This is a genomic window from Streptomyces sp. NPDC051561 (genome assembly GCF_044454195.1).
Lineage (GTDB): Bacteria > Actinomycetota > Actinomycetes > Streptomycetales > Streptomycetaceae > Streptomyces.
Genome location: NZ_JBITDM010000002.1, coordinates 1 through 230,686 on the forward strand (window position 1 = coordinate 1; position 230,686 = coordinate 230,686).

At 70.0% G+C, this 230,686-nt stretch carries 189 protein-coding genes, 1 tRNA gene and 1 rRNA gene (1 of these 191 cut by a window edge); 83 read left to right on the forward strand and 108 right to left on the reverse strand.

The features are described from left to right. Positions 1 to 87, reverse strand: a 16S ribosomal RNA gene (locus ACIA73_RS04390); the annotation flags it as partial. A 766-nt stretch (positions 88 to 853) separates the two neighbouring features. Between ACIA73_RS04390 and ACIA73_RS04395 the strand changes: the two genes are divergently transcribed. From ACIA73_RS04395 to ACIA73_RS04410, 4 genes are all read left to right on the forward strand, one after another. Then, on the forward strand, positions 854 to 2,041 hold the full coding sequence (locus tag ACIA73_RS04395; protein WP_399436774.1) for a serine hydrolase domain-containing protein: 1,188 nt from the start codon (positions 854 to 856) through the stop codon (positions 2,039 to 2,041). Between the two features lie 152 nt (positions 2,042 to 2,193). Continuing rightward, positions 2,194 to 4,224: an FAD-dependent oxidoreductase gene (locus ACIA73_RS04400; RefSeq protein WP_399436775.1), complete on the forward strand. Its 2,031-nt coding sequence runs from the start codon at positions 2,194 to 2,196 to the stop codon at positions 4,222 to 4,224. Between the two features lie 34 nt (positions 4,225 to 4,258). After that, positions 4,259 to 4,816 (forward strand): PadR family transcriptional regulator, encoded by a 558-nt coding sequence (locus ACIA73_RS04405; protein WP_399436776.1) that lies wholly within the window; start codon positions 4,259 to 4,261, stop codon positions 4,814 to 4,816. Positions 4,817 to 4,931: 115 nt separating this feature from the next. Continuing rightward, the gene (locus ACIA73_RS04410) at positions 4,932 to 5,324 is read left to right on the forward strand and encodes a hypothetical protein (RefSeq protein ID WP_399436777.1); all 393 of its coding nucleotides are present in this window, start codon (positions 4,932 to 4,934) and stop codon (positions 5,322 to 5,324) included. A gap of 77 nt (positions 5,325 to 5,401) precedes the next feature. Here ACIA73_RS04410 and ACIA73_RS04415 read toward each other — a convergent pair whose 3' ends face one another. Beyond that, positions 5,402 to 5,614 carry an EF-hand domain-containing protein gene (locus tag ACIA73_RS04415; RefSeq protein WP_399437443.1) on the reverse strand — a complete coding sequence of 71 codons (213 nt, stop codon included), beginning with the start codon at positions 5,612 to 5,614 and terminating at the stop codon, positions 5,402 to 5,404. Positions 5,615 to 5,717: 103 nt separating this feature from the next. Next, positions 5,718 to 7,301 (reverse strand): hypothetical protein, encoded by a 1,584-nt coding sequence (locus tag ACIA73_RS04420; protein WP_399436778.1) that lies wholly within the window; start codon positions 7,299 to 7,301, stop codon positions 5,718 to 5,720. A 105-nt stretch (positions 7,302 to 7,406) separates the two neighbouring features. Here ACIA73_RS04420 and ACIA73_RS04425 point away from each other — a divergent pair, with 105 nt between their 5' ends. Continuing rightward, on the forward strand, positions 7,407 to 8,090 hold the full coding sequence (locus tag ACIA73_RS04425) for a GNAT family N-acetyltransferase (protein WP_399436779.1): 684 nt from the start codon (positions 7,407 to 7,409) through the stop codon (positions 8,088 to 8,090). Positions 8,091 to 8,218: 128 nt separating this feature from the next. Here the strand turns inward: ACIA73_RS04425 and ACIA73_RS04430 are convergent, their stop codons facing one another. The 6 genes from ACIA73_RS04430 to ACIA73_RS04455 form a co-directional block, all read right to left on the reverse strand. After that, a complete protein-coding gene (locus tag ACIA73_RS04430) occupies positions 8,219 to 9,427 on the reverse strand; it encodes a hypothetical protein (RefSeq protein ID WP_399436780.1) in 1,209 nt (402 codons plus the stop codon). An 86-nt stretch (positions 9,428 to 9,513) separates the two neighbouring features. Continuing rightward, the gene (locus ACIA73_RS04435; RefSeq protein WP_399436781.1) at positions 9,514 to 10,356 is read right to left on the reverse strand and encodes a polysaccharide deacetylase family protein; all 843 of its coding nucleotides are present in this window, start codon (positions 10,354 to 10,356) and stop codon (positions 9,514 to 9,516) included. Between the two features lie 469 nt (positions 10,357 to 10,825). Next, the gene (locus ACIA73_RS04440) at positions 10,826 to 11,335 is read right to left on the reverse strand and encodes an ATP-binding protein (protein ID WP_399436782.1); all 510 of its coding nucleotides are present in this window, start codon (positions 11,333 to 11,335) and stop codon (positions 10,826 to 10,828) included. Positions 11,336 to 11,690: 355 nt separating this feature from the next. Continuing rightward, positions 11,691 to 12,458: an enoyl-CoA hydratase/isomerase family protein gene (locus tag ACIA73_RS04445; protein WP_399436783.1), complete on the reverse strand. Its 768-nt coding sequence runs from the start codon at positions 12,456 to 12,458 to the stop codon at positions 11,691 to 11,693. 117 nt (positions 12,459 to 12,575) lie between these two features. Next, complete coding sequence (locus ACIA73_RS04450; protein ID WP_399436784.1) at positions 12,576 to 13,847, reverse strand: Ig-like domain-containing protein; 1,272 nt, start codon at positions 13,845 to 13,847, stop codon at positions 12,576 to 12,578. Between the two features lie 184 nt (positions 13,848 to 14,031). Beyond that, the gene (locus ACIA73_RS04455) at positions 14,032 to 15,186 is read right to left on the reverse strand and encodes an Ig-like domain-containing protein (protein WP_399437444.1); all 1,155 of its coding nucleotides are present in this window, start codon (positions 15,184 to 15,186) and stop codon (positions 14,032 to 14,034) included. 193 nt (positions 15,187 to 15,379) lie between these two features. Here ACIA73_RS04455 and glgX point away from each other — a divergent pair, with 193 nt between their 5' ends. After that, entirely contained in the window at positions 15,380 to 17,668 is a 2,289-nt protein-coding gene (glgX, locus tag ACIA73_RS04460; RefSeq protein ID WP_399436785.1) for a glycogen debranching protein GlgX, read from the forward strand. On the opposite strand, the gene ACIA73_RS04465 is transcribed toward glgX, so the two are convergent. The 5 genes from ACIA73_RS04465 to ACIA73_RS04485 form a co-directional block, all read right to left on the reverse strand. Next, a complete protein-coding gene (locus ACIA73_RS04465) occupies positions 17,658 to 18,878 on the reverse strand; it encodes a hypothetical protein (RefSeq protein ID WP_399436786.1) in 1,221 nt (406 codons plus the stop codon). The two genes, glgX and ACIA73_RS04465, sit on opposite strands and share 11 nt — an antisense overlap. A 101-nt stretch (positions 18,879 to 18,979) precedes the next feature. Then, positions 18,980 to 19,633: a response regulator gene (locus ACIA73_RS04470; protein WP_399436787.1), complete on the reverse strand. Its 654-nt coding sequence runs from the start codon at positions 19,631 to 19,633 to the stop codon at positions 18,980 to 18,982. Beyond that, positions 19,626 to 20,858, reverse strand: a complete 1,233-nt coding sequence (locus ACIA73_RS04475; RefSeq protein ID WP_399436788.1) for a sensor histidine kinase — start codon at positions 20,856 to 20,858, stop codon at positions 19,626 to 19,628. The genes ACIA73_RS04470 and ACIA73_RS04475 overlap by 8 nt, the downstream gene beginning before the upstream one ends. 4 nt (positions 20,859 to 20,862) lie before the next feature. Next, a complete protein-coding gene (locus ACIA73_RS04480; protein WP_399436789.1) occupies positions 20,863 to 21,654 on the reverse strand; it encodes an ABC transporter permease in 792 nt (263 codons plus the stop codon). 3 nt (positions 21,655 to 21,657) lie between these two features. Next, positions 21,658 to 22,593, reverse strand: coding sequence for an ABC transporter ATP-binding protein (locus tag ACIA73_RS04485; RefSeq protein ID WP_399436790.1), 936 nt, complete (start codon positions 22,591 to 22,593; stop codon positions 21,658 to 21,660). Positions 22,594 to 22,876: 283 nt separating this feature from the next. Here ACIA73_RS04485 and ACIA73_RS04490 point away from each other — a divergent pair, with 283 nt between their 5' ends. The 3 genes from ACIA73_RS04490 to ACIA73_RS04500 all read left to right on the forward strand — a co-directional run bounded on the left by ACIA73_RS04490 (position 22,877) and on the right by ACIA73_RS04500 (position 28,476). After that, positions 22,877 to 24,868 (forward strand): ABC transporter ATP-binding protein, encoded by a 1,992-nt coding sequence (locus ACIA73_RS04490; protein WP_399436791.1) that lies wholly within the window; start codon positions 22,877 to 22,879, stop codon positions 24,866 to 24,868. A 5-nt stretch (positions 24,869 to 24,873) separates the two neighbouring features. After that, positions 24,874 to 26,724, forward strand: coding sequence for an ABC transporter ATP-binding protein (locus ACIA73_RS04495; protein ID WP_399437445.1), 1,851 nt, complete (start codon positions 24,874 to 24,876; stop codon positions 26,722 to 26,724). Positions 26,725 to 26,889: 165 nt separating this feature from the next. Beyond that, a complete protein-coding gene (locus tag ACIA73_RS04500; RefSeq protein WP_399436792.1) occupies positions 26,890 to 28,476 on the forward strand; it encodes a PH domain-containing protein in 1,587 nt (528 codons plus the stop codon). Between the two features lie 16 nt (positions 28,477 to 28,492). Here ACIA73_RS04500 and ACIA73_RS04505 read toward each other — a convergent pair whose 3' ends face one another. After that, complete coding sequence (locus ACIA73_RS04505; protein WP_399436793.1) at positions 28,493 to 28,939, reverse strand: ATP-binding protein; 447 nt, start codon at positions 28,937 to 28,939, stop codon at positions 28,493 to 28,495. Positions 28,940 to 29,099: 160 nt separating this feature from the next. Between ACIA73_RS04505 and ACIA73_RS04510 the strand changes: the two genes are divergently transcribed. Both ACIA73_RS04510 and ACIA73_RS04515 read left to right on the forward strand, forming a co-directional pair. Continuing rightward, positions 29,100 to 29,951, forward strand: coding sequence for a helix-turn-helix domain-containing protein (locus ACIA73_RS04510; protein WP_399436794.1), 852 nt, complete (start codon positions 29,100 to 29,102; stop codon positions 29,949 to 29,951). After that, on the forward strand, positions 29,948 to 30,193 hold the full coding sequence (locus tag ACIA73_RS04515) for a DUF397 domain-containing protein (protein ID WP_399436795.1): 246 nt from the start codon (positions 29,948 to 29,950) through the stop codon (positions 30,191 to 30,193). The genes ACIA73_RS04510 and ACIA73_RS04515 overlap by 4 nt, the downstream gene beginning before the upstream one ends. 36 nt (positions 30,194 to 30,229) lie before the next feature. Here ACIA73_RS04515 and ACIA73_RS04520 read toward each other — a convergent pair whose 3' ends face one another. Continuing rightward, positions 30,230 to 30,727, reverse strand: a complete 498-nt coding sequence (locus ACIA73_RS04520; RefSeq protein ID WP_399436796.1) for a MarR family winged helix-turn-helix transcriptional regulator — start codon at positions 30,725 to 30,727, stop codon at positions 30,230 to 30,232. An 86-nt stretch (positions 30,728 to 30,813) separates the two neighbouring features. On the opposite strand from ACIA73_RS04520, the gene ACIA73_RS04525 reads away from it, so the two are divergent. The 4 genes from ACIA73_RS04525 (at position 30,814) to ACIA73_RS04540 (ending at position 36,389) form a co-directional block, all read left to right on the forward strand. Then, entirely contained in the window at positions 30,814 to 31,473 is a 660-nt protein-coding gene (locus ACIA73_RS04525) for a YitT family protein (RefSeq protein ID WP_399436797.1), read from the forward strand. A gap of 10 nt (positions 31,474 to 31,483) precedes the next feature. Beyond that, on the forward strand, positions 31,484 to 32,056 hold the full coding sequence (locus tag ACIA73_RS04530; protein WP_399436798.1) for an NADPH-dependent FMN reductase: 573 nt from the start codon (positions 31,484 to 31,486) through the stop codon (positions 32,054 to 32,056). Positions 32,057 to 32,624: 568 nt separating this feature from the next. After that, a complete protein-coding gene (locus tag ACIA73_RS04535) occupies positions 32,625 to 34,646 on the forward strand; it encodes a M4 family metallopeptidase (protein WP_399436799.1) in 2,022 nt (673 codons plus the stop codon). A 159-nt stretch (positions 34,647 to 34,805) separates the two neighbouring features. Further along, positions 34,806 to 36,389: a sensor histidine kinase gene (locus tag ACIA73_RS04540; protein ID WP_399436800.1), complete on the forward strand. Its 1,584-nt coding sequence runs from the start codon at positions 34,806 to 34,808 to the stop codon at positions 36,387 to 36,389. A 12-nt stretch (positions 36,390 to 36,401) separates the two neighbouring features. Here ACIA73_RS04540 and glgP read toward each other — a convergent pair whose 3' ends face one another. Continuing rightward, positions 36,402 to 39,092 carry an alpha-glucan family phosphorylase gene (gene glgP, locus ACIA73_RS04545; RefSeq protein ID WP_399436801.1) on the reverse strand — a complete coding sequence of 897 codons (2,691 nt, stop codon included), beginning with the start codon at positions 39,090 to 39,092 and terminating at the stop codon, positions 36,402 to 36,404. A 395-nt stretch (positions 39,093 to 39,487) separates the two neighbouring features. On the opposite strand from glgP, the gene ACIA73_RS04550 reads away from it, so the two are divergent. The 5 genes from ACIA73_RS04550 (at position 39,488) to glgB (ending at position 48,153) form a co-directional block, all read left to right on the forward strand. Next, positions 39,488 to 40,009, forward strand: coding sequence for a S8 family serine peptidase (locus ACIA73_RS04550; protein WP_399436802.1), 522 nt, complete (start codon positions 39,488 to 39,490; stop codon positions 40,007 to 40,009). A 268-nt stretch (positions 40,010 to 40,277) separates the two neighbouring features. Then, positions 40,278 to 42,296, forward strand: coding sequence for a maltotransferase domain-containing protein (locus ACIA73_RS04555; RefSeq protein WP_399436803.1), 2,019 nt, complete (start codon positions 40,278 to 40,280; stop codon positions 42,294 to 42,296). Continuing rightward, a complete protein-coding gene (gene treS / locus ACIA73_RS04560; RefSeq protein ID WP_399436804.1) occupies positions 42,293 to 44,041 on the forward strand; it encodes a maltose alpha-D-glucosyltransferase in 1,749 nt (582 codons plus the stop codon). The genes ACIA73_RS04555 and treS overlap by 4 nt, the downstream gene beginning before the upstream one ends. Positions 44,042 to 44,192: 151 nt before the next feature. Then, a complete protein-coding gene (locus ACIA73_RS04565) occupies positions 44,193 to 45,635 on the forward strand; it encodes a maltokinase (protein ID WP_399436805.1) in 1,443 nt (480 codons plus the stop codon). 61 nt (positions 45,636 to 45,696) lie between these two features. Next, the gene (gene glgB / locus ACIA73_RS04570) at positions 45,697 to 48,153 is read left to right on the forward strand and encodes a 1,4-alpha-glucan branching enzyme (protein WP_399436806.1); all 2,457 of its coding nucleotides are present in this window, start codon (positions 45,697 to 45,699) and stop codon (positions 48,151 to 48,153) included. Here glgB and ACIA73_RS04575 read toward each other — a convergent pair. From ACIA73_RS04575 to ACIA73_RS04595, 5 genes are all read right to left on the reverse strand, one after another. Further along, positions 48,140 to 50,548: a HelD family protein gene (locus ACIA73_RS04575; RefSeq protein ID WP_399436807.1), complete on the reverse strand. Its 2,409-nt coding sequence runs from the start codon at positions 50,546 to 50,548 to the stop codon at positions 48,140 to 48,142. The genes glgB and ACIA73_RS04575 overlap by 14 nt on opposite strands. A 135-nt stretch (positions 50,549 to 50,683) precedes the next feature. Continuing rightward, complete coding sequence (locus ACIA73_RS04580; protein ID WP_399436808.1) at positions 50,684 to 51,067, reverse strand: STAS domain-containing protein; 384 nt, start codon at positions 51,065 to 51,067, stop codon at positions 50,684 to 50,686. 174 nt (positions 51,068 to 51,241) lie between these two features. Further along, positions 51,242 to 51,961 (reverse strand): GAF and ANTAR domain-containing protein, encoded by a 720-nt coding sequence (locus tag ACIA73_RS04585; RefSeq protein ID WP_399436809.1) that lies wholly within the window; start codon positions 51,959 to 51,961, stop codon positions 51,242 to 51,244. A gap of 93 nt (positions 51,962 to 52,054) precedes the next feature. Then, positions 52,055 to 53,386 (reverse strand): SUKH-4 family immunity protein, encoded by a 1,332-nt coding sequence (locus ACIA73_RS04590; protein WP_399436810.1) that lies wholly within the window; start codon positions 53,384 to 53,386, stop codon positions 52,055 to 52,057. A 111-nt stretch (positions 53,387 to 53,497) separates the two neighbouring features. After that, complete coding sequence (locus tag ACIA73_RS04595) at positions 53,498 to 55,144, reverse strand: MFS transporter (protein WP_399437446.1); 1,647 nt, start codon at positions 55,142 to 55,144, stop codon at positions 53,498 to 53,500. A gap of 142 nt (positions 55,145 to 55,286) precedes the next feature. Between ACIA73_RS04595 and ACIA73_RS04600 the strand changes: the two genes are divergently transcribed. Next, a complete protein-coding gene (locus tag ACIA73_RS04600; RefSeq protein WP_399436811.1) occupies positions 55,287 to 55,916 on the forward strand; it encodes a TetR/AcrR family transcriptional regulator in 630 nt (209 codons plus the stop codon). A gap of 72 nt (positions 55,917 to 55,988) precedes the next feature. Here the strand turns inward: ACIA73_RS04600 and ACIA73_RS04605 are convergent, their stop codons facing one another. Continuing rightward, a complete protein-coding gene (locus ACIA73_RS04605; protein WP_399437447.1) occupies positions 55,989 to 57,290 on the reverse strand; it encodes a cation:dicarboxylate symporter family transporter in 1,302 nt (433 codons plus the stop codon). 306 nt (positions 57,291 to 57,596) lie between these two features. On the opposite strand from ACIA73_RS04605, the gene ACIA73_RS04610 reads away from it, so the two are divergent. Next, the gene (locus ACIA73_RS04610) at positions 57,597 to 58,316 is read left to right on the forward strand and encodes a helix-turn-helix domain-containing protein (protein WP_399436812.1); all 720 of its coding nucleotides are present in this window, start codon (positions 57,597 to 57,599) and stop codon (positions 58,314 to 58,316) included. Positions 58,317 to 58,592: 276 nt separating this feature from the next. Here the strand turns inward: ACIA73_RS04610 and ACIA73_RS04615 are convergent, their stop codons facing one another. After that, the gene (locus tag ACIA73_RS04615) at positions 58,593 to 59,618 is read right to left on the reverse strand and encodes an ATP-dependent 6-phosphofructokinase (RefSeq protein WP_399436813.1); all 1,026 of its coding nucleotides are present in this window, start codon (positions 59,616 to 59,618) and stop codon (positions 58,593 to 58,595) included. 370 nt (positions 59,619 to 59,988) lie between these two features. Here ACIA73_RS04615 and pta point away from each other — a divergent pair, with 370 nt between their 5' ends. The 3 genes from pta (at position 59,989) to pyk (ending at position 64,942) form a co-directional block, all read left to right on the forward strand. Then, on the forward strand, positions 59,989 to 62,082 hold the full coding sequence (gene pta, locus ACIA73_RS04620; RefSeq protein WP_399436814.1) for a phosphate acetyltransferase: 2,094 nt from the start codon (positions 59,989 to 59,991) through the stop codon (positions 62,080 to 62,082). A gap of 87 nt (positions 62,083 to 62,169) precedes the next feature. Further along, positions 62,170 to 63,417, forward strand: a complete 1,248-nt coding sequence (locus ACIA73_RS04625) for an acetate kinase (protein WP_399436815.1) — start codon at positions 62,170 to 62,172, stop codon at positions 63,415 to 63,417. Between the two features lie 91 nt (positions 63,418 to 63,508). After that, positions 63,509 to 64,942, forward strand: a complete 1,434-nt coding sequence (pyk, locus tag ACIA73_RS04630) for a pyruvate kinase (protein ID WP_399436816.1) — start codon at positions 63,509 to 63,511, stop codon at positions 64,940 to 64,942. Positions 64,943 to 65,087: 145 nt separating this feature from the next. On the opposite strand, the gene ACIA73_RS04635 is transcribed toward pyk, so the two are convergent. From ACIA73_RS04635 to ACIA73_RS04650, 4 genes are all read right to left on the reverse strand, one after another. After that, positions 65,088 to 66,593, reverse strand: coding sequence for a hypothetical protein (locus ACIA73_RS04635; RefSeq protein WP_399436817.1), 1,506 nt, complete (start codon positions 66,591 to 66,593; stop codon positions 65,088 to 65,090). Beyond that, positions 66,583 to 67,203, reverse strand: coding sequence for a DUF6114 domain-containing protein (locus ACIA73_RS04640; RefSeq protein WP_399436818.1), 621 nt, complete (start codon positions 67,201 to 67,203; stop codon positions 66,583 to 66,585). Before ACIA73_RS04640 ends, ACIA73_RS04635 begins: the two co-directional genes overlap by 11 nt. Before the next feature lie 113 nt (positions 67,204 to 67,316). Next, on the reverse strand, positions 67,317 to 67,952 hold the full coding sequence (locus ACIA73_RS04645) for a DUF6230 family protein (RefSeq protein WP_399436819.1): 636 nt from the start codon (positions 67,950 to 67,952) through the stop codon (positions 67,317 to 67,319). A gap of 651 nt (positions 67,953 to 68,603) precedes the next feature. Beyond that, positions 68,604 to 69,581: a tetratricopeptide repeat protein gene (locus tag ACIA73_RS04650; RefSeq protein ID WP_399436820.1), complete on the reverse strand. Its 978-nt coding sequence runs from the start codon at positions 69,579 to 69,581 to the stop codon at positions 68,604 to 68,606. A 317-nt stretch (positions 69,582 to 69,898) separates the two neighbouring features. Here ACIA73_RS04650 and ACIA73_RS04655 point away from each other — a divergent pair, with 317 nt between their 5' ends. After that, positions 69,899 to 70,555 carry a TetR/AcrR family transcriptional regulator gene (locus ACIA73_RS04655; protein WP_399436821.1) on the forward strand — a complete coding sequence of 219 codons (657 nt, stop codon included), beginning with the start codon at positions 69,899 to 69,901 and terminating at the stop codon, positions 70,553 to 70,555. A 35-nt stretch (positions 70,556 to 70,590) separates the two neighbouring features. Here the strand turns inward: ACIA73_RS04655 and ACIA73_RS04660 are convergent, their stop codons facing one another. Further along, complete coding sequence (locus ACIA73_RS04660; protein WP_399436822.1) at positions 70,591 to 71,601, reverse strand: GDP-mannose 4,6-dehydratase; 1,011 nt, start codon at positions 71,599 to 71,601, stop codon at positions 70,591 to 70,593. Continuing rightward, entirely contained in the window at positions 71,598 to 72,755 is a 1,158-nt protein-coding gene (locus tag ACIA73_RS04665) for a UDP-N-acetylglucosamine--N-acetylmuramyl-(pentapeptide) pyrophosphoryl-undecaprenol N-acetylglucosamine transferase (protein WP_399436823.1), read from the reverse strand. The genes ACIA73_RS04660 and ACIA73_RS04665 overlap by 4 nt, the downstream gene beginning before the upstream one ends. Positions 72,756 to 72,819: 64 nt before the next feature. On the opposite strand from ACIA73_RS04665, the gene ACIA73_RS04670 reads away from it, so the two are divergent. The 3 genes from ACIA73_RS04670 (at position 72,820) to ACIA73_RS04680 (ending at position 75,472) form a co-directional block, all read left to right on the forward strand. Continuing rightward, the gene (locus tag ACIA73_RS04670; RefSeq protein WP_399436824.1) at positions 72,820 to 73,500 is read left to right on the forward strand and encodes a response regulator transcription factor; all 681 of its coding nucleotides are present in this window, start codon (positions 72,820 to 72,822) and stop codon (positions 73,498 to 73,500) included. Next, positions 73,497 to 74,909, forward strand: coding sequence for an ATP-binding protein (locus ACIA73_RS04675; RefSeq protein WP_399436825.1), 1,413 nt, complete (start codon positions 73,497 to 73,499; stop codon positions 74,907 to 74,909). Before ACIA73_RS04670 ends, ACIA73_RS04675 begins: the two co-directional genes overlap by 4 nt. 242 nt (positions 74,910 to 75,151) lie before the next feature. Continuing rightward, entirely contained in the window at positions 75,152 to 75,472 is a 321-nt protein-coding gene (locus ACIA73_RS04680) for an aldo/keto reductase (protein WP_399436826.1), read from the forward strand. A gap of 267 nt (positions 75,473 to 75,739) precedes the next feature. Here the strand turns inward: ACIA73_RS04680 and ACIA73_RS04685 are convergent, their stop codons facing one another. From ACIA73_RS04685 to ACIA73_RS04705, 5 genes are all read right to left on the reverse strand, one after another. Beyond that, positions 75,740 to 76,888 carry an alpha/beta fold hydrolase gene (locus ACIA73_RS04685; protein ID WP_399436827.1) on the reverse strand — a complete coding sequence of 383 codons (1,149 nt, stop codon included), beginning with the start codon at positions 76,886 to 76,888 and terminating at the stop codon, positions 75,740 to 75,742. Between the two features lie 110 nt (positions 76,889 to 76,998). After that, positions 76,999 to 77,484 carry a MarR family winged helix-turn-helix transcriptional regulator gene (locus tag ACIA73_RS04690; RefSeq protein ID WP_399436829.1) on the reverse strand — a complete coding sequence of 162 codons (486 nt, stop codon included), beginning with the start codon at positions 77,482 to 77,484 and terminating at the stop codon, positions 76,999 to 77,001. Between the two features lie 60 nt (positions 77,485 to 77,544). Further along, positions 77,545 to 78,294 carry a hypothetical protein gene (locus tag ACIA73_RS04695; RefSeq protein ID WP_399436830.1) on the reverse strand — a complete coding sequence of 250 codons (750 nt, stop codon included), beginning with the start codon at positions 78,292 to 78,294 and terminating at the stop codon, positions 77,545 to 77,547. A 123-nt stretch (positions 78,295 to 78,417) separates the two neighbouring features. Next, the gene (locus ACIA73_RS04700; protein ID WP_399436831.1) at positions 78,418 to 80,118 is read right to left on the reverse strand and encodes a methylmalonyl-CoA mutase; all 1,701 of its coding nucleotides are present in this window, start codon (positions 80,116 to 80,118) and stop codon (positions 78,418 to 78,420) included. A gap of 147 nt (positions 80,119 to 80,265) precedes the next feature. After that, positions 80,266 to 80,925, reverse strand: a complete 660-nt coding sequence (locus tag ACIA73_RS04705) for a TetR/AcrR family transcriptional regulator (protein WP_399436833.1) — start codon at positions 80,923 to 80,925, stop codon at positions 80,266 to 80,268. A 220-nt stretch (positions 80,926 to 81,145) separates the two neighbouring features. On the opposite strand from ACIA73_RS04705, the gene ACIA73_RS04710 reads away from it, so the two are divergent. Then, positions 81,146 to 82,267 carry a serine hydrolase domain-containing protein gene (locus ACIA73_RS04710; protein WP_399436834.1) on the forward strand — a complete coding sequence of 374 codons (1,122 nt, stop codon included), beginning with the start codon at positions 81,146 to 81,148 and terminating at the stop codon, positions 82,265 to 82,267. Positions 82,268 to 82,342: 75 nt separating this feature from the next. On the opposite strand, the gene ACIA73_RS04715 is transcribed toward ACIA73_RS04710, so the two are convergent. From ACIA73_RS04715 to ACIA73_RS04725, 3 genes are all read right to left on the reverse strand, one after another. After that, positions 82,343 to 82,681, reverse strand: coding sequence for a DUF3817 domain-containing protein (locus ACIA73_RS04715; protein ID WP_399436835.1), 339 nt, complete (start codon positions 82,679 to 82,681; stop codon positions 82,343 to 82,345). Positions 82,682 to 82,834: 153 nt separating this feature from the next. Next, positions 82,835 to 83,344 (reverse strand): MarR family winged helix-turn-helix transcriptional regulator, encoded by a 510-nt coding sequence (locus ACIA73_RS04720; RefSeq protein WP_399436836.1) that lies wholly within the window; start codon positions 83,342 to 83,344, stop codon positions 82,835 to 82,837. A 21-nt stretch (positions 83,345 to 83,365) separates the two neighbouring features. Then, positions 83,366 to 84,754: an MFS transporter gene (locus ACIA73_RS04725; protein ID WP_399436837.1), complete on the reverse strand. Its 1,389-nt coding sequence runs from the start codon at positions 84,752 to 84,754 to the stop codon at positions 83,366 to 83,368. Positions 84,755 to 85,000: 246 nt separating this feature from the next. Here ACIA73_RS04725 and ACIA73_RS04730 point away from each other — a divergent pair, with 246 nt between their 5' ends. Continuing rightward, positions 85,001 to 85,990, forward strand: a complete 990-nt coding sequence (locus ACIA73_RS04730; RefSeq protein ID WP_399436838.1) for a DUF5937 family protein — start codon at positions 85,001 to 85,003, stop codon at positions 85,988 to 85,990. Between the two features lie 174 nt (positions 85,991 to 86,164). Continuing rightward, complete coding sequence (locus ACIA73_RS04735) at positions 86,165 to 87,226, forward strand: glycoside hydrolase family 6 protein (protein WP_399436839.1); 1,062 nt, start codon at positions 86,165 to 86,167, stop codon at positions 87,224 to 87,226. Positions 87,227 to 87,305: 79 nt separating this feature from the next. Here the strand turns inward: ACIA73_RS04735 and ACIA73_RS04740 are convergent, their stop codons facing one another. The 7 genes from ACIA73_RS04740 to ACIA73_RS04770 all read right to left on the reverse strand — a co-directional run bounded on the left by ACIA73_RS04740 (position 87,306) and on the right by ACIA73_RS04770 (position 94,164). Further along, on the reverse strand, positions 87,306 to 89,366 hold the full coding sequence (locus ACIA73_RS04740; RefSeq protein ID WP_399436840.1) for a galactose oxidase-like domain-containing protein: 2,061 nt from the start codon (positions 89,364 to 89,366) through the stop codon (positions 87,306 to 87,308). A gap of 1 nt (position 89,367) precedes the next feature. Next, entirely contained in the window at positions 89,368 to 91,161 is a 1,794-nt protein-coding gene (locus ACIA73_RS04745) for a glycosyltransferase family 2 protein (protein ID WP_399436841.1), read from the reverse strand. A gap of 138 nt (positions 91,162 to 91,299) precedes the next feature. After that, a complete protein-coding gene (locus tag ACIA73_RS04750; protein ID WP_399436842.1) occupies positions 91,300 to 91,938 on the reverse strand; it encodes a TetR/AcrR family transcriptional regulator in 639 nt (212 codons plus the stop codon). Beyond that, on the reverse strand, positions 91,935 to 92,639 hold the full coding sequence (locus ACIA73_RS04755; RefSeq protein ID WP_399436843.1) for a DUF4166 domain-containing protein: 705 nt from the start codon (positions 92,637 to 92,639) through the stop codon (positions 91,935 to 91,937). The genes ACIA73_RS04750 and ACIA73_RS04755 overlap by 4 nt, the downstream gene beginning before the upstream one ends. Beyond that, a complete protein-coding gene (locus tag ACIA73_RS04760; protein WP_399436844.1) occupies positions 92,636 to 93,349 on the reverse strand; it encodes a hypothetical protein in 714 nt (237 codons plus the stop codon). The genes ACIA73_RS04755 and ACIA73_RS04760 overlap by 4 nt, the downstream gene beginning before the upstream one ends. Before the next feature lie 177 nt (positions 93,350 to 93,526). After that, positions 93,527 to 93,820 (reverse strand): MTH1187 family thiamine-binding protein, encoded by a 294-nt coding sequence (locus tag ACIA73_RS04765; RefSeq protein WP_399436845.1) that lies wholly within the window; start codon positions 93,818 to 93,820, stop codon positions 93,527 to 93,529. Then, positions 93,817 to 94,164, reverse strand: a complete 348-nt coding sequence (locus ACIA73_RS04770) for a DUF3817 domain-containing protein (protein WP_399436846.1) — start codon at positions 94,162 to 94,164, stop codon at positions 93,817 to 93,819. Before ACIA73_RS04770 ends, ACIA73_RS04765 begins: the two co-directional genes overlap by 4 nt. A 210-nt stretch (positions 94,165 to 94,374) precedes the next feature. Between ACIA73_RS04770 and ACIA73_RS04775 the strand changes: the two genes are divergently transcribed. The 4 genes from ACIA73_RS04775 (at position 94,375) to ACIA73_RS04790 (ending at position 97,068) form a co-directional block, all read left to right on the forward strand. Beyond that, positions 94,375 to 95,013, forward strand: coding sequence for an AIM24 family protein (locus tag ACIA73_RS04775; RefSeq protein WP_399436847.1), 639 nt, complete (start codon positions 94,375 to 94,377; stop codon positions 95,011 to 95,013). After that, on the forward strand, positions 95,013 to 95,663 hold the full coding sequence (locus tag ACIA73_RS04780; RefSeq protein WP_399436848.1) for an AIM24 family protein: 651 nt from the start codon (positions 95,013 to 95,015) through the stop codon (positions 95,661 to 95,663). The genes ACIA73_RS04775 and ACIA73_RS04780 overlap by 1 nt, the downstream gene beginning before the upstream one ends. An 8-nt stretch (positions 95,664 to 95,671) precedes the next feature. Further along, on the forward strand, positions 95,672 to 96,463 hold the full coding sequence (locus ACIA73_RS04785) for an AIM24 family protein (RefSeq protein ID WP_399437448.1): 792 nt from the start codon (positions 95,672 to 95,674) through the stop codon (positions 96,461 to 96,463). A gap of 113 nt (positions 96,464 to 96,576) precedes the next feature. Next, on the forward strand, positions 96,577 to 97,068 hold the full coding sequence (locus ACIA73_RS04790) for a MarR family winged helix-turn-helix transcriptional regulator (RefSeq protein WP_399437449.1): 492 nt from the start codon (positions 96,577 to 96,579) through the stop codon (positions 97,066 to 97,068). A gap of 152 nt (positions 97,069 to 97,220) precedes the next feature. Here the strand turns inward: ACIA73_RS04790 and ACIA73_RS04795 are convergent, their stop codons facing one another. Together ACIA73_RS04795 and ACIA73_RS04800 are read right to left on the reverse strand one after the other, a co-directional pair. Next, entirely contained in the window at positions 97,221 to 98,639 is a 1,419-nt protein-coding gene (locus ACIA73_RS04795) for a sensor histidine kinase (protein WP_399436849.1), read from the reverse strand. Continuing rightward, positions 98,639 to 99,337, reverse strand: a complete 699-nt coding sequence (locus ACIA73_RS04800) for a response regulator transcription factor (RefSeq protein ID WP_399436850.1) — start codon at positions 99,335 to 99,337, stop codon at positions 98,639 to 98,641. Before ACIA73_RS04800 ends, ACIA73_RS04795 begins: the two co-directional genes overlap by 1 nt. Before the next feature lie 118 nt (positions 99,338 to 99,455). Here ACIA73_RS04800 and ACIA73_RS04805 point away from each other — a divergent pair, with 118 nt between their 5' ends. After that, positions 99,456 to 100,151, forward strand: coding sequence for a PepSY domain-containing protein (locus ACIA73_RS04805; RefSeq protein WP_399436851.1), 696 nt, complete (start codon positions 99,456 to 99,458; stop codon positions 100,149 to 100,151). On the opposite strand, the gene ACIA73_RS04810 is transcribed toward ACIA73_RS04805, so the two are convergent. The 3 genes from ACIA73_RS04810 to ACIA73_RS04820 form a co-directional block, all read right to left on the reverse strand. After that, the gene (locus ACIA73_RS04810; protein ID WP_399436852.1) at positions 100,046 to 101,374 is read right to left on the reverse strand and encodes an MFS transporter; all 1,329 of its coding nucleotides are present in this window, start codon (positions 101,372 to 101,374) and stop codon (positions 100,046 to 100,048) included. The genes ACIA73_RS04805 and ACIA73_RS04810 overlap by 106 nt on opposite strands. A gap of 328 nt (positions 101,375 to 101,702) precedes the next feature. Next, on the reverse strand, positions 101,703 to 102,659 hold the full coding sequence (meaB, locus tag ACIA73_RS04815; RefSeq protein WP_399436853.1) for a methylmalonyl Co-A mutase-associated GTPase MeaB: 957 nt from the start codon (positions 102,657 to 102,659) through the stop codon (positions 101,703 to 101,705). 66 nt (positions 102,660 to 102,725) lie between these two features. Continuing rightward, on the reverse strand, positions 102,726 to 103,931 hold the full coding sequence (locus ACIA73_RS04820) for an acetyl-CoA C-acetyltransferase (RefSeq protein ID WP_399436854.1): 1,206 nt from the start codon (positions 103,929 to 103,931) through the stop codon (positions 102,726 to 102,728). A 138-nt stretch (positions 103,932 to 104,069) separates the two neighbouring features. On the opposite strand from ACIA73_RS04820, the gene mce reads away from it, so the two are divergent. From mce to ACIA73_RS04855, 7 genes are all read left to right on the forward strand, one after another. After that, positions 104,070 to 104,507 carry a methylmalonyl-CoA epimerase gene (gene mce / locus ACIA73_RS04825; protein WP_399436855.1) on the forward strand — a complete coding sequence of 146 codons (438 nt, stop codon included), beginning with the start codon at positions 104,070 to 104,072 and terminating at the stop codon, positions 104,505 to 104,507. Positions 104,508 to 104,761: 254 nt separating this feature from the next. Beyond that, the gene (gene scy / locus ACIA73_RS04830; protein WP_399436856.1) at positions 104,762 to 108,892 is read left to right on the forward strand and encodes a polarized growth protein Scy; all 4,131 of its coding nucleotides are present in this window, start codon (positions 104,762 to 104,764) and stop codon (positions 108,890 to 108,892) included. A gap of 254 nt (positions 108,893 to 109,146) precedes the next feature. Further along, positions 109,147 to 110,088, forward strand: a complete 942-nt coding sequence (locus tag ACIA73_RS04835) for a cellulose-binding protein (RefSeq protein WP_399436857.1) — start codon at positions 109,147 to 109,149, stop codon at positions 110,086 to 110,088. A gap of 127 nt (positions 110,089 to 110,215) precedes the next feature. Then, positions 110,216 to 111,142 (forward strand): ABC transporter ATP-binding protein, encoded by a 927-nt coding sequence (locus ACIA73_RS04840; protein ID WP_399436858.1) that lies wholly within the window; start codon positions 110,216 to 110,218, stop codon positions 111,140 to 111,142. Position 111,143: 1 nt separating this feature from the next. Further along, positions 111,144 to 111,917: an ABC transporter permease gene (locus tag ACIA73_RS04845; RefSeq protein WP_399436859.1), complete on the forward strand. Its 774-nt coding sequence runs from the start codon at positions 111,144 to 111,146 to the stop codon at positions 111,915 to 111,917. 144 nt (positions 111,918 to 112,061) lie between these two features. Further along, positions 112,062 to 113,303, forward strand: a complete 1,242-nt coding sequence (locus ACIA73_RS04850; protein WP_399436860.1) for an ABC transporter ATP-binding protein — start codon at positions 112,062 to 112,064, stop codon at positions 113,301 to 113,303. After that, entirely contained in the window at positions 113,300 to 114,178 is an 879-nt protein-coding gene (locus ACIA73_RS04855; RefSeq protein ID WP_399436861.1) for an ABC transporter permease, read from the forward strand. Before ACIA73_RS04850 ends, ACIA73_RS04855 begins: the two co-directional genes overlap by 4 nt. Before the next feature lie 114 nt (positions 114,179 to 114,292). Here ACIA73_RS04855 and ACIA73_RS04860 read toward each other — a convergent pair whose 3' ends face one another. Then, the gene (locus ACIA73_RS04860) at positions 114,293 to 114,628 is read right to left on the reverse strand and encodes an ATP/GTP-binding protein (RefSeq protein WP_399436862.1); all 336 of its coding nucleotides are present in this window, start codon (positions 114,626 to 114,628) and stop codon (positions 114,293 to 114,295) included. Positions 114,629 to 115,004: 376 nt separating this feature from the next. On the opposite strand from ACIA73_RS04860, the gene ACIA73_RS04865 reads away from it, so the two are divergent. Continuing rightward, positions 115,005 to 116,039, forward strand: coding sequence for an LLM class flavin-dependent oxidoreductase (locus ACIA73_RS04865; RefSeq protein ID WP_399436863.1), 1,035 nt, complete (start codon positions 115,005 to 115,007; stop codon positions 116,037 to 116,039). A gap of 176 nt (positions 116,040 to 116,215) precedes the next feature. On the opposite strand, the gene ACIA73_RS04870 is transcribed toward ACIA73_RS04865, so the two are convergent. Beyond that, positions 116,216 to 116,608: an SCO5389 family protein gene (locus ACIA73_RS04870; RefSeq protein WP_389249014.1), complete on the reverse strand. Its 393-nt coding sequence runs from the start codon at positions 116,606 to 116,608 to the stop codon at positions 116,216 to 116,218. A 236-nt stretch (positions 116,609 to 116,844) separates the two neighbouring features. Here ACIA73_RS04870 and nucS point away from each other — a divergent pair, with 236 nt between their 5' ends. After that, entirely contained in the window at positions 116,845 to 117,516 is a 672-nt protein-coding gene (nucS, locus tag ACIA73_RS04875; RefSeq protein ID WP_399436864.1) for an endonuclease NucS, read from the forward strand. 168 nt (positions 117,517 to 117,684) lie between these two features. Here nucS and ACIA73_RS04880 read toward each other — a convergent pair whose 3' ends face one another. The 3 genes from ACIA73_RS04880 to ACIA73_RS04890 all read right to left on the reverse strand — a co-directional run bounded on the left by ACIA73_RS04880 (position 117,685) and on the right by ACIA73_RS04890 (position 121,979). Further along, entirely contained in the window at positions 117,685 to 120,276 is a 2,592-nt protein-coding gene (locus ACIA73_RS04880; protein ID WP_399436865.1) for an ATP-binding protein, read from the reverse strand. Between the two features lie 283 nt (positions 120,277 to 120,559). Next, positions 120,560 to 120,883, reverse strand: a complete 324-nt coding sequence (locus tag ACIA73_RS04885) for an STAS domain-containing protein (protein ID WP_399436866.1) — start codon at positions 120,881 to 120,883, stop codon at positions 120,560 to 120,562. Positions 120,884 to 121,130: 247 nt separating this feature from the next. Next, a complete protein-coding gene (locus ACIA73_RS04890; protein WP_399436867.1) occupies positions 121,131 to 121,979 on the reverse strand; it encodes a 3-hydroxyacyl-CoA dehydrogenase family protein in 849 nt (282 codons plus the stop codon). 204 nt (positions 121,980 to 122,183) lie between these two features. Between ACIA73_RS04890 and ACIA73_RS04895 the strand changes: the two genes are divergently transcribed. Continuing rightward, positions 122,184 to 122,756, forward strand: coding sequence for a cob(I)yrinic acid a,c-diamide adenosyltransferase (locus ACIA73_RS04895; protein WP_399436868.1), 573 nt, complete (start codon positions 122,184 to 122,186; stop codon positions 122,754 to 122,756). A 26-nt stretch (positions 122,757 to 122,782) separates the two neighbouring features. On the opposite strand, the gene ACIA73_RS04900 is transcribed toward ACIA73_RS04895, so the two are convergent. Continuing rightward, on the reverse strand, positions 122,783 to 123,361 hold the full coding sequence (locus ACIA73_RS04900) for a hypothetical protein (protein ID WP_399436869.1): 579 nt from the start codon (positions 123,359 to 123,361) through the stop codon (positions 122,783 to 122,785). 157 nt (positions 123,362 to 123,518) lie between these two features. Between ACIA73_RS04900 and ACIA73_RS04905 the strand changes: the two genes are divergently transcribed. From ACIA73_RS04905 to ACIA73_RS04915, 3 genes are all read left to right on the forward strand, one after another. Continuing rightward, positions 123,519 to 124,727: a sensor histidine kinase gene (locus ACIA73_RS04905; RefSeq protein ID WP_399436870.1), complete on the forward strand. Its 1,209-nt coding sequence runs from the start codon at positions 123,519 to 123,521 to the stop codon at positions 124,725 to 124,727. After that, entirely contained in the window at positions 124,724 to 125,413 is a 690-nt protein-coding gene (locus ACIA73_RS04910) for a response regulator (RefSeq protein ID WP_399436871.1), read from the forward strand. Before ACIA73_RS04905 ends, ACIA73_RS04910 begins: the two co-directional genes overlap by 4 nt. A gap of 197 nt (positions 125,414 to 125,610) precedes the next feature. Next, a complete protein-coding gene (locus ACIA73_RS04915) occupies positions 125,611 to 127,491 on the forward strand; it encodes a glycosyl hydrolase family 18 protein (protein ID WP_399436872.1) in 1,881 nt (626 codons plus the stop codon). 92 nt (positions 127,492 to 127,583) lie between these two features. Here ACIA73_RS04915 and ACIA73_RS04920 read toward each other — a convergent pair whose 3' ends face one another. The 25 genes from ACIA73_RS04920 to ACIA73_RS05040 all read right to left on the reverse strand — a co-directional run bounded on the left by ACIA73_RS04920 (position 127,584) and on the right by ACIA73_RS05040 (position 153,598). Further along, on the reverse strand, positions 127,584 to 128,030 hold the full coding sequence (locus ACIA73_RS04920) for a DUF2550 domain-containing protein (protein WP_399436873.1): 447 nt from the start codon (positions 128,028 to 128,030) through the stop codon (positions 127,584 to 127,586). A 137-nt stretch (positions 128,031 to 128,167) separates the two neighbouring features. Beyond that, positions 128,168 to 128,542 (reverse strand): F0F1 ATP synthase subunit epsilon, encoded by a 375-nt coding sequence (locus ACIA73_RS04925; RefSeq protein WP_399436874.1) that lies wholly within the window; start codon positions 128,540 to 128,542, stop codon positions 128,168 to 128,170. 128 nt (positions 128,543 to 128,670) lie between these two features. After that, positions 128,671 to 130,113, reverse strand: coding sequence for a F0F1 ATP synthase subunit beta (atpD, locus tag ACIA73_RS04930; protein WP_399436875.1), 1,443 nt, complete (start codon positions 130,111 to 130,113; stop codon positions 128,671 to 128,673). Then, positions 130,113 to 131,030 carry a F0F1 ATP synthase subunit gamma gene (locus ACIA73_RS04935; protein WP_399436876.1) on the reverse strand — a complete coding sequence of 306 codons (918 nt, stop codon included), beginning with the start codon at positions 131,028 to 131,030 and terminating at the stop codon, positions 130,113 to 130,115. The genes atpD and ACIA73_RS04935 overlap by 1 nt, the downstream gene beginning before the upstream one ends. 20 nt (positions 131,031 to 131,050) lie before the next feature. Further along, a complete protein-coding gene (atpA, locus tag ACIA73_RS04940; RefSeq protein ID WP_399436877.1) occupies positions 131,051 to 132,646 on the reverse strand; it encodes a F0F1 ATP synthase subunit alpha in 1,596 nt (531 codons plus the stop codon). Between the two features lie 151 nt (positions 132,647 to 132,797). Then, positions 132,798 to 133,613 carry a F0F1 ATP synthase subunit delta gene (locus ACIA73_RS04945; RefSeq protein ID WP_399436878.1) on the reverse strand — a complete coding sequence of 272 codons (816 nt, stop codon included), beginning with the start codon at positions 133,611 to 133,613 and terminating at the stop codon, positions 132,798 to 132,800. Then, complete coding sequence (locus ACIA73_RS04950) at positions 133,610 to 134,155, reverse strand: F0F1 ATP synthase subunit B (RefSeq protein ID WP_399436879.1); 546 nt, start codon at positions 134,153 to 134,155, stop codon at positions 133,610 to 133,612. The genes ACIA73_RS04945 and ACIA73_RS04950 overlap by 4 nt, the downstream gene beginning before the upstream one ends. 42 nt (positions 134,156 to 134,197) lie before the next feature. Next, positions 134,198 to 134,449: an ATP synthase F0 subunit C gene (gene atpE, locus ACIA73_RS04955; protein ID WP_345228403.1), complete on the reverse strand. Its 252-nt coding sequence runs from the start codon at positions 134,447 to 134,449 to the stop codon at positions 134,198 to 134,200. A gap of 105 nt (positions 134,450 to 134,554) precedes the next feature. Continuing rightward, a complete protein-coding gene (gene atpB, locus ACIA73_RS04960; RefSeq protein ID WP_399436880.1) occupies positions 134,555 to 135,364 on the reverse strand; it encodes a F0F1 ATP synthase subunit A in 810 nt (269 codons plus the stop codon). 228 nt (positions 135,365 to 135,592) lie between these two features. Then, on the reverse strand, positions 135,593 to 136,030 hold the full coding sequence (locus ACIA73_RS04965; RefSeq protein ID WP_399436881.1) for a hypothetical protein: 438 nt from the start codon (positions 136,028 to 136,030) through the stop codon (positions 135,593 to 135,595). 278 nt (positions 136,031 to 136,308) lie between these two features. Beyond that, complete coding sequence (locus tag ACIA73_RS04970) at positions 136,309 to 137,637, reverse strand: MraY family glycosyltransferase (RefSeq protein ID WP_399436882.1); 1,329 nt, start codon at positions 137,635 to 137,637, stop codon at positions 136,309 to 136,311. Between the two features lie 102 nt (positions 137,638 to 137,739). Next, on the reverse strand, positions 137,740 to 139,032 hold the full coding sequence (glyA, locus tag ACIA73_RS04975; RefSeq protein WP_399436883.1) for a serine hydroxymethyltransferase: 1,293 nt from the start codon (positions 139,030 to 139,032) through the stop codon (positions 137,740 to 137,742). 131 nt (positions 139,033 to 139,163) lie between these two features. Further along, complete coding sequence (locus ACIA73_RS04980) at positions 139,164 to 139,811, reverse strand: protein-tyrosine-phosphatase (RefSeq protein WP_399436884.1); 648 nt, start codon at positions 139,809 to 139,811, stop codon at positions 139,164 to 139,166. Beyond that, on the reverse strand, positions 139,808 to 140,455 hold the full coding sequence (locus ACIA73_RS04985; RefSeq protein ID WP_399436885.1) for an L-threonylcarbamoyladenylate synthase: 648 nt from the start codon (positions 140,453 to 140,455) through the stop codon (positions 139,808 to 139,810). The genes ACIA73_RS04980 and ACIA73_RS04985 overlap by 4 nt, the downstream gene beginning before the upstream one ends. A 62-nt stretch (positions 140,456 to 140,517) precedes the next feature. After that, positions 140,518 to 141,363, reverse strand: a complete 846-nt coding sequence (gene prmC / locus ACIA73_RS04990; RefSeq protein ID WP_399436886.1) for a peptide chain release factor N(5)-glutamine methyltransferase — start codon at positions 141,361 to 141,363, stop codon at positions 140,518 to 140,520. Positions 141,364 to 141,420: 57 nt separating this feature from the next. After that, positions 141,421 to 142,500 (reverse strand): peptide chain release factor 1, encoded by a 1,080-nt coding sequence (gene prfA / locus ACIA73_RS04995; RefSeq protein WP_399436887.1) that lies wholly within the window; start codon positions 142,498 to 142,500, stop codon positions 141,421 to 141,423. 114 nt (positions 142,501 to 142,614) lie between these two features. Beyond that, positions 142,615 to 142,836 (reverse strand): 50S ribosomal protein L31, encoded by a 222-nt coding sequence (gene rpmE, locus ACIA73_RS05000; protein ID WP_345228411.1) that lies wholly within the window; start codon positions 142,834 to 142,836, stop codon positions 142,615 to 142,617. 184 nt (positions 142,837 to 143,020) lie between these two features. Next, positions 143,021 to 144,133: an LCP family protein gene (locus tag ACIA73_RS05005; RefSeq protein ID WP_399436888.1), complete on the reverse strand. Its 1,113-nt coding sequence runs from the start codon at positions 144,131 to 144,133 to the stop codon at positions 143,021 to 143,023. A 389-nt stretch (positions 144,134 to 144,522) separates the two neighbouring features. Next, complete coding sequence (gene rho / locus ACIA73_RS05010) at positions 144,523 to 146,646, reverse strand: transcription termination factor Rho (protein WP_399436889.1); 2,124 nt, start codon at positions 146,644 to 146,646, stop codon at positions 144,523 to 144,525. A 377-nt stretch (positions 146,647 to 147,023) separates the two neighbouring features. Beyond that, on the reverse strand, positions 147,024 to 147,968 hold the full coding sequence (gene thrB / locus ACIA73_RS05015) for a homoserine kinase (protein ID WP_399436890.1): 945 nt from the start codon (positions 147,966 to 147,968) through the stop codon (positions 147,024 to 147,026). A 326-nt stretch (positions 147,969 to 148,294) separates the two neighbouring features. Beyond that, complete coding sequence (gene thrC / locus ACIA73_RS05020; protein WP_399436891.1) at positions 148,295 to 149,365, reverse strand: threonine synthase; 1,071 nt, start codon at positions 149,363 to 149,365, stop codon at positions 148,295 to 148,297. A gap of 6 nt (positions 149,366 to 149,371) precedes the next feature. Further along, a complete protein-coding gene (locus tag ACIA73_RS05025; protein WP_399437451.1) occupies positions 149,372 to 150,661 on the reverse strand; it encodes a homoserine dehydrogenase in 1,290 nt (429 codons plus the stop codon). A 99-nt stretch (positions 150,662 to 150,760) separates the two neighbouring features. Then, positions 150,761 to 152,152, reverse strand: coding sequence for a diaminopimelate decarboxylase (gene lysA, locus ACIA73_RS05030; protein WP_399436892.1), 1,392 nt, complete (start codon positions 152,150 to 152,152; stop codon positions 150,761 to 150,763). 18 nt (positions 152,153 to 152,170) lie between these two features. Then, positions 152,171 to 152,995 carry an ArgS-related anticodon-binding protein NrtL gene (gene nrtL, locus ACIA73_RS05035; protein WP_399436893.1) on the reverse strand — a complete coding sequence of 275 codons (825 nt, stop codon included), beginning with the start codon at positions 152,993 to 152,995 and terminating at the stop codon, positions 152,171 to 152,173. Positions 152,996 to 153,109: 114 nt separating this feature from the next. Continuing rightward, positions 153,110 to 153,598 carry a response regulator gene (locus ACIA73_RS05040; protein ID WP_399437452.1) on the reverse strand — a complete coding sequence of 163 codons (489 nt, stop codon included), beginning with the start codon at positions 153,596 to 153,598 and terminating at the stop codon, positions 153,110 to 153,112. 126 nt (positions 153,599 to 153,724) lie between these two features. On the opposite strand from ACIA73_RS05040, the gene ACIA73_RS05045 reads away from it, so the two are divergent. Continuing rightward, a tRNA-Arg gene (locus tag ACIA73_RS05045) sits at positions 153,725 to 153,796 on the forward strand. 238 nt (positions 153,797 to 154,034) lie between these two features. After that, on the forward strand, positions 154,035 to 154,697 hold the full coding sequence (locus ACIA73_RS05050; protein ID WP_399436894.1) for a VC0807 family protein: 663 nt from the start codon (positions 154,035 to 154,037) through the stop codon (positions 154,695 to 154,697). A 139-nt stretch (positions 154,698 to 154,836) separates the two neighbouring features. Here the strand turns inward: ACIA73_RS05050 and drmC are convergent, their stop codons facing one another. The 3 genes from drmC to drmA are packed head-to-tail and all read right to left on the reverse strand — an operon-like array spanning position 154,837 to position 161,359. Further along, on the reverse strand, positions 154,837 to 155,598 hold the full coding sequence (drmC, locus tag ACIA73_RS05055; protein ID WP_399436895.1) for a DISARM system phospholipase D-like protein DrmC: 762 nt from the start codon (positions 155,596 to 155,598) through the stop codon (positions 154,837 to 154,839). Beyond that, positions 155,595 to 157,499, reverse strand: a complete 1,905-nt coding sequence (drmB, locus tag ACIA73_RS05060; protein ID WP_399436896.1) for a DrmB family protein — start codon at positions 157,497 to 157,499, stop codon at positions 155,595 to 155,597. Before drmB ends, drmC begins: the two co-directional genes overlap by 4 nt. Then, complete coding sequence (gene drmA / locus ACIA73_RS05065) at positions 157,496 to 161,359, reverse strand: DISARM system helicase DrmA (RefSeq protein WP_399436897.1); 3,864 nt, start codon at positions 161,357 to 161,359, stop codon at positions 157,496 to 157,498. Before drmA ends, drmB begins: the two co-directional genes overlap by 4 nt. A gap of 179 nt (positions 161,360 to 161,538) precedes the next feature. Here drmA and ACIA73_RS05070 point away from each other — a divergent pair, with 179 nt between their 5' ends. After that, on the forward strand, positions 161,539 to 165,651 hold the full coding sequence (locus ACIA73_RS05070; protein ID WP_399436898.1) for an Eco57I restriction-modification methylase domain-containing protein: 4,113 nt from the start codon (positions 161,539 to 161,541) through the stop codon (positions 165,649 to 165,651). Here the strand turns inward: ACIA73_RS05070 and ACIA73_RS05075 are convergent. Next, positions 165,634 to 166,107, reverse strand: coding sequence for an ATP-binding protein (locus tag ACIA73_RS05075; RefSeq protein WP_399436899.1), 474 nt, complete (start codon positions 166,105 to 166,107; stop codon positions 165,634 to 165,636). The genes ACIA73_RS05070 and ACIA73_RS05075 overlap by 18 nt on opposite strands. A 124-nt stretch (positions 166,108 to 166,231) precedes the next feature. On the opposite strand from ACIA73_RS05075, the gene ACIA73_RS05080 reads away from it, so the two are divergent. Together ACIA73_RS05080 and ACIA73_RS05085 are read left to right on the forward strand one after the other, a co-directional pair. Then, entirely contained in the window at positions 166,232 to 167,098 is an 867-nt protein-coding gene (locus ACIA73_RS05080; protein WP_399436900.1) for a helix-turn-helix domain-containing protein, read from the forward strand. Beyond that, positions 167,095 to 167,361 (forward strand): DUF397 domain-containing protein, encoded by a 267-nt coding sequence (locus ACIA73_RS05085; RefSeq protein ID WP_399436901.1) that lies wholly within the window; start codon positions 167,095 to 167,097, stop codon positions 167,359 to 167,361. The genes ACIA73_RS05080 and ACIA73_RS05085 overlap by 4 nt, the downstream gene beginning before the upstream one ends. 51 nt (positions 167,362 to 167,412) lie before the next feature. Here the strand turns inward: ACIA73_RS05085 and ACIA73_RS05090 are convergent, their stop codons facing one another. From ACIA73_RS05090 to ACIA73_RS05105, 4 genes are all read right to left on the reverse strand, one after another. Continuing rightward, positions 167,413 to 171,621 (reverse strand): Eco57I restriction-modification methylase domain-containing protein, encoded by a 4,209-nt coding sequence (locus ACIA73_RS05090; RefSeq protein ID WP_399436902.1) that lies wholly within the window; start codon positions 171,619 to 171,621, stop codon positions 167,413 to 167,415. After that, positions 171,618 to 174,887, reverse strand: a complete 3,270-nt coding sequence (gene drmD, locus ACIA73_RS05095; RefSeq protein WP_399436903.1) for a DISARM system SNF2-like helicase DrmD — start codon at positions 174,885 to 174,887, stop codon at positions 171,618 to 171,620. The genes ACIA73_RS05090 and drmD overlap by 4 nt, the downstream gene beginning before the upstream one ends. Positions 174,888 to 175,018: 131 nt before the next feature. Then, a complete protein-coding gene (locus ACIA73_RS05100; protein ID WP_399436904.1) occupies positions 175,019 to 176,188 on the reverse strand; it encodes a hypothetical protein in 1,170 nt (389 codons plus the stop codon). After that, positions 176,166 to 176,693 (reverse strand): DUF4365 domain-containing protein, encoded by a 528-nt coding sequence (locus tag ACIA73_RS05105; RefSeq protein ID WP_399436905.1) that lies wholly within the window; start codon positions 176,691 to 176,693, stop codon positions 176,166 to 176,168. The genes ACIA73_RS05100 and ACIA73_RS05105 overlap by 23 nt, the downstream gene beginning before the upstream one ends. A 227-nt stretch (positions 176,694 to 176,920) precedes the next feature. Here ACIA73_RS05105 and ACIA73_RS05110 point away from each other — a divergent pair, with 227 nt between their 5' ends. Continuing rightward, on the forward strand, positions 176,921 to 179,134 hold the full coding sequence (locus ACIA73_RS05110) for a UvrD-helicase domain-containing protein (protein WP_399436906.1): 2,214 nt from the start codon (positions 176,921 to 176,923) through the stop codon (positions 179,132 to 179,134). Positions 179,135 to 179,155: 21 nt separating this feature from the next. Here the strand turns inward: ACIA73_RS05110 and ACIA73_RS05115 are convergent, their stop codons facing one another. From ACIA73_RS05115 to ACIA73_RS05125, 3 genes are all read right to left on the reverse strand, one after another. Next, positions 179,156 to 179,617, reverse strand: a complete 462-nt coding sequence (locus ACIA73_RS05115) for a hypothetical protein (protein WP_399436907.1) — start codon at positions 179,615 to 179,617, stop codon at positions 179,156 to 179,158. Positions 179,618 to 179,631: 14 nt separating this feature from the next. Beyond that, complete coding sequence (locus ACIA73_RS05120) at positions 179,632 to 180,951, reverse strand: AAA family ATPase (RefSeq protein WP_399436908.1); 1,320 nt, start codon at positions 180,949 to 180,951, stop codon at positions 179,632 to 179,634. Between the two features lie 67 nt (positions 180,952 to 181,018). After that, positions 181,019 to 183,604 carry a DUF262 domain-containing protein gene (locus ACIA73_RS05125; RefSeq protein ID WP_399436909.1) on the reverse strand — a complete coding sequence of 862 codons (2,586 nt, stop codon included), beginning with the start codon at positions 183,602 to 183,604 and terminating at the stop codon, positions 181,019 to 181,021. A 102-nt stretch (positions 183,605 to 183,706) separates the two neighbouring features. Here ACIA73_RS05125 and ACIA73_RS05130 point away from each other — a divergent pair, with 102 nt between their 5' ends. Beyond that, complete coding sequence (locus ACIA73_RS05130) at positions 183,707 to 185,902, forward strand: UvrD-helicase domain-containing protein (protein WP_399436910.1); 2,196 nt, start codon at positions 183,707 to 183,709, stop codon at positions 185,900 to 185,902. Between the two features lie 100 nt (positions 185,903 to 186,002). Here the strand turns inward: ACIA73_RS05130 and ACIA73_RS05135 are convergent, their stop codons facing one another. After that, positions 186,003 to 186,959: a Ku protein gene (locus ACIA73_RS05135; RefSeq protein ID WP_399436911.1), complete on the reverse strand. Its 957-nt coding sequence runs from the start codon at positions 186,957 to 186,959 to the stop codon at positions 186,003 to 186,005. A 33-nt stretch (positions 186,960 to 186,992) separates the two neighbouring features. Between ACIA73_RS05135 and ligD the strand changes: the two genes are divergently transcribed. Continuing rightward, positions 186,993 to 187,898, forward strand: coding sequence for a non-homologous end-joining DNA ligase (ligD, locus tag ACIA73_RS05140; RefSeq protein WP_399436912.1), 906 nt, complete (start codon positions 186,993 to 186,995; stop codon positions 187,896 to 187,898). A 50-nt stretch (positions 187,899 to 187,948) separates the two neighbouring features. On the opposite strand, the gene ACIA73_RS05145 is transcribed toward ligD, so the two are convergent. Continuing rightward, positions 187,949 to 188,746, reverse strand: a complete 798-nt coding sequence (locus ACIA73_RS05145; RefSeq protein WP_399436913.1) for a nuclease-related domain-containing protein — start codon at positions 188,744 to 188,746, stop codon at positions 187,949 to 187,951. Between the two features lie 338 nt (positions 188,747 to 189,084). On the opposite strand from ACIA73_RS05145, the gene ACIA73_RS05150 reads away from it, so the two are divergent. The 10 genes from ACIA73_RS05150 to ACIA73_RS05195 all read left to right on the forward strand — a co-directional run bounded on the left by ACIA73_RS05150 (position 189,085) and on the right by ACIA73_RS05195 (position 198,099). Beyond that, positions 189,085 to 189,396, forward strand: a complete 312-nt coding sequence (locus ACIA73_RS05150) for a zinc-ribbon domain-containing protein (RefSeq protein WP_399437453.1) — start codon at positions 189,085 to 189,087, stop codon at positions 189,394 to 189,396. Positions 189,397 to 189,493: 97 nt separating this feature from the next. Further along, positions 189,494 to 189,646: a hypothetical protein gene (locus ACIA73_RS05155; RefSeq protein WP_399436914.1), complete on the forward strand. Its 153-nt coding sequence runs from the start codon at positions 189,494 to 189,496 to the stop codon at positions 189,644 to 189,646. Beyond that, a complete protein-coding gene (locus ACIA73_RS05160) occupies positions 189,643 to 190,155 on the forward strand; it encodes a class F sortase (RefSeq protein WP_399436915.1) in 513 nt (170 codons plus the stop codon). Before ACIA73_RS05155 ends, ACIA73_RS05160 begins: the two co-directional genes overlap by 4 nt. 22 nt (positions 190,156 to 190,177) lie before the next feature. Next, positions 190,178 to 191,593 carry a hypothetical protein gene (locus tag ACIA73_RS05165; protein ID WP_399436916.1) on the forward strand — a complete coding sequence of 472 codons (1,416 nt, stop codon included), beginning with the start codon at positions 190,178 to 190,180 and terminating at the stop codon, positions 191,591 to 191,593. After that, positions 191,590 to 192,936 (forward strand): ATP-binding protein, encoded by a 1,347-nt coding sequence (locus ACIA73_RS05170; protein WP_399436917.1) that lies wholly within the window; start codon positions 191,590 to 191,592, stop codon positions 192,934 to 192,936. Before ACIA73_RS05165 ends, ACIA73_RS05170 begins: the two co-directional genes overlap by 4 nt. A 111-nt stretch (positions 192,937 to 193,047) precedes the next feature. Next, positions 193,048 to 193,425 carry an SH3 domain-containing protein gene (locus ACIA73_RS05175; RefSeq protein ID WP_399436918.1) on the forward strand — a complete coding sequence of 126 codons (378 nt, stop codon included), beginning with the start codon at positions 193,048 to 193,050 and terminating at the stop codon, positions 193,423 to 193,425. A 147-nt stretch (positions 193,426 to 193,572) separates the two neighbouring features. After that, the gene (locus ACIA73_RS05180) at positions 193,573 to 195,009 is read left to right on the forward strand and encodes an FtsW/RodA/SpoVE family cell cycle protein (RefSeq protein ID WP_399436919.1); all 1,437 of its coding nucleotides are present in this window, start codon (positions 193,573 to 193,575) and stop codon (positions 195,007 to 195,009) included. Continuing rightward, entirely contained in the window at positions 195,006 to 196,457 is a 1,452-nt protein-coding gene (locus ACIA73_RS05185; protein ID WP_399436920.1) for a penicillin-binding transpeptidase domain-containing protein, read from the forward strand. Before ACIA73_RS05180 ends, ACIA73_RS05185 begins: the two co-directional genes overlap by 4 nt. Before the next feature lie 110 nt (positions 196,458 to 196,567). Beyond that, positions 196,568 to 197,593: an amidase family protein gene (locus ACIA73_RS05190; protein WP_399436921.1), complete on the forward strand. Its 1,026-nt coding sequence runs from the start codon at positions 196,568 to 196,570 to the stop codon at positions 197,591 to 197,593. Next, a complete protein-coding gene (locus ACIA73_RS05195; protein ID WP_399436922.1) occupies positions 197,590 to 198,099 on the forward strand; it encodes a DUF3291 domain-containing protein in 510 nt (169 codons plus the stop codon). The genes ACIA73_RS05190 and ACIA73_RS05195 overlap by 4 nt, the downstream gene beginning before the upstream one ends. On the opposite strand, the gene ACIA73_RS05200 is transcribed toward ACIA73_RS05195, so the two are convergent. Continuing rightward, entirely contained in the window at positions 198,050 to 199,084 is a 1,035-nt protein-coding gene (locus ACIA73_RS05200) for an ADP-ribosylglycohydrolase family protein (protein ID WP_399436923.1), read from the reverse strand. The two genes, ACIA73_RS05195 and ACIA73_RS05200, sit on opposite strands and share 50 nt — an antisense overlap. A gap of 53 nt (positions 199,085 to 199,137) precedes the next feature. Further along, on the reverse strand, positions 199,138 to 200,274 hold the full coding sequence (locus ACIA73_RS05205) for a ferritin-like domain-containing protein (RefSeq protein WP_399436924.1): 1,137 nt from the start codon (positions 200,272 to 200,274) through the stop codon (positions 199,138 to 199,140). A 168-nt stretch (positions 200,275 to 200,442) separates the two neighbouring features. On the opposite strand from ACIA73_RS05205, the gene ACIA73_RS05210 reads away from it, so the two are divergent. The 4 genes from ACIA73_RS05210 to ACIA73_RS05225 all read left to right on the forward strand — a co-directional run bounded on the left by ACIA73_RS05210 (position 200,443) and on the right by ACIA73_RS05225 (position 203,929). Further along, on the forward strand, positions 200,443 to 201,402 hold the full coding sequence (locus ACIA73_RS05210) for a diiron oxygenase (RefSeq protein WP_399436925.1): 960 nt from the start codon (positions 200,443 to 200,445) through the stop codon (positions 201,400 to 201,402). 90 nt (positions 201,403 to 201,492) lie between these two features. Further along, entirely contained in the window at positions 201,493 to 202,221 is a 729-nt protein-coding gene (locus ACIA73_RS05215; protein WP_399436926.1) for a TetR/AcrR family transcriptional regulator, read from the forward strand. A 54-nt stretch (positions 202,222 to 202,275) separates the two neighbouring features. After that, entirely contained in the window at positions 202,276 to 202,584 is a 309-nt protein-coding gene (locus ACIA73_RS05220; protein ID WP_399436927.1) for a hypothetical protein, read from the forward strand. Between the two features lie 100 nt (positions 202,585 to 202,684). After that, the gene (locus ACIA73_RS05225) at positions 202,685 to 203,929 is read left to right on the forward strand and encodes an NlpC/P60 family protein (RefSeq protein WP_399436928.1); all 1,245 of its coding nucleotides are present in this window, start codon (positions 202,685 to 202,687) and stop codon (positions 203,927 to 203,929) included. A 60-nt stretch (positions 203,930 to 203,989) separates the two neighbouring features. Here the strand turns inward: ACIA73_RS05225 and ACIA73_RS05230 are convergent, their stop codons facing one another. The 5 genes from ACIA73_RS05230 to ACIA73_RS05250 all read right to left on the reverse strand — a co-directional run bounded on the left by ACIA73_RS05230 (position 203,990) and on the right by ACIA73_RS05250 (position 209,730). Next, positions 203,990 to 205,225, reverse strand: a complete 1,236-nt coding sequence (locus ACIA73_RS05230) for a styrene monooxygenase/indole monooxygenase family protein (RefSeq protein ID WP_399436929.1) — start codon at positions 205,223 to 205,225, stop codon at positions 203,990 to 203,992. 27 nt (positions 205,226 to 205,252) lie between these two features. Further along, the gene (locus ACIA73_RS05235; protein ID WP_399436930.1) at positions 205,253 to 205,957 is read right to left on the reverse strand and encodes a GTP-binding protein; all 705 of its coding nucleotides are present in this window, start codon (positions 205,955 to 205,957) and stop codon (positions 205,253 to 205,255) included. After that, positions 205,938 to 206,315, reverse strand: coding sequence for a DUF742 domain-containing protein (locus ACIA73_RS05240; protein ID WP_399437454.1), 378 nt, complete (start codon positions 206,313 to 206,315; stop codon positions 205,938 to 205,940). The genes ACIA73_RS05235 and ACIA73_RS05240 overlap by 20 nt, the downstream gene beginning before the upstream one ends. An 80-nt stretch (positions 206,316 to 206,395) precedes the next feature. After that, positions 206,396 to 206,875, reverse strand: a complete 480-nt coding sequence (locus ACIA73_RS05245) for a roadblock/LC7 domain-containing protein (protein WP_399436931.1) — start codon at positions 206,873 to 206,875, stop codon at positions 206,396 to 206,398. Next, positions 206,872 to 209,730: a nitrate- and nitrite sensing domain-containing protein gene (locus ACIA73_RS05250; protein WP_399436932.1), complete on the reverse strand. Its 2,859-nt coding sequence runs from the start codon at positions 209,728 to 209,730 to the stop codon at positions 206,872 to 206,874. Before ACIA73_RS05250 ends, ACIA73_RS05245 begins: the two co-directional genes overlap by 4 nt. A gap of 675 nt (positions 209,731 to 210,405) precedes the next feature. Between ACIA73_RS05250 and ACIA73_RS05255 the strand changes: the two genes are divergently transcribed. Then, a complete protein-coding gene (locus ACIA73_RS05255; RefSeq protein WP_399436933.1) occupies positions 210,406 to 211,197 on the forward strand; it encodes a hypothetical protein in 792 nt (263 codons plus the stop codon). 128 nt (positions 211,198 to 211,325) lie between these two features. On the opposite strand, the gene ACIA73_RS05260 is transcribed toward ACIA73_RS05255, so the two are convergent. Beyond that, positions 211,326 to 211,757 (reverse strand): MarR family winged helix-turn-helix transcriptional regulator, encoded by a 432-nt coding sequence (locus tag ACIA73_RS05260; protein WP_399436934.1) that lies wholly within the window; start codon positions 211,755 to 211,757, stop codon positions 211,326 to 211,328. A 204-nt stretch (positions 211,758 to 211,961) separates the two neighbouring features. Between ACIA73_RS05260 and ACIA73_RS05265 the strand changes: the two genes are divergently transcribed. Then, on the forward strand, positions 211,962 to 212,792 hold the full coding sequence (locus ACIA73_RS05265) for a lysozyme (protein ID WP_399436935.1): 831 nt from the start codon (positions 211,962 to 211,964) through the stop codon (positions 212,790 to 212,792). 197 nt (positions 212,793 to 212,989) lie between these two features. Here ACIA73_RS05265 and ACIA73_RS05270 read toward each other — a convergent pair whose 3' ends face one another. Next, complete coding sequence (locus tag ACIA73_RS05270; RefSeq protein ID WP_399436936.1) at positions 212,990 to 215,803, reverse strand: M4 family metallopeptidase; 2,814 nt, start codon at positions 215,801 to 215,803, stop codon at positions 212,990 to 212,992. 224 nt (positions 215,804 to 216,027) lie between these two features. Between ACIA73_RS05270 and ACIA73_RS05275 the strand changes: the two genes are divergently transcribed. Next, complete coding sequence (locus ACIA73_RS05275) at positions 216,028 to 217,041, forward strand: helix-turn-helix domain-containing protein (RefSeq protein WP_399436937.1); 1,014 nt, start codon at positions 216,028 to 216,030, stop codon at positions 217,039 to 217,041. 147 nt (positions 217,042 to 217,188) lie between these two features. Further along, the gene (locus ACIA73_RS05280; protein WP_399436938.1) at positions 217,189 to 217,578 is read left to right on the forward strand and encodes a VOC family protein; all 390 of its coding nucleotides are present in this window, start codon (positions 217,189 to 217,191) and stop codon (positions 217,576 to 217,578) included. Between the two features lie 131 nt (positions 217,579 to 217,709). Here ACIA73_RS05280 and ACIA73_RS05285 read toward each other — a convergent pair whose 3' ends face one another. Together ACIA73_RS05285 and lon are read right to left on the reverse strand one after the other, a co-directional pair. Continuing rightward, complete coding sequence (locus ACIA73_RS05285; RefSeq protein WP_399436939.1) at positions 217,710 to 218,597, reverse strand: TIGR03619 family F420-dependent LLM class oxidoreductase; 888 nt, start codon at positions 218,595 to 218,597, stop codon at positions 217,710 to 217,712. Between the two features lie 159 nt (positions 218,598 to 218,756). Further along, positions 218,757 to 221,180, reverse strand: coding sequence for an endopeptidase La (gene lon / locus ACIA73_RS05290; RefSeq protein ID WP_399436940.1), 2,424 nt, complete (start codon positions 221,178 to 221,180; stop codon positions 218,757 to 218,759). 198 nt (positions 221,181 to 221,378) lie between these two features. Between lon and ACIA73_RS05295 the strand changes: the two genes are divergently transcribed. From ACIA73_RS05295 to ACIA73_RS05320, 6 genes are all read left to right on the forward strand, one after another. Beyond that, positions 221,379 to 222,047, forward strand: a complete 669-nt coding sequence (locus ACIA73_RS05295) for a GNAT family N-acetyltransferase (RefSeq protein ID WP_399436941.1) — start codon at positions 221,379 to 221,381, stop codon at positions 222,045 to 222,047. A 17-nt stretch (positions 222,048 to 222,064) separates the two neighbouring features. Then, positions 222,065 to 222,187 carry a hypothetical protein gene (locus ACIA73_RS05300; RefSeq protein WP_399436942.1) on the forward strand — a complete coding sequence of 41 codons (123 nt, stop codon included), beginning with the start codon at positions 222,065 to 222,067 and terminating at the stop codon, positions 222,185 to 222,187. 29 nt (positions 222,188 to 222,216) lie between these two features. Then, on the forward strand, positions 222,217 to 222,726 hold the full coding sequence (locus ACIA73_RS05305; protein WP_399436943.1) for a hypothetical protein: 510 nt from the start codon (positions 222,217 to 222,219) through the stop codon (positions 222,724 to 222,726). A gap of 193 nt (positions 222,727 to 222,919) precedes the next feature. Further along, positions 222,920 to 224,344, forward strand: coding sequence for a family 2B encapsulin nanocompartment shell protein (locus ACIA73_RS05310; protein WP_399436944.1), 1,425 nt, complete (start codon positions 222,920 to 222,922; stop codon positions 224,342 to 224,344). 111 nt (positions 224,345 to 224,455) lie between these two features. After that, on the forward strand, positions 224,456 to 225,634 hold the full coding sequence (locus tag ACIA73_RS05315; protein WP_399436945.1) for a family 2 encapsulin nanocompartment cargo protein terpene cyclase: 1,179 nt from the start codon (positions 224,456 to 224,458) through the stop codon (positions 225,632 to 225,634). Between the two features lie 15 nt (positions 225,635 to 225,649). Beyond that, complete coding sequence (locus tag ACIA73_RS05320; protein ID WP_399436946.1) at positions 225,650 to 226,522, forward strand: geranyl diphosphate 2-C-methyltransferase; 873 nt, start codon at positions 225,650 to 225,652, stop codon at positions 226,520 to 226,522. Between the two features lie 111 nt (positions 226,523 to 226,633). On the opposite strand, the gene ACIA73_RS05325 is transcribed toward ACIA73_RS05320, so the two are convergent. From ACIA73_RS05325 to ACIA73_RS05335, 3 genes are all read right to left on the reverse strand, one after another. Further along, on the reverse strand, positions 226,634 to 227,743 hold the full coding sequence (locus ACIA73_RS05325; protein WP_399436947.1) for a serine hydrolase domain-containing protein: 1,110 nt from the start codon (positions 227,741 to 227,743) through the stop codon (positions 226,634 to 226,636). A gap of 128 nt (positions 227,744 to 227,871) precedes the next feature. Next, positions 227,872 to 228,942, reverse strand: a complete 1,071-nt coding sequence (locus tag ACIA73_RS05330) for a rhomboid-like protein (protein ID WP_399436948.1) — start codon at positions 228,940 to 228,942, stop codon at positions 227,872 to 227,874. 290 nt (positions 228,943 to 229,232) lie between these two features. Then, positions 229,233 to 229,907: a TetR/AcrR family transcriptional regulator gene (locus ACIA73_RS05335; RefSeq protein WP_399436949.1), complete on the reverse strand. Its 675-nt coding sequence runs from the start codon at positions 229,905 to 229,907 to the stop codon at positions 229,233 to 229,235. Between the two features lie 191 nt (positions 229,908 to 230,098). Between ACIA73_RS05335 and ACIA73_RS05340 the strand changes: the two genes are divergently transcribed. Further along, positions 230,099 to 230,686 carry the 5' end (the start) of an MFS transporter gene (locus ACIA73_RS05340; RefSeq protein WP_399436950.1) on the forward strand. The gene runs 660 nt beyond the window's last position, so only the first 588 of its 1,248 coding nucleotides appear in the window; it begins with the start codon at positions 230,099 to 230,101; its stop codon lies off the right edge, out of view.

The window sequence follows — 230,686 nt, forward strand, 5'->3', positions numbered from 1 at the left end:
CCACCCCGAAGGGCTTCATCGTTCGACTTGCATGTGTTAAGCACGCCGCCAGCGTTCGTCCTGAGCCAGGATCAAACTCTCCGTGAATGTTTACCCGGCTGCGTCTAATTAAAGACTGCGGGTTCACACATCGGAAGAGCGGAACAACCACGGCCGGAATAAGGCCGGTTGTTCCTGCGTCCTCGCTAGTGTTTGCCTACCTGCCACAAGGGCCAGTAGGACTTCAAAGGAACCTCGTTTCCGAAGAAACGGGGTATCAACATATTTGGCGTTGACTTTTGGCACGCTGTTGAGTTCTCAAGGAACGGACGCTTCCTTTGTACTCACCCTCGCGGGCTTTCCTCCGGACGTTTCGTTCGGTGTTTCAGTTGTTCTGTTCTTGCGTTTCCGACTCTATCAGACCGTTTCCGTTCCGATTTCCTCGGCGCCTTTCAGGTTCTTCGCTTTCGCGTTTTCCCTTTCCGGCGGTTCCGACTCTATCAGATCCTTTCGGGCCTGATTCCCAGTCAGCGGGGTTTGTCTTTGCGGCTGTTGGGCCGTTCCGACGAGTGAGACATTAGCGGATTCCTGGGCCCCGATGCCAATCGGGGTCGCTCTCTCGAACGTGGATTCCTCATTTCGCAAAAGCGCATGACTAATGGGCACGACGGACGTCGATTTCATTGATCTTGGTTTTCTGCGGAATGGCTGTCCCGGGCCGGTCGGAACCGGTACTCACATAGGACAACCCGCAGAACCTTACGGAAGCAGCGCCTCCGCGTCAAACCGAGAGGTACACGTCCTCTTCCCGCCAGTCCGACCAGTCGGTACGTTGCGGATCAGCCGAGTGTCAGTGCCTTGCGAGGAGGGCTTCATGTCCCAGTTCCAGCCGGTCGGGCCGGTCGAACCGCCACAGATCGGGGGCCGGTGCGACCGGCGCTTCGCCTCTGTGCGGGCTGCCTTCGAGGAGAACTTCCTCAAGCGTGACGAGTTGGGTGCCGCCGTGACCGTGCGGGTCGACGGGGAGGTGGTGGTCGATCTGTGGGGCGGCTGGGCCGACGCGGGCATGAACCGTCCGTGGGAACGGGACACCCTGGTCAATGTGTGGTCCACGACGAAGGGGCCGACGGCGCTCTGTGCGCACCTGCTGGCGGACCGGGGTGAGCTGGACCTCGATGCACCGGTCGCCTCCTACTGGCCGGAGTTCGCGGCGGCCGGCAAGGAAGGGGTACTCGTACGGCATCTGCTGTCGCATCGCGCCGGGGTGGCCGGGCTGCGGATGCCGCACAGTCTGGCGGAGCTGTACGACTGGGAGCTGACCTGTGAGCGGCTCGCGGCGACCGAGCCGTGGTGGGAGCCGGGGACGCGGTCCGGGTACCACGCCATTACCTATGGGTTCCTGGTCGGGGAAGTGGTGCGAAGGGTGAGTGGGCTGCGGCCGGCGGAGTTCCTGCGGCGTGAGGTGACCGGGCCGCTGGGGATCGACTTCACGATCGGGCTGCCGGAGAAGGAGGCGGGTCGGGCCGCCGAGCTCGTACACACGACGGCTCCCCCGACGAGTGAGCAGGCGGCGATCTACGCACAGCTGGAACCGGTGGCGCTGGCGTCGCTGCTCAATCCGGGGGCGGGCGCCCGGGAGGCCAACTCCGCGGCCTGGCGGGCGGCGGAGGTGCCGGCGGCGAACGGGCACGGGACGGCTCGGGCGGTGGCGGAGTTGTACGAGGTGTTCGCGCGGCAGGGCGTTACGGGTGGGACGCGGGTGCTGTCGGCGGAAAGTGCCGAGCGGGTACGGGAGGGGCAGGGGGCCTGCCGGGACCTGGTGCTGGGGGCGGGGTTCGGGCACGAGACGGAGATCGGGCTCGGGTTGTGGCTCAGCGGGGAAAACAGGTCGTACGGGCCGAACCCGCGGGCGGTGGGGCATGACGGCTTCGGCGGGTCCTGCGGGCTGGCGGATCCGGAGGCGGGGGTGAGCGTGGGGTACGTGATGAATCGGATGGGGTCGAACATCGCGGACGATCCCCGGAAGATGGCGCTGGTGGAGGGGGTCTACGCCTCGCTGTAGGTGAGGGGCGGCTCCCGGCAGGGGGCCGCCCTTCCCGCTCGTACCGTCGCCCCTCCTCCCCGTACCGTCGCCGCTCCTCCCCGTATGGGCGTCGGCACGCTATTGTGCAACTAGTTGCATAAGTTCGTGGTCGGAGTGCATGGAGGCACCGGATGAGCCCGTCGAGTCAGTACCCGCACCTGTTGAGCCCGCTGGATCTGGGGTTCACCACGCTTCCCAACCGTGTGGTCATGGGGTCGATGCACATCGGTCTGGAGGAGGCCGAGCGCGGGTTCGAGCGGATGGCGGCCTTCTACGCCGAGCGGGCTCGGGGTGGGGTCGGGCTCATCGTCACCGGCGGGATCTCGCCCAATGAGGCGGGGCGGCCGTATCCCGGTGGGGCGATGCTGACGACGGCCGAGGAGGCCGTGCGGCACCGGGTGGTCACCGACGCGGTGCACGAGGCGGGTGGGCGGATCGCGATGCAGATCCTGCACTTCGGGCGGTACGCGTATCACCCCGAGCTGGTGGCGCCGAGCGCGTTGCAGGCGCCGATCAGTCCGTTCGTGCCCCATGAGCTGACGGACGACGAGATCGAGCGGACCGTCGAGGACTTCGTGCGGGCGGCCGCTCTGGCGAAGGAAGCCGGGTACGACGGTGTCGAGATCATGGGGTCCGAGGGATACCTGATCAACGAGTTCATCGCGGCGCACACCAACATGAGGGACGACCGGTGGGGCGGTTCGTACGAGAACCGGACGCGGTTCCCGCTGGAGATCGTGCGGCGGGTGCGGGAGCGGGTCGGGGCGGACTTCATCCTGATCTACCGGCTGTCGATGCTGGATCTGGTGCCGGGCGGCTCCACGCTGGAGGAGGTCGTGCGGCTGGCCAAGGCCGTGGAGGCGGCCGGAGCAACGATCATCAACACCGGGATCGGGTGGCACGAGGCGCGGATTCCGACCATCGCGACGTCGGTCCCCCGGGGGGCGTACGCCTGGGTGACCAAGCGGGTCATGGGTGAGGTGTCGGTTCCGCTGGTGACGACGAACCGGATCAACACCCCCGAGCTGGCGGAGGAGCTGCTCGCCGGGGGGTTCGCCGACCTGGTGTCGTTGGCGCGGCCGTTCCTGGCGGACCCGGAGTTCGTGGCGAAGGCGCGGGACGGGAAGCCGGAGTCGATCAATACGTGCATCGGGTGCAACCAGGCCTGCCTGGACCACACCTTCAGCGGGAAGATCACCTCGTGCCTGGTGAACCCGCGGGCCTGCCATGAGACGGAGCTGGTCCTCTCCCCCACCCGGCTGCGCAAGCGGGTGGCTGTGGTCGGCGCGGGACCGGCGGGGTTGGCTTGCGCGGTGACGGCGGCGGAGCGCGGGCATGCGGTGACGTTGTTCGACGCGGCGGACGAGGTCGGCGGGCAGTTGAACGTGGCTCGGCAGGTGCCGGGCAAGGAGGAGTTCAACGAGACGCTGCGGTACTTCCGGAACCGGCTTCAGGAGTACGGGGTGGAGGTGCGGCTGTCCACGGTGGTGACGGCGGAGGGGCTCAAGGACGGGGCGTACGACGAGGTGGTGGTGGCCACCGGGGTGACGCCGCGCGTCCCGGAGATCGAGGGCGTCGATCACCCGAGCGTCGTCAGCTATCTGGAGGTGCTGCGCGGCGAGGTGAAGGCCGGGGAGCGGGTGGCGATCCTCGGGGCCGGCGGTATCGGCTTCGATGTGGCGGAGTTCCTGACCGATGAGGGTGAGGAGGCGGCCCTGACGCCGGAGGTGTTCTTCCGGCAGTGGGGTGTCGACATGGCGTACGAGGGCCGGGGTGGGCTGCGGGCGCCGGAGCGGGCGAAGGCGACGCGGAGTGTGCACTTGTTGCAGCGCAAGGAGACCAAGGTCGGGGCCGGGCTGGGGAAGACCACGGGGTGGATCCACCGGAACGAGCTGGCCAAGCGGGGCGTGGTGATGGTGCCTGGTGTGACGTACGAGCGCATTGATGACGAGGGGTTGCATGTGGCGGTGGGAGGCGAGCGGCGGGTGCTGGAGGTGGACACGGTGGTGCTGTGTACGGGGCAGGAGGCTCGGCGGGATATTTATGGGGAGTTGGTGGCGGGGGGTGTGCCGGTTCATTTGATCGGCGGGGCGGAGGTGGCGGCGGAGCTGGATGCGAAGAGGGCGATTCGGAGGGGGACGGAGGTGGGGGCGGGGTTGTAGTTGGTGGGGGTAGGGGGGTGCCTAGGATGCCGGTATGTCACTGCCGCACGCGATTCTGACCGCTCTGATGGAGAAGCCTTCCTCGGGGTTGGAGTTGACGCGGCGGTTCGACATGTCGATCGGGTACTTCTGGTCGGCGACGCATCAGCAGATCTACCGCGAGCTGGGGAAGCTGGAGCAGGCCGGCTTCATCCGGGCGCTGCCGCAGGATGTGCCGGCCCGGGGGCAGAAGCGGGAGTACGAGGTGCTGGCCGACGGGCGCGCGGAGTTGGTCGCGTGGGTGGGGCGGGCCGAGGACCCCAAGCCGCTGCGGGACGCGTTCGCGTTGCGGCTGCGGGCGGCGGCGAAGGTCGGGGCCGGGGACCTGGTGGCCGAGGTGGGGCGTCATCTCGGTCTGCACCGGGTGCAGTTGGCGACGTACCGCGAGATCGAGAAGCGGGACTTCGGGCATCTGAGCGAGGCACACCGGGGCGGCCGCGAGGAGCGGATGCAGCATCTGGTGCTGCGGGCCGGGATCGAGATGGAGCGGTTCTGGGTGGGGTGGCTGGAGGAGGCGGCGGTCGAGCTGCGGGAGCTGGCCGACGGGGAGTAGCGGCTGCTGGATCAGGCGCACGGGGAATGGCGGCTGTCGGGTCAGGCGCACGGGGACCGGCCGCTGTCGGGTGGAGTCGTGTGCGGTCGCGGGGGGCGGTCGTAGGCTCGGCGCCATGGCCCGTGATTCCAGGAAGCCTCGTCGGTTGGTCGTCGAGGGGGAGGTGTATCTGTGGAAGCTCCGTCATCGGCATCGTGAGCTGGAGGACGGGCGAGCGGCGGACTGTTCCGAGACCCTGGTGGTGTTTCCGCAGTCGGCGGGACGTGGTGGGCCGCTGCACATCGTTTTCGCGCCGGGGCCGGGCCGATACGTTCCGGAGGGGTATCCGACAGGGTCCGGGGACGTCGGCTTCGTACGGGGCGGGCAGCTGAATCTGCATGAGCCGGGGGCTGTCCGGGCGCTGCTGGACGCGGTGTTGGCGCAGGGCTGGCGGCCAGCTGGGCAGCAGGCGGTGGAGGTCGACGGGTGGCCGCTGCTGGAGGCGGCTGCCCGGGCTCGGGGCGCGTAGGCGTCAGGGGAACAGGAAGGTCCCGGGGCTCCACCGAGGGAGTTCCGGGACCGCCCCTATGTCACTGCCGGCGCCGCTCAGCCCTTGTTGCGGGAGGCCCAGAACTCGTCGAAGTTCAGGCGGCCGTCGGCGTTGCCGTCGTGCGAGTTGATGATGGCCTGGGCCACGGTCTCGGTGACGCTGAAGTCGCCGAGTTCGGCCATCACGCTCTTGTACTCGGCCGCAGTGATCGTGCCGTCGCCGTTCTTGTCGAACTTCGCGAATGCCGTGCGCGCCGACTCGATGTCGATGTCCGCCACGTGGTCCACCCCTTTTGGTGCAAGTCGGTCAGGTCAGGGCGAAGCCGTGGCAGTGCTGTGCAGCCCGCCTTGGTCGCCTTGTGTGACGGACAGATTAGCGGCCCTGGTAGGCACCCAGGTTCGGCGGGTTGGGGACCCGGTTCCCGAAGTAGTCGCGGGTGACGCCGTCGGCGGTCGGGGTGCCCGCGCCGAGGGCCGGGGAGCCGGGCTTCAGGCGCACGTCGGCGGGGGCGAGGGGGGATGCGGTGCGGAAGAGGGGGTTGGTGTTGAGGGCCGCGGCGTCACGGGGCTGGCTGGTGTTGCGGTAGAGGTTTCCGGTGTAGGTGGAGAGGGTGTCGACGGTCGGGGAGCCGGTGGAGGCGCCGACGAAGATGTTGTTGCGGAAGGTGGTGCCTGCCTGGCCGTTGTTGCTGACCATGCGGGTGTTGGGGTGGGTGGTGGAGATGGTGTTGTTGTAGATCTGGGTGTCGGTGGTGGGGCCGCAGACGACGGCGATGACGCCGTAGGGGGCTTCGGTGTTGCGGTCGTTGATGCTGATGTTGTGGCGGACCTTGTTGCCCTTGCTGGTCATGCCGGCGCCGTTGCAGACGAGGAGGAAGCCGCCCTCGTTGTCGTGGCTGTAGTTGTACTGGAAGACGTTGTTGGTGTTGCCGCCGTCGATGTCGAAGGCTTCGGAGTCGCGGGTTCCGTGGCCGCCGGTGACCTCGTTGTACTGGGTGAGGACGTTGTCGGAGTTCCAGGACCAGACGCCCGCGTTGTAGCCGGCGGAGCGCATGTTGAAGCCGTTGACGTAGTTGTGCTCGACGCGGGCGCCGTCGGCGTTGTGGGTGACGAGGGCGTCGCCGCCGGTGTCGCGGACGTCGTTGCGCTGGATGCGCACGCCGGTGATCGGCTCGAAGGAGGTGCCGGGGCCGTCGGGGTAGGCGGCGCGGCGGCCCCAGGTGGACATGGTGCCGATACCGGTGCGGTCGACCTTGCGGACGGTTGAGTCCTCGATGCGGACGCCGTCGAAGCGGGTGGGGGTCCTGTCGCCCTGGACGACGAAGAGGATGCCGCCGCTGGGGTCGGGATCCTTGTGGTCGGAGCCGTTGACGTCGTGGACGTCGACGTTGTCCACGACGTAGTGGCGGCCGACGCCGAAGTCTTTGAGTAGGACGAGGAGCCCGGCGCGGCGTTCCTCGGGGGCGGGTGCGGGGCCGGTGTTGGAGAGGTCGAGGTTGCGGATCTCCCAGCCCTGGGAGTTGCGCAGGAGTACGGCGGCGCGGGCGCCAGCGCCTTCGATGTGCGGCTTGGCTCCGGTGCCGTACGCATCGAGCCGGATGGGGCTGGAGGGGGTGCCGTTGCCGGTGGGGGCGAGGGTGCCCGTGCAGGTGGTGCCGCGCTTGATGAGGAGGCGGTCGCCGGGGCGGTAGGCGGTGGAGGCTTTGGCGAGGGTGCGCCAGGGGGTGCGGGTGGTGGTGCCGTTGGCGTTGTCGTTGCCGGTGGTGCAGTCGACGTAGTGAGTAGTCGCTGCGTGAGTAGTCGCTGCGTGAGTAGCCGCTGCGTGGGTCGTGGCGGCGTGGGTCGTGGCGGCGTGGGTGGTGGGGGTGGTGAGGAGGGAGGTGGCGGCGAGGGCTGTGGCCAGGGCTGCGGCGCGGGGGCCGTTCCGGCGGGGGGCCTGGTTCGGTGTGTGGGACATGGCCGGACGGTAGGGGTGGGGCGGGGGGTGCGGCCATGGACTAACCGGGGCGGTGCTTGGATCTCCCCCGGAAGAGGGTCCGGCCGAGTGGGGGATGTGGGCGATATGACGGAGCTTGCTGGAGTTACGGGAGTGAAGGGGGCGCCCGGCTTCCTTGCGGGGTTCCTGGACGCGGCCGCGCGTGGGGTGTTTCCGCCGCCGGACGGGGGTGTGACGGTGGTGCCACAGCCGGAGGAGAGGGTGGCCGGGGTGCTGTCCTTCACCGCGCACTCGGTGATCTTCACGGATGAGGATCCGGAGTGGGTGCGGGCGGAGTTGGCGGCGACGCCGTGCGATCCGTTGGCCGCGTCGATGAACCCGTTGTTCCTGGTGCGGTTGGCGGAGCGGACCGGGCGGCGGATGAACGACACCATTGATCTGCTGACGGTGGCGGAGGCGTTGCCCGGGCGGCCGGATGCGGGGCTGGGTCTGGAGGAGATCGGTGATCCCTCGCATCCGCGGGTGGTGCGGGCGCGGAGGTTCCGGGACGGGGTGCGGGTGTGGACGAGTCCGTTGGGCGGTGTGCTGATTCTGGGGCGGGGGGTGGCCGGCCGGTGGGAGGTGGCCATTGAGGTGGACGAGGGGGCTCGGGGGCGGGGGGTTGGGCGTCAACTGGCGGTTGCGGCGCGGCAGTTGGTGCCAGGGAGCGTGGTGTGGTCGGAGCAGCCGCCGGGGAACGCGCGGAGTGTGCGGACGTTTCAGGGGGCGGGGTATCGGGCGGTGGGGGCGGAGGTACTGATGGTGCGGTAGGGGCGGGGGGGTAATGGGTGCGGGTGGGCGGGGAGTAGTGGGCGCGGGTGGGCGGGGGCTGGTCGCGCAGTTCCCGGCGCCCCCGGGGCCGCGCCCCTGGAGGGGTGCGGCCCCGGGGGCGAGAGGGGTTAGCGGAAGATGCCGGTGTGGCCGAGGGAGTAGCGGCCGGGCTGGGGGTAGACGGCGAGGCCGTGGGGGCCGTCGCCCACGGGGATGCGGGCGAGTTGGCGGCCGGTGGTGGTGTCGATCGCGTAGACCTCGGAGTCGTAGCGGCCGGCGAGCCAGAGGACCTTGCCGTTGGCCGAGACGCCGCCCATGTCGGGGCTGCCGCCGTCGGGAAGGTGCCACTTCTTGGTGAGTTTGTTCTTGGCGAAGTCGAAGACGGAGATGGATCCCTCGCCTCGGTTGGGGACGTACATCTCCTTGGAGTCGCGGGAGATGTAGAGGCCGTGGCAGCCCTTGCCGGTGGGGAGCAGGCGGGGGGTGGTGAACTTCTCGCCGTTCAGGACCCACATGCCGTGGGCCATCATGTCGGCGATGTAGAAGGTCTTGCCGTCCGGGGAGATCTTGACGTCCTGCGGCATGGCTCCCTCGAAGGGGAGTTTCTGCTGGCCGACGACCTTCATCTTCTCGGTGTCGACCTTGAGGAGTTCGCCGGAGAACTCGCAGGAGACGACGAAGTAGCGGCCGTCGGCGGAGAAGTCGGCGTGGTTGACGCCCGCGCAGGTGACGGGGACGGTCTTGACGCGGTTCATGGTGTGCGGGTCGCGGAAGACGAGTTCGCGGTCCATGGAGGCCATCACGATGGCGTGCTTGCCGTTCGGGGTGAAGTAGAGGTTGTACGGGTCGTGGACCTCGACCTCCTTGCCCGCCTTGCCGGTGGCGGGGTTGATCGGGGTGAGGGTGTGGCCCCGGTTGTTGTTGACCCAGAGGGTCTTGAGGTCCCAGGAGGGCACGACGTGCTGGGGCTGGGTGCCGACCGGGATCGTCTCGATGACCTGGTAGGTGGCCGGGTCGATGACGGAGACGGTGTTGGAGTTGGTGTTGGGGACGTAGACGCGTGCGGGGTAGTCGCGGGCGACGGGGGCGATGTTGCCCGGGCGGTTGGCCGCGTAGATGTCCTTGGCGTCGAGGACCGGGGGCATGCCCGGGAGCCCGGCGGGGATCGCCTTCTTGAGGTGGGCGGGCGGGGCGATGCCCTTGGTCCCGCGAGCTTCGACCGCCCCCTTGTCCCCGGGGTCGGCGCAGCCGACGAGTGCGGCGAGGAGCAGCCCGGCGGCACAGAGGGCTCGGACGCCGGGGCGGGGAGTGCGGGCGCCGGGTCCTGGGCGGTGCATGGCACTACCGGGGGGCGGGGCAACGTCCGGGTGTGGCGCGGTGTTGCGGGGGGCGAGGGGCGAGCGGGGGCGGAGGGGCGGCGGGGTCATGGGGTGAGCAGCTCCGTGGTGGTTACCGCGCGCAGACGGCGGCGGTGGAGGTCGTCGAGGAGGGCGGGCAGCGCGGCGACCGTGTCCGCGTAACCGAAGTGCAGGCTCACCACGGATCCGTTGCGGATCTCCCCGGCGACCTTGCGGGTGACGGCCGTCGCGCCGGGCGAGGTGAAGTCGAGGGAGTCCACGTCGTAGGAGAGGACGTGGGGGTAGCCGGCCCGGTGGGCGAGGCGCTGGATCACCGGCGTCGCGTACTGGGTGCGGGAGGGGCGGAACCAGGTGCCGATGGAGCCGGTGAGGCGGCGCAGGCGGTCGGCGCAGGCGGTGATTTCGCGGTAGGCGGCGCCCTCCGGCATCTCGGAGATGGTGCGGTGGTGCTGGGTGTGGTTGCCGAGGTCGTGGCCGCCGTCAAGGATGCGGCGGGCGAGGGCGGGGTGTTCGTCGAGCCAGGTGCCGACGGCGAGGACGGTGACGCGGGCGCCGGCGCGTTCGGCCTCGGCGAGGAGGGCGCGGGCGATGGCGGGGTCGCCCTGGCCGTGGAAGGTGAGGGCGACCTGGGGGCGGTCGCGGGGGCCGTGCTCGATCTGGGCGGGATGGGGCGGGAAGCGGTGGGGGGCCGGGGCGGCGTGGTGGGCTCGGGAGTGTGGGTCTTCTTCCCGTACGCCGCCGGAGGGGCCGCCGGGGGCGGGGCCGGTGCCGCTCGGGGCCGGGTCCCGGTGGCCGGGCGGTGCCGCCGGGGTCGAGCAGCCCGCGGTGGCGGCCAGGGCGAGGCAGCAGGCTCCGGCTCCTGTGCGCAGGAGGGTGCGGCGGTCGGTCGGTGGAGCGATGGGGCTCACCTCACCAGAAGGCAGGAGGGGGTCCGGCCGCAGCGCGCGGGCGCGGGGGTCCGGCCGGGGCGGGGCTACCCCGAGTGAGCACCATAAATGTGTAAAGCCCAGAATTTGCCGATTGTGGTAATTGGGGGCGTTTCGGAAGAGGTGATGGGTGTTCGGTTTCCGTAAGGGCCGTTGCTGGCGAGTTCAAGGAATCACGCATGGATTCTCATACCTATGCAGTGAATGCCAGGTCCGTGGCCCACCTCACCAACGATTCACTATTAAAGTGTGCCGGTTTGGGTCGGTTTGCCCGAGTAGGGACTTTTGGCTTGAAGCCACCTTTCTGCCATAGTCGGAGACACGAACCCCATTGACCCGGGCAAGTTCGTCAACCAGGCCGTGGAGTACACCCCCTTCACTCCCCGGCCCTCCTCGGAAGCCCCCGCAGCGCGCCCCACCCCGGCGCCTGGGGGCTTCTGGCGTTTGACCCCTACCGTTCGCGGTCGACGACCCGCATCTCGAACCAGGTGGTCTTGCCGCGCGGCAGCAGGTCGACGCCCCAGCGGTCGGACAGCTTGTCCACCAGGAACAGGCCGCGGCCGCTCACATCCAGCTCATGGACGGGCATCAGGCAGGGCAGTCCGCGCGAGGGGTCGCGCACCTCTATGCGGATCCAGCCTCTGCGGCGCAGCATCTTCAGGCCGAAGACCCGGGCGCCGGTGTGCCGGACCGCGTTGCCGACCAGTTCGGAGACCAGCAGGACGGCGAACTCGGTGACCTGCGGCGAGAGCCCCCACTGGCGCTGCACGACGCACTGCGTCAGCCGCCGCGCGTGCCCCGCCGACTCCGGCCGCGACGGCAGCCGTACCTCGCCCTCCGTCGGATTGCCGAACAGCTCCAGCGTCTGCTGCGCCCGTTCGTCGTCGACGGCCGGCACCCATCGCGCAGCGGTCGCCTGCCCCTGCTGCCGCGGCTCCTCCACACCTTCCAGCCCCGCCATGCCCCCATCATGGCGGCAGCCGGGGCGCTCCGGGGAGGTTCCGGGGGAATGAACTCCCCGGGAACCCCCTCCACCGAGGCGGCTTCCGGCATATGACAGAAGCACAAACAGCCTTACTCGCCAGGCCTGACCTGCAACTACACGCCGCGTGCGAATGATCACCCGCAGTGCGCCCGCAGGGAAGCCTTAACCCGGGCTTAAGGCTCGGCCGGTTCGCCCGCGCGCACAATCCGCCCGCACGAACGCCTCATGTGCGGGCCGGCCATTGACCCGGCGTCACATTCCGGGGTTCGGTCACAGGCACTCATCGGGCACAGGCGCTCATCGGCCACACGCACTCATCGGACCCACGCGCTCAGAGGAACTTGGCCTTGCCCGGACCCTCCTCGACGAAACTGCGCATGCCGCGCTCGCGGTCCTCGGTGGCGAACAGGCCCGCGAACCAGGTGCGTTCGAGGGCGAGGCCGGTCTCCAGGTCGGTCTCCAGACCCGTGTCGATGCTCTCCTTGGCGGCGCGCAGGGCGAGGGCCGGGCCCTGGGCGAGCTTGGCGGCCCAGGCCTGCGCCTGCTCGTAGACCTCGGCGGCCGGGGCGATCCGGTCGACCAGGCCGAGGGTCAGGGCCTCGTCCGCCTTGACCATGCGGCCGGTGAAGATGAGGTCCTTGGCCTTGGAGGGGCCGATGAGACGGGAGAGGCGCTGGGTGCCGCCCGCGCCGGGGATCAGGCCGAGCAGGATCTCCGGCTGGCCGAGCTTGGCGTTGTCGGCGGCGATCCGGAAGTCCGCGCAGAGCGCCAACTCGCAGCCGCCGCCCAGCGCGTAGCCGGTGATGGCGGCGACGACGGGCTTGGGGATGCGGGCGATCGCGGTGAACGCCTCCTGGAGGCCGCGCGAGCGCAGGACCATCGCCGCGTGGTCCATGTGCTGCATTTCCTTGATGTCCGCGCCGGCCGCGAACACCTTCTCGCCGCCGTAGAGGATCACCGCGCGGACGTCGTCGCGCCGGGTCGCCTCGGCGGCGAGCTCGTGCAGCTTGTCCTGGAGAGCCACGTCGAGGGCGTTCATCGGGGGGCGTTCGAGGCGGATCGTGCCGACGCCGTTGGAGACTTCGAGGGTTGCGGTCATACGAGCGAGATTAACGGCCGCTCACGCGGAGGGGAGCCCTCGGAGGAAGCCTCGTGGGAACGGGCCCGGTGCACTTGGTCACAGTGCGCCGGGCCCGCTCACGTACCGCAGGGGGAACTACTTGATCCACTCCGCCCAGGACATGTTCCAGCCGTTCAGGCCGTTGTCCGGGGCGATCTGCTTGTCGTGGGAGTTCTTGACGACGACCACGTCGCCTATCAGCGAGCCGTTGTAGAACCAGGCCGCCGGGGTGCCGGAGTCGCCCGCACCGCGCTGGTCGCGCAGGCCGACGCAGCCGTGGCTGACGTTGGCGGAGCCGAAGGTGCCGGAGGAGGCCCAGTAGTTGCCGTGGATGAAGGTGCCGGAGTTCGACAGGCGCATCGCGTGCGGCACGTCCTTGATGTCGTACTCGCCGCCGAAGCCGACGGTGGCGCCGTTCATCCGGGTCACCTTGAGCTTCTCGGTGATGACCATCTCGCCGTTGTACGTCGTGGTGGACGGGGCGCCGGCGGTGATCGGGATGGTCCGGATCGTCTTGCCGTCGCGGACGACCTTCATCGTCTTGGCCTTGGCGTCGACGGTGGAGACCTGACTGCGGCCGATGGTGAAGGTGACGGTCCGGTTCTGCTTGCCGTAGACGCCGGGGCGGCCCTCGACGCCGTCCAGGTTCATCTTCACGGTCACCTTGGTGCCCGCCGCCCAGTACTTCTCGGGGCGGAAGTCCAGGCGGTCGTTGCCGAACCAGTGGCCCTCGATCGGTACGGAGGGCTCGGCGGTCACCTTGATCGCCTTCTCCACGTCGGCGGGCTTGGTGATGCCCCGGGTGAAGCGGAAGGAGACCGGCATGCCGACGCCGACCTTGGTGCCGTCCTCGGGACGGAACTCACCGATGAAGGTGTTCTTCGGGACCAGCGTGGTGAAGGTGGTGTCCTGTGCGGACACCCGGCCCTCGGAGTCCTTCGCGAGGGCGTGCACCTTGTACGTCGTGCTGGCGGCGAGGTGGTGGGCCGGTTCCCAGCCCGCGCCGTCGGCGGCCGTCCTGCCGTCGACCTCGTTGCCCTTGGAGTCGGTGACCTTGACCTCGGAGAGCTTGCCCTTGTCAGCGGTGATCTTCAGAGTGCCGCTGGTGGCAACGTCCTTGGCGCCGTTCTTCGGAGTGACGGTGACGACGGCCTGGGACGCCTTGGTGTCGGACTTGGCCGCTTCACCCGGCTTCTGCTTGTCCGGCTTGCCCGCGCCCTCCGAGCCGCCGCCGCAGGCGGTGACCAGAAGCAGCAGTGCGCCCAGCACCACCGCGAGCAGCGTCCGGCCGCCGCGCCGTCGTGTTCCCGGCCGGTTCGCCGAGGGCTCCGAAGGTCCGGAAAGGACCGTGATCGGCTGCCTGTTCAATGTGGAATTCTCCCCTCGCGCACGGCCCTGACCAGGCCCGCACCCCCGTGCGCAACTACCGCGCACACTGCGCTAGATAATCACACCGCACGCGGTGGGAGCTCCCTCGGTATGTCACCGTTCCGTCCCAAGTGGAAGCGGGTGCGGGGGCGATCGGGGCGGTGCTCGGGGCAGGGAGCGGGCCTCAGCGCAGGGCGGAGCCTGCCGTCCACTGTTCCCATCCCATGTTCCAGCCCCCGAGTCCGTTGTCAGCAGCGACATTTCGGTCAGTCGAATTCACCACTTCCACCACATCTCCGACCAGGGTGCGGTCGAAGAACCAGCCCGCCGGGGTGTCCCCGCTGCCGCCCTTGACGTCGCGCAGGCCGATGCAGCCGTGGCTGGCGTTGGTGGAGCCGAAGACTCCGCCGGACCAGTAATTGCCGTGCAGGAAGGTGCCGGAGGAGGTCAGGCGGACGGCGTGCGGGACGTCCGCGATGTCGTACTCGCCGCCGAAGCCGACGGTGCGGCCGTTCATCCGGGTCACGTCGTGCATCTCGGTGACCACCATCTTTCCGTTGTACGTGGGGTTCTTGGCGTCCCCCGCGCTGATCGGCACCGAGGAGAGGACCTCGCCGTCGCGGGTGACGGTCATGGTGTGGTCCTCGGCGTCGACCAGCGAGGTCTGGTGGCGGCCGACGGTGAAGCTGACGGACTTGTTCTGGATGCCGTAGACGTCGGGGGCCGCCTGCACGTCACGGAGGCGGATGTCGGTGGTGACCCGGGTGCCCGGCTTCCAGTACGTACGCGGCCGGAAATCGAGGCGTTCCTTGCCGAACCAGTGGCCGACGACCGGGACGGCGGGCCGCGAGGAGACGCGGATGGCGCGCTCGACGGCGGCCCGGTTCTCGATGGCCCGGTTGAAGGAGAAGGAGACGATCATTCCGGTGCCGACGGTGGAGCGGTTCTCCGGCTTGAAGTAGCCGATGAAGCGTTCTTCGGGAACGTGGGTGGTGAAGCTGGTGGTGCGGGCGTAGCGCTTGCCGTCCTCGTCGACGGCGACCGCGTGGACGGAGTACTTGGCGGCGAGGACGAGTGTGCCCTCGGGGCGGGTGGTGTCGGGCTCCCAGGAGGTGCCGTCCGCGCTGATCCGTCCCCGTACCTCCTGCTGTTCGGCGTCCTCCACCCGCAGCACCTTGACCCGCTCCAAGGTGGCGTCGGGGGCGCTGACTTCGATACGGGTGCCGGCGCCGACCTCCTTGGTGCGGTCGTCGGGGGTGATCCGGATGACCTCTTCGGGGGTGGGCGGCTCGCTGTCGAACCAGGAGCCGGCCCCGCAACCGGTGAGAGCGGCCACCATCGCGGTGCCGAGAAGCACGCGGGCGGCGCGGCGGCGGAAAGCTCCCCGGGGGAACGGCCGACGGGGGAAACGTGAGTGCGAGCGCCACTCTGGGCAGAACAGCAGGGAGGACCTCATGTGGAGAGCCTGGCGGCCGGGACGCCGCTGTGCCTCTCGACTCGCCGGTCCCGGTCGAGCCGCGGGAGGCGAGAAGGTGTCGAGCGCACCCGAGCACAAACTGCACGTGGTACGGGAGGGCAGGGTCCTGGGCCCCCCGCAGACCGGGGAAGGAACGCATCCGCCGGTCGAAGTGGCGAGCCTCAACGGCCGTCGTGTTCCGTCAGGTGAGAGCCCCCGTCCACCCGTGTGGCCGGGGGCTCCCAACCCCCTGGGGGCTCGTTTCCGGGTCGGCCCCGACGGGGTGGCGGGCACCAATTTCGCGCTGTGGGCGGGGGGTGCGGAGGCGGTCGAGCTGTGTCTGTTCGACGAGGGCGGCGGGGAGGTCCGGTGCCCGCTGAGCGAACTGACGCACGAGGTGTGGCACGGGTTCGTACCGGGTGTACTTCCGGGGCAGCGGTACGGGTTCCGGGTGCACGGGCGATGGGATCCGTGGACGGGGGCGCGCTGGAATCCGGCGAAGCTGCTGCTGGATCCGTACGCCCGTGCGGTGGACGGGGAGTTCGGGCTGCCGCCCGAGGTGTACGGGCACGTCAGGGACTGGCCGCAGCAGCATGTGGCGGACACCGTCCGTGATGAGCGGGACTCGGCGCCGTACGTCCCCAAGGGTGTCGTGGTCCATGACGACGACGACTGGGCGGACGACCGGCGGCCGAAGACCCCGTGGGCCGACTCGGTGATCTACGAGCTGCACGTACGGGGCTTCACCATGCGGCACCCGGGGATTCCCGAGGAGTTGCGGGGTACGTACGCGGGCCTGGCGCATCCGGCGGCGATCGAGCACCTGCGCACCCTCGGGGTGACGGCGGTCGAGCTCCTCCCGGTGCACCAGTTCGCCCACGAGGACCATCTGCTGCGGCGCGGCCTGAAGAACTACTGGGGCTACAACTCCATCGGCTACTTCGCCCCGCACGCGGGCTACGCGGCGTCCGGCACCGCGAGCCAGCAGGTCGGCGAGTTCAAGCGGATGGTGCGGGCGCTGCACGCGGCCGGGATCGAGGTAATTCTGGATGTGGTCTACAACCACACGGCGGAGGCCGGTGAGTTGGGGCCGATGCTGTCGATGCGCGGGATCGACAACCGCGGCTACTACCGGTTGCAGGACAACGCGCGGCGGTACGCGGACTACACGGGGTGCGGGAACACCCTCCATGTCGTACAGCCGCATGTGCTGCGGCTGATCACGGATTCGCTGCGGTACTGGGTGAACGAGATGGGGGTGGACGGATTCCGCTTCGATCTGGCGGCGGCGCTGGCGAGGTCGATGCACGACGTGGACATGCTGTCGCCGTTCCTGGCGGTGATCGGGCAGGACCCGGTGCTGCGGCGCTGCAAGCTGATCGCGGAGCCGTGGGACGTGGGGAGCGGCGGGTATCAGGTGGGCGCGTTCCCGCCGCTGTGGACCGAGTGGAACGACCGTTACCGGGACGCGGTGCGGGACTTCTGGCGGGGTGCGCTGCCGGATGTGCGGGATCTGGGGTACCGGCTCTCCGGATCGAGCGATCTGTACGCCTGGGGCGGCCGCCGGCCGTACGCCTCGGTCAACTTCGTGACGGCGCACGACGGTTACACCCTGCGCGACCTGGTGTCGTACGAGCAGAAGCGCAACGGGGCGAACGGGGAGGGCAACCGCGACGGGACCAACGACAACCGGTCGTGGAACGGCGGCGCGGAGGGTGAGACGGACGATGCCGGTGTGCTCGCCCTGCGCAGGCAGCAGCTGCGCAATCTGGTGACCACGCTGCTGCTGTCGACCGGGGTGCCGATGCTGGTCGCGGGCGACGAGATGGGGCGCACCCAGGGCGGCAACAACAACGCGTACTGCCAGGACAACGAGATCAGCTGGGTGGACTGGTCACTGCTGGAGGAGCCTGGCTGGCGGTCGTTGTTCGACCTGACGACCCGGCTGCTCGCGCTGCGGCACGCGCATCCGGTGCTGCGCAGGCGTGCCTTCTTCTCCGGGCGGGCCCAAGGCGCTGACGGGCTGCGGGACTTGGCGTGGTTTACGGCGGAGGGCGAGGAGATGACGCAGGAGGACTGGTACGCGCCCCGGTCGACGCTCGGGATGTATCTGTCCGGGCTGGACATTCCAGGGCGGGACGCGCGGGGGGAGAAGGTGGTGGACGAGAGTTTCCTGGTGATTCTGCACGGGGGCGCGGAGCCGGTGAGTTTCGCGCTGCCCGGGGAGCCTTGGGCCGCCTCGTACAGCTGCCTGGTGGACACCTCGCTGGAGGACCAGGAGGTGGGGGCCGGGAAGGTGTACGAGGGCGGGGAGAGGGTGGAGGTGCCGGGGAGGGCGGTGTGGTTGATGGGGGTCAGGAGGTGACGACGTAGCAGGTGAACTCACCGCGCACGGAGGTCCCTCCCGACGCCGAGGAGCCGGTGCTCTCGTTGTGGCCCAGCCAGGAGTAGTAGCCCTGCTCGGTCGCTTCGCCGGTCCAGCCACGGGGAGCCCGGTCGTACGCGCGCTCGCACTCCTCCCCGGCGACGCGCATCGGGTCCGCGTCCTTCGCGGCGACCTCCTTGTCCAGGTTCAGCTGGGCGAAAACCCGGATGTCGTGCTTGCCCGTGCACGGCACGGGGCGAACCAGCCGGGGTAGTCCCAGCCCCGTGTCGACGCCGCCGCAGAGGCCGGGCTTGACCGACCTGGCCGGCACCAGGACCTGGTGCGCCTGGTCGATGGCGCCGGACGCGGGGGCACCGGCGGGCGCGGAGGTACCGAAGCCGGTGAGGGTGTACTCGGCGCGCAGCGTGCGAATGCCGCCGTACAGGCCGGGCGCCGTCTCCTTGAGCGCCCCGAGCAGCGGCCCAAGATCCGCCTCGATCCTGCGGAAGTGTCCTTGCGCGTCGATGTCGACGGTGACCGGAACCGTTGGCGGGCCGACGGCCTCGACGACTGTCCCCAGCCCGGGCGGCAGCACGTCGATCAGGGCGTTGACCCCGCCCTCCTCGGTGTACCTGCGTGTACCGTCCGGCAGCACCTTCGGAGCGGTCTCCGGCGAGACCCGTGAGACCAGATCGTTCAGAGGTGAGGTGTACGGGGCGGCCTCACCCGCTCTTCCCAGCATTTCGCCGGCGTCCTTGGCGAATTCCTGGCTCTGCGTACTGGAGTAGTTCAGCCACCGTCCCGTGCTGGTCCGGAAGAGCACCCCCTCCCCCGTGATCACCATCGACTGCCTGCTGTCGCGGGCCGACTCCCCCAGCGCCTTCAGCAACTCGGCCGGATGCGCCTTCGGCATGGTGAAGGCCCGGTCAGCGGACGCCGTCATCGCCGTGTAGTCCTGGTCTCCCTCGGTCTGCTCCACGATGTCGCCCTTGGACGAGCCGTAGGTGAGGGTGGAGGTGAAGTGGGAGGATCCCGTCTCCTCGGTGGCCGCCCGGGCAGCGGCGAACTGGGTGCTCAACGGGGCCTTGAACAGGGCGTGCGGGCCGGCGGGGGCTGGTTTCGCCCTGGGTGCGTCCGTGTCGCCCCGTCCGCACGCCGCCGCGCCGATCAGCAGTGCCAGCACCAGCACCACTCTCCACAACTTGCCCACTGTCCCCACCCTTTGCGTCCACTTGGCTTCACGCATGGTGCGGGTGGGGTGGGTGGGGCGACCAGCACGGTCAGATCACGATCAGGGGGCTTGCCGGGACGCTAACCGAGGATCCCCCGCTGGTACCCCGTCGCCACCGCCGCCGCCCGGTCGTTGACGCCCAGCTTGGCGTAGAGGTGGGTGAGGTGGGTCTTCACGGTGGCTTCGCTGATGAAGAGGGTGCGGGCGATCTCGCGGTTGGGGGTGCCCCTGGCCACCAGGGTGAGGACTTCGAGTTCGCGGGCGGAGAGGGCGGACCCGGAGGCCGGGCGGGGGCTGCGCACCTGGGAGACCAGGCGGGTGGCGACCGCCGGGGAGAGGACCGTGCGGCCGGCGGCGGCGGCCCGTACCGCGGTGAAGAGTTCGTCGCGGGGGGCGTCCTTGAGGAGGTAGCCGGTGGCGCCCGCCTCGATCGCGGGGAGGGTGTCGGAGTCGGTGTCGTAGGTGGTGAGGACCAGGACCTTGGAGCGCAGGCCGCGGCGGGTGAGTTCGGTGATGGCGGCCACTCCCCCGCCGCCTGGCATCCGCAGGTCCATGAGGATGACGTCGGGGGCCAGCGAGGCGGCCAGTTCGACGCCCTGCGGGCCGCTCGATGCCTCGCCCAGGACCTCGAAACCGTCGGCGGCGGCGAACATGCCGCGCAAGCCGTCCCGTACGACCGGGTGGTCGTCGACGAGGAGGAGGGTGATCACGGGAACGTCCGGTGTCTCAGGCATGGTTGACCAAAGGTACGCGGGCGGAGATCGCCGTGCCGTAGCCGGGTTCGGACTCGATGTCGACGGTGCCGGCGAGGCGTTCGGCGCGGGCGCGCATGCCGGTGAGGCCGTAGCCGATCGTGGTCTCGGTGGCCAGGTCGAAGCCCCGGCCGTCGTCCCGTACGTCGAGGGTGATCTCGTCGCCCATGTAGGAGAGGGTGACGCCTACCCGGGTGGCGTGGGCGTGCTTGGCGGTGTTGGCGAGGGCTTCCTGGGCGATACGGAGCAGGGTGGCCTGGATCTCGTCGTGGAGGGGGTCGACGGTTCCGGTAACCGTGAACTTGGCTGCGGTGGAGGACGACTGGGACCAGTCGGCGACCGTCTTCTTGAGGGCTTCGGGGAGGTCGTCGTGTTCCAGGGCGACCGGGCTCAGGTCGCGTACCGAGCGGCGGGCCTCGCCAAGTCCCTTACGTGCGAGGGAGGTTGCGCGGTCCAGGTGGGCCTGGGCGGTGGCCCGGTCGGGGCTGTCGGAGGCCGCCTGAAGCTGGGTGACGACACCGGTGAGGGCCTGCGCGATGGTGTCGTGGATCTCGGCGGCCAGGCGACGGCGCTCGTCGGCGACGCCGGCTTCCCGGGCCTGGAGGATGAGCTGCTCGTGCAGGGCGGCGTTCTCGGCGAGGGCCTGTTCCAGGCGGTTGTTGGACTCTTCGAGGGCGACGATGGTGGCGGCCTTGGCCTCCTTGTCCTCGTCCGCCTTCTTCCCCAGGTGCTCGAAGACCAGGGTGAGTGAGGCGTGCAGGGCGAACAGGGCGACGAACAGGGGCCAGTGCCCGCCGGACTGCCCGTACGCCATCGTCACCGCCGTGACCAGCAGGCTCATCCGACCCCAGCGCAGGCCCAGTTGGTAGTGGCCGGTGTCGAAGTAGCCGAGTACCGCATAGATCGAATAGAAGGGGTTGAGGTAGGTGAGGAGGAGGGCGAGGGAGGTGCGGAGGAGGTAGTACGCCCGGGCCTGCGCGGGCTTGCCGTCCGGCAGGCCCGCCCCGGTGTACCCGGCCCACAGGTGCAGGACGACGGCCGCCGCGACGGCCGGGCCGGTGGCGTACAGCTGCGCAGGGGTCATGAGTTCGTCGACCGTGAACAATGCGATCGCGGTGGCGAGGGCCAGGAGGGCGTACGGGCCCCACAGGAAGAACCGCTTCTGCAACTCGCCCTCGATGTTCATGTCCTGCGCCCCCGTATCCATGTGCCTACTCCCAGCGGAACCAGCGCGTCGCCGCGCCGGTCAGACCCGCTGCCCACAGAGTCATGATCCCCAGGTGCGACCAGTTCGGCCAGGTTCCGAGCATGGACTGGTCGAGAGCCAGCGACGCGGCGCCGAACGGGGTGAGGCCGACGATGGTCTGGAGCAGGTCGGGCATCGTCTGGACGGGCAGCCAGACACCTGAGGTGAACATCATCAGGAGGAAGACGACAGAGCCGATCGCCGTGGCTGCTTTGGTGGTTGCGGCAACGGCAGCCAGGGTCGCGCCGAGAGTGAGGGCGCAGCCGACCATGAGGAGCATGGTCAGGACGTAGCCGGGCCGGGAGAAGGGGAGCGCGACGCCGAAGGCGAGGCGGCCCACCGTGATCGTGATCAGCCCGGAGGCGATCATCGCGAGCCCGTGCAGGGCGATCTGGGCGCCAAGGATGGCGATCGGGCGTACCGGGGTGGTGGACAGGCGGCGCAGGATGCCGCGTTCGCGGTAGCTGGTGAGGACCGGCGGCATGGCCTGGATGGAGGCCATGACCATGCCGAGGAGTACGGCGATGGGGACGTACAGGTCGATGACCCGACGTCCGCCGAGGTCGGGGTTGGCCTCCCGGAAGGACGGGATCAGGCCGAGGATCACCATCAGGACCGTCGGGAAGCCGAGGATCCAGAAGAGGTTGCCGGGTTCCCGGAGGAAGAGGCGTCCCTCCGCCTTGAAGACGGCGGCGAGGGCGGGGCCGCCGGGGACGGGGCGGCGGGCCGAGGTGGGGGCGGGGGCTGCGGTCGTCATGGTTCAGGCGGCCTTTCCGGCAGTTTCCGTAACGGTGGTCTCGCGCTCTTCGGTGAGGTCGAGGAACGCATCGTCCAAAGTGGCGTCCGTGACGCGGAGTTGGCGGGCGGTGATGCGGTGCTGGGCGAGCAGGGTGATCACGGCGTTGACGGTGGCGTCGGTGCCGGTGATGGTCAGCTGCTCCCCCCGGCGGTCGACCGAGGCAACCTCGGGCAGGGCGGCCAGGGCGGCCGGGTCCAGCGGGCGGGACGGGGTGAAGGTGAGGACGGTGGAGCCGGCGGAACGGCCGATCAGCCCGTGCGGGGTGTCCAGTGCGGCCACCCGGCCCTTGTCGATGACGGCGATACGGTCGCAGAGCCGCTGGGCCTCCTCCATGAAGTGGGTGACCAGCAGCACCGTGACGCCCTGGGCCCGGACGTCCTCGATCAGCTTCCAGGTGTCGCGGCGGGCGCGCGGGTCGAGGCCGGTGGTCAGCTCGTCGAGGACGACCACCTTGGGGTTGCCGATCAGCGCGAGCGCGATGGAAAGACGCTGCTTCTGGCCGCCGGAGAGCTTGGCGAAGCGGGTGGTCAGCTTGTCGGTCAGACCGAGGCGTTCGGCGAGGGGCCGCCAGTCGGCGGGGTCCGGGTAGAAGGAGGCGTACAGCTCCAGGGCCTCGCGGACCAGGAGCTTGGGCTGGAGTTCGCTCTCCTGGAGCTGGGCGCCGAGGAGGTGGGTGACCCTCTCGTGGTCGGCGACCGGGTCGAGACCCGCGACCCGGACCGTTCCGGCGTCGGGGGCGCGCAGCCCGCTGACGCATTCCACGGTGGTGGTCTTGCCGGCGCCGTTGGGGCCGAGGATGCCGAAGATCTCGCCCTCCTCGACGGTGAAGGAGACACCGTCGACGACCGGGCGGCCGGAGTAGGTCTTGCGCAGTTCGCTGACTTCGATGAGGGGCATGGGGAGAGCCTCGCCGTTGCCGCGCCCCGCCGGTATCGGCCATCGCGCTCGACCGGGGCATCAGCCGATCGGCTGATGCCGGCTCCGATCGGTGGACCTTTCCCGTAGTACGCCCTGAGCCACGACCCCGAGTCGGCTCGGGGTCGTACGTTCGAGTCCGGGGGTCGTACGTCGGGCCCGCCGGGTAATACCCGCAGGCCTGTCCAGGGGTTGTACGGCGTGCTGCCCCGCGCCCCCGAATACTCACTGGGCCCCGGCGGACGCGGCTCGTAGGCTCAGCCCGATGACCGATACACACACCTCCCCCGGGTCCCCCACCGAAATACCGGAAGCACGGCCGGCGAAGCCGGACAAAGCGGAGAAACGCTCCGCCGTGCGCTCCCTGCTGCGCCTGTGGCCGTATGTCAGACCGGTCCGGGCCCGCTGGGGGTCGGCCGCGGTCGTCGCGATCGTCGCCTCCTGTCTGAGCCTGGTCATCCCGCTCGTCCTGAAGTGGATGGTCGACGGCCCGATCGCCGACGGCGACCCCGGCGGGGTGTGGCTCGGCGCCGGTGCGCTGCTCGGTCTCGGCATCGTGGAGGCGGCGCTCTTCGGGCTGCGGCGCTGGCTGATCGCGCGCCCGCTGGCCGGGGTGGAGGCGGGGCTGCGCGCCGATCTGTACCGGCATGTGCAGCGGCTGCCGGTGGCGTTCCACGACAAGTGGGCGTCGGGGCAGCTGCTTTCGCGCGGGACGACGGACCTGATGCTGATCCGGATGTTCCTGGCGTTCCCGCTGACCTTCCTGATCGTCAATGGGACGACGATCCTGGTGGGCTTCGTGATTCTGCTGATGCAGGAGTGGACGCTGGGTCTGGTGCTGATGGTGCCGGTGATCCCGCTGATGGTGCTGTGTGCGGTCTTCGAGAAGAAGTACGCGCTGGTGTCGCGCACGGCGCAGGACCAGGTGGGCGATCTGACCACGGTCGTCGAGGAGAGTGTGCTCGGCATCCGGATCATCAAGGGCTTCGGCCGGCACCGTGCGCAGGCCGAGGCGTTCCGCGAGATGTCGCAGAAGCTGCGCGGCACCGAGCTGGTCAAGGCCCGGCTGCTCGCGGGGATCCTGGGTCTGATCACGGTCATTCCGGAGCTGGCGATCGGTGTGGCGCTGGTGCTGGGCACGATCCAGGTGGCGGACGGGGGGCTTTCGGCGGGCACGCTGGTGGCGTTCCTGTCGACGGCGCTGGCGCTGCGGTGGCCGGTGGAGTCGATCGGTTTCCTGCTGGCGATGAGCCAGGAGGCGGCGACGGCGGCGGACCGGTTCTTCGAGGTGATGGACGCGCCGGAGGAGGCGGATCCGGTCACCACGTGTGCGGACGCTTCGGGTGCGGACGCTTCGGGTGCGGCCACCCCGGAAAGTGCCGAGATACGTCGGCGTACCGGCGAACCCGCGCCCACCGGCCTCCACTTCGAGGCCGTCGAGTTCCGCTACCCCGACGCGGCCCCCGACTCCGTCCCCCTCCTCCAGCGCATCGATCTGCACATCCGCTCCGGTGAGACCCTCGCCCTGGTCGGTGCGACCGGCAGTGGCAAGACCACGCTCACCGCGCTGGTGCCCCGGCTGCACGAGCTCACCGGTGGGCGGATCACCCTGGACGGCCGGGACATCGCGGCGATGCCTCGCGCCGAGCTGCGGGAACTGGTGTCGGTCGCCTTCGAGGAGCCGACCCTCTTCTCGGCGACCGTCGGTGAGAACGTACTGATGGGAGCCGGTCCGGACGCCGGGGAGACCGAGCTGCGGCGCGCCTTGGGCATCGCCCAGGCCGAGTTCGTGCACAAGCTGCCCGAGGGCGCGGACACCGAGGTCGGCGAGCAGGGGCTGAGTCTGTCCGGCGGTCAGCGGCAGCGTCTCGCGCTGGCCCGCGCGGTGGTCGGCAAGCCACGTTTCCTGGTGCTGGACGACCCGTTGTCCGCTCTCGACGTCCACACGGAGGCCCTGGTGGAGGCGGCGCTGCGGCGCGTCCTCGCCGACACCACGGCGCTGGTGGTGGCGCACCGCCCGTCCACGGTGATGCTCGCCGACCGGGTCGCCCTGCTGTCCGGCGGCCGAATCGCCGCCGTCGGCACCCACCACGAACTGCTCCGGGACAACGCGGAGTACGCCTGGCTGATGTCGGGTGCACGGGACGCGGACGACCGGCACGGCGTGGCGATGTCCGACCGGCGCGACGACAAGACGGCCGGCCGGCACGACGTAGCGACGGCCGACCGGAACCTGCACGAGGGAGCGGACGCGTGACCACCATCGACCAGGGCAAGCCGCCCGCACCCGCCGTTGCCGCCGGGCAGCCCGCCGACCCGGCAGTTGACCCCTTCGGCCAGGACGAACTCCCCTCCCCGCCCGGCGCCACCTGGCGTCTGCTCGGCTCGCTGCTGCGCCCGCGCCGGGGGTACGTCGTCCTCTCCGCCCTCTTCCTGCTGCTCCAGCAAGCGTCCATCCAGGCGGGCCCGCTGCTGGTGGCGTACGCCATCGACAGTGGCGTCCCCGCTTTCCGCGCCCACGACTACGGCCCGCTGGTCACCGTCGCGGTCGGCTACCTCGTCTGCTCGGTGGCCTCCGCCGTCCTCCAGTACGCCTTCTTCCGGACCTCCGCCCGCGTCAATCAGGACGTCCTCCTGGACCTGCGCGGCCGGATCTTCCGGCACGGCCAGGCCCTCAGCGTCGACTTCCACGAGCGCTACACCTCGGGCCGGCTGATCTCCCGGGCCACCACTGACGTCGAGTCGCTGCGCGAGCTGCTCTCCGAAGGCCTCCAGGAACTTATCGCGGTCGTCCTCTCCTTCCTCTCCATCTCCGCGCTGCTCCTCTATCTGGACCTGGGTCTGGGGGCGGTCGCGGCCGCCTCCTTCGTGCCGCTGTATCTGCTGATCCGGCTGTACCGGCGGCGGGTCGGCGTGGTCTTCAGCAAGCGGTCCTCGGCGGTCGCCGCGGTGATCGTGAAGTTCGCGGAGACCCTCAACGGCATCCGCCCGGTGCGTGCCTTCCGCCGTGAGCGCGCCAACGACGAGGCCTTCGCGGTACTCAACCGTCGGCACGAACTCACCAACGGCGACTCGCTGCTGGAGATGGCCCGTTACGTCGTCGGCTCCCGCCTGGTCGCCAACACGGCGGTCGCGGGCATCGTCCTGTGGGGCGCCTACCGGGTCGCCTCCGGCACCCTCGCGCTCGGCGTGCTGGCCGCCGCGGTCCTCTATCTGCGCCGGCTGTACGACCCGATCGACCGGCTCGGCATGTTCCTCAACTCCTTCCAGTCGGCGTCCGCGTCCCTGGAGAAGATCGCGGGTCTGCTCTCCCAGACCCCGACCGTCCCCGAGCCCGCCGTGCCGCGCGCACTGCCGGTCAAGGACTCCGAACACCCGGGCCGGAGCGTGGAGTTCGATGGCGTACGGTTCGCCTACCGCACCGGCGGCGAGGTGTTGCCGCGCTTCGATCTGACGCTGGCCGCCGGGGAGACGGTCGCGGTCGTCGGGTCGACCGGCGCGGGCAAGTCCACCCTCGCCAAGTTGCTCGCCCGCTTCTACGACCCCACCGAGGGCCGGGTCCTGCTGGACGGCACCGACCTGCGCGACCTGTCCGTTCCCGAGCTGCGGCACGGCGTCGTCATGGTCACCCAGGAGGCCTTCCTCTTCTCCGGGACGGTCGCCGAGAACATCGCGATCGGCCGCCCGGAGGCGAGCCGCGACGAGATCGAGCAGGCCGCCAGGGAGATCGGCGCGCACGACTTCATCGTGGGGCTGCCGGACGGTTACGACACGGACGTGCGCAAGCGGGGCGGCCGGATCTCGGCGGGGCAGCGGCAGTTGGTCGCCTTCGCGCGGGCACTGCTGGCCGACCCGGCGGTCCTCATCCTGGACGAGGCGACCAGCTCGCTGGACATCCCGGGCGAGCGGGCGGTGCAGCGCGCGATGCACACCGTCCTGCACGGGCGTACCGCCGTCGTCATCGCCCACCGGCTGTCGACGGTCGAGGTCGCCGACCGGGTCCTGGTGATGGAGCACGGCCGCGTCGTCGAGGACGGGGCACCCGCCGAACTCATCGGCGGCGAGGGCCGGTTCGCGGACCTGCACCGGGCCTGGCGGGACAGCCTGGTCTGAACCGCAGGCCGCGGCGCCACAGGGGGTGGGGGCATCGGCTCCCACCCCTTGCGTACGGAACCCCGCGTACGGAAACCCTGCGTACGAAACCGGAAGCGTGGCGGGCCGAAAGCTGCCGGGCACCGCACAAGCGGACCCGCTCCGGCCGGTGAAAGCCTTGGACGCATGAGCGATGTCCGGAACGTGAGCCTTCGCCCTCGCGGGGTGCGCGCCCTGTGGTGCTGCGTCGCGCTGGGGGCCTGCGGGGCGGTCCTGGCCGCGGTACGCATGGCGTACTTCGGCCGCACAGTCGACGCGTGGGCCGGGGCCGGTCTGCTCCTCGCGCTGGTGGGCCTCGGCTGCCTGCTCGGAGTGAGTGCCCGGGTGAGCGCCGACGCGTCCGGTCTGCACGTCCGCAGGCTGCTGCGCCGCCGGAGCGTGCCGTGGCCGGACATCGCCGATCTGCACGTCCACCTCCGGCACGGGCGTCACGGCGAGGAGCGCAAGCGCGTGCGCGTGGTGCTGCGCGACGGACACCGGCGCCGGCTGCCGCTGCCGAGGCAGTGGTCCAACGACGACTCGGCGGGCTTTGACGCCGGGCTGGACGGCCTGCGGGCGCTGCACCGGCGCTACGGCTCTCCCCGCTCCGGCCACCTCCCCGTCGTCACTTCACGCTCCGCGGGACACGGCCCGGCCAGACCTCTGGCCGCGGGTGTGCTCCTGCTCGTGTGCGCGGGCCTGGCCGGCTGGCTGACGCCGGTCGCCGAGGAGCAGGCGCGGGCCTGGCGGACGGCCGTCCCGTGCGTCGCCGGTACGCCCACGGCCGGGCGCGGCGAGTGCCTGACCACCCTGCGTGCGGTGATCGCGCGGCCCGAGGCCCAGTCCGGGAAGAAGTCCAGTTGGCTGTACTTCGCCGGGGGCGTCCCGCAGGAGCGGCTCAGCGTCTCGCACGAGGGGGCCGCCGGCTTCCGGGCGGGTGACGGCGTCGAGCTGACACTCTGGCGCGGCCAGGTGCGGGTGGTCGCCGGTGAGCACCACGTGTGGCGTGAGCACTTCTCCGTCGGCGGGGAGGCGGCCGTCGCCACCGCCCTGTGCGTGCTGGCGGCGGGCTACCCCGGCGCCCTGCTGCTGATGCGCGTACGGGGGCGCCTGCTGCCCCACGACGAGGTGCTGCCGTCCGCCGTTCCGTTCGCGGGGGCGCTCGCCGGTACGGCCCTGTGGCTGGCGCCGCTCTGCTACTTCCAGGTCTCCGCGCCGCTCGGCACCCCTGTGACGAGCGCCTGGGCGGTGGCGGGCGCGGGGGTCTCGGCGGTCCTGTTCGGCTGGGCCTGGCGGGCCACCCGGTTGCGTACGCCCGGGGAGGCGGCGGGCGGCCGGGCGGCCCCGGCGGACTCCACCGGGGAGGTGTTCCTGGCCGCCCGTTTCCTGGAGTCCGTCGACTACAGCCCCTACGGCTCCGGCACCCACATCGTCCTCGGGGGCGGCCCGCCCGCGACGACTCCGCACCCGGGCCCGGGCCGGTTCGCGGCGAAACGGATCCCGGTGGAGCGGCTCACCGTCAAGGAGGTCCGGCGCCAGCGGGGCGGTGACGGTGAGACCGTGCCCAGGAACTGGCACATCGCCGAACTCGACGACGCGGGCACTCCGGTGCGCCTCGCGGCCGCTCCGGCCGATCTGGCGCGCATCCTGGCGGAGTTGAACCTCGGGACGGCGCCGGCTCCTGGCTCTGCCCCGGCTCCGGCTCCTGCCGACGCCGCTGCCGACGCCCGCTAGTCGCGCCTCTCGCGGATCAGTGCGTCAGGTCCAGTTCCGCGCGGACCGTCTTGCCCACCGGGCCCCGGTCCCGTACGTCCCACCGGTCGGCCAGTGCCTCCACCAGCAGCAGCCCCCGCCCGCTGTCCGCGCCGGGCTCCGGCGGTACGAGAGTGCCGGGGCCTGCGGGCCTGCGCTCGCCGCGCGCGTCCGAGACCTCGATGCGCAGGGTGTGCGCGTCCAGGGCGAGCCGCAGCTCGAAGTCGCGCCCCGGTACGTGCCCGTGGGTGACCGCGTTCGCGGCGAGTTCGGCGACGAGGTGCGCGGCGGTCTCGGAGAGTGCGCAGCCGTACGGGATGCCCCAGGCGTGCAGCTGCTGTACGGCGAGGTGCCGGGCGAGCCGGGCACCCCGCCGCGTCGAGCTGAGGCACTGCGTGAACACACGTACGGTAGTTGCCACTTGAGGGGTGGAGGGTGGTGTCATACCCCTCATCCGACTGCCCGGCGGGCCAGTTCTCCAGGTCAGCGACTAGCACTCTGCGTGAGAGTACTAGTACGGAGGGTGGACAGGGCTGGCAACTGACCGTAACCATGGCCGCGTTGGGTGTGGGCGGCTGGGGCGGGCGTACGGGAGGTGTCCTGGGATGACGGACGGTGCGGGTGGGCAGTCGGGTGGCGGCGAGCCGGAGGTGTCGGACAGCCTGCGCACCTTCGGCGAGGTGCTGAAGGCGTTCCGCAGGCGGGCGGGGCTGACCCAGGAGGAGTTCGCCGAGCGGTCCGGGTACTCGGTGCAGACGATCGCCAAGATCGAGCAGGGGCGCCGCTTCCCGCAGCCGGAGTTCGTGGAACAGGCGGAGGAGATTCTCGACGCGTTCGGGGCACTGCGGGGTGCGGCCCGGCATCTGTCGCGGCAGCCGGGGCTGGCGAGTTGGTTCAGGCAGTGGGCGAGGTTCGAGGTCACGGCGGTCAGCCTGTACACGTACGAGTGCCGGGTGGCACCGGGACTGTTGCAGACCGAGGCGTACGCGCGGGCGGTTTCGCTCAGCGTGCCGCCACTGCCCGACGAGGACGAGCTGACCGAACGCATCGCGGCCCGCCTCGACCGCCAGAACCTGCTCGCCACCACCCGGAAGCCACCCACCGCCTTCAGCTTCATCGTCGAGCAGGCAGTGCTGGAGCGGCACACGGGCGGCGAGGAGGTGACCCGGGAACTCTTCGACCACTTGGTGGAGGTGGTCGAGCGGCACTGGAACGTGGAGTTCCAGCTGATGCCCCTGCGGCAGACGGTTCACGCGGGACTGGACGGGCCGATGCAGCTGATGGAAACGCCGACGAACCGTTGGTACGGCTACTCGGAGGGGCAGGAGAACGGCCGCCTCATCACCGGCCCGAAAGAGATCAGCCGACTCCAGCAACGCTATGCCAAGATGCGCTCACAGGCCCTGACCCCGGAAGACTCGCTGGGCCTGCTGAAGCGAATGCGAGGAGCGCTATGAGCACGGCCCCACTGGCATGGTTCAAGAGCAGCTACAGCGGCTCCGACGGTGATGACTGCGTGGAAGTCGCCCTCTCCTGGCGGAAGTCGACCTACAGCAGCGGCAGCCAGGGCGACTGCGTCGAGGTCGCCACCTGCCCCACCACCGTCCACGTCCGCGACTCCAAGCTGACCGAGAGCCCCCAACTCGCCCTCACCCCCGACGCCTGGGAGGCCTTCGTCTCGTACACCGTCCGGGCCTGACGCCAACTCCCGCGCAAACAAGGCCCTGTAGCCCCCTCAGGCGTTCGACCGCTTGGGGGGCCGGGGCTCCGCGCCGTCCGAGAGATGGCGTACGACGACCTCGCCGATCTCCGCGAACGCGGTCTGCTGTTCCGGGGTGAGCAGGTCGATGAAGTGGCGCCGCGCGGAGTCCACATGGAGCGGAGCCGCCGCCTTCAGCGTGCTCAGACCCTCCTCGGTGAGGACGACCTCCGCGCAGCGCGCGTCGTCCGTGCGGCCCTCCCGGACGACGAGACCGCGCTGCTGCATCCGCTTGAGATGGTGCGAGAGGCGGCTGCGGGACCAGAGCATCCGGTCCGCCAGCTCCCCGATCTGACAGCGGTTGCCCTCGGCGAAGCTCAGATGGGACAGCACGTCGTAGTCGGCGTCGGACAGGCCGCTGTCCTGGGCGAGGTCGCGGGAGATCTGCGCGGCGAGCAGCAGGTGCATACGGCGGTACGCCTGCCAGGTGCGCTGCTCGGCGCCGGTCAGCCAGCGGGGTTCGTCTGAGGTCACGGGCACCAGCGTACCCAGAAATGATTGACACGTCACAGAACCTGCGTCTACGTTAATCGATGACACGTCAATCATCTGGAGGAGAAGTGGCCCGGACCGATCACAGCGTGGAGCCTCCGGGTCCCGCCTCCATGGGCCGCCGGATGACTCAACTCACCTTCGGGCTGGTGCTGTTCGGCATCAGTATGGCGCTCATGATCGTCGCCGGTCTGGGTGTCGCCTCCTGGGACGTACTGCACCAGGGGCTCGCGCACAGCACCGGAATCTCCTTCGGTCTCGTCGTGAACGGCATCGGGGTGCTGGTACTGCTGGCCTGGATACCGCTGCGGGTACGGCCGGGCATCGGCACGGTGCTCAACATCCTGGTCGTCGGCCTGGTCGCGGACGCCACCCTGGCGCTGCTCCCCACCGCCGTGGAGAACCTGCCGGTCCGGGTTCTGCTTCTGCTGGCCGGTGTGGCGCTCAACGCGCTGGCGACGGGCCTGTACGTCGGCGCCGGTCTCGGTCCCGGGCCCCGCGACGGCCTGATGACCGGCCTGGCCGAGCGCGGGATCTCGATCCGGGTGGCCCGTACCGGCATCGAACTGACGGTACTGGCGGCCGGCTGGCTGCTGGGCGGCACGGTCGGCGTCGGCACGCTGCTGTTCGCGATGGCGATAGGCCCGCTGACCCAGCCGGCCCTGCACCGCTTCACCCTCACCCCGCAAGCCACTCCCACCTCCCCCACCCCTCCCTCCTCTTCGTAAGGAATCCTCCATGTCTCGCCTGTACGTCCTCGCCGCCAGCACCCGCCCCACCTCCTCCGGCCGCCCGCTGGCCCGCTGGGTCGCCGAACTGGCCGCCGCCCGAACGGAGTTCGATGTCACCACCGTCGACCTCGCCGAGGTCGGCCTCCCACTGCTCGACGAGCCCGAGTACCCGTCCACCGGCCGCTACGCCCACCCGCACACCCAGGCGTGGAGCACCACCATCTCCCCCGCCGACGCCTTCCTCTTCGTGATGCCGATGTACAACGGCGGCTTCACCGCCCCCCTCAAGAACGCCATCGACTCCCTCTTCGCCGAGTGGGAGAACAAGCCGGTCGGCCTGATCAGCTACAGCGCGGGCCCGTCCGGCGGCGCCCCCGCCATCGAGATGCTCCGCCCGGTCCTGGCCCGGGTCGGCCTGCGCCCGGCGGAGGCCACCGTGTCCGTCGCCGGTATCGACGGGCTGGTCGACCGCGCGGCGGGCACCTTCGCGGCGTCACCGGACATCCGGACCGGCGTGGAGTCGGTACTCGACTCCGTGGCCGCGCTGCTGGCGGCGGTGCCGGAGCGGGCGGGCGTCTGACACCCACAGCGCGCCGATACCGACAACAACACCAACACCCGGAACACGCCCAGTTCACCCCCGGCCACCCCCACAACCTCCTCCGGAAGGTCACCGCGCGACTCACCCCCGTCACACCCACCACAGGAAATCAGCCACCCGCATCTCCCGTGACCACCACGTGGAGGGATCACTTCCGTGCCCACTTCGTGCCGGGCGGCCCGATTGCTCCGGGGCGGCGTTTGCGAAGGCAGGGTCCGAAACGGGGCGCCGGGGGTGCCGGTGTGCGCTGGTGGGACGGGGTGTTTGGGCGATGTAACACCCCCTTCATCTTTGTCTTGCGCACGGGCAAACGGTCCGTATACCGAACATGACGATCCGGAGAAGGAAACGGATCCAGCCAACTTATTGACGCGCTCCTGACAGCACCGGCCCCCACCTGCCACTCTTCCGACGTTCCAAGAACCACCGGTTCACCTGCACGACCAGTTCACCTGCACCACACGGACCAACTGCTCTGCCTGCTCTGCAAGTTCTGCCCGGTCGACCTCACCCAGTCGGCCGGTTCCCCCTCGCAGAAGGAGTTCGCGTGAGATCCACGCACCGCAAGCGCGCCACCGCGTCCGGCGCACTGCTCGCAGCGGCGGCCATGCTCGCCGTCGGCGTCCAGGCCGGTACCGCCGGCGCGGAGGCCCCCCGGGCCGCCGCCCCCACCGCCGCGCAGGCCAACCCGGGCGCCACGCCCGCGAAGCTCACCCCGGCCCAGCGCGCGGCGCTGCTCGCCAAGGCCAACGAGACCAAGGCGGCCACCGCCAAGGAGCTCGGGCTCGGCGCCAAGGAAGCGCTCGTCGTCCGTGATGTGATCCAGGACCTGGACGGCACCACGCACACCCGTTACGAGCGCACCTTCGACGGGCTGCCCGTCCTCGGCGGCGACCTGGTCGTCAAGAAGAGCAAGGCGGCCCAGACCCAGGGCGTCTCCCGTTCCACCACCGCGAAGCTCCAGGGCATCGCCGCCGCCCCGAAGGTGGCCCCGGCCGCCGCCGAGCAGCAGGCACTCGGTCTGGCGAAGGCAGAGGGATCGAAGTCAACGAAGGCGTCGATCGCCCCGCGCCAGGTGGTCTGGATGGGATCGGGCGCACCGGTCCTCGCGTTCGAGACGGTGGTCGGCGGGCTCCAGCACGACGGCACCCCCAACGAGCTGCACGTCGTCACCGACGCCGCCACCGGCAAGAAGCTGTACGAGTGGCAGGCCGTCGAGAACGGCGTCGGCAACACCCAGTACAGCGGGCAGGTGACGCTCGGGTCGACGCAGTCGGGCTCGACGTTCAACCTCACCGACGGCGGGCGCGGCAACCACAAGACGTACGACCTCAACGGTGGTTCGTCGGGCACCGGCACGCTCTTCTCCGGTCCTGACGACACGTGGGGCAACGGGCTGCCGTCCAACCGCGAGACCGCGGGCGCGGACGCCGCGTACGGTGCGGGTCTCACCTGGGACTACTACAAGAACGTGCACGGCCGCACCGGCATCCGCGGTGACGGCGTCGGCGCGTACTCCCGCGTCCACTACGGCAACGCGTACGTCAACGCGTTCTGGCAGGACTCCTGCTTCTGCATGACGTACGGCGACGGCCAGGGCAACAGCAAGCCGCTCACCTCGATCGACGTGGCCGCGCACGAGATGACGCACGGCGTCACCTCCGTGACCGCCAAGCTGGTCTACTCCGGCGAGTCCGGCGGCCTGAACGAGGCGACCTCCGACATCTTCGCGGCGGCCGTCGAGTTCAACGCCAACAACGCCACCGACAAGGGCGACTACCTCGTCGGCGAGAAGATCGACATCAACGGCAACGGCACGCCGCTGCGCTACATGGACAAGCCTTCCAAGGACGGCGCGTCGAAGGACGCCTGGTACTCGGGCATCGGCAACATCGACGTCCACTACTCGTCGGGCCCGGCGAACCACTTCTTCTACCTGCTGTCCGAGGGCAGCGGCGCGAAGGTCATCAACGGGACCTCGTACGACTCGCCGACCTCCGACGGTCTGCCGGTGACTGGCATCGGCCGCGACAAGGCGGAGAAGATCTGGTTCCGCGCGCTGACCACGAAGTTCACGGCCAACACCAACTACGCCAACGCACGCATCGGCACGGTGGCCGCGGCGACCGAGCTGTACGGCGCAGGCAGCCCCGAGGTCAAGGGCGTCGAGAACGCCTGGGCCGCCATCAACGTCGGCGCCCGCCCCGACCCGGGCACCCCGGGCGGAAAGGTCTTCGAGAACACCGCCGACGTCTCCATCCCGGACAACGCGGGCGCGGTGACCTCCCCGGTGACCGTCACCGGTGTCACCGGCAACGCCCCGGCGACCCTCAAGGTCGACGTGAACATCGTCCACACCTACATCGGTGACCTGGTGGTCGACCTGATCGCTCCGGACGGTTCGGTCTACAACCTGCACAACCGCTCCGGCGGCAGTGCGGACAACATCGTGAAGTCCTACACGGTGAACGCGTCCTCCGAGGTCGCCAACGGCACCTGGAAGCTCCGCGCCCAGGACAAGGCGGGCGCGGACGTCGGCTACATCAACAGCTGGAAGCTCACCTTCTGACCGGCTGAAGTCCGTTCTGTGAACAGACTCTGAGTGGTGCCCGGGGCCGTCGGCGGTCCCGGGCACCACTTGCGTTTCCGCCCGGCCGAGGGCGCTTGGACACAGGCTCCTGCTTTCGTCGGGGGCGCGGGGCCGGAGGCGTCGTGCAGGCTGTCCCCCATGTCTGTGAGAGCGGGTCTGCGGCGGGAGCGCCGTCGAGAGTGGGTGCTCGACGCCCTGCTGTGGGTGTTCCTCGGCAGCTTCGTGCTGATGAAGGAGAACCCGTACCGGGGCGAGCCGTGGCCGCTGGTCGTCGGGGGCGTCGTCTCGCTGGGCCTCGGGGTGTTGCTGTGCCGCAAGTGGCCACTGGTGTCGCTGACGGTGGCGGTGGTGTGGAGCGCGACCCGCAGCCCGGAGCTGTTCACGCCGACGTACACGGCGGCCATGTGCGTCTTCGGGTACCTCGCGGGCAGGCGCGGGCCCCGGGTGCGGCCCGCCGTGCTGTGCTTCAGCGGGTACGCGGTGGCCGGGCTCGGCTGGTGCTTCGCCTTCGACGACACGCTGTGGGTGTGGTTCGCCCAGCTCACGACGCTGCTGTTGCAGGCGGTGGTGCCGTGGCTGATCGGGCGATACGTCCGGCAGTACGCGGGGATGGTCGCCAACGGCTGGGAACTCGCCGTCCGGATGGAGCGCGAACAGCAGGCCGTCGCCGACCGGGAGCGACTGCGCGAGCGCTCCCGGATCGCCGGCGACATGCACGACTCGCTCGGCCACGAGCTGTCGCTGATCGCGGTACGGGCCGCCGCCCTCCAGGTCAGCCGCAACCTGCCGCCCGCCGAACAGGCGGCTGCGGGCGAGCTCCGGCAGTCGGCCGCGGACGCCACGGCTCGGCTGCGGGACATCATCGGCGTACTGCGCACCGACGAGGAGAACGCCCCGACCACGCCCGCCGACGAGACGGTGGCCGCGGTGGTGGAGCGCGCCGCGAGATCGGGCCTGAAGGTCGAACTGGTCGGCGAGCAAGCCCTGTTGGGGCTGCCGCCGATGGCGGACCGGGCCGCCCACCGCGTCGTACAGGAAGCCCTGACCAATGCGACGAAGCATGCACCCGGGTCGTTGGTACGGGTTTCGGTGGTACGTCACCCAGCAGGCGACCCCGTCCTGATACAGGTGACCAACTCCCCACCCGCCGGCAGCACTTCGAGTGGACTCGCCTCCGGCGGCACCGGTCTGGTCGGCCTGGACGAGCGGGTCCGGCTGGCGGGCGGGACCCTGGAGCACGGACCCACCCCGGACGGCGGCTTCCGGATACTGGCCGCACTCCCACCGACCCAGCAGCCACTCCCCCGCGACGCCGCACCGCACTCCCCCACCACGGAAAGGGAGTTGGAGCACTCCCGGCGCAAGGTCCGGCGCGGCCTGGTGCAGGCGATCGTGGCGCCGGTGGCCGTGGTGGCGGTGCTGGGCGTACTGATGCTGGTCTTCCAGCAGTACGGCCAGTCGCGGTCGGTACTGGACGGCGACCTGTTCAAGGACGCCCGGATCGGGGAGCGGCGGGCCGCACTGGAGCACCGGCTGCCCGACCATCCGCTGGACGGCCCCCCGGCGGGCGCCGGCCCCGAACCCGCCGGGGCCGACACCTGCCTCTACTTCCGTTACGACCGCTACGAGACGCTGCCCGTGTATCGGCTGTGCTTCACGGACTCGGCGCTGACCTCGAAGGCTCTGGTGGACGACGTACCGAACGAGGAGCGGCGACCGTAAGGGCCCGGAGGCTCACCGCATCAGTACCCCGGCCCCCTCCCCCGTGGCCTCCGTCGGCAGGGTCACCAGCCCCAGGTCCGCGCTGCTCGCCAGCAGCCGGTGCGAGGGCAGGACGCGGACGGTGTAGCCGTAGGGGCCCGTGCGGTCCAGGGCGAGCGGGCCCTCGTACGTCCACCGGCCCTCCAGGTCGGGGCCCGCGGCGGGCTTGAGCGGGAAGGACTCGGCGCCGCCGATCCGGTCCTCGGAGTCGACCCGGCCCGCGACCGCCTGTACCTCCACGTCGTCCGGGCCGAGTTCGCCCAGGCACACCCGGATGCGGAGGGAGAGCGTGGAGCCCAGCTCGGCCGTGCCGTTGACCGCGGTGGCGGCGACCGCCTCCACATGGTCGACGGCCACACCCGGCCAGGCGGCCCGCACCCGCCCCTTCCAGCCCGCCAGCTCCCTCGCGGCGTCCGGGGTCAGTGCCCGGTGGGCGCGCGCGGCCGGGGCGTACAGCCGCTCCACGTACTCCCGCACCATCCTCCCCGCGAGCACCTTCGGCCCCAGTGTCACCAGGGTCTGGCGCACCATCTCGATCCAGCGGTCGGGCAGAGCGCCCCTTCCCTTCTCGTAGAAGCGCGGCACCACCCGCTGCTCGATCAGCTCGTACAGCGCGCCCGCTTCGAGGTCGTCGCGGCGGTCCTCGGTGGCCGCCCCGTCGGCGGTCGGGATCGACCAGCCGAAGTCCGGCTCGAACCACTCGTCCCACCAGCCGTCCAGGACGGACAGGTTGAGGCACCCGTTCAGTGCGGCCTTCATCCCGCTCGTCCCGCACGCCTCCAGCGGGCGCAGCGGGTTGTTCAGCCACACATCGCACCCCGGGTAGAGCTTCTGCGCCATCCGCATCCCGTAGTCGGGCAGGAAGACGATCCGGTGCCGCACCCTCGGGTCGTCGGCGAACCGCACCAGCTCCTGCACCAGCCGTTTGCCGCCGTCGTCGGCGGGGTGGGCCTTGCCCGCGACCACGATCTGGATCGGGCGGTCCGGGTGCAGGAGGAGGTCCATCAGCCGGTCGCGGTCACGCAGCATCAGGGTGAGCCTCTTGTACGAGGGCACGCGGCGCGCGAATCCGATGGTGAGCACATCGGGGTCCAGCACCCCGTCGATCCAGCCCAGTTCGGCGTCGACGGCTCCGCGCTGGAGCCACGAGGTCCGCAGCCTGCCCCGTACCTCCTTCACCAGGTTTTCCCGGAGCACCCGGCGCAGGTCCCACACCTCGGCGTCCGGGATCTCCGCCACGGCGTCCCAGCGGCGGGAGCCGCCGACCGAGAGGGCGTCCTCGGTGCGGGCGGCTCCGATCTGCCGGGCGCCGAGCCGGACGACCTCGGGGGCGACCCAGGTGGGGGCGTGCACTCCGTTGGTGATCGAGGCGATCGGCACCTCCTCGGGGTCGAAGCCGGGCCACAGCCCGGCGAACATCCCCCGGCTGACGGACCCGTGCAGCGTGGAGACGCCGTTCGCCCGCTGCGCGAGCCGAAGCCCCATCACCGCCATGTTGAACAGGTTCGGCTCCCCTCCGGGGTACGTCTCCATGCCCAGCTGAAGCACCCGCTCGACATCCACCCCCGCCAGCTCGCCGTCGTAGCCGAAGTGGTGGGCGACCAACTCGCGGTCGAAGCGGTCGATGCCGGCCGGGACGGGGGTGTGGGTGGTGAAGACGGTGCCGGCCCGGACCGTCTCCAGGGCGGCGTCGAACTCCAGCCCCCGCCTGCCCAGTTCGCGGATCCGCTCCAGGCCGAGGAACCCCGCGTGGCCCTCGTTGGTGTGGAAGACCTCGGGCTCGGGGTGCCCGCTGAGACGGCAGTACGTCCGCACCGCCCGCACCCCGCCGATCCCCAGCAGCATCTCCTGCAGCAGCCGGTGCTCACTGCCCCCGCCGTACAGCCGGTCCGTCACGTCCCGCTCCCCCGGACCGTTCTCCTCCACGTCCGAGTCCAGCATCAGCAACGGGACCCGGCCGACGCTCGCGATCCAGATGTGCGCCCGCAGCGAGCGCCCGCCGGGCAGCGCCAGCGACACCACGCTCGGAGTTCCGTCACCCTCCCTGAGCAGGCTGACCGGCAGCTCATTGGGGTCCAGCACCGGGTAGTGCTCCTGCTGCCAGCCGTCACGGGAGAGGGACTGCCGGAAGTATCCGTGCCGGTAGAGCAGGCCGACACCGATCAGCGGAACGCCGAGGTCGCTGGCGGCCTTGAGGTGGTCACCGGCCAGGATGCCGAGGCCGCCGGAGTACTGCGGCAGGGCGGCGGTGACGCCGAACTCGGGCGAGAAGTAGGCGAGGGCGCGGGGGAGGTCGCCGGTGTGGGGGAGGTCGGCGGTGGGAGGTCCGGGCGCTTCACTCGGCTCTGCGCCTGTCGGCCGGCCGGACTGCTCCTGGTACCAGCGGGGGCCGTTCAGGTAACGGGCGAGGTCGTCGGCGACGGAGGCGAGGTTCTCCAGGAACCGCTGGTCACCCGCCAGTTGGGTGAGCCGTTCGGCGGACACCGTCCCCAGCAGGCGTACCGGGTCCTCCCCCGAGGCCCGCCAGCCCTCCGGGTCGACGGACCGGAACAGCTCCCGGGTCCCGGTGTGCCAGGACCAGCGCAGGTTCCGGGCCAGCTCGCTGAGTGGGTGGAGCGGGGCGGGGAGTACGGGTCGCACGGTGAACCGACGGATTGCCTTCACGTGACCACCTTCGCAGGGGACAAATGCGGGGCGGGCCGAGCTGCGGCCCGTTGCACCGAAGGTAGTTGGAGGGGCGGGGTGGGGGCCACGGCGCGGGGTGCGCACGGGGGTCGGGGCGGGGAGCGGGGGCCCGGGCAGGGTGCCGGGGCGCACGCCCCCGCGGTCCGCCGGGCACCGCCGGGGCCTCGTCACGCTGAGGACCGGACCGTCCAGGACAGCCTGCCCCCGGACACGTCCTGCACCTGGCCCGAGAGTGCCGGTGAGGACGTCCACGTCCATGTCATCGGCACCGGAGTCCGCACCACCCACCAGACTTCGGCGGCCGCGCGGCCAGTGGCCGGGACTATGCGCAGAACGACGCGGTCGCCCGGGACGAGAACGGCCACGGCACCCACGTGGCCGGGGCCACCGTCGGCGAGACGCACGGCGTCGCCGGGAGGGCACGGTTCGCCGGCGTACGCGTGCTGGACGCCGAGGGGCCGGGCACGACCGCGCAGGTCGGCGCCGGCATCGACCGGGTGGCGAAGAACGCGCGCAGGCCCGCGGTGGCCCATACGAGCCTGGACGGCGAGGCCAACGCCTCCCTGGAAACCGCCGTACGCAACGCGATCAAGGCCAAAGTGGGCTTCGTGGTCGCGGCCGGCAACGACGGGCTGCCGGTGACCCGCTACTCACCGGCCCGGGTCCAGGAGGCCCTGACCGTCGGCGCGACCGACATCAGGGGCAACCGGGCGGCCTCACTCCGGCACCTCGATGGCGTCCCCGCACAGGGCCGGTGCGGCGGCGCCCCGTCCGGCGGGCCAGGCGTGGGCCTCACCCGCGGAGGCGGGCAAGGCGCTCACCGGGCGGTGAGGGGCAGGGTCAAGGGGGCCCATCCAGGCTTGCCGAACCTGCTACTTCAGGTCAACAACCCGTAAAAGCTGGCCAGTTGTGCCGAGGCGGCTTCGTCGTGAACGGCGGGGCCACCTCGTATTTTGCCCGCTCACGGCTTGCCCGCGGCGTTACGCGACGGTAGTTAACAAAACACCGGATTGACCCCCCGAGGTGTGGGGGAAGCCTGTCCCGGTACTCGTATAAGTGAGCACGCGCGCCAGCGAGTTGGGAAAACCCGACCCCTCGCGGGCACCGACACACACCCGCCCCACCCCCTCCGAGACCCCGAGCGAACGCGGACAGGTGAGCCCATTGATCGGTCGTATCCCCGTCCTGGACGTATCCCCCGCGGTGGACCGCGGCAAGAGGCCGGCCAAGGCGGTGGCAGGAGAAACGTTCCAGATCTCCGCCACCGTCTTCCGCGAAGGCCATGACTCCGTGGCCGCCAACGCGGTCCTCCTCGACCCCGAGGGGCGCCCGGGGCCCTGGACGCCGATGCGCGAACTGGCCCCCGGCACCGACCGGTGGGGCGCCGAGGTGACCCCGGACCGCGAGGGCCTGTGGTCGTACGTCGTCGAGGCCTGGGGCGACCCGGTCTCGACCTGGCGCCACCACGCCGGAATCAAGATCCCGGCCGGCCAGGACACCGAACTCGTCCTGGCGGAGGGCGCCGAACTCTACGAACGGGCCGCCGCCGGCGTGCCGAAGAAGGACGGACGCGAGGCGGTGCTGGCCGCCGTGGACGCTCTGCGCGACACCAAGCGGCCCGCCCCCGCCCGGCTCGCCGCCGCCCTGACCCCCGAGGTCGATGCCGCGCTGTCCCACCATCCGCTGCGTGAGCCCCTGTCCACCTCCGATCCGCTGCCGTTGCTGGTCGAACGGGTGCGCGCGCTCTACGGTTCCTGGTACGAGCTGTTTCCGCGTTCCGAGGGCGCAAGTCCACCCGAAGGTGGAATTCCGGCCGCCACGGGGACCTTCCGTACCGCCGCGAAGAGGCTCCCCGCCGTGGCCGCCATGGGATTCGACGTGGTCTATCTGCCACCCATCCACCCCATCGGCACCACCTACCGCAAGGGCCCCAACAACACCCTCTCCGCCTCCGAAGCGGACGTCGGCGTGCCGTGGGCGATCGGCTCCGAGGACGGCGGGCACGACGCCATTCACCCGGACCTCGGCACCTTCGAGGACTTCGACCACTTCGTCGCCGCCGCCCGCGACCTGGGCATGGAGGTGGCCCTGGACTTCGCCCTCCAGTGCTCCCCCGACCACCCCTGGGTCACCGAGCACCCCCAGTGGTTCCACCACCGCCCCGACGGCACCATCGCGTACGCGGAGAACCCGCCGAAGAAGTACCAGGACATCTACCCGATCGCCTTCGACCGCGACATGCCGGGGCTGATCACCGAGACCCTGCGCATCCTGCGGCTGTGGATGGCCCACGGGGTAAGGATCTTCCGGGTCGACAATCCGCACACCAAGCCGGTGGTGTTCTGGGAGCGGGTGCTCGCCGACATCCGGGAGTCCGACCCGGATGTGATCTTCCTGGCCGAGGCGTTCACCAGGCCGGCCATGATGCGCACCCTCGGCGCGATCGGCTTCCAGCAGTCGTACACCTACTTCACCTGGCGCAACGACAAGCAGGAACTCACCGAGTACCTGACCGAACTCTCGCGTGAGAGTGCCCCGTTGATGCGTCCGAACTTCTTCGTGAACACCCCCGACATCCTGCACGCCTACCTCCAGCACGGCGGGCGCCCGGCCTTCGAGGTGCGCGCCGTACTGGCCGCCACCATGTCCCCGTCCTGGGGTGTGTACGCGGGCTACGAACTGTGCGAGAACGTCCCGATCCGCGAGGGCAGCGAGGAGTACCTCCACTCGGAGAAGTACCAACTCAGGCCCCGTGACTGGGAGTCGGCCGAACGCGAGGGCCGGACCATCACCCCGCTGATCACCACCCTCAACCGTCTGCGGCGGGAGAACCCCGCCCTCCAGCAGCTCCGCGACATCCACTTCCACCACACGGACAACGACCGGATCCTGGCGTACTCCAAGCGATCAACAGCGGTCCCAGAGAGGGGTGATGGCACCTCGAACACCGTTCTGGTGGTCGTGAACCTCGACCCTCACCACACCCAGGAGGCCACGGTCTCGTTGGACATGCCGGCACTCGGCCACCTCTGGCACGAGACCGTTCCGGTGCGCGACGAGCTCACCGGCGAGACCTACCACTGGGGCAGGGCCACGTACGTGCGCCTGGAGCCGGGCCGAGCGCCCGCGCACCTCGTCACCCTGCGACCGTCCCCGCTGACCGGAGGGTCACCCACATCATGATCGTCAACGAGCCCGTTCACGACACCTTCGAGGACACTCCGGCGAAGGACCGGGATCCCGAGTGGTTCAAGCGCGCCGTGTTCTACGAAGTCCTCGTCCGGTCCTTCCAGGACAGCAACGGGGACGGCGTCGGCGACCTCAAGGGCATCACCGCCAAGCTGGACTACCTCCAGTGGCTGGGTGTCGACTGCCTCTGGCTGCCGCCGTTCTTCATGTCGCCGCTGCGCGACGGTGGCTACGACGTCTCCAACTACACAGCGGTACTGCCCGAGTTCGGTGATCTCGCCGACTTCGTGGAGTTCGTGGATGCCACGCACCAGCGCGGCATGCGCGTCATCATCGACTTCGTCATGAACCACACCAGCGACCAGCACGAGTGGTTCCAGCAGTCCAGGAGCGACCCGGACGGCCCTTACGGCGACTACTACGTCTGGGCCGACGACGACAAGCAGTACCAGGACGCGCGGATCATCTTCGTCGACACGGAGACCTCCAACTGGACCTTCGACCCGGTGCGCAAGCAGTACTACTGGCACCGCTTCTTCTCCCACCAGCCGGACCTCAACTACGAGAACCCGGCGGTGCAGGAGGAGATCATCTCCGCCCTGCGCTTCTGGCTGGACCTCGGCATCGACGGCTTCCGCCTGGACGCGGTCCCCTACCTCTACCAGGAGGAAGGGACCAACTGCGAGAACCTGCCGCGCACCCACGAGTTCCTGAAGCGGGTACGGGCGGAGATCGACGCCTCCTACCCGGACACCGTGCTGCTGGCCGAGGCGAACCAGTGGCCGGAGGACGTCGTCGAGTATCTGGGCGACTTCTCCAAGGGCGGCGACGAGTGCCACATGGCGTTCCACTTCCCGGTGATGCCGCGCATCTTCATGGCCGTGCGCCGTGAATCGCGCTACCCGGTCTCGGAGATCCTCGCCAAGACCCCGTCCATCCCGCACAACGCCCAGTGGGGCATCTTCCTGCGCAACCACGACGAGCTCACCCTCGAAATGGTCACCGACGAAGAGCGCGACTACATGTACGCGGAGTACGCCAAGGACCCACGGATGCGCGCCAACATCGGCATCCGCCGGCGTCTGGCGCCGCTGCTGGACAACGACCGCAACCAGATCGAGCTGTTCACCGCACTGCTGCTCTCGCTGCCCGGCTCCCCGATCCTGTACTACGGCGACGAGATCGGCATGGGCGACAACATCTGGCTGGGCGACCGGGACGCGGTCCGCACCCCGATGCAGTGGACACCGGACCGGAACGCGGGATTCTCCTCCTGCGACCCCGGCCGGCTCTCCCTCCCCACGATCATGGACCCGGTCTACGGCTACCAGGTGACCAACGTCGAGGCCTCGATGACCTCGCCCTCGTCGCTGCTGCACTGGACCCGGCGCATGATCGAGATCCGCAAGCAGAATCCGGCGTTCGGCCTGGGCTCGTACACCGAACTCCCCTCCTCCAACCCGGCCGTGCTCGCCTTCCTCCGCGAGGCCCCCTCGACGCGGGACGGCGAGGACGACCTCGTGCTGTGCGTGCACAACTTCTCGCGCTTCGCCCAGCCGACCGAGCTGGACCTCCAGGTCTTCAACGGCCGGCACCCGGTCGAGCTGATCGGCGGAGTCCGCTTCCCCGCGATCGGCGAGCTGCCGTATCTGCTCACCCTCGCGGGACACGGCTTCTACTGGTTCCGGCTGCGCAAGGACCCGGGCGCCCAGGCCAGGGCGGAGCAGTCGCGGCACTGAGCGGCCGATTCCCGGGCCGTGCGGTTTCCGCCGTCCGGCCCGGGGCACCCGTCAGGTTTCGCACCGCAGCCAGGTGCTGCACCTGCACCTCGGTCAGATCTCGCACCACAGCACCGTCCCGAACAGCAAGTGCCGGAAAGGACGCGATGCCATGCCGGAGACCCCTTCCGCCTCACCCCTCACCTCCCCACCCGTCCCGCACGCCTCGTCCGCGCTCCTCGCCTCGCTGGCCCCGCTGCTGCACGAGTGGCTGCCCCGGCAGCGGTGGTTCGCGGGCAAGGGACGCCCGATCACCGAATTCACCCTGGTGTCGGCCACCGAACTGCTACCGCTGACCGGTTCACCGGGGCTGCTCCATCTGCTCGTACGCGCCCAACAGCACGGCTTCCCGGAGCAGTTACCGCCCGCGACGCCACCCGCCGACTGCTATCAACTGCTGCTCGGGGTGCGTCGCTCGCTGCCCCCGTCCCTCGCGTCCGCCCTCATCGGCCATGTCGCGGAAGGACCGCTGGCCGGGCACACGGTGTACGAGGGGCTGGACGACCCACGCCTGGCCGGACTGCTCCTGGAGCGGCTGCGGGTGCCGGGCCCGCTCGGCTCGCTGCGCTTCGACAAGGACCCGAAGGCGGAGATACCGGCCGGGCTCGCCGCCCGGGCGCTCGGCGCCGAACAGTCCAACTCCTCACTGGTGTACGGAAACGCGTACATACTGAAAATCTTCCGGCGGCTCCACCCGGGCGCCAACCCCGATCTCGAACTCCCGCTCGCGCTCGCCCGCGAAGGCTGCGCGCGGGTGCCCGCGCCGGTCGCCTGGTTCGAGGGCGCCAACCCCGCCGACCCCTGCGAGCCGTTCACGCTCGGGCTGCTCCAGCCCTTCCTGCACGACGCCGAGGACGGCTGGCAGCTCGCCCTGGAGGCCTTCGCCGCCGGCCGGGACTTCACCGCCGAGGCGCACGCCCTGGGCCGGGCCACCGCCGAGGTGCACACCGCGCTCGCCGCGACCCTGCCCCTGATCACCCTCGGCCGCCCTCAGGCCGCACTCCTCGCCGACCGGATGACCGAGCAACTGGAGGCGGTCGCCCAGGCGGTTCCCGCGCTGCGACCTCACGCCAAGGGGTTACGTCAGTCCTTCGACTCGTTGCGGGAGTTGGGGGCGCAGGGCCCGGTGGTCACCGCGCAACGGGTGCACGGCGACCTCCATCTGGGCCAGGCCCTGCGCGGCCCGGACGGCGAATGGTCGGTGATCGACTTCGAAGGGGAGCCCTCGAAACCGCTCACCGAACGCCGCCGCCCGCAGCCCGTCGTCCGCGACGTGGCAGGCATGCTCCGGTCCTTCGACTACGCCGCCCACCTGAATCCCCCGGCTCCCCACTCCCCCTCGCCCCGGCAGCATGCGGAGTGGGCCGACAACTGCCGCAACGCCTACTGCGAGGGGTACGCCGCCGCCTCCGGCACCGACCCGCGCACCATGCCCGCGCTGTTGCGGGCGTACGAGACCGACAAGGCGGTGTACGAGGTGCTCTACGAGGCCCGGCACCGGCCGGACTGGCTGAGCGTACCGATGGAAGCCATCCGCCGACTGGCAACTCACTGAATCCGCAAGGCTGTTGAACCCGCACGTCGCTGACCGTATTCACCATCGAGAGGACGTCTCCGTGACCCCCCGCCCCACCCCCGCTTCCGGCGGGGAGACCCCCCGGCCGCCCCGCCGCACCTCGCCCGGGGCCACGGCGCCCAAATCTCCGAAGGCCCCGAAGCCGAGGTCGGCGAACCCGGGGGCCGCACCGGACGAGCCCGACCGGCCGAAGACCCGCACCACCAAGGCGAAGACCGCCAAGCCCAAGACCGCCGCTTCCAAGGCCGTCAAGGCCCCGAAGGCCCCCAAAGCACCCGAGCAGTCCGTGGCCGCCACCCCGGGGGTGCTCCCCGCTCCCCCGCTCGACATGGTCGACAAGGGCCGTCTGCTGTGCGGCACCCACCACGACCCGCACGGCGTACTCGGCTCCCACCCCACCGCCGACGGCGTCGTCTTCCGTGCGCTGCGGCCGTACGCCAAGGCCGTGACGGTCGTCGCCGACGGGCTGCGGGCCCAGCTCCTGGACGACGGCGAGGGGTTCTTCTCCGGGCTGCTGCCACTCACCGACGTACCCGAGTACCGCCTGCTGGTGACGTACGACGACAACGAGATCGACATCCACGACCCGTACCGCTTCCTGCCCTCGCTCGGCGAGATCGATCTGCATCTGATCGGCGAGGGGCGGCACGAGGAGCTGTGGCGGGCACTCGGCGCACAGCCGATGGTGCACCAGCAGGTCACCGGCACCCGCTTCACCGTCTGGGCGCCCAACGCACGCGGAGTCAGGGTCGTCGGCGACTTCAACTACTGGGACGGCACCGGATATCCGATGCGCTCGCTGGGCGGCAGCGGGGTGTGGGAGCTGTTCCTGCCCGGCGTCGGGGAGGGTGAGCTCTACAAGTTCCAGATCACCCGCCCGGACAGCTCGCTGAGCATGCGCGCGGACCCGATGGCCCGGCACACCGAGGTGCCGCCCGCCAACTCCTCCGTCGTCACCGACACCCACCACATCTGGCAGGACGCCCAGTGGATGGCCTCCCGGGGCGAACGCTCCCCCCATGAAGCCCCGTTCTCCGCCTACGAGGTGCATCTGGCGTCCTGGCGCCCCGGCCTCACCTACCGCCAGCTCGCCGAGCAACTCCCGGCGTACGTCAAGGACCTGGGATTCACCCATGTCGAGCTGATGCCGGTCGCCGAGCACCCCTTCGGTGGTTCCTGGGGCTATCAGGTGACCGGTTTCTACGCGCCGACCTCCCGCCTCGGCACCCCGGACGACTTCCGCTTCCTGGTGGACGCCCTGCACCGGGCAGGGATCGGGGTGCTGGTCGACTGGGTGCCCGCGCACTTCCCGCGCGACGACTGGGCGCTCGCCGAGTTCGACGGCCGGCCACTGTACGAGCACGAGGACCCGATGAAGTCCGCGCACCCGGACTGGGGCACCCTCGAATTCGACTTCGGCCGCAACGAGGTTCGCAACTTCCTTGTCGCCAACGCCAGTTACTGGTGCGAGGAGTTCCACATCGACGGCCTGCGGGTCGACGCGGTCGCCTCCATGCTCTACCTCGACTACTCGCGCGAGGAGGGCGAGTGGGTTCCCAACGCGTACGGCGGCCGGGAGAACCTGGACGCCGTCGCCTTCCTCCAGGAGATGAACGCCACCGTCTACCGCCGCAACCCCGGCATCGTCACCATCGCCGAGGAGTCCACCGCCTGGGACGGCGTCACCCGCGCCACCCACCACATCGGCCCCGGCGGCTTCGGCGGGCTGGGCTTCGGCCTGAAGTGGAACATGGGCTGGATGCACGACTCCCTCGGCTACGCCGCCAAGGAACCGGTGCACCGCAAGTACCACCACCACGAGATGACCTTCTCGATGGTGTACGCCTACAGCGAGAACTACGTCCTGCCGATCTCCCACGACGAGGTCGTCCACGGCAAGCGCTCGCTGGTCTCCAAGATGCCCGGCGACTGGTGGCAGCAGCGCGCCACCCACCGTGCCTACCTCGGCTTCATGTGGGCCCACCCGGGCAAGCAACTCCTCTTCATGGGGCAGGAGTTCGCCCAGGGCGCCGAGTGGTCGGAGGCACACGGTCCGGACTGGTGGCTGCTCGATCCGTCGTACGGCGCCGAGAACGACCACCGGGGCGTCCGCGATCTGGTCCGCGACCTCAACACCACCTACCGCGCGACACCCTCCCTGTGGGAACGGGACACCTCCCCCGAGGGCTTCGCCTGGGTGGACGGCGACGCCGCCGAGGACAACGTCTTCGCGTTCCTGCGCTACGACGCGTCCGGCAGCCCGCTCCTCGCCGTGTCCCACTTCTCGCCCGCCGTACGGCACGAGTTCCGGATCGGCGTCCCCGACGACGTACCGGCCTGGACCGAAGTCCTGAACACGGACGCGGAACGCTACGGCGGCAGCGGTCTGCACAATCCGGAGCCGCTGAAGCCGGAGGCGGCCGGGCACCACGGGCGCCCGGCCAGCATCCGGATCACTCTGCCGCCGCTGGCGACGGTCTGGTTCAGGCCCGCCTAGCGACCCGGGCTTCCGTTTCCTCGTCGAGTACGTCCGTGTGGATCAGTCCCAACTGCTGGGTCGCCCTGGTCAGCGCCACATAGAGATCGTTGAGGCCACGTGGGGAGCCGGAACGGATCAGTTCCGGTTCCACCACGATCACGGCGTCGAACTCCAGGCCCTTCGCCTGCTGCGGGGCCAGCAGCACCACCGGAACGGTGAGGTCGGGCTCGCTGCCGTACGAGGCCGCCGGGAGCTCGGCCGCCAGCGCGGGGATCAGCCCGGCGGGCGCCACGACCGCCAGCCTGCCCCCGGACTCCGCCACCGCGACCGCCCGGACCGCCTCCGCGACCGTACGCGCGAGGTCCTCGGCGGTGGTCCGGCGCGCCCACGGCAGTTCGCCCGTGGAACGTACCGAGCTCGGCGGCTCGAAGGCCGGATCGGCCGCGCGCATCACCTGCGCCGCCAGTTCCATGAACTCCGCCGGGGTGCGGTAGTTGACCCCCAGCCGGGTGTGCTCGTAGCGGTCGCCGACATACGGGTCGAGGATCTGCTTCCAGGAGTCGCAGCCCGCCGCGTCGCCGACCTGCGCCGGGTCGCCGACCAGCGTCATCGACCGGGTCGGGCAACGCCGCATCAGCAGCCGCCACGCCATCGCCGACAGCTCCTGCGCCTCGTCGACGATGATGTGCCCGAACGCCCAGGTCCGGTCGACCGCCGCCCGCGCGGCGGCACTGCGGTGGTCCCCCTCCTCGTGCCGCTCGGCGAACCGCTCGGCGTCGATCAGGTCGTGCGCCCCCAGCACCTCCGAGTCCTCGTCGTCGACGTCCTCGAACTCGTACGTCCGCGACCCGTACGACACGTCCAGCACCCCCTTGGCGTACGCGACCCGCTCCTCGTACTCCCTGGCCGCCGCCTGCCGCGCCGCGTGGTCGTCCGCACCCAGCAGCTCGGCGGCCTCGTCCAGCAGCGGTACGTCGGCGGAGGTCCAGGCCGCGCCCGCCTCGCGCCGGATCAACTCGGCATCTTCGTAGGGCAGTTGAACGGACGGGTCGGCCAGGAACTCGGTGATCAGCTGCTGCGGGGTGAGCTCCGGCCACAGCTCCTCGATCGCGGCGACGACCTGCGGGTTCCCGGCGATCTCCTTGCCGAGCTGCTCGACCTCGGCGGTGCCCAGGATGTTGCCCTCCGGGATCTCCTCGCCCAGTTCCTCCGCGATCTCCTCGTACGGCGCGCGTCCGATGCCGTCGGCGAGCTGCTCGGTGAGCGCGTCCAGGAGGTACCTGCCGAAGTGGCCGCGGGCCAGGTTGTGCGGAAGGCGGGTGGCACGGGCCTGGTGGCGGGCGTCCTCCGCCATGGCCCGCTCCAGGCGGAGGGTGTACTGCTCGTGCTCGATCTCCGTGACGTCGTCGGGGACGGTCTGCCGGTCCCGTACCAGCTGGGCGATGACGTCGGCCATCGCCGCCCCGCCCTTGACCGCGGCGGCCTCGGGGGTGTCGGTGCCGTTGGCGGTGATGCCGGGGAAGAGTTCGTTGGTGGTGGACAGCAGCACGCCGGTCTCGCCCAGGGAGGGCAGGACGTCGCCGATGTAGCCGAGGAAGGCGGGGTTGGGGCCGACGATCAGCACCGCGCGTCGGGCCAGCTGCTCGCGGTACGCGTAGAGGAGGTAGGCGGCACGGTGCAGGGCGACGGCGGTCTTGCCGGTGCCGGGGCCGCCCTCGACGACCAGGACGCCGCGGTGCGGGGCGCGGATGACGCGGTCCTGCTCGGCCTGGATGGTCTGCACGATGTCGGCCATCCGGCCGGTGCGGGCGCTGTTCAGGGCGGCGAGCAGGACCGCGTCGCCGCTGGGGTCCTCGTGGCCGGTGCGCTCGGTGTCGCCGAGGTCGAGGATCTCGTCGTGCAGTGCGGTGACGGTGCGACCCCGGGTGGTGAGGTGCCGGCGGCGGCGCAGGCCCATCGGGGTGTGGCCGGTGGCGAGGTAGAAGGGGCGGGCGACGGGGGCGCGCCAGTCGACGAGCAGCGGGGTGCGCTCGGCGTCGTCACGGCGGACACCGACGCGGCCGATGTGGTGGGTGGCGCCGTTCTCCTCGGATCCCTCGGTGAAGTCGAGGCGGCCGAAGCAGAGTCCGGACTCCACCGAGTTCAGCGCGGCGAGCAGGCCGGAGGTCTCCGAGACGGTGACCTCCCGCTCCAGCCGGGCCTGCGGGGTGCTCCCGGCGTCCTCGGCGAGCGATCCCTGGACATGGCCCTCGGTCTTTTCGCGGAGCACGTCGAGGCGCTCGTACAGGCCGTCGAGGAACTGCTGCTCCTGCTGGAGTTCCCGGGTTGACAATTCCTCGGTTGACAAGTCTTCCCCCACTGGGTTACGGTGTCTACACGGCGGCACTCCATGACCTTTTTCGAATGCAGTCATGGAAACGTCAAATATACGCAGAGAAATACCCCGGCTGTCAACGCGCCGGGGTATTTCTGTATGCGGCTCACCTTGCACGTGGCCGGCCGGCCTTGTATGTGGTCGGCCCTGTATGTGGCCGGCCCGCCGCCCGGATCAGGGCAGCGAAGGCTCCGTGGCGGGGTGGCCGGGGTCGCGCCCGTCGCCGGGGAGCGCACCGACGAAGCGCAGGGGCTCACCCACATCGACGTACCGCAGGATCCTGAACCTTTCCGGGTCCGGGCTGTGGAGGACGAACTCGCCGCCCCAGTGGGCGGTGCGCCTGCGCATGCGCACCAGCAGGGCGAGGCCGCTGCAGTCCATGAAGGTGACCCAGGTCAGGTCGGCGACCGTGCGGCGCGGGCGCGCGGCCAGGGCGCGGTCGATCGGTGGACCGCATTGGAGGGCCGCGTAGAGGTCCAGCTCACCGTTGAGAGCGACGACGAGAGTGTCTCCCACACGACGCAGTTCTACGGGTTTCTCGACGGAGGATTCCGGCATACGCCCCACCCCAGGTAATTGGAACCGTTGGTTTCGCGAAGACTCACCGGGGTCTGGGATGGCCTCCATGAACGTACGCATCCACTGCCTCGCAGAATCGGTTACCCATACAAAATCGGCCCGTTCGAGTGAAGTTCCAGCAAGCCACTTGACTCGACGGACCGATGTCGGCCGCTACTGCCCTTCGTCCGGCGGGAGTTGGAGCCGCCCTTCCACGATGTCCAGTGCCACCTCCCTGAGCCTGCGCCGGTGTGAGCGCGCGTAGGCGCGCAGTGGCTGGAAGGCGACATCCGGGTGGACGCCCCACTGGGCGGCCAGCATGCCCTTGGCCTGTTCTATGGCGACCCGGCTGGTCAGTGCGGAGCGCAGTTCGTCCGCGGAGCGGCTGAGGTGCCAGAGGTCCTTCGAGTGGCTCAGTGAGAGCACGGTGATGTCGGCCAGCCGCTGGGCCAGTTCCAGTTCCTGGCGCTCGGGCAGCTTGTCGTGGCCGTACACCTGCCAGGTGCCGAGCCGCTCCTCCTGCCGGCGCAGCGGCAGGACGGAGGTCCGGTCGATGCCCTGCTTCAGTGCACGGGAACAGAAGACGGGCCAGCGGTCGGCGGCGGCGCGCAGGTCGATGTCGTACTCCGGTTCGCCCGAGCGGTAGCCGTCGACGCAGGGGCCCTCCTGGCGTTGGGCCGCGAGCAGTTCGAGCAGTGCGGAGCGCTCGTCGGAGGCGGCCGCGACGCGCAGTACGCCGTTCTCGTCGGCGAGCATCGCGCCCACCGCGACCGTGTCCAGCAGTCCGACACTGCGGGTGCAGAACTCCCGGAGGAATTCCCGGACATCCGTCTCGGTGAGCATCAGCTCGGCCAGATGGACGGATGCGTCCATCCAGTGTTGTACACGGCCCATCTCCGTCACCTCATACCGCTCGGGCCATTCACATCCCCGGGTACAGGCTCCTACCCGCCTGCGGCGACCTCAGCTCGATCCCGGCACCATGGCTCAATATCCGTACACACCGAGGGCGGTGATGGTGGCGAAGATCTGCTGCCAGTTCTCCCGGGACGGCGACCCGTCGGCGAAGGCCCCGGGGTCCAGCTCCTCCATCCGGCTCTCGAAGTCGTACTCGGCGCCGGCCTCGGCGGGGTAGGGGTCCCAGCTCGCGTTCATGTACCGGCGCAGGTTCTCCAGGAACAGGGTGAACGTCTCCACGTCGCGGACGAGGCGGGTGGGGGCGACGCCGTCCGGGCCGCCGCTCTCCGCGCCCTCGCCGTCGTCCTTGCCCTCGCCCGGCCGCACGAAGTGGACGGTGCCGGTGGTCCGGTGGACGCAGACCTCGCCCTCGTCGCTGCCCAGGTCGAAGGAGCCGAACACCAGCAGGTCGCGGTGGCCTGCGAGGGGTTCGACGGTGGCGGCGGCCGAGAAGCCGGTCACTCCGCCCGACCACCAGTCGGGCACGCCGACCCCGGTGAGGAACGACCGGGTCGGGCGGTGCTCCAGGGAGGCGGGCAGGTCGGCCGGGGAGAAGAGCCGCACCCCGTCGCCGAAGGTGTCGGCCATTCTGGCGGCGGTGAGCGGCGGGTCGAGGTCGGGCGACGGATCGGTGTCGCCGTCGCTCTCCTCGGCCGAGGAGTAACTCGCGCCGCCGGTGGGCCAGTCCGCCAGTACGTCGTTGTGGATGCGCAGTACGGCGATGCCGCGCGGCTCCTCGATGAGGTAGCGGCCCTCGGTGTCGAGGGGTTCGGCGTAGTCCCAGGTGGGCGGCACGGACAGGGCGGGGCCCGAGGGGTCCTCGTCGAACAGGACCGGCAGCACCAGCTCGGCGTCGCGGCCGGGGCTGAAGTCCTCCGCCTCGTCCTCGGGCACCGCGGGGACGCTCTCGCCGGTGCGGGCGTCGAACCAGCGGTCGTCGCACCACATTCCGTCCACCTGGATCAGCTCCCGCCCCTCGTGCAGCAGGTGCTCGGCGGAGCAGTCGCCGCTCAGGTTGGGGTGTGCGGTGAAGTGGCCGACCGGGCGCCACCAGGCCCACTCGGTGCTCCACGGCATCTCGGGGGCGGCCGACCTGACCCTGGCCGCGTACTCCCGGCGGCCCAGGACGGTGGCGGCGAAGTGCAGCCAGGAGGCGAACTCGGCGCGCGGGACGTCCTGGGTGCCGAATATCGCCTCGGCCTGCCGGAAGACGGCCCGGCCGTCCTCGGCCGCCGCCGGCTTCCGGGCCCGGGAGGTCAGTTCGTACCGTATCGACTCGCGGTCCGTGTGCAGCAGGGCCGCCGGGTCCGCCAGCAGGACGTCCAGGTCGTGGGCGTCCCGGGCGCGGGTGTCGTGGTTCATGGCTGATCTCCCCCGTGAGTTCTTGGAGATCATCCTGACATCCGCCACTGACAATCGGGCCCGGCGCCCCCCGCCGCCGAGGGGGCGGCGCCTGTGTCCGAACCCCGGCTGTCAGCGGGTGGCGTCCGCCAACTCCCGCTCTCCGGACGTCTCTTCCGCCGCACTTGTCGCGGCGTTCGCGCGGCGCGGCAGCAGTACCGCGACCAGGACGGTGCCGGCCGCCAGGATCACCGCGCCGATCAGGCTGGTGTGCGCGACGGCGTCGGAGAAGGCGGAGCCGACCGCGTCCGCCATGTCCTTGGCTCCCTGGGCGAGTTGACCGGCCTGCCCCTTGAGCTGGGCGGCCTGCTCGGGGTCGGTGGCCCCGGCGGCCTTGGCCGCGAGTTCGCCCGCCTTGTCGCCGACGCCCTGAGCGACGGCGTATCCGGCGCCGACCGAGTCCTGGGCGGTGTCCAGGGCGGCGGCGGGCAGCTGCGAGCCCTTCACGCCGTCGGCCAGCTGCGAGGAGTAGGAACCGGCGAGCACCGAGCCGAGTACCGCGATGCCGAGCGAGCCGCCCAGCTCCAGCGAGGTGTCGTTGACCGCGCCGCCGACGCCGAGTTCGGACTCCGGGAAGGCGCCCATGATGGCGTCGGTGCAGGGCGACAGGGCGAGCCCGATGGCGAGGCCCAGGATCACCAGCGGCAGGACGAAGTCCCCGTACGCGGAGGCGTCGTCGATCCGGGTGAGCAGGGCCAGGGCGACCGTACCGCCGACCATTCCGGCCGTGACGGTGACCTTCATGCCGAGGCGCGGGGTGAGGAACCCGGTCAGCGCGGAGCCGACGAAGACCGCACCGGCCAGCGGCAGCATCCGTACACCCGTCTGAAGCGCGTTGAAGCCGAGGACGAACTGGAGGTGCTGGGTCAGGAAGTAGAAGGCGCCGAAGACGGCCAGGAAGAAGAGGGCGACGGCCAGGTTGGAGCCCGCGAAGCCACGGTCCAGGAAGCGGCGTACATCGAGCACCGGACGCGGGTGCCGCAGCTCCCACACCACGAACAGCAGCAGTCCGACGCCTGCGATCACGGCCGCGCCGATCGCCTTGGCGTCCCAGCCGAAGTGCGGGCCCTCGATGATCGCGAAGATCAGCGCGGCCACCCAGAGCACGGAGAGCAGCCCGCCGACGTAGTCGATCCGGCCGTGCACGGATGCCTTGGACGGCGGTACGAGGGTGAGGGCGCCGATGATCGCGAGGGCGGCCACCGGGACGTTGATCAGGAAGGTGGAGGCCCAGCCGCGGTCCTCCAGAAGTGCGCCCGCGACCAGCGGACCGGCGGCGATGGCGAGGCCCGCGGTGGCGGTCCAGATCACGATCGCCTTGGCGCGCTCGGCGCGCGGGAAGGTCGCGGCGAGCAGCGACAGGGTGGCGGGCATGATCATCGCTGCCCCGACGCCCATCACGGCGCGGGCGGCGATGACCCCGTTCGCGGTGTCGACGAGCGAGCCCGCGACGGCTCCCCCGCCGAAGACCAGCAGACCGAGCACCAGGGCCCCGCGACGGCTGTACTTGTCGCCGATCGCGCCGAGCAGCAGCATCAGCGCGGCGTACGGAACGGTGTAGCCGTCGACCACCCACTGGAGGTCCGCGCTGGTCAGCCCGAGGTCCTTGGTCATGTCGGGGGCTGCGACGGTGAGGGCGGTGTTCGCCATCACGATGATCAGCAGACTCAGGCACAGGACCGCCAGGGCCCACCAGCGCTTCGGGTACGGCCGGTCCATCTCTTCCACCGGCTGGTTGGCGACCAGGGGCACAGTTTCCACCTCTTTGTCATCACATAACGACACTCGCTTGCACACCGCTGTGCAACTGCACAACCATGTGCAAGTTACGCGACTGCACACCTGTGTGCAAAATGGAGGCATGACCTCAGCCAGCGGCGTGACCACGAGCAGCTCCGGCCGGGCGGACGCGAACCGCCGCCGCATCATGGAGGTCGCGCTGACGGAGCTGCTGCGCGATCCGGACGCGAGCATGGACCAGATCGCCCGCGCGGCAGGAGTGGTACGCCGCACCGTCTACGGCCACTTCCCCAACCGGGAAGCTCTGGTCGCCGCCCTCGTCGACAGTGCGGCCGAGGCCGTCATCGAGGCGCACGCGGCCGGCCGGTCCGGGATCGACGACCCTGCGGAGGCCCTGGCCCGCGCCATTCTGGCGGTCTGGAAGATCGCCGACCGCTACCGCCTGCTGGTCGCCCTGGCGCAGCGCAGCCTGTCCATGGAGGGCATCAAGCAGCGGCTGACCCCGGTCCGCAAGGACTGCGTGGCGCTGCTCGAACTCGGCCAGGAATCCGGGGTGTTCCACTCCCCCGTCCCGGCGGCGGCCCTCGCCTACGTACACGAACAGACCCTCTTCGGCCTGATGGAGGCGGTGAACGAGGGAGCCCTGGCGACCGAGGACGCGGGGCGGGCGGCGGCCACGACGGCACTGCTCTCGGCGGGGGTGCCGGCGGATGTGGTGGCGGAGCTGGTGGAGCGGGCGGTCACCGAATAGCCGCCACCGAACAGCCGAAGGGGGCGCGGGCCTGGGAACCGTCCCGGTCCGCGCCCCCTTCGGGAGCGGTTGCTAGCCGACCTCGGCCGGAGTGGTTCGCTTCGGCTCGGACGCCCCCTGTGACGCCCCCTCCGCTGTCAGCGTGCTCTCGTCGAAGGGCAGCTTGCCGCCCAGTACCAGCCCCACCCGCTCACGGTCGATCTCCTTGGTCCAGGTGCCGACGAGGACCGTGGCGACCGCGTTGCCCGCGAAGTTGGTGAGGGCGCGGGCCTCGCTCATGAAGCGGTCGATGCCGACGATCAGACCGACGCCGTCGACCAGTTCGGGGCGGTGCGACTGGAGGCCGCCGGCCAGGGTGGCGATGCCGGCGCCGGTGACGCCCGCCGCACCCTTGGAGGCGATGATCATGAAGCCGAGGAGGGCGATCTGCTCGCCGATGTTGAGCGGGTCCCCCATCGCGTTGGCGATGAAGAGGGAGGCCATCGTCAGGTAGATGGCCGTGCCGTCGAGGTTGAAGGAGTAGCCGGTCGGAACGGTGATGCCGACCACCGGCTTGCTGACCCCCAGGTGTTCCATCTTCGCGATCAGCCGCGGCAGCGCGGTCTCGGAGGACGAGGTGGAGAGGATCAGCAGGAACTCACGGCCCAGATAGGCGAGCAGCTTGAAGATGTTCAGGCCGGTGCAGAGCTTGAGGATCAGGCCCAGGACGACGAAGACGAAGAGGACGCAGGTGACATAGAAGGCGATCATGATGACGGCGAGCGACTGGAGTGCCTTCAGGCCGGTCTCGCCGACCACCGCCGCGATCGCACCGAACGCACCCACCGGGGCCGCCCACATCACCATCGCCAGCACCCGGAACACCAGCCGCTGGATGTGCCCGACGCCGCGCAGCACCGGTTCGCCCGCCGAGCCCATCGCCTGGAGCGCGAAGCCCACCAGGAGGGCGACGAAGAGGGTCTGGAGCACCGAGCCCTCGGTGAAGGCGGAGATCAGGGTCTTGGGGATGATGCTGAGCAGGAAGTCGGAGGTGCTCTCGCTGGCGCCCTCCGCCTGCTTGGCGCCCGCGTCCTTGTGGGCGTCCAGGTCGAGCCCGTCGCCCGGGTGGATCAGATTGCCGACCAGCAGACCGATGCCGAGCGCCACGGTCGACATCACCATGAAGTAGCCGAGCGCGAGCCCGCCCACCGCGCCGACCTTGGCGGCCTTCCGCACGGAGCCGATGCCCAGCACGATGGTGCAGAAGATGATCGGCGAGATCAGCATCTTGATCAGGTTGACGAAGCCGGTACCGATCGGCTTCAGTTCCTTGGCCACGCCCGGCGCGAGGAATCCGACGGCGATGCCCAGGAGTACGGCCACGATGACTGCTATGTAGAGGTAGTGCGAGCGGTCCCGCCGTTTCCCCTTCGCTCCCGGTACCGACTGCGCGCCCTGGGCCGGTACCCGCTGCGCGCCCTCTGCCGTTCCCGGCTTCTCGTCCGCCACTTGTGTCTCCCTGCTCTCGCCGTCCCCGTTCTCGTTCCCGGCGACTATGCATCACGGCCTGCGGCAACACACCCTTGCGGTCGTAGAGTTCACAGATTTCGCATTCCGCATTCCGCTGGACGTTCCTACGAGCAGTGATCCGGTGCGAACGCACCGTAGCCACCACGCCCGCCCCGTCCGTATCGTGGGCCGGTGCGCCCACCTCCCGCCGTACCGCCGTCCGATGCCCCGCCGCCCTTCGACGCCCTCGCCGCCCGCCGGCTGCGCGAGGCACTCGGCATGGCGCACGGCCATGTCTCGTACGGGCTGCGCGCCCAGTACGGCCTGGAGGCGGGACCCGATCTGGTGGCCGCCTGGGAAAGTGGGCTGCGGGCGCCCTCGGGGCGCGAAGTGACCGCGCTGGCCGGGGTGTTGTGGTGCGCCCCGGCCGATCTGCTGCAGGCCCCGCGCACACTGCGCGAGCACCGCACGGCGCGTGGGCTGAGCGCCGCGGACCTGGCCCGGCGGGTGGGGGTGGGGCTGGACGCGTACGCACGGATGGAGAAGGCGGGCCGGTGGCGCGGCAATGAGCGGCAGTCCGCCGCGCTGGCCGCCGAACTCGCGCTGTCCTCCGCCGCGTTCATGACCGCGACCGGCCGTGACGAGGAGCTGGCGGAGCTGCTGCGCAGTGCGGTGACGACCCGCTGGCAGGCGTATGTGCGACCGCTGGCCGAGCTGCTGCCGTTCCCCCGGGCCACCCTGGAGGGCGGCGTACTGGAGGACGTACTGCTGCGGCTGCACGCCGACTACCAGTCGCGGATGGTGGCGACGCTGGGGTGGGGCGGTGGCGTGGGGGACGCGGGCGACGGGGCCGCGGGGCGGGAGTTCCTGGAGGGGATAGTGGAACGGTTCTGGGAGCGGGCGGGGGCCTGATTCGCCGCGGGAGCGGGACCTGATTCGCCGGGGGGCCGGGGGGGCTCAAGTCCTTTTTATTCGCCGGACAGTGGCGGCTTGTGGCACTGCGCGGGGTGCCGTCCGGCCCTGCGCCGCGGGCCTTTCTGCTCTGGTGGTACGCCGACGGAGGCGGCAACCGGCACCGGCGCGGCTGTCAACGGTCCCGGCGCCCCCGCACGGAAACGGCCCCGGCCGCCCCCCGATGCGAGGGGGCGGCCGGGGCCGTACACAGTTCCCGGCGTACCAGAAGACGTACTAGAAGACCGACTCGGCCTCGTACATCCGGTTGTCCGGGACCGTCTTCAGTTCGGTGACGCCCTCGGCCAGCGGCACCATCTGGATGCTGGTGCCGCGCAGCGCGGTCATCTTGCCGAACTGTCCGGCGTGCGCCGCCTCCACCGCGTGCCAGCCGAAGCGGGTCGCGAGCACCCGGTCGTAGGCGGTGGGGGTGCCGCCGCGCTGGACGTGGCCAAGGATGACCGGGCGGGCCTCCTTGCCGAGGCGGCCCTCCAGCTCCACGGCCAGGCGGGTGCCGATGCCGGTGAAGCGCTCATGGCCGAACTGGTCGATGATGCCCTTCTCGTACGGCATGGTGCCCTCGGCCGGACGCGCGCCCTCCGCGACACAGATGACGGCGAACTTCTTGCCGCGCGCGAAGCGCTCCTCGACCATCTTGACCAGCGAGTCCACCTCGAAGGGGCGCTCCGGGAGGCAGATGCCGTGGGCGCCGCCGGCCATGCCGGACTCCAGGGCGATCCAGCCCGCGTGGCGACCCATGACCTCGACGACCATCACGCGCTGGTGCGACTCGGCGGTGGTCTTGAGGCGGTCTATGGCCTCGGTGGCGACGCCGACGGCGGTGTCGAAGCCGAAGGTGCGGTCGGTGCCGTTGATGTCGTTGTCGATGGTCTTGGGGACGCCGACGACGGGCATTCCGGCGTCCGAGAGCATCCGGGCGGCGGTGAGGGTACCCTCGCCGCCGATCGGGATGAGGGCGTCGATGCCGTACTTGGCGGTCAGCTCGGCGCAGTTCTCGGCGGCTTCGCGCAGGCGGTCGCGCTCCAGACGGGCCGAGCCGAGGATGGTGCCGCCGCGCGGCAGGATGCCGCTGACCGCGTTGAGGTCGAGGGGGCGGTAGTGACCGTCGAGAAGGCCCTTGAAGCCGTCCTCGAACCCGATGACCTCGTCGTTGTGACCCGCCACGGCACGGTGCACGACCGACCGGATCACTGCGTTCAGCCCAGGACAGTCGCCGCCTGCGGTGAGAACTCCGATACGCATCGTGCTGTGTCTCCTGCTCTTGGTGGTACTTGTGAGCCAGGTTCCAATTGTTCCACGGTCCGAATGCACGGCGCGCTTTCGGATACTCCGGGACAAGCGGGACAGGGGGTCTTTGGCCCTGCCCCGGGGGACCTTCTCCGGCGGGCGCCCTATCCAGCCCCAAAGGTATTGTCAAGGGTGCAAGACCACCCTAACCGTACAAACTCAGCAAAGTTCCTGGTCGGCGCGGTGGCGACGGCCGCTTGGCCGAGACTTCACCACGAGCGGCTTCACTGAGCACGCTTCACTGAGCACGGCTTCACCCAGTACGGCTTCACCGAGTACGGCATCACCGAGTACGACTTCACCGACGACGAGACGGAGAGCACGCGTGACACGCAGCGTGTACGTGACCGGCATCGACCGGGGGGACGGCCGCCAGGTCGTCGAGCTGGGAGTCATGGAACTCCTGACCCGCCAGGTGGACCGGGTGGGTGTGTTCCGCCCGCTGGTGCACGACGGACCCGATCGCCTCTTCGATCTGCTCCGCGCCCGATACCGCCTCTCGCAGGACCCGGCGGCGGTGTACGGGATGGACTATCACGAGGCGGCCGCGCTCCAGGCCGAGAAGGGCACCGACGAGCTGGTCTCCCAGCTGGTCGACCGCTTCCACCAGGTGGCGCGCGGGTACGAGGTGGTGCTCGTGCTGGGTACGGACTTCGCGGACACCCAGCTCCCGGACGAGCTCGCGCTGAACGCGCGGCTGGCCAACGAGTTCGGGGCCTCCGTCATACCTGTGGTCGGCGGCAGGAAGCAGACCTCCGAGTCGGTGCGCGCGGAGGCCCGCAACGCCTATCGCGCCTACGACAGCCTGGGCTGCGACGTACTGGCCCTGGTGGTGAACCGGGTTGCCCCGGCGGACCGCGGCCAGGTCGCCGACCGCCTCAACGACAGCCGGCTCCCGGTCCCCGCGTACGTCCTTCCCGACGAGCCCGCCCTGTCCGCGCCGACGGTCGCGCAGATCACCCAGTCGCTCGGCGGGACGGTTCTGCTCGGTGACGACGCCGGTCTGGCCCGCGACGCCCTGGACTTCGTGTTCGGCGGCGCCATGCTGCCGAACTTCCTCAACGCACTGACCCCCGGCTGTCTGGTGGTCGCCCCCGGCGACCGTTCGGACCTGGTGGTCGGCGCGATGGCCGCGCACAGCGCCGGTACGCCGCCGATCGCCGGCGTGCTGCTGACGCTGGACGAGAAGCCCGGCCAGGAGATCCTCACCCTGGCGGCACGGCTGGCCCCCGGTACCCCGGTGATCTCGGTGGCCGGTGGCTCCTTCCCGACCGCCGGTGAGCTCTTCGCCCTGGAGGGCAAGCTCAACGCGGCCACCCCGCGCAAGGCCGAGACCGCGCTGGGCCTCTTCGAGCGGCATGTCGACACCGCCGATCTGCTGGCCCGGATGTCGGTGGCCCGCAGCGGCCGGGTCACCCCGATGATGTTCGAGCACGAGCTGCTCGAACAGGCCCGCTCGGACCGCCGCCGCGTCGTACTCCCGGAGGGCTCCGAGGAACGCGTACTGCGCGCCGCCGACGTACTGCTGCGCCGCGATGTCTGCGACCTGACCCTGCTCGGCGATGTGGACGTCATCCGCAAGAAGGCCGCCGACCTGGGCATCGACCTCGCCGCCACCCAGCTCATCGACCCGCAGACCTCCGAGCTGCGCCAGTCCTTCGCCGAGCGCTACTCCCAGCTGCGCGCCCACAAGGGCGTCACCGTGGAGCTGGCCTTCGACGTGGTCGCCGACGTGAACTACTTCGGCACCCTCATGGTCCAGGAGGGCCTGGCCGACGGCATGGTCTCCGGCTCGGTGCACTCCACCGCCGCCACCATCCGCCCCGCCTTCGAAATCATCAAGACCAAGCCGGACGCCAAGATCGTCTCCTCGGTCTTCTTCATGTGCCTCGCCGACAAGGTGCTGGTGTACGGCGACTGCGCGGTCAACCCGGACCCCAACGCGGTACAGCTCGCGGACATCGCGATCCAGTCGGCCGGTACCGCCGCCCAGTTCGGCGTGGAGCCCCGGATGGCGATGCTGTCGTACTCCACCGGCACCTCGGGGGCCGGCGCGGACGTCGACAAGGTGCGCGAGGCGACCGAGCTGGTCCGGACCTCGCGGCCCGATCTGCTGGTCGAGGGCCCGATCCAGTACGACGCCGCGGTCGAGCCCTCGGTCGCCGCGACCAAGATGCCGGGGTCCGAAGTCGCGGGCCAGGCAAGCGTGCTGATCTTCCCGGACCTCAACACCGGCAACAACACCTACAAGGCCGTCCAGCGCTCGGCCGGCGCGGTCGCCGTCGGCCCGGTCCTCCAGGGGCTGCGCAAGCCGGTCAACGACCTGTCGCGCGGCGCACTGGTGCAGGACATCGTCAACACGGTCGCGATCACCGCGATCCAGGCCCAGGGCGAGGGGCCGCAGGGCGGGGGCGCGTGACCTGGCGTACCCGTACCCGAAGAGCAGCCCGCACCCCAGCAGCCCGCAGCCCGCAACGCGCAGCCCGCGGCAGAAAGCACGGAGAACGTGACCACTTCCTCCACCGGGGCCCCCGCCCCCACCCGCATCCTCGTCCTCAACTCCGGCTCCTCGTCGGTGAAGTACCAGCTCCTGGACATGAGCGACCACTCTCGGCTGGCCGTCGGACTGGTCGAGAAGATCGGCGAGGAGACCTCCGCTCTGGCGCACACCCCGCTGGCCGGGCCGCGTGCCGGGCAGAAGCGGAACCGTGAGACCCGGTTCGCCGACCACGACGAGGCGCTCCAGGCGGTCGCCGTGGAGCTGGCCGCCGACGACATGGGTCTGGACTCCCCCGAGCTGGCCGCCATCGGTCACCGGGTGGTGCACGGCGGCCTGAAGTTCTCCGCGCCGACCGTCGTCACCGACGAGGTCATGGCGGAGATCGAGCGGCTCGTCCCGGTCGCCCCGCTGCACAACCCGGCCAACATCACCGGCATCAGGACCGCCCAGTCGCTGCGCCCCGACCTCCCCCAGGTCGCCGTCTTCGACACCGCGTTCCACACCACGATGCCGGAGTACGCCGCCCGCTACGCCATCGACGTGGAGACCGCCGACGCGCACCGCATCCGCCGCTACGGCTTCCACGGCACCTCGCACGCCTACGTCTCCCGCAAGACGGCCGAACTGCTCGGCAGGGACCCGTCCGAGGTCAACGTCATCGTGCTGCACCTCGGCAACGGAGCCTCCGCCTCCGCCGTCGCGGGTGGCCGGTGCGTCGATACGTCGATGGGGCTGACCCCGCTGGAAGGCCTCGTCATGGGCACCCGTTCCGGTGACCTCGACCCGGCGGTGATCTTCCACCTGGAGCGGGTAGCCGGAATGTCGACCGATGAAATCGACACCCTGCTCAACAAGAAGTCCGGTCTTGTCGGACTCTGCGGCGACAACGACATGCGGGAAATCCGCCGCCGTATCGACGCCGGCGACAAGCAGGCCGAGCTGGCCTTCGAGATCTACATCCACCGGTTGAAGAAGTACATCGGTGCCTATTCCGCGGTACTCGGCCGGGTGGACGCCGTCGCCTTCACGGCGGGTGTCGGCGAGAACGCGGCCCCGGTGCGGGAAGCTGCCGTCGCGGGCCTGGCGGAACTGGGTCTGGCGGTGGACGCCGGCCTCAATTCCGTACGTTCCGACGAACCCCGGATCATTTCGCCGGAGTACGCGCGGGTGGCCGTGGCCGTTGTACCGACCGACGAGGAACTGGAAATCGCGAATCAGGTGTACGCCCTCGTCAGGCCGCACTCACAAGAGTGAGCACTGGGCCCGTCTGAGCAGCACCCCGCCCATTTGTACATTCCACCAGACGGAATATTCCGCAGCGAAACAAACCGATAGGATCCGCCTTATGCGCCGTTCCAAAATCGTCTGCACCCTTGGCCCCGCCGTCGACTCGCACGAGCAGCTCGTCGCTCTGATCGAAGCCGGCATGAGCGTGGCCCGATTCAACTTCAGCCATGGCACCCACGAAGAGCACCAGGCCCGCTACGACCGCGTCCGCAAGGCCGCACAGGAGACGGGCCGCGCGGTGGGCGTGCTCGCCGACCTCCAGGGGCCGAAGATCCGCCTGGCGAAGTTCGCCGAGGGCCCCGTCGAGCTGGTGCGCGGTGACGAGTTCACCATCACCGCCGAGGACGTCCCGGGCGACAAGTCCATCTGCGGCACCACGTACAAGGGCCTGCCGGGCGACGTCCAGAAGGGCGACCCGATCCTGATCAACGACGGCAACGTCGAGCTCAAGGTCGTTTCGGTCGAGGGCCCGCGGGTGAAGTCGATCGTCATCGAGGGCGGTGTCATCTCCGACCACAAGGGCATCAACCTGCCCGGTGCGGCGGTCAACGTCCCGGCCCTCTCCGAGAAGGACGTCGACGACCTCCGCTTCGCCCTCGCGATGGGCTGCGACCTGGTCGCCCTCTCCTTCGTCCGCGACGCCAACGACGTCAAGGACGTCCACAAGGTGATGGACGAGGAGGGCCGCCGGGTCCCCGTCATCGCCAAGGTGGAGAAGCCGCAGGCGGTCGAGCACATGGAGGGCGTCGTCATGGCGTTCGACGGTGTGATGGTGGCCCGTGGCGACCTCGCCGTCGAGTACCCCCTGGAGAAGGTCCCGATGGTGCAGAAGCGCCTCGTGGAGCTCTGCCGCCGCAACGCCAAGCCGGTGATCGTCGCGACCCAGATGATGGAGTCGATGATCACCAACTCCCGCCCGACGCGCGCCGAGGCGTCCGACGTCGCCAACGCGATCCTGGACGGTGCGGACGCGGTCATGCTGTCCGCCGAGTCCTCGGTCGGCGCGTACCCGATCGAGACCGTCAAGACGATGTCGAAGATCGTCGTCGCGGCCGAGGAGGAACTGCTCTCCAAGGGCCTCCAGCCGCTGGTTCCCGGCAAGAAGCCCCGCACCCAGGGCGGTTCGGTCGCCCGTGCCGCAGCTGAGATCGCCGACTTCCTGGACGGCGAGGCGCTGGTCGCCTTCACCAAGTCCGGTGACACGGCCCGCCGTCTGTCCCGCTACCGCGCCTCCCAGCCGATCCTCGCCTTCACCACCGAGGAGGCCACCCGCAACCAGCTCGCCCTGAGCTGGGGCGTCGAGTCCTTCGTGGTCCCCCACGTGAGCAACACCGACGCGATGGTCGACCTGGTCGACGCCGAACTGCTGAAGCTCCAGCGCTACAACAAGGGCGACACCATGGTCATCACGGCGGGCTCGCCCCCCGGCATCCCGGGCACCACCAACATGGTGCGGGTGCACCACCTGGGCGGCGAAGAGGCTTCTGCCTGACGGCAGTTGGCTGATCCTGCACGCGTCTTGGTACGTGTGTGAGCTGTGTACGCGTGTGAGCTGTGTACGCGTGTGAGCCTGATACGTACGCGAAGGGCGGGCCCGGAATCCGGGCCCGCCCTTCGGGGTCGGCGCACAGGTGCGGTCAGTTGGCCGCCGCCTGGCCGGTGCCGGCCCCGGTGAAGTAGTTGTGCAGCCCCGGCACGGTCAGCGTGCCGCCGAACTGGCCCGCCTGGGTGACCCTCGCCTTGGTGAACATCGCGATGGGGACGTTCAGCGGGGGCGGGGTCTCGGGGCTGAAGGTGACCGGGATGAGGCCGAAGAGGTTGCCCTTCAGTTCCTCGGTGTACATGGTCACCGTGCCCTCGCGCAGGGTCGAGGTGGAGCCCTTGCTCGCCTGGACGTGGCCGGTGGTGCCGTTCGGGCCGACCGTCGTCTGGTGCAGGTCCTTGATGTCCGTTTCCTTGGCGGTGAACTTCAGGACCTTCTTGATCTTGCCGCTGCCGGTGCGGACCTCCACGATGCCCTCGTAGTTGAGGCCGCGCAGGGTGAGCATCGACGTTTCCAGGACCCACGGGTCGTCCGGCAGGTCCGGGATGCCCGGCTCCAGCTTGGCGTCCGCGAGGGCCTTGGGGTCACCGGTGGCGCACGGGAAGGGGATCTTGCCGTCGGCGTTCGGGACGAGGTCGGGCTTGCCGTCGCCGTCCTGGTCGAAGTCGGCGACCTTGAGGCCCAGCTTCTCGGCGGCCTCGCGGATCGTCTTCTCGGTCTTCTCCGCGGCGGCGTCCGCCTTGGCCTTGGTCTCCTTGGCCGCCTTGTCGAGGGCGTCCTTGGCTTCCTCGGCCTTCTTGTCCGCGTCGGCCTTCGCCTTGGCGTCGGCCTTCTCGTCGGCGTCGGCCTTCGCCCCGGCGTCCTTCGGGGCGGGCGCGTCGGCATCGGCGCCCGCGGGCTTGTCCGCCTCGGCGGCAGGGGCCTTCGCCGGAGTGTCCGCCGTCTCCTTGGGAGCGGGCGCGGAAGTGGTCGGCGCCGGGGTCGCCGGGGCCTCCTCCTTCTTGCCGCCGAGTCCCTCGAAGAAGTCCTTGATCTTGGGGCCGACACCCAGCGGGTCGAGCGGGTTGTTCGACTCCGTCTCGGACGGGGTGGGCGTCGGGGCCGGTGCCGCCTCGCCCGCGGGCTTCTTGGCGGCCGGGTCGGCGGCGTCGTCCGCCTTGTCCGGCGTACCCGCCTCGCCGGGAGCACCGGTGGCACCCGGGGTGGGGGTCGCGTCCGGCTTCGTACCGTCCTTGGCCTCGTCCTTCGCCTTGTCGGCGTCGTCCTTGCCCGCGGCCTCGTCCTTGGCCTTGTCGTCCTTGGCGTCCGCGTCCTGGTCCGGCTTGCCGTCGCCGTCCTTGTCGAGCTCGGCGTCCGGCTGGGTCACGCACGGGCCCGGGGCGAACGGGTTCGCCGGCTCGTCGGCGGCCATCGCCAGCTTGGGCGTCAGGCTCATCCCGACGAACACCGCCGTCGGCATCGCCGCGAGGGCCAGGGCCTTGCCCGCCGGCATGTGGAACTTGGTCAGCAGCGACTTCCGGGGGGCCGCGTGGCGCGGCCCGCTTCTGCCCCGCGCCTCCTCTCCCCCACTCACGGTCTCCTGGGTCTGGTCACCCCGCACTGTTCCTCCTGCCATCGGCGTCGACAGATGTCTCGGTCGTGTTCGTGCCCGGGCCGGTTCCCGGTCCCTCGCTCTTGGAGAAGTTCGGTCCGGCGGACTGCGACGGCACCTGCCCGAGGGCCATCGTCTGCTCGGCCGCGGGCGTACCGCCCGCGCCCGGCTCCGTACCCGCGGCGGGGGAAGAGGCGTCGGGGGACGGCTCGGCCTTCGGCTTGTCCGGCGCCCAGGCGATGGACATCGCACCGCCCATCAGGGCGAACAGGAAGCCGACCAGGAACCCGCCGATGTTCGACACCGGAATGGACACCAGCGCCAGCAGAATCGCGGCCACACCTGCGAAGACGCGGACGATGGAGTGGTACCACATCGTCAGGCCCAGCGTGACCAGCAGAACGCCGATGATCAGCGATCCGGCGCCCGCGGTGGTCGCCATGGTGAGCGTGAGCGCGCCCATTTTGAGGTCGTTGTACGGGAAATACATGATCGGGACGCCACCGATGATGGTGAAGAGTCCCGCCCAGAACGGCCGGACGCCTCGCCATGCGCGAAAGCGCAGCCGCCAGTAGTGGAAATCGCGGCTCTGGCTCGGAACCGAGGTCTCGGCGCTCATGAAAACAGCTCCCTGGAACCGGTGTTGCTGTGCAGAAGAAAGAGGGAGGGAGAGCGGGCGGGACACCCCCGGCAATGCAGGCACCTAGCGGTGCCCCGCCCGCAACGGAGTGCTTAGTAGCACTCCTTGACGCCCTTGTGCAGGCGCAGGTTCAAGCCGCTGAGCTTGAAGGTGCCCGCCGAGGTCGCCCAGGCGCGCTGCTTCACCTTCGTCAGAATGGCCCGGTCGGCCTGCTGCGCGAAGCCGAAGGGGTTGGCCTTCGTGCCCTTCTGGATGCCGGGGCCCTTGTCGGCCTTGCCGGCCGCGACACCGATGTCGATGTTCTTGAACTCCGCGTCGGCGTCCAGGTCTGCGACGTCGAGGTAGATGTTCTCGGCCTTGACCGGCGCGCCACCGGAGCCACCGGCCTTCAGCATCAGGCTGATGCTGCCGAAGATCGGGACGTCGGGCGTGACGACCGACTGGCACATGTTGGTGATCTCGGCGGTCTTGAAGCCGGAGACCGCGACCGGGTGAGCGGCCGGGTTCCCCTTCAGGTCCGTGCCCTCGGCGATGCTGCCGTACTGCACGAAGCCGGTGCCGTCGAGCTTGTCGGCCGTGACCTTGAAGTCCTGGCCGGAGACGCTGAACGATGCCGCCAGCGCACCCTGGGCCATGGCCACGCCTATTGCGGCGGTGGCGGCCACGCTCGGGACCATGACGACGGCGAAGCGACGCCATCTGGTTCCACCGCGTACTGCTGAGCTCATGTACTTTCCTCCTTCTCGGACGTACATCTCCGGTTACGGGCGGGGGCCCGTCCTGGGATGGGAGAAGTGCTACGTCCTCGGAGTACGAAAGCCCGCGTCGGAGCGTCAGGCATGAGCCACGTCCCAATCACCGGCGATCACCCCCGAGCGACAACCACTGGCCACGCGTTCGCGCAACCTGCTGGACAGGCCCCGCCCGTTGAGGCGGAGACCCCCCTGTCCAGAGCCGGCACCACTGCTGCCGACCCACCCGGTGGGGACCCTTGGCAACCCATCCCCGACCGGCTTGTCAGGTGTGGGTAAAGGACCGAGCGTGGCCGATCGTGGTGCATTGACGGGCTCGGCACAAGGGGGTTCGTTACTCGCTAGTAACGGGGCGATAACCGAAGGGCCGCCGCGCGGACTCACAGGGTCGCGGACGGCTGCACGGGGTGACGCGGAAAAACGGGTGATTGCCACAAGAAGGCGGACAGAAGGGCGAGTTCGCCTTACTGCAAGTAACAGCGGCCGCGATTACCAAGTTTTGGTAAAGCGCGGCCGCGTTCTGTCACTGTGTCGCCAAATCTCCGCGATGCGGAAGAGCATCACGGGTTCCCCGGAGACGGTTGGGGTTTAAACACCCAGCCGTTCAGGGAGTGCACCTCAGGAGTCTCAGAAGAGCACCCTGGCAAGCGCCGTACGGGCCTTGGCGACCCGCGGATCGTCGGCGCCGACGACCTCGAAGAGTTCGAGCAGCCGGACCCGGGCGGCGTCCCGGTCGTCCCCCGCGGTGACGCGCACCGTGTCGACGAGACGCGAGAAGGCGTCCTCGACATGGCCGCCCGCGAGGTCCAGCTCGGCGGCGGCGATCTGCGCGGCCGGGTCGGCCGGGCGCTCGGCCGCGTCCTTGCGGGTCTGCTGGGGGTCCAACTGCGTTACGGATGCGAGCAGTTCGGCCTGCACCAGGCCGGCCTTGGCGTCCGGGTTCGCCGGGTCGTCCGCGAGCACGTTCTTGTACGCCTGTACGGCGCCCGCGAAGTCATTGGCGTTCAGCGCGTCCATCGCCGCATCCAGCAGCGCGTCGTAAGGACCGACCGGAACGGCGGCCTCCGCGGCCTCGCCCGCCTCCGGGGCGTCCCCGTCGGCGACCTGGATGCCGGTCAGCCCGAAGCGCTCCTCGCCGACCTGGATCAGCTGGTCGAGGGTGGCGCGGATCTGCTGCTCGGGGGCGACGCCCTGGAAGAGCGGCAGCGCCTGCCCCGCCACCACCGCGAAGACGGCCGGAATCCCCTGGATCCCGAACTGCTGCATCAGCATCTGGTTGGCGTCGACATCGACCTTGGCCAGGACGAAGCGGCCCTTGTACTCCTGGGCCAGGCGCTCCATCAGCGGGCCGAGCTGCTTGCACGGCTCGCACCACTCGGCCCAGAAGTCGATGACGACCGGGACCTCGGCGGAGCGCTGGATGACGTCTGTCTCGAACCCTGCCTCGTCGACGTCGAAGACGAGGTGGGAGGCGGGCACGGCTGCGGTGCCACCCTGCCGGGCGGCCTCGGCGCGCGCCTGCTCCGCCTTCTGCCGGGCCTCGCCGGCCGCTTTCACCGCGGCGAGATCTACGACGCCGCTCATGGACATGTTCCTAGGCTGCATGCGTACATCCTCCCCCCTCGGCGGCCGGTTCAGAAAAGGCCGTGACCTTACTGCGGAACTGCGGTACTACTCACGTGCGCCGAGAGCCCGTGGCTGGCTCTTCTCCTACTGGGGCGGCGCCGGGTCCCCACCTGGCGCCAGTGGTTGTCGCTCGGCCCGTCCGTGCTTCCGTCGTGGTTCCGTCCGGAGACTCGGCAAGGCTTTCGCTACGGGTCGTAGCGTAACTCGAAGATCTTGGCTCGTGCACGGTGATCTCGCTCACGAACCCTTGCGGGGGGCCTGCGGAACCCGCCCTACTCGCCGGTATGGTCTCCGGCATGTCCACCCCCGCCACTCCCTCCACGCCGCCACCAGGCGCCTCGCAGCAGCCTCGTCCCGGCCGCCCCCGCAGCCTCGCCGCGGACGCCGCGATCCTGGAGGCGACGCGCGACGCGCTGGTGGACCTCGGCTGGTCGAAGCTGACGATGGGCGATGTGGCGCAGCGGGCCGGAGTGGCCAAGACGACCCTCTACCGGCGCTGGGCACACAAGAACGAACTGGTCGTCGACGCGGTCGCGGTTCTCTTCGACGAACTCGAACTCCCCGACCGGGGCAGCCTGCTGGAAGACGTGCAGGGAGTCGTCCTGCAGTTCGCGGCGCTGCTCCAGCGCCCGGAGACCAAGACCGCGCTGATGGCGGTGGTCGCCGAGTCCACCCGTGACGAGGCCCTGCGGACACGGATCCGCTCGGCCATCGTCGACCGCCAGAAGCGGCTGGTCCTGCTCGGCCGGGAACGCGCGCAGGCCCGCGGCGAACTGCCGTACGAGGAGTCCTCCGTACAGGCAGCCCGCAACGCGGACCTGATCTTCGATGTGATCGCCGGTGCGGTCGTCCACCGGGCGCTGGTGAGCGCGGAGCCGGTGGACGAGGCATGGGCACGCAGTTTTACGTCGCTGCTGGTGAGCGGTCTCGGAGGGATCCCGCAGGACTCGTAGTCCGCGGTCTCGGACCTGGTAGCGGTCCGGCGGTCTCAGACCTGGTAGCGGTCCGGCGCGAAGAGGTGCACGTTCTCCGCGACCCACTCGCTGGTCCGCTTCAGCCCGTCCTCCAGCGACATCTCCGGCTGCCAGCCCGCCCACTCCCGCGCCCGGGTGTTGTCGGACAGCAGCCGCTCCACCTCGCTGCCGGCCGGCCGCAGCCGCGCGGGGTCGACCACGACTTCCGCGTCCCGCCCGGACGCCGCGATCAGCGCCTGCGCCAGCTCGCCGATCGCGATTTCCCGCCCGGTCCCGAGGTTGACCGTCTCGCCGAGGGCCCGGTCGCACTCCGCCATCGCCAGGAAGCCCCGCGCGGTGTCCGTGACGTAGGTGAAGTCCCGGGTCGGCGTGAGCGAGCCGAGCTTGATCTCCCGTGCCCCGGAGTGGAGTTGCGCCAGGATGGCCGGGATGACCGCCCGCGCCGACTGCCTCGGACCGTAGGTGTTGAACGGCCGTACCACCGTCACCGGCAGCTCGAAGGCGTGGTGGAAGCTGAGCGCCGTCATGTCCGCGCCGATCTTCGACGCGGAGTACGGCGACTGCGGCTGGAGCGGGTGCTGCTCGCTGATCGGGGCGGTGAGGGCGGTGCCGTACACCTCGCTGGTGGAGGTGTGGACGAGGCGGCGGACGGCGTGCCGGCGGCAGGCCTCAGCGATGTTCTCGGTGCCGACGACGTTCGTCTGGACGTAGGCGCCGGGCGAGGCGTAGCTGTACGGGATGCCGATCAGTGCGGCGAGGTGGAAGACGGTGTCCATGCCCGCCACCGCGTCCGACACCCGCCCCGCGTCCCGCACGTCGCCGGTGAACATCTCCACCTGGGCGTTGCTCAAGTGGTGCTTCAGGAACCCCTTCTCCGCGTACGGCTTGTAGTGCACGAAGGCCCGCACCCGGGCGCCCAGTGAGACCAGCAGGTCGACGAGCGTGGAGCCGATGAAGCCCTCGGCGCCGGTGACGAGGACCTTGCGGCCGTTCCAGTCCAGTCGGTCGGATCGGTCGTTGCTCATGTGGTGTGCTCCAAATCGCGCTGTACGGAGGTGAGTTCGGGGAGCCGGGCGAGTCGCAGCACCTGGGCGGCGAGCAGGTCGGCGGCCTGGGCGTGGGTGCTCGGGCCCGCGGCCCGGCCCATGGCGTGCAGCCGTGCCGGGTCGGCGAGCAGCGGTTCGACGAGGGAGGCGAGCCGGTCGGCGGTGGTCTCGGCGTCGGGCAGCAGATGCGCCGCGCCGGCGTCGGAGAGCACTCGCGCGTTGTGCGTCTGGTGGTCGCCGGGGGCGTGCGGGTACGGCACGAGTACGGCGGGAACGCCCACGGTCTCCAGTTCGGCGACGGTCGCCGACCCGGCCCGGCAGACCACCAGATCGGCGGCGGCGTACGCGAGGTCCATCCGGTCGAGGTACTTCACGACCGTGGCGACGGGATTGCCGCCGACCCGCTGCCGGGTCTCCTCCAGCTTGGCCGGACCCGTCTTGATCAGCAGGTGTACGTCGTCGCGCCCGCGCCACCGCTCGGCGAGCCCGACGGCCGCCTCGGTCAGCCGTACGGCTCCCAGGCTGCCCCCGTTGAAGAGGACGAGCCGCGCCCCGGCCGGTATCCCCATCGCCCGCCGCGCCTCGGCCCGCAGCCCCTCCCGGTCGAGGCGGGCGAGGGACGCGGCGATCGGCATGCCCACGGTCATGGCGTTCTGCCCGCCCGCCAGATGGGCCCGGCTCCGGTCGAAGGCGATGGCGACGTTACCGGTCAGCCGGGCCGCGAACTGGTTCGCCCGCCCGGGGACCGCGTTCGACTCGTGGATGATGCTCGGCAGCCCGGCCATCCTCGCGCCGACGATCACGGGCGCACTGGGATAGCCGCCCATCCCCACGGCGACCTGCGCCCGCTGCTCCTTCAGGATCGCCCGGGCCTGCGCCCCCGACTTCAGCAGTGCGGCGGGCAGCAGAAATCTCCTGGCGCCCAGCGACGGGTCGAACGGAATCATGTCGACGGTGTGCAGCCGGTACCCGGCCCCAGGGATGAGGTCCGTCTCCAGCCCCCGGGTCGTCCCGACGAACGAGATCACGGCGTCGGGCACGGCCCGGCGCAGGGCCTCGGCGAGTGCGAGCCCCGGGTAGATGTGGCCCCCGGTGCCGCCCGCCCCGATCACAACTGAGAGTGGTGTGCGCATGGCCGCCACACTCACGAAGCCCCCTAAGAAGCTTCTAAGAGCCCGATTTGGCAGGATTCACGCCATGACGAAGATCCTGGTGGTCGACGACGAGCCGGAAGTGCGGGCCGCCGTCGAGGACGGCCTCTCGATCGAGGGGTACGAGGTCAGGGGCGCTCCCGACGGGCTGGCTGCCCTCTCTTGCCTCGCCGCCTGGGAGCCGGACGCGCTCGTCCTGGACGTCATGATGCCGGTCATGGACGGCCTCGCGGTCTGCCGCCAACTTCGTGGCCTGGGCAACCGCACCCCGATCCTCGTCCTCACCGCCCTGGACTCGGTGAGCGACCGGGTCGACGGTCTGGACGCGGGCGCCGACGACTACCTGGTCAAGCCCTTCGCCCTCGATGAGCTGGTCGCCCGCGTGCGCGCCCTCATCCGCCGCGCCGCCCCGCTCACGGACGAGGACGACTCCCTCTCGTACGCCGACCTGGCCGTCGACCCAGTCACCCGCACCGGCCACCGCTCCGGGCGCCCCCTCGAATTCAGCCGCACCGAATTCGCCCTCCTGGAACTCCTGCTGCGCCACCCGGGCCAGGTCCTCCCCCGCGAGCTGATCCTCGAACTGGTCTGGGGACGCGACTTCGGCCCCGACTCCAACTCCCTCGCCGTGTACGTGGGTTACCTGCGCCGCAAGCTGGAAGCGGCCGGCGAGCCGCGCCTGGTGCACACCGTCCATGGCGTCGGCTACCGCCTGGATCTGGCGTGAGCGGGGGCCGCGGACGCCGCGCCCTGGGCGCCCGCTGGCGCCGTCACCGCCCACTGCGCACCCGGCTCGCGCTCGCCGCGTCGGCGGCCGTCGCGCTCGTCGCGATCGGGGTGTGCACGGCCGCGTACTTCGTCATCCGGTACGAGATGTATCACCAGCTCGACCTGAACCTGACTCAGTCGGGCACCCGCATCATCCAGGCCGACCGCCACCCGGACACGGGCGTCCTCGCGGGCGAGTGCCGCTACCTGTCGGCCCCGGCGTGCGCCCAGGCCGTCCCGGCCGACCCGGCGAAGGACCCCGAGGAGCCGTACGTCCTCCCGGTCTCACCGCCCGTCCGCGAGGTGGCGTCCGGGGACCGCGCCCCGTACTTCTCCAACTTCACCTTCGAGGGCCACCCGGCACGCATGGCGGTCACCCCGCTCGGCGGCGGACGCTCCCTCCAGCTCGCCCTGCGGGCCGACTCGGTGGAGCGCGGCATCCGCCAGGCCGCCCTGCTGCTCTCGGCGGTCGGCGGTGCGGGCGTCCTGCTCGCCGCCGCCCTCGGCTACTGGGTCTCCCGTACGGGCCTGGCCCCGGTGGCCCGCCTCACGGCCACCGCCGAACGTATCGCCGCCACCCGCGACCCCCGCCACCGCATCGAGCTCCCGCCGGGTCCCCCCGGCCGCGAGGACGAGGTCACCCGCCTCGCCGCCAGCTTCAACACCATGCTCGGTGAGCTCGAACAGTCGGTCTCCGCCCAGCGCCGCCTGGTGGCCGACGCCTCCCACGAACTCCGCACCCCGCTCACGGCCCTGCGCACGAACGCCGAACTCCTCGCCCGCGCGGACAGGTTGACCCCGGCCCAGCGGGACCGGGCGTCGGGCGCCCTCGGCCGTCAGCTCCGCGAGGTGACGGGCCTGGTCAACGATCTGATCGAACTCGCCCGCGACGAGGAACCCCAGCCCCTGTTGGAAGAGGTCCGGGTGTCGTCCGTGGTGGAACACGCGGTGCGCACGGCGGAGACCCACTGGCCGTCGACCCCGTTCCCGCTGTCCATGGCGGAGGCGGCCGCTCCGGTCACCCTCCCCGGAGTACCGGCCCGCCTCACCCGCCTCCTCACCAACCTCCTCGACAACGCGGCCAAGTTCAGCCCGCCCGGCGCCCCCGTCGAAGTCGAACTGAGGCTCTCCGGCGGCCACTTGGAGATCACCGTCCGCGACCACGGCCCCGGAATCACCGCCGAGGACCTCCCGTACGTCTTCGACCGCTTCTACCGCGCGGAGACGGCACGCGCCCTGCCGGGCTCGGGCCTGGGCCTCGCCATGGCCCGCCAGATCGCCCGCGCCCACGGAGCCGAACTGACCGCCGAACAGGCGCCGGGCGGCGGCGCGCTGTTCCGCCTGCGGTTCGGAGGGGACGGCTCCTGACGGCGGAGCCCTGGCATGTACCGCACTCGGCGCAGCGGGCCGTCCTCCGCCCCGCACCCAAGCGGCCCGCACCCCAGAAGCCGCTGACACCAGTGTCAACTCCCACACCCCACCACAGGATTCCCGATCCCGGTGTGATTCTTGCCCGCTCCGGCAGGGCTTCTCCCCGGGCCCTCCCCCACCCCATACTCCGAGTCGGCCACCGCCAGAAGGCCGGTGGTCCCCGACCCAGAGGACGTGCCTTGCCGCAGACCCCGCAGACCTCGCCCACCGCCTCCGCCGCCGGAACCTGGAAGCTCGGCGGTGACCTCCTCGTCCACCGCCTCGGCTACGGCACCATGCGTCTGCCCCAGTTCGGCCCGGCGCTCGACACCGCCTCCGCCCCGCGCGACCGGGCCGAAGCCGTCGCCCTGCTGCACCGGGCCGTCGAACTCGGCGTGAACCACTTCGACACGGCCGCCTTCTACTTCTCCTCGGCGCACTCCTCCAACGACCTGCTGCGCGCCGCCTTCTTCCCGTACGCCGACGCGACGTCAGCACCCCTTTCCCGCAACCTCTGTTGACGCCGTCGAAGGGACCTCAAGAGCCCTGCCTTCGCCGTGCCGACGTACTCGGCCGAGAAGTGCTTCACGTCCCGCTCGGTGATCGAGTTCGGCTGTGGGTTCGGCTTGAGGATGGAAACGCCGTCATGCTCGTACGTTCCGCCCACCAGGCTGACCGCCGAGGTGAGTTCGTGGGTGACCCCGTCCCGCCCCATGCGCCCTACGTCCCCCGTTGGACTGCCGGGCGTCAGTATGTCCGACGCCGTCGGCCGACGTCATGGGCGGCCCTCATCGCTGCCAGGCGCAACTGCCCACCGTCGCACGCCCGTTGGAGAGCAGCTTCGCGGCCTCCCGGGCGGGCGGCATCTCGCTGCGGCCCTTGACGCAGATGACGGTGCGGCCGCCGTGGCCGGCCAGGTCCGCGAGGATCTGGTCCCAGTGGCGGTACTGGACGTCGTGGCCGGTGTCGGCGTACTTGCGCACGACGGGCTTGGCCGGGAGCTGCTCCTGCCAGGTGGCGAGGGTGCTCGGCGGCACGGTGGTGTCCTTCTCGCCCGCGTAGAGGTAGACGGGGGCCTTCAGCTTGGACAGGTCCACTCCGCCGCGCTCGCAGTAGAGCTTCTGCTCGTGGACCTGGGGGGCCGGGTCGGCCTGCTGGCCGCGCTGGTTGTAGGTGCGGGCGCCCTCTTCGAAGGCGGTGTCCTCGAAGCCGGGGATGGACTTCACCGGGCTGTCGTCGGGGAAGGCCCACCACTTGCGGGGGTCGGCGATCTGGTCCTTGAGGGCGGCGGCGAGGGCCGAGTCCGGCAGCGCGCAGTAGGAGGGCTTGGCGCCGAACGGCGGAAGGGCGGCGGCCAGATGGAGCTGGTCGATGCGGCCGGGGGCGCGGGAGGCGAGTTCGGCGGCGTACGGGCCGCCGCCCGAGATCGCGATGACGCGGACCTTCTTGACGCCGATCCTGTCGAGGACTTCGAGGGTGTCGGCGACGAAGTCGGCCTTGCCCAGCTTCTTGTCGAAGGCGGTGTCGCCGAAGCCGTTGCGCTCGACGGAGATCAGGCGGAGGTTCAGGTTCTCGCGGGTGGAGCGGAAGAAGTCGGTCATGTGCGCGGCGCGGGCGCTGGTACCCGTACCGCCGATGAACAGGACCGGGGTGCCGTCGCGGGGGCCGTCGTCGAGGTAGTGCGCGGTGCGGCCGGACGAGAGGGCCGCGGAGCGCACCTCGGGGCCCAGGGAGTCGAAGGAGTCCTGGATGCGGGGGGTCTTGCGGGACGCCGAGGACGGGGCGGACTGGGGGGACTTGGACTGGGGAGACTTCGCGTCGTCGTCGGACTGGCTCGCGCCGGCGGGGACGGAAACACCGAGGACCAGGGCACCGAGAACGGCGGCGAGGGTCAGGCTTCCGAGGGCTTTGCTTCTGGTGGTGGCAGGGCTACGCACGGCTGGTTGATCCTCCGACTGGCAGGGGCGGCGGGTCTTGCTGTCGCGCCGCCCCTACCCAGAGGCCCATGACTGACACCTGTAACCGGAGACTGACCACCTGTGACCGACTACTGGCCCCGCGCCGCGCCGACGGCCTCGACGTTACGGATCATCCGGCGCATCACCTTCAGCGCGGCGACGTACTCCTCGTCGCTCACCCCGTCGTGCACCCGCACCCGCAGCCCGGTCACCAGCTCCTTCACCCGCGCCCTGCCCTCCCTTCCCGCCTCGGTGAGCGAGAGCCGGGAGTCGTCGAGGGCGAGCCAGCCACGGTGCAGGAGCTGGTCGATGACGCGGGAGGTGTCGTGCGGGCTGTCGGCGACGGCGGCGAGCGCGTCGACCACCTCCGCCCGGGTGGGGGCGGCGTCGACCCTGTTGAGCACCCACCACTGGGGCTGAGTGACGTCCAGGCGCGCCATCTCGTCGCGCAGCAGGTTCTTCACGGTGGTGCCGGTGAGGCCCGCCCAGTAGGCGACGGGCTGCGAGGCGAGGTCGGCGTCGGCGGCCCGGGGGTTGGCCGTGGAGGGGGTGAGTGCGGGAGTTTTCGTTGCCATGCGGGAGACGGTAGAACTTCAGCTGCGGTTGAGGTCGACTGCCTGATGGGAAAGGGCTGTTCAGCCGCGTACCGTCATCGCCTTGTCCTGGATCCAGGAGAGCTCGCCGGAGTCGTCGTCGCGCACCTGGTAGAAGGTGCGGTCGAACTCACTCTTGGCGGAACGGAGCAGGTCACCGTCCTGGTTGTGGACGTACGGGCCCCGGGTGGCAACCCCGGTGAGTTTCAGACACCGGCCCTTCTCCCAGGGACGGGGCAGCCAGGTGAAGTGGTCCACCCGGTCCCAGGTGTGGGCGAGGGCGGTGCGGTGGCGGCCTGGGCGACCGGGGACAGTTGCGGCCGCGTGCCAGCGAGCCGTGTCCCTCGTGACGCTCGCGCGGCAGTCGACCGTGGTCACGACCTTGCGCGGCAGGTCGGCGCGGTCGACCACGGCCCGGCGCGGCCCCGGGCCCGTGACCAGGAGGAATTCCTTGAAGGTCGCCCCCTTGTCCCCTGCTGCCACCCGCCTCCAGGTGGGCGCCCCGGCGGCGCCCTGCCGGAACCAGCCGACACCTGCCGTCTCCTGGCGCACCTCCGTCAGGCAGGTCCGGGGCGGGAGTTGGGGCCCTCGCGCGCGCACTCCGGCCGAGAAGCGGCCGGCTTCGGAGGTGTGGGCCCAGGTGCGGGTGGCCTCGGCGCCGGTCGTGGCCGCGCAGTCCGCGCCGGAACAGGAGATCGCCTTCAGGGGCAGCCCCTCGGCGGGCGCGGTACTGCCGAGCACTGCCGTGCCGACGGCGAGGAGCGCGGCGAGGGTGCGGGTCGTACGGATCACGGGCGGTCACTCCTGACGAACGAACCGGTGCCCGCCGCACACGCGACGGGCACCGGTTACAACGGGAGTGATCCCTTCTGGTCACCGGCCGACGCGGGCCGGACGCGGAGGTCCACCTGAGGGCTAGAAGCCCGGCGGCTCCGTGTAGACGCCCCACTCGTCCCGCAGCACCCCGCAGATCTCGCCCAGCGACGCCTCCGCCCGGACCGCCTCAAGCATCGGCTCGATCATGTTGGAGCCGTCCCGGGCGGCGGCCAGCATCGCGTCCAGCGAGGCGCGCACCTTGGCTTCGTCGCGGCGGGACTTACGGTCCGTCAGCTCCCGCACCTGCTCGATCTCCACCTCGTGGCTGACCCGCAGGATCTCCAGGTCACCGGTGACCGAGCCGGTCGCGGTGTTCACCCCGACGACCTTCTTGTCACCCTTCTCCAGGGAACGCTGGTACTGGAAGGCGGACTCGGCGATCTCACCGGTGAACCAGCCGTCCTCGATGCCGCGCAGGATGCCGGAGGTGATCGGGCCGATCGGGTGCTGCCCGTTCGGGTGGGCGCGCAGGCCGCGTTCCTTGATCTGCTCGAAGATCTTCTCGGCGTCGGCCTCGATGCGGTCGGTGAGCTGTTCGACGTACCAGGAACCGCCCAGCGGGTCCGCGACGTTGGCCACCCCCGTCTCCTCCATCAGCACCTGCTGGGTGCGCAGCGCGATCTCGGCGGCCTGCTCGGAGGGGAGCGCGAGGGTCTCGTCGAGGGCGTTGGTGTGGAGGGAGTTGGTGCCGCCGAGGACGGCGGAGAGGGCTTCCACGGCGGTGCGGACGACGTTGTTGTACGGCTGCTGCGCGGTGAGCGAGACGCCCGCCGTCTGGGTGTGGAAGCGGAGCCACTGCGCCTTGTCGGTCTTGGCGCCGTACACCTCCTTCATCCAGCGGGCCCAGATCCTGCGCGCCGCGCGGAACTTGGCGATCTCCTCGAAGAAGTCGAGATGCGCGTCGAAGAAGAAGGAGAGCCCGGAGGCGAAGGCGTCGACCTCCAGGCCGCGGCTCAACCCCAGCTCCACGTAACCGAATCCGTCGGCGAGGGTGTACGCCAGCTCCTGCGCGGCCGTCGCTCCGGCCTCGCGGATGTGGTAGCCGGAGACCGAGAGCGGCTTGTACGCGGGGATGCCCGCCGCGCAGTGCTCCATCAGGTCGCCGATCAGGCGCAGATGCGGCTCGGGCTGGAAGAGCCACTCCTTCTGCGCGATGTACTCCTTGAAGATGTCCGTCTGGAGGGTGCCGTTGAGGACGGCGGGGTCGACGCCCTGCCGCTCGGCGGCGACGACGTACATGCAGAAGACCGGGACGGCGGGGCCACTGATCGTCATGGAGGTGGTGACGTCGCCGAGCGGGATGTCCTTGAAGAGGATCTCCATGTCGGCGGCGGAGTCGATGGCGACACCACAGTGGCCGACCTCGCCCAGTGCGCGCGGCTCGTCGGAGTCGCGGCCCATCAGGGTCGGCATGTCGAAGGCGACGGAGAGGCCGCCGCCGCCCGCCGCGAGGATCATCTTGTAGCGCTCGTTGGTCTGCTCGGCGTTGCCGAAGCCGGCGAACTGGCGGATGGTCCAGGTCCGGCCGCGGTAGCCGGTGGCGTGCAGTCCGCGGGTGAAGGGGTACTCCCCCGGCCAGCCGATGCGCTCGAAGCCCTCGTACTCGTCGCCCGGGCGCGGGCCGTAGACCGGCTCCACGTCGTCCCCGGACAGGGTGGTGAAGTCGGCGTCGCGCTTGCGGGCCTTGTCGTACCGGGCCTGCCAGCGCTGGCGGCCCTCTTCAATCGCGTCGGCGTCCATACAGTCAATTTACTAGGACGTCCTAGTAAATGTCGATGGACCACGACGCTGGATCCGCTCGGCCGAGGACCACGGCCGCCCGGCCCGCTCACCCGGGTGCGGCCCGTCGGCCCTGCCGGGGCCGTCCCGGCGGGGTGCGGCCCGCCGTCAGCCTCGGGGGACCGCGGACTCGATGTCGGCGAGGTGGGCGGCCAGGATCTGCTCGAACGCGGCACGGCGGTCCGCGCCGAGGGGCCGGATGTCGCGGGCGAAGTGGGCGAGGGCGGGGAAACGTTCGGGGTCGGCCCCCAGGACGGTGACACGGAAGAGCTCCATGCCCTGTTCGTACTCGCCGGGGGCGATGGCGCCGACCCCGGCCTCCGAGGCGATCAACGCGGCGAGCAGAACCGCTATCCGGTGATAGCGCACCGGGATCTCCTCGTCGGGCAGCCCCGAGGCCCGCAGCGCCTGGAGCGCCTCTTCGACGACCAGCCGGGAGCCGGGGCCGCCGGACGCGTAGCGCCCCCAGACGGCGGCGAGCGCGGGCTGCTGGCCGAATGCCGCGTGCACACGCAGGCTCAGTGCGGTGAGGCGCTGCTTCCAGTCACCCTCGGGTCGGTAGCCCTCCATGGCTGATTCCAGGACGCGGTCGGCGAGCGCCCGCAGCAGCTCCGTCTTGCTGCGGAAGTGCCGGTAGAGGCTGGAGGAGTCGGTGCCGAGCACCGCGGCCACCTTGCGCACGCTGAACGAGTCCGCGTCGCCCGTGCGCAGCAGTTCCGCCGCCGCGTCGAGGATCTCCTCGGTCGACCAGCGCCTTCGGCCTGTCATCGCACCCCTTCCGTGGGCCCCGCCTCCGCGGGTCCCTTCGAGGAGCACCCTAACTCATGCGCCCACCAATGCACTTGGCGTTGCACGCGCCGCGTGCATAATGGGAATCGAGCACGCCCGGCACCCCAACTCCGGTTGTCCTGGCTGCTGTTCATGCCCTGCCACCCCGCTCGGCCGAGCGCTGTCAAGCTCGCCCGGGGGATACGAGAGGACGCATGCCGTGAGTAATCCGCTGGACCCCGCGAAGCTGACCGCCGCCGTCGAGAACGTCCACCGCGCAGGGATGCCGGGCCTGTTCGCCGAAGTACGTGCCGGGGAGGAGATCTGGCGCGGTGCCGCCGGAACCGCCGACCTGGACACCGGCCGGCCGGTCACCGCCGATCTGAAGCACCGGGTCGGCAGCGTCACCAAGACCTTCACCGCCGCCGCGGTGCTCCTCCAGGTCGAGAGCGGTGAGATCGGGCTCGACGCTCCGATCGGCCGCTATCTGCCGAAGCTGGTCCCCGGGGCGAGCGGGGACGCGATCACCGTACGGATGCTGCTCAACCACACGAGTGGCCTCGCCGAGTACCTTCCGTACGCCTATCCCTCCTTCGCGGCGTTCCCCGCGCTCGCGGACACCGGGCCGCAGAGCATGGACGACCACCGGCACACCCGGTTCGACCGGGTCGAACTGATCCGGACGGGCGTGGGCGCACCGCCCTTCTGCGCCCCGGGCGGCTCCCCAGGTCTGTACTCCAACACCAACTACCTGCTCCTCGCCGAACTGCTGGCGCAGGTCACCGGCACCACGGCCGAGCAGTACATCACCAGCGCCGTCATCGCACGCGCCGGTCTGCGGGACACCGAATTCCCCACCGGGGCGCACATCGACGGACCGCACTCGCGGCTCTACGAGGCGTGGTTCGGCATGCTGGAACCGCCGCACGAGTACAGCGTCTTCGACATGTCGTACGCGGGTCCCTCGGCGTCGCTGATATCGACCGTCGCCGACCTCAGCCGCTTCTACCGCCTGCTGCTGGCCGGCGAGATCGTCGCCCCGTCGTCGCTGGCGGAGATGCGGCGTACCGTCCGGGTCGTCTCACAGGAGGGAAAGGTGATCGACTACGGCCTCGGCCTGTACCCGCTGGAGGACTCCGGCCCGGGGGGCACCTTCTGGGGCCACGGCGGCACGGTGTGGGGCGGCGGCACGCTGGCCATGATCCGCGCCGACGGCGAGCGGCAGCTGGCGGTCGCGGTGAACCTGCAGCGGTGGAACACGTTCGACTCCTCGGGCACGCTGCAACCGCATCCGCTCGACGCCGCACTGGCGGACCTGTACCGCGTGGCGATGTACGGCTGAGCCGGCCCGGGAAACGTCCTCGGTCCTGCGCGGGACTCTGCCGCTGCGCAGGACCGAGGGTTCGGACACCGATTATCAGGCCGTGCTGGTCACCGGGCCCGGCTCCCTGACCAGCGGCTCGACCTCGCGGACGACCTTGCGCTCGACGAAGAACGCGGCGGTCGGGATGGTGCCGGCGATCAGCACCCAGAGCTGCTTCTTCACCGGCCACTTCGCCTTGGAGCCCAGGTCGAAGGCGAAGACCAGGTAGAGGACGTACAGCCAGCCATGGGCGATGCCGACGAACGTGGTGAAGCCCGCCGCGCCGTCCATGCCGAGCAGCCGCTTGGCGATGAAACCACCGGTCAGCAGGATCAGCAGGACGCCGGTGACATAGGCCATCACGCGGTAGCGGGTCAGCACGCTTCGTTTCATGCAGTCGAGCCTAACCGGACGTACGGGACGATCTTGAGGCACCCCGTACGGACTCCCGGGCCCGTGGCCCACGCCTTCCCGTGGCCCACGCCTCCCCGTGGCCCACGCCTCCCCGTGGCCCACGCCTCCCCGTGGCCCACGCCTTCCCGTGGCCTACGCCTCGTCGAAGTCCTTCGCCGACACCCGCAGCGGCCGCAGCATCGCGAAGATCTCCGCGCACTCCTCGGCGTCGTACGCCCCGAGCCCGAACTCCATGGCCATCAGGTCACGGGTGGCGTTCTCGACGACCTCGCGCCCCTTGTCGGTGATGGAGGCGAGCGTTCCGCGCCCGTCGTTGGGGTTCGGCCGCTTGCTGACCAGGCCGGACTTCACCAGCCGGTCGACGGTGTTGGTCACCGACGTCGGGTGCACCATCAGCCGCTCGCCGATCTTCGACATGGGCAGCTCACCAGCCTTGGAGAAGGTGAGCAGCACCAGTGCCTCGTAGCGCGCGAAGGTCAGCTCGTACGGCTTGACGACGGCGTCCACCTCCGCGAGGAGGATCTGCTGGGCGCGCATGATCGAGGTGATCGCTGCCATCGAGGGCACGGGGCCCCAGCGCTGCTGCCAGAGTTCGTCGGCGCGGGAGATGGGATCGAAGGGGAGGCTGAGCGGCTTCGGCACAGGGGCGACCCTACCGGTCGGTCATATGCCGGTCCGCAGTGTCTCGCTCTTCGGTACGTCGGGCCTGTCGGCGGTACGCCGGACCTCGGCGATCAGCAGCAGGGTGACGAGCGTGCCGAGGGCCCCGGCGCCGGTCACCACCAGAGGTACCGGGAGGAACTCGGCGGCCAGCCCGGCCAGCGCCATCCCCACCCCCTGGATCGTCATCAGCCCGGCCGTCAGCAGCGTCATGCCGCGGCCGCGCAGCTCCTCGGGCAGCGCCTCGACGAACCACTGGTCGAGCCCGATGACGTACGCCCCGCCCACCCCGGCGAGAGTGAGCGCGAGCACCGCCCAGGGCAGGCCGGGCGTGACGGCGTATCCCAGCAGGGGCAGCAGGCAGAGGGCCGCGACCGGCAGGACGAGCCGGGAGCGGGTGCGCGGGGAGAGTGCGGCCCCGGCGTACAGCTCGGCCACGATGTGCCCGACCGGCATGGCGCACATCAGCAGCCCGAGGGCGCCGGGCCCTGCCCCGATGACGTCGGCGTACGGCGCCGCCAGCGCCACCGGTACGACGACGAAGCCGGCCGGTACCCAGAAGAGCAGCATCAGCGCGCGCAGCCGGCGACTACCGAGAACGAGCCGCGCGCCAACGAGCGAGTCCCGGAGCAGACCACCCCCGCTCTCCCCCTCCCCGCGGCTGCGAGCGGGCCGCTTCTTCGTGCCGAACCGCAGCAGGAGCGCCGAGCAGAGAAAGGTGCCCACGGTGATGGTGATCGCCCCGCGCGGGGAGAGCACTGCCAGCAGCAGCCCCCCGGCACCGAAGCCGATCAGCACGGACCCCTGCGACACGATCCGCAGGAGCGACCGACCGAGAACGTATCGCTCCCCGTCCCCCAGGATGTCGGCCAGCGTGGCCATCCGCGTCCCGGAGAACACCGGCGAGACCGCCGCCACCAGACACCGCAGCACCAACAGCCCACCCACCGGAGTCCCCGGAAACACCATCACGCCCACGCACCCCGCACAGACCAGATCACAGACCACCAGCACCCGCCGGGCCGGATAGCGATCAGCGATCCCCGAAAGCAGCGTCCCACCCAGCACATACGGCAAGAACCCCAGCGCGAAGGTGAGCGCGGACAGAAGTGGAGACCCGGTGAGCTCGTACACGAGGACGGTAAGCGCAATCTCACTGACCACCACCCCAAGCAGCGAGAGCAGGTGAGCAAGGAATAGCGAGCGGAACTCGAAGTGCGAGAAGAGGGACAGGTAGCGGACGGGTCGGGGGGCTGGGGTGGTGGGGGCCGGGACGGAGGAAGCCGGGACGCAGGAGGCCGGAGCGGAGAGGGATTCCGGGGTGTGGACGGTCGCGGATTCCGGGGTGGCCGTAAGTGGCTCCGGGGGTACGGGAGTTGTCGGTTCTGCCATGCCTGGAGCGTGGCATCGGGGCCGGCCGGGCAGTACTCTTTCGGCTCCAGCCGAATCCTGAGTCACGCGCCGACTGCCCTCACGGCTCCACAAACCGCAACCCCACCAGGGGCGCGAGGAACTGCGCGAGCAACCACAAGCACCCCCCGCAGATCCCCACCGGCCCCGCGGCCAGCGGTTCAGGGAAGGGGCGGGGAGGGGCGAACCCCGGGCCGCCGGCCCCGAACCCACACCCCCGGACCCCCCATGGCCTACCACCTGGACTTCCGCACCTCCGACCTGACCCGCTGCCGCTTCGCCCTCTCCCCCCTCTGGGAGACCCAGGAAGCCGTCCGCATGCTCAGCCGCCCCGACCGGCACGGCCAACACCTCCCCTGGCTCCGTCGCACCCACGCCGCCGCCCAGGCACTCGACCTCCGCCCTCTTTGGCTCCTCATGCCCCAGCGCGGCTTCGCCCCCAACTTCATCGGCCCCCCTCCCCTCGGCCCCGCCACCCCCTTCGAGGAGGAAATCGCCGCCGTCCGCCGCACCGACCCCGCCCTCGCCCACGCCGAGATCTCCCGGGCCCTCGCCAGCACCCCCGGCGCCGCGAACACCCCCACCGGCCGCGCGATGCTCGCCCAACCCGCCGCCGCAGTAGCGCAGTTGGCCGACCTCCTGGAGCAGGTCTGGCACCGCCTCATCGAGCCCGACTGGCCCCGCATCCGCACCCTCTTCGAGGCCGACATCCTCTTCCACACCCGCCGCCTCGCCCGAGGCGGACTCGAATCCCTCTTCTCCGAACTGCACCCCCTGCTGACCTGGAACCCGCCCACCCTCACCCTCACCACCCGCACCGGCTGGGAGGAGTGCCAGCCCCTCGACGGCCTGGGGCTGGTCCTGATGCCCAGCGTGTTCAGCTGGCCCAACCTGGTGACCGGGTTCGAACCGCCGTGGCAGCCCACGCTCGTCTACCCCGCGCGCGGCATCGGCGGCCTGTGGAGCGAGCGGACGGCGGACACCACCCCCGAAGCCCTCGCCCGGCTCCTCGGCCCCGCCCGCGCCCGGGTCCTCTGCTCCCTGGACGAACCCGCCTCCACCTCCGCCCTCGCCCTGCGCCTCGCCCTCGCCCCCTCCTCCGTCTCGGCCCACCTCGCCACCCTGCGCGACGCCGGCCTGCTGGTGTCCCACCGCCACGGGCACCAGGTGCTGTACGAACGCACCCCGCTGGGCATCGCCCTCGCCACCGGGCCGTAGGCGTCAGAGACGTCACAGGTCTCTCAGCCTCGGATGTCACAGGTGTCTCAGATGCCACAGGCGTCAACGCCACGACCGCCGCCCCGCCCGGGTCGCAACACCGCATCAGTTGTCCCCCATGTCACGATTGGGCGTTTCGTGCCCGCCCGTCAGCTGTCGTCCCGAGGGGGCTGGATGTCCGGCCGAAGGTTCTCCCGTACCCGAAGGTTCTCGCGTACCCGAAGGTCTTCCCGCAGACCTGCGTCGACCCTTGGCGCACTCGCCTCCGTGCTCGCCTGCGCGCTGATCGCGGCGACCGCGTGCGGTTCCCCGGATCCGACCGAGGAGGCCCCCAAGAAGTCGGCCGGGCCCCCCGCCAACACCTCCCCCTTCTGGGTCGACCCCGGATCCAGCGCCGCCCGCCAGGTCAAGGAGTGGACGGAGCAGGGGCGTACCGACGACGCCGACCAGCTCCGGAAGATCTCCGAGCGGCCGGTCGCCAACTGGCCCGCCGGGGACCGCCCCGCCCCCGACATCCGGCGGGTCACCACGGGCGCCGCCAAGGAGGGCCGGACGGTCACCCTGGTCGCGTACAACATCCCGCACCGCGACTGCGGCCAGCACAGCGCGGGCGGCGCGCACGACGCGAACGCCTATCGCACCTGGCTGGACTCCTTCGCCCAGGCCATCGGCACCGCCCCCGCGATCGTCATCCTGGAGCCGGACGCCGTGCCGCACCTCGTCGACGGCTGCACCCCCGCCGAGAACCACGACGAGCGCAACGCCCTGCTCACCGGTGCCATCGAGCGGCTGAAGCGGCAGCCCAGGACCAAGGTGTATCTGGATGCCGGGAATCCGGCCTGGATCACCGATGCGGGCAAGCTGGTCGACCCACTGAAGCGGGCCGGCATCGGCAAGGCCGACGGGTTCTCGCTGAACGTCTCGAACTTCCAGCGCGACGAGCCGGTGAAGGCTTACGGCGCCAAGCTCTCCGGCCTGCTCGGCGGCGCCCACTTCGTCATCGACTCCAGCCGGAACGGCGCGGGCCCACTGCCCGGCGCCCGCGCCGACTCCTGGTGCAACCCGCCCGGCCGCGCCCTGGGCACCCCGCCGACGGAGAAGACCGGCGACCCGCTGCTCGACGCCTATCTCTGGATCAAGCGCCCCGGCGACTCGGACGGCGAGTGCCGGGGCGGCCCCCCGGCGGGGACCTGGTGGCCGGACTACGCGCTGGGGCTGGCGCGCAAGTCCCGCTAGAACCGGCGCAGTCGGTCCAGGTCAGTCCACCTGGACCCACTTCCCGCCTCAGTCCACCTGGATCCACCCACTTCTCGCCTCAGTCCACCTGGATCCACTTCGCCTCGGACGGCACCCCGTCCTTGTCCGTGACGAAGAGCATGTACCAGCCGGCCGGAACCAGCGTCCGGTCGTCCGGCACCGTGACCGTCACCCCGTCGTTGGTCTTCTTCAGGCCCAGTTCGATCGAGCGCTGCTCGACGTCCGTGGTGTGGGTGACGGCGCTCGGCCGCATCAGCCGTGCCTTGACGATCCGGTCGGCGTCCTTGGTGCGGTACGTCGCCGAGTCGCCCTTGTCCGTGGCCTTGTCCTTGGCCTTGTCCGTGAAGGAGTCGGGCCCGTCCTCCAGGACCGGGCGCTTGCCGCCCTTGTGCAGATACGGCGGGGTGAAGATCTCCACCCGCTTCTCGAAGGTGCCGAGCTTGGTGTTGTCCTCGTCGCCGTAGAGCGGGTCGGAGCCGAAGGTGGCGACCCGGCCGTCGGGGAGCAGGAGCGCCTCGGAGTGGTAGTTGCGGCCTACCGTGGGTTCGGCGGCGTCCTTGAAGGCGTTGGCCCTGGGGTCGTAGAACTGCGCCTTGAAGATGTCGCTGGCGCTGCGTCCCCGGTAGGACTGGGAGCCGCCGCTGGTGAAGACGTTGTCGTCGGGCATCAGCACGCTGGACAGATAGCGGGTGCCCTGGGAGAGCGAGGGGCCGGTCTTGAACGCCGGGTTGTCGGCCTTGAGGTCGGCGATCGCGGTGCGCCCGGTGGCCTTCTCGGACTCGCCGACGCCACCGCCGCCGAGCACCATCACCTTCTGGTCCTGCGCGGGCGGCAGCAGCACCGAGGCGGACGTCTCCAGCTGGTCGGCGTCGGTCATGCCGCCGACCTTGGTGAAGGTGTTGGTGCCGACGTCCCACAGGCCGGGCACCCGGCCCTTCTCGGCGGGGCCGTAACCGGCGTTGGAGCCGGTGTAGAAGAGCTTGCCGCCCTTGGTGAGGAAGAGGGCGGGGTACGTCGGGAAGTACCGGAAGGGGCCCTTCCCCCACTTCTTGGTCTTGGGGTCGTAGATCTCGTTGTCGCCGGGGACCACATCGCCGACGTCGTTGAGCCCGGAGGCGGCGAGGACGCGGCCGTCCTGAAGCGTGGTCAGCGTCGGGTACCAGCGGGCGTCCTTCATCGGCGCGACCGGGACGTACTTCTCGGACTTGGGGTCGAACTCGTAGGCCGCCTTGATGCCCTGGAAGTCCTGCTTCTCAGTGGTGATCTTCTGGGCGAGGCCGTAGACATTGTCCGCGTCCTTCTCGGAGAGCCCCAGCACCTCGTACTGCGCGGCCTGGGTGGTGAGCGCGCCCGCGCCCTCCTTGGCCGCCTCCACGAAGACCCGTGCCTCGGCGGCCGTCACCTTGGTCTCCCAGGGCTTCATCTGGCCTGAGGCGAAGTAGCCGATCTTGAAGTCGCGTTCGGCCTTGGGCACGGTGACGTCGAACTTGGAGACGTACTCGACTCCCGACGGCGACCGGAAGCGGGTGCCCTTCTTGAGGGTGATCGCCTTGTCCGGCGACTCGTTCTTGACCCGCATGCCGCCGCCGGCCCGGGTGACCTTGTCGTCGAGCACCTCGTAGCGGGCGGTGCCGCCGGCCACCAGGAGCTGTCCGTCGGGCAGTTGGGCGTGCCCGGCGCAGAAGAAGTCCTCGGGGGTGGGGATCTTCTTGAAGGTGTTCTTCTTCGGGTCCCAGAGCACGGTCTCGAAGGTGCCGGAGTCGAACTTCTTCTGGTCGTTGCCGGAGCCCGCGATCAGCAGCACCTTGCCGGAGTGCAGCAGGGCGGCGTGGATGGCGTTGAGCTGGTAGTCACCGGGGACGTCCAGCGTCGACCAGGAGCCGAACTCGGCCTTGTAGCCGGGCTGGTCGATCTTGTACGCGTGGTACTTGTCCTGCGCGAAGTCCAGCGCGGCGGGCGCGTTGAGGCCGACCAGGAGGAGGACCGCACCACCGCCGAGCAGGGTGTTCTTCAGCTTCTTGGGCGGCTTGGCGGCCTTCGCCTTCGGGTCGCCGGCGGCCGGCTGTTCCGGCCGGCCGGGCTTTCCCGGCTTGGGACTGCTGGTCGGGCGGAACCCCATGTCACTTCCCTCCGGTGGTGGTGGCGCTCGCGGTGGCCGGGGTCACGGTGGCGGCCGGGGCCGGCGGCTCGGGGCCCACATCGACGTACGCCCGGCTGTTCTCTTCGCTGCTCCTGCTCGCACTGCGTGCGGCGCGACGGCTCCAGAGCCAGATCGTCACCGGAGCGAGTGTGATGACCAGGGCGAGTACGGCCCAGATGCGCATCGCCGCATGGGTGTGGTCGTAGTGCACGGACGCCCACAGCGAGGCGATCAGGACCGCCGCCCAGAAGAAGTGGATACGGAAGGTCATCAGCCGGTCGGGGCTGGCCTCGCCGCCCTTGGGCGTGACCACGAACCGGCCGCGCCTGCCGAGGACGGCCGCACCCAGCGACTTCAGATAGATCGGCGCGCAGATCGCGGACATCGCCATGCCGGCCAGACCGCCGGAGCCCTCGGGCTCGTGCGGGGAGACGTTGTGGCGGCGGTTCCAGAGGTAGAGGCAGATCTGGAGGGCCACCGCGTCGCTGTAGAGCATCAGCCAGACGGAGGTGGAGACCTGGGTTCCGGACGCCCCGAACCACAGGAACAGCACACAGCTCAGGATGCCCAGCAGCCAGTTGATCGCCGTCATGGGGTAATACACCAGCATCAGGCCGTAGTTGAGGAGGCGGCCCGGCGGAACTCGGAAGGGCGCCTTCCAGAACTGCTTGAAGACCGTCTCGTAGGTGCCCCTGGACCAGCGCATCTGCTGGGTGAAGAAGTCCGTCCAGGACGCCGGGCCCTCGCCGACCGCGAGCACGTCGGGGGTGTAGACCGAGCGCCAGAAGTGGCCGGTGCCCGGGTTCTTGCGGCGGTGCAGCTCGAAGCCGGTGGCCATGTCCTCGGTGATCGAGTCGTAGAGCCCGCCGATCTGGGTGAGGGCCCTGACCCGCACGACGTTGTTGGTGCCGACGAACATGGGCGCCCGGTAGCGGTTGCCGGCCCGCTGGATGAGGGCGTGGAAGAGGTACTGCTGCGACTCGGCGGCCTTGGTGACGGCGGCGGTGTAGTTGCCGTACACCTGCGGGCCGACGACGAAGGCGATGTCCGGGTCGCGGAAGTAGCCGAGCATCCGCTCCAGGTAGTTGGGCAGCGGGATGTGGTCGGTGTCGACGGAGGCGAAGAAGTCGTAGTCGCCGCCGTGCATGGCCAGCCAGGCGTTGTAGTTGCCGTGCTTGGTCTTCGCCCGGTGGACGCCCTTCTTCCGGTTCCAGTCGGGGATGCCCTTGCGGGTGAAGTGCTTGACCCCGAGCTCGGCGCAGAGGGCCTTGGCGCCGTCGTCGTCTCCCTCGTCGAGCAGCCAGACGTCCAGCGGACCGTCGTGGCGCACCTTGACCGCACCTTCGAGGGTGGCGCGGACCATCGCGAGGGGTTCCTTGCCGGGGACGTACGTCGTCAGGAACGCGACCCGCGTGTTCTTCTCGGCCCTGACCGGGACCGGGTCGCGGGCGACCAGGGTGGCGTGCGCGATCGACGTCACGTTGACCAGCATGAAGAACATGATGAAAGCGATCGAGCCGAGCATCACGTAGTCGGCGCGGACCAGCCAGGGGGCGGCGTTCTCCCGCTCGGTCCAGTGCGTCGGCCAGATCAGATAGGCCAGCAGCACCGCCGAGAGGGCCGGTGCGAGCAGCATCAGGAGGACTGCTCGTATTCGGTGGGGCTCCTTCGAGAGCAGGCTTGTGTACTGGACCGTGTAGGGGCCGCTCCCCGGGTCCGTCAGCGGCCCGGCGAGGCGGCTGTGCTTCTCGTAGTCGTAGCCCTCCGGCAACACACTGCCTCCAAGCTGGTCACGTGAGGCGCATACCTCACGAAACCAACAAAAGGTCAGATATCGGAGCGTGTCGATTCAGAGAGGGCCAATGGGGAGCGCCAGTGAGGCAGAAGGGTGGGCACCGGGACCGGGACCCGGTCAGCTCCGCTGCGTCTTGCGGCGGAGCTGGTGGCGTACCGCGCGCTGGGCCACCGGGCCGAGCTCTTCCAGTACGGCGACCAGGCCCGCGAGTTGCTCCAGTGCGCCGAACGCGGCGTCGGCGCCGCTCGGGTCGACGCCTTCGTACAGCTCCAGGCCGATGAAGGCGGCGGCCACCGCGCGGGCCAGTCCCTCCGGGTCGGTGAACTCGCCGACCGGGCTGCTGGCCAGGACCCGCCCCAGTACCTTCTCGATCTCCTCGATCCAGAGGTCGAGGCCCGCGGAGGTGGCGGGGGCGAGCGCGGACTGGGTCTGGGCTCCGGCGAGCAGCTGACCGAGGAAGGCGACATGGCCGCCGGCCTTCTCCTCCTCGTGCATGGCGCGGGCGAAGACGAGCAGTTCGGCGAGGGAGGTGACCTGGGCGAGCCGGGGCCGGTAGTGGGCGACGCGTTGTTCGGCGCCGTAGCGGCAGGCGGCGGCGAGCAGTTCGGCGACCGAGCCGAAGTGGTAGAAGACCAGGCCCTGGGCGACCCCTGCGGTGGCGGCGACGGTGCGGGCGGAGGTCTTCGCGATGCCCTGCTCGGTGAGCGTCTGCAACGCCGCGGCCAGCAGCTTCTCCTTGGTGTCCGCCGAACTCATGCGCGCGCTTCCTCTCTGATCGGCCGCAGCCCCTGGCGCGGTTCACGGCCCCGTACGTCCCGGTACTCGGCCCGGAAGGATCCCTCGTACCCGAACAGCGGGCCGACGTGTCTGTTGGTCACCCTGACACGGATCCGGAAGCGCCCGGACCGCTCGTCGTAGCTCTCCCGTACCTCCGCGTCGCCGCCGATCAGGTCCGGCACCCGGACGTCGAGGGGACCCTCGCGGAAGCGGTGCTCGCCCGAGCGGATGACCAGGCCGCCCGCCGCGTCGGCGGTGAAGTGGAGGTCGCTGGCGAGGTGCTGGTGGGTGCCGAGGTAGTCCAGAACGCAGTCGCGCTCGGGGCTGTGCACCATGGTGGCGTCGAACCGGCGCGGGCCGTAGGGGAAGTGGAAGGTGCGGACGAAGGTGACGGTCTCGCGGCCGCAGGAGTCGCGGTAGGGCACGTTCTCGATGACGAAGGGGATGTCGCGGCCCTCGCGCGGCACCAGGATGTTGCGGGTCGCACCGAGCGCCAGGAACGGGCGCACCCACCGGCCGCCGTGCCAGATCCGGTCCATCACGCCCCGCCCGACGCAGGCCTCGCCGCCTTCCAGGCCGACCGAGAAGCGCCGCTGGAGCTGGGGGTGCAGCCGGGCGAAGACCTCGCCGCCCATGGCGGTGCGGAAGATCGATCCGGCTCCGATGAGAGTGGGGTTCATGCGGGCAGCTCCTGGCGGTCGAGCTCGGCGAGCAGGGACGGGGTGCGTACGGGCACGGGCGGCCGGCGCAGACAGCGGCGGGCGGCGGGGGTGACCGGCAGCGGCGGCAGGAAGAGCGCTGCCGCGAGCAGCACCGCGGCGGTCACCGGCACGCTTCCCGCCAGGACGACGGCGAGCACCATCACGGCGGTACGGGCGGCCAGTTCGCCCAGCGCGTGCAGCAGGGACCGTACGGGCGTGATCCCGCGCTCCAGCCACAGCCGCAGCCGGTCGAAGGACCAGGCGGTGGCCCAGCCCATCAGCGGCCGGAACACCCACCGGTCGGCGACCGCACCCACCCCGCCCCAGCGCGGCCGGTAGTCGTACCCGGTGAGGAAGCGGACGCCGTCGTCGGTGGGGACGTAGCGCCAGTAGCCGCTGCCCTCGGCGAGCAGCGAGAGCGGGTGTGCGGAGGAGAAGCGGAGGGCGGAGGTGCGGGTGCCGTCGGGGCGGTGCCGCTCCCCCGCGGCGATCCCGACCCCGGAGACGGTCAGCCAGGGCAGCACCCGGGTCGCGTACCGGAAGCGCTGCGGCCGTCCCTCGACGGGCGGCAGGTAGTCGATCTCGGTGAAGCGCAGATCCCAGCGCTGGTGCTGGCCGGGCTCCTGGGTGCGGTCCCACAGAACGTCCTGGTCGGCGCGGATCAACGCCTCGACGTACAGCTGCTTCATGTACTGACCTGCGCTTTCTCACTTTTGAGCACTTGCTCAAAAGTAAGGTACGCCTTTTTGAGCAAGTGCTCAATACCTGTTTGAGCACTCGCTCAATCCCAGGGCAGCAAAAAACCCCCGGCCCGTTGGGCCAGGGGTTTCACAGAACCTCACCACACGTGTTTCAGCCCGACAGTGTCAGGCCGACAGATGTCGCTCCACCGTCTCGACCTTGGAGCTCAGACCGTCGGTGACGCCCGGACGGATGTCGGCCTTCATCACCACGGAGACGCGCGGAGCACGGGCCTCGACGGCGGCCACGGCACGCTTCACCACGTCCATCACCTCGTCCCACTCCCCCTCCACCGACGTGAACATCGCGTCGGTGCGGTTGGGCAGACCGGATTCGCGGACCACGCGGACGGCGTCGGCGACGTACTCCCCGACGTCCTCACCCACACCCAGCGGCGTGACGGAGAAGGCGACAATCATGCGACGACCCCGCTCTCCTTGCGCGCGCGGGCGGCGATCACGCCGTCCTTCTCCTCGCGCTTGAGGATCTTGTCGCCGTACAGACCGCCGAACGGAATCACCGCGAGGAAGCCGAAGAACAGCACCCGCTTGAAGGACCACTTCGCCTTGGCCCACACATCGGCGAGCATCACCAGGTAGAGCAGGAACAGCACCGCGTGCAGCACGCCCAGCGGCATCACCAGGTCGATGTCCGAGATACGGCTGAGCAGCGAACCGAAGATCAGCAGCAGCGGGAAGGAGAGCGCCTCCGGGATGGAGACGAGGCGGAGCCGGTGAATGGCAGCGGCGGTCTTGATGTCCACGGAAAGGCACCTTCGGGTTCTGCGCGGCCGGCGGGCCGGGGGCGACCGGCGCGGTCTGCGGGGCTTGCAAAGCTGATCTTGTGAACGCACGCACAAGCTGCGCCCATTGTGGCATCCGGCTTTACCACCTCTTGGCTCAGGGTCCGTTCAGGGTCCCTCTCCCCCGGAAGACCCTGGTCGCGGGGGCGCCCGCCCGATACCTTCGACCACGTGGCTCAGTTCCGACTCCAAGGCAGCAAGGTGCTCGCCGTCGACATGACCGGGGACGCCGTCAAGGCGAAAAACGGCTCCATGGTGGCGTACGACGGCCAGATCGCCTTCAAGAAGATGTCCGGCGGCGGTGAAGGCGTACGCGGCATGGTGACCCGGCGCCTCACCGGCGAACAGATGACGGTGATGGAGGCGAAGGGGCACGGCACGTGCTATTTCGCCGACCGCGCCAGCGAGATCAACCTGGTGAACCTCACCGGTGACAAGCTCTACGTCGAGTCCAGCAATCTGCTGTGCACCGACGCGGGGCTGCGCACCGGCACGACCTTCACCGGTCTTCGCGGCGGCGCGACGGGCAACGGCCTGTTCACCACGACCGTGGAGGGGAGCGGCCAGGCGGCCATACTCTCCGACGGCCAGGCGGTGGTGCTGCGGGTCAGCTCCCAGTACCCGCTGATGGTCGACCCCGGTGCGTACATCGCGCACACGGGAAACCTGCGGCAGTCCTTCCAGTCGGGGGTCAACTTCCGGACCTTCATCGGCGAGGGATCCGGCGAGGCCTTCCAGATCCGCTTCGAGGGTGAGGGCCTGGTGTACGTCCAGCCCAGCGAGCGCAACACCATCGGGGGCGACGTCTGATGCCGTTCCGCGAAGTCAACTCCAGGATGGTCGAGGCGCAGGTCGCGCCCGGCCAGAAGATGTTCAGCCAGCGCGGCGCCATGCTCGCGTACAAGGGCGAGGTCTCCTTCACCCCGAGCATCACCGGCGGCCAGGGCGGTGTGATGTCGATGATCGGCCGCCGGGTGGCCAACGAGCAGACCCCGCTGATGACCGTCGAGGGCAGCGGCACCGTGATGTTCGGCCACGGCGGCCACCACATCCAGGTGATCAACCTGGCCGGCGACACCCTCTACGTCGAGGCCGACCGGCTGCTCGCCTTCGACGGCACCCTCACCCAGGGCACCATGTTCATGGGCTCGCAGGGCGGTGTGATGGGCATGGTGCGCGGCCAGGTCTCCGGACAGGGCCTGTTCACCACCACCCTCAAGGGCCACGGCGCGGTCGCGGTGATGGCGCACGGCGGCGTGATCGAGCTGCCGATCACCCCGCAGCGCCCGGTGCACGTCGACCCGCAGGCGTACGTCGCCCACCACGGCGACGTACGCAACAAGCTGTCCACCGCGCTCGGCTGGCGCGACATGGTGGGGCGCGGCTCCGGCGAGGCGTTCCAGCTTGAGCTGTCCGGCAACGGCACGGTGTTCGTACAGGCCTCGGAGGAAAAGCTGTGAGTACCCCTATGGCCGGTGGCCCGGTCGTGCTCGACCCGCACACCCTCCCGAGCGACGACAACGTCAACCCGTACACCTTCTGCGTGGAGCTCAAGGGGAGCCAGTGGTTCCTGCAGAAGGGCAAGATGATCGCCTATTACGGGCAGATCGAGTTCAACGGCATCGGCCACGGCCGCTTCGACCGCCTGCTGCGCACCTCCTTCCACTCCCCGCTGCACGCCAGTGACTGGGTGGTCGCCGAGGGCAGCGGCAAGATGCTGCTCGCCGACCGCGCCTTCGATGTGAACTCCTTCGACCTTGAGGAGGGCAATCTGACCATCCGGGCCGGAAACCTGCTCGCCTACCAGCCGACGCTGGCTCTCAAGCAGTCGATCGTGCCGGGCTTCCTGACCCTGATCGGCACCGGAAAGTTCGTCGCGGCCTCCAACGGCCCGGTGGTCTTCATGGAGCCGCCGATCCGCGTCGACCCGCAGGCCCTGGTCGGCTGGGCCGACTGCCCCTCCCCCTGTCACCACTACGACCACAGCTATATGACGGGCGTGATGGGCGGCCTGCGCGCGATGACCGGCATCGGCGGGGCCTCCGGCGAGGAGCACCAGTTCGAGTTCGTCGGTTCGGGTACGGTGCTGCTCCAGTCGACCGAGCAGCTGATGGCCGAGCAGACGGTGGGCGCGGTCGGCACCGGCGCCGGCGGTCAGAACGCCGGGGTGCCGGGCGGCGGGCACGTACCGGGACAGAGCGGGTCCGCACCGCGCCTTCCCGGCCAACTGGGAGATCTCCAGCGTCGCTTCGGGCTGTGAGCGGTAGCATGCGGGGTGTGACGTCACGGCCGGGGTGCCGGGCGTCACACCCGCAGCACGCGGATATTTTGTCCAGCATTCAACTTCTTGGGTAGAATCGCCTCATGCCCACCATGGACAGCGGCCCCTCGCCCCACGACTCCGCCACCCGCTGGCTCAGCGAGGCCGAGCAGTGCGCCTGGCGCACCTATCTGGAATCCAGCAAGCTGCTGATGCACCAGCTGGAGAAGGACCTCCAGCCCTTCGGCCTGACCAACAACGACTACGAGATCCTGGTCAACCTCTCCGAGTCCGCCGACAAGCGCCTCAGGATGAGCGACCTGGCCGCGGCCACCCTCCAGTCGAAGAGCCGCCTCTCGCACCAGATCACCCGCATGGAGAACGCCGGTCTGGTGCGCCGCGAGAACTGCGAGTCGGACCGCCGCGGGCTGTACGCGGTGCTCACCGAGGACGGCGACCGGACCATGCAGCAGGTCGCCCCGCACCACGTGGCATCCGTCCGCCGCCACTTCCTCGACACGATGTCGTCGGACCAGCTGGCCGAGCTGCGCGCCGCGCTGACCCCGATGACGCAGGAGCTGCGCGGCAGGCGCGGCAAGATCTGATCTTGAGCGCTCCTGGTCCCGGGCGCTTCGGTCCCGGGCGCCTCTGGTCCCGGGCGCCTCTGATCCCGGGCGCTTCTGGGCCCGGGCGCTTCTGGTCCCGGGCGCCCCTGAGCCCCGGCGCTTCTGGTCCCGGGCGCCGCCGATACCTGTCGCTACGGGCGCTGGATTCGCGGTAGCACGAGGGTGAACTCGGCCCCTCCGCCCAGCACTTGACCCACCGTCAGTGACCCGCCGTGCCGCTGTGCCACATCCCGGGCAATGGCGAGACCCAGCCCCGCGCCGCCGTCGTCCCTGCTGCGCGCGTCGTCCAGCCGCACGAAGCGCTCGAAGACCCGCTCCCGCTCGGCCTCCGGCACCCCGGCCCCGTCGTCGGCGACCGTGAGGGTGGCCCGCCCGTCCTCGTCCCGCAGGGTCACCGTGACCGAACCGTCCGCGTGGCGCTGCGCGTTGTCCAGCAGATTGCCGAGCACTCGCGCCAACTGCCCGCGCGATCCGGTCACTTCGGCCACCTCAGGCGCCTGCACCGACACCGGATGCCGGTCCCGGCCCTCGCGCTGCGCGACCTGCTCGCGTACCAGCGCGGAGAGGTCCACCCGCGCCGCCCCGGGCTTCTCCCCCGCGTCCAGCCGGGCGAGCAGCAGCAGATCCGCCGCCAGGTCCTGGAGCCGTACGGTGTCCTCGACCGCCCCGTCCAGGTCGAGCAACTCCGGGTGGGCGGCGGCCACTTCGAGTTGGGTGCGGAGCGAGGCGATGGGGCTGCGCAGTTCGTGCGAGGCGTCGGCGACGAAGCGGCGCTGGCGGTCGACGGAGGACTCCAGGGCAGCCAGGGTCTCGTTGGTGGTGACGGCGAGCCGGTCCACCTCGTCGCGGGTGCCGGGGACCGGGACCCGGCGGGAGAGGTCCGCGGAGGCGGTGATGGCGGCCATCTCGGACCGGATCCCCTCGACCGGGCGCAGTGCGCGCCGGGTGACCAGCCAGGTGACCCCGGCCACGATCACCAGCAGCACCGGCAGCCCCACCAGCATCGCGGACCGCACGGTGGACACGGCGTCCTGTTCGGCGGCGAGCGGGGCGCCCACGTACACGGTGACGGTGACGCCGGCACCGGTGGTGGCCTCGACGGCGGCGAACCGGTAGTCGGAGGTGTCGCCGTCGACGGTCGCCGTGCCGGTGGTGAAGCGGGGCTCGTCGCGGGAGACTTCGCCCCGGCCGGGGTCGTCACGGTCGTCGCCGTCCTCGCCGCTGTCGACCGCACCGGGCGCGACCGGCTTCACCTGCCCGCTGCCGGTCCCCGAGACAGCCTCCAGCCGCTCGCTCGCGGCGAGAAGCCGGCCGTCCTCGGTGACCACCTGGACCGGGTTGTCCTCCTTGTCGGGCAGTTGCAGCTCCGCGTACGGCACATCCAGCGCCACCTGCGAGGCCACCTCCTGCGCCGCCACCTCCGCCCGGAGATCGGTCTGGTCGGTCAGCTTGGCGACCAGCACCAGCAGAACCGCCAGCCCCGCCCCGATCAGCGCGACCGCGACCACGGCGGTGGCGCCGAGCGCCGCCCTGGCCCGTACCGAGCGCATCACGCCTCCCCCGCCCCGTCCACTGCGCCGGTCCCGCCCACCGCGACGAGCCGGTATCCGGCGCCGCGCACGGTCTGGATGCGGGCGGCGCCGAGCTTGCGGCGCAGTGTGGAGATGTAGACCTCCACGATGTTGGGGTCGCCCTCGTAGGCGAAGTCCCAGACGTGCTCCAGCATCTCGGCCTTGCTGACCACCGCTCCGGGGCGCAGCGCCAGCTGTTCCAGTACCGCGAACTCCTTCGCGGTGAGCGTGACTTCGTCCCCGTCGCGGTGCACCCGCCGGGCGGCGGTGTCCAGGGTGAGCGCACCGACGGTGAGCAGCGGGGAGGACCCGGCGCTGCCCCGGCGGCGGAGCAGGGCGCGGATGCGGGCCAGCAGGACGACGTACGAGAACGGCTTCGTCAGATAGTCGTCGGCCCCGGTGTCGAGCCCCTCCGCCTCGTCGTACTCGCCGTCCTTCGCCGTGAGCATCAGGATCGGTACGTCGTTGCCGGCGGCGCGCAGCGTCGAGCAGACCCGGTAGCCGTTCATGCCGGGCAGCATGATGTCGAGGAGCAGCAGGTCGTACGGATGCTCGCTCGCCAGATGCAGTCCCTCAAAACCGTCGTGCACGACGTCCACAGCGAAGCCCTCGGCGGTGAGGCCCTTCGCCAGGGACACCGCGAGCCGCTTCTCGTCCTCCACGATCAACAGGCGCATGCGTCCAGAGTCGCAGGCCTCAGCTGAAGTGGCCTTCAGGTGGCTTCAGGTGGCGTTCAGCCTCGGGGGTCCAGATTGGTGGTCGTAGCAAGCAGATCGGCACGACGGAGGGAACCCCATGCTGAAGCGGAAGTACGTCATCGCAGCCGCCGCCGCGGTGGTACTGGCGGGAGCGGGCACGGCCACGGCACTGAGCCTGCCGCAGGACGACGCCCCGGCGGCCGGCACGTCCGCCGCCGCACCGAATACCGTCGATGGCAACGCAAACACCGGCAGTGGTAACGCAAACACCAGTAGTGGTGACGCAAACTCGGTCAATGGGAACGCGAACAAGGCCATCGACGCCGCCCTTGCCGCCGTCCCCGGCACCGTGACCGGCGTCGATCTGGAGGACGACGGCCACGAGTGGGACGTCGATGTGTACGGCAAGGACAAGAAGTGGCACGACGTGACCGTCGATGCCGCCGGCGCCAAGGTCGTCAACCAGCACCTCGACGACGACAACGACGGCCGGGACAGGAACGCCCCGCAGGGCGCCCCCGTCACCGTCCAGCAGGCCATGGACGCCGCACTGAAGGCGCAGCCCGGCAAGGTCACCGAGGCAGACCTGGAGAACGGCCGCTGGGAGATCGAGGTGGCCGGAGCGGACGGCCGCGCGCACGATGTGAACGTCGACGCCAAGTCCGCCAAGGCCACCGTCGTACCGGCTCAGAACTCCGACGACGACGGTCCGGGCGACGACGACCGGACCACGGCCGGCTCGGCCTCCGGCGCGGGCTCGGACTCCCGCCCGGACTCCGGCTCGGACGACTGACCGCCCCGCAGGAACAGTCCGGCCCCCGCCGAGCACAGCACCGGCACCGCCGCCAGCACGAAGCACAGCGCCAGCGGCAGCCGCCCCACCACCAGCCCGACCACCGCCGTACCGACCGAACTCCCGGCGTTCAGGCTGGTGTTGACCCAGGCGCCGGCCCGGGTGCGGGAGCCGGCGCCGGCGGCCTCGTCGGCCAGCAGATAGGAGGTCGTGATGGCCGGGGCGATGAACAGCCCGGCCAGCGCGGCGGCCGCTGCGAAGACGTACACCCCGGGCGAGAACCCGGCGAGCGCCAGCGCGCACCCGAGCCCGAGCGCGATCACAGGCAGCCGGGTGCGCGCCCCGGAACGCCACCCCACCGCCCCGTACGCGAGCCCGCCGACCGCGCTTCCCACCGACAGCGCGGCCTGCGTCCACCCGACGAACTCCGGCCGCCCCTGCTCCTCGGTGAAGGCGACGGCCAGCAGTTCGATCCCGCCGAGCGCGAGCCCGACCCCGGCGGCGACCGCCACCGGCAGCCCGAGACCGGGCATCCGCACCCGGGCACCCCTCTTGCCGCCGCCCTCCTTGCCGCGCGCTCCGGCCTCGGCGCGCGCCGCGAGCGGCGAGGCGACCATCACGACCGGTCCGACCACCACCAGCCCCGCCGCGATCAGCACACCGATCACCGGGAACTCGTACACCAGCGGAATTCCGATGAGCAAAGGACCTGTCACGAACAGCAGTTCCTCGGCGACCCCGTCCAGGCTGTAGGCCCGTTGCAGCATCTCCCGGTTCGGCATCAGCCGCCCCCAGAGCATCCGCATGGTCGGCCCCAGCGGCGGACAGCAGCAGCCTGCGAGTCCTGCCAGGGCGCCGATCAGCGGTACCGGCGCACCGGGCTCCCGGCAAGTGAGGGCGAGCACGGTGAGCAGGGCGGCGTACAGGAACGACATCGGCAGCAGCGCCCGGCGCGGCCCGTACCGGTCGACGAGCCCGGCCCGGAAGGGCGAGAGGAGCACGCTGCACGCGCCGAAGACGGCCGTGACGATGCCGGCTGCGGCGTACGACCCGGTGGCGTTCTTGACCGCCAGCACGAGAGGCAGCGGCAGCACCCCGTAGGAGAGCCGCCCGAGCAGTGCGGCGGCGAAGGTGCGGGAGGCATGGGGAGTGCGCAGGACTGCGCCGTACGAAGGAGGCGCAACGGAAGGAGGCGTCGCGGAAGGAGAGGGCCGTGCGGACATGAGGATTCCCCGGAAAGTGTGCGGAGGTGGGCAGACATGCCGAATCCACGGCCGCCGCGGCACAACTGCCGGGCGAAGCCGTGGAGTGGGCGGGCCCTATACCCCGCGGGGGAAGATCATGGGCGCCAAGCTAGCAGCGGACCGAGCAACTTGGACAGGGCTTTTCCGGCGGCCCGGGACCGGATCGACTGTCCACTCACCGGCGGCCCGGACCCTGCGACCCGGCCGGAACCCGCGACCGGGCCTCGGAACCCGTGGCCCGGTCGCACCACCCGAGGCCCGCAGCCCCGCCTCAGCCCCCGGCCCCCGCCAGCCCGCCGTACCCCCGTCAGCCTTCCGTGACCCCCGCCACCAGCTCGTCCGCAGCCGTGTACGGGTCCAGTTCGCCCGCCACGATGCGCTCGGCCAGTGCGCCCAGTCGTCGGTCGCCCCGCAGGTCGCCGATCCGTTCCCGAAGCGCCGTGACGGCGATCGTCTCCACCTCGTGGGCCGCGCGGGCCGCCCGGCGCTCGCCCAGCACCCCCCGCTCCTCCATCCACGCGAGGTGCTTCTCCAGCGCCTCGACCACCTCGTCGACGCCCTCGCCCCGCGCCGCGACCGTCTTCACGATCGGCGGGCGCCAGTCGCCGGGGCCACGGGACTCCCCGAGCCCCAGCATGTGGTTCAGCTCGCGGACGGTGGCGTCGGCTCCGTCGCGATCCGCCTTGTTGACGACGTACACATCGCCAATTTCCAGGATTCCGGCCTTGGCGGCCTGGATGCCGTCGCCCATTCCGGGGGCGAGCAGCACCATCGACGTATCGGCCTGCGAGGCGATCTCCACCTCGGACTGGCCGACGCCGACCGTCTCGACCAGGATCACGTCGAACCCGGCCGCGTCCAGCACCCGGATGGCCTGCGGGGCGGCCCAGGCGAGGCCGCCCAGGTGCCCACGGGTGGCCATCGACCGGATGTACACCCCGGGATCCGACGCATGGTCGGCCATCCGGATCCGGTCGCCGAGCAGCGCACCCCCGCTGAAGGGCGACGACGGGTCCACGGCGAGCACCGCGACCCGCTTTCCCGCGCGGCGGTACGAGGCCACCAGCGCCGACGTCGAAGTCGACTTGCCGACACCTGGTGACCCCGTCAGCCCGACGACGTACGCGTTGCCGGCCAGCGGCGCCAACGCCGCCATCACCTCGCGCAGTTGCGGGGACGCCCCCTCGACCAGCGAGATCAGCCGGGCCACGGCCCTGGGCCGGCCCTCCCGGGCCTGCTCGACCAGCGTGGGGACGTCCTGCATCGTTCTGCTCCGCTCACTCAGTGCGTCGTGCTCACCCGGGTCGTGCTCATCAACTACGCACGAGGGTTACTTGCCCGGTACGCGCACGATCAGCGCATCACCCTGGCCGCCGCCCCCGCACAGCGCCGCCGCACCCACGCCGCCGCCGCGCCGCTTCAGCTCAAGGGCGAGGTGCAGTACGAGGCGGGCGCCGGACATGCCGATGGGGTGGCCCAGCGCGATCGCGCCGCCGTTGACATTCACCTTTTCCGGCGTAACGCCGAGGTCCTTCATTGACTGGACGGCGACGGCGGCGAAGGCCTCGTTGATCTCGATGAGGTCGAGGTCGCCGACGGTCAGGCCCTCCTTGGTGAGGGCGTGCTGGATGGCGTTGGAGGGCTGCGACTGGAGCGAGCTGTCCGGGCCCGCGACATTGCCGTGGGCGCCGATCTCGGCGATCCACTCCAGACCCAGCTCCTGCGCCTTGGCCTTGCTCATCACGACCACGGCGGCGGCGCCGTCCGAGATCTGCGAGGCGGTACCGGCGGTGATGGTGCCGTCCTTGGCGAAGGCGGGGCGCAGCTTGGCGAGGCCCTCGGCGGTGGTCTCCGCGCGGATGCCCTCGTCCTGGGAGACCAGGACCGGCTCGCCCTTGCGCTGCGGGACCTCGACCGGGGTGATCTCGGCCTCGAAGGTGCCGTTCTTCTGGGCGGCGGCGGCGCGCTGGTGGGAGAGCGCGGCGAACTCGTCCTGCGGGACGCGCTCGATGCCCAGGATCTTGTTGTGGCGCTCGGTGGACTCGCCCATCGGGATGCCGTCGAAGGAGTCGGTGAGACCGTCGTACGCCATCGAGTCGATCATCTCGATCGCGCCGTACTTGTGGCCCTCACGGGACTTCGGCAGCAGGTGCGGGGCGTTGGTCATGGACTCCTGGCCGCCCGCGACCACGATGTCGAACTCGCCCGCGCGGATCAGCTGGTCGGCCAGCGCGATGGAGTCCAGGCCGGAGAGGCAGACCTTGTTGACGGTCAGCGCCGGGACGTTCATCGGGATGCCGGCCTTGACGGCGGCCTGGCGGGCGGGGATCTGGCCCGCACCGGCCGTCAGCACCTGCCCCATGATCACGTACTGGACCTGGTCGCCACCGATGCCCGCACGCTCGATGGCCGCCTTGATCGCGAAGCCGCCGAGGTCGGCTCCGGAGAAGGACTTGAGGGAGCCGAGCAGACGGCCCATGGGCGTCCGGGCGCCCGCGACGATGACGGAGGTGTTCGTTCCGGGAGTTCCAGGCATGAGGCACGGCCCCTTGGGAGGTTGGGAGTGAACGAGGGTTTACCTGAATGTACTGACGTGGTCAGCGCCCGTCACCGGGCATCCGGTGTGACGGCGCGCACGTTGCGTAACCAGGTCCAACCGCGCTGCACTGGACGCATGCTGACGCGAATCGATCACATCGGAATTGCCTGCCACGACCTCGACAAGACCGTCGAGTTCTACCGCGCCACCTACGGCTTCGAGGTCCACCACTCCGAGATCAACGAGGAGCAGGGCGTCCGCGAGGCCATGATCAGGATCAGTGGGACGTCCGACGGCGGCGCCTCCTACCTCCAGCTCCTGGAGCCCACCCGCCCCGACTCGGCGGTCGGCAAGTGGCTGGCCAAGAACGGCGAGGGCGTGCACCACATCGCCTTCGGCACCGAGGACGTGGACGCCGACTCGAACGACATCCGCAGCAAGGGAGTTCGGGTGCTGTACGACGAGCCGCGCACCGGTTCCATGGGTTCGCGGATCACCTTCCTGCACCCCAAGGACTGCCACGGCGTCCTGACCGAGCTGGTGACCGCCGCCCAGGACCCCGAAAAGCACTGAGGAGCAAGGACCGCCGACCCCCGCCCGACCCGGCCGGTAGAGTGGGCCGTTCCGGGCCGGGGCCGGGATCGGGGCCTGCGACTTGTGGCCCGCTGTTGATCTGACACCATTCCCCGGAGGCCCGCCCGCTGACAGGGTGGGGCCGTACGCAGGCGGGTGCACGGCGTTGACGGCGTAAAGACGTGGACGGCGTGACTCACCACAAACAGAGTCACGACAGACAGTTGCGACCAGGGGACGGATGGGACCGCGCAGTGCGGGGCTACGAACGCCAGGAGAGCCCTCAGCGGGCTGAATCCGACCATCTCTCGCGGTTCGAGGCCGAGATGGACCGGCTGAAGACCGAGCGGGAGAAGGCGGTCCAGCATGCCGAGGACCTCGGCTACCAGGTCGAGGTGTTGCGCGCCAAGCTCCACGAGGCGCGCCGCAACCTCGCGTCCCGGCCTGCCTACGACGCGGCCGACATCGGCTACCAGGCCGAGCAGTTGCTCCGTAACGCCCAGGTACAGGCGGACCAACTCCGCACCGACGCCGAGCGGGAGCTGCGCGACGCCCGCGCCCAGACCCAGCGCATCCTCCAGGAGCACGCGGAGCACCAGGCCCGGCTGCAGGCCGAGTTGCACCAGGAGGCGGTCACCCGCCGCCAGCGCCTGGACCAGGAGCTTTCCGAGCGCCGGCAGACCGTCGAGTCGCACGTCAACGAGAACGTGGCGTGGGCCGAGCAGCTGCGCGCCCGTACCGAGGCGCAGGCCCGCCGGCTGGTCGAGGAGTCCCGCGCCGAGGCCGAGCAGGCGCTGACCACCGCCCGTACCGAGGCCACCCGGGTCGCCGAGGAGGCCCGTCAGCGCCTGAGCGCGGACGCGGAGGCCGCCCGCGGCGAGGCCGAGGCGACGTTGCTGCGCGCCCGCAAGGACGCCGAGCGCCTGTTGAACGCGGCGTCCGCCCAGGCACAGGAGGCCACCTCCCACGCCGAGCAGCTGCGCACCTCCACCACCACCGAGTCCGACCAGGCCCGCAAGCAGGCTGCCGAACTGTCCCGCACCGCCGAGGCGCGGATGCAGGAGGCGGAAACGGCACTGCGCGAGGCCCGCCTGGAGGCGGAGAAGGTCCTCTCCGAGGCGAAGGACGCCGCCGCCAAGCAGCTCGCCGGCGCCGAGTCCGTCAACGAGCAGCGCACCCGTACGGCCAAGTCCGAGATCGCCCGCCTGGTCGGCGAGGCCACCAAGGATTCCGAGGCGCTGAAGGCGGAGGCCGAGCAGGCGCTCGCCGACGCCCGTGCCGAGGCCGAGCGGCTGGTCAACGAGGCCGCCGACAAGGCACGCACCGTCGCCGCCGAGGATTCCGCGGCACAGCTCGCCAAGGCGGCCCGCTCCGCCGAGGAGGTCCTCACCAAGGCGTCCCAGGACGCCCAGGAGACCACCCGCAAGGCCGCCGAGGAGGCCGAGCGGATCCGCCGCGAGGCCGAGGCCGAGGCCGAGCGGCTGCGTGGCGACGCCGCCGAGCAGGCGGACGAGCTCAAGGGCGCGGCCAAGGACGACACCAAGGAGTACCGGGCCAAGACGGTCGAGCTCCAGGAGGAGGCCCGCCGGCTGCGCGGCGAGGCCGAGCAGCTGCGTTCCGAGGCGGTCGCCGAGGGCGAGCGGATCCGGGGCGAGGCGCGGAGGGAGGCCGTCCAGCAGATCGAGGAGGCGGCCAGTACCGCCGAGGAGCTGCTGACCAAGGCGCGTACCGACGCCGAGGAGCTGCGGGCCACCGCGGGCACCGACAGCGAGCGGGTCCGCTCGGAGGCCACCGAGCGCGCGAACACCCTGCGCAAGCAGGCCGAGGAGCTGCTGGAGCGCACCCGCGCCGAGGCGGACCGGCTGCGCGCGGAGTCCGAGGAGCAGGCCGAGCACGCGAAGGCGGAGGCCGAGGAGTCCGTACGGTCGCTGCGCGAGGACGCCGAGCGCTCCATCGAGACCCGCCGCACCGAGGCCGCCGACGAGCTGGGGCGGCTGCGCGCCGAGGCCGAGCAGCGGCTGGCCGCCTCCGAGGAGGCGCTGACCGGGGCGCGCGCCCAGGCCGAGAACATTCGCCGGGAGGCCGGCGAGGAGGGCGACAGGCTGCGCGCGGAGGCCGCCGAGCGGGTCCGCACCTTGCAGACGCAGGCCGAGCAGGAGGCCGAGCGGCTGCGCACCGAGGCCGCGTCCGACGCGGCGCAGTCCCGCTCCGAGGGCGAGAACGCCGCCGTACGGCTGCGCGGCGAGGCGTCCGCGGAGGCCGAGCGGCTGAAGGCGGAGGCGCAGGAGAGCGCGGACCGGGTGCGCGCGGAGGCTGCCGCGGCCGCCGAGCGGGTGTCCGGCGAGGCCGCCGAGGCCCTTTCGGCCGCGCAGGAGGAGGCGGTACGCCGCCGCCGCGAGGCGAGCGAGACGCTCGACAACGCCCGCGCCGAGGCCGAGCACGAGCGCAACCAGGCCCGCGAGCAGAGCGAGGAGCTGCTGGCCTCCGCCCGCAAGCGGGTCGAGGAGGCGCAGAACGAGGCGCAGCGTCTGGTGGAGGACGCCGACCGGCGGGCCGGGGAGCTGGTGTCGGCGGCCGAGCAGACCGCGCAGCAGGTGCGGGACTCGGTGGCCGGGCTCCAGGAGCAGGCCGAGCAGGAGATCGCCGGGCTGCGCAGTGCCGCCGAGCACGCGGCGGAGCGCACCACCAGCGAGGCGCAGGAGGAGGCGGATCGGGTCCGTTCCGACGCGTACGCCGAGCGGGAGCGGGCCAGCGAGGACGCCACCCGTATCCGCTCCCGGGCGCAGGAGGAGTCGGAGGCCGCCAAGGCGCTCGCCGAGCGCACCGTGGGCGACGCCATCACCGAGGCCGAGCGCCTGAAGAACGACTCGCAGGAGCGCGCCCAGCAGCTCCGTACCGAAGCGTCCGACGCACTCGCGGCGGCCGAGGAAGCGGCGTCGAAGTCCCGGGCCGAGGCCCGCGAGGACGCGAACCGCATCCGCAGCGACGCCGCCGCCCAGGCGGACCTGCTGGTCGGTGAGGCCCGCACCGAGGCCGAGCAGATCCAGCACGCGGCGGCGGAGGTACGCGGCAAGGCCGACCAGGACGCCGCCCACAAGCTCGCCGAGGCGAACGACGAGGCCGAGCGCCTGGCCGCCCAGGCGTCCGCGACGCTGGCCTCCGCCGAGCAGGAGGCGGAGCGGCTGCGCGGCGAGGCCGAGCGGATCAGGGCCGAGGGCGAGGCGGAGGCGGAGCAGCTGCGCCAGGCCGCCCGTACCGACGGCGAGCAGGTCCTCGACGAGGCCCGCAAGGCCGCCGACAAGCGGCGTACGGACGCCGCCGAGCAGGCCGACAAGCTCATCACCCAGGCCGCCGAAGAGGCGGAGAAGCTGGTCACCGACGCGACCCGGCAGGCCGAGCAGCTGATCTCGGACGCGACCGGTGAGGCCGAGCGGCTGCGGGCGGAGGCGGCGGACACCGTCGGTTCCGCCCAGCAGGCCGCCGAGCGTATCCGCACCGAGGCCGCGAAGCACCGCGAGGACACCGACGCGGCGGCCGAGCAGGTGCGCAGCGAGGCGCGGGCGGAGGCGGACCGGCTGCTCGACGAGGCGCGGGAGACCGCGGCCAAGCGGCGCTCGGACGCCGCCGAGCAGGCCGACCAGTTGGTCGCCAAGGCCCAGGAGGAGGCGTTGCGCGCCGCCACGCTGGCCGAGGAGCAGGCCGACACGATGGTCGGTGCGGCCCGCAAGGAGGCCGAGCGGCTGGTCTCGGAGTCCAAGGTGGAGGGCAACTCGCTGGTCGAGCAGGCCCGTACGGACGCCGATGAACTCCTGGTCGGTGCGCGCCGGGACGCAACGGCCATAAGGGAGCGGGCGGAAGAGCTGCGGACCCGCCTGGAGGGCGAGATCGAGGAGCTGCACGAGCGTGCGCGCCGCGAGACCTCCGAGCAGATGAAGACCACCGGCGAGCGCGTCGACAAGCTGATGAAGGCGGCCACCGAGCAGCAGGCGGAGGCCGAACAGAAGGCCAAGTCGATGGTTTCCGAAGCCAGTTCGGAAGCGGGCAAGGTGCGTATCGCGGCAGTCAAGAAGGCCGAGCAACTGCTCAAGGAAGCCGAGCAGAAGAAGGCCGAACTCACCCGCGAGGCAACCAAGTTGAGGGATGACGCGAAGGCCGAGGCGGACCGCATGGTCGCCGAGGGGCAGCGCGAACTCGACGTCCTGGTGCGCAGGCGCGAGGACATTCAGGCCGAGATCTCCCGTGTCCAGGACGTACTTGAGGCGTTGGAATCATTCGAGGCACCGTCCGGGGGCGGCAAGCCGGCCGGCGGCTCGTCAGCGAGCGGCGTCAAGGCCGGTGTGGCGGCGGGCGGGACTCGATCGGGTGGCAAGTCTTCGGACGGCTAGCCGGGATCACGGCGATCTGCACGGAACCCACGGTGTCTCCCGTGATTCAGGTGACTGGAGGGATTCCGTGATTGAGCTGTGATTCCAGCCAGGTTTGACGAGGTGTTCATCCCTGCGAGTGGCAAGCACTCCGGCTGGTTGCCACTCAAAAGGAGGGTCATTCTCCAGATCAAACCCGCATTGGCTCGATGACACGCCGCTTGGGCCCCTAGGATTCCCCTATCACCTCACCGGTCTCATTCGACAGGAACCTCATGAGCGACACTTCCGCCTCCCCATACGGCTTCGAGCAGGTGCGGCGCGGTTACGACCGCGGTCAGGTGGACGACCGCATTGCCAAGCTGCTCGCCGACCGTGACAGCGCACTCGCCCGCATCACCTCTCTGGAAAAGCGCATCGAGGAGCTCCACCTCGAAACGCAGAACGCCCAGGCCCAGGTCAACGACGCCGAGCCGTCGTACGCCGGGCTCGGTGCCCGCGTCGAGAAGATCCTCCGGCTGGCCGAGGAGGAGGCGAAGGACCTGCGTGAGGAGGCCCGTCGCGCCGCCGAGCAGCACCGCGAGCTGGCCGAGTCGGCCGCCCAGCAGGTGCGCAACGACGCCGAGTCGTTCGCCGCCGAGCGCAAGTCCAAGGCGGAGGACGAGGGCGTCCGGATCGTCGAGAAGGCGAAGGGCGACTCCGCCCAGCTGCGCTCCGAGGCGCAGAAGGACGCGCAGTCCAAGCGCGAGGAGGCGGACGCCCTCTTCGAGGAGACCCGCGCCAAGGCCGCCCAGGCCGCCGCGGACTTCGAGACGAACCTGGCCAAGCGCCGCGAGCAGTCCGAGCGTGACCTGGCGTCGCGTCAGGCGAAGGCGGAGAAGCGCCTCGCGGAGATCGAGCACCGGGCGGAGCAGCTGCGCCTGGAGGCCGAGAAGCTCCGTACGGACGCGGAGCGCCGCGCCCGTCAGACGGTGGAGACCGCGCAGCGCCAGGCCGAGGACATCGTGGCCGACGCCAACGCCAAGGCCGACCGGATCCGCAGCGAGTCCGAGCGCGAGCTGGCGGCGCTCACCAACCGCCGCGACTCGATCAACGCCCAGCTCACCAACGTCCGCGAGATGCTGGCGACGCTGACCGGTGCGGCCGTGGCCGCCGCCGGTGCCCCGGTGGACGACGAGCCGATCTCCCGCGGGGTCCCGGCCCAGCAGTCCCGCTGAGGTCCCGATCCGGCTGACCTGGCCGGCTACGGGGACCCCGTAACCCCGCAGCAGCCTCTGGTACGTCACCGAAGGCCCCCGCCGCTCTCCAGTGGCGGGGGCCTTCGCGCGCGCTTAGCGTGGCCGCATGATCGAGGTAACCGGGCTGACCAAGCGGTACGGCGAGAAGGTCGCGGTCAACGACCTGAGCTTCCACGTGAGTCCGGGCATCGTCACCGGTTTCCTCGGGCCCAACGGCGCGGGCAAGTCCACCACGATGCGGATGATGCTGGACCTGGACCGCCCGACGGCCGGCTCGGTCCGGATCGACGGCAAGCGCTACACGGACCTCAGCGAGCCCCTGAAGTACGTCGGGGCGCTGCTGGACGCCAAGGCGCTGCACGGCGGGCGCAGCGCGTACAACCACCTCCTGTGCCTCGCGCAGAGCAACGGAATCCCGGCCTCCAGGGTCGGTGAGGTGCTGGACACCGTCGGGCTCACCGCGGTCGCCAAGAAGCGCTCCAAGGGCTTCTCACTGGGCATGGGGCAGCGTCTGGGCATCGCGGGCGCGCTGCTCGGCGACCCGGAGATCCTGATGTTCGACGAGCCGGTGAACGGACTCGACCCCGAGGGCATCCACTGGATCCGCAATCTGATGAAGTCGCTGGCCGCCCAGGGGCGCACCGTCTTCGTCTCGTCGCACCTGATGAGCGAGATGGCGCTGACCGCCGAGCACCTGGTGGTGATCGGGCAGGGGCGGCTGCTGGCGGACACCTCGATGGCGGAGTTCATCCGGAACAACTCCCGCAGCTACGTGCGGTTGCGCAGCCCGCAGCAGGAGCGGCTGCTCGACGTGCTGCACCAGGCGGGCATCACCGCGGTGCAGGCCGGTAACGGGACCCTTGAGGTGGACGGTGTCGCCTCGGAGCAGCTCGGTGAGCTGGCCGCGCAGCATCAGCTGGTGCTGCACGAGCTGAGCCCTCAGCAGGCTTCGCTGGAAGAAGCGTTCATGCAGCTCACCGCGGAGTCGGTGGAATACCACGCACGCGCGGAACCGACGGGATGGCGGGCCTGAGATGCATGCGGGAAACGTACTGAAGTCGGAATGGACCAAGATCAAGTCGGTGCGGTCCACCGGGCTGACACTCGGGCTCGCGATGGTGGTCACCCTCGCCCTCGGCCTGCTGATCTGCCTGGTGGTCAAGGGCGAGTTCGACAAGATGGACGCAAAGGAAACCGCGTTCGCCGATCCGACGTACACCAGTTTCGCGGGGATCTCTCTGGGCCAGCTCGCAATGATCGTTTTCGGCGTGATGGTGGTCGGCAACGAATACAGCACCGGAATGATCCGCACCTCGCTCGCCGCGGTGCCCCGGCGCGGCACTTTCTACGCCAGCAAGATCGTAATTGCGACACTGCTCGCTTTCGGGGTCGCGCTGGTGACGAGTTTCGTGACGTTCTTCGTGGGACAGGCGGCGCTCGGCCCGGAGCACAACGCACAGCTCGGCGACACGGACGTGCTGCGTGCGGTGATCGGCTGCGCGCTCTACCTGACGCTGATCGCGGCCTTCGCGATGGGTGTGACGACGGCGCTGCGCTCGCCGATGCTGGCGCTGGGCATCATGATTCCGCTGTTCTTCCTGCTCGCGCCGATCCTGGCCTCGGTGAAGGCCACCCGGAAGTTCGGCCAGTTCCTCCCCGACCAGGCCGGCACGAAGATCATGCAGGTGGTCGCGCCGGAGAACGACACCGCGCCGTACGGTCCGTGGGGCGGCCTGGGGATCATGGTGCTCTGGGTGCTGGTCGCGCTGCTGGCGGGCTGGCTGGTGCTGAAGCGCCGGGACGCCTAGGCAAAGCACCCCTCACCCCGAACACTCGTTCTTGGCCGGAACGGCACCCCCTTGGTTAAGCTCCTACTGCTTACGGGGGCGAAACGGATCGCTGTGTGACCGCACGTGGTCGTGGCCCCGACGATCTGTCGATGGGGCTAGTGAATGATCGAGGCAGTCGGCCTGACGAAGCGCTACGGCGCGAAGACGGCCGTGCACAACCTGTCCTTCCAAGTACGTCCGGGCACGGTGACCGGGTTCCTGGGGCCCAACGGCTCGGGCAAATCCACCACCATGCGCATGATCCTCGGCCTGGACACACCGACCGAGGGTCACGTCACCATCGGCGGCCACCCCTTCCGCGAGCTGCCCAACGCACCCCGCCAGGTCGGCGCCCTGCTCGACGCCAAGGCGGTGCACGGCGGCCGCAGCGCGCGCAACCACCTCCTCTCGCTGGCCCAGCTCTCCGGCATCCCGGCCTCCCGGGTCGACGAGGTGCTCGGTGTGGTCGGCCTCCAGGACGTGGCCCGCCAGCGCTCCAGCGGCTTCTCGCTCGGCATGGGCCAGCGGCTCGGCATCGCCGCCGCCCTGCTCGGCGACCCCCAGGTGCTGCTCTTCGACGAACCGGTCAACGGCCTCGACCCCGAGGGCATCCTCTGGGTCCGCAATCTGATGAAGATGCTCGCCTCCGAGGGACGCACCGTCTTCGTCTCCTCGCACCTGATGAGCGAGATGGCGCTCACCGCCGAGCACCTGATCGTGATCGGGCGCGGGCAGCTGCTGGCCGACATGAGCGTGCGGGACTTCATCGCCGCCAACTCCGCCGGGTTCGCCCGGGTACGCACCCCGCAGACCGACCCCGCCCAGCGCGACAAGCTGACCGCGGTGCTCGCCGAGGCGGGCGGCCAGGTGCTGCCGGAGCCGGACGGCGCACTGCGGGTCACCGGCCTGCCGCTGCCGCAGATCTCCGATCTGGCGCACGGGGCGGACGTGCGGCTGTGGGAGCTGGCGCCCCACCAGGCGTCGCTGGAGGAGGCGTACATGCGGATGACCCAGGCCGCTGTGGACTACCGCTCCACCGACGACCAGCTGGCCGGCTTCGAGCAGCACCCGCCCGCCGGACTGCTGCCGGGACAGCCGCTGCCCGGTCAGCCGATGCCCGGCGGTCAGCCCCCGGCCGCGCAGGCCCCGCCGCAGCACGGCTGGTACGCCCCACCGCCGCCCCAGCCGGGCCAGCCGCACCCCGGGGTGCCCGCGGGCACGCCGGCCGCCGCCACCCCCGTACCGGCGGATCAGAACCCGTACGCCGCTCCGGCACAGGCTCCCCCCGCGCCGGCCACTCCCCCGCCGCCCGCCCTCACCAAGAACGACGCCCCCAGCAGCGAAACCCCCGAGGACGCCCGATGACGACACCCTCGACCCCGTACCAGCAGCAGGGCGCCCTCTCCGCGCCGCAGCACGAACGGTCCGGCGCTCCGCAGCACGGCGGCGCCCCCGGCTATGTCTCCCCGGTGCCGCAGCGCCGCGCGACACTGATGGACGCGCTCGCCTCGGAGTGGACCAAGATCCGCTCGGTGCGCTCCACGATCTGGACGCTCAGCGTGATGGTGGGCCTGGTCATCGGCATCAGCGCGCTGATCACCCTGACGCTCAGCTCCGCGAACGCGCTGCCGTCCAACGAGTCGCCGATCTCGTTCGGCTTCGTCGGGGTGCTGCTCGGCATCATTCCGGTGATCACCCTCGGGGTGATGACCATCGCCTCCGAGTACGGCACGGGCATGATCCGTACCACCCTGACCGCCTGCCCCAGCCGGGCACGCGTCCTCGGGGCGAAGTCGCTGGTCTTCTTCCTGCTCACCTTCGCGATCACGCTGGTCGCCACCGCGCTGGTCTCCGGGATGATGTCGGCGGTTCTCGGCGGCACCACGAGCGGCGATCTGTGGCTGCGGGCGACGGTCGGGGTCAGTGCGTACGTCGCCCTGACCGGCCTGCTCTCGCTGGCCGTCGGCTCGCTCATCCGGCACTCGGCGGGCGCGATCACCATCATGATCGGCTTTGTGCTGATGCCGCTGGTGATGGCGCTGTTCATGATGTCGGAGTCGCTGCGGGACGTGCAGATGTTCCTGCTGGAGTACTCGATCCCCAGCCAGCTCGGCGTCCTGTACGGCACGTCGATGGGCGACGGCGGCCCGACCGGCTGGGAGCCGCTGGGCATCATGGCCGTCCTGGTGGCGATCTTCCTCGGCGTGGCGTTCCTGGGCCAGAACAAGCGTGACGTCTAGGCCGAGGTCCAGAACAAGCGTGACGTCTGGGCCGCGAACAAGTGGGACCTCTGAGGCCCGCGGCCCACAACAGGCGTGACGTTCAAGCAGATCCCGGCGAGCGGATTCAGACGCTCAGTGACGAGGCGCGTTACGGGACCGCTGCACCTTCGTGGTGCGGCGGTCCTTCGCGTTCCAGCAGGCCTTGTGCCAGTGCCGGCGGTCGTCCACGCCGCCGTAGTCCGGCCACGCCACGATGTGCGGGACGCCGGAGGGGATCTCCTGGTCACAGCCGGGGCAGCGGTACCGCTTGCCCATGGCACTCGCCCCGCTCACCTGCCGTACCAGCCACTCCTCCCCCTGCCAGGACTCCGCGTGCTGGAGCCCGTAGCGGTCCGGCGAGTCACCGCCGCCCCCACCGTTCGGGGTCGGACTGGCGCCGCCTCGGGGGCGGTTGTGGCGCGGGGACACGTAGCACCTCATGGGGCCGTGCGGACGGTTTTCCCACAGCCTAGGCCCATCAGGCAGGGGTAGGCGTACCACTGTGGGAGGTACTCCGGTACCCCCGGGGCGCCCTTAGCCGGAAAATCACAAGAGCTTTGCGCGTGCCCGTGCCTTTGGCACTTGTCAGACGTTAATGACAGTGGGGCCACTCCGATCGGGGACGGGTGAAGGAGCGGGGTCCGGTGCGTGCAGGTGCGGGGCGGAGGAGGGAGTCGACGCGGAGCGTCGGCGACTGACGACAACGCGGCAGATGCGCGTGCCGGGGCCCGTGACGCCGCCCCCGATCGGAGTGGCCCCACGAGGGGGATCGCCGATTGGGAGCCTGAAAGGGAGGCAGAGGGCGATGCACATTGGAGCTTTTGTACTTGCGGCACAGTTCCCGGGTCAGGGACAGGGAGAAACCTTGCACCGGGCCGTACGGTCCGCGGAGGTCGCCGAGGAATCGGGCCTCGACTCGGTCTGGCTGGCCGAACACCACTTCGTCCCCTACGGGGTCTGTCCCTCCGCCGTGACGCTGGCGGCGCTGCTGCTCGGCCGCACCCGCCGGATCAGGGTGGGGACGGCGGTGACCGTGCTGCCCACCGCCCACCCGGTCAATGTGGCGGAGCAGGCGGCGCTGCTGCACCTGACCTCGGGCGGCAGGTTCTCGCTCGGGGTCGGGCGCGGTGGGCCGTGGGTCGATCTGGAGGTCTTCGGCAGCGGGCTGAAGGCGTACGAGGAGGGCTTCCCGGAGTCCCTGGACCTGCTGCTGCGCTGGCTGCGCGAGGACCGGGTGGCGGCCGACGGCGAGCGCTACCGCTTCCGCGAGGTCGCCGTCGTACCCCGGCCCGAGCAGCAGCTGGAGGGGGCGCCGGGCCCCGAGGTGATCGTCGCCTGCACCTCGCCGAAGAGCGTCCAACTGGCCGCGGAGAAGGGGCTTTCGATGCTCCTTGGGATGCACTGCGGCGACGAGGAGAAGGCCGGCATGACCGCGCTGTGGCGCTCCCACGCGAAGGCCTGCGGTCGTACGCCGTCGGAGATCGAGGCCGGTGCGCGCGGTCATGTCTCCGCCGGGGTCGCCCAGATCGCGGACACCACCGCGGACGCCTGCGAGACCCTCACCAAGGCGATGCCCGGTTGGCTGAAACAGGGACTGGACGCGCATGTGACCGTCGACGGCAGGCACCGTGCGATGCGCGACCCGGTGGCGTACACCGAGAAGCTGTGCACCCTGCACCCGGTGGGGACACCGCAGTTGGCCGCGGACCGGTTGGCAGAGACCTCGGAGCGGACCGGGATCACCCGCTTCGCACTGCTCACGGAGGGTTCCGGCGACCTCGCCTGTACGGAGGAGAACGTACGGCGGCTGGGGACCGAGGTGCGGGAACTGCTCGCCTGAGCGTGAGCTGAAATGCGAGCGGACGGGGACAAGGAACGACGGGGAGGGGAACGGCACCAGGAGCGGGGACGGACCGCCGGGCGGGGACCCGGCGAGGGGTGGCTACCTGGGGAGCTGCCGCCCCGGCGTCAGTGTCAACACACCTCCCGCGACACCGGAGCGGCAGCTTCAAACGATCAGCAGTCCCGCAGTTCCGGCGATTGGTTGAGCAGCTGGCCACGGATCGAGGTGAAGCGGGCGAGCCGCTCGTCGACCGAGGAGTCCAGCGGGAACACCGCTACACGGTGGCAGTTCTGGAACGCGAGACGCACTCCGAAGTGACGCTCCAACGAACCTCGGATGGCGTCACTCGCCAGGGCCCGAAGCAGCTGGCCACGAGCCTGCTCGTTGGGCGGCGGCGTCTGGTTGTCGGCGAACTGACCGCCGTCGACCTTCAGTTGAGCCACCAACGAGCTGATCATCTCCCATGCGAAAGGCAGGGAGGTCCGGACGCAGTCGACGAATTCCGCTTCGTCGACCTCGCCTCGCTCGGCCTGTTCCAACAGAGCCGGTGAGACGTCGAGCGACATGGGTTCTCCTCTCGCGACCCCGCACAGAGACGGGGTCTTCCGGGCAGGGCAGGGAAAGCGGCGACGCAGCGTGCACGCACGACGACCTCCCGCATCCACGGTAAGCGCGCTACCCGCAGCGCGACAGGGGATTGCGCATACAACCGGCCATCGCACAGGGGGCGCACGGGCGCTGTGAAGGGGGTCGTACGGGGCGAATCGCGTCCACCCCGTCTCGTCGAGTAGCGTTGCTGCCCATGCGTCTCGTCATCGCCCGCTGCTCCGTGGACTACGCGGGCCGGCTCACCGCCCATCTGCCCTCCGCCCTCCGTCTGATCCTGGTGAAGGCGGACGGCAGCGTCTCCATTCACGCGGACGACAGGGCGTACAAGCCGCTCAACTGGATGTCCCCGCCCTGCACCCTCAAGGAGGGCACCGGCGACGAAGCCGGTGTCTGGACGGTGATCAACAAGGCGGGCGAGAAACTGATCATCACGATGGAGGAAGTCCTCCAGGACTCCAGCCATGAACTGGGGATCGACCCCGGGCTCATCAAGGACGGCGTGGAAGCGCACCTTCAGGAGCTGCTCGCCGACCGCATCGAGACCCTCGGCGAGGGCTACACGCTGATCCGCCGCGAGTACATGACGGCGATCGGCCCGGTCGACATCCTGTGCCGCGACGCGGACGGCGCGACGGTGGCCGTGGAACTGAAGCGGCGCGGTGACATCGACGGTGTCGAGCAGCTCACCCGCTACCTCGAACTCCTCAACCGCGACCCGCACCTGGCCCCGGTCACCGGCGTCTTCGCCGCCCAGGAGATCAAGCCGCAGGCCCGGGTGCTGGCCACCGACCGGGGCATCCGGTGCGTGGTGCTGGACTACAACGCGATGCGGGGCATCGAGGACGACAAGCTGCGGCTGTTCTGACCGGAGCGGTTCTCGGTAAGAGGAGAGGGGGGGGGGGGGCCCCCCCCGCGCCGGGGGGGGGCCCCCCCCGCGCCGGGGGGGGGGGGGGGGGGGGGGGGCGCGCGGGCCCCCCCCCCCCCCCCCCCCCCCCCCCCCCCCCCCCCCCCCCCTCTCCTCTTCGTGTGCGCTCTAGGTGGTCGTGGGTGCCGGAGCGCTCACCGTGCCCGGAGAGGTCGGCGGCTTGTCGTCCGGCGACGTTGGCGGCTTGTCCGGCGAGGTCGGCGGGTCCGGCTTGGGTGTCGTCGGGTCCGGGGCCGGTGTCGTCGGCGGGTCCGTCGGCTTGGTCGGCGGAGTGGTCGGCTTCGTCGGTGGGGTGGTCGGCCGGGTCGGCGGAGTGGTCGGCTTCGTCGGCGGGGTGGTCGGCTTCCCCGGTGTGGTCGTCGGGTCCGTCGGCCTGGTCGGGTCCGGCTTTCCGGTCGAGCCCGGGGGTGTGGTCGACGTCGGGTCGTCCGGGGACCGGGTGTCCTTGTCCCGGCTGGTGCTGTCGGCGGCGGGCAGTCCGGGCTCGCCCGCGCCGTCGCTGCCGTTGTCGCCGCCGGAGCCGTTGCCCTCGGAGCCCTCGGCCTTGTCCGCGTCCAGGCCGCCCTTGCCGGCGTCCTGGTTGGCGGACTGCCCGGGGACGACCTTGTCGCCGTCGCCGCCGAGCTTGTTGCCGGTCGCGCCGAGCGTGACCACGGTGCCGAGTACGGCGACGAGCAGTGCGCCCGCCCCTGCGGCGACCAGGTTGCGCCGGGCGCCGCTGAGCATGGACCGGCGCGACGGCGGCCCTCCCGCAGCCGCCGAGCCCACGGTCCGGTGCACCAACGGCTCGTCCACGTCCGGGAGCCGGGGAAGCGCCCCCACCCCCGCGGGCGGCGAGGCCGACTCCTCGTACCGTGCGGCGGGCATCTCCTCACCCGCCGACGAACGCTCGGTGAACGGGTCGTAGGGAGTGTCGAACGGCGAGCGGGAGGCGGACTCCGCACCCGCGGCGAACGCACCCGCACCCGCCACGACAGGCCCGGGCCCCCCGCCACTGCGGTCCGTCACCAGCGCAAGCGCCCGCCGCGCGGCCACCGTGCCCCGCTTGTCGGCGAGGGCGCCGCGCAGCCCTATCGAGGTCTCCAGTTCGGCCCGCGCCCGGTCCAGCCGGCCCGCGCACAGCGCCAGAATCCCCAACTCGTGGTGGAAGTAGGCCTCTTCGCCGACCTCCCCGGCCACCCGCGACGCCTCAGCGCCGGACCGCAGCGACCGTTCCCAGGCGCCCCACTGCATCCCCGCCGCGAAGGCGGGAGCAGCGGTACGGGCGAGCAGCACGGCGGCACTCGGGTGCCCCGCCTCGGTGCCCGGCACCAGCGCGCCGAGCGCGGCCAGCACGGCGTCCGCCTCGGCGGAGATCCGCTCCGGCGTCACCGAGGGGTGCCCGGCCCACCAGGCGTAGTGCTGGGCCGCGTTGAGCGCGTACTCGGCAGCGTCGTCGCCGTATCCGGCGTCGTAGAGCTGCACTTCGGCCCCGGCGGCCAGCCGGTAGCGCGCACCGGAAGGCGACAGCAGCCCGCAGCCGAGCAGTTCGCCGAGCGCGGCGTCCGCGTGGGTGTCCCCGACCAGCGCCGGCAGATGTGCCTGGTGCGGCACCTCACCGCCGAGCGCCAGTGCGAACCGCAGGGTCTCCCGCGCGGACTCACTCAGCCGTGACGCCAGCGGCGCGACCGGGGCCATGCCCTCCGCGAGGGTCGGCAGCGGTACGTCGTGTCCGTCCTCGGCGTCGAAGGGCGCGTCCAGCGGTGCCTCGGTGAAGTACCCGTACTCGTCGAACGCACCGGGGTCGGCGCGCAGGATGTCCCGCTGCCGCAGCAGCGCGCCGGCCTGCACGAACCGCAGCGGCAGCCCCTCCGACTCGAACCAGAGGTCGCCCGCCCAGTTCGCCTCCTCGTCGGTGAGCGGCCGCTGCACGGCACGCTCCAGGAGCTCCAGCGAGGAACCCCGGCCGAGCCCGCCGAGCAGCACGTCCTCAAGGAGCCCGGTCGGCGACTGCGCGGCGGCCTCGGGCGTCACCGAGATCAGGAACGCGCACTCGGGCGTCGCGTCCAGCAGGTCCTGGAGTGCGCTCCCGCCGAACTCCAGGTCGTCCAGGACGACGACGGCACCGATCTCGTACACATACCGGTGCAGTTCATCGCTGTCGGGCCGGTGCCCCGGCGCCTTGAAGACCGCCGCGAACAGGTCGTGCAGCAGCTCCGACGGCGTACGCCGGTAGCCGGAGAGCCGTACGACACCGTCCGGCGCGAGGTCCGCGCAGTCGGCGGCGACGGCGTCGAGCAGTGCGGTGCGGCCCGATCCCGGGGAGCCCACCAGCCGTACGGAACGGCCTCGGGACACCAGTCCCACCAGTTGCTCGCGCTCCTCCTGGCGCTCCAGGAGCGGCAGTTCGGGCGTGGTGGGCCCGGGCGGCAGGGCCGGCTTGGCGGTGCGCGCCAGGTCGGCGCGGTCGGCGGCCGGGTACCGGACGGGCGCCGCGGGGCGCTCGCCGGGCGGGCAGTGCTCGATCTCGCTGCCGTCCACCGGGTTGATGGTCAGCAGGAAGTCGCCGGACGTGAGCTGGACAGCGCGGACCGGCGCGGGTGACGCGCTCGGCCCGAGATCACGGGTCATGGGGTCGCGGCGGCGCGAACCCTCCCGCTCGTCGTTGTTGCCGTTGTTGTCCTGGCCGTACTCTTCAGGTCCCCGGTTTATCGGGTCCATGGTCAAAGCCCCCCAGATGCGTTGCGTGCGTAACTGCCCCTCCCGGCCTTTCGCACGCTCGCTGTCGCTTCTGGTCCGGTGCCCGCCGACGTGGGTGCATCCATTAACTGGGCTCGTCAAGCGGCAGGCGACCGAACCCTAGACCTTCGCACATTATCTATGAGCACCGGGGGGCGCGGGGCCTTGGGGACGTCACAGTCCTGTCAGGATTGCGCCGCGCGGCAACCCTTGCGTGGCAATCGGGGTCAGGCCCCGACGGCCGGGCCCAAGGACCCCCAAAAGCTCATACCCGAGGCAGTGAATCCGCCGCGAGTCCGCCCTCGATCGCCAGGATCCGGTGCAGCCGGGTCGCCACCAGCAGCCGCTGCATCTGCGGCGGTACCCCGCGCAGCACCAGACGGCGCCCGCAGCGGCCGGCCCGCCGGTGCGCACCCATGATGACGCCGAGTCCGGTGGCGTCCCAGGAGTCCAGCCCGGTCAGGTCGAGCACCAGGTCGCCCGCTCCGTCGTCGACGGCCGAGTGCAGGACCGTACGGGCGTCCGCCGCGCTGCGGACGTCGAGGCGGCCCCCGACGACCAGCTCGACGTGATCGCCCCTGATGTACATGTGCGCTCCCCACGAGTGCTTGCGTGCCTGTTGCCTGCGTGCCGGTTCTGCGTGCCGGATTCTTGCGTGCCGGTTCTTGTTCCTGCGTGCCGGTTCCCGCGTGCCGGTTCCTGCTTGCCTGTCCCTCAACTGACTGCCGAACAGCCGAAGAAGTTGCCGTCTGAAGGCGAATCGGTATGAAATTCACCCCATGGGGTGAAAGTGGTGCGGACGGCCCCGCACCACTCGATCAGTGCCAGTAAAAGCCTCAGTGCGTGTAGAAGCCCTGACCGCTCTTGCGGCCGATGTCGCCCGCGTCGACCATGCGTCGCATCAGCTCCGGCGGCGCGAACTTCTCGTCCTGCGACTCCGTGTAGATGTTGCTGGTGGCGTGCAGCAGGATGTCGACGCCGGTCAGGTCGGCGGTGGCCAGCGGGCCCATGGCGTGGCCGAAGCCCAGCTTGCAGGCGATGTCGATGTCCTCGGCACTGGCCACGCCCGACTCGTACAGCTTGGCCGCCTCGACGACGAGCGCCGAGATCAGCCGGGTGGTGACGAAGCCCGCCACGTCGCGGTTGACGACGATGCAGGTCTTGCCGACGGACTCGGCGAACTCACGTGCGGTGGCGAGCGTTTCGTCGCTGGTCTTGTAGCCGCGGACCAGTTCGCAGAGCTGCATCATCGGCACCGGCGAGAAGAAGTGCGCCCCGACGACCCGCTCCGGACGCTCCGTCACGGCCGCGATCTTGGTGATCGGGATGGCGGAGGTGTTGGAGGCGAGCACGGTGTCCTCGCGCACGATCTTGTCGAGCGCGCGGAAGATCTCGTGCTTGACCTCCAGCTTCTCGAAGACGGCCTCGACCACGATGTCGGCGTCGGCGACGGCGTCCAGTTCGGTGCTGGTGGTGATCCGGGCCAGGGCCGCCCCGGCGTCCTCGGCCGACAGTTTGCCCTTGCTCACGAAGCGGTCGTAACTGGCCTTGATGCCGTCGGTGCCACGGGTCAGCGCCGCCTCGGTCACATCGCGCAGGACCACGTCCCAGCCCGCCTGCGCCGAGACCTGGGCGATGCCCGATCCCATGAGACCGGCACCGATGACGGCAAGCTTCCTGGCCACTGCACACTCCCCTTGACTGCTGCTCCGACGCCGGGTCCGCCGCAACTCTGAAAGCGCGGCGGGTTACCGGGTGTTCGTTGTCCTGTGGCGGAGGCTATCGCCAGGAAAGCCCCCAGGGGCGGCGAAGAGATGCGCGTCACGTCTCACATGACGGACATCACACTGGTACGGGCGCGGGTGCGCGGGGTAGCTAGGCTCGTACGCATGGTCAATCTGACGCGCATCTACACCCGTACCGGCGACAAGGGCACCACCGCTCTCGGCGACATGAGCCGCACCGCCAAGACCGATCTGCGGATCTCCGCCTACGCCGACGCCAACGAGGCCAACGCGGCCATCGGCACGGCGATCGCCCTGGGCAACCTGGAGGCGGGCGTGGTCAAGGTCCTCACCCGGATCCAGAACGACCTCTTCGACGTGGGCGCCGACCTGTCCACCCCGGTCGTCGAGGACCCCAAGTACCCGCCGCTGCGCGTCGAACAGTCGTACATCGACAAGCTGGAGTCGGACTGCGACAGCTACCTGGAGGAGCTGGAGAAGCTGCGCTCCTTCATCCTTCCGGCGGGCACGCCCGGCGCGGCCCTGCTGCACCAGGCGTGCACGGTGGTGCGGCGCGCCGAGCGCTCGACCTGGGCCGCCTTCGAGGTGCACGGCGACTCCATGAACCCGCTGACCGCGACGTACCTCAACCGGCTGTCCGACCTGCTCTTCATCCTCGCCCGGACGGCCAACAAGTCGGTCGGCGACGTCCTGTGGGTGCCGGGCGGCGAACGCTGAGCCGCTGACCGCCGGGCGCCCGGCGGCTACTTGCCGAGGTGGGCCCGGACCCGTTCCTCGTCCGGGTCCGGCGCCGGAGCGGTCTTCGGGAAGAGGGTGTAGCTGCCCGCGATGATCAGGTTGATCACCGCGACGATCCCGGCCTTGCTCTGCCAGCCCACCAGCGTGGTGGTCTGCCCGGCGTCCCCGACGTACCAGATGGCGATCTGGAGCAGCCCGGCCGCGATCGCGCAGGCCAGCAGCCAGCGCGCGGCGGTTTTCCACTCGTGGATCATGCGCGGTTTGCCGTACTTCGGGGGCTTCACCGGGGCGGGTCCGCCCGCGAACCGGTGGGCGAACCGGACGTCCATGTTCTTGATCACGTGGTGGCCCATCGCGACCGTGAAGCCGATGTAGACGGCGGCCAGACCGTGCTTCCAGTCCGGTGTGGCGCCGCTCCGCAGGTCGATGACGGTGACCACGAGCAGCACCACTTCGAGCATCGGCTCGCACAGCAGCACCGCCGCCCCGAGCCGGGGCATCTTGGCCAGGTAGCGCAGTGCGAGTCCGGCGAACAGCAACACCCAGAAGGCCACTTCACACGCGATGATCAAGCCGACGATCATGATCGGATTCCTTCCTCGATTACTCCTTCAGGATCTCCCACACCCCTTTGCCGGGTCATCGTCGCCAGTGAGGAATCCGCGCTGCATCCTTCGATGTAGTCGGCTTTCCACCTGTACGGGGAGCCCCGGGCGCCGGACGCCGTGTTGGATGGTGAGCGTGACCCGTTTTCCGCGCCCGCACCGGGACGACATCCTGCTCTCGGTGTGCAGCCTGCTCGCCGGGCTGCTGCTGTACGTCCTGGGCCTGCACAACCAGAGCAACCGCGACCTGCTGCCGGCCTGGGTGACCCTGGTCCCGCTGTGTGGCATGGCGAGCCTGGAGCTGCTGCGCAGGACGGCACCGCAGGTCGCCCTGACGGGCGGCACCCTCTTCCTGGTCGCCGACCAGTTCACCCGGGGCAACCTCGCCACCGTCGTCATCTTCGGTGACCTGGTGTACGCCGCCGTGGTCTACGGCACGGCGCGGGCGGCCCGCCGGATTCCGGTCACCACCGGGATGGTCACCCTGACCGCGACCGTCGGCATGCTGGCGTACTTCCGCACGCCGGAGGCCCTGCTGTTCGGCATGATCGTCGGGGTGGTCTCCTTCGCACCCGCGATCACCGGCGTCACCCTGCGCAATCAGCGGGAGGCCACCGAGGCCGCCCGGCTGCGCGCGGAACAGACCGCGCTGCTGGCCGAGATGGACCGTACCCAGGCAGTGGTCGCCGAACGGGCGCGGATGGCGAGGGAGTTGCACGACATGGTGGCCAACCACCTCTCCGCCATCGCGATCCACTCCACGGCCGCCCTGTCCATCGACAAGCCGGAGACCTCCCTCCAGGCCCTCTCGGTGATCCGCGAGAACAGCGTCCAGGGCCTGGCCGAAATGCGACGCCTGATCGGTCTGCTCCGCAAGGGCGGCGAGAGCGACGAACCGGCCGTCGCCCCCACCCTCGACGGCCTGGACGCGCTCCTCGCCCAGTCCCGCGTGTTCGGCGCCGACACCGGCCTCGCCTTCGTGCTTGAGGACCACCGTCCCCAGGGGCTGCGGCTGCCCGCGCCGGTCGAGCTGGCGGCGTACCGGATCGTGCAGGAGTCCCTCACCAACACCCTCAAGCACGCCTCCCCGGGCCGGGTCACCGTCGTCCTCGCCCACACCGGGGACACCCTGACCGTGGCAGTTTCCAGCCCGTACGAGGGCGAGGCCGACCGCCCGGGTCCGCGCGCCCCGGGCTCCGGTGCGGGTCTCGTGGGCATGGAGGAGCGGGTGGCCCTGCTGGACGGCGAGCTGACGGCGGGCCCCGCGAGTGCCGAGGACGGCGCGAAGATCTGGCAGGTACGGGCACAGCTCCCGGCCGAGGACGATACGGAGCCATCAGCATGAGCAGCATCCCCACCCAAAGCCCGGGAGCCATCAGGGTCCTGGTCGCCGAGGACCAGTCGGCGGTACGCGCCGGGCTCGTCCTCATCCTGGGCAGCGCCCCGGACATCGAGGTCGTCGGCGAGGCGGCGGACGGCGAGGAGGCGGTGCGCCTGGCACGCGAGCTGCGCCCGGACATCGTGCTGATGGACGTACAGATGCCCCGGCTGGACGGGGTGTCGGCCACCAGGCTGGTGGTCGCCGAGCAGCTCGCCGACGTGCTGGTCCTCACCACCTTCGACCTGGACAGCTATGTCTTCGGCGCGCTGCGCGCGGGCGCTTCCGGCTTCCTCCTGAAGAACACCGAGGCCAAGGACCTGCTGGAAGCGGTCCGCACCGTGGCACGCGGTGAGGGCCTGATCGCGCCGGCCGTCACCCGCCGGCTGATCGCCGAGTTCGCCACCCCGGCGCCCGTCCCCCACGAGAACGCCCCCGACCCCGCCGTCCTGGATCCGCTGACCCGGCGCGAGCGCGAGGTGCTCGCCCGGCTCGGCGAGGGGCTGTCCAACGCGGAGATCGCCGTACGCCTGGGGATGGCGGAGGCCACCGTGAAGACCCACGTCAGCCGCCTGCTGGGCAAGCTCGGGCTGCGCAGCCGGGTGCAAGCGGCCGTGCTCGCGCAGGAGTTGGGACTCCAGTCCGACACCTGAGGGAAAGCTGCCGGACACCCGGGACGGGATTCACCTTCTCTGGTCCAGACCTCTTGACGATTGGTCCAGACCTTGGCACGCTCGCCGCACTGCAGTGGTGAGCACGCCATGACCATGCCTCCCCCGGTACGGGCGTGCTCACCAGGCGGCGCAGGTCCCACCCCCGTCATGTCGGACCTCTCTCTCGGGAGCAACCCTTGAGCACTGCAACCCCCCAAAGTCCCCCGCGCACCTCGCGCTTCAGAGCGCGCATCGTGGCCGCGGTAGCCACACTGGCCCTGCCCCTCTCCGCGATGACCGCTCTGTCCTCCCCCGCTCAGGCCGAGCCCGCCGCGATGGCGGTGGCCACGGCCACCGCGACGTACACCAAGAAGTCCGACTGGGGCTCCGGCTTCGAAGGCTCCTGGACCGTCAAGAACACCGGCACCACCTCGCTCTCCTCCTGGACCGTGGAGTGGGACTTCCCCACCGGCACCAAGGCGGGCTCCGCCTGGGACGCCACCCTCACCACCTCCGGCAACCACGTCACCGCCAAGAACCTCTCGTGGAACGGCACCCTGGCCCCCGGCGCCGCCGTCACCTTCGGCTTCAACGGCACCGGCTCCGGCAGCCCCAGCGGCTGCAAGCTCAACGGCCTCTCCTGCGACGGCGACACCCAGCCCGGCGACGCCGCCCCCAGCGCCCCCGGCACCCCGGTGGCCGGCGCCGTCACGGACACCTCGGCCAAGCTGACCTGGACCGCGGCCACCGACGACAAGGGCATCAAGAACTACGACGTGCTGCGCGACGGCGCCAAGGTGGCCACCGTCACCGGCCTGACGTACACCGACAACGCCCTCACCAAGGGCACCAGTTACTCCTACTCGGTGCAGGCCCGCGACACCGCCGACCAGACCGGACCGGCCAGCGGCTCGGTCGCGGTCAAGACCACTGGCGGCGGCACCGACCCGGGGCCCGGCCCCGGCGACCAGGTCAAGCTGGGCTACTTCACCAACTGGGGTGTCTACGGCCGCAACTACCACGTCAAGAACCTGGTGACGTCGGGCTCGGCCGCGAAGATCACCCACATCAACTACGCCTTCGGCAACGTCCAGGGCGGCAAGTGCACCATCGGTGACGCCTACGCCGACTACGACAAGGCGTACACCGCCGACCAGTCCGTCGACGGCGTCGCCGACACCTGGGACCAGCCGCTGCGCGGCAACTTCAACCAGCTGCGCAAGCTGAAGGCCAAGTACCCGCACATCAAGGTGATCTGGTCCTTCGGCGGCTGGACCTGGTCCGGCGGCTTCGGCCAGGCGGCCCAGAACCCGGCCGCGTTCGCCGACTCCTGCCACAAGCTGGTCGAGGACCCGCGCTGGGCCGATGTCTTCGACGGCATCGACATCGACTGGGAGTACCCCAACGCCTGCGGCCTGACCTGCGACACCAGCGGTCCCGCCGCCCTCGGCAACCTCTCCTCCGCACTGCGCACCAAGTTCGGTGCGAACAACCTGGTCACCGCCGCCATCACCGCGGACGGCTCGGACGGCGGCAAGATCGACGCCGCCGACTACGCCACCGCCGCCAAGTCCTTCGACTGGTACAACGTGATGACGTACGACTTCTTCGGCGCGTGGGCGGCCAAGGGCCCGACGGCCCCGCACTCCCCGCTCACCTCCTACCCGGGCATCCCGCAGGCCGGCTTCAACTCCGCCGACGCCATCGCCAAGCTGAAGGCCAAGGGCGTCCCCGCCAAGAAGCTGCTGCTCGGCATCGGCTTCTACGGCCGAGGCTGGACCGGCGTCACCCAGAAGGAGCCGGGCGGCACCGCCACGGGTCCGGCCGCGGGCACGTACGAGCAGGGCATCGAGGACTACAAGGTCCTCAAGAACAGCTGCCCCTCGAACGGCACGGTGGCCGGCACGGCGTACGCCCACTGCGGCACCAACTGGTGGAGCTACGACACCCCGGCGACCATCAACTCCAAGATGGCCTGGTCCAAGGCTCAGGGCCTGGGCGGCGCCTTCTTCTGGGAGTTCAGTGGCGACACGGCCAACGGTGAGCTGGTGACCGCGATCGACTCCGGCCTGAAGTAGCCACTGCTCCACACCCCCCGCTCCCCCACGGGAGAAGGCCGGGAAGTCGGGTCCGCCCCCGACTTCCCGGCCTTTGTCACGTCCGCGGACGGTTAAGCCACGTTGACGCGCTGGCCCGGAGGCGCCGCTTCCAGCCAGGCCAGGAACCCGGTGAGCGCGTCCTCGCTCATCGCGAGCTCCAGCCGCGTACCCCGGTGGACACAGCCCAGGATGTGCGCGTCGGACAGCAGCGCCAGCTCCTCCTCGCCCTGGGGCGAGCGGCGGGTGACGACCTCGATGGCCGAACGCTCCAGCACACGGCGGGGCTTGGGCGAGTACGAGAAGACCCGGAACCAGGCGATCCGGTCGCCGCTGTAGCGGGCCACGCCGTACACCCAGCCCTTGCCGGACGTGTCCAGCTCCTCGGGGATGTCCCAGCGCGACGAACAATCGAAGGTGCCGCCGGAGCGCTGGATCAGCCTCCGTCGCAGCCCGAAGACAAAGAGTCCCACCAGCACCAGCAGGACGACAGAGCCGCACACAAGCAGAGCGAGGATCATCTCCTACGACCTCCTCGCCTCATCCAGTACCACTACGGAAACAGGAAAACTTCTCACGCATCGCCTCAGCCGCGACCCGTCCCGGAAGTATCCAGTACGAGCCGCGGCTGAGGGAAAAATCTCGTCGCGAGGCGGGATCAGTGTCCCGCCACCGCGCGCAGCCGGACGTCCGCGCGGCGCTCGGCGGCCGCGTCGGTGGCCTCCTTCGCGCGCTCCAGCGCCCGTTCGGCACGGGCCGTGTCGATCTCGTCGGCCAGCTCGGCGATCTCCGCGAGCAGAGACAGCTTGTTGTCGGCGAACGAGATGAAACCGCCGTGCACAGCGGCGACGACAGTGCCGCCCTCGCTCGTACGGATGGTCACCGGGCCCGATTCCAGCACACCCAGAAGCGGCTGGTGACCGGGCATCACGCCGATGTCGCCGGACGTGGTGCGCGCGACGACCAGGGTGGCCTCGCCGGACCAGACGTTGCGGTCCGCTGCGACCAGCTCGACGTGCAGCTCAGCAGCCAAGGGTGGCTCCTCGGGTCACCACCCGGCACTGCTGCCGGGTGTTGGGTCAAAGTCTAGGGGGTGTACGGGAGAGGGGCGGGGCGGGCCCGCCCCTCTCACACGTACGGCACTACAGGTGGTGCTCGGCGTCAGCTGACGCCGAGCTCCTTGGCGTTGGCCTTGAGGTCCTCAATGCCACCGCACAGGAAGAACGCCTGCTCGGGGAAGTGGTCGTAGTCGCCGTCGCAGATCGCGTTGAACGCGCGGATCGACTCTTCCAGCGGTACGTCCGAACCGTCGACGCCGGTGAACTGCTTGGCGACGTGGGTGTTCTGCGACAGGAACCGCTCGACGCGACGGGCGCGGTGGACAACGAGCTTGTCCTCTTCGCCCAGCTCGTCGATACCGAGGATCGCGATGATGTCCTGGAGGTCCTTGTACTTCTGAAGGATTCCCTTGACACGCATCGCGGTCGCGTAGTGGTCCGCCGCGATGTAGCGGGGGTCCAGGATGCGCGACGTGGAGTCGAGCGGGTCCACCGCGGGGTAGATGCCCTTCTCCGAGATCGGGCGCGACAGAACGGTCGTCGCGTCCAGGTGGGCGAAGGTGGTGGCCGGCGCCGGGTCGGTCAGGTCGTCCGCGGGGACGTAGATCGCCTGCATCGAGGTGATCGAGTGACCACGGGTCGACGTGATGCGCTCCTGGAGGAGACCCATCTCGTCGGCCAGGTTCGGCTGGTAACCCACCGCGGACGGCATGCGGCCGAGGAGCGTGGAGACCTCGGAACCCGCCTGCGTGTAGCGGAAGATGTTGTCGATGAAGAAGAGCACGTCCTGCTTCTGCACATCGCGGAAGTACTCCGCCATGGTCAGGCCGGACAGGGCCACGCGAAGACGCGTGCCCGGCGGCTCATCCATCTGACCGAAGACAAGCGCCGTCTTGTCGATGACGCCGGACTCGGCCATTTCCTCGATGAGGTCGTTGCCCTCACGGGTGCGCTCACCGACACCGGCGAACACCGACACACCGTCGTGGTTGTTGGCCACGCGGTAGATCATTTCCTGGATCAGCACGGTCTTGCCGACACCGGCACCACCGAACAGACCGATCTTTCCACCCTTGACGTACGGGGTGAGAAGGTCGATGACCTTGACGCCGGTCTCGAACATCTCGGTCTTCGACTCAAGCTGGTCGAACGAGGGGGCCTTGCGGTGGATGGGCCACCGCTCGGTCACCTCCGCGTTGGCCTCCGGCTTGTTCAGGATCTCGCCGAGGGTGTTGAACACCTTGCCCTTGGTGATCTCGCCGACGGGGACGGTGATGCCCTCGCCGGTGTCGGTCACCGGAGCCTGGCGGACCAGGCCGTCGGTGGGCTGCATCGAGATCGCACGAACCAGGCCGTCACCCAGGTGCAGGGCGACTTCCAGGGTCAGCGTCTTGAGCTTGCCGTCCTCGGCCGGGTCGGCGACCTGGACCTTGAGGGCGTTGTAGATCTCCGGCATTGCGTCGACGGGGAACTCCACGTCGACGACAGGGCCGATGACACGGGCAACACGGCCCGTGGCGGCGGCCGTCTCCACAGTGGTCGTCATTACTTGTCACTCCCCGCGTTCGCGTCGGCGAGGGCGCTGGAGCCACCGACGATCTCGCTGATTTCCTGGGTGATTTCGGCCTGGCGGGCCGCGTTGGCAAGCCGGGACAGGCTCTTGATGAGATCCCCGGCGTTGTCGGTCGCCGACTTCATCGCGCGCCGGCGGGCGGCGTGCTCGGAAGCGGCGGACTGAAGCAGTGCGTTGTAGATACGGCTTTCGACGTATCGCGGCAGCAGGGCGTCCAGGACGTCCTCTGCCGAGGGCTCGAAGTCGAACAGCGGAAGGATTTCCTCCTTCGCGCCCTCCTCCTTCTGGACCTTGTCGAGCGAGAGCGGCAGCATCCGGTTCTCGACCGGGTTCTGCGTCATCATCGACACGAATTCCGTGAAGACGATGTGCAGCTCGTCAACGCCGCCCTCGGCCGTCTCGGCGGTGACGGCCTCGATGAGGGGGCCGGCCACACGCTTGGCGTCCGCGTAGGTGGGGCTGTCGGTGAAGCCCGTCCACGAGTCCGCGACCTTGCGCTCGCGGAACCCGTAGTAGGCGACACCCTTGCGGCCGACGATGTAGGTGTCGACCTCCTTGCCCTCGCCGCGCAGCCGCTCGGTGAGCTTCTCCGCGGCCTTGAGGGCGTTGGAGGAGTAACCGCCGGCCAGGCCGCGGTCGCTCGTGATGAGCAGGATCGCGGCCCGGGTCGGGGCCTCGACCTCGGTCGTCAGCGGGTGCTTGGTGTTGGATCCGGTCGCCACCGCCGTCACCGCGCGGTTCAGTTCACCGGCGTACGGCATGGAAGCCGCCACCTGGCGCTGAGCCTTGACGATGCGGGCCGCGGCGATCATTTCCATCGCCTTGGTGATCTTCTTGGTCGCGGTGACGGATCGGATGCGACGCTTGTAGACCCGGAGCTGCGCTCCCATGAGTCAGGTCCCTTCCGTCGTCACTTGGAGACGTTGACGGCCGGTGCGTCCTCGCCCAGGGACTTGCCGTCCGAGGTCTCGAACCGTCCCTTGAACGTGGTGATCGCGTCGGCGATGGACTGCAGCGTGTCGTCGTTCATCTTGCCGCCGTCGGCGATCGAGGTGAGGAGCTCCTTGCGCTCGCGGCGCAGGTAGTCCAGCAGCTCGTTCTCGAAGCGACGGATGTCCTCGACCGGGACGTCGTCCATCTTGCCGGTGGTACCGGCCCAGACGGAGACGACCTGCTCCTCGACGGGCATCGGCTGGTACTGGCCCTGCTTCAGCAGCTCGACCAGACGCTTGCCGCGCTCCAGCGACGACTTGGAGGCCGCGTCCAGGTCGGAACCGAAGGCGGCGAACGCCTCCAGCTCGCGGTACTGGGCGAGGTCCAGACGCAGTCGGCCGGAAACCTGCTTCATGGCCTTGTGCTGGGCGGAGCCACCGACGCGGGAGACCGAGATACCGACGTTTAGCGCCGGGCGCTGGCCCGCGTTGAACAGGTCGGACTCCAGGAAGCACTGGCCGTCGGTGATGGAGATGACGTTGGTCGGAATGAACGCCGAAACGTCGTTCGCCTTGGTCTCGACGATCGGCAGACCGGTCATCGAGCCGGCGCCCATGTCGTCCGACAGCTTCGCGCAACGCTCAAGCAGACGCGAGTGCAAGTAGAAGACGTCGCCCGGGTAGGCCTCACGGCCCGGCGGACGGCGCAGCAGCAGCGACACGGCGCGGTAGGCGTCGGCCTGCTTCGACAGGTCGTCGAAGATGATCAGGACGTGCTTGCCGGCGTACATCCAGTGCTGGCCGATGGCCGAACCGGTGTACGGCGCCAGGTACTTGAAGCCGGCCGGGTCGGACGCGGGGGCGGCGACGATCGTCGTGTACTCAAGCGCGCCGGCCTCCTGGAGCGCACCACGCACGGAGGCGATGGTGGAGCCCTTCTGACCGATGGCGACGTAGATGCAGCGCACCTGCTTGTTCACGTCGCCTGAGCGCCAGTTGTCACGCTGGTTGATGATCGTGTCGACGGCCAGCGCGGTCTTGCCGGTCTGGCGGTCGCCGATGATCAGCTGACGCTGACCGCGGCCGACCGGGACCATCGCGTCGATCGCCTTGTAGCCGGTCTGCATCGGCTCGTGCACGGACTTACGGACCATGACGCCCGGAGCCTGGAGCTCCAGGGCGCGGCGGCCCTCGGTCTCGATCTCGCCGAGGCCGTCGATCGGGTTGCCGAGCGGGTCGACGACGCGGCCGAGGTAGCCCTCGCCGACGCCGACGGAGAGCACCTCACCGGTGCGCTGCACCGGCTGGCCCTCCTCGATTCCGCTGAACTCGCCGAGGACGACGGCGCCGATTTCGCGCTCTTCGAGGTTCAGGGCGAGACCGAGGGTCCCGTCCTCGAACTTCAGAAGTTCGTTCGCCATGGCCGAGGGAAGACCCTCGATCTTCGCGATGCCGTCGCCGGCAACGCTGACAGTTCCGACCTCCTCGCGAGAGGCCGCGTCCGGCTTGTACGACTGGACAAAGTTCTCCAGTGCGTCCCGGATCTCCTCCGGCCGGATCGTGAGCTCCGCCATCTGGGTTCCCTGCTCTCCTTGTTGGGCCCGAAGTTTTCTAGGGGTCTGGGGTCGGCCCCCAGGAATCCTCTGCGGCCCAACCGGGCCGCTGGCAATGCTTATTGCTGGCAATGCTTGGTGCTGCGTTGTCCTGAGCGACGTGTGTCCGGCGTCAGCCGGCCATCCGCCGGGAGACCTCGTCGAGGCGCTCCGCCACGGTGCCGTTGATGACCTCGTCGCCGACGCGGATCTGGATCCCGCCGAGGACCTCGGGTTCCACGTCGAGGTTCAGGTGCATCTCGCGACCGTAGATCTTGGCGAGGGCCGCGCCGAGGCGCTGCTTCTGCTGGTCGGTGAGGGGCACCGCGGAGGTGACCTCCGCGACCATCCGGCTGCGGCGCTCCGCGGCGAGCTTGGAGAGGGATTCGAGTCCCGCTTCCAGGCTACGTCCACGGGGCTGCGTGACCAGACGGGCGACCAGACGCTCGGTGACGAGCTCGGCCTTGCCCCCGAGCAGGCTGCGGAGCAGCTCGCTCTTGGCGGCGGTGGTGGCCGACTTGTCGGTGAGCGCGGAACGCAGCGCGGTGTTGGACGACACGATCCGGCCGAAGCGGAACAGTTCGTCCTCGACGTTGTCGAGCTTCCCGGTCTGCTGGGCGGCGGTGAGGTCGGCGGTGTTCGCCAGCTCCTCCGCCGCGTCGACCAGGTCGCGGGACTGCGACCAGCGCGCCCGGACCATGCCCTTGACCAGGTCGGCGGCGGGGCCGCTGACCTGACCGTCGAGCAGGCGCCCGGCCAGCTCGGCCTTGGCCTCGCCGGACTGCGACGGGTCGGTGAGGACCCGGCGCAGCGAGACCTCGCGGTCGAGCAGCGCGGTGACGGCGGCAAGGTCGCCGGCCAGCGTCGTCGCGTCGACGGAGCTGGTGTCCGTCAGCGCGTCGAGGCTCTCCCGGGCGTTGCCCAGTGCCTCGCGGCTCGCGCCGTTCATCGGGCAGCCTCGGCCTTCGCCTCAAGCTCGTTGAGGAAACGGTCGATGGTGCGGCTCTGGCGGGCGGAGTCCTCAAGGGACTCGCCGACCAGCTTGCCGGCCAGGTCGGTGGCCAGCTTGCCGACGTCCTGACGGAGCGTCAGCGACGCCTGCTTGCGGTCGGCCTCGATCTGGGCGTGACCGGCAGCGATGATTTCCTCACGCTGCCGCTGGCCCTCTGCGCGCAGGTCTTCCTTGAGCGCAGTGCCCTGCTCCAGCGCCTCCTGGCGCAGGCGCGCGGCCTCGTGGCGGGCCTCGGCGAGCTGAGCCTTGTACTGCTCCAGGACGCTCTCGGCTTCGATCCGGGCCTCATCGGCCTTCTCGATACCGCCTTCGATGGCCTCGCGGCGCTCTTCCAGAACCTTGTTGATGTTCGGGAGGAGCTTCTTTGCGAGGAAGCCGAAGACGATGACGAAGGCGATCAGACCGATGACCAGCTCGTCGAGATGCGGGACCAGAGGATTCTGAGGCTCCTCCGCCGCCGCAAGGAACAGAGCGTTCACATCAGTGCCTTCCGTGAAAGGTAGTTGGCTGTCGGTCCGGGCTTACTGGTAGACGAAGCCCATGACGATGCCGATGAGGGCGAGAGCCTCACAGAAGGCGAAGCCCATGATCTGGTTGGTGCGGATCAGGCCGGCGGCCTCGGGCTGACGCGCGAGGGCCTGGGTGCCGTTACCGAAGATGATGCCGACGCCGACGCCGGGGCCGATCGCGGCGAGGCCGTAGCCGATGGCCGAGACGTTGCCGGAGACGGTGTCCTTGGCGGCAAGGTTGACAAGCTCGAGAGCAGCGGACATGCCGTTACTTCCTTCTCTTTCACGGACCGGTGGGGGTTGGCCACCGGACGTCTGTTGGTTCTTGGGGGCGAGGCCCGCGCTGTGCGCCGGCCCGGTCGTGCTGGCTCAGTGGCCCTTGGCGAGAGCGCCCTGGACGTAGCTGGAGGCCAGGAGCACGAAGACGTAAGCCTGGACGGCCTGGATGAACAGCTCGAAGACGGTCATCACGAGGACCATCACGAACGAGACGGTGCCGTAGGCGATGCCGATCCCGTTCATCAGGTACCAGGAGGCCAGCGTGAACATCACGATGAGCAGGTGACCGGCGAACATGTTCGCGAACAGTCGCACCGCGTGGGTGAAGGGCCGGATCAGCAGGTTCGAGAAGAGCTCGATGACCACGACGAGCGGCAGGACCCAGCCGAGAGACTTGTCGTAGCCGGTGATGTTCTTCCAGCCACCGGTCCAGCCGTGCTTCCTGAAGGTCAGGGAGACCCACAGCACGTACACGATCAGTGCGAGACCGGCCGGGAAGGCGATCAGCGACGGGACCGGGAACTGGGCCAGCGGAATGATGGACCAGATGTTCATGATCCAGATGAAGAAGAACAGCGACACCATCAGCGGGACGTACTTCTCGCCGTCCTTCTTGCCGATGATCTCGTAAACGATGCCGCGGCGTACGAAGTCGTAGCCCGCCTCACCGATCATCTGCACCTTGCCGGGCACCAGCTTCGGCTTGCTGAAGGCGGCCCAGAAGAAGCCGACGACAACGAGCGAGCTGAGCAGCGCGAGCAGCATGGGCTTCGTGAACTCGAAGCCCGCCACCTCGAACATCGGCTTGTACAGGAAGGTGTGGAGACCCGGAGCCGGGAACCCGCATCCGGTGAAAATGTGGCAGCTCGCATCAAAGGCAAGCGTTGTGTCAGCACTCACCGCGGGCTCCTTCAGCGTGGCGCATAGGTACGGCAACCTCGTTGTGTCGGCGCGGCAGGAAGCCGCGGGTCGGCACTGGACTGGTGGTCTTGAAAAGCTGGGCGGGGCGGTTCGGCATCGAGCCTCGCGCTGGGACAGGCGTCAGCTCGGATGCCCGCGCCCGCAGTGCCGCAGTTGGCACCGGACGATAGCAGGATCTCGAACGGCCATTTATCCCGGCCCTACCCTTCACGATGCGGACCCGGTCTTCTGGGGCTTTTCGGCCTCTGCGGACTCGGGGTCGACGTAAAGAATCTTGGCCTTCATGTAGGCGCGCGCCTGGGCGGCGATCCACACGAGGGTGACGGCGAGCAGCGTGAAGCCGAACGCCTTGAAGTCGAACAGCTCTGTTTCCTTGAACACTGCCAGGAAGACGAACAGCAGCAGCAGTTGGAGCACATAGAGCAGCAGCCCCATGGCCTGGAAGAGCTGCGGCATCTTCTTCGCGACGAGCTGGAGTGCCACCAGCCCACCGCCCATGAAGACGATCGCCACCGCAGCCCCCACGAGCGCTCCGATCGCCCCTTCGCCGCCGACGACCAGACCGCTGACCAGGACGGCGACAGCGCCGACGGCAGTGGCAGGTACGGCAGTTCGGAGGAGTGTCCGGACGTCGTTGGACGGCATGGCGGCAGCTCCGCTTTGCTTGGTGGGGGCAGTGGTGTCGTCATGGACGAGCGTAAGCCCGGATCGAGAAGGGTCCTCGGGCCGATGGACCGTCGCACCAGGGTCCTTCGGCTCTGTCGCCGGGTCTCGTGAACCGTATCACAAACTATTTGATGCAGTCTTTACCCAGAAAGTGTGGTTGCTGTCACACATGAGAGTGACTCCGCCCGTGTGTGCAGTGCACGTCATCGCTTTGTCTGGTAATGGGTGACGATGAGGTAAACGTCAACGCGGCTATGTCAGTTGAAACGCGAACGGGTGCCCACCGCAGTCGCCCCGTTGACGCCCGCCGGGACCGGCTCACGGTCCGCTTCGTCGGTTTCGTCCACCGTCCCGTGGGTGTCCGAGTCGGCCTCCCCGGTGGCCTTGGGGTCGTTCGACGAGGCCACCACCTGGGTCCGCCGGCGCCGGTAGCGGGGCGGCACGAAGAGCTCCATCCAGCGCGGTGCCCGCGGCGTGAAGCGCGGCAGCAGGAGCAGCACGAGACCCAGGGCGCTCAGCGCGACGATCAGCAGCACGATCCACATGCTGGCCGAGTGGACCGAGTAGGCGAGCATGCCGAACGCGATCAGCGCCGACCAGAAGTACATGATCAGTACCGCCCGGCTGTGCGAGTGGCCGATCTCCAGGAGCCGGTGGTGCAGGTGCCCGCGGTCGGCCGCGAACGGCGACTTGCCCTGCCAGGTCCGCCGGACGATGGCCAGCACCAGGTCAGCGAACGGGATCGCGATGATGCTCAGCGGCAGCATCAGTGGAATGAAGACCGGCAGCATCGCGTGGGTGGCCGCCCGCTCGCCGCCCGCGAAGAGCCGCATCGCGTCGCCGTCGACCTGGCCGGTGACGGAGATGGCGCCGGCCGCGAGGACCAGGCCGATCAGCATCGAGCCGGAGTCGCCCATGAAGATGCGGGCCGGATGCATGTTGTGCGGCAGGAAGCCCATGCACATGCCGATCAGGATCGCGGCGAACATGGTGGCCGGGGCGGCTTCCTCGATTCCGTACCGGAACCAGATCCGGTAGGCGTAGAGGAAGAACGCGCAGGCGGCGATGCAGACCATGCCGGCCGCGAGGCCGTCGAGGCCGTCGACGAAGTTCACCGCGTTGATGGTGATGACGACCAGCGCGACGGCGAGCAGATTGCCCTGCCAGGACGTCAGCGAGACCATGCCGATGCCGGGAATCGGCAGATAGAGCACGGTCAGACCCTGCATGACCATCACGCCGGCGGCGATGAACTGGCCGCCCAGCTTGATCAGCGCGTCGATCTCGAACTTGTCGTCGAGAACGCCGATCAGCCAGATCACGGCGGCACCGGAGAGCAGGGCCCGCGGTTCGTTGGACAGCTCGAAGACGCCGTTGAGGCTCTCCAGGTGGTCCGCCACCAGCAGTCCGGCGCACAGACCGCCGAACATGGCGATGCCGCCGAGCCGCGGTGTCGGCTCCCGGTGGACGTCCCGGGCGCGGATCTCCGGCATCGCTCCGGACGCGATGGCGAACTTCCGCACCGGGCCCGTCAGCAGATAGGTCACCGCGGCCGTGACGCAGAGCGTCAACAGGTATTCACGCACGGGCTGCCCCACAGTTGTCGCTGGCCATCTCAGCCCCACACACTAGCTTCGCGGGCATGGGCTTGAGGACACTCGGGTGCCGGTCGGTGGTTCCCTGTCGGTTCAGCCTCCGTACGGGGCAAACCTTCCGGCCAGCTCCCGTACCTCCGTCGCCGCATTCCGCTCCCCCCTCAGCGCGAGTGCGAACAGCGCCACGATGCGTGCCATCTCCGCCTCCCCCATTCCCTGTGTGGTCACGGCGGCGGTGCCGAGCCGCAGGCCACGGCCTTCTCCGTACGGAAGGGCGCAGGTGTCGAGCACGATCCCGGCAGCCGCGAGCAGGCCCCTGGCCTCCCGGCCTTCGAGCCCCAGCGGCGCCGGATCGGCGGTGATCAGATGGGTGTCGGTGCCGCCCGTGGTGATCGCGAAACCCTCCGCGGCGAGACCGTCGGCGAGAACGCGTGCGTTGGAGACCACCTGATGGGCGTACGTCGTGAAGGCCGGACCCGCCGCTTCGCCGAACGCGACCGCCTTCGCCGCGATGGAGTGCATCTGCGCCCCGCCCTGGGTGAAGGGGAACACCGCCCGGTCGATCCGCTCCGCCAGTTCCTCCCCGCACAGCAGCATCCCGCCGCGCGGCCCGCGCAGCACCTTGTGCGTGGTGGCGCAGACGACATCGGCGTACGGCACCGGACTGGGCGCCGCTCCCCCGGCGACCAGCCCGATCGGGTGCGCGGCGTCCGCCACCAGATAGGCGCCGACGTCGTCCGCGATGGCGCGGAAGGCGGCGTAGTCGGGGTGGCGGGGGTAGGAGATCGAGCCGACCACGATGGCCCGCGGGCGGTGGGTGCGGGCCAGCGCGTACACCTGGTCGTAGTCGATCAGTCCGCTCTCGGCGTCGACGCCGTAGCCGACGACGTCGAACCAGCGGCCGGAGAAGTTGGCGGGCGAGCCGTGCGTGAGGTGCCCGCCGGAGGGAAGGCCCGTCGCCAGCAGGGTGTCCCCCGGCTTGAGCAGGGCGGCATACGCGGCGAGCACGGCGGCCGATCCGGAGTGCGGCTGTACGTTCGCGTGCGCGGCCCCGAAGAGGCCCTTCGCCCGGTCCACGGCGATCCGCTCGGCGGCGTCGACGACCTCGCAGCCACCGTGGTGACGGGCGCCGGGATAGCCCTCGGCGTACTTGTTGGTCAGCGGGGAGCCGAGGGCCGCCAGTACGGCGGGCGAGGTGAAGTTCTCGGCGGCGATCAGCTGGAGGCCGCCTGCGGCCCGGTCGACCTCACCGCGTACGACGTCGGCGATCTCGGGGTCCTGGCGGGCCAGTGCGTCGAAGTCCGCCCCGTAACCGGTGGGCTGTGTGACCTGTTGGCGGGGGGCGTGCTGAGGGGCAGCTGATGCGGTTGCAGTGATGGCGGGCATCTCTGGCTCCGGGCCTGGAAGGGGACCTCAGTGGCGTGTCCCCCAATGTAGGGCTGTCATGCCCGACCCGCCCGGTGACCGACCGAATCCAGGTGCCCGGCATCCCGGTGCCCGGCCCGACCGGCTGATGCTCAGTGCTTGGCCGGCACACCCGTCAGTGCCGTGACCACAGGGTCCAACGCCGCGTTGATCTCCTCGCCGATGGAGCGGAAGAAGGTGATGGGGGCGCCGTACGGGTCGTACACCTCGTCCGCCTCCTCGCTCGGCGCCAGCAGCCAGCCGCGCAGCGCGGCGGCCGCCCTGACCAGGGCGCGGGCGCGCTCGACCACACCGTCTTCGAGGGGGTCGGGGAGGGTCAGCGGATCTATGGCCTTCACCAGCCGGTTGAACTCCTTCAGGGTGAAGGTGCGCAGGCCCGCGCTGTGGCCCATGGAGATGACCTGGGCGCGGTGGTCGCGGGTGGCGGTGAGGACGAGGTCGGCCCGGATCACGTGCTCGTCGAGGAGCTCACGGCCGGTGAAGCCGTCCGCGTCGGCGCCGAAGTCGGCGAGGACGGCGGCGGCGTTGGCTTCCATCGGGGCGCCCTCATGGCCCCAGGTGCCGGCGCTCTCCACGATCAGTCCGCCGAAGTCGGGGTCGCCCAGGCGGTCAGCCAGGGCATGGCGGGTCAGCCGCTCGGTGATCGGCGAGCGGCAGACGTTGCCGGTGCTGACGTGGAGGATACGGAAGGAGGTCCCCGATATGCCTTCTGCTGTGCCACGCCCGTAGAGGGCGGTCAACTCGCCACCTCAAGATCGGGTACGACCTTGCGGAGCTCCTCCGCGGTGAGCACTCCGGCGCGCAGCAGCACCGGCACCTTGCCGGTGACGTCGACGATCGAGGACGGCAGATTGCCCGGGGTGGGGCCGCCGTCCAGGTAGACGGAGACGGAGTCGCCCAGCATTTCCAGGGCGGCTTCGCAGGTCTCGGGCGACGGGTGTCCGGTGAGGTTGCCGGAGGAGACGGCCATCGGGCCGACCTCGGTGAGCAGCTCGATGGCGACCGGGTGCAGCGGCATCCGGATGGCGACGGTTCCCCGGGTGTCGCCGAGGTCCCACTGGAGGGACGGCTGGTGCTTGGTGACCAGGGTCAGCCCGCCGGGCCAGAACGCGTCGACGAGGTCCCAGGCCTGCTCGGAGAAGTCGGTGACCAGGCCGTGCAGGGTGTTCGGGGAGCCGATGAGGACGGGGGTGGGCATATTGCGGCCCCGGCCCTTGGCGTCGAGGAGGTCTGCCACCGCCTCGCTGCTGAACGCGTCCGCGCCGATCCCGTAGACGGTGTCGGTGGGCAGGACGACCAGCTCGCCGCGGCGCACTGCCGAGGCGGCTTCGCGCAGACCGGTCTTGCGGTCGGTCGCGTCGTTGCAGTCGTATCGCCGTGCCATTTAACGGACCCCCTCGGGCAGGAACTTCGGGCTGTGCGCAATCAGGTGGTACGGGTCGCTGCTCACGGCATCGCCTTGCGGGCGGTCGCGAAGCGCGGGCGGTTGTTGAGGTCGGGGTGGTCGGCGGCATCCGCCCAGCCCCGCTCCTCGGTGAAGATCCACGGGACCTGGCCGCCCTGGGTGTCGGCGTGCTCGATGACGACGACGCCGCCGGGCCGCAGCAGCCGGTGTGCGGTGCGCTCGATGCCGCGGATCAGGTCGAGGCCGTCCTCGCCGGAGAACAGCGCCATCTCGGGGTCGTGGTCCCGGGCCTCGGGTGCGACGTACTCCCACTCGGTGAGCGGGATGTACGGCGGGTTGGAGATCACCAGGTCGACCTGGCCGTCCAGCTCGGGCAGCGCGCTGAGCGCGTCCCCGTGGTGCAGTACGACGCGGGACCCGTCGACGTTCTTACGGGTCCACTTGAGGGCGCCCTCGTCCAGCTCCACCGCGTGCACCCGCGAGCGCGGCACCTCCTGGGCCAGCGCCAGCGCGATCGCGCCGGAGCCGGTGCACAGGTCGGTGATCAGCGGTTCGACCACGTCCATGGCGCGCACGGCGTCTATGGCCCAGCTGACCACCGACTCGGTCTCCGGCCGCGGCACGAACACACCCGGTCCGACCTGGAGTTCCAGGTAGCGGAAGAAGGCGCGTCCGGTGATGTGCTGGAGCGGTTCGCGGGCCTCGCGGCGGGCGATGGCTTCCCAGTAGCGGGCGTCGAAGTCGCTGTCGGGGACCCGGTGCAGCTCTCCCCGCTTGACACCGTGCACGAACGCGGCGAGCTCCTCCGCGTCGAAGCGCGGTGAGGGCACGCCGGCGTCGGCCAGCCGCTGGGTGGCCTGCGCCACCTCGGCGAGCAGCAGATTCATCCGGATCCTCCGGCTTGCAGGGACAGCTGGGCGGTGAGCGCTTCTCGGTGACGTCGCTTACTGCGCGGCAGCGAGCTTGGCGGCCGAGTCGGCGTCGACGAGGGCCTGGATGACGGCGGCGAGGTCACCGTCGAGCACCTGGTCCAAGTTGTACGCCTTGAAGTTCACGCGGTGGTCGGAGATCCGGTTTTCCGGGAAGTTGTACGTCCGGATCTTCTCGGAGCGGTCGACCGTACGGACCTGACTGCGACGTACGTCCGAGGCCTCGCGCTCGGCGGCCTCCTGTGCGGCGGCGAGCAGCCGGGAGCGCAGGATGCGCATGGCCTGCTCCTTGTTCTGGAGCTGGCTCTTCTCGTTCTGGCAGGAGGCGACCACACCGGTCGGCAGGTGCGTGATGCGCACCGCGGAGTCGGTGGTGTTGACGGACTGGCCGCCGGGGCCCGAGGAGCGGTAGACGTCGATGCGCAGGTCGTTCATGTTGACCTCGACCTCGACCTCCTCGGCCTCGGGCGTGACGAGCACGCCGGCGGCGGAGGTGTGGATGCGGCCCTGCGACTCGGTGGAGGGCACGCGCTGCACGCGGTGCACGCCGCCCTCGTACTTGAGGCGGGCCCAGACCCCCTGGCCGGGCTCGGTGGCGCCGTTGCCGCCCTTGGTCTTGACGGCGACCTGGACGTCCTTGTAGCCGCCCAGTTCGGACTCGGTGGCGTCGATGATCTCGGTCTTCCAGCCGACGCGCTCCGCGTACCTGAGGTACATGCGCAGCAGGTCACCGGCGAACAGGGCGGACTCGTCGCCGCCCGCGCCCGCCTTGACCTCAAGGATGACGTCCTTGTCGTCGTTGGGGTCCCGGGGGACGAGGAGGAGCCGCAGCTTCTCGGTGATCTCCTCGCGCTGCTTCTCCAGGTCCTTGACCTCGGCGGCGAAGTCGGGGTCGTCCGCCATGAACTCGCGGGCGGTCTCGATGTCGTCGCCGGTCTGCTTCCAGGCCTTGTAGGTGCCGATGATCGGGGTCAGCTCGGCATAGCGCTTGTTGAGCTTGCGCGCGTTCGCCTGGTCCGAGTGGACCGACGGGTCGGCCAGCTTCTTCTCAAGATCAGCGTGCTCGCCGATCAGGTCCTCGACCGCCTCGAACATCTTCGGGCTCCTGGGTTCGCAAAAAAGTAGTGGAGATGAGCGCCTGCGTCACGACAAAGCGCCGGTCCTCCCCCGCTCCGATGAGGAGCGGTCGAGGACCGGCGCGATGACTCGCTACTTCGCGGCGGAGCCGGCCTTGCCGAAGCGGGCCTCGAAGCGGGCCACGCGGCCACCGGTGTCGAGGATCTTCTGCTTGCCCGTGTAGAACGGGTGGCACTCGGAGCAGACCTCGGCACGGATGGTGCCATCGGTCAGGGTGCTACGGGTGGTGAACGACGCGCCACAGGTGCAGCTGACCTGGGTCTCGACGTACTCGGGGTGAACATCGCGCTTCAAGGTGACTCCTAGGTTTCGGGAGGGCACCGGGTCGTATCCGCGGAATTGCTTGATACGTGAACCGGGGCCGACGGACCAGTCTGCCAGGGCTGGCCCGCGCTTCAAAATTCGAAGGTAATCGTCTCAACGGGGACGGGCCCGGATGTATTCCGGGCCCGTCCGAGGGAAGTGCGTGAGCGCTACGTCAGCCGCTCTTGACGATCTTGCCCGCGTCACCCTGGTCGCCGGCCGAGCCCTCGGTGACCGACGCCGGAATGGGCTGGTCCGCCCTGAGCGCCTGCCAGAGCTGCTGGGACTGCTTCTCCAGGGGGACGACCCGGTTGAGGTCGCTGGGGTCGTACTGGACGGGCAGCGTGACCATCTTCATGTCCTCGGCGCCGATGCCCTTGAGCCCGCCCGCGAAGGACACCAGGCTGTTCACCGACGCCAGGTCGGAGTCGGTGGTGATGGCCTTGGTGGCGGCGTCGGCGAGGTCGTACAGCTTCTTCGGGTTGGTGAAGACGCCGACGTCCTTGACCTGGCCTATCAGGGCCTTCATGAAGGCCTGCTGGAGCTGGATGCGGCCGAGGTCGCTGCCGTCGCCGACGGACTTGCGGGTGCGGACCAGGCCGAGGGACTGCTCGCCGTTGAGCTGATGGGTGCCGGGCGGCAGGTCGAGGTGGCTCTTGTCGTCCTTGATCGCCTTGTTGGTGGTGACCGGGACGCCGCCGAGTTCGTCGATGAGCTTCTTGAAGCCGGTGAAGTCGACCTCGACGTAGTGGTCCATGCGGATGCCGGACATCTGCTCCACGGTCTTCACCGCGCAGGCGGGTCCGCCGACCTCGTACGCCGTGTTGAACATCTGGCGCTGGGCGGAGGGGACGGTGGTCCTGCCGTCCTTGTCGGAGACGCACTGCGGGCGCGTGATCAGGGTGTCGCGCGGGATGGAGACGATGGACGCCTTCTTGTGACCCTCGTACACGTGCAGGATCATCGCGGTGTCCGAGCGGGCGCCGCCCTCGTCCGTGCCGTACTGGGCGTTGTCGCCGTGCCGGGAGTCGGAGCCGAGGACCAGGATGTCCATCGACCCGTTGTCGACCTCCTCGGGGCGGTCGTTGCCCAGGGCCGCGTTGATGTCGACGCCCTTGAGGTTGCCGTCGAGCTTGAAGTAGACCCAGCCGAGCCCGCCGCCGCCGACCAGGACCACGCCCGCGGCGACCCACGCCAGCGTCGTCGCGGTCTTGCGGCCCTTGGTGGGTGACTTGCGGCGCTTGCCGGTGGCCCGTATTCGGCCGCTGCTCCTGCCTTGGTCGCTCATTCGCTCCTCAGTCCCTCGTGGATGCCCGCGTACCCCCTGCCGTGGTGGATCAGGCACGGTTTGTCGACAGATATCGGTCACTTGTCAGACGCCGAATCACCTCGAAGGGTTGCACAGCACCGTGTGTCACCCCCTGCCGACAAGGGCTGCCCGTCATGCTTCCGGAGAGATCTAAGAGCCCTTCTTAGCGGCCCCCACCTGCGTTTTCACCGGCCCCGCCAGCACTCCGGACCATGATCACCCGCTGTGACGGATGTGTCGTAAGTCTCGGGGAGGTCACGGCGGGGAGCGCGGGAAAACGGCGGGGAGGCGGGAAAACCGGCAGGGTACGACGCCGGGGGCCCCGCCACATGTCTCATGGCGGGGCCCCCGGCGTCGTACCGGAACTACTAGTCGTTGCCGTTGCCGTTCGAAGACGGGGTGGTCTTCGCGATCTGCATCAGGAACTCGGCGTTCGACTTGGTCTGCTTCATCTTGTCGAGCAGCAGCTCGATCGCCTGCTGCGAGTCGAGTGCGTGCAGCACCCGGCGCAGCTTCCAGACGATCGCCAGCTCCTCGGCGTTGAGCAGGATCTCTTCCTTACGGGTTCCGGACGGGTCGACGTCCACCGCGGGGAAGATGCGCTTGTCGGCGAGCTTGCGGTCGAGCTTGAGCTCCATGTTGCCGGTGCCCTTGAACTCCTCGAAGATCACCTCGTCCATGCGGGATCCGGTGTCCACCAGAGCGGTGGCGAGGATGGTCAGCGAGCCGCCGTCCTCGATGTTCCGGGCCGCACCGAAGAAGCGCTTCGGCGGGTACAGGGCGGTCGAGTCGACACCACCGGAGAGGATGCGCCCGGAGGCCGGGGCCGCCAGGTTGTACGCACGGCCCAGGCGGGTGATCGAGTCGAGCAGCACGACCACGTCGTGACCCAGCTCGACGAGGCGCTTGGCGCGCTCGATGGCCAGCTCGGCGACGGTGGTGTGGTCCTCGGCGGGACGGTCGAAGGTCGAGGAGATGACCTCGCCCTTCACCGACCGCTGCATGTCGGTGACCTCTTCCGGACGCTCGTCGACCAGGACGACCATCAGGTGGCACTCGGGGTTGTTGACCGTGATCGCGTTGGCGATGGCCTGCATGATCATGGTCTTGCCGGTCTTCGGCGGGGCCACGATCAGACCGCGCTGGCCCTTGCCGATCGGTGCGACGAGGTCGATGATCCGGGTCGTCAGGACGCCCGGGTCGGTCTCCAGGCGCAGCCGGTCCTGGGGGTAGAGCGGCGTCAGCTTCTGGAACTCGGGGCGGCCGCGGCCGCTCTCCGGCGCCATGCCGTTGACGGAGTCCAGGCGGACCAGCGCGTTGAACTTCTCGCGGCGCTCGCCGTCCTTGGGCTGGCGGACCGCACCGGTGGTGTGGTCGCCCTTGCGCAGGCCGTTCTTGCGGACCTGGGCCAGCGAGACGTACACGTCGTTGGGGCCCGGCAGGTAGCCGGAGGTCCGGATGAACGCGTAGTTGTCGAGGATGTCCAGGATGCCCGCGACGGGGATCAGCACATCGTCGTCGTTGACCTGCGGCGGGGCGTCCGAGCCGAACTCTTCGCGGCCACGACGGCCACGGCGGTCGCGGTAGCGGCCGCGGCGGCCGCGGCGGCCACCCTCGAAGTCGTCGTCGTCCTGGGGCCCGTTGTCACGGTCGCGGTTGTCGCGGCCCTGGTTGCCCTGGCTGTTGCCGCCACCCTGGCTCTGGCTGCCCTGGTTGCCCTGGCCACCGCCCTGGTTGCCGCCGCCCTGGCGCTGCTGGCGGCCCTGGTCGTCGCCGCCCTTGCCACCGCGGTCGCGGTCACGGTCGCGCTCGCGACGGCTCTGGCGGTCACCGCGGCCCTGACGCTCGCCGCGGCCCTGACGGTCCCGGCGGCCCTCGGCGTTGTCGGCCGACTGCTCGGCCTTGGCGTCGCCGCGGGTTTCGGTCTGCGCCTCGGCCTTGGCGTCGGTCTTGACGTCGCTCTTCGGCTCGGACTTCTGGCGGTCCGTCACCTCGCTTGCGCCGGTGGCCTGTTCGGGGCTGCCGGCCGCGGCGGTGGCGCGACGGCGGCGGCGCTCACCGGCCGGCTGGTCGTCACTGGCCGGCTGGCCGGGGATGTCGATCTGCTGCTGGGCGACGGCCTTCTCGGCCTTCGCGGACTTCTCGGCAGCCGGAGCGACAGCTTCCGGAGCGGCTTCGGTACGGGCCTTGGAGGTGGCGCGGCGCTTCGGCTTGCTCTCGGCGTCGGCCTTCTCGGCACTCTTGGCCGGGGCGGAGCCGCCGCCGGCCTGCGTCTCCTTGATGACCTCGATCAGCTGGCCCTTGCGCATCCGCGCGGTGCCCTTGATCCCGAGGCCGGACGCGACCTGCTGCAGCTCGGCCAGGACCATGCCGTCCAGGCCGGTGCCGGAGCGGCGGCGCCGTGGGGCACTGCCGGTGGCAGCACCTGCGTCGGACGCGTTGTCGACATTCTTGTCGGCAGTCACGCCCATCAGATCGGTGGTGTCGCTCACGAAGGGTCCTTCCCTGGAGCGGACGTCGGCCTGTCTGGCTCGGCGACCGGTTGTGCTGTCCGGCGGTCCCTCTTGCAGAACCGTGCCGGGGCGGTGGTCCGCCGGAAATGGCGGGAGATAAACGTGCGTGGGGTTCCGACCCGAAGTCCCCAGTTGCCCCCTCTGGGAAGAACGCGGGGTGTCGTGCCGGTTCCGGAGCGTGCTCAAAACTGCTCAGGCAGGCTGCTCAGGCAGTTTGGGGAGGCTCCCGGAAGAAGAGTGGTCCCTGAGGGGACACCATGCACCGCGCCGCGAAGGCGTCGGATGCAGACTTGAGATTAACACTACCGGCTCCAACAAACATTCCCCCTCTCTTCCACCGGCAATCGCTTGCGGCCCTATTCGGACGCGTCCTGCTGCGGGTCCTGCTGGGCCAGCGGCAGCACGCAGGAGCCCGTGGCGTCGAGGCCGAGCCGGCCTGCGGCCCACTCGTCCCCCGCCATCCGCATGACCTTGTCGGCCGCGGAGTCATCGGTCAGCGCGAGGACCGTGGGTCCCGCGCCGGAGATCACCGCAGGAACGCCGTCCGCGCGCAGCCGGGCCACCAGCGCGACACTCTCGGGCATCGCGGGGGTGCGGTAGTCCTGGTGGAGGCGGTCCTCGGTGGCGGGCATCAGCAGCTCGGGACGCCTGGTCAGGGCCTCGACGAGGAGGGCCGCGCGACCGGCGTTCAAGGCTGCGTCCACATGGGGGACGCTGCGCGGAAGAAGGCCCCGGGCGGCCTCGGTGAGGACCGGCTTCGAGGGAACGAAGACCACCGGAACGATGGAATCCGAGGGGTCGAGCGTGATGGCGCGGCCCGCGCCGCCGTCCATCCAGGCGACGGTGAAGCCGCCGAGGAGGCAGGCGGCGACATTGTCGGGGTGGCCCTCGATCTCGGTGGCGAGCTCCAGGAGGGCCGCGTCGTCGAGCTTGGCGTCGCCGCCTATGGTCACCGCACGGGCGGCCATGATGCCGGCACAGATGGCGGCGGAGGAGGAGCCGAGGCCGCGGCCGTGCGGGATGCGGTTGGCGCAGACGATCTCCAGGCCGCGCGGCTGTCCGCCGAGCACGTCGAAGGCGGTGCGCATGGCCCGTACCAGCAGGTGACGCTCGTCGCGGGGCAGCGTATCGGCGCCCTCGCCCGCGATGTCGATGTGCAGACCGGAGTCGGCGACTCGCACGACCACGTCGTCGTAAAGACCCAGCGACAGGCCGAAGGCGTCGAAGCCCGGCCCCAGGTTGGCGCTGGTGGCGGGGACGCGCACGCGCACGGCGGCGGCTCGGAATGCGGGACCGGCCATCGCTCGACGATCTCCTTGTGTAGCTGCGGGGTTGGTGGTCACTGCGGAACTTGCGGTTTCGCTACTGCGGTTCTTCGCTACTACTGCGGGTCTTCGCTACCTACTGCGGTTCTTCGCTACTTCGCTTCGAAACTGCGGCGCCCGGGCCTGTCGGCGGCAACACCGCGGCATATGCGGCGGGTCGGGTTCGGTACAGCCTATCGAAGGAAGGTTCTGTGAGGACATAGGGCGCACAGGAGGCGCACGATGCGTGTCGCGTGCCTTCCTGTGCCCCTACGTGTGGCGATGTCCTGTTACGGGGCCTCGCCGATGCCGCTGTACGGCGTTTACGCCAGCCCGAGCTTCTCGGCGGCGATGGCGGAGTCGACCGGGACGGCCGTCGCGGGCGGCGCTCCGGCGGTCGCCCACTCCGGGTCCTTGAGGCCGTTGCCGGTGACCGTGCAGACGATCCGCTGCCCCTTGTCGACCTTGCCCTCTTCGGCGGCCTTCAGCAGACCGGCGACCGAGGCGGCCGAGGCGGGCTCCACGAAGACACCCTCCTGAGCGGCCAACAGGCGGTAGGCGGAAAGAATTTGACGGTCCGTCACCTCGTCGATGTGACCGCCGGACTCGTCGCGGGCGGCGAGTGCGAAGTCCCAGGACGCGGGGTTGCCGATCCGGATCGCGGTGGCGACCGTGGAAGGATCCTTGACGATCTCGCCGCGGACGATGGGCGCCGAACCGGAGGCCTGGTAGCCCCACATCCGCGGAGTGTGGGTGGAGATCGCGTCGCCCGCGTACTCCTTGTAGCCCTTCCAGTACGCGGTGATGTTGCCCGCGTTGCCGACCGGGAGGACATGGATGTCCGGGGCGTCGCCCAGCGCGTCCACGATCTCGAAGGCGGCGGTCTTCTGGCCCTCGATGCGTACCGGGTTGACCGAATTGACCAGCGCCACCGGGTAGTTGTCGGAGAGCGAGCGGGCCAGCGTCAGGCAGTCGTCGAAGTTTCCGTCGACCTGGAGGATCTTCGCGCCGTGGACCAGCGCCTGGCCCATCTTGCCGAGCGCGATCTTGCCCTGCGGGACCAGAACGGCGCAGACCATCTGGGCGCGCACCGCGTAGGCCGCCGCGGACGCGGAGGTGTTGCCCGTCGACGCGCAGATGACGGCCTTCGCGCCCTCCTCCTTGGCGCGGGTGATCGCCATGGTCATACCGCGGTCCTTGAAGGAACCGGTCGGGTTGGCGCCCTCGACCTTGAGGTACACCTCGCAGCCCGTGCGCTCGGAGAGGACCTGCGCACGAACGAGCGGTGTGCCGCCCTCGCCGAGCGAGACGACCGGCGTCGTGGCCGTGACCGGGAGACGGTCCCGGTACTCCTCGATGATGCCGCGCCACTGGTGGGTGCCCTTGATGGTCATGGGTCCTTACTCCCCTTCAACACGCATGATGCTGGCGACACCTCGGACGGTGTCCAGCTTGCGCAGCGCCTCGACGGTCCCGGAGAGGGCGGCGTCGGGCGCGCGGTGGGTGACGACGACGAGGGAGGCCTCGCCGTCCTTCCCCGACTGGCGGACGGTGTCGATCGACACGTCGTGTTCGGCGAAGACCGTCGCGACCTGGGCGAGTACGCCCGGCTTGTCGGCCACGTCGAGGCTGATGTGGTACCGCGTGACGACCTCGCCCATCGGGCTGACCGGGAGGCGGGTGTACGCGGATTCGCCCGGGCCCGTGGAGCCGCCGAGCTTGTTGCGGCAGACCGCGACCAGGTCGCCCAGAACGGCGGACGCGGTGGGCGCGCCGCCCGCGCCGGGGCCGTAGAACATGAGCTGACCGGCGGCCTCCGCTTCCACGAAGACCGCGTTGTACGCCTCGCGGACTGAGGCCAGCGGGTGGGTCAGCGGGATCATCGCGGGGTGCACCCGCGCGGTGACCGACCGCCCGTCGGCGGCCCGCTCACAGATGGCGAGCAGCTTGACGGTGCAGCCCATCCGCTTTGCGGAAGCGATGTCCGCGGCGGTCACCTCGGTGAGGCCTTCGCGGTGTACGTCGCCGATCTTGACCCGGGTGTGGAAGGCGATCCCGGCGAGGATGGCGGCCTTGGCGGCGGCGTCGAAGCCCTCGACGTCGGCGGTCGGGTCGGCCTCGGCGTACCCGAGGGCGGTGGCCTCGTCGAGTGCCTCGGAGTAACCGGCTCCGCTCGTGTCCATCTTGTCGAGGATGAAGTTGGTGGTGCCGTTGACGATGCCCAGGACCCGGTTGACCTTGTCGCCGGCCAGGGACTCGCGCAGCGGACGTACCAGCGGGATCGCACCCGCGACGGCGGCCTCGTAGTAGAGGTCCCGGCCGTGCTTCTCGGCGGCGGCGTGCAGTGCGGCGCCGTCCTCGGCGAGGAGTGCCTTGTTGGCGGAGACGACGGAGGCGCCGTGCTCGAAGGCGGTGGTGATCAGGGTGCGGGCCGGCTCGATGCCACCGATGACCTCGATGACGACGTCGATGTCACCCCGTTTGACCAGGGCGGTCGCATCGGTGGTGATGAGTGCGGGGTCGATGCCCGCGCGGACCTTCGAGGGCTGCCGTACGGCCACACCGACGAGCTCGACCGGGGCGCCGATGCGCGCCGTGAGGTCGTCGGCGTGCGTCGTCATGATGCGCGCCACCTCTGAGCCGACCACACCACAGCCCAGCAGCGCCACCTTCAGCGGACGCGTACGCATCATCCGACCTCACTCCTCATACTTCTTACGGTGTTGACCAGTCTCACTCACCGGACGGGAGTTTCTTCCCCCCGTCCAATGAGTGAGACATGGATTTCACTAGCCGACATCGAGCCGCAGGAGATCTTCCTCGGTCTCGCGCCTGACGATCACCCTGGCCGCGCCGTCCTTGACGGCGACGACCGGCGGGCGAAGTGCGTGGTTGTAGTTGCTGGCCATGGAGCGGCAGTACGCCCCGGTGGCGGGCACGGCGAGCAGGTCGCCGGGGGCGGTGTCGGCGGGCAGGAAGGCGTCCCGCACGACGATGTCGCCGCTCTCGCAGTGCTTGCCGACGACCCGTACCAGCATGGGCTCGGCGTCGGAGCGGCGCGAGACGAGGGCCACGCTGTACTCGGCGTCGTAGAGCGCGGTGCGGATGTTGTCCGACATGCCGCCGTCCACGCTGACGTACGTCCGCAGCCCGTCGAGGGGCTTGATGGTGCCGACCTCGTACAGCGTGAAGGCCGTCGGGCCGACGATGGCGCGGCCCGGCTCGACCGAGATGCGGGGCGTGCGGAGCTTTGCCGATTCGCATTCGCGAGTGACGATCTCGGTGAGTGCCTTGGCGATGTCCTGGGGCTCGCGGGGGTCGTCCTCGGAGGTGTAGGCGATGCCGAGGCCGCCGCCGAGGTCGATCTCGGGGAGCTCGACGCCGTGCTCGTCCCGTACCTCGGCGAGCAGCTGCACCACGCGCCGCGCGGACACCTCGAAGCCGGCCATGTCGAAGATCTGCGAGCCGATGTGGGAGTGGATGCCGATGAGCTCCAGGCCGTCCAGCTTGAGCGCGCGGCGGACCGCTTCCGCCGCCTGCCCCCCGGCCAGCGCGATGCCGAACTTCTGGTCCTCGTGGGCGGTGGCGATGAACTCGTGGGTGTGCGCCTCGACGCCCACCGTGACCCGGATCTGCACCCGCTGGCGCTTGCCGAGGCCCTGCGCGATGTGCGCGACCCGGACGATCTCCTGGAAGGAGTCGAGAACGATCCGGCCGACACCGGCCTCGACGGCCCGGGTGATCTCCTCGACCGACTTGTTGTTGCCGTGGAAGGCGATCCGCTCGGCGGGCATTCCGGCGTCCAGCGCCGTGGTCAGCTCGCCGCCCGAGCACACGTCGAGGTTCAGCCCCTCCTCCTTGAGCCAGCGCACGACCGCCCGGCTCAGGAAGGCCTTGCCCGCGTAGAAGACATCGGCCTCGGTGCCGAAGGCGTCGGCCCAGGCGCGGCAGCGGGCACGGAAGTCGGCCTCGTCGAGGAAGTACGCCGGGGTGCCGAACTCCTCGGCCAGGCGCGTCACTTCGATTCCTCCGACGCTCACCACACCCGCCTCACCGCGGCTGACGGTGCGCGCCCAGACCTTCTCGTCGAGGACGTTGAGGTCCTCGGCGGGGGCGGTGTAGTGGCCCTCGGTGAGGACGTCGGCGTGGCGGGGCCCGGCGGGGTGGGCGGAACGGCTCATGTTCTTCTCTCACTCACATCACAGGTGAACGGGTGCGCTGACGCCGAGCTGGGACAGGCCGCCGGCCAGCACCGTCCCGGCGGCTTCGGCGACTGCCAGCCGGGAGCGGTGGGCGGCCGAGGGTTTCTCGTCGCCGGACGGCAGGACGTGCCGCGTCTCCTGGTACCGGACGAAGGCGTCGGCGAGGGTGACCAGGTACCGGGCGACGCGCTCGGGGGCGCCCAGCCGGACGGCCGCTTCGAGCTCTACGGGGTAGGCGCCGAGCAGCCCGATCAGCTCTGGGGCGTCGACGCCGCTCCCGTACGCCGCGGAGAATCCGAGGTCGGCCGCGTTACGTCGCAGGGCCCGCGACCTGGAGTGCGCGTACTGCACCCGGAAGAGGGGGTTGCGCTCGTGCTGGGCGAGCAGCTCGGTGTCCGGGGCGGGGAGCAGTGCGCCCCACGCGGCGGCGTCATCCCCGAGCCGGGCCAGCGCGGCGGGGTCGGGCGCGGGGAGGCGGAGGGCGTCACTCCGTACGAGATCCCGCTCGGTCAGCTCCCGTACGGTCCGCCCCCCCGCATCCGCGTCGAGCGTGAAACTCAGGAAGCCGGGGCCGGTGACCTCGACGGCGGCGATGCCCGGGACACCGGTCAGCCGCTCCCGCAGGAGCTCGGCGACCTCGCGCGGAGGCTTTCCCGCGGTCCGTGCCAGGCGCAGCGCCACATTGCTGGCGTAGTCCCCGCTGCCACCCGGCCGAGTGCGCTCGACAGCGGCCCGCTCGGGCACCGGAGCGGGCAGTACGTCCTCCTCGACGGCGCGGCGCACGGCGCGCAGCACGGTGTGGGAGAGCTCTGCGGGGGTCACGGGCCAAGCCTAGGTCAGGAAGGGGGGCCGTCCGCGAACCGGTTTCAGCATCTGAGCCGGTTCAAACCTTTGATTCGCTCCTATTGCGGATGGCTCCACGCACCGTGGCCGGATTCAGCAGCGGGGCCTGGCGGGCCGGCCGAACCCGCCGCCGTGCCTGCCGTCGACGGACGGCGGCTCCTCCTGACCCGCCATCCTGCGCACCAGCCGCACCAGTTCGGCGGGCTCGAAGGGCTTGGAGAGGAAGGCGTCCACCCCGGAGGCGAGGCCGCTCTCCACCTCGTACTGCGTACACGCGCTGATGATGGCCACGGGCAGCCGGCTGGTGCGAGGGTCGTCACGCAGGCGGGCGGCGGTACTGAGCCCGTCCAGGCGCGGCATGACCACATCGAGGGTGACCACATCGGGGCGCACCTGGTGGATGATCTCCAGGCATTCGGCACCGTCGGAGGCGGTCACCACCTCGAAGCCCTCCAGTTCGAGGTTGACCCTGATCAGCTGCCTGATGACCTTGTTGTCATCGACGACAAGGACCCGGCCGAACGCGCCCGACACCCTTCGAGAGTAGGTGGGACTCTCTCGCCGCGTCCGGGTTTTGCCCACTTCCGGCCCGGGCACGGAAGGGGAGCGCCGGCGACCGGCTGACGTGCGGGGCGTGCAGATATCTGTTCACGGGCACCTGCGGGGAGCTGGTAAGGTTCACCACGTCGCCGACACACCGTGCGACACGCCCCCGTAGCTCAGGGGATAGAGCATCGGCCTCCGGAGCCGGGTGCGCAGGTTCGAATCCTGCCGGGGGCACTTCAACAGAAGTGCCGAGTACGAAGGCCGGACCCAGTTTTCTGGGTCCGGCCTTCGTCGTTTTGTGGTGCCCGTGTCGTCCCGCCCGGTGGTGTTCGTCCATGGTGCGGTCATGTCGGGGAATGGGGGCGGTAAAGCCCCGGTGTGCGGACTTGGTGCGTCTTTAGGCTACGCGCGGGTCTGCGGTGGTGGACCTCAAGTGGCGTGCAGGTCTTGGGGGTTGTGAGGGATGAAGTCCGTGCTTCTGAACTGGGGGCCGACGCTGGTGTTCAGCGTGCTGCTGCCGTGGGTGACGTACGGGGTGCTGACGGACGGTGGGATGGAGCCGGTCACGGCGCTCTTTCTGATTGCCGGGTGGCCGTTGGCCGAGGTGGGGATCTTCTACGGAATCCATCGCCGGATCGACGAGTTCGGCGTGATGATTCTGATTGTGCTGGTGCTGGGGGCGGTCAGTGCGCTCGCGCTCCACAGCGAGAAGATGGTCTTCGTGAAGGACTCGGCGCTGACGGGGCTGCTGGGGCTGGCCTATCTGGTGACGCTGTTCCTGAAGCGGCCGATGATGTTCTATTTCGGGCGGAAGTTCGCGACGGACGGGTCCGCCGAGGGCATCGCCCGGTGGAACGGGCTGTGGGACGCGTATCCCGGATTCCGGGCCAGTCAGCGGAAGTTGACGGTGGTGTGGGGTGTCGCCTTCCTGGTGGAGGCGGTGGTGCGGATCGCGCTCACCTATGTGCTGGAGACGTCGACGATGGTGGGGGTCTCGTCGGTGATGCCGTTCGTGGTGCTGGCCGGGTTGATGACGTACACGATTCAGACGGGGCGGAAGGGGCGGGCCCGGATGGCCGCCTCCGGGAACGCTCCGGGCGGTGCGGTGGCCGAGGGGGCGGAGGCGGCCGGCTGAAGGGTGGGTGGAGTTGCGGTGCCCCGGGTGAACGATCGCGTTCGCGGTGCTACCGAAAAGTGTCAGAGAAGCCGACTACCAGCCGCGTCCCGTGGATAGAGACCATGTAAGTAGGTTCGCCATGCACTCCCGGCCCTCGTTAGTAGCGCTGGAGAATGCCTGCGCTTTGCAGCTCACGGATGTGTTCGACCGTTCGGGTCGGAGTGCTGCCTCCCCGGACCAGTACACCGGCCTCGATGTTCCTGGAGACACCGGAACGAGTGAGGTTGGCGCTGGTGGTCAGGAGGATGCTGCGGTCCGCCACGGCGAGCTTGGCGTGAGTCTTCGCTCCGGGTTCCGGGCGCTTCGCGGGCGGCCAGTGCCAGACCACCACTCCAGGCACCGCGAGAAAGGCCGAAGCGGGTTCCGTACCCTGCAGGGCGCTTCCCGCGCCCTGCAGGGTCTCGACCACCACGTCGACCGAGACTCCCCTGGCCACCGCCTTCCCCAGTGCTTCGGTCAGCGGAGCGTAGGGCTGTGCCGAATAGGTCATCAGGATCAGTTCGGAGCGGGCCTGGGCCACGACGTCGGTGAGCAGGGCGCGGTCGGTGGCCCTGACGGGCACCCGAGGCGAGGAGGGTCCGCTCCATACGAGCGAGACGTCCTGCTCGGCCTGCCGCTGGGCGTATCCGGCCGCCAGGCCGAGCAGATATGCCTCGGCCTGTACGTCCGGTACGGCGTCGGCGGCTCGGGCGTCCAGCAGCTCCTTTGCCGCTTCCGCAAAGCCCGACACCGCACGGGCCGTCAGTATCGTGCTGCGGGCCTTTCCCTGCCCGATCCCCTCGGCGATGACACGCAAAGCGTCCGGCCCCTGGTCGGCCACCACCTTCGCCGCTGCCGCCTCTAAGTGCCGGTTGTTCACTTGGCCCTCTGAAGAAGGACCAGTTCCGGCGCGTCGATGGGGACGATGAACCTGCGGTCGAGGAAGCGGTTGCCGCGTTCGCAGGTCGTCTCGGACACGAAGAGGCAGACATGGCAGGCGGCGCCGTGCAGGAAGTCCTCCGGCGGGTGCGGCAGCCGCTCGGAGCACAGAGGGTCGGACGAGCAGCGCTCGGCGTCGTCCAGCGCCCGGTTCACGATCCTGGTGAGCCGGTCGGGCTCGCCGAGTGCGACCAGGCCGCCCAGCGTTCCCTCGGCGTCGGGGACCGCCGTGTAGATGAGGATGCCGGTGCGCAGGTCGTTCTCTCGGCCCGCGTAGATCCGCTCGGAAAGACTGGCCGAGGAGTAGCCGCACTCCAGCGAGATCGCGCGGATCAGGAGGTGGGAGAGGGTGTGCAGGGCGATGTAGCGGGCTCCGGGCCAACCGCGCATCGGATCGTCGACACCTTCGACCCGTCCGGAGTAGCGGTTCTTGCGGAACTCCACGTACGCCGCGCGGTGGGCCTTGAGTGCCGCCGAGTCCTCGACACGCTGCTCCCAGGCGGTCACCAGATCCTCGGGCACGCGAAGGAACAAGCCTTCACCGCGGACCTCGCTGGCCGGCACCCAGCTGGGAATGCGGCTTCGCGAGAGCGGGGCACGGGCGACCAGGTCCGGATCGTCCGGGTCGGGTGCGTCGAGGCGGGTGAATCCGGTCAGGGCGCGCACCTCACGGAGGCGTTCGGCCTGGACGATGTGGGAGAAGACGCCCGACAACTCGGCAGGTACGTCGACCGGGTTGAGCGCGAAGTCGTTGCTGTGCTCGGGAATCTTCGATGCGGTAAAGATCTCCCACTCCGGGGTGAGTAGGTCGGGGTAGGCGGAGCTGTCGGTCTCGGTCGCGCCTGCCAGTTCCGCGCGGTGTGCCTCGATCGCCTCGTACACCTCCTCCTTGCTCCACTGGTGCAGGCCGCTGAACTGGGAGAATCCCCAGGCGAAATCGAGGTAGCCCGGGTTTGTCACCTTCTCGAGTTCGCCCCAGAGCTGCTCGACCTTGCCGGCCAACGCGCTCCCGTTGGTCGGCGGTACGGCCAGCGCGCTCAGAGTCTGGGCGAACCACTGGTTCGAGGCGCCGACGATCAGTGGCTTCGGGCGCTCCGTGCAGCCGTTGGCGTCGAAGGTGGCCAGGTGCGGGTGGCGGCCCCGGCAGCCGGGGAGGTTGTCCTCGCCGCGTTTGCCCATCGCGTCGCGGATGTTGCGGTCCTTGTCGCACGACAGGCATTTGATCTTGACGTTGGCCGCCTGGTTGCCGCCGTGGTCGATCATCTGGAGGCGGGGGCGGTCGGCCTTCGGGCAATCGCCACCCCGGTGCACGAAGGACACGTACGGGAAGTCGTCGAGGTGTCCGGCGCGGCAGGCCAGGACGAAGCGCGCGGCTACGGCCAGAGGCTTCTTGCCGCGCTTGCCCGTGCAGTTGTCGTGGTAGAAGCGGGCCCGGTCGGGCATGCGGGGCTGGGAGTTCTCGAACTTGAAGATCTTGGAGTCGAGCGCGTTCAGTTCATTGCAGACGGTGCAGCGCAGCCATTGGGGGAAGGGCTGTACGGGCACGCCCACCCGGGACGCCTGCCCGTTGGGGTCGTGGTCCAGGCCGTCCATCCAGGGAGCGGGCCGCAGCTGCTTGACCGATTCGCCCGTCGGGTCGCCGTAGAGGCGGTTCACGGCTTGGAGCAGCCTCGGTTCCTTGAGATCCGTCGGCTCGAAGGCGTTGTAGTCCCAGTCGTCGATACCACGGGTCAGAACAGCGAAGTTGGGCAGGTCGACGAGGGCGCCGACGCCACTGGTGAACATGAGGTGGCTGGGGCGCACGGCGCCCACCCGGCGGCGGTACTGGCCGGTGTCCGTCATCGCTTTGCCTTCTTCCCTGCCGCTGCTGCCGTGAGGTCCAGTGTCATGCCCATTTCGTCACCCTCGGGAATGTCCCCCGATTCCTCGGACTCCCCGGAGCCCGCACCGCCGCCGCCTCCCGCGTAGGCCCACGGCGGGGCCCCTCCCGTGACGTCGAACATTCCGGTTCCCGGCATCAGCAAGTTGATCTCGTTCTCGGTCTCGCGCATGGACTGGGCCACGGTCAGCTCGTCCCAGCTGCCGCTGCCCGCCCTCTTGAGGAGGCCCACGAGTTGCTGACCGTTCCACTTGCCGGTTTCGTAGCCGAGCCGGGCGTGGGATTCCTTCTCGGTCTCCCAGCGGTCCTTGAGCGTTTCGATGCGTTCGGAGAGATAGCCGCGGGCCCGTGCACCAGCCACCGTCTCGGCGCGGTCGAGGAAGCGGGCGGTGACGTCTGCCACCTCCGGGCCGTGCAGGTCGACGTCGAAGGCGTCCGCGTTGCGCGAGTGGTCCTCCACGGTGTTGCGTACGGCGGCGATCCAGGCGGCGGCAGCCGTACGGTCCAGGGAGCGGCGGGCGAAGGGAGTGACGGACAGTGCTTCGACCCGTCGGTAGAAGGTGGCGTGGTAGTTGTCGAAGTCCTCGAAGTGCGCCAGGTCGCGGGGCCGTGTCCAGTTGTAGAGGGTGACGACCAAGCCGGGGCGGTTGGCGTCACGGCCGACGCGGGAGGAGGCCTGGATGTACTCGGCGGTCTGCTTGGGCTGCCCGGTCACGACCATGAGCCCGAACCGCGATACGTCCACGCCCACCTGCAGCATCGAGGTGGCGAGGACCACGTCGATACCGCCCGCTCCCTCGTTCAGGAGGGGCAGCCTGGCCGCGTCCAGCCGCACCTTGTGCTTCTTGGACTCGGCGACCTCCTGCCAGAACGCACGCCGTCGCAGCGTGGTCTGCTGCTCCTCGTCGAAGGGGACTTCCAGCCTCTTGAGCACTTCGGTGATCTGGCCGGAGGAGATACGGGAGGTGAGCTCCTCCACGGTGAGCATGCCCGACCGGGTCCCCCGGTCGGAGAGCCCCTTGCGTCGGCCGTGCACCCGCACCCGGGTGACGATGTCGTCGTCCAGCAGCCGCCGCATTCCGGCGAGTTCACGGGTCGCGTTGAAGTAGCCGACCAACGTCATGTACGGGTCGGCCGCACGGCCGTACTTGTCGAAAAGGGTCTGTCCGGCGAGGAGCAGGATCTCCGCGAGCCGGATCTCGGCGGCCTTCAGCCGTGTCCCGTGCGCACAGACACCCATGTACCGCCGCCCGGGAGCCTCCTTCGACAGCGGGACCTGCTGGGAGAAGAAGGTGTCCTCGACATCGATGACCTGCGGCGGGAAGATCGCCGCCTTACGGGCGAACACCCCCAGGATCTGGTCCGCCGCCCGCTTCGTGGTGGCCGTGGACGCCACGATCTTCGGGCCCGCCCGGCGGATTCCACCGTACCCATCCGATACCGGCCAGCTGCACAGCTCGTCCACGGCCGCTTCGAAGAGTCCGACAGTGGTGCCCAACGCACCAGAGATCAGGTGGAGTTCGTCCTGGATGATCAGGTCCGGCGGGCGCAGCCGGGACACTGCCTGACTGGTCACCGCAGGCAGCTTGCCCTTGGCGTTGTGGCTGTCCACGCACTTGGTGCGGGCGTCGAGGTCGGCGTGCCGGTAGCCGTGCCGGGGGCAGCGGCGCGAGACCCGTCCGAAGAGCATGCCCGCGGAGCCCCGCCAGGGCAGCTGGGCGAGCTTGTCGACGGTGGCGATCAGCAGGCTGGGAGTGAGCCGGTAGATCTCCTCGTCGACGGTCAGGATCGGCAGCCCCTCGCGCGGGGAGCGCCGCCGCGAGAAGAGGCAGGCCGCCTCGCCCTCGCCGTTGGCGCAGTAGAGGAGCACCCGGCGCAGGTCCTCGTCCACCTGGAGGTCCCGCTGCGCGCTGAGAGCCGTACCGCACCAGGGGCAGGCCAGGGTCTGGAGGACCTTGGCACCGCGTCCGTCACCGGACTCCTTGGCCTCGGCGACCTGGTTCTTCGCGTCCTCAAAGCTGTTGGGCGATACGGAGAGGCCGACCCACAGCCCGATCCGGAAGGGCGTCTCGCCCCAACGCAGATCTCCGGCGCCGTACTTCTCGCGCCTGAGCACCTCCGCCGCGCACACCAGAGCGGCGGCCCGCTGAAACTGCTGGGCGGTCAGCAGCCGCAGCGTGTAACGCATCAGTACGGCGACACCGGCTTCGCCACTGCGGGCGTCCGCACCGCCGCCGACCACACCTTGCAGCCTGCGGATGGCGAAGGTGAAGGCTGCGAGCCCCAGGTATGCCTCGGTCTTTCCACCACCGGTCGGGAAGAACAACAGGTCGACCACGGCCTGCGGCCCGGCCTCCCGCTCCTCAAGACCTGGAATTGTCAGCGCCCGCAGATTCAGCAGTACAAAGGCCAGCTGGAACGGCCGCCAGGAGGCAGCTTCCTCCCCCTTGCCGTCGATCACCGCCTTCGCCTCGGCGAACCCCAGCCCTTCGTCCTCCCGCAGTGCCGCGACGGCGGTGTGCCGACGCTGGAGTGCCATCGCCTCATTGGCAAACCGGAACGCTTCCAAGGCCTCCGGGTGGTCGGGGTCCTTCAGCAGGTCCACACCGAGAGTGATCCGTACGGATACGTCGCCCGCCGCGTCGATGGCGGCGAGGGCCCGGTCCCGCAGGGCGGGCGGCAGCCCTTCCGCCTGCGCCCTGCGTTCCTCCAACCAGGCCGCGTATCCGTCGGCGAGAGGCGCCAGGGCGTCGGACAGCTCTGCCGGTTCGAGGATCGCGAGCCGGTCCATGGACAGTTCCAGGCCGGCCAGATGTGGGGCGTCCTTCGCCGACGGGGCGAGGGTCGCGGGCACGTTGTGCACGGGCAGCCAGGTAGTGGCCAGCGCCTTGGCCCTCCGGGTGCCTTCCTCCGGCGTAACCTCGACCGCGACGTTGCGCCCTCGCGCGTGGCTCAGCTGGTTGCGGTACAGCAGGTCGAGGTGCTGCTCCTCCGGGTCCTCGTACCGGCCGCCGCCCTGCCCCTCCAGTACATCGGCGATGGGCAGGAAGACCGGAGCGGCCCCGTCCAGTGCGGTGACCTCGATCCTGGCCTGGAAGAGCCAGGCGGTGTCTTTGCCCGAAGAGGGCTCCTCCTGCGCATTCACCAAGGACAGTTCGACGACGCGGATGGCGCCGCCCGACCCGTCGGGCCTGCTCCGTACATCCACGATCAGCCTGACCCCGGGGGCGTCCGGATGATCGGCGGTGAGCGCGAGAACCTGGTGGGCGGCCTGGTCGAGCCGCACTTCCTTCGGGATGTCGACCTGTTCACGAGACCATGTGGTCAGAGGCTTCGTGGTCAGGGCTTTCTCGTCCTCGGTGAGCACCTGGGTGCGGTGATAGCGCCCCCACCGGATCCGTACGGAGACGGCCCCCGTGCTGTCGTCCTCCGGCACCGCGAACATCATCCCCATCGAGGATGCCCACATCCGCCCGGCGTTCTGCGTGGTGAGCTTCTCCGGCATGTCGTGCTCCGTGCCGTCCCCCTCGCCTCCCAGGTCGCCGTCGGCCTGGTCGCCCGCCGCGTCAAGCGAAGAGGTGAGGGTCCGCTTCGGCCCGAGCATTCCCACCAGGTACCGGTCCCTGGGGCCGGCGGCCTTGGGGTCGAACTCCTCCAGGTCGCCGTCCCAGGGGCCGAGCAGGTCCCGGGAGATCAACTCGCCCAGCTCGTCCCGGACTTCGTACGACGTCGCCGGAACGAGCGTCTGCGGCACCTCACGCACACGCTGAAGCAGATCCTCTTCGGCGTTCCCCGCGTGAGCGCCTGCGGACTCCTTGGGCATCTGGGTTTCCTCTTCCGTTCCGGCGGTGCGGCAGATCCTTCTCGGATGCTATCGGCGGGCACTGACATTCGACCCTGCCAATCGATCGTGCGGGCGCTTCCCGCACCCTGTCGCTTCGCGTCCCGCATCGCTACCGTTTGATCTCAGTACGTCACCGTCACCTGTCCGTTGGGGGCGCCATGGGTACCGGTACGAGGCATGCCCCAACGACCCACCGGCGGGCACAGCCGGACGGCAGGACGCAGCATCGGGAGTGGCTCGGCCTGGTGACGGTGGACGGGCCCCTCCCCGACATGGAGACCCTCCACGGTGTCTGGCCACAGCTCGATGCCCTCGACAGGCCGATGCGGGACGGGCTGCGGCTTGCCCACCGTGAGTGGCAGGAGGCGGTGGTACGGGAACACCGGCCGTGGATCGACTTCGTACTGGGCGATCTGCTCGGCTGGGGGGACGCGCTGCGCAGCGATGCGGAGTCCCTGGCGGCCCTGGCCTCCTCGGCCTTGGGCGGCTCCGATCATCAGGAACCCCTCACTCCTTCCTTCATCCTCGTCCCGCCGGACGGCACCGCCGCCGAGCCCGCGCTTCTCGGCCTGGTCTGCCCGCCGGACACCGTGCCCACCTCCCGTGTCCCCGGCTCGGCGACCGTGGCCACTCCCGTCGACCGGCTCGCCGTACTGTGCCGCAGCCACGGTGTCCCACTGGGCCTCGCCACCTCGGGCAGATGGTGGACCCTGGTCCACGCGCCCCGGCAGAAGCCGACGACCACGGTGACCTTCGACTCCGCCGACTGGCCCGCCCGCGCCGAACGGACGGCGGTGCGGGCGTTCGTGTCGCTGCTGCACCGCCGCCGCTTCTTCGCCGTTCCCGACGACGAGACGCTCGCCGCCCTGCTGACCGGCGTCAAGGACCAGAGCCAGCAGATCACCGACTCGCTGGGCCGCCAGGTCCAGCAAGCGGTGTCGCTCCTGGTCTCGGCGATCGGCAGGCTCGACGCCGACCAACGAGCAGCGGGCGGCGAGGGGTTGGGGCGGACCGACGCCTCCGAGGTGTACCAGGCCGCCCTGGCGACCCAGATGCGCATCCTGTTCGCCTTCTTCGCGGAGGAGCAGGGGCTGTTGCCGGCCGACAATCCGGTGTACGCCCAGGGGTACTCGGCCGGTGGCCTCTGCGCCGACCTGGAGCAGCGTGCCCGCGACACCAGCGAGGAGGACCTGGAGCACTCCACGGCCGCGTGGCACCGCCTGGTCGCACTCTTCCACGCCGTGTATGCAGGCGTGGAACACGCGGCGTTGAAGATCGGGGGCTACGACGGGAGCCTCTTCCGGCCCGATAAGTACGTCTGGCTCGAAGGTGACGAAACCCGGGGCCTCGGCCCGCTGCCCATTGACGACCGCACGGTGCTGCACATGCTGCGGGCGGTGCAGTTCGTGAAGTTGGGCAGGGGCCGCTCGGCCGAAGTCCGGAAGCTCACCTTCAGGGATCTGTCGATCGCGCAGATCGGGCACGTCTACGAGGGGCTGCTCGCGTACGAGGGATATCGCGCGGCTGAACCGATGGTGGGGCTGGTGGGGAAGGAGGGGCTGGAACAGCAGGTTCCGCTGCGGGAGTTGGAGCGGCTCGCTGCGGAATCAGTTGGCGGGCAGGGCCCAGCAAATTCCGGCTTGGCTGCCGCCCTGCACAAGGCGTACGGCCAGTCGGGTATCGGAACCGCCAAGAAACTCGAAGGGCTTCTCGCGCCACCGCCGGAAGCGGGCCGTGGCGAGGTCCGCCGGCAGCTCCTCTCTGCCACCGGAGGGGACGCACAACTCACCGAGCGTCTCCTGCCATTCCATGGACTCATACGTGTGGATCTGCGCGGACTGCCCGTCGTGGTCCCGGCCGGTGGCCTGCACCTCGCCGCCTCCTCGCAGCGCAAAGCGACCGGCGCGCACTACACGCCCGAATTCCTGGCGGCAGAGGTGGTCGAGCACGCGCTGTCGCCCCTGGTCTACTCCCCCGGCCCGCTGGACACTCCGGACAAGGATGCGTGGCGGCTCAGGACGAGTGCCGAGATCCTCCGGCTGAAGGTCGCTGATATCGCGTGTGGTTCGGGCGCCTTCCTGGTCGCTGCCTGCCGATACCTCGCCGAACGCCTGGTGGAGGCCTGGGCGATCGAGGGCGACGAGGCGTCCCGGGACCGCATTCAGTCGCAGCTGGATACGGACTCGCTCGGTCTCGCCAGGCCGGAGACCCATGACCTCTTCATGATCCGGGCACGGCGGAAGATCGCCGAGAACTGTCTGTACGGGGTGGACATCAACCCGCTCGCGGTCGAGCTCGCCAAGTTCGCCCTGTGGTTGGACACCGTCGAACCGGGGATGCCGTTCACCTTCCTGGATGACCGGATCATGGCTGGTGACTCGCTGCTCGGCATCACGTCGTACGAGCAGATAGAGGCGATGCACCTGGTGCCGGCGGCAGGGCGTGCACTGCATGCCAAGAGTCCGGTGGATTTCACTTCTGCGGTGCCGTTCCTTACGGGGCTCGGTGCGGGGGTTCAGGAGGCGGGGAGACTTCGGGATCGGATTCTTGGGATTCCGGGGCGCACGCTTGCGGATCTCGGCAAGAAGCGGCGCCTTCTCGAAGAGGCCAAGGCCGCGACCGAATTGCCCAGTCTCTTCGGTGATCTGATCGTCGGTGCGTCGCTGGCGCATCTCCATCGTGGCAAGGTGGAATTGGACCGGGCGTCGATCGCGGCGGCTGACACTCCTCGTCTCATGGCTCGGGCGGCTCCTGGGGCGGTGCCCGAGTTGGCGCGGCGGGCTCGCGGTCGGGTTGATGAGTGGCTGCGTGCGGCGCTGAAGGAGTATGGGGATGAATCACCCTGTTTTCATTGGCCCTTGCGGTTTCCGGAAGTGTTCCGCGCAGGGGGGTTCGACGCGGTGGTGGGGAATCCGCCATTCCTGGGAGGCCAGAAGATCACTGGGACTACAGGTACCCCGTATCGGGAATTTCTGGTCACCTGCATCGGTGGAGGTGTCCGTGGGAGTGCAGATCTTGTTGCGTACTTCATGCTCCGGACCAACGACCTGCTGAACCGGCACGGCCACATGGGCCTGATCGCCACCGATACCGTCGCGGAGGGAGATACCCGAGAGGTCGGGCTCGACCAGATCGTGGCGCGAGGGGGAACTATCCATCGGGCAACGGAGAGTGCGCTCTGGCCGTTGAAAGGCGCGCAGCTGAAGTACCGCGTGGTCTGGGCCGGTCACGCTCCCTTGGGCGCGGATGGGGCCCACCTCACCTCGTCACTGACCCCTGAGTCACGGGTAGCCGGAAAGCCGCACCGCTTGGCCGAGAACCGAGGGCTGGCGTTCCAAGGGTCGACGATCCTGGGGCTGGGCTTCACAATGCAGCCCGAGGCCGCGCAAGCACTCGTAGCCAAGGACTCCCGTTACGAGAAGGTGCTCTTTCCGTACCTGAACGGGCAGGACCTCAACTCACGCCCAGGAGGTGCCGCCAGCCGTTGGGTAATCAACTTCCATGACTGGAGCAAGGAGCGGGCGAAGCTCTATCCGGAGGTGTACGAGCAGGTCCTGCTCACGGTGAAACCGGAGCGCGACACGAACAAGCGGAAGGTGTACCGGGACTTCTGGTGGCAGTTCGGGGAGAAGCGCCCGTCGATGGTGAAGGCCATCGAGGGGCTGGACCGACTGATCACCATCGCCCTGGTGAGCAAGGTCGCGATGCCGATGATGGTGCCGAACAACCAGGTGTTCTCCCACATGCTCGGCGTCTTCGCCACAGATGATTTCGCCATGCTGGGGCTGCTCAGCAGCGCCCCGCACTATTGGTGGTCCATCAGCCGGGCGTCGAGCTTGAAGGGCGACCTTCGGTACACGCCCTCAGACGTATTCGCGACTTTCCCTCGCCCCGCCCCAACCGGCGAACTCCGCGCCTTGGGCGATCATCTCGACTCATGCCGCCGCGAGTTGATGCGAACCCGCAACGCAGGCCTGACCGCCACGTACAACCTCGTACACAGCCCTGCCTGCCAGGGCCCCGACATCGTCGAACTCCGCGCGATTCATCGGTCCATCGACGAGGAAGTCGTTCGCGCCTACGGCTGGCATGACCTGCTGGGCCGGCTCGACCACGGTTTCCACGACACCCGTCAAGGCGTCCGTCACACCATCGGGCCCGTGGTCCGCCAGGAGATCCTCGACCGGCTCCTAGAGCTGAACTTCAGCCGGTACGAGGAGGAGAACCCCGCGCTCTTCCACCCGTCCCACCTATCACTCGACGAGACCTAGCCCAGGAGCACCCTTCACGACGGCCCAGACCGTCTTGCCCGGGGACCCGGCGGGCCGTTCGGTGCAGCCCCAGTCGTCCGCGAGGCAGGAGACCAGGAGCAGGCCACGGCCGGAGTCGGCGGTGGGGTGGGCGGGCAGTTGCGCGGTCTCCGGTGGGCGCTTCTCGGTGCGGGTGTCGGTGACTTCGATGCGGTAGGTGCCATCGATGGTGGCGGTGAGTCTGAGGTGGAAGTCGCGGCCGGGGACGTGGCCGTGGGTGACGGCGTTGCCGGTCAGCTCGGCGGTGAGGAGGGAGAGGGTTTCGTTGAGGGGCGAGTCGTAGGGGTGGCCCCAGTCGGTGAGGCGGTGCGAGACGAGTCGGCGGGCGAGGCGGGCACCTCGGGGCGAGGAGGTGAAGCACAGGACGAACTCGTGGTCAGGGGTGGCCGGTTGAGCTGCGGGGAATGTGCTGTTCATGGGCCAACCGTGGTGGTCGCGACGTACCGTTGACCAGGAGTGACGGGGTGACCACGAGTGGTTGTACGTGGGTGTGGCGGTGGTTGTACGTGGCGGTGGGCGTGACCGGGTCGGAGGAGCGGGCGTGGGCGACGGCGGCGGAGTGGTGCGGGGCGACGGGCAGGACGAGGGGCAGGAGGAGCGGGAGCGGGAGCCCGGCATGGAGATTCTTCATGTGTTCGGGCGGCAGTTGAAGTGTCTGCGGGTACGGGTGGGGATGGAGCGGGCGGAGTTGGGGGCGCGGACGGGGTACTCGGCGTCGACGGTCGCGTCGTACGAACAGGGGCGGAGGATTCCGCCGCCGAGGTTCATCGACCGGGCGGATGAGGCGGTGGACGCGGGTGGGGCGCTGAAGGAGATGAAGGAGGAGGTGGAGCGGGCGCAGTATCCGGCGTTCTTCCGGGATGCGGCGGGCTTGGAGCGCCTGGCCGTTGAGTTGCTGGTGTTCGCGAACCAGGCGGTACCCGGACTTCTTCAGACCGAGGCGTACACACGTGCCGTGCTGGCCATGCGGCGCCCGTTGTTGGAGGACGCAGTCGTTGAGCAGCGCGTTGCCTCCCGGCTCATGCGGCAGGAGATCTATTCCCGCAGGCCTGCGCCGCTACTGAGCTTCGTCATCGACGAGGCCGTACTGCGCCGCCCGTACGGAGGCAGAGCGGTATACCGGGGGCAGTTGGAGCAAATTCTGCTGGTCGGGCAGCATCGCAACGTCGAGATCCAGATGATGCCGCTCAACCGCGAGGACAACGCGGGAGTGGACGGTGCGTTCACCGTACTGACGCGCTCGGGCGGTCGCCAGGTGGCCTACACCGAGACGCAGGGCAGGAGTTCAATGGTGACCGAGCCTGCCGAGGCACAAGCCTTCGCGTCGCGCTATGGGATCATCCGAGCGCAAGCTCTCACCCCGAGTGAGTCCTTGACCTTCATCGAGAAGCTGCTGGGAGAGGTATGAACCCCGAGGAGACCACCAACGCCAGGCGGGAACTGGCTTGGTTCAAGAGCAGTTACAGCGGTGCGGAGGGGGGCGAATGCCTTGAGGTCGCGTTGAACTGGCGTACCTCCAGCTACAGCGGCGCCGAAGGCGGCCAGTGCGTCGAGGTTGCGTCCTACCCTGCGACCGTCCACGTCCGTGACTCGAAGGTGACGGCGGGGCCGGTCCTGTCGGTCGTGCCTCAACAGTGGTCCATGTTCGTCGAGTTCGCCGCGCGGGCCTGACCGCACGGGCGTGAGGGGTGGGCCGGGGGCTCCTGGCCCACCCCTCATCCGTCAGAGCCCCGGCAGCATCTCGCCGTAGTCCGCCGCCTTCTTCTTGGGGGCGGCCTTCTTCTTGGCCCCACCCTTTTTGTCGTGCAGCCCGACCTCGACTTCGGCCTTGTAGCGCCGCTGATTCTCTTCGAGGAGCCGGTCGAGGATCTCCTGACGGACTACGGGGCCGATGGTGTAGCGGTCACCTTGGCGGGTCTCGTGGAAACCGTGGTCGAGCCCGCCGGGCTGGTCGAGCAGATCGTGCCAGTCGTAGGCACGTGCTACTTCCTCGTCGATGGCTTTGTGGAGCGCACGAAGTTCGACGATGCCGGGGTCCTGACATGCGGAGTCGTGCACAAGGCTGTACGTGGCGGTCAACCCTGCCTTTCGGGCAAGCATCAGGTCTCGCCTACGTAGGTCCAGACGCTCGCCCAAAACCCGCAGATCAGCAGTTAGCCCTGGAGTCACAAACGTTTCAAACACATCCGATGGGGCATAGTTCAGGTCGGCTTTCAACGTGGAGCTTCGGCTAATTGCCCACCAGTAATGTGGCGCAGAACTCAATACCGCTAGCATCGCCAAGTCATCCGTCGCAAAGACGACCATCCGCTCACTCACCACTTGCCCGGTTGGCACCATAACTGGCATTACCGTCTTGCTCACACGGGTCAGGACGAGCACTCTATCCAATCCCGAGATAGCTTTCACCATCGACGGACGCTTATCGGCATATTGCCAGTAGCGCTGCGGAAGGGGGGGTCGGAGAGCAAAGCTTCCATCCAGCTTCTTGCGTTGCCGCTCAGGCCTCACCTCACGTTGAATAATCTCGAAGACATCTTCGTAATTACTGGCCCGCTCTTCGCTCCAATCATGGAAGTTAATCACCCATCGGCTTGCAATGCTTTCTGGGTGCGAGTTCAAATCCTGGCCATTTAGATACGGGAACAACACTTCACTGTAGCGAGGTTCTTTCGCAATAAGCTCTTTTGCCGCATCCGGGGACATCATGAAACCGAGCCCCAACACATACGAGCCAACGAATGAAAACCCTTGATTCTCGGCCAGCCGTCTTGCTGCTGACGTTACGCGCGACACCTCATCCAGTGACGGCGAGATCCCCTTTACTGGAACCCCATCCGCTAGCTTCACTCCACTCTGTTCCACCACCGCAAGGCTTGTCCATACTGCACAGTACTCAAGAACAGCACTTCGCGACGGCCACGGTCTACTCTTCACCGACTGACGGATTGAAGTGCCAGAAGCCACCAATTGTTCAAGTCCAACTTCCCGAGTATCTCCCTGTGCGAGGGTGTTAGTAGCGACCAACCCCGTGTTACCGCTCGCATTCAACAGGTCATGCGACTTCAACAGAAAGTACGCGACAAGATCAGCGTGCCCCCGGGCCCCCCTTCCCAAGATGTCAACCAAGTACTCCCGGTAGGCCCCACCGAAGGCGCCCGTCAGCTTTTTCCCTCCCAAGAACGGCGGATTCCCCACCACCGCATCAAACCCACCCCTCTCCTCCCAAACCTCCGGAAACACCAACGGCAAATGCACCGGCTCCCGCTCGAACCCATCCACCGGCTGCCCCGTAGCCAGCCACCCCCGAGCCAGCTCCTCCGCCTCCGCCAGCCGCTCCCCCGCCAGCTCCTCGTCACCCCCCGCATCCGCCACCGCATGCGCAGCCGCCACCGCCTCAAACGCAAGCCGGTCCGCCTCCTTCTCGCCCCGCCCCGCCGAAGCCAACGCGGCACCGACCACCAGGTCCGCGTACACCCCGGCTCGCCGGGTCTTCGCCCGTACCGACTCCAGCAGCTCCCGCTTCACGCCCAGCGCTTCCAGGTCCGTCCCCGGAATGCCCGCCAACTTCCTTCGCTCATCAGCGACTTCACTTACAACCCGCCGCACACCACCCGTGAAGTCGATCCCGTCCCCATGAATCCGCCGCCCCCGCACCGGATCCAGGTGCATCGCCTCCAACTGCTCCACTGAAGTAATCCCGAGCAGCGAGTCCCCCGCCACCAGCCGGTCGTCCAGGAACGTGAACGGCCGCTCCGGGTCCATCGAGACCAACCACAGCGACAGCTTGGCCATCTCCACGGCCATCGGGTTGATGTCAACGCCGTACAGGCAGTGCTCTATGACCTGCCGCCGCGCTTCCACCATCACCCGGTCCGCCTCCGCGTCCACCGCCGAGGCGGAGAGCCGGCCGACCGTCTCCTCCAGGAAGGTCTGTGCCCGCAGGTCGCCCTCCTGGCTCCACGCCTCCACCAGCGCACCGGCCAGATAACGGCAGGCCGCCACCAGGAACGCCGCCGAGCCCATCGCGATGTCCGCGACCTTGAGCTTCAGGATGTCGGTGGAGGACTTGAGCTTCCACTGCGAGCGGTCGGCGGTCTGGAGCGGTCCCGGCTCGTACACCAACGGCTCCAGCGCACCGTCAGCGACCTGCTGGGCGAGGGACTTGGGGGTGTAATGGGTGCCGGTGTTCTTGCGGAGGGCCGACTCGGTGACGTACAGCGCACCCGCCCGGATCACCACGGGCAGCCCGCGCAGGTCCACACGCGTGATGCCCGCGAACGGCATGAGGCGGTCCGTGAGATCGGCATCCGCACTCGTAGTGGCGAGAAACTTGGCGCGGGCGTCCGGGGCGGGTGAGGACAACGCCTTGGTCAAGGCACGGACCGTACCGATACCCGTGACCTTGTACGTATCCGCGAGCGCTGCCGCCAGCGCGTCAACTCCCGCATTCTCACGGGCCATTCGCTCCAGTTCAGCGAGCGGAACCTCCGCCTCCAGGCCCGGCTTGCCGATCAGGCCGACGACCGTCTCTGCGGCGCGCAGACCCTGGTAGGAGAGCAGGCCCTCGTAGACGTAACCGATCTGCTCGACGTCGAGCGTGCGGAACGACAGCGTGCGGCGTTCCTTCTTCTTTCCCGTGCCGATCCAGACGTGCTGGACGGACTGGAGCATGTGCAGAACGGTGCGGTCGTCGATCGGCAGGGGTTCGGTCGGGTCGGATTCGCCGGTGCCGCGGCCTTCCAGCCAGGGGAAGGAGTTGGGGTCGAAGATCGAGCCGTCGAAGGCGTGCATGGAAAGCTTGGGGTGGTCGACGCCGCCGTACACCGCACCGAACAGCGCCACCAGGCGGTGCCAGCCGGCGGTGGTGTGCTCCAGGTCCTCCTCGGTGGTCTCGCGGGCCTGCCGCTCCAGGTCGGCACAGAGCCGGCCGGCCGAATAGGCGGAGACGTACAGCTCGTTGTCGCTGGGGAGCAGGCCTCGTTCCTCGGCGAAGAGGAGGAAGACGGTGCGCATCATGACGGCGACCGCGCCCCGGTAGACGTCGTGGGCGGCGACGTCGGCGAGGCCCCGGCGGTTGGCCTTGCGTTCGCGCAGGTCGGCGCGGCCGATGGCGTCGACGAGGAGTTCGACGGCCTGGCGGACCTGGACGCCGAGGGCGTCGGTGACGTCCTCCTGGTTGTCGAGGGACTGGCGCAGGAGCGGGAGCAGCATCTCGTCGTCCTCGACCGCGAAGAAGCGGTGGCGGGAGAGGAGCGAGAGGAAGGCCCGGACGACGACGCGTTCGGCCTGTTCGGTCCAGGCGACGGTGTCGAAGACGGCGGTGGTGGTGACACCGCCGACGGGGGCCCAGACCAGGGCCCACCAGCGGCCGTCGCCGACCAGGCCGAGTTCGACGCCGTGACGTCGGCACAGGTGGGCCATGCGGTCTATGGGGGTTGCCGACCAGGGTGAGCCGGGGATGCGCTGGGCGGGGTGCTGGCCGGACGGGACGGTCATGCCCAGGAGGGCGCAGTCGGCGGCCAGGGACTTGACGTCGCCCTCGCCGGTACTGCCGGGGGTGAGGAGGGCGAAGGTCGGGGTGACGCGTTCCTCGTGCTCGGGGAAGTCCACGGCGAGGGCTTCGGTCAGGGCTTCGCACTGGTGCAACGCGTCGCCCCAGCCAAGGAGTTCGCGCAGGAGGAAGTCGATCCAGTCGGACTGGCCCGCTGCCGGGGCGGACTGCCAGACGCCGTGTTCGTAACGGAGCCTGGTGCGCATCGGCTTGTCGATCGCGTCGAGCTGCGGCCAGACTTTCAGCAGGACCGGCAAGGTCAGGAACGGGCCCGAGATGTCGACGAGGCTCAGCCAGTCGAGGTGCTGCTGCTTGCCGTCTGGCAATGGCGGGCCGGTGCGGGGGCGGCCCTTGAAGTTCCGTGCGGTGGTGCTCACTTCACTGCCTCCCGGCGGGGTACGACGAAGACGACGGCGACGGGGAACAGGAGTGGCTTCGGGTCCGCGTACCTGGCGGCGATCGAGGCGAACTCGCGCTCCCGCTCGCTCTCCAGGGCGGTGAGCCGCTTCTCCCAGTTCTCGCGGTCGCGGCGCTGCTGGGTGGCCTCCTCGAAGACCAGCTCCAGCTGGCCCTCCTCGTGGGCCGGTTTGCCGATGGCGGCGCGCAGGGACGCGGCAAAGGCGTCCGTATTGGCGGCGATACGTTCCGTCTCCTCGCGGCGGCGGTTCTCCAGGCGGCCTTCGAGGGCGGAGCGGCGGTTGCCCGCACGCCACAACAGGGCTTGTTCCAGACCGCCTTGGACCTGTGGCCAGGCCTCGGTGAGGCGGTTGCGTACGAGGTCGGAGGCCTTGATGCCGTCGGCGAGGGCGCCGCCGAGGATCTCCTGGAGGGTGGTGTTGCGCTCCAGACGGGCGAAGCGGGTGGCCTCGCTGGATCCGGTGCCGCTGCCCGGGCTTGAGCCTCCGCCGCGTACCCAACCGCCCGCCTGGAGGACCTCCTCGTGCAGCCGGACCCCGTCCGCGCCCACCAGCACGAAGCGGGCGAACGCACCGACCAGGGTGGTCTCCAGTTCGGGGTGGTCGGAGACGACGGCCGAGACGCGGGCGAGACCGGTCTGGTCCTTGTTCCAGACGGCGGCGCGCAGCAGGCGCGTCGACATGGCGACGAGGGGGTGGCCGAGGTGGGCGAGTACCAGGTCGTCGCGGCCCTTGGCGGTCTGTGCGTCGAAGGTGATCAGGCGCTGGACCTCGGGGTTGAGCTTGTCGGCGAGGCCCTGGGTGGCGCGCTCCCAGGAGCCGGTGAGGGTGGGCACCTCGAAGCAGCCGGGGGCGGCCTCGCGGTCGTCGATCGCGGGGAGGATGTCCTGTTGGCGGGCGAGCGGCAGGGCGGTGGAGACGACGCGGGCGACGTTGTCGGGGGTGATGCCGAGCCGCTGGACCGTGTCCTCGACCTGGACGCGCAGGCGCTGGGCCTGAGCCTGTACGTCGCGTTCGGGGGCCACGGTGCCGCCCCGGCGGCCGGGCTTGCGGTCGGCGAGGGCCTCGGCCTGTTCCACGGCGAAGTCGAAGATGTCGCCGGTCATCCGGCGCTGGACGGCTTCGGCGAGGACGGCGTTGACCTTGCCCAGGTCCTCTTCCATCCGGGCGACCTTGATGGCGACGCGGGCCAGGAATTCGAGGTCGGCCTCGAAGTTGTCGGTCGACTTCTCGTAGCCGCTGCCGATGAAGTGGACGACTTCGGGGGCCTTGCGCTGGCCGTAACGGTCGATGCGGCCGATGCGCTGTTCCAGCTTGTTGGGGTTGAAGGGGATGTCGTAGTTGACCAGGCGGTGGCAGTGCCGCTGGAGGTCGATGCCCTCGCTGGCGGCGTCGGTGGCGATCAGGATACGGACCGGGTTCTCGGCCGGTTCGGCCTGGAAGGCCAGGCGCAGGAGCTCGCGGTCCTCGGCGTCCATGCCGCCGTGCAGCAGGGCGACGCGGTCGCCGCCGAGGCCCTGGTCGCGCAGGAGGGACTGGAGCCAGATCTGGGTGTCGCGGTACTCGGTGAAGACGACGACGCGTTCGTTCTGCCAACGGCCCTTGCCGTCGTTGGTGAGGCAGACAGCTTTCAGATAGGTGATCAGTTCACGGGCCTTGGAGTCCGCCTGCGCCTGGTGCTTGAGCGCCCAGTCCTGCATCTGTTCCAGAAGTGCGGTCTCCTGGTCATCGGTGACCGGCTGGAGGGTGGTGGAGCGGGAGAGGGCGTCGTCCTCGGCCTCGGCGAGCAGTTCGTCGTCGTAGGCGGCGATGTCCTCGAAGAAGGTGTCCTGCCACGCCTCCACCTCGTCGGCCGCCTGCTGCTTCTTGGTCCGCAGCGTCTCCAGGTGGACGGCGATGGTGCGGGCGAAGGCGTCCGGGGAGGAGAACAGCCGCTTCTTCAGCAGCAGGGTGATCAGGTCAGTGGCCTTCTGGCTGCCCTTGTGGCGGGCTGCCAGCTTTCGGCGGCGCAGGGCCGCGTACTCGGTGAGCAGGCCGTGGATACGGCGTTCTTCGGGCGTGTACTCGACGGGGAGCGCGGTGGTGGCGCGCTCCAGGAAGCGGCGGGAGCCGTCCGGTTCGCGGATGTCGGTCTTCAGGCGGCGTACGACCGTGTCCTTGACGGCGGCCGGGTCGGGGTCGACGCCGCGGGCGAAGCGCTGGCCGTCGATGATCTCCAGGAGTGCGGTGTACGACTCCAGGTAGCCGTTGTGCGGGGTCGCGGAGAGGAACAGCCGGTGCTCGAAGTGGGGGGCGAGCCTGCGCATCAGCTTGGTCTGCTGGGAGTCCACGGGGTAGCGCTGCTTGGGCGCGGAGGGTGCCACGTGGTGGGCCTCGTCGAGGATCAGCAGGTCGAAGGCGCGCTTGGTGCGGGTGGCTTCGTCGTCGTCCGGGGGCAGTACCTCGGCGAGCAGGCGCTGGGCCTTGGGGCCGCGCAGCCAGGGCAGGCTGACGATTGTCAGAGAGTGGATGTTGAAGGGGTTCGCCGCGCTGCCCTGGGTGCGGCGCAGGCGCGCACACTCCTCGGAGTCGACCACCGTGAAGTCGAGGCCGAACTTCTCGGCCATCTCGTCCCGCCACTTCACAGTAAGGCCGGCGGGGCAGACGATCATGACGCGGTGGGCGCGGTTGCGCAGGATCAACTCCAGGGCGACCAGGCCCGCCTCGATGGTCTTGCCGAGGCCCACGTCGTCGGCGAGGAGCAGGTTCACCCGGGGCGCGGCGACCGCGCGGGAGACCGGCTCCAGCTGGTAGGGCTCGACGGCGACACCCGAGCGAAAGGGTGCCTGGAGGGTGCGTACGTCTGCCGAGGTGACCGCCGACCAGCGGACCGCGTCGAGGAAGGCGGCGAGGCGCTCGGGCGGGTCGAAGTCGCCGGCCGCGACGTCGGGCAGCGAACCGGAATGCAGGACGCGGCGGCCCGGCTCCACCTCCCAGATCACGGAGAGGGAGTCGTTGTAGTGGCCGTCCTCGACGCTGTTGAGGGAGACCAGGGTGGTGCCGCGCGGGACCACACCATCTGCGGCAGGGGCGGCGGGGGCGCCGTCGATATCGGCGACGACCCAGCGCTGACCCCTGACCTCTACCAGGTCGTTGATCTCCGGCAGAGCGGAGGCGTCCTCCGTGTCGCGGCGACGCTTCCTGCCACGTCCCACTCCGGCCAGGTCCGTGCTCGGCGACGACGTCATCGGCTTCCTGCGCTCCTTCGCTGTCCGACCCATCCACGGGTAGGACAAATCCATCGATCCATGACATTCAAACACGCAGCGAAGGGGGCCCTCGTGCCCCTCCCGCCTGCGACTTCCTCAGCTCACGGCCTTCACGTCCAGTCGGGGAGGACATCGAAACTGCTGATGTTGGCCAGGGTGAAATAATTGCCCTTCCGCGCCAGGTCTCCGGTGATCTTCAAGTCGACCCGGTCCCGGTGCGCGGTGGTGGCCCGGTCGTAGTCGAACTCGTCGAGACGTAGATGGACCTGTCTCAGCTGTCCCGACAGATCGCCTGTGTCGGTGACCTGTCGTGCCTCCATGGTGATCTCACCGGGGCCTATATCTCCCACCCGCTTGAGCGTCTTGGTCCGGCCCACCAGGGTCACCCCCTGCTGAGGGGCGTGCCGGCGCAGGTCCTGGGCGCCCTCCTTCAGCACCGAGACGAGATGGGCCGGGAATTCAGTGCGCGAGGTGCGGTATGGCAGGGCCCACCGTGGCGACCACGCGTAACTGATGTCGAACGGCCGCCTGCGTTCCCCGGCGAGACCCACCAGGGCTTCGCACAGGTCGGCCGATACGCCGTCGGACACCGCGTCCTCGAACGGCTGAAAGTCGTCCGCCTCGGATGCCTCGGCCGCGGTGAGGCGCGCCGAGGTCACCGCTTCGTACAACCGCCGTGACACCTGACGCTCGAAGGGGGCGGGCGTGATGTCCTGGTCCGGGTCCTCCTCGAAGAGCGAGCCCGCAGAGGTGGACGGCAGCGGAACCTGGACGGTGATGATGTAGCTCCCGGCCTGGCTCGGGCCGAAGCGGGCGGTGTCCATGAAGTCCTTGGCCCGCTGCGGCTTGCGCCGGGGCTGCACCGCCCGCCGCTCACCCTGGACCTCCTCGCATGCCGCCGCCAGCAGGAGATCACGGGCACTGGTGACCGCGAGCACGCCGTCGCTGACCGGGATCGTCCCGGAAGGGCTGGGCGGTGTCGTGCGGATGTACTGGACGTCCAGGTCGCCGAGGAGCAGGTCCTGGTGAACAGAAAGAGCCGGCCGGCCCTCCAGGGCGGAGAGCACCTCCAGCAGATCCGCCATACGGTCCGGGTAGTCGGCGAGGTCCTGCTCCAGCGGAAGCAGCACCCGGTGCTCGCGCCCGTTCGCGGCAAGCGTCCAGCGCTGGCTGTAGCGGACCCGGCCGGCGGGTGACCAGCCGCGCCCGCTCAGATACCGGGCCACGTCGCGCGGACGCAGCTTTTCGAGTTCTCCCTCAGCGACCCCCGATGGGCTCATCGCTCGCCACCTCCTCACACGCCTGGTCGAAGAAGTCGTGCAGGACACTCCCCGTAAGGAGATTGTCGCGCGGCACAGTGACAGTCACGCTGCCCTGCCCGTTCTGGCGCGGCAGGGGTGTCAGGTGGCGCAAGGAAACCCAGTAGGCCGAGTGGTACAGCCGCAGCCCACCGGGCTCGGCCACCGCGTAGTCCTTCGGGTCCCGGGGTACCACCACGAGGACCAAGTAGACAGGGACCTGGCGGCGGCCGTACAGCCGCTTGTACTGCTCGCGGGTCAGAACAACCCTGAAGTCGCCGCTGCCGTCGAGTTGGTCCACCCGCCGGGACTTGACCTGGAGTGCGATCTGGACATCCCGGTCCGGATCGTCGTCATCGTCGTTGCGGCCCAGGATGAGGTCCTTGCCGATGTCCGGGTAGGGCACCGCCACTTGAAATCCGGATGCCGCGGCGATGGCTGCGACAAACGTCTCTCCGTACCAACCCTGATGGTTGTTGAGCTCCATGGACCCCGCGTCCCCGTCCGAGGGCCATCCGTCGCACACTTGCGTCCTACGCCCGGAGTGACACACCGATCACTGCGCGCGCAGGCTATCGGAGTGCCGATGACACGGGAAGACCGGGTTTCGGCCTTGTGCGGGGCTGGTTTGTCCCTCGTTTCGTGTTACGGCCACGAAGATCCCTCGTACGCTGATCAAGGACAACCGCCGGCCCACGACATGGAGGGGCGCGCATGGCGACGCTCGGGATTCACAAGGACTTCCTGCTGGAATTCGCGAGGCTGGAGAAATCGGTCCAGAAGCGGGTGCACGAGGTCTTCGGCAAATTCGAGCAGCACCACCATGCCGGGCTCCACCTGGAGAAGCTGGCCAAGGCCCGGGACCCACGGATCCGGACGATCCGGGTCACCCAGTTCTGGCGCGGAGTTGTGCTGGCCCCGGAGACCGGTGACAGTTTTCTGCTGCTGAAGGTCCTGCCCCACGACGATGCGATCGACTGGGCGCTCAAGCACCGGGCAACGGTGAACTCGGCCACCCTCGGTATCGAGCTGCGCAACGATGTGGCACTGGAGCGGGCCACTGCCGGAGTGCGTCAACTTGCCGGGGAAGGAGGTAAGTTCGCGAAGCAGCCACTTTTCCCCGGAGTCTCCGACGCTGACCTGCAGCGGCTCGGGGTGGATGTGGAACTGCTTCCTCTTGTAAGGGCGCTGAGCGACGAGGCCCAACTCGATGCCCTCCACAAGGTCATGCCGGAGCAGCAGTTCGACGTACTGGCCGGGCTTGCGGCGGGTACGTCGGTGGATGACGTGTGGCGGGAGGTCGTCCTGGTCCAGCGGGACTCTCCGGCCACGGATGTGTCCGTGTCGCAGCAGGTGAGCACCGCTCACGTCGTGGAGCAGTCGGCGGGCCCGCACGACGAGCTGTCGGAGGCGATGGCCCGATCCCAGGGGCGTATCGCGCTGGTGTCCGGCCCTGACGAGCTGATGGACATCCTGGGCCGACCCTTCGACGCCTGGCGGATCTTCCTCCATCCCAGCCAGCGCAAGGTCGCCTACCGGCGCTCCTACAAGGGACCCGCACGGGTGACCGGCGGCCCAGGTACGGGCAAGACGGTGGTCGCACTGCACCGGGCGCTCCATCTGGCTCGGCGGCTGCCCGCAGACGCCCCCGACGGGTCAATCCTGCTGACCACGTACACGAAGGACCTGACCGCGGATCTCCAGCGCAGCCTGGGCCTCTTGATCCCGGACGAGGGGCTGCGCGCCAAGGTCCGGGTGGCCCATGTCGACGTACTGGCCAACGAGGTCGTGCGCAAGGGCCGTGGCGCCCATCTGAAAATCGTGCACAACCACCAGGACATTACGGCCCGCTGGAACCGGATGGCCCGCCGTCTGAAGATTGAATTCGCGGATGTCTTTCTCGATCAGGAGTGGCGTCATGTGGTCCTCGCCCAGGACCTGCGCGCGCCGGAGGCATACCTCAAGGCGTCACGCACGGGGCGCGGGACCGCGCTGTCCCCGCTGAAGCGGGCCCAGGTCTGGCGCGCGATCGAGGCCTTCACCAAGGAGCTCCGCGACGCGGGCGAGTGGACCTTCCTCCAGGTGTGCGCGGCTGCCGCCGATCTGATGGCCAAGCGTGACGAGGCCCCGTACCGGCATGTGATCGTGGACGAGGCCCAGGATCTGCACCCGGCGCAGTGGCGGTTCCTGAGGGCGCTCGTCGCCCCCGGGCCCGACGATCTGTTCATCGCGGGCGACACGTACCAGCGGATCTACGGGAACAAGGTGTCGCTGCGCAGCCTCGGCATCTCCGTCACCGGCCGCTCCACCCGGTTGCGTATCAACTACCGCACCACGAAAGAGATTCTCGCCTGGAGCACCGCCCTGCTGACCGGCGAATCCCTTGCCGCCGTAGACGACATGGACGGTGGAAACGAGTCGCTGTCGGGGTATCGCTCCACCTTCCACGGCGCGGTGCCCCGCACCTCGGGATCCCCGAGCAAGGCCGCAGAGATCGAGCGGCTGATTGCCGTTGTCAGGGAGTGGACCGAGGCCGGTGTAGCACCGGAGGAGATCGGTGTCGCCGTACGTTTCATCCAGTTGGGCAAGGACATCGCCCTTGCGCTCGAAGGTGCCGGGCTGTCCGCCAAGGTGCTCGGGACGGCCCCGAGGACGGGCGGAGCAGGCGGCTCGGGCGGTGTGCGGATTGGCACCATGCACCGGATGAAGGGGCTCGAATTCCGCTGTGTGGCGGTCTGTGGCGTCAGCGACGGTGTCGTACCGATGCGCAATGCGGTGACACCGGTCGAGCGGGATCCGCAGCAGCACCAGGAGGATCTGCTGGGCGAGTTGAGCTTGCTCTTCGTTGCCTGTACTCGGGCGCGGGAGGCGTTGAGTGTGTCGTGGCACGGGGCTCCGAGCCCGTTCCTGGCGGCTGCTCTGGATTAGTCCTCGGGCGGGAGAACCCGGTCAGGCGTACGCTGCCAGCAGTACGTCCAGCGTCCAGATCGTCGCCGTCACTCCCGACGTCCTGGCCAGGTAGCGGTCGCGCTCGATGAGAATGTTCAGATCGCCGCAACCCAACTTGCCCTGAGCGTGTTCCACCAGAGTGCTGCCCGTCTCACCACCTGCGAGCAGGGTGGTGAGGTGCGCCGCGTCCCATTCGACCTCGTTGAGCGCCCAGGGAGCGCGTCCTTCGATCACTGTCTGAAGCACTGCGGCGAACCTCTCCGCGCACTTCAAACGGTGGTATCCGTCGCTCAACTGCGCAATGTGGTTGCCCGTTTCGATGATCGCGGTCACCGGAAGCAGCAGGTCGCAGCCGCCGGTCTCCCGCTTGCTTTTGAGTTCCACGATCACTTTGTCCCGGTCCTGGCACTTGCCGGGCACCGAGAGCAGATTGCAGAGAATCGAGGTGTCGACGAATTCCACCCTGCGCGCCACGCTCACCCGATTCCCAGCAGCCGGTCGAACTCCGTGTAGTCACGGCCTTGTTGCTCACGTTCGTGAAGCTTTCCCTGAGTGACCACCTCACCCAGCGGCCCGGCCGCCATCGCTGCCGGGTACCCGTCCAGCTCCGTTAGCCGGGTCAGCCTACTCGTGCCCGACACCCGGTCCCGTCGGCACACCACGACGCCCTGGTGGTCGGAGCTGTCGAGTGCGGAGAGGAGGGCGGGGCTGTGCGTGGTGATGAGAACTTGTGTCCGGTTGTCCGCGCTGGCCTGCTGGACGAGCTGCAGGACCTCGGACGCCTGCGATGGGTGCAGGCCATTCTCCAGCTCCTCGATCACCAGCATCAGTGACCGCTCGGTGGACTCCCTGGTGGTCATCGTGGTGGACCCCAGGTCGAGTCCGCGCTCCCCGGTGAGGAGGGCGGTGGTGACGGCGAGGAAGCGCAGCATTCCGTCGCTCATCTCCCGGGCCGGGGTCAGCCCCAGCACGCCTTCATCCAGCGCGAGCATGACATCGCCCAGCTCCGACTTGGTCACCGCGAGCCGTACGATCTCATGGTCGGCGAGCCTTTGCAGCAGCTTCACCAGCCGGCCGAACAGGTCCTCGTTGTTGCGCTGGATGTAACCGATCGAGGCCGAGAGGTTCTCTCCGGTACGTCGCAGGTTGTTGTCGCGCGCGGGTACGTACTGACGCATCAGATGCGGTACGGGGTCCAGGTGGAAGACGCTCGACAGCGCGGACAACATGCTCTCGGCGCACCAGATACTGTCCCGCTCCCCCTCTGTCTCGCCACCGGCCCGCAGTGGGAGCTGGGAGGTCAGCAGACGCGAGCTGCGGAACGGGGCGCTCGGATTGCGTCCGGGCTTGCCGTTGTGCCAGGTGGCCTGGAGGTCGCCGAGGTGAGGGCTGGGCTCGCCACTCTCCAGGACCATCCGGGGCCCCTTGGCCGTGGGCCCGTACAGCCGTTCCTCGACGATCTGTACCTCGGGTTCCACTTGAACCGTCACGTCCAGGGTCACTGGCCCGAGCTCGGTACGGACCGTACATCCCAGGGAGAACCTGTCCGACCCGTGCGGCACACATCCGGCGAGCCCTCCGCGGACAGGTCCCGACGAACTTCGCCGACTTTCCAGCGCCTCGACGATGTCCTCGCCGCGCGCAAGCCGGGAGAGCACCTCCAGCCCGTCCAGCGCGTTCGACTTTCCGCTGCTGTTGCGGCCGATGAGCACGGTCAGCGGGGCAAGAGGGAACGTCTCATCGCGGAAGCTCTTGAACGCGGTGAGACGGACCTCTTCGATGGCCTGGGCAGTCACCCTGCCAAGCTACCCCAGGGGGTGGCAGCCCACCCTGTGACCGTGCCTTCCTGCGGCGCCACCCTGGTCACCTAGTGGGGTCTTCCGCCAACGGTCGCCGAGCTTCCGCGAGTGCGACGGTGTGAACGAACCACTCCATGACGCCGGCGATCTCCGCACCGTGATCGGCGAACACCTCCACCGGGAAGGACGGGCGCAGATCCAGCTTTGCCTCGGCCAGGTCGATCCCGGAGATCTGGTTCAGGCGGTCCATAAGTTCACGCCGCAACGGCTCGTCGTCGAAGGGCGGGCGACGCTTCAGGTGCTGGAAGACTACTTCGACGGTGCCCGTCACCGGATAGATCGCGAGCGGCCACAGCGTGCGCGTGTCGAAGGCGCCGACCACCTCCAGGGTGGGGAAGCAGCTGGTCTCGTTCGCGGCGCCGTAGGCACGGTGGCCGCCCTGCTCTTCCCAGACAGCAAGCACTTGCAGCAACCTGTCCGCAGTCGCCGCGGTCTGGTTCTCGCGAAGGAGCGACTCGAACCGAGCAGCGGCGGTGTGCCGCTCTGCGTCCGCGTCGCCGCCCGGTGCCGGCGTGGCCTCCGCGGACACGTCTCGGCCAAGGAGGGCGGCCAGCTCGGCGGTGTCCAACCGCTGGGCACGACGTGCCCGGCCGGCCGTGTCGAAGGGAATGCCTTCCGCTTCCAAGAGCACCCTCGGGTCTCCGGAGTGCTGGTCGTCCGGCCAGCGAAAGCCGTCCGCGATCCGTCCGTCCGCCGTCAGCACGCGATAGGCGCCGTACAGTCCACGCCGGGTTCCCAGGTGGTTGCCGACCGAGATCGCGTGAGTCCCGATGAGCGCCGCGAGATCACCGTAGGTGGTCCAGGTTCCGGTGGGCATCGCGAGGAGGGCCGCGCGGAGTTCCTTCCAGCCGGGCCACTCGTCGTCGGTGTGTGCCGCCCCTTCGAGCGGGCCGGGCCACAAAGCAAGCGCTCTGTCCGCCAGGTCATCGGCGCGGGCGAGGATTTCTGTACGGCCCCACCTCGGTTCCGCCGCGATTCTTTGGTTCATCCGCAGGGCACTGGAATCCAGGATCTCCTGCTTCCGCCGGAAGGGGTGGTTCGACAGTCGCGCATTGTCGCCGGAGAGAGTGAGGTTGCCCAGTGTGTGGACAAGCGAGGAGTGGATCTCCACCGGGCTTTCCCCGTCCCCCGCCTCCTCCGCCAGCAGGTCGTACCACTGCTGTGCGGGCTGCTGGGGCAGCACATGCTCAATGGTCAGCCGGGCCTTGGCGAAGTCGACCGGTTCGCTGGCGCCGTAGCTCTCCTCCAGGCGGCGCAGCACCTGGAACCGCTGGACGCTGCGGCCCGACTTGTAGAACGGCCTCTCCCTGATCGCCCTGCGGATGTCGTCGTCGCCCGGCCAGAATCGCGGCCCGGATTTGTTCCTCGACAGAAGCCGACGCACGGCTTGTGCCGGAGACTCCTCCTTCTCCAGCTCCTTGGGAAGTTCCATGAAGACACGGTTGTTTCCCGTGGTGGAGAGGCCGGCCAGGAGGCGGCGGACCATATAGCTCTCGGCGTAGGCCAGTGCTTGTGCCGCCTCCGGTGCGGTGATCCGTCCTGCGTCCAGTCGGTCCAGCAAGTAGAGGGCGAGCGGGTAGTGGGTCTGCCCGCTCCAGCGGGACAGCCGTTCCAGGATCTCGCGCAGCTCCGGGTGTGTCTCTGTGCCGGGCTCCAGGATGCGCATGAGTCGCTCGGCCCGCCCGGCGAGCTTAGCGATCTCCTGCTTGAGCGCTTCCTCGTCCCCGCTCAGCGGCTCCAGCCGCTTCTTCTGGTCACGGTAGATCTCGCTCTGTTTCGCCCTGCTGTTGCCGCCGACGACGAGATCGAGCCAAACGAGCAGTTCGAGTCGGGCCGGCCCGAGCAATTCCTGCATGGGCAACCACAGGTTCCGGTAGATCCACTCGCCCCGGTTCGGTAGATACATGAAGAGGTAGTTGCGCAGCAGGTCACTCTGGCTGAGTCCGACTCCGGTGTTGTTGATCGACTCGAAGATCCGGTAGACGTTGTCGCCCTCATCGGCGGTGATCGCGACAATCGAGAGCAGGCTGCCCAGCGCGGTCTCCACCGCGTCCACCCACGCCTCGCCGCCCTCTTCTTCCCCTTCGGTAAGCGCACCCAGGAAGAAGCGGTATGCGGCGCCGACATTGCCCGGGCCTCCGGCCTTGGGCAGCGAGTCGATGCATGCCGTGAAAGCGTCCCGATCCGCCTGGGTCGGCAGCAGTCGGTAGTGGCCGATGCCGTCCTGGTAGCTGTTCACCAGCATCAGGTCGTGGATGCGGTCGGCCTTCTTCTTCGCTCCGCGCTCGCGGTGACGGTCACGCAGGGCGATGAAGGCGAGCATGAGAGTGGTAAGGCGCTGCTGACCGTCCACGACGATCCACCGCTGAAGACCGCCTACCGCAGGCTTCTCCGGAGCGAGCACGACAGAGCCTAGGAAGTGTGCAGCCGCAGGTCGGCCTTCGAGGCGATCCTCGACCAACTCGCCGACATCATCCCAGAGTTGCTGGAGTTGCTCTTTTTCCCAGCTGTATGTGCGCTGGTAGAGGGGGACTTGGAGTTGCATCTCACCCTGGACGAGCTTGCTGAAGGTGATCTCCCGAGCCTGCACGTACTGTCCTCCGCCGACTTGTCTGGGACCGATTCGCCATTGTCCTCCATCCAGGTACGGTGACCAGGGAGATCGGCGAACCTGATGAACGGGGATCACGGAATGGCGACGCTGGGAATCCACAAGGACTTCCTGATGGAGTTCGCCAGGCTGGAAAGACACGTCCAGAAGCGTGTTCATGAAGTCCTGGGAAGGTTCCAGCAGGATCCGGCCGCGCACCCACTGACAAAGTTGACGAACGCTCTCGATCCTCGCATCAGAACCATCCAGATCGACCCGTCCATGCGGGGAGTGGTCCTTACCCTCGATGCGCGGGACTGTTTCCTCCTCCTCAAAGTTCTCCCCCACGAGGACGCGATCGCCTGGGCGCTCAAGCACCGGGTGACCATCAACTCCGCCACCCAAGGCATCGAGCTGCGCGACGCCGCGGCATTGCAGCAAGCAACCGCAGGAATAGCCGTACAGTCGCCGGTGGACGCCCGCCACTTGTTCGCACACGTCCCGGACAAGGAACTGCTCCGGCTCGGGATCGACGCGGATCTGCTGCCTCTGGTACGAAGTCTCAGCGCTGAGGCGCACCTTGATGCGCTGCACAAAATCCTCCCGGAGCAGCAGCACGATGTGCTGGCCGGGCTGGCTGCGGGCATGGACCCGGAGGCCGTGTGGCGCGAAGTGGTCGTGGTTCAGCGAGGGAAGCCTGTCCCTCCCCCTATTGAGAAAGACACCGCACCGGACCACGAACAGCCGTCGGTCGACGAACCACAGGACGCGCTGTCGGCCGCCATGGCCCGCTCGCAGGGGACCATCGCCCTCGTGTCGGGACCCGACGAGCTGATGGAGATCCTGTCGAAGCCCTTCGACGCCTGGCGAGTGTTCCTACACCCCAGCCAGCGGTGGATCGCCTACCGGCCTTCGTACGGAGGCCCAGCCAGGGTGCTGGGTGGGCCCGGCACGGGCAAGACGGTGGTGGCTCTACACCGTGCCCTGCATCTGGCCCGGCAGCTACCCAGCGACGCGGCGGACAGATCTATCCTCCTGACGACGTTTACCCGAGATCTCGCCGCCGAGCTCCTCCGCAGCCTGGAACTACTTGTGCCGGACGCCCGGTTGCGCGCGAAGATTCAGGTCCTCAACGTGGACGCGCTCGCCCATCAGGTGGTGCGGCAGGACCGGGATGGACCACTGCACATAGTCCGCGACCGCGACGCCCTCGCACGCTGGGCACCGATCGCACAGCGGCCGGACATCGACTTCAGCGCTGTCTTCCTCGACCAGGAGTGGCGGCATGTCGTGCTGGCCCAAGACCTGCGCTCCGCAGAGGCTTACCTTCGGGCGACACGTTCCGGACGGGGAACTGCGCTCAGCCCATTGAAACGTGCGCAAGTGTGGCGGGCCGTCGAGGCCTTCACCGACGAGCTGCGACAGACCGGGCAATGGACGTTCCTCCAAGTGTGTGCCGAGGCCACCCGCCTGCTGGAGGAGCGCGGCCAAGACCTGCCGTACCGACATGTGGTGATCGACGAGGCCCAGGATCTCCACCCCGCTCAGTGGCGCTTGCTGCGGGCGTCGGTCAAGCCCGGGCCTGATGACCTGTTCATCACGGGTGATGCCCACCAGCGCATCTACGGCAACAAGGCATCGTTGCGCAGCCTCGGCATCTCAGTGACCGGCCGCTCGCACCGGCTCCGCATCAACTACCGGACCACCAAGGAGATTCTGACCTGGTCCACCGACCTGCTCGCAGGCATTCAGGCTGACGACCCGGACAGTGGTGACAACTCCCTGATCGGCTATCGGTCAACTCTTCGCGGGGCACGTCCCGATCTGGGTGGCGCGACCGACAAGAGCGGGGAACTGTCCGGCTTGGTTGCCCAAGTCGCCGAGTGGACCAGCAACGGAATCTCCCCGCGGGAAATCGGAATTGCCGTCCGTTACGGCCGGTTCGGCCTGGACATCGCATACGCCCTGGAGCAGGCCGGGCACCCTACGTGTCTCCTCGGCAGGTCACCAGGCACAGGCGAAGGGGTCCGGATCGGCACGATGCACCGCATGAAAGGCCTGGAGTTTCGCTGCATGGCAGTCGCCGGGGTGAGCGACGGCGTGGTGCCCATGCCCAGTGCGATTACTGCGGAGGAAGTGGACGCACAGCAGCACCGCGATGACCTGCAGAGCGAACTGAGCCTGCTCTTCGTGGCCTGCACCCGGGCGCGCGAGGCACTGCGGGTGTCGTGGCACCGGAACCCCAGCTCCTTTCTCGTTGCGCTCGGCCTGAACCTGCCCAGCCCGGAGACGTCGTAGAGCGCTGCCGCACGCGGGGCTGTGGCAGGTCACGGGCTGGACCTGGCGGACCGGTGCGTGGCAGGGCCGGCTTCGAAGTCAGTTTCTGGCCGCACACCGTTTAGGCCGTAGTGCGTTTCCTGGGGGCCGCCTTCTTTGCAGGGGTAGCCTTTTTCGCCGCCTTCGTTGCCGACTTTGAGCCCGTGTTTCGTTTCGCTGCGGCTTTGGTCGTTTTCGCTACAGCCTTCTTGCCGGGCTTCAACTCGGTTATCTTGGCTGTGGTTTGAGATTCTCCCCGCGAGGATTTGGCGGCCCGGACGCTGTTTTCCAGGGCGGCCATCAGGTCGAGGACCTGGGCGTCGCCGCCGGTCTTTTCGGCGGCGGGCGGGGAAATGGCTTCGCCGCTCTCGGACTTGGCGGCGATGAGTTCTTCGACGGCCTGGCGGTAGTCGTCGTGGAGGGTGGTGAGGTCGATCTCGCCGAGGGTGTCCATCAGGGTGTCGGCCAGGTCGAGTTCCGCGTCGCGGACGGTGACATCGCCCTCGGGGGCGATGCCCTCCGGCTGACGGATCTCGTCCGGCCAGAGCAGGCCGTGCATGGCGATGACGTCGCCGACCACGCGGAGCATGCCGAGACGCTCGCGGCCGCGCAGCGCGAATTTGGCGATGGCCACCTTGCGGCTGCGGGAGAGGGCTTCGCGGAGCAGGGTGTACGGCTTGGCCGCGGGGACACCGCTGGCGGAGAGGTAGTACGCCTGGTCCATCTGGAGGGGGTCGATGGAGGCCAGCGGGACGAAGGCGACGATCTCGATGGTGCGGGCGGTGGGGAGCGGGAGGGCGGCCAGATCGTCGTCCGTGAGGGGGATGATCGAGCCGTCGGCGTCCTCGTACCCCTTGCCGATCTCGGAGCTCTGGACTTCTTGCTCGTCCAGTTCGCAGACCTTGCGGTAGCGGATGCGGCCGCCGTCGGCAGTGTGGATCTGGCGGAACGAGATGGAGTGGTTCTCGGTCGCGTTGAACAGCTTGATGGGGATGCTAACCAGGCCGAAGGATATGGCGCCGTTCCAGATCGATCTCATGCCTGTGGTCCCTTTCGGTGGGATTCTTATGCTATGTCGCCGATGACGGAGGTGGAGGGTCGGAGATTGGCCCTCAGCAACCTGGAGAAGGTGCTGTATCCGGCTACGGGAACCACGAAAGGTGAGGTGCTGCATTACGTCGCCACGACGGCGGGGGCGTTTCTGGCGCATGTGCACGACCGGCCGATGTCTTTCCTGCGCTTTCCGGACGGGGTGGAGGGCGAGAAGTTCTTCGCGAAGAATCCGCCGCCGGGCAAGCCCAGCTGGGTGAAAACGGTGGAGGTGACCCGCCGGTCGGAGGAGGGCAGGGCGCGGCAGGTGCTGGTGAGCGATCTGGCGTCACTGATGTGGGCGGCGAACCTGGTGGTGGAATTCCACGTTCCGCAGTGGCGGGCGGAGTCTCCCGGGGTGGCCGACCGGATGGTCTTCGATCTGGATCCCGGGGAGCCGGCGTCGGTGGTGGAGTGCTGCGAGGTGGCGCTGTGGCTCCGGGAGCGGTTGGGGGCGGACGGGCTCGGGGCGTGGGTGAAGACCTCGGGGTCCAAAGGGCTGCATGTGCTGGTGCCGTTGGAGCCGACGCCCTCCGAGCGGGTGAGTGAGTATGCGAAGGCGATCGCGGTGGAGGCGGAGGCGGAGCTTCCGGGGCTGGTGGTACATCGGATGGCGCGGGCGCTGCGGGGCGGGAAGGTGTTTGTGGACTTCAGCCAGAACTCCGCGTCGAAGACGACGGCGGCGGCGTACACGCTGCGGGCGCGGCGGGAGCCGACCGTTTCCACACCGGTGACGTGGGAGGAGGTGGCGGAGGGGCGGTCGGGGGCGGCGGGCGGTGACTCGCTGGTGTTCCGGGCCCAGGACATCGCCGTACGACTGGAGAGGTATGGGGATCTGCTGGGGCCGCTGCTGAATCTGAATCGGGCGGGGAGGTTGCCGCGGAGGTGAGGGAGGTGGGGGTGGGTGGGGGTGGGGGTGGGTGGGAGTGGGTGCGCTGGTTAGGCGTGTAGCCAGGTGTGGCGGTTGCGGGCCGAGGCGTAGAGGGACTCGATGTCGGCGGGTTTGAGTACGCCGCCGAGGTGGGCGAGCGTCGTGTCGGTGGTGCCTTCTCGCAGGAGGAGTACGTCGTCGGAGGGTGGGTCGCCGTCGATACGGGAGGCTCCGGCGACGGCGAGTACCGGGCGTACGGCCGCGGCGAGGGCGAGCGAGGCGCGTTCGGCGTCGTGGGCGGCGCGGCGCAGGTGGGGGGCGGTGGCGGGGGCGTCGAGGTGGAAGTGGCGGCGGTGGGCGGGGAGCGTGTGGACGGTGAGGATGCCGGCCGGGCCGATGAGGAGGTGGTCGAGGTGGGAGTGGCCGGGGAACGAGTGGCCGGGGAGGGGGAGGGAGTGCAGGACGCGCCAGCCCGCGTGGGTCAGGGTGTCGAGTTCGTCACCGATCCGCTGGAGGGCGGCGAGGGTTTCGCGGCGGGGGTCCTGGCGGAAGCGGCGGGCCGGTGGGACGTCGCCGAGGGCGGCGTGCAGGGCTTCGCCGGGGCGGTTGGGTGCCAGGTCGTCGTCCGGGTGGAGGGAGAGGCGTACGAGGTCGGCGGGGGTGGGGACGGGGGGTGGGCCGACGGTGAGGGGGCCGGTGACGAAGGGGGCCAGCGCGGTCAGGACTTCCTCGCGGCGGCTTTCGGCGAGGAGGCTTACGCGGCCGGTGTCGCGGTCGTACCAGGCGAGGGTGCGGCCGGTGGGGAGGTTGACGTAGAGGCGGGGCCCGTGGGGGCCGTGGGCGGGTGTTACTCGTAGTGGTTTCATCGTGCATCACCCCATGGGGTCCATGGGAGCAGGTGGGGGGTGGGTGAGGCAACAAGTGGGCGGGGGATGGGGGGAGTTGGCTGGGATTTGATGGGGGGGGTCCCCATCGGCCCCTGGTGGGGGCCGGGGTCGCGGGGCGGGATCGGGAGGGGTACGGGGTCGGGGTGGGCCGGGGCGGGTGGGGTGCGACTCCGTCGGGGGCCGCCCCCTTGCCCGCCCGTTCCGCCCCCGGGGGCGGCCCCGCCACCCAAGGGGGCTACCAGGGGTGGGGGCGGGGGTGGGAACCTTGTGGGGGTGGGGGGCGTTCGGTTTGTATAGGGCGGGGATTGGGGGTTGTGGTGATCATTTTTGGGACCAAGGGGTACGTGTATCAGCTGGCGATGCTGATGCTCCTGTGCGGGCAGTGCGGGAACCCGGCGGCGCATTCGCTGCGGAAGAGGGTCACGAAGTTCACGCTGTTCTTCGTGCCGCTGTTCCCCGTCTCGACGAAGTACGTCACGCAGTGCACTTTCTGCGGGGCCGAGCGGCGGGTCGAGCAGGAGGAGGCCGAGCGGCTCCAGGCGCAGGAGGGGCAGGGCGGGGGCCAGGGCCATCCGGCGCACGGGCAGGGACCCGGCGGGATGCCTCAGCGGCAGAACCCGTATCAGTAGGAGTGAGCAGGAGGAGTGCGGAGGAGGAGCGATGGGGGGCGGGGGCTGTGGCGTGAACAGTGAATCTTCGTAATAGCGGACATTTAGGATTCACTGCATGAGTACGCTGCCCAGGTCCAGCAAGTACCGGCAACCGTCGCGGCGCCGCACGATCGGGCTCGCGACCGTGAGCGTTCTCGTGCTGGCCCTCGTCGGTGGGCTCGCCGCCTGCGGTGGAGGCGCTCCCTCTCGGCTCCGGCACCGGATGTGAAGGTCACGGACGTCGCGGCGGAGTCCGGGCGCGGGCGGAGTGGGGCGGCGGATCCGCTCAGGGCCTCACGGCCGACCGGGTTGGCCATTCCGGCCGCGGGCGTCAGGACGCACAGCATGCTTGACCTCGGGCTCGATCAGCACCAGGAACTGGAGGTTCCGTCGGTCGCCGACGCCGAGAAGCCCGGCTGGTACACCGGCGCGGTCACTCCCGGCGAGAAGGGGGCGTCGATCCTGGTCGCGCACTACGACACCGCCAGGGGTCCGGCCCTGATGCGCCATGTCGCCAGAATGAAGGTCGGGGACGCGATCGAGGTGAGCCGGGCGGACGGCAGTACCGCCAGGTTCGCGATCCGCGAGATTCAACAGGTGGACAAAAGGAACTTCCCCACTAATAAGGTCTATGGAAAGACCGACCGTCCGGAGCTGCGCCTCCTCACCTGTGGGGGACCGATCCGTGACGGCCATCGCTCCGACAACATCATCTTCTTCGCCGACCTCGTGAAGTAGAGGCCGACAGGAAGGGGAGTTCTTGTTCCGTCGCCGCGCCGATCCAGGCCGGGGGCGCCGGGGAACGGTCCGAAGACCGGAGTCCGGCGGCGCCCTGCCTCGCCGTGCCCCGGGCCTGGCCCTGATGGTGGTGCTGGCCTGTGCCCTGGTGGGGTGCGGCCGGGCGGGTGAGCTGAAGAGCGCGGGGGCCGCGCCCACGGCGGCAGGCCCGGTGCGGCTGTGGCCGACCCTGCCGCCCGCCAAGACCCCCGGTTTCGACGCCGGGGAGGCCGAGACGGAGACGGCCAAAGGGATCAGGCTGCCGGACGCGGACGTGCGCAAGGCCGACCCGGTCGCGGTGGTGCTGGCGGAGGTGGCCGCGCACCCCGACACGTACAGCGGACCGGACGGGCTGTACGCGCGGACGGTGACCCAGTTGCGCGCGTGCAGGACCAAGCCCGAGCAGTGCCCGGTGCTGCCGCCGTACTACCGCGATCTGACCGGGGACGGCCGCGACGAGCTGATCCTCGGCATCACCATGCCGGAGGGCCAGCTGGCCCTCCGGGCGTATCTCGCCGAGAAGGGCGGGCTGACCCGGATCATGGGCACCTCGGACGCCGTGATCAGCGTGGCGTTCGCGGGCCGGGACCTGATGCTGCGGGTGCCGTCCGGGATCGCGGACTACGAGTACCGGACCACCTGGACCTGGGACGCCCGTCAGCACGCCATGCTCGCCACCCAGGACCAGATCGTGCACACCGGCCGGGAGCCGAAGGGCCCACGGCAGGGAGCGCGCCCGTGGCGCGCACACGAGCGGGGTCCCGGCTGGGGCTCCGACTGGGGTCCCGGCTCGGGGAGAGGCCCGGGTACGGGGCCGGGCGCAGGGCCGTACGCAGGGCCGAAGGCCGGACCGGGCAAGGGGTCGGCCACCGGTCCGGGCAAGCGGGCGGACGTTCGCCCCGGCACCGAACCTCAGCCAGGACACGGCCGAGGCGGCCGACCGGAAGCGGACCGCAACTCCGGACCCCGCACCGGCCCCCGCACCGGCACCGCCTCCGGACGTCACGCCGAACCGCGCAAGGACCGGCACCGGGACACCACCCCGGGAACCCGCCGCCGGGACACCTCCCCGGCAGCCGGTCACCTCAGAAGGCCGCCCCACGGCAAGCAGCCCGGCCCCGACGCCAAGCCCGCCGACGGCGCGCAGCCGGGCCACCACGCGATGCCGGACCACCACACACTGCCGGGCCACACTCCACCCTCCGGCCACACCCCTCCCTCCGGCCGCACCTCTCCCTCCGACCGCACCCCACCCTCCGGCCACACCCCGCCCTCCGACCACACCGCACCCCCGGGCCGCACCGCACCACCAGCCCCCTTCATGGCCCCCCGCAGCCCCACAGACCCCCGCCACCCCCCGGCCGGCCGCCCCACCTCCGCAGACGAGCGTGCGCGGTGAGCCGCGTACGGCTGCGGTTTCCCGCCTGGACCGCGTCGCTGACCTGGAAGGCGCTGGCCTTCCTCACCGTGATGTGCTGCGCGCTCGCGTTCTTCCTGGGTGCTCTGGTGCATGTGGCGGTGACGCACCAGACCGTCGAGCAGGCCCGCGAGAAGTCGCTGGACCGGCTGGAGCGGGCCAGTGAGGCGTACGAGGCGGGTGAGACCCTGCCGCCAGGCACCGGGCTCGATCTCCCCGGGCTGCCGTCCTCGCTGCGGGCGCTCGCCCTCGACGGGCAGCAGGGGACCATGGTGGAGAACGACCTGGAGGGCCGGCCCCGGATGTGGGCCGCGCGTCCGGCGGACGGGAAGGCGCTGGCCGTCGCGTTCGACTACCGGCCGAGCGTCGAGACGATCGTCGGCCTCGACCGGGCCATTCTCGGCTCGTCCGTGCTGGCGATCGGTGCGACCCTGCTGGTCGGCGCGTTCGCCGTCACCCGGGTCACCCGCAGACTGCACCAGACCGCCCAGGTCGCCCGCCGGATCGGCGCGGGTGACCTCGACGCCCGGGTGAACGACCCCCGCAACCAGGACCTCGGCCGCCATCACGACGAGGTCGCCATCGTCTCCGGCGCCCTCGACACCATGGCCGGAACCCTCCAGGGCAAGCTGCTCAGCGAGCAGCGGTTCACCGCCGACGTCGCCCATGAGCTGCGTACTCCGCTCACCGGGCTGACCGCCGCCGCCGGGCTGCTGCCGCCTGGCCGGCCCTCGGAGATGGTGCAGGACCGGGTGGCCACCATGCGGCGGCTGACCGAGGACCTTCTGGAGATCTCGCGGCTGGACTCGGGTGCCGAGCAGGTCGAGCTGGATGTGCACGACCTGGGCCCCCTGGCCGTCCGCGCGGTACGGGCCGCAGGCATCCCGAGCAGCACGACCCCCACGACAGACACCGGCACCGGCGATCCCCCCACCGAAGTCCGCATCCTCCGCAGCGTCCGCGTCGAGACCGACCGGCGCCGGCTGGAGCGCGTTCTCGGCAATCTCGTCGCCAACGCCCACAAGCACGGCCGCTCCCCCGTGATGCTGACCGTCGATGGACCGACCGTCACTTTGCGTGATCACGGCGACGGCTATCCGGCGTATCTGGTGGAGCACGGCCCGCAGCGCTTCCGTACCGAGGCCGGCGGCGGCAAGGGCGGGCTCGGCCTCGGCCTGACCATCGCGGTGGGCCAGGCGGAGGTGATCGGGGCGCGGTTGACGTTCCGCAACGCCCCGGAGGGCGGGGCCGTCGCCACGCTCGTACTGCCCGAGTACGACGGCGGCGTGCCCGACAGCCCCGAAGCCTCACCAAACCGCTCATAGCAACACAAAGTGACGCATTGCGATCAATAAGTAGTGATTTTAGGGTGGATCAAGCGAGTTGAGGGCTGCGTCCCGCAACGGGGCGCCACCCCTCCTCCCCTAGGAGGCAGCATGCTCAAGCTCAAGAGGACCTTCCTGTACGTCGCCGCGGGCGCGCTGACCGCCACGCTCGCCGCCACGCCCGCTCTGGCCGAGACCGACAGCTCCGGCAGCAGCGACGCGACGGGAACCAGCACCGCCCAGCACCCCCGGCACACCGAAGGCCGCGTCACCGCCAAGTCCGGACTCAGGCTGCGCGACAAGCCCACCCGGAGCAGCCGCATCATCCGCACCGAGCCGTACGGCGCCACCGTCCACATCTTCTGCAAGACCGTCGGCGACCACGTCGACGGAAACGACCACTGGTATCTGCTGACCGACGGCACCTGGGCCTGGGGCTCCGCCCAGTACATCGTGCCGAAGGGCGGCCACACCCCGCGCTGGTGCTAGCACCTGACGCAGGCGCCCGAGAGGCGCACGGAACCGACGTAACCGAAAAGCCTTGCGCGGAGTCGGCGGGGGCGTCCCGGATGACGCCCTCGCCACCCCCGTGACATATACGGACATTCACTCCAAACGCTTGCTACGTTGCCGGGCATGACGGACGCGCTCCCACCCGATCTCCGCCTCCCCAAGCGACGCGGCGTCGAGCTCTCGCTGCTCGTCGGTGGCGTCCTCATCGCCATGCTCGGATATATCGCGGCCGGACTCGGCAAGACCGGCACCGCACCGCCCGACGCCTTCCGCTACGGCGCCGGCCTGGGCGTGCTCGCCCTGCTCGCGCACTTCGCGGTCCGCTTCCGGGCCCCCTACGCCGACCCCCTCCTGCTCCCCATCGCCGTACTCCTCAACGGCATCGGCCTGGTCCTGATCTACCGCCTGGACCTCGAAACCCCCAACGACCAGGCCGCGTTCACCCAGCTGACCTGGTCGACCCTCGGAGTCGCACTGTTCATCGCGGTCGTCGTGCTGCTCCGCGACCACCGCGTCCTCCAGCGCTACGCCTACCTCTGCTGCGCCGCCGCCCTGGTGCTGATGGTGATCCCGATCTTCTTCCCGGCCATCAACGGGGCGAAGATCTGGATCCGGGTCGCCGGATTCTCCTTCCAGCCGGGCGAGTTCGCGAAGATCCTGCTGGCGATCTTCTTCGCCGCCTACCTCGCCGCCAACCGCAACGCCCTCGCCTACACCGGCCGCACCTTCCTCTTCAAGCGCCTCCAGCTCCCCACCGGCCGGGTGCTGGGACCGATCGTCGCGATCTGGCTGCTGAGCGTGGGGGTGCTGGTCCTGGAACGCGACCTCGGCACCTCGCTGCTCTTCTTCGGGCTCTTCGTGATCATGCTGTACGTCGCCACCGGCCGGACCGGGTGGATCGCGGTGGGCCTGCTGCTCGCCGCCGTCGGCGCGTATGCCGTCGGGTCCATCGAGCCGCATGTGCACAGCCGGGTCATGGACTGGCTGCACCCCTTCGCCTCCATCGAGGCGGGCGACGGCCCCAGCCAGCTCGCCCAGTCGCTGTTCGCGTTCGCGGCCGGCGGGATGCTCGGCACCGGCCTGGGCCTGGGCCACTCCATCCTGATCGGCTTCGCCGCCAAGTCGGACTTCATCCTGGCGACGGCCGGTGAGGAGCTGGGGCTGGCCGGACTGACCGCGCTCTTCCTGCTGTACGCCCTGCTGGTCGCCCGGGGCTATCGGGCGGGGCTCGCCCTGCGCGACCCGTTCGGGCGGCTGCTCGCCATCGGGCTCGCGTCGATCGTGGCGCTCCAGGTGTTCGTGATCGCGGGCGGGGTGATGGGGCTGATTCCGCTGACCGGTATGGCGATGCCGTTCCTGGCGCAGGGCGGTTCGTCCGTCGTCACCAACTGGATCATCGTGGCGCTGCTGATCCGGGTCAGTGACTCGGCGCGCAGTCCGCGCCCGACGGCGGCGGAGACCGGACAGATCGCGGCGGTGGAGGAGCAGGAGGCCGAGGAACCGAAGGTGCTCGGGAAACTCAGGGGCGGGGCGGCGAAGCTGGAGGAGAAGAAGCCGTGATCAAGTACATCCGACGGGCCGCCGCCTGCTGTCTGCTGCTGCTGGTCGCCCTGCTGCTGAACGCCACCCGGGTGCAGGTCTTCCAGGCGGATTCGCTCGACAACAATCCGGCCAACCGCCGCAAGACCATCGTCCGTTACGACCAGCCGCGCGGAAACATCCTGGTGGAGGACCGCACGGTGACCGGCTCCAAGGACACCGGCGAGCAGCTCCGCTTCGAACGGACCTACACCCAGGGGCCGTTGTACGCCCCGGTGACCGGCCATGCCTCGCAGACGTACGGGACGACGCTCATCGAGGGCACCGAGGACGACATCCTCTCCGGCACCGATCCGATGCTCGCGCCGCTGCCGATGTGGAACGAGATCACCCGCGAGCAGCAGCCCGGCGGGAAGGTGGCGACCACCATCAAGGCCGCCGCCCAGCTGGCCGCGTACAACGGGCTCGGCGGGCGGCGGGGCGCGGTGGCGGCCGTCGAGCCCTCGTCCGGCCGGATTCTCGCGCTGGTCAGCAGTCCTTCGTACGATCCGGAGCTGTTGTCCGGGACGGGGAAGGCGGTGGAGAACCAGTGGGCGCGGCTGAACGCGCTGGACAGTCAGCCGATGCTGAACCGGGCGATCCGGCAGACCTATCCCCCGGGCTCCACCTTCAAGATCGTGACGGCTGCGGCGGCGCTGGACACCGGGACGGTGACGGACCCGGACGCGCCGACCGACACCCCCGACCCCTATCTGCTGCCCCACACGAGCACCGAGCTCCCCAATGAGGCCACGGGCTGTGCGGATGCCTCGCTGGCGGACGCGATCCGGGTCTCCTGCAACACCGTGATGGCGAAACTCGGGGTGGAGGTGGGGCTGAAGGGGATGGTGAAGGCATCCGAGGGGTTCGGCTTCAATGACGCCGGCCTCAGGATTCCGCCGGCGGTCGCCCGCAGCAACTTCGACACGGACATGAGCCCCGACCAGGTGGCGCTGTCGTCGATCGGCCAGTTCAACACTCGTGCGACACCGCTCCAGATGGCGATGGTCGCGGCCGCCGTCGCCAACAACGGCGACCTCTACAAGCCCTACCTGGTGGAGAGCACGTCCACCGAGGGCGGCAGCCTGGTCTCCCAGACCGCGGCCCGCTCCTACCGGCAGGCGATGAACCCGGCCACCGCCATGCAGCTCCAGCGGATGATGGTCGACGTGGTCGAGAACGGCACCGGCACGAACGCGGCGATCCCCGGCGTCACGGTCGGCGGCAAGACCGGCACCGCGCAGCACGGAGTCGACAACTCCGGCACCCCCTATGCGTGGTTCATCTCGTGGGCCCAGCCGGAGAACGGCGGTTCGGGCGTCGCCGTCGCGGTGGTCGTGGAGGACGCGGCGGCCAGCCGGGGCGACATCTCGGGAGGCGGCCTGGCAGCCCCGATCGCCAAGGCGGTGATGGAGGCGGTGGTGCGGTAGGCGGTGGTGCGGTGGGCGGTCCTGCGGTGGGCGGTCCTGCGGTGGGCGGTCCTGCGGTGGGCGGTCGTGCGGTGGGCGGCCCCGCTCCCCTCGCCAGGGAGAATGGCCGCATGCAGACCGTGGAAGAGTCCCTGGCCAGGATCGCCGCACTCGACCCCGAGCTGTGCGCGTTCCTGGAGGTATGGGAGGAGCAGGCCCGGACCGCCACCCCGGACCCTCAACTCCCCCTGGCGGGCCTCCCGTTCGCGGTAAAGGGCCACAACGGGATTCGCAGCCACCCGGCCCGGCGGCTCCGCGGCGCGGGTGCCGTTCCCATCGGCGCCACCTCGGTCCCGGCCCCCGGCACGTACTGGCAGACCTGGGGCATGGGCGCCCACGGCCGCACCCTGAACCCGCACCACCCCGACCGCACCCCCGGCGGCTCCTCGGCCGGTTCCGCGGTGGCCGTCGCGGCCGGTATGGTCCCGCTCGCCACCGGCAGCGACGGCGCCGGTTCGGTGCGCATCCCCGCCGCCTGGTGCGGCGTGTTCGGCCTGAAGACCTCACGCGGTCTGCTCCCCTCCCCGGACCGGACGGGCCTGGCCACCGCAGGGGTCCTGGCCCGCTCGGCCACCGAGTTGGCGGCGTATCTTCGGCACGTGCCGAAGCGGTACGAGGAGGCGGGTCCCCTCCCGGCGACCGGCATCTGGTCCCCCGACCTGGGCTTCGCCGGTCAGGACCTCGACCCCGAAGTGGTGGCCGTGGCCCAGCGGGCCGCCGCCCGCCTCGTACGCCTGGAGGAAGAACCCGGCCTCGCGCTGCGCGACCCCAAGGACGCCTGGTTCGCGATCCGGGGCGAGCAGGAAACGGCGGCCACCCGCGCCCTGCGGCGCGACAACGACAGGCTCCTCGACCAGCTCTTCTCCCGCACCCGGCTGCTGCTCACCCCGACAACCCCCTTCCCCCCGCACGGTCACGACGGCCCGGACGGCCGCTATTCGACCGCGTTGACCTGGGCGTTCAATGTGAGCGGGCATCCGGCGATCAGCATTCCGGCCGGGTTCACCCGAGGCGGGCTCCCGGTGGGCCTCCAGGTCGTCTCGGAGTTCGGAACGGAGTCGCTGCTGGCGAAGGCCGCCGCTACGTTCGGCCCATGATTTCGACCTCTGCGTACGCACTCGCCCAGGTGAACATCGCCCGCCTCAAGTACCCCCTGACGTCACCGGAGTTGAAGGATTTCGTCGACGGTCTCGACCCGGTGAACGCGGTCGCGGACGCCTCCGACGGCTTCATATGGCGCCTCCAGACGGACGACGGGGACGCGACGGAACTGCGTGTCTTCGGCGACGAATGGCTGATCATCAACATGTCGGTGTGGCGGAACGTGGACGCGCTGAAGGCGTTCATGTACGCCGGACGGCACCGCGAGCTCCTCAAGCGCCGGTACGAGTGGTTCGAGCGGATGCAGGAGGCGATGGCGGCCCTGTGGTGGGTGCCGGCGGGTCACCGTCCGACGGTCGGGGAGGCGGAGGAGCGGCTGACGACGTTGCGTGAACTCGGGCCCACCGACGCGGTGTTCACACTGAACAGCCTCTTCCCCGCCCCCGGTACCACTACCCCAGCGCCTCCCGCCGCTCCAGCCACTCCCCCGGCATCCCGCTGACCCCGGTGCGCGCCCCGACCACTCCTCCCGTGATCGCACATGTCGTGTCGACGTCGCCGAAGCCCTCCGCCGTGGCCCACAGCGCGGATTCCAGGTCGTCGGGGTGGCGGGCCGCGGTCCACAGTGCGAACGGCACCGTGTCGTCCGCGCGGATGCGCTGACCGTTGCCGAGGAGGTCGGCCGCCTTCCAGGGCGGGGTGGCGGGGTCCAGGTCGACGGCCTTGAGGAGGCCGTCGCGGACCGCGCCGGGCGGGGTGCGGCGGGCGATCTCGGGGAGGGAGAGTTCGCCCCGTACGGACAGCGCCGCCGCCACCGCGACGGCGACTGCTCCCGCGATGCCCTGGGGGTGGGAGTGGGTCACCTCGGCAGACAACTCGGCCTGCTGGGCGGCGAGTTCGAGGTCGTACGAGAACCAGGCGCCCAGGGGTGCGACCCGCATCGCCGACCCGTTGCCCAGGCTGCCGCCCTCGAAGAGGGTGGGGGCGAGGGTGCGCCAGTCGCCGGGGTGAACAAGGAGTTCGGGGAGCAGGACGTGCATGCCGTGGCCGTAGCCCCGGCCCCGGTCGGCGTCGAAGGTCAGCGCGAAGCAGGCGGCGAGGCGGTCCTGGTCGACGGTGCCGTGCTGGACGAGGACCCGGTGCAGGGCGAGGGCCATCGCGGTGTCGTCGGTCCAGTGCCAGAGCGGTCCTGCGGGGAGGCGCCGGGCGCGGACGTCCTCGTACGTGTTGTCGGGGACCAGGCCCTCCCGGAACCGGAAGAGCGGGAACCAGCGCTCCCCGAAGGCGTCACCGAGCGCGAGGGCTTCGAGGCTGGCGCGGGCGGCGGCGGTGTCCGGGGCCGCGCCCGGGGGCGGGGCCGCGCCCGGGGGCGGGGCCGCGCCCGGGGGCGGGGCCGCGCCCGGGGGCGGGGCCGCGCCCGGGGTCGGGGCCGCGCCCGGGGTCGGGGGCGGCGCTTGATCCTGGCTCACGTCCGGGTGTTGGGTCATGTACGCATGGTGCCCGGCGGGGGCGGGGGCCGCACCGCCATTTCCGTTCCGGCTCATGGCCGGTGCCCCGCCTCCCTGAACTCCCCCTGCTCCTCGCCGTCCGCGATCGCCTCGCGCACCTCCTCCACCCGCTCCTTCTCCTCCGCCGCGAACCGCTCGCGGTCCAGTTCCTCGGCGATCTCCTCGTCCTGCTTCATCAGCAGATCCAGGTTGGAGTCACCCATCTCGAAGACGCCCATGTCCACATACGCCTGCTGGAGCCGCTCGCCCCACAGCCCGATGTCCTTGACGCACGGCACGATCCGGCTGAACAGCAGCTTCCGGAACAGGTGGAGGAATTCGGACTGCTCGCTCAGCTCCTCGGCCTCCTGCTTGGGGATGCCGAAGTTCTCCAGTACTTCGACGCCGCGCAGCCGGTCGCGCATCAGGTAGCAGCCCTCGATGACGAAGTCCTCGCGCTCCTTGCGCTCCACGTCGGTGAGTTGCTTGTAGTAGTCGCGCAGTGCCATCCGGCCGAAGGCGACGTGACGGGCCTCGTCCTGCATGACGTAGGCCAGGATCTGCTTGGGGAGGGGTTTGGTGGTGGTGTCGCGGATCATGCCGAAGGCGGCGAGGGCGAGGCCCTCGATGAGGACCTGCATGCCGAGGTAGGGCATGTCCCAGCGGGAGTCGCGGAGGGTGTCGCCGAGGAGGCCCTGGAGGCTGTCGTTGACGGGGTAGAGCATGCCGATCTTCTCGTGCAGGAAACGTGAGTAGATCTCGGCGTGCCGGGCCTCGTCCATGGTCTGGGTCGCGGAGTAGAACTTCGCGTCGAGGTCGGGGACGGACTCGACGATGCGGGCCGCGCACACCATCGCGCCCTGCTCACCGTGCAGGAACTGGCTGAACTGCCAGGACGAGTAGTGCCGGCGCAGGTCGCCCTTGTCCTTGTCGGTCATCCTGTCCCAGTGACGGGTGCCGTAGAGGTTGAGGGCCTCGTCCGGGGTGCCGAGCGGGTCGTACGGATCGACCTCGGCGGACCAGTCGATGCGGGTCGCGCCGTCCCACTGCTTGTCCTTGCCCTTCTGGTAGAGGGCGAGGAGGCGCTCGCGGCCCTCGTCGTACTCCCAGCTGAACCGGGCCTGACCAGTGGCGGGCACCTGCCAGACCGATTCTCCCGGGCTTTTCGTGTAGAGCTCGTGTGTCGACATGCGCGACCCCTTCGCCTCAACAACGGCCGGATTCGTGACGATAGTTGGCAGGCTCACACGCGGGTAGACGAACGGTCAACAAGTGTTGCGCAGGGGATTGACGGCCTTGCTGACAAGGAGTCTCATAAGAAGTGACCCCCGGTAACCCACACACGAGGTGCTCCGAAGATGACGACCGCGCCGACCAGGACGACCGAGCCGAGCGAGACCGACTTCACCGCCCTCCGCGACGCACTCGGCATGCTCAAGGACCGCGAGCAGGTGGCCGAGCGTCTGCTTGAGTCGTCCGCCAAGCACTCCTTCGACCCCGACAAGGAACTCGACTGGGACGCCCCGGCCGACGAGGGCAAGTGGTACTGGCCGCCGGAGCTGGTGTCGTTGTACGACACCCCGATGTGGAAGAAGATGTCCGAGGACCAGCGGATGGAGCTGGCCCGGCACGAGGCGGCGGCCATCGCGTCGCTGGGCATCTGGTTCGAGATCATCCTGATGCAGCTGCTGGTCCGCCACATCTACGACAAGTCGGTGACCAGCAACCACGTGCGGTACGCGCTCACCGAGATCGCGGACGAGTGCCGGCACTCGATGATGTTCGCCAGGATGATCCAGAAGGGCGGCGCACCGGCGTACCCGGTGCCGCGGGTCTACCACAACCTGGCGCGCGTACTGAAGACGGTCTCGACCACCCCCGGGTCCTTCGCGGCCACCCTCCTCGGTGAGGAGATCCTCGACTGGATGCAGCGGCTGACCTTCCCGGACGAGCGGATCCAGACGCTGGTGCGGGGCGTGACGCGGATCCACGTCATCGAGGAGGCGCGTCACGTCCGGTACGCCCGTGAGGAGTTGCGCCGCCAGATGGTGACCGCGCCGCGCTGGGAGCAGGAGTTCACCCGGCTGAGCTGCGGGGAGGCGGCGCGGGTGTTCTCCACCTGCTTCATCAACCCCCGGGTGTACGAGAACGTGGGGCTCGACCGGCGCGAGGCGATCGCCCAGGTGAAGGCGAGCGGTCACCGTACCGAGGTCATGCAGAACGGGTCCCGGAGGCTGACGGACTTCCTCGACGACATCGGGGTGCTCCGCGGGGCCGGGCGCCGACTGTGGGTGAGCTCGGGGCTGTTGGCCAAGTAGGGCTGTCGGCCGGGCGGGGCCGGGGTGGGGCGGCTCCTTCGGGGGCCGCCCACCGGGGCAATGCACCACACCCCGGTTACGCTGCCAGGCATGACCACCGCTGCCTCCTCCCCCGCGTACCGCCGCCTCAGCGTGGAGCAGCGTCGTCGTCAGCTCATCGATGTCGCCCTGACACTGTTCGCGCACCGGGCCCCGGAGGACGTCTCCATCGATGACGTGGCGGAGGCGGCGGGGGTCTCCCGGCCGCTGGTCTACCGCTACTTTCCCGGCGGGAAGGTCCAGTTGTACGAGGACGCGCTGCGGTCCGCCGCCGATGAGCTGACGCTCTGCTTCGCCGAACCGCAGACCGGACCGCTCACCGAGCGTCTGTCGCACGCGCTCGACCGCTATCTGGCGTTCGTGGACACCCACGACACCGGGTTCAGCGCACTGCTCCAGGGCGGCAGTGTGGTGGAGACCTCCCGGACGACCGCGACCGTGGACGGGGTGCGGCGGGCCGCCGCGGAGCAGATCCTGCTCCATCTGGGGGTGGCGGAGAGCGCGGGCCCCCGGCTGCGGATGATGGTCCGCACCTGGATCTCCGCGGTGGAGGCCGCCTCCCTGATCTGGCTCGACGAGGGCAAGCAGCCCCCGCTCGTGGAGCTGCGCGGCTGGATGGTCGACCACTTCGTCGCCCTGCTCACCGCCACCTCGGCCACCGACCCGCAGACGGCGGAGGTCACCCGTGCCGCCCTGGAGCTGGAGCGGGCCGACGGCGCCGCGGGGGTGCTGGTCCGCCGGGTGCTCCCGATGCTCACCGAGGCCGCTCACCTGCTGTGACGCTCTCTCGCACCGCTCCCTCGCCGGGACCGCTCGTACTGGGACACTGGAGCGGTGAGAAGCGAGAAGACCCCCTTCGTGGGTGGCCCCCTGGACGGCCGGGCACTGTCCGTGCTGACCGGCCCGACCGGAAATCCGCCGAAGTGGTACGAGGTCCCGGTGCCGGACTCCGCCGGCGGTCCGCCGACCGTGCACGCCTACGAGCGCATCCCCGTCGGCTACACCAAGCGGCTCGGCCTGCAACGCGGCTGGAAGTACGTGTACGTCCCCGAGGGGCGCGAGCCGTGGACCCCGAAGTGGCCGTGGACGAAGTCCACCCGCCACGCCGGGGGCGGCCCCACTTCACCCGGGAAGGGTGACTGAGCTCCGCCACCCCGCCCACCCGGCGGGTGCCACTCCCGCCATGCGCCCAGCATCGGGCTGAGCCGGGCCTCCCGTCCGGCGTGGTAGCGGAGGTGAGGGCATGTCAGCGAAATTGACGACGGCCGTGGTACTGGCGGCAGCCACGACGGTGCTGGCGGTGACCGCAAGCGCGACGGCGGCCCCCGGCGACCCGGACCCGTCGGACTCCGCCTTCGCCGACACCCCTGGGATCGGTCCCGGCGCGGCACTCGACGCCCGCCCCGACATTCTCGCGGAACCCGGTGCCGGTGCCGGAGTCGGTCAGCTCCTCGTCTCTCTGCGCACGCTCTACCAGGAGACCGAGGAAGCCACCGAGGCGTTCAACGCCACCGAGGAGAAGCTCAAGGCCCAGCGGGCCCAGGTGTCATCGCTGACAGCTCGGTTGGGGAAGGCGCGCGACTCCCTCGCCGACAGCCGCCGGGCGGCCGGGCAGCTCGCCCGGGAGCAGTACAAGGGGCGCAGCGACTACGCCTACTCCTCCTTCGTACGGCTGCTCACCTCCAGCGATCCCGAGCACGCCCTGACGCACGGCCATGCGCTGCGCCGGGCGGCGGCGGCCAGGGCCGTCAAGGTGGCCCGGCTGGAGACCGGCGAGAAGAAGGCCGACGAGCTGGCGACGAAGGCGCGCGGTGCCCTGGACGTCCAGCAGGCGCTCGCCGTCAAGCAGAGGAAGGCGCGGGACGCGGTGCAGGCGCGGCTGCGGCAGGTGGAGGCGCTGCTCGCTTCCATGACGGAGGGGCAACTGGCCGATCTGGCCGGGCTGGAGGGGCGTACGGCCGAGCGCGCCCAGCAGTCGTTCGTCGCCTCGGGGGCGCTGGGGCCCGGCGGCGTACGGGCGTCGCGCGCGCCCTCGCGGGAGGGTGACCGGGCGCTGAGGTACGCCGTGCGGCAGCTCGGGAAGCCGTACGTCTGGGGGGCCGAGGGGCCCGGTGCGTACGACTGTTCCGGCCTCACCCAGCAGGCCTGGGCGGCGGCGGGCCGCACCATCCCGCGCACCAGCCAGGAACAGTGGCGGCTGCTCCCCCGGGTCCCGCTGTCCGCCCTGCGCCCCGGTGACCTGGTCATCTACTTCCCCAAGGCCACCCATGTGGCGATCTACCTGGGCAACGGCCGGGTCGTCCAGGCGCCCCGGCCCGGCGCCCACGTCAAGATCTCCCCGATCGCCGCCAACCCCGTCCTGGGCGCGGTGCGCCCCGACCCGAAGCTGGCGCCGCTCCGGTCGTACGTACCGCCGGATCTGCCGGCGCGCACCGTGGGCGGCGGCGGGTCCGACGCGGGTTACGGGGCGGAGGCGGCGCCCGAGTAGGGCACCTCCGGTGGGAAGTGCCCTGCCCCTCCTGCTCGAACGCCTGTCGCGAGGCCCGGGTCAGGCTCCGGCGACCGAGGCCAGGTACGCGTTCGTCTTCTCGGGCTCGAAGAAGAAGTTGTCGAAGTCGGCCGGGTCGTCGAAGCCGTTGGCGAACCGGTCGGCCACGGGCTGGAACTGGCCGGCCGCACCGATCAGGTTGAGGACGTGCTCCGGGGGGACGCCGAGCATGGCGTTGGTCCACTTGGTGACGTGCTGGGCGGTGTCCCAGTAGCGGTCGAAGGTGGACTGCATCCAGGACGCGTCGAAGTCGCCCTCGCCGTGCGAGACGATCGAGTCCAGGTAGGACGCGGCGCACTTGGAGGCCGAGTTGGAGCCCTGGCCGGTGATCGGGTCGTTGGCGACGACGACGTCCGCGACACCGAGGACCAGACCGCCGCCGGGGAGGCGGCCGATCGGGTTGCGGACGGTGGGGGCGTAGCGGCCGGCCAACGTGCCGCCCGCGTCGGTGAGTTCGACCTTGGTGGCGCGGGCGTACTCCCAGGGGAGGAACTTCTCCATGAGTTCAAGGGTGAGCGCGAGGTGCTCGGAGGGGTCCTTGACGCCCTTGAAGGCGTCGATGGGGCCGCCCGGGACGCCCTCCCAGAAAAGGATGTCGGCGCGGCCGGAGAGGGTCAGGGTCGGCATCACGAAGAGTTCGCCGACGCCGGGGACCAGGTTGCAGCGGACCGCGTCGAAGTCCGGGTGCTCGGGGCGGGGGCCCAGGCCGTGGACGTAACTGACGGCGAGCGCGCGCTGCGGGGCGTCGAACGGGGAGCGCGAGGCGTCGCGGCCGAAGAGCTGGACGAGTTCGCCCTTGCCGGCGGAGACCATCACCAGGTCGTACGTCCGGGAGAAGAAGTCCAGGTCGGAGACGGCCGCACCGTGGATGACGAGCTGGCCGCCGCGCTGGGCGAAGGTGTCCATCCAGCCGGCCATCTTCACCCGCTGGTCGACGGACTGGGCGATGCCGTCGAGCTTGCCGACCCAGTCGATCGGGCGAGAGCCGTCGGGGGCGGCCACCGAGACGCCGACGCCCTCGATGCGCGGGGCCTGGGACTCCCAGAAGTTGAGCTGGAGGTCACGCTCGTGCTGGAGGGCCGTGTGGAACATGCACTGCGTCGACATGACCCGGCCGGAGCGGATCTCGTCGGAGGTGCGGTTCGACATCAGGGTGACTTCGTAGCCCTGGGACTGCAGGCCGAGGGCGAGCTGGAGACCGGACTGGCCGGCTCCGACTATGAGGATCTTCCGCATGGGGTGGGTGGCTCTTTCAAGGGGAGGTTAGACGGGGGTGGCGTCGAGGGCGTGGCCGACCATGGAGAGCAGGGTTTCGACCACGGAGATCCTGTTGCGGGCGTCGATGACCGTGACGGGGACGTGCGGGGGCACGGTGAGTGCCTCGCGGACGTCGTCGGCCTCGTAGTACGGGGTGCCCTCGAAGTGGTTGACGGCCACGATGTAGGGGATGCCGCAGCTCTCGAAGTAGTCGAGGGCGGGGAAGCAGTCGGTGAGGCGGCGGGTGTCGGCGAGGACGACGGCGCCGATCGCGCCGCGCACCAGGTCGTCCCACATGAACCAGAACCGCTGCTGGCCCGGCGTGCCGAAGACGTACAGGACCAGGTCGTCGTCGAGGGTGATCCGGCCGAAGTCCATGGCGACCGTGGTGGTCGTCTTGTCCGGGGTGTCGGACAGGTCGTCGGTGTCCTCGCTGGCGGTGGTCATCACCGCCTCGGTCTTCAGCGGGGTGATCTCGGAGACCGCGCCGACGAAGGTGGTCTTGCCCACGCCGAAGCCGCCCGCCACCACGATCTTGGTGGCCGTGGGGGCCCGGGTGTGGTCCAACTGCCAGGCGGGGACGTTCTGTTCGTCCTCGGGCGGAGCGGTTCGACCGGTCTGCCCGGCCGTTTTGGCGTGCCCGGCCTTCCCGGTCTTCCCGGCTGTGGAGAAGAGACTTCCTACGGCGGCCTCAGAGGCGACGGAGCCCATTCAGCACCCTTTCGAGCAGTGCGCGATCGGGGCGGCCGGCACCGTGGCCGGTTCCGTACACGCGGATCTTTCCCTGGTCGGCCAGGTCGCTCAGCAGCACCCGGACCACACCCAGCGGCATCTTCAGCAGGGCGGAAATCTCGGCCACGGTCCGCATCCGGCGGCAGATCTCGACGATCGCCTGCATCTCGGGGGCCACCCGGCTGCCCGGGGTGCGGCCGGTCAGCTCCGGCCGCTCCGGGGCCGCTTCGAGGGCCGCCACGAAGGTCTCCACCAGCAGGACGCGGGTGAAGCGCGTCCGACCGCCGGTGATCGAGTACGGGCGGACGCGGGCGGGGCGGCGGCCCTCGCCACGTATGGGGAGGGAGGGGCCGGGGAGGGACGGGCTCGGGAGAGCGGGGCCGGGGAGGTGGGGGTTCGAAGCGACCCGTTGCGGGCTCAACTGGCACTCTCCATCGATTTGCGCAGCTCGCTGCGGAGTTCCGGGGTGAGGACGTGTCCGGCCCGGCCCACGAAGAGCGCCATGTGGTACGCGACGATGCTCATGTCGCAGTCGGGCGCGGCATGCACCCCGAGCAGCGAACCGTCGCTGATCGACATCACGAAGAGGCTGCCGTACTCCATGGCGACCATCGTCTGCTTGACGCCGCCGCCCTCCATCAGCTGCGCCGCACCGATGGTGAGCGAGCCGAGGCCGGAGACGATGGTGGCCAGGTCGGCGGTGGAGCCCTTGGGGCTGACCAGGGCCGGTGCGGTGTCCGGGAGCATGTGGTCGGGGTCCGAGGACAGCAGCAGCAGTCCGTCGGAGGACACGACGGCGACGGAGACGAGGCCGGGCACCTCCTCCACCAGATTGCTCAACAGCCAGTGCAGGTTCCGGGCTTCACTGCTCAGCCGGTACGTGATCGACGCGGTCAACTGCGTGCCTCCTCGACGGTGTCCCCCTCGGTCTCGGTACGTGCGGTCCCTTTGGAAGTGTTGGTTCCGCCGGAACTGGTCAGGTCACCGGCCTCCCCGGTTACCCCGCTTACCCCGTGATCCCCGTTGTTACCACTACTTGCGATCTCTTCCTCGACGTCCCGCCGCCCCTCCTTGGCTCCCTGGTGGAAACCGCCCAGGCGACGGCGCAGCGCGTCCGCGTCGACACCGGTGGTGCGCTGCGGCGTGGCGTCCGACGCGGGCTTGACGACCTTGGGGGTGCGCTTGGGCAGCCCCTTGCCGGTGACGACGGGCGCGGCGGGCTCCTCCGGCGCGGGGGCCGGCGCCGCCGTGGGCGCCTGGACGGTCGTCGGCTCGGGCACCTGCGCGGGCGTCTGCTTCGGGAGGCGGAACTCCTGCGTGGGCTGGTCGATCTCACGCTCTTCGGGTGCCGGCGCTTGGCGTACGGGCTCTTCGCGTACGGGCTCTTGGCGTACGGGCTCTTGGCGTACGGGCGTGACGTCGTCCGGCGTACGCACGTGCTCGTCCGCCGCAGCCTCGTCCGCCGCTCCCGCCGCACCCTCCGCCGCTGCCGCCTCCTCGACCGCCTTCTCCGCGACCGCGATCAGCGGGTCCTGGTCGAGGGCCCGGCCCGGCAGCACATTGGAGTTGTTCTCGGCGATCTGGCCCGGCAGCTGGTGCAGGCTCTCCAGGTGCGCGGGTACGGCGGGGGGCTCGTCCGGCAGCAGTGCCTTCGGCAGGACCACGACGGCGGTGATGCCGCCCTGGGTCTGCTCGCGCAGCTGGATGCGGACGCCGTGCCGGGCGGCGAGCAGGGAGGCGACCTGGAGCCCGAGACCCTGGCCGGGGTCGTCCCCGTGGCCGTGCGGGGTGTACGTCGCCGGGTCGGCCAGCCGGGAGTTGAGGTCGGTGAGCCGGTCCGGGGCCATCCCGATGCCGCCGTCCTGGACCGACAGCATGATCTCACCGCTCTCCAACAGCCAGCCGGACAGCTGCACATGGGTGTCCGGGGGCGAGAACGAGGTGGCGTTCTCCAGGAGTTCGGCGAGCAGGTGGCTCAGGTCGTCTGCGGCGTAGCCCGCGACCTGGGAGTGTGGCGGGAGGGCCTGGAGGGTGATCCGCTCGTACCGTTCGATCTCGCTGATCGCGGCACGGGTGACATCGACCAGCGGGACCGCCCCGGGGTGTCCGACGCCGTGGTCGCTACCGGCCAGCACCAGCAGGTTCTCGCCGTGGCGGCGCATCACGGTGGCCATGTGGTCCAGCTTGAAGAGCACGGCGAGACGGTCGGGGTCCTGCTCGCGCTCCTCCAGGCTCTCGATGACGGAGAGCTGGCGCTCGACGACGCCCAGGGTGCGCAGCGAGAGCTTGACGAAGGAGGACTGGACGGTGGCCCGCAGCTCTTCGAGCCTGACGGTGGCGTCCTGGGCGCGGGCCACCAACTCTGCGCATTCGGCGGCGAGTTGATCGCGCTCGGCGGCGAGGGAGCGGTGTTCGGCGTCCCGGGTGTGGCGCTGTCCGGCGAGGTGGTCGCTCTCGCCCGCGAGTTCCTCGGTGCGGGCGCCGAGGGCGAGCACCTTGGCGTGCAGGCTGTTCAGCGACCGTACGGCCTGGGCGAACTCGTCGTTGCGGCCGGTGTAGCGGACCGGCTCCTCGTTCTGCGGGTCGGCGGCGAGGCGGGCGGCGCCCAGGCGCAGTACCGCGAGCGGCTGGGTGAGGGTGCGGGCGACAGCGGTGGAGATGCCGACGGCGAGCAGGAAGCAGGCGGCGAGCAGCGCGATGCGCAGCTCCAGGCCGGAGACGTCGTCGTCGCGCAGGGCGGCGAGGCTCTCGGTCTGGGCGGAGGCCAGGGCGGCCTCGGCGCCGCGCATCCGGTCGATCCGGGGGGTCAGTGTGGACCCGATGCGCTCCGCGTCCAGCCGGCGCTCGGAGGTGGAGAGCGTGGGCTGGTCGGTGAGGGCGCCCAGATAGCGCTCGGCGGTCTTCACCTCGGGGCCGGAGACGGTCGCGGCGAAGGAGTCGCGGTCCTTCACCGGTGCGGCCAGGTCGAAGTCGGCGAGTGCGGCGACCTCGCGGAACCGGGCCTGCTGGGCGGCGGCGCTGAGGGCGTCGCGGGTACGGGTGCTGCTGGTGCCCTCGACGCGGACGCGCAGCCCGGTGATCGGGTCGACCTTGGTGGTGCCGGTGGAGCGTGGCACGGACAGGGCGGCGACGAGCAGCCCGCGCGAGGCGGTGGCCTGCTCGACGGCGTTGCCGAGGGTGGCGGGCGCGGCGCCCGAACCGCCCGCGCGCGGCGGGGTCTTGCGGGCCAGCTCGCGGGTGAGGGCGCGCAGCTGGTCGATGACCTCGGTGTACGCCTTGTGAGTGTCCAGGGGGGTGATGGCGGCGGCCCCCGTACCAGCGGCGGCGTCCTCGCCGAGGGCGGCGCGGCGCACGGCCGGGATCTTGGCGAGGGCGTCGCGCAGGGCGGCCGGGGCGGCGGCGGGCGCGTCGGCGGGGTCGATGAACTCGGCGATCTGCCGGTCGACCCGGGCGGTGCGGTCACCGAGGGCGGTGCCCTTGTCGCGGCTGGTCGAGCTGTCGCCGCCGCCCGTACCGCTGTCTCCCGTGCCGCTGTCGCCGCCCGTACCGCTGTCGCTGCTGCCGGAGGTGCGGACGGCGGCCGTGCGGGCCGTGGTGTCGTCGCGTTCGTCGGCGAGGGAGTGGGCGAGGGCGAGGGCCTGCCGGTTGAGCTCGGCGAGGTCCAGAAGGCGCTGGGAGCGGGTCAGTTCGTCGGAGGAGGTGACGAGGGAGGGGGCTCCGGCGGCGAGCACGATCACACCGACGGCCGCCACCGAGGCGACCAGCCGGCTGCGAACCCGCTTGGGGCGCGACTTCTTCTTCGCCTTCGGCGACGGGGCCGACGGTCCGGGTACCGACTGCGTGGACGGCCCCGAGGGACCGGCCGACGGTGCGGGACCCGACGCGGGGGCCGTTGACGAGGGCGGTGTCAGTGGGGTCTGCCCGGAAGACGGTGTTGCCGGGTGCGGCTGGGCCGGCCACTGCGGCGTTCCAGCTGCGTGCTCCGGCGTCCCGCCCGTAGGGCCTTCACTGCCACTGCCGCCCCGAGGCCGCTTGTTCTGCACCGGTGCTCGCATCCTTGTATTTCGTCCGCCCAGCTGGCCGAGGTGACGACTGGTACATCAGGTGCGTACGGACCGAGCACCCCACCCCCCACTCCCGATTCAGCTTTCGACCATTCCAGCGCCCTGGGGAGGGAGGCGCGCATCAACCGACCCGCCACCCGAACGAGTGAACATCACTCGGGAGTTGGCAACCAACTCCGGTCACGGTCCGTCAGCCGCCTGCCGGGTGAGCCGGTTGGAAGTTCGGCGCGGGCTTTGGCAGGATGCCCCCGCGCAGCTTCCCGGAACAGATCATTCCGCCCGAATCCTGGCAGCTGACCTGCTGGTATGGGCCAATTCGCGCCACCACCCGCTGGCGCACTCGACTCCGGCAGACTTGCCGTCATGCGCATCGAACTCGCCACCGCCCCCGGAAGCCCCGAACGCCCCAACGAGGACTGGACGTCCGTGGCACTGCCTGCGGCGGGCTCCGGCGGATCGGGGGATCAGGGCGGCACCCTGGTCGTCCTGGACGGCGTCACTCCGCCACCCTTCGAGACGGGGTGTGTGCACTCGGTTCCGTGGTTCACCGCACGACTGGGCGGCGCGTTGATCGAATTGTCCGGTTCCCGGCCGGAATTGAGCCTTCCGGAGCTGCTGGCCGCCGCCATCTCACGCACCGCCGAGGCCCACCGCGACACATGTGACCTTTCTCACGTGCGTACACCTCAGGCGACGGTGGTCCTGGTGCGTTGGGGTGCGGAGCAGGTCGAGCACCTGGTGCTTTCGGACTCGGCGCTGCTGATCGAGGCGGCGGACGGAACGGTACGGGTGGTGCTGGACGACCGGCTGGACCGCGTCCCGCGCGAGGCGCTCCGGTCGCACGCGACGGCGGACGTCTACCGCAACGCCCCCGGCGGCTTCTTCACCGCCGCCGCCGACCCCGCGGTGGCCGAACGGGCCGTCACGGGAACCACCTCCCGCTCCGACGTCCGTGCGGTGGCGGCCATGACGGACGGGGTCACCCGCTGGGTGGACACCTTCCACGCGGGCGACTGGGCGGGCTCCATGGGGGTGCTGCGCAAGGAGGGGGCGCAGGGGCTGATCGACCGGGTACGGGAGCTGGAGCACGCCTCCACCCCGTCCGGCCGCAGCAAGCGGCACGACGACGCGGCGGTGGTGTACGCGGAGCTGTGAGGGGCGGTACGGGGAGGGGGTGTACGGGGAGGGGCTGGCCCGTATCGGGGAGGGCGACGTACTCCGCGCCGTACGAAACGCCCCCGCACAGGACACCCCCGCGCAGGACGCCCCCGCACACCGTCCCGCTAGGACTCCGCGCTGGTGTTCAACTGGTGCAGCAGCCTGGCCAGTTCGGCGACCTCGGCGCGATCCCAGTCGGACAGCTTCCGTACATAGCTGGCGCGCCGGGCGTCGCGGACCCGGCGGAAGCGTGCGCTGCCCTCCTCGGTGAGGAGGATCAGCGAGGCGCGGCCGTCGGCCGGGTCCGGTTCGCGGGCGACCAGGCCGAGGTCCTCCAGGGCCCGGAGCTGACGGCTCATCGTCGCCTTGCCGACCCCGAACCAGCCCGCCAGCTCCGTCGCCCGCTGCCGGCCCGCCTCGTCCAGCCGTACCAGCAGGCCGTACGCGGCGGGCTCCAGGTCCGGGTGGACCTCACGGGCCAGGACGCCCGACTGCGCCCTCGCCCGGCGCAGAAAGAGCGCCAACTCCCTCTCCAGCGCGAGGAATTCCTGATCCACCCGTCCATCTCCTGTCGTCCGTCACGTCAACTCCGGAGTGACCCGGGAACTTTCAGCGACGGGCATCGTCGCAGTTCGTCCAGTATTTCGCAGGTGTGGACCAATGTCGGCACAGAGACCCCCTTCCGCCGCACGGGTCTACGTGCGTAGCTTCTCTTCCTCAAGGTCTCTCCAGTCGCTTTGTCGATCTTTCGGAGGCACGCAATGCACGTGCTCAGAGCAAGATCCGCAGGAGCAAGATCCGTCGCCGTGGGCGTCGCCGCGACAGCCGCACTCGTGGCCACCCTCGGCGCCGCCCCGGCACCCTCCCCCTCCCCCTCCACTCCCCCGCCCGGCTCCGCCCACATGGGCATGGGCGTCATCGAGCACGACGGGCAGGGCCCCCTGCCGCCCGGCGCGCCCCGCGCCGTCCAGACCGAAGGCGTGGACGTCTCCAGCCACCAGGGGAACGTCAACTGGTCCGCACTGTGGTCCAGCGGGGTCAAGTGGGCCTATGTGAAGGCCACCGAGGGGACCTCGTACAAGAACCCCTACTTCGGGCAGCAGTACAACGGCTCGTACAACGTGGGCATGATCCGCGGGGCCTATCACTTCGCGCTGCCGGACAACTCCAGCGGCGCCACCCAGGCGAACTACTTCGCGAGCGGCGGCGGTGGCTGGTCGCGCGACGGGCGGACCCTGCCGGGCGCGCTGGACATCGAGTGGAATCCGTACGGGGCGCAGTGCTACGGCAAGACGCAGTCCCAGATGGTCGCCTGGATCAGGGACTTCCTGACCACCTACAAGGCACGGACCGGACGCGACGCGGTCATCTACACCGCGACCACCTGGTGGAAGAGCTGCACCGGCAACTACGGCGGGTTCGGCGCGAGCAACCCGCTGTGGGTGGCCCGCTACAACAGCACCGTCGGTGAACTCCCGGCCGGCTGGGGCACGTACACGATGTGGCAGTACACCTCCTCGGGCCCGACCGTCGGTGACCACAACAGGTTCAACGGCGCCCTGGACCGGGTGAAGGCACTCGCCAACGGCTGATCCGCCCCGCACACACGGCAGCCGCCCGCACGACCACCACACACAGGACGGCCGCACGCACGGCACATGACGGACCCCCGGCGCACGGGCACCGGGGGTCCGCTTCGTGAAGGGCTTCCCGGATAACTTCCCGGGGTGCTCTACGGATTACTCCGCATCGCGGTCACGCGCAAGGCGTCGCGCCCCTCCGCAAGCCGTCAGCAGCGGCCCGCCGCACGGTCCCGAACCACCAGGTCCGTGTTGCTGGTCGTGCCGTCGATCCAGACCACCCGCGAGCCGGTGTCGGCCGACGCGTAGGACTGGTCGCCGCGGTTGCAGGAGACGCGCTCGCCCTCGCGGGTGCCCGCCGCGTCGAATTGCCACAGCTTCGGCAGCGTCTCGTTGCGGTACTGGGTGTCAGGCAGCTGGGAGTTAACCGTGACGGCCGTCTCCGAGGCGGTCAGGTCGAAGGCGTAGAGGGCCTTGTCACCGGCCTCCGGGCTGAGGTCGATCAGCTTGGTGCCGTCCAGGTTGGCGCGGCGTACCGCCATCGGGCCGAAGGCGACCTCGTCGACCAGCCAGGAGACGTGGGTCTTGGAGACGGCCGTCTGGCCGAGGCTGTCGACGACCGCATTCTGCGGCAGGATGCTGGTCTTCCTGGTCCTGGTGTCCAGCAGCTCGACGTCGAGCTGGTACTCGCCGTTGACCGGCCACAGCTTGGCGTAGGCGACCTTGCCGTCCTTCACCGAGGGCAGTGCCGAGCTGAGGTGGTAGCGGCCTCCGTCGACGTACGCCTGCTCACCGGTCTTGAGGTTCTTGTACGCGGCGTGACGGCCGCCGAAGGGGTCGTACTCCTCCCAGACGACCAGGTCGCCGTCGATGCGCAGACCCGAGAGGTTGGTGTAGGAGGACCAGATCTTCTTGGCCGGGCCGCCCGCGATCGGACGGACCAGGACGTCGATGCTGGTGGTGCCGTACGCCGCCCAGACGACGTTCTTGCCGTCCGTCGCCGGGTAGACGTGGTAGCGGCCGTCGTTGGGGCTGATCACCTTCGAGGCGCCCTTGCCGTCGGTACGGCCGACGTGGACCGAGTACGGCTCGGAGCCCTCGTCGTCGGACTTGGAGACGGCGTAGGCGCCACCGCCCGCTCCGGCGCCGGTGCCCGCGGTGTTGAGCTTGCCGAGCAGGGTGTCGGAGTCCATCCCCATCGCGTCCTCCCAGCCCGGGACGATGCCGTGGGCGTTGAAGGAGCGCTTGATGACGTTCTGCTGCTTCGCCGTGGCCTTCAGATCCTTGGCGGCGGCGATGACCGCGTTGCGGCCCTCGGTGAAGCCGTCCAGCGGGGTCAGGTACTCGGAGAGCGCCTTGTACACGATGGCGTCGGCGAGGTCCTTGTCCAGGTCCTGGCGGATGTCCCAGAGGGCGCCGGAGAAGATCGTCGAGTTGAGGTGCACCCCGCCGTTGTCGACGTTGTAGCCGACGCCGAGGAAGTCCTTGGAGGTGGTGCGGCCGTCGTTGAGGTCGCGCAGCGCGCACTCGCGCTTGGAGAGGGTGCGGCAGAGGTCCTCGCCGAGGAGGCCGGACTCCGGGTCGTCCATGGAGGTGCCGGAGGCGTTGGTGTCGATGGCGTTGCCGAAGTAGTCGGCGACGGCCTCGTTGAGTGCGCCGGACTGACCGGCGTACACCAGGTTCGCGGTGTTCTCCACGACGCCGTGGGTCATCTCGTGGCCGACCACGTCGACGTCGGAGGCGAGCGGCTTGTACTCGTCGTCGCCGACGCCGTAGACCATCTTCTGGCCGTCCCAGAAGGCGTTCACCCAGGGCTGGCCGCCGTTGGTGACACCCACCAGGGAGTTGATGGTCATGCCGCGGCCGTCGAGGCTGTCGCGGTTGTGCTTGGCCTTGTAGTAGTCGTAGACCTGGGTGGCGGCCCACTGGGCGTCGATGGCGCCCGCGTCGGTGGCGTCCTTGCCGAAGTCCTGGACGGGCGAGCCGAATTCCTTGATGCCGGACGGCCACTTGCCGGCCGCGTCTTCGGCCTCGACCCCGCGTGCGTCCCAGGTGGTGATGGTGTTGCCGCTGGTGGGCTTCATCCGGACGTAGTCGCTGAGGGTGTACTCCTTGCGCGACGTGTTGAAGTACAGGTTGAGGTCGACCTTGGTGCCGTCGGTCTTGACGCCGGTGCCGGTGGCGTCGCCCGCGTCCAGGACGCCGGCCGCCTTCTTCGCGGCGGCGGCCTTGGGCGCGGCACCCTTCGCGGTCTTGTTGCCGAAGGTCTTGATGCTGCTGTACTGGAGGACCGGGAAGCCGGCCCTGGCGTCGATGAACACCTGGCGCAGCACGGCCTCGCCGGTCACCGGGTGGTTGCCCTTGACGGTGACCTGGCGGGTCAGCACGCCCTTGCCCTGCGGGAGGACGACGAGCCTGCCGGCGCTGCCGGTGAGCGCGGTGGCCGCCCTGGACTTCTGGCCCTGGGCCTTGCGCACGTCCTTGAGACTGAGGTTCTTGCCGCTCAGCTCGCGGTTGACGGCGGCGACGGCGCGCTCGACGGCGGTCTTCTCCGAGACGGTCGAGGTGGTGGCCGTGTCCAGCTCGGTGAAGTACTTGCCGGAGGTGCCGACGACGGCGCGCTTTCCGGCCTTGTTCTCCATCCGGACGACGTACTGGCCGCCGAGGACGTCGATGCCCTTGTACTTCTGCTGGAGGCGGACCGTCTCGGTGCCGCCCTTGCCGGTCTGCGCGGAGACGGCCTTGAGGTTGGCGCCCGGGTTGCCGATCCGGTAGCGGCTCTGCTTGTCGGCGAGGTGCCCGACGGCGGCGGCCGCGGCGCTGCCGGACTTGGCGGGCTCGTTGATGCCGTCGACCAGGGCGGGGGTCGCGGTGTCGGTGCCGGGGATCACCTCGGCTGCGGGCGCCGAGGGGGCGGCGGGGGCGGCCACGGCGGCCGGTACGACGCCGGCCAGCAGGGCGGCGGCGCCGAGCAGCGCGCCCACTCCCTTGGTTCCCCGGGATATACCGGCGCCTCTGGACATACCTGTGCCTGCGGTGGTCCCGCCGGCCTGTCTCGCTGCACGCACTCGGGTCTTGTGCACGCTTCCCCTCCCACGGTACGGACGGTTCCCGGGCCTGTTGGGCCCGGTCCTGTCGGGCAGGGCCATGCAAGTCGCTGTGTGTTCAAGTCGGCAATGTTTCCCAAGTGTTCAGATGTGGACACGCACACTTGTGTGCATGCTGTGCACACGAAAGAATTCGGCCCATGATCGAGGGGGAAGAACTGCACAGCCTCGGCCTGGGGGAGGTCGAGGGACGTGTCTACGAGGCGCTCCTGAGGGAACGCGCAAGCACCGCCGACGAGTTGAGATCCCTGCTGGAAGTCCCCGCTCCGCGCATAGCCGAGGCCCTGACCAGCCTCGAAGCATCAGGTTTCACCATTGAGAAGCAGGACGGAACACCGCAACCGGCGGCCCCGGCCGCCGCGATCCGCACACTCATCCACCGCCGTCAAGCCGAACTCCACAACCAGTCAGCCGAGTTGGAGCAGCTGATGATGTCCGCGGACCGGATCGCGGGACGACTCACGGCCTCTTCGCCGGCCGCCTCCGAGGGCGGCATCGAGATCGTCACCGGACCTCGCCAGATCGGCGAGCGTGCCCAGTCGCTGCTCGCCGGGGCGGAGCAGGAGGTGGTGATACTCGACCGGCCGCCGTACGTGATGGCCGACGAGGACCATCCGGAGCGTCCGCCCGCCCTGGACATCGAGACGCTGCTCGACCGGGGTGTCGTGGTCCGCGCGGTGATCGACCGCGAGGGCCTCTCCTATCCGGGCCGGATGCAGTCACTGGCCGCCCTCGCCGAACGCGGTCTGCGCGCCCGGGTGACCTCCGGCGTCCCGACCAAGCTCATCGGCGTCGACCGCCGGGTGACGATACTGCCCCCCACCGAGTCGGGGGATCCGACCGCCTCCGCCCTGGTGGTGGGCGACACACTGCTCCGCAACGCGCTGCTGCCACTCTTCGAGTCGGTGTGGGAGCGCTCCATACCGCTCAGCGGAACCACCGAGCCGCCCACCGAGACCGACCCCGTTCCAGGCCAGCAGCGGGAACTACTGGGCCTGTTGGCAGCCGGACTCAAGGACGAGGCGATCGCCCGCCGACTCGGCGTCCATGTGCACACCGCCCGCCGCCGGATCTCCCGGCTGCTGGACGCGCTGGACGCGGAGACCCGCTTCCAGGCGGGGGCGCAGGCGTCGGCGAGGGGGTGGCTGGCGTGACGCGGATCACTCGGAGCCGGGCGGATCACCCTGGACAGATCCCGGATCACTGTCCTACCTTCTCTTCCGACGGCATCGCGTGTCGGCCACCGGCTGGGTGGGACATGGAGGTAGCCCGAGAGTGCCCTTTTCTGGAGGCATTCACTCATGGCAGTTCAGCTGAACCACACCATCGTTTTCGCCCGGGACAACCGGGAATCCGCGGAGTTCTTCGCGCACATCTTCGGTCTCGAAGTCGGCCCGCAGTGGGGCCCGTTCATCCAGGTGAAGCTCGACAACGACATCGACCTGGACTTCGCCACCTTCCCCGCGGGGATGGAGATCCTGTCGCAGCACTACGCCTTCCTCGTCTCCGAGGAGGAGTTCGACGGCATCTTCGACCGCATCAAGGCCAAGGGCATCGAGTACTGGGCCGACCCGCACCACAAGCAGCCCGGCGAGATCAACCACAACGACGGCGGCCGTGGAATCTACTTCCCGGACCCGGCGGGCCACGGCCTGGAGGCCATCACCAGGCCTTACGGCAGCGGTAGTTGACCGAACGCCGGAAGTGATCCGGCAGGTGTACGCCGAGGGGCCCCGCGCGATCCACTGCACGGGGCCCCTCGGCGGTCCCTGGCCGGTCCCGGTCGATACCGGCCCGGGACCGGTGGGCACCCGCCAGCTGATCAGCCTTCGAGGAACAACTCCCTTATTTTCGCGCCGAGTTCGAGCGCCTCGGCCGGTTCGCGGGTCGCCTGCTGGAGTTCGACGAAGGCGCCGTCCGCGCCCCACGCCCGTACCGAACGGAGCACCGCGGCGACCTCCTCGGCGGACTGCCCCGGCAGCACATTGACCCGGATCTGCTGGCGCAGCGACTCCGGGTCGCGGCCCGCTTCCTCCGCCGCGCCCCGGGCGATCGACCAGAGTGCCGTGTGGGCGGCGTCCGGCAGGAGGACGCCCGCCCAGCCCGCCGCCCGGCGGCCGATCCGCCGCATCGCGGCCGGGGTGAAACCGCCGAGGAGGACCGGGGGGCCGCCGGGCCGGACCGGGCGGAGGTCCATGTGGGAGCGCGGGACGGTCCACTGCGCGCCCTGGTGCTCGAACGGGTTCTGGGTCCAGATGGCGGCGAGCAGGTCGAGGATCTCGTCCAGGTGCTTGCCGCGCCGGTTCCAGTCCGCGTTGACGGCCGTGTACTCGTCGCGCAGCCAGCCGACGCCGAAGCCGGGTTCCAGTCGGCCGCCGCTGAGCCGGTCCAGCGAGGTGAGGCTGCGGGCCAGCAGCAGCGGCGGGTACCAGGGGGCGTTGAGGGTGCTGGTGCCCAGCCGGGCGCGGGTGGTGGCGGTGGCCGCGACGGTGAGCACGGTCAGCGGGTCCAGGAAGGTCGTGTACGCGCGGGGATACGGGTTCTCCGGCGTGTGGCCGGGATAGACGTCGCTGGGCTCGACCGGGGTGAGCGAGCGGTCGCCGGCCCAGAAGAAGTCGAAGCCGATCTGCTCGGCGTCACGGGCGAAGGGGGCGATAAGGTCCGCGCGGGCGTGGGAGCCGTACTGCGGCAGGGTGATTCCGATGTCCATGCGGATCATGGTGGGCCTGCGGCCGCAACGAAGCGCGGGACTTGCGCGGTGATGCATGCCACATACAACGACTGGGGCCGCAAGGGAACAATTCCCTTACGGCCCCTGCCGGTTGGCCTACCGGCAGGCCGGTCGGACGACCCGCCGGCCCGGGTGGGGTTACGCCGCCACCTGCTCCACCGCCACCCTCGCCGGAGCCAGAGCGATCTCCAGCACCTGGCGGACGTCGGTCACCGGGTGGACCTCCAGCTTTTCGAGGATCTCGGCCGGGACGTCGTCCAGGTCGGCCTCGTTCCGCTTGGGGATGATCACCGTGGTGGTGCCTGCCCGGTGGGCGGCCAGCAGCTTCTGCTTCAGGCCGCCGATGGGCAGTACCCGGCCCGTCAGCGAGACCTCACCGGTCATGGCCACGTCCGTACGGACCAGCCGGCCGGAGAGGAGGGAGGCGAGGGCGGTCGTCAGGGTGATGCCCGCGCTCGGCCCGTCCTTGGGCACCGCGCCCGCCGGGAAGTGGATGTGCACACCCCGGTCCTTCAGGTCGCGCACCGGCAGCTCCAGTTCGGCGCCGTGCGAGCGGAGGAAGGAGAGGGCGATCTGCGCGGACTCCTTCATCACGTCGCCGAGCTGACCGGTGAGGGTCAGCCCCGAACCTCCGGTCTCGGCGTCGGCGAGCGAGGCCTCGACGAAGAGGACGTCGCCGCCCGCGCCGGTGACGGCCAGCCCGGTGGCCACACCCGGTACCGCGGTGCGCCGCTCGGCCGGGTCCTGGGCGGACTCCGGGACGTGGTGCGGGCGGCCGATCAGCTCGCGCAGATCGCCGTCCCGGACGCTGAACGGCAGCTCCCGGTCACCGAGTTCGTGCTGGGCGGCCACCTTGCGGAGCAGCCTGGCGACCGCGCGCTCCAGGTTGCGCACGCCTGCTTCCCTGGTGTACTCGCCGGCCAGCTTGCGCAGCGCGGACTCCTCCAGGGAGACCTCGCCGGGCTCCAGGCCCGCCCGGTCGAGCTGGCGAGGGAGGAGGTGGTCGCGGGCGATGACGACCTTCTCGTCCTCGGTGTAGCCGTCGAGGCGGACCAGTTCCATCCGGTCGAGCAGGGCCTCCGGGATGGCTTCCAGGACGTTGGCCGTGGCGAGGAAGACCACGTCGGAGAGGTCGAGTTCGACCTCCAGGTAGTGGTCGCGGAAGGTGTGGTTCTGTGCGGGGTCGAGGACTTCGAGAAGGGCCGCGGCCGGGTCGCCCCGGTAGTCGGAGCCGACCTTGTCGATCTCGTCGAGCAGGACGACGGGGTTCATGGAGCCCGCCTCCTTGATGGCACGCACGATCCGGCCGGGGAGTGCTCCGACGTACGTACGCCGGTGTCCGCGGATCTCCGCCTCGTCGCGTACGCCGCCGAGCGCGACCCGGACGAACTTGCGGCCCATGGCGTGCGCGACGCTCTCACCGAGCGAGGTCTTTCCGACACCCGGCGGGCCGACCAGTGCGAGCACCGCGCCGCCGCGACGGCCGCCGACCACGCCCAGCCCCCGGTCCGCACGGCGCTTGCGCACCGCCAGGTACTCGGTGATGCGCTCCTTCACGTCGTCCAGGCCGGCGTGCTCGGCGTCGAGGATCTCCTTGGCGCCCCTGATGTCGTAACTGTCCTCGGTGTGCTCGTTCCAGGGCAGCTCCAGGACGGTGTCCAGCCAGGTCCGGATCCACGACCCCTCCGGGGACTGGTCACTGGAACGCTCCAGCTTCTCGACCTCCTTGAGGGCGGCCTCCCGCACCTTCTCGGGCAGGTCGGCGGCCTCCACGCGGGCCCGGTAGTCGTCCGACTCCTCGCCCTCGGCCTCGCCGTTGAGTTCCCTCAGCTCCTTGCGGACGGCGTCGAGCTGCTTGCGCAGCAGGAACTCGCGCTGCTGCTTGTCCACGCCTTCCTGGACGTCCTTGGCGATGGTCTCGGCGACGTCCTGCTCGGCCAGGTGCTCGCTGAGCGCGGCCAGGGCCAGGCGCAGCCGGGCGACCGGGTCGGCGGTCTCCAGGAGTTCGATCTTCTGGGCGGTGGTGAGGAAGGGCGAGTAACCGGAGTTGTCGGCGAGCGCGGAGACGCCCTCGATCTGCTGGACGCGGTCCACGACCTGCCAGGCGCCGCGCTTCTTCAGCCAGGTGGTGGCGAGCGCCTTGTACTCCTTGACCAGCTCGGCGACAGCGCCGGGGAGGGCTGTATTCGAATCGGACACAGTGGGGTCGGACTCGTCCACCCGGACGCCCTCCACCCACAGTGCGGCGCCGGGGCCGGTCGTACCCGCGCCGATGCGGACGCGGCCGCGGGCACGGATGAGCGCGCCGGGGTCGCCGTCGGAAAGGCGGCCGACCTGCTCGACGGTGCCGAGCACGCCGGTGCTCGCGTACGTCCCGTCGATGCGTGGAACAAGGAGTACCTGCGGCTTGCTGCTACTGGAGTGCGCGGCGGCCTGTGCGGCCTCCACCGCAGCCCGTACGTCGGTGTCGGACAGGTCCAGCGGCACCACCATTCCGGGCAGCACGACCTCGTCGTCGAGCGGCAGCACGGGCAGGGTGAGCGGTGTGGACGTCGATGCCATGATCTCCCCTTGGGCAGTGAAGTTGAGCTATACCGACTCAATGCATGTGAGCCTCCTGGTGTTCCCGAACCCGCCCCGATTCGTGTTCGCTGTGAGCGATCAGGGATCGACGGGGGCGCATGAGGTTCGATGTAATAGACGAACAGCAGTACTGACTATTACTTCTACCGGACTTCCGCAGTCCACAGGGGATGCACCATGGCCTTCGCCACCGTCGACGACGCCGCCCACGCCTGGGTCCACTGCTGGGCGCTCTCGCGCGCCACCGCCGATCCGGTGCCGCAGCCGTGGGGCGTGAGCATCGACATCGGGTTGCCGCAGGCGGTCACCCGGCACGTCCTCTTCGACGGCCACGCCTCCGAGGAGGCGACGGTGCGCAAGCTGCTGCGCGCGGACACGGCCCCGGGGACCTGGATCAAGTGCGTGCAGGCGCCGGAGGTGCTGGCGCCGTACATGGTGGAGGGCTGGGAGTACGACGCGCCCGGGCACGTGATGACGCTCCCGCTGCCCCCGAAGGCGGCCGTCCCGGACGTCCCGACGGGCTTCACCCGCCGGATCTGGACCCGCGGAGGCCTGACCAAGGTGCTGATCCTCGCCGCCGACGGAAGCCTGGGCGTGCGCGGCCAGGTCGCGGTCGTCGGGCGGACGGCGGGCATCGACCAGGTGGAGACGAACAAGGTGCATCAGCGCAAAGGGCTGGGGACGCTGGTGATGCGGACGTTGCAGGCGTGCGCGGCGGAGCAGGGGGCAAAGGACTGCGTGCTGGGGGCGTCGGACGAGGGCCGGGCGCTCTACACCACGCTCGGCTGGGAAACAGTGTCGCCGCTGACCGGGGTCTTCCGTACGGTCCCGGACGGCACCCCCTAGGCACGGGGAACCGCGAAGTGCGCGGATACGTCAAGGAGTTGTCGCACCTACTGGTGCGGTACGGACGGCACACGACGGGAGCAACATGCGACGCGGACGTGGTGGACGTGGTGGACGTGGTGGACGTGGTGCAGCGATAGCGGCGGCGGTCCTGTGTACGGGGCTGCTGATGGCCGGATGCGGGCAGGGCGGGGGTGCCGAGGCGGGCAAGTCGCCCGGTGGTGGCGACACTTCGTCGCGGGAGGAGAGCCGTACGCCCTCGGCGCCTCCCACCTCACAGCCCCCCTCCACCCCACCCGCCACTCCCCCCGCACCCTCGTCCCCACCCACCAACTCCCTCCCCCCACAGGGCGAACGCCTCGTTTCCGCCACCGCCACCGGCGGCATCGACGGCCGGTTCCGCAGTGTCCTGGTGAACGGTGACGGCACGTACACCACCCTCGACCGCAAGAAGGCCCCGAAGAAGGGGCGGATGGGCAAGGCCGAGCTGGCCGAACTCCGTGACGCCCTCGCGGACTCCGGCTTCGCGCGGCTGCCCCGGGTGTCGATGGCCGACCCGCCCGTGAGGGACGGCATCACCACCGCGGTGATCTACCAGGGCCGTGAGGTCGCCACCGACGGCATGAAGAAGATCCCCGAGCTGGACCGGGTGATCGCGGCGCTGCCCGGGCTCAACTGACGTACACATCAAGCCACTCCCGCCCTCTCATCGGATAAACCTTTCGCACACCAAGATCGCTGCATCGAATTAACTCAACGGCCTCTCCGGGCGATCCGGGGGCACCGGCGGCTAGCGTTCCCGTGGATCTGGACGGATTCCACGTCATTCGCACCCTCTGCCCCTGCCCTCCTCCCGAAGGAGCACCCGCCCGATGACCGTTGAGACCGGCCAGGAGACTCAGGAGGCCCGGGCCGCGCTGCCCGCGCAGTCCAGTCTGAGTACCGCGGCCGCCCGGAATCTCGCCCACACGGCCAAGTCCGCGCCACTGATGCAGGAGATCACCTCGCGGTGGCTGCTGCGGATGCTGCCCTGGGTGGAGACCACGGGCGGCACCTACCGGGTGAACCGCCGGCTGAACTACACCGTCGGCGACGGCCGCATCGAGTTCTTCCAGGACGGCGGCGACGTCCGGGTGGTCCCCCGCGAGCTGGGCGAACTCGCCCTGCTGCGCGGCTTCGAGGACGACGGGGTACTGACCGCGCTGGCCGACCGGTGCGTGCAGCGGGACTTCCGGGCCGGTGAGGTGCTGGTCGAACGGGGCACGCCGCAGGAGCAGTTGCAGCTGATCGCGCACGGCCGGATCAGCCGGACCTCGCTCGGCAAGTACGGCGAGGAGACCGGCGTCTGCGTGCTCGCGGACGGCGCGCACTTCGGCGCCGACGCCCTGCTGGGCACCGACCCCCTGTGGGACGCCACCGCCACCGCCGAGACCTCCGGCACGCTGCTCACCCTGTCCCGGTCGGACTTCGACGACGTAACCGGGCAGTCACCCGCCCTGCGGGCGCACCTGGCGCGGTTCGCCGAGCGCGGGCAGCGCGGGCAGACCAAGCACGGCGAGGCCGAGATCCCGATGTCGGCCGGACATGTCGGGGAAGCCCGGATCCCCGGCGCCTTCGTCGACTACGAGCTGCGCCCGCGCGAGTACGAACTCTCCGTCGCGCAGACCATCCTGCGCGTCCACTCCAGGGTCGCCGACCTCTACAACGGGCCGATGAACCAGACCGAGGAGCAACTGCGCCTCACCATCGAGGCGCTGCGGGAGCGCCAGGAGTACGAGCTGGTCAACAACCGCGAGTTCGGGCTCCTGCACAACGCGGACTTCAAGCAGCGGATCGAGACCCACAGCGGCTCGCCCACCCCGGACGACCTCGACGATCTGCTCTGCCGCAGGCGCGGCACCAAGCTCTTCCTCGCCCATCCGCTGACGATCGCGGCCATCGGGCGCGGCTTCAACGCGTACGGGCTCTACCCGGACCACGTCGACCTCGGCGGCCAGCAGGTTCCGGCCTGGCGGGGGGTGCCGATCCTGCCCTGCAACAAGATCCCGATCAGCAAGGAGGGCACCAGCTCGATCCTCGCCATGCGTACCGGCGAGGACAGCCAGGGGGTGATCGGGCTGCGGCAGACCGGGCTGCCGGAGGAGCACGAACCGGGGCTCTCGGTGCGGTTCATGGGGATGAGCGAACAGGCGGTCATCTCGTATCTGGTGACCACGTACTACTCCGCCGCCGTACTGCTGCCGGATGCGCTGGGTGTGCTGGAGAACGTGCAGATCTTCCGCAGGCGGAGCAGCTAGCGGGCAGGTCGGCCGGCCAGTCGCCCGGCCGGCTGTCCGGCCCGTGTCTGCCGTACGGCGCCGGGCCGGCCCTCCCTGCCCCAACCCACCGCGCAACGCTAGGAGTTACGCATGTCCGATGCCGGGCCCACGCTGCCCCGGACGAGCCCGCCCCCCGTGCCTCCGCAGTCGCCCCCGCATCTGGAGCGCCTGCTGCGCGGCCCCAGTGGGCTGGGCACCAGCGGACTGCGGATGGAACTGGGCGGCGTACCGGAGAAGGAGCCATCCGCGCCGGTGCCGCTACCCGAGGTGCCGGAGCCGGACACGGAGGAGGGGACCGCCATCCCCGGGCTCTACCACCACCCCGTACTGCCGCCCGACGAGGCGCGGGTGGCGGAGGTCGGGCGCCGGATCAAGGCGTGGGCGGTGGACGAGGTACAGGCGGTTCCGGCCCAGTGGCAGGACCAGTTCGACGGCTTCTCCGTCGGGAAGTACATGGTGGCCTGCCACCCGGACGCGCCCAGCGTCGACCACCTGATGATCGCCACCCGGCTGATGGTCGCGGAGAACGCGCTGGACGACTGCTACTGCGAGGACCACGGCGGCTCCCCCGTCGGCCTCGGCAGCCGGCTGCTGCTCGCGCACACCGCTCTCGACCCGCTGCACACCACGAAGGAGTACGCACCCCCATGGGTCGAGTCACTCGGGTCGGACGCGCCCCGCCGTGCGTACCACTCGGCCATGACGTACTTCCTCAAGGACGCCAGCGCCGCCCAGGCGGACCGGTACCGGCATGACATGGCGCGGCTGCACCTGGGCTATCTCGCCGAGGCGGCGTGGTCCCAGGAGGACCACGTGCCGGAGGTGTGGGAATACCTGGCGATGCGTCAGTTCAACAACTTCCGTCCGTGCCCCACCATCACCGACACCGTCGGCGGATACGAGCTGCCCGCCCACCTCCACGCGCGCCCGGACACCCAGCGGGTCATCGCACTGGCCGGGAACGCCACCACCCTCGTCAACGACCTCTACTCCTACACCAAGGAACTCGCCGCGCCGGGACGCCACTTGAACCTCCCGGTGGTGATCGCCGAACGCGAGGGGATGTCCGACAGGGACGCCTACCTCAAGGCGATCGAGGTCCACAACGACCTGATGCACACCTTCGAGTCCGAGGCCGCCTCGCTGGCCGCCGCCTGCCCCGTACCGAGCCTGCTGCGCTTCCTGAGGGGCGTGGCCGTCTGGGTCGACGGCAACCACTACTGGCACCGGACCAACACCTTCCGCTACAGCCTGCCCGACTTCTGGTAAGGGAGCCACACCACTGTGACCAGCACCGACATCGCCACCGGCACCACCGTCCCGTCGCCCGCCTCGCCCTATCAGGGCGACATCGCCCGCTACTGGGACCAGGAAGCCAGGCCCGTCAACCTGCGCCTCGGCGACGTCGACGGGCTGTACCACCACCACTACGGTATCGGCGACATCGACCACGAGTCGCTCGGCGACTCCCAGGACAGCGAGTACGAGAAGCGGCTGATCGCCGAACTCCACCGGCTGGAGTCGGCCCAGTCCGAGGTCCTGCTCGACCACCTCGGCGCCGTCGGCCGCGAGGACACGGTCGTCGACGCGGGCTGCGGACGCGGCGGCTCCTCCGTCATGGCCCACCAGCGCTTCGGCTGCCGCGCAGAGGGCGTCACCCTCTCCGCCAAGCAGGCCGAGTTCGGCAACCGCCGGGCCCGGGAGCTCGGTATCCAGGACCACGTCCGCGCCCAGGTCTGCAACATGCTCGACATGCCCTTCGAGACGGGCACCGCCACCGCCTCCTGGAACAACGAGTCGACCATGTACGTCGACCTCGACGACCTCTTCGCCGAGCACTCCCGCGTCCTGAAGCGCGGCGGCCGCTATGTCACCATCACCGGCTGCTGGAACCCGCGTTACGGCCAGCCCTCCAAGTGGGTCTCCCAGATCAACGCCCACTTCGAGTGCAACATCCACTCCCGTCGCGAGTACCTCAAGGCGATGGCCGACAACCGCCTGGTCCCGCAGGCCGTCATCGACCTCACCCCCGACACCCTCCCCTACTGGGAGCTGCGCGCCACGTCCTCCCTGGTCACCGGCATCGAGGAGGCCTTCATCAACTCCTACCGGGACGGCTCCTTCCAGTACGTGCTGATCGCGGCGGACCGGGTCTGAGACCGGGGGTTTCGACGCAGGCTGCGAAACGGGCGGGGCCCGCACCGGACCGGTGCGGGCCCCGCCTGCTTCCCCTCGTGCGGGCCCTGCCTGCTTCCCCTCGTGCGGGCTCTATGCGGCGCGAATGATCTCCGTCAGACGGTTCGCCGTGGCGAAGTCCGCGCTCAGCACGTTCTTGGTGATCGCCCAGGAGGTGCCGGTGGCGGTGTCGGCGCCGGCCCAGCTGCCGCCCGCGCCACCCATGCCGAAGACGGTTCCGGCACCCTCCGTGGCGCCGTCGGGAAGGCCGATGCTGTAGCCGAGGCCCCAGCGGGACTCGTTGCCGAAGACCTGGTCGGTGCCGCCGGCGGTGAGGGTGGTGGCTTCGCGGGTACGGTCCGGGGACAGCAGGCGTACACCGTCGACCTCGTCGAGCAGCGCGGCGTACATCCGGGCGATCGCGCGCGCCGAGGTCTTGGCACCGGCGGGGATGTCGGCGGCCAGTACGTCGGGGCGGTTGCCGAAGTCGGCGGACGGGAAGAGGTGCACCGGCGAGGCCTTCAGCATGGGCATGTCCTCGGGAAGCTGACTCATGTCGAAGTCGCCGGACGGGCCGTCCTCCAGGCGGGCGAGACGCAGCTGCTCGGCCTCGGGCATCCCGAACCACAGCTCGTCGGCGACCCCGAGCGGAGCCGTGATCTCCTCGCGGAGCACCTGTCCGATGCCACGGCCGGTGGCCCGGCGCACCAGCTCACCGACCAGGTATCCGAAGGTGTAGGCGTGGTATCCGACGGCGGTGCCGGGCGCCCACCACGGCTCACAGGCGGCGATGCCCGCGCACATGGTGTCCCAGTCGCAGACGTCGGCGACGGTGGTTCCGGCCGGGACGCCGGGGACACCGGCGGAGTGCGTGAGGATGTGCCGCAGCGTGACCTCCCCCTTGCCGTGGGCCCCGAACTCGGGCCACAGCTCGACCACCCGGGTGTCGTACCCGGCCGGCCCGAACCATCCGCGCTCCACGCCCACATGGGCGACGGTCGCGGTGGCGCCCTTCCCGATCGAGAAGTTGTAGAAGGGCGTGCCCGGAAGAACCTCGCGGCCGGTCTCCGGGTCGGCGACCCCCGCGACCACCTCGGCGAGCGGCCGCCCGTGCCGGTAGACGGACACCTGGACACCGCGCTCGGCACCCGACTCCACCAGCTCGTCGACGGCGTGCTGAAGCTGCTTCTGGATGTACGACACGGGAAGAGCCCTCCGTAGGTCCGACTGTCACCCGTACGACCTCGCGGAGGGCGCGAACTCATCGGTGGATCATGCGAGACGTACGTCACACTCCGGGCGCCCCGGAGGGCGCTGGAGGGCGGCGGGCGCTAGAGGTACGAGGGTGCCGCCCGACGCGCCTTCCAGCGGCGCACCAGCGGCCAGGTCGCCAGCCCCAGACACAGCGCCAGCGGGTGTCCGAGTGCGGTCAGCGGGTCGGCGTACGCGATCAGGTCCTGGAGGAGTACGAGGGCGACGGCGCCCAGCAGTCCCCAGCGCAGCCACGGCAGTCGCAGCACCCCGGCGAGTGCGCCGACGCACGCCATCAGACCGAAGCTGATGCCGAAGTCGAGGCGGTGCAGGGAGGTTTCCGGGAGGTGCCCCGTCCAGACGGCGATGCCGACCGGGATCTCGGTGACGAGGGAGGCGACCACATGCCCGAAGACGAAGACCCCTGCGGTACGCAGCCCCCCGATGCGGCGCTCCAGCGCGGTGAGCACGACCAGGAAGCCGAGGGCGTACGGGGAGGCCAGGCCGCCCGCCACCCAGAGGGCGCTGCCGACCAGGGCGAGGACGGGGGTGCTGGTGAGGTGCGCGACATCGGTACTGGAGGCGCGGAGGATCGCGTTGACGGTGGCCGGGTCGCCGAGCTGCGCGTAGAGCGAGGTGGCGACCAGCACCAGGGCGTAACAGAAGGTGAAGGGGGTGCCGGTGGGGGTCGGCAGCAGATGCCAGAGGTGCCAGCGCCTGGGCGGCGGGCCTTGGGGGTGGGCGCCGGGGTCGTTGCGCGCACCCAGGGCGCCCGGGGTGGTGGAGGTGCCCGGGGTGGTGGGGACGCCCGGGGTGGTGGAGGTGCCCGGGGTGGTGGAGGTGCCCGGGGCCGTGGCGTGCGTGCCGGGGGTGTTGTGGTCCGGGGCAGTGGTGGCCGCACGGCCAGAGCGGGCGGCCACCGTGCCGGGACGGGCGCGATCCGGCACGGCGTCGGAGGCAACGCCCCCGCGAGGGGTGGAAGCGTCCGGGGCGACGGGGGCCGGGGCGGTGCGGGCCGGGGCGGGTCCGCGTGCGGTGAGGGGAAGCGTGCCGTTGGGCGTCGCGGTGCGCCGGCCCGGCAGGAAGCAGGGGGGCGCGGCGGTGGTCATGGCCGGCCGGCCGGGCCGGCCGGTGTTCGTGGCGCGGTGCACTGCGTGAGGCCCCATTCCCCCGGCCGTCGCACCCGGAGGCGTGCGGCCGGAATCGTCAAGCCACGCCCGTGTCCCTCGGCCGCGTCTTTCGCGTTCGTTCGCGTGTTGCTGCTGGAGCGGAGAGGGCCTCCGGTCCGGGACGCCGCCCCGGTCCGCGAACTCCTCCTGATGCAGACAACGCTCACCTTCCCCGCACGGATCCCGGCACGTCTATGACTCACCTCACATTGATACCGTGCGAGGCAACCTTCACAGGTGCGAGGGCGTCAGGGGGCGGGAATCGACAACCCTCACGCGGAGCCCGGCGCCCCCGCCGACGGCAACCCGCTCCCGTCGACCGTGATGTGCCGCAGTGTGCGGTCCAGGTAGGCCCGCAGCAGGGCCGGCATGTCCAGCGCGGACGCGTCCAGCGCCCACTGGAACTGGAGTCCGTCCATCACCGCGATCTGCTCCTGCGCGAAGGCCGTCACATCGACGTCCGGGCGGACCTCGCCCCGGTCGGCCCCGGCCCGCAGCACCCCCACCGTGTGGGCGAGGACCCGGTCGTACCGGGCACGGAAGTACGCGTGGGCGGGGTGCCCCTGGTTGCCCGCCTCGCCGACCAGGACGTTGAACATCCGGACCAGGCCGGGGCGCCGGGTGTTGGACTCGGCGAGGCGGACGACCGCCTCCATGCCCTCGGCGACCGTGTCGGGGTCGGTCGCGAAGAGCTGCTCGATGTCGTGCTGCTCGCTCTGTGCGAGGACGGAGAGGAGCAGGTCCTCCTTGCTGCGGAAGTGGTGCAGCAGTCCGCCCTGGGTGATCTCGCAGTCGTGGGCGATCCGGGCCATCGAGGAGGCGTGGAAGCCCCACTGGGCGAAGTGCTCGATGGCCGTGTCGAGGATCTGCTGACGGCGCGCCTCGCCCACGGCGTAGCTGCCCCGACCTGCGCTCTTTCGGGTCGTGCGGCCCGTGCTCGCTGTCATGGAGCCACCCTAGGACGACCCCGCGCGCGCCCGCCTCCGGGTGTGATCCACGCAACACAACGGAAACCTAGTGGGTACTCGGTTTTCGGGTTTAGCTTGTGCTCGCAGGTCGGCACCGAGGCCGACGGCACCCCCTCCCCCCGGAGTTCACGATGGTCATCGACCGCAACGAGGCGACTTCAGGCGCGTCAGTGACACGTGTCACTAATGCCCCTCGCTCCCTCGTCGTCGGACTGGCCCTCGCCCAGCTCGGGCTGTATCTGACCGTCCTCACCCCGGTCATCGTGACGCTGGCCCTGCGCATCGCGCAGCTGGTCCCGGAGAGCGAACGCGGGGCGAGCCTGGGCCTGGTGCTCTCCGTCGGGGCGATCCTCGCGATGCTCGGCAACCCGCTCTTCGGTGCCCTCTCCGACCGCACCACCAGCCGCTTCGGCCGCCGTCGGCCCTGGCTGCTGGGCGGGATGGCGGTGGCGCTGGCCGGGCTGACGGTGGTCGCGCTCGGCGACTCCGTACCGGTGCTCACCCTCGGCTGGGCGGTGTGCCAGCTCGGCTGCAACGCGGCGCTCTGTGCCCTCGCCTCCTGCCTTCCGGACCTGATTCCGGAACATCAGCGGGGCCGGGTGTCCGGCTTCGTCGGGATGATGATCTCGGTGGCGATGGTGCTGGGGTCGTTCCTGGCGCAGCTCTTCCACGGGTCGCTGCTGCCGGCGTTCCTGGTACCCGGGCTGATCGGGCTGGCGTCGGTGACGTATCTGGCGCTGGTGATGAAGGACCGGCCG

Excerpts from the sequence above, each read along its gene's own strand:
- ACIA73_RS04475 (WP_399436788.1), bottom strand. The coding sequence starts at position 20,858 with ATGGATACGGGGGCGCAGGACATGAACATCGAGGGCGAGTTGCAGAAG.
- ACIA73_RS04785 (WP_399437448.1), top strand. The coding sequence starts at position 95,672 with ATGGCCGGTGGCCCGGTCGTGCTCGACCCGCACACCCTCCCGAGCGAC.
- ACIA73_RS04850 (WP_399436860.1), top strand. The coding sequence starts at position 112,062 with ATGATCGAGGCAGTCGGCCTGACGAAGCGCTACGGCGCGAAGACGGCC.
- ACIA73_RS04600 (WP_399436811.1), top strand. The coding sequence starts at position 55,287 with ATGACCTCAGCCAGCGGCGTGACCACGAGCAGCTCCGGCCGGGCGGAC.
- ACIA73_RS04755 (WP_399436843.1), bottom strand. The coding sequence starts at position 92,639 with ATGAACCCCACTCTCATCGGAGCCGGATCGATCTTCCGCACCGCCATG.
- ACIA73_RS05100 (WP_399436904.1), bottom strand. The coding sequence starts at position 176,188 with ATGAGCCCATCGGGGGTCGCTGAGGGAGAACTCGAAAAGCTGCGTCCG.
- ACIA73_RS04900 (WP_399436869.1), bottom strand. The coding sequence starts at position 123,361 with ATGATCGTCGGCTTGATCATCGCGTGTGAAGTGGCCTTCTGGGTGTTG.
- ACIA73_RS04540 (WP_399436800.1), top strand. The coding sequence starts at position 34,806 with ATGTCTGTGAGAGCGGGTCTGCGGCGGGAGCGCCGTCGAGAGTGGGTG.
- ACIA73_RS04640 (WP_399436818.1), bottom strand. The coding sequence starts at position 67,203 with ATGAGCGCCGAGACCTCGGTTCCGAGCCAGAGCCGCGATTTCCACTAC.
- ACIA73_RS04665 (WP_399436823.1), bottom strand. The coding sequence starts at position 72,755 with ATGCGCACACCACTCTCAGTTGTGATCGGGGCGGGCGGCACCGGGGGC.
- ACIA73_RS04410 (WP_399436777.1), top strand. The coding sequence starts at position 4,932 with ATGGCCCGTGATTCCAGGAAGCCTCGTCGGTTGGTCGTCGAGGGGGAG.
- ACIA73_RS04855 (WP_399436861.1), top strand. The coding sequence starts at position 113,300 with ATGACGACACCCTCGACCCCGTACCAGCAGCAGGGCGCCCTCTCCGCG.
- ACIA73_RS04920 (WP_399436873.1), bottom strand. The coding sequence starts at position 128,030 with ATGATCCTCGCTCTGCTTGTGTGCGGCTCTGTCGTCCTGCTGGTGCTG.
- ACIA73_RS04735 (WP_399436839.1), top strand. The coding sequence starts at position 86,165 with ATGTCCGGCCGAAGGTTCTCCCGTACCCGAAGGTTCTCGCGTACCCGA.
- ACIA73_RS05110 (WP_399436906.1), top strand. The coding sequence starts at position 176,921 with ATGGCGACGCTCGGGATTCACAAGGACTTCCTGCTGGAATTCGCGAGG.
- prfA (WP_399436887.1), bottom strand. The coding sequence starts at position 142,500 with ATGTTCGAGGCGGTCGAGGACCTGATCGGCGAGCACGCTGATCTTGAG.
- prmC (WP_399436886.1), bottom strand. The coding sequence starts at position 141,363 with ATGAATCTGCTGCTCGCCGAGGTGGCGCAGGCCACCCAGCGGCTGGCC.
- ACIA73_RS05285 (WP_399436939.1), bottom strand. The coding sequence starts at position 218,597 with ATGGACATCGGAATCACCCTGCCGCAGTACGGCTCCCACGCCCGCGCG.
- ACIA73_RS05145 (WP_399436913.1), bottom strand. The coding sequence starts at position 188,746 with ATGAAACCACTACGAGTAACACCCGCCCACGGCCCCCACGGGCCCCGC.
- ACIA73_RS04715 (WP_399436835.1), bottom strand. The coding sequence starts at position 82,681 with ATGAAACGAAGCGTGCTGACCCGCTACCGCGTGATGGCCTATGTCACC.
- ACIA73_RS04845 (WP_399436859.1), top strand. The coding sequence starts at position 111,144 with ATGCATGCGGGAAACGTACTGAAGTCGGAATGGACCAAGATCAAGTCG.
- ACIA73_RS04765 (WP_399436845.1), bottom strand. The coding sequence starts at position 93,820 with ATGATTGTCGCCTTCTCCGTCACGCCGCTGGGTGTGGGTGAGGACGTC.
- ACIA73_RS04880 (WP_399436865.1), bottom strand. The coding sequence starts at position 120,276 with ATGGACCCGATAAACCGGGGACCTGAAGAGTACGGCCAGGACAACAAC.
- ACIA73_RS05335 (WP_399436949.1), bottom strand. The coding sequence starts at position 229,907 with ATGACAGCGAGCACGGGCCGCACGACCCGAAAGAGCGCAGGTCGGGGC.
- ACIA73_RS04490 (WP_399436791.1), top strand. The coding sequence starts at position 22,877 with ATGACCGATACACACACCTCCCCCGGGTCCCCCACCGAAATACCGGAA.
- ACIA73_RS04840 (WP_399436858.1), top strand. The coding sequence starts at position 110,216 with ATGATCGAGGTAACCGGGCTGACCAAGCGGTACGGCGAGAAGGTCGCG.
- ACIA73_RS05105 (WP_399436905.1), bottom strand. The coding sequence starts at position 176,693 with ATGGAGCTCAACAACCATCAGGGTTGGTACGGAGAGACGTTTGTCGCA.
- ACIA73_RS05305 (WP_399436943.1), top strand. The coding sequence starts at position 222,217 with ATGGCCGGATGCGGGCAGGGCGGGGGTGCCGAGGCGGGCAAGTCGCCC.
- ACIA73_RS04730 (WP_399436838.1), top strand. The coding sequence starts at position 85,001 with ATGGCCTACCACCTGGACTTCCGCACCTCCGACCTGACCCGCTGCCGC.
- ACIA73_RS04395 (WP_399436774.1), top strand. The coding sequence starts at position 854 with ATGTCCCAGTTCCAGCCGGTCGGGCCGGTCGAACCGCCACAGATCGGG.
- ACIA73_RS04480 (WP_399436789.1), bottom strand. The coding sequence starts at position 21,654 with ATGACGACCGCAGCCCCCGCCCCCACCTCGGCCCGCCGCCCCGTCCCC.
- ACIA73_RS04430 (WP_399436780.1), bottom strand. The coding sequence starts at position 9,427 with ATGCACCGCCCAGGACCCGGCGCCCGCACTCCCCGCCCCGGCGTCCGA.
- ACIA73_RS04420 (WP_399436778.1), bottom strand. The coding sequence starts at position 7,301 with ATGTCCCACACACCGAACCAGGCCCCCCGCCGGAACGGCCCCCGCGCC.
- ACIA73_RS05200 (WP_399436923.1), bottom strand. The coding sequence starts at position 199,084 with ATGACCCAACACCCGGACGTGAGCCAGGATCAAGCGCCGCCCCCGACC.
- ACIA73_RS05075 (WP_399436899.1), bottom strand. The coding sequence starts at position 166,107 with ATGAACAGCACATTCCCCGCAGCTCAACCGGCCACCCCTGACCACGAG.
- ACIA73_RS05265 (WP_399436935.1), top strand. The coding sequence starts at position 211,962 with ATGCACGTGCTCAGAGCAAGATCCGCAGGAGCAAGATCCGTCGCCGTG.
- thrB (WP_399436890.1), bottom strand. The coding sequence starts at position 147,968 with ATGGCCGGTCCCGCATTCCGAGCCGCCGCCGTGCGCGTGCGCGTCCCC.
- treS (WP_399436804.1), top strand. The coding sequence starts at position 42,293 with ATGATCGTCAACGAGCCCGTTCACGACACCTTCGAGGACACTCCGGCG.
- ACIA73_RS05275 (WP_399436937.1), top strand. The coding sequence starts at position 216,028 with ATGATCGAGGGGGAAGAACTGCACAGCCTCGGCCTGGGGGAGGTCGAG.
- ACIA73_RS04515 (WP_399436795.1), top strand. The coding sequence starts at position 29,948 with ATGAGCACGGCCCCACTGGCATGGTTCAAGAGCAGCTACAGCGGCTCC.
- ACIA73_RS04800 (WP_399436850.1), bottom strand. The coding sequence starts at position 99,337 with ATGCGCCTGTTGATCGTGGAGGACGAGAAGCGGCTCGCGGTGTCCCTG.
- ACIA73_RS04485 (WP_399436790.1), bottom strand. The coding sequence starts at position 22,593 with ATGCCCCTCATCGAAGTCAGCGAACTGCGCAAGACCTACTCCGGCCGC.
- ACIA73_RS04835 (WP_399436857.1), top strand. The coding sequence starts at position 109,147 with ATGAGCGACACTTCCGCCTCCCCATACGGCTTCGAGCAGGTGCGGCGC.
- ACIA73_RS04585 (WP_399436809.1), bottom strand. The coding sequence starts at position 51,961 with ATGGGCCGTGTACAACACTGGATGGACGCATCCGTCCATCTGGCCGAG.
- ACIA73_RS05225 (WP_399436928.1), top strand. The coding sequence starts at position 202,685 with ATGTCAGCGAAATTGACGACGGCCGTGGTACTGGCGGCAGCCACGACG.
- ACIA73_RS04670 (WP_399436824.1), top strand. The coding sequence starts at position 72,820 with ATGACGAAGATCCTGGTGGTCGACGACGAGCCGGAAGTGCGGGCCGCC.
- ACIA73_RS05175 (WP_399436918.1), top strand. The coding sequence starts at position 193,048 with ATGCTCAAGCTCAAGAGGACCTTCCTGTACGTCGCCGCGGGCGCGCTG.
- ACIA73_RS05235 (WP_399436930.1), bottom strand. The coding sequence starts at position 205,957 with ATGGGCTCCGTCGCCTCTGAGGCCGCCGTAGGAAGTCTCTTCTCCACA.
- ACIA73_RS04470 (WP_399436787.1), bottom strand. The coding sequence starts at position 19,633 with ATGCCTGAGACACCGGACGTTCCCGTGATCACCCTCCTCCTCGTCGAC.
- ACIA73_RS04445 (WP_399436783.1), bottom strand. The coding sequence starts at position 12,458 with ATGACCGCAACCCTCGAAGTCTCCAACGGCGTCGGCACGATCCGCCTC.
- ACIA73_RS04650 (WP_399436820.1), bottom strand. The coding sequence starts at position 69,581 with ATGCAGCCTAGGAACATGTCCATGAGCGGCGTCGTAGATCTCGCCGCG.
- ACIA73_RS05280 (WP_399436938.1), top strand. The coding sequence starts at position 217,189 with ATGGCAGTTCAGCTGAACCACACCATCGTTTTCGCCCGGGACAACCGG.
- ACIA73_RS04530 (WP_399436798.1), top strand. The coding sequence starts at position 31,484 with ATGTCTCGCCTGTACGTCCTCGCCGCCAGCACCCGCCCCACCTCCTCC.
- ACIA73_RS04400 (WP_399436775.1), top strand. The coding sequence starts at position 2,194 with ATGAGCCCGTCGAGTCAGTACCCGCACCTGTTGAGCCCGCTGGATCTG.
- ACIA73_RS04645 (WP_399436819.1), bottom strand. The coding sequence starts at position 67,952 with ATGAGCTCAGCAGTACGCGGTGGAACCAGATGGCGTCGCTTCGCCGTC.
- pyk (WP_399436816.1), top strand. The coding sequence starts at position 63,509 with ATGCGCCGTTCCAAAATCGTCTGCACCCTTGGCCCCGCCGTCGACTCG.
- ACIA73_RS04590 (WP_399436810.1), bottom strand. The coding sequence starts at position 53,386 with ATGAACCACGACACCCGCGCCCGGGACGCCCACGACCTGGACGTCCTG.
- ACIA73_RS05070 (WP_399436898.1), top strand. The coding sequence starts at position 161,539 with ATGGGTACCGGTACGAGGCATGCCCCAACGACCCACCGGCGGGCACAG.
- ACIA73_RS04795 (WP_399436849.1), bottom strand. The coding sequence starts at position 98,639 with ATGCGCTCGGTACGGGCCAGGGCGGCGCTCGGCGCCACCGCCGTGGTC.
- ACIA73_RS05205 (WP_399436924.1), bottom strand. The coding sequence starts at position 200,274 with ATGTCGACACACGAGCTCTACACGAAAAGCCCGGGAGAATCGGTCTGG.
- lon (WP_399436940.1), bottom strand. The coding sequence starts at position 221,180 with ATGGCATCGACGTCCACACCGCTCACCCTGCCCGTGCTGCCGCTCGAC.
- ACIA73_RS04440 (WP_399436782.1), bottom strand. The coding sequence starts at position 11,335 with ATGGCGGGGCTGGAAGGTGTGGAGGAGCCGCGGCAGCAGGGGCAGGCG.
- ACIA73_RS04885 (WP_399436866.1), bottom strand. The coding sequence starts at position 120,883 with ATGTACATCAGGGGCGATCACGTCGAGCTGGTCGTCGGGGGCCGCCTC.
- ACIA73_RS05005 (WP_399436888.1), bottom strand. The coding sequence starts at position 144,133 with ATGAGCGACCAAGGCAGGAGCAGCGGCCGAATACGGGCCACCGGCAAG.
- ACIA73_RS04870 (WP_389249014.1), bottom strand. The coding sequence starts at position 116,608 with ATGTCGCTCGACGTCTCACCGGCTCTGTTGGAACAGGCCGAGCGAGGC.
- drmA (WP_399436897.1), bottom strand. The coding sequence starts at position 161,359 with ATGCCCAAGGAGTCCGCAGGCGCTCACGCGGGGAACGCCGAAGAGGAT.
- ACIA73_RS05230 (WP_399436929.1), bottom strand. The coding sequence starts at position 205,225 with ATGCGGAAGATCCTCATAGTCGGAGCCGGCCAGTCCGGTCTCCAGCTC.
- ACIA73_RS04725 (WP_399436837.1), bottom strand. The coding sequence starts at position 84,754 with ATGGCAGAACCGACAACTCCCGTACCCCCGGAGCCACTTACGGCCACC.
- ACIA73_RS05210 (WP_399436925.1), top strand. The coding sequence starts at position 200,443 with ATGACGACCGCGCCGACCAGGACGACCGAGCCGAGCGAGACCGACTTC.
- ACIA73_RS04510 (WP_399436794.1), top strand. The coding sequence starts at position 29,100 with ATGACGGACGGTGCGGGTGGGCAGTCGGGTGGCGGCGAGCCGGAGGTG.
- ACIA73_RS04790 (WP_399437449.1), top strand. The coding sequence starts at position 96,577 with ATGGACAGCGGCCCCTCGCCCCACGACTCCGCCACCCGCTGGCTCAGC.
- ACIA73_RS04805 (WP_399436851.1), top strand. The coding sequence starts at position 99,456 with ATGCTGAAGCGGAAGTACGTCATCGCAGCCGCCGCCGCGGTGGTACTG.
- atpA (WP_399436877.1), bottom strand. The coding sequence starts at position 132,646 with ATGGCGGAGCTCACGATCCGGCCGGAGGAGATCCGGGACGCACTGGAG.
- ACIA73_RS04455 (WP_399437444.1), bottom strand. The coding sequence starts at position 15,186 with ATGGTGGCCGCTCTCACCGGTTGCGGGGCCGGCTCCTGGTTCGACAGC.
- ACIA73_RS04810 (WP_399436852.1), bottom strand. The coding sequence starts at position 101,374 with ATGTCCGCACGGCCCTCTCCTTCCGCGACGCCTCCTTCCGTTGCGCCT.
- ACIA73_RS04500 (WP_399436792.1), top strand. The coding sequence starts at position 26,890 with ATGAGCGATGTCCGGAACGTGAGCCTTCGCCCTCGCGGGGTGCGCGCC.
- ACIA73_RS04740 (WP_399436840.1), bottom strand. The coding sequence starts at position 89,366 with ATGGGGTTCCGCCCGACCAGCAGTCCCAAGCCGGGAAAGCCCGGCCGG.
- ACIA73_RS04615 (WP_399436813.1), bottom strand. The coding sequence starts at position 59,618 with ATGCGTATCGGAGTTCTCACCGCAGGCGGCGACTGTCCTGGGCTGAAC.
- ACIA73_RS04505 (WP_399436793.1), bottom strand. The coding sequence starts at position 28,939 with ATGACACCACCCTCCACCCCTCAAGTGGCAACTACCGTACGTGTGTTC.
- ACIA73_RS04405 (WP_399436776.1), top strand. The coding sequence starts at position 4,259 with ATGTCACTGCCGCACGCGATTCTGACCGCTCTGATGGAGAAGCCTTCC.
- ACIA73_RS04660 (WP_399436822.1), bottom strand. The coding sequence starts at position 71,601 with ATGAGCAACGACCGATCCGACCGACTGGACTGGAACGGCCGCAAGGTC.
- ACIA73_RS05295 (WP_399436941.1), top strand. The coding sequence starts at position 221,379 with ATGGCCTTCGCCACCGTCGACGACGCCGCCCACGCCTGGGTCCACTGC.
- ACIA73_RS05130 (WP_399436910.1), top strand. The coding sequence starts at position 183,707 with ATGGCGACGCTGGGAATCCACAAGGACTTCCTGATGGAGTTCGCCAGG.
- nucS (WP_399436864.1), top strand. The coding sequence starts at position 116,845 with ATGCGTCTCGTCATCGCCCGCTGCTCCGTGGACTACGCGGGCCGGCTC.
- drmB (WP_399436896.1), bottom strand. The coding sequence starts at position 157,499 with ATGACGGACACCGGCCAGTACCGCCGCCGGGTGGGCGCCGTGCGCCCC.
- thrC (WP_399436891.1), bottom strand. The coding sequence starts at position 149,365 with ATGACCATCAAGGGCACCCACCAGTGGCGCGGCATCATCGAGGAGTAC.
- ACIA73_RS04895 (WP_399436868.1), top strand. The coding sequence starts at position 122,184 with ATGGTCAATCTGACGCGCATCTACACCCGTACCGGCGACAAGGGCACC.
- ACIA73_RS05270 (WP_399436936.1), bottom strand. The coding sequence starts at position 215,803 with ATGTCCAGAGGCGCCGGTATATCCCGGGGAACCAAGGGAGTGGGCGCG.
- ACIA73_RS04655 (WP_399436821.1), top strand. The coding sequence starts at position 69,899 with ATGTCCACCCCCGCCACTCCCTCCACGCCGCCACCAGGCGCCTCGCAG.
- ACIA73_RS05085 (WP_399436901.1), top strand. The coding sequence starts at position 167,095 with ATGAACCCCGAGGAGACCACCAACGCCAGGCGGGAACTGGCTTGGTTC.
- meaB (WP_399436853.1), bottom strand. The coding sequence starts at position 102,659 with ATGCAGGACGTCCCCACGCTGGTCGAGCAGGCCCGGGAGGGCCGGCCC.
- ACIA73_RS04565 (WP_399436805.1), top strand. The coding sequence starts at position 44,193 with ATGCCGGAGACCCCTTCCGCCTCACCCCTCACCTCCCCACCCGTCCCG.
- ACIA73_RS04690 (WP_399436829.1), bottom strand. The coding sequence starts at position 77,484 with ATGGCAACGAAAACTCCCGCACTCACCCCCTCCACGGCCAACCCCCGG.
- ACIA73_RS04595 (WP_399437446.1), bottom strand. The coding sequence starts at position 55,144 with ATGGACCGGCCGTACCCGAAGCGCTGGTGGGCCCTGGCGGTCCTGTGC.
- ACIA73_RS05255 (WP_399436933.1), top strand. The coding sequence starts at position 210,406 with ATGCGCATCGAACTCGCCACCGCCCCCGGAAGCCCCGAACGCCCCAAC.
- ACIA73_RS04700 (WP_399436831.1), bottom strand. The coding sequence starts at position 80,118 with ATGGACGCCGACGCGATTGAAGAGGGCCGCCAGCGCTGGCAGGCCCGG.
- ACIA73_RS04945 (WP_399436878.1), bottom strand. The coding sequence starts at position 133,613 with ATGAACGGCGCGAGCCGCGAGGCACTGGGCAACGCCCGGGAGAGCCTC.
- ACIA73_RS04750 (WP_399436842.1), bottom strand. The coding sequence starts at position 91,938 with ATGAGTTCGGCGGACACCAAGGAGAAGCTGCTGGCCGCGGCGTTGCAG.
- ACIA73_RS05155 (WP_399436914.1), top strand. The coding sequence starts at position 189,494 with ATGAGTACGCTGCCCAGGTCCAGCAAGTACCGGCAACCGTCGCGGCGC.
- ACIA73_RS05135 (WP_399436911.1), bottom strand. The coding sequence starts at position 186,959 with ATGAGATCGATCTGGAACGGCGCCATATCCTTCGGCCTGGTTAGCATC.
- mce (WP_399436855.1), top strand. The coding sequence starts at position 104,070 with ATGCTGACGCGAATCGATCACATCGGAATTGCCTGCCACGACCTCGAC.
- ACIA73_RS04935 (WP_399436876.1), bottom strand. The coding sequence starts at position 131,030 with ATGGGAGCGCAGCTCCGGGTCTACAAGCGTCGCATCCGATCCGTCACC.
- ACIA73_RS04760 (WP_399436844.1), bottom strand. The coding sequence starts at position 93,349 with ATGAAGCAGCTGTACGTCGAGGCGTTGATCCGCGCCGACCAGGACGTT.
- glyA (WP_399436883.1), bottom strand. The coding sequence starts at position 139,032 with ATGCCCGCCATCACTGCAACCGCATCAGCTGCCCCTCAGCACGCCCCC.
- ACIA73_RS04425 (WP_399436779.1), top strand. The coding sequence starts at position 7,407 with ATGACGGAGCTTGCTGGAGTTACGGGAGTGAAGGGGGCGCCCGGCTTC.
- ACIA73_RS04910 (WP_399436871.1), top strand. The coding sequence starts at position 124,724 with ATGAGCAGCATCCCCACCCAAAGCCCGGGAGCCATCAGGGTCCTGGTC.
- ACIA73_RS04985 (WP_399436885.1), bottom strand. The coding sequence starts at position 140,455 with ATGGCACGGCGATACGACTGCAACGACGCGACCGACCGCAAGACCGGT.
- ACIA73_RS04575 (WP_399436807.1), bottom strand. The coding sequence starts at position 50,548 with ATGACTGCATTCGAAAAAGGTCATGGAGTGCCGCCGTGTAGACACCGT.
- ACIA73_RS04780 (WP_399436848.1), top strand. The coding sequence starts at position 95,013 with ATGCCGTTCCGCGAAGTCAACTCCAGGATGGTCGAGGCGCAGGTCGCG.
- atpD (WP_399436875.1), bottom strand. The coding sequence starts at position 130,113 with ATGACGACCACTGTGGAGACGGCCGCCGCCACGGGCCGTGTTGCCCGT.
- ACIA73_RS05180 (WP_399436919.1), top strand. The coding sequence starts at position 193,573 with ATGACGGACGCGCTCCCACCCGATCTCCGCCTCCCCAAGCGACGCGGC.
- ACIA73_RS05215 (WP_399436926.1), top strand. The coding sequence starts at position 201,493 with ATGACCACCGCTGCCTCCTCCCCCGCGTACCGCCGCCTCAGCGTGGAG.
- ACIA73_RS04580 (WP_399436808.1), bottom strand. The coding sequence starts at position 51,067 with ATGCCGGAATCCTCCGTCGAGAAACCCGTAGAACTGCGTCGTGTGGGA.
- ACIA73_RS05315 (WP_399436945.1), top strand. The coding sequence starts at position 224,456 with ATGTCCGATGCCGGGCCCACGCTGCCCCGGACGAGCCCGCCCCCCGTG.
- ACIA73_RS04965 (WP_399436881.1), bottom strand. The coding sequence starts at position 136,030 with ATGCCGTCCAACGACGTCCGGACACTCCTCCGAACTGCCGTACCTGCC.
- ACIA73_RS05190 (WP_399436921.1), top strand. The coding sequence starts at position 196,568 with ATGCAGACCGTGGAAGAGTCCCTGGCCAGGATCGCCGCACTCGACCCC.
- drmD (WP_399436903.1), bottom strand. The coding sequence starts at position 174,887 with ATGACGTCGTCGCCGAGCACGGACCTGGCCGGAGTGGGACGTGGCAGG.
- lysA (WP_399436892.1), bottom strand. The coding sequence starts at position 152,152 with ATGAGCCGTTCCGCCCACCCCGCCGGGCCCCGCCACGCCGACGTCCTC.
- ACIA73_RS05310 (WP_399436944.1), top strand. The coding sequence starts at position 222,920 with ATGACCGTTGAGACCGGCCAGGAGACTCAGGAGGCCCGGGCCGCGCTG.
- ACIA73_RS04820 (WP_399436854.1), bottom strand. The coding sequence starts at position 103,931 with ATGCCTGGAACTCCCGGAACGAACACCTCCGTCATCGTCGCGGGCGCC.
- ACIA73_RS04705 (WP_399436833.1), bottom strand. The coding sequence starts at position 80,925 with ATGACAGGCCGAAGGCGCTGGTCGACCGAGGAGATCCTCGACGCGGCG.
- ACIA73_RS04865 (WP_399436863.1), top strand. The coding sequence starts at position 115,005 with ATGCACATTGGAGCTTTTGTACTTGCGGCACAGTTCCCGGGTCAGGGA.
- ACIA73_RS05025 (WP_399437451.1), bottom strand. The coding sequence starts at position 150,661 with ATGCGTACGCGTCCGCTGAAGGTGGCGCTGCTGGGCTGTGGTGTGGTC.
- ACIA73_RS05195 (WP_399436922.1), top strand. The coding sequence starts at position 197,590 with ATGATTTCGACCTCTGCGTACGCACTCGCCCAGGTGAACATCGCCCGC.
- atpE (WP_345228403.1), bottom strand. The coding sequence starts at position 134,449 with ATGTCCGCTGCTCTCGAGCTTGTCAACCTTGCCGCCAAGGACACCGTC.
- ligD (WP_399436912.1), top strand. The coding sequence starts at position 186,993 with ATGTCGCCGATGACGGAGGTGGAGGGTCGGAGATTGGCCCTCAGCAAC.